Origin of the sequence: Clavibacter sp. CT19, assembly GCF_027858075.1 — a bacterium.
GTDB lineage: Bacteria > Actinomycetota > Actinomycetes > Actinomycetales > Microbacteriaceae > Clavibacter > Clavibacter tessellarius_A.
Map to the genome: position 1 here is coordinate 1 of NZ_JAQHYR010000006.1, position 223,404 is coordinate 223,404.

Genomic DNA, 223,404 nt, shown 5'->3' on the forward strand with positions numbered 1-223,404 from the left:
TCCGGGAGGAGAAGAGAACGCCACCTACGCAGGCAATGTTGCGGCACTGCTAAAGCCCTTAGTGAGAGAAGCAAGCGAAATTACGTTCGTCTATCAAAAACAAGGTGACGAAGTAGGGCAGATGATCAAGGCCAATCTGCGAATGCTCAATCCCGATATTGGTATCACATATCGCAAAGGCACACGGATGCACGCTAGGTATATAGTGTCGGATCGCTCACGCGCGCTGCGACTGGAATTTTCCCTGAATCGCATCGGAAAGTCTTTTGGGACGATCTCGCTTGTGACCGATGAAGAAGACCTGGCCGGAATCGTCACCGAACTCGAGCGCTTGGACCCAGCTGCCCTCGAGTAACTCCGTAGGCACCTTGGATTACCGCCTAAGCGCAGTTACTTTGGCGAGAGTCGCGTCGCCGCTAACATCTTCCGCCCACCTCCGAAGCCGATCAGGAGTCACCCCAAGCACATGCGACGCCCTCGCGTACGTAGATGTTGGAAATACTTGATTAAGCGCTTGCGCGAACAGAACAGGCCTTTCCCTTACTACGTCAACCGGCTCGTTCTCTCTCCAACCGCGAGAAGATAGTTGAATTTGAAGTGTGCGAGCGCGCTGCTCGGATAGAATCCCGTTCCGCTTTGCGTGCATTATGATTGCACCTACCGATATGCCATACTCGGCCTTGACTACCAAGAGATCCCGGAGCGTCGAACTTTCCCGAACTTTTTGTCGCAAGACGCCAACAGGGAGCAGAAAAGCACTGGCGAATTCAAACGCTGCTCGCTCTTGGGGGCTGCGGGGGGAACAGTGAATCTGCGCTGCGCCCCGGTCGAGAACCAGGTGGCCCAGCTCGTGAGCTAAGGTAATGCGCTGCACATCCCCGCGATCAATTGCGACAGTAGCAACAAGTGGCCGCGTGCTCTTGACGGTCGGCATAGAGAATCCTGATGCATCGGGTCGGCCCGATCTCCACCGTTCGTCATCGAGACGTGAAACGACTCCGACCCCGAGACGCTCCAAAGCTCTTGTGACGTTGCGTACTGAATCGGTAACACCAATGGAAAGTGCCGCCCGGATATTTTCGGCGAGACGAGCAGGGTCACCCGTCAAACCTTCAACGGCAAAGAGGGTCCGATAGTTCGACTCCGCGCTGATGTGGGCGAAAACCCGAGACGCTTCTAAAAATAACGCACTGACACGATTCCTCTCAGAAGCCGGCGTCGACGCTTTCTTCCGGAACGCGATGGGGCCAATAGGGAGTTCGTCAGACCTGACTTGAAAAAAGCTGAGCGGCTCGCCGAACTCCACGCTAGCGCGACTCGCGAGGTCTGCCGATAAGACCGAGTCTCCGCGCTCGATGCGCGATAGCTTTGATTGCGCTATACCGACCCGCTCCCCGAGATCACGTTGCGTAAGCCCGTGTATGTGCCGCAGAACCTCGAACCTTACGCCGTTATAGGCGTCAGACATCCCCTGTTTCTTCCTGAACCAAATCGGCGTAGAAGTTGCCGTCTTCTGTCGTATCAAAAGTTGCGTGACCAAGAGTGTCGATCTGACGTGTCATAGACAATGAGTAATCACATTCCACGGTCCCACGGTAACGACCCTCTGCGATCGTCCGAACGATACGGAGCGTCGGCTCTTCGGTACGCACATTCATCAGCAGGAGCAAATTCTGCCTCGCGCCAACGCCTTCGCTGCTCGCGAACATAGACAGTGGCACAGGAACAGTTCTCCACTCCGCCCGTCGAGCGGCATTGGCTCCTGCATGCGGAACTCCGTTAGTGGTCACGGTACTCTCGGACAGCACCCTTAAAGAGATATTTGCTCCGTCCAGCAAAAGTATTGTCTGACCAGACTGCCGGGGGTTGCCTCCGACTGCCCACCCTGCCGGCAAGTCGCCAGCGACAAGGCTGTCACGGAACGCAGCGCGTCGATACGCAGAGTGCAAATGAGGCTGCTCTTGCTCTGTGAAGCGGACCGTACTACGCGCCTCTGCGACCGCAAGATCGAGAGCGTCGTAGAGAGAGGGTGCCAGAGCGACTGCTTCGCGATTGAGACGACGCCGCGTAATCTCGTCCATGAAGGTCCATTCGAGTTGGGGCAGCTTGTGGGGGCGATTCGCTACTGCATACTATGCCATCGAATGTAACACACGGCCCCGTTGGCGCAAAGCATGGTCCCTTCGCCAGCTCATATGTACGGGGAGGCCGCGGGGCGGGACAAGGCGGTGCCGGCGTCAGCCCGCGGGCGCCAGCACCAGGTCGTCCCCGGAGGCGGCGAGCAGCACGATGCGGTCGTGACCCGCACGTCGTCCCGTCACCACGGGCAGGTCGAGGAGCGCGAGCGGCGCGACGGGATCGTGGCCCGCGTCGGTCAGCCGCTGGGCGAGCTCGCGCAGCGGGAGCCGGCGCGTCGGCTCGGCGGCGAGCGCCTGCACGACGACGAGCTCGATCGGATCCAGCTGCAGCGGCACGCCCGCGAGCCACGCCTCGCCCGTCGCGGGATCCAGCACGAGGTCGCCGACGGTGACCAGCGCGGGCGCGAGGCCGCGGCGGCGGAACAGGTCGCGCACGGTGCCGACCACCTCCTCGAGGCCGAACGGCTTCGTCACGTAGTCGTCGGCGCCCGCTCCGAACGCGGCCAGCCGGTCCTCGAGCGAGTCGCGGCCGGTGAGGAAGACCACGGGGGTCGCGACGCCCGCGCGGCGCAGCTCGGCGACGACCTCCACGCCCGAGACGTCGGGCAGCATCATGTCGAGGAGCATCGCGTCGGGCGCGTCCTCGACGGCCGCGGCGATCGCCGCGCGTCCCGACCCGAAGACGCGCACATCCCAGCCCTCCATCCCCAGCGCGAGCGACAGCAGCTGCGTGATGGGCGCCTCCTCGTCGACCACGGCGACGCGGAGCGCGCGGGGCGCGGTGGCCGCGACGGATGCGGTGGATGCCGCCGGTGCCGCGGCGTCCGCTCCCGCCCGGGCTCCGGGGACGGCCCGCCCGTCGTCATGGGAGGCGGGGAGCGCGGTGCCGGTCATGGGGATCCTCTCGTCGCGCCGGGATGCCGCCGCCGACCCGGGGGACGGATCGGCGGCGGGGGCTCCTGGCGGAGCCGCGGCGGGGGAGCCGCTCCCCCATCGTCGCGATCGGCGGACGCCCGGGCATCCGCCCCGGGGAGGATCACGGGTGGTCCCCACGGGGTGCACGGCCGGGGCATCGGGGATCGCGAGGAGGCGCACGGCGCGTCCGGAGGTGCGCGGGCCGGGGCGCGCAGGCGGGAGCGGCGGCGGCCGCCTACCAGCCCGGCCCGCGGATCCGCGAGACTGATCCGCACGCCGACCTCACGGATCACCCCGCCCCGGCGTCTACCCGGTGTGGAGATGATGCAGCCGTTCGACAGGGTCGTGACCGAGCACGGCGCCGTGGTGCTCCGCGTCTGCCGGGCCGTGCTCGGCGGGCACGCGGACGCCGAGGACGCGTGGTCGGAGACGTTCCTGTCGGCGCTCGTCGCGTATCCGCGGCTCGGGCCGCGCGCCGACGTGCGGGCGTGGCTCGTCACCATCGCGCACCGCAAGGCCCTCGACGCGATCCGCGCCCGCGGCCGCCGCGCGCTCCCCGTCGACGAGGTGCCCGAGCGGATCTCCGACCTGGGCGTGCCCGGATCCGGCGACCCCGACCTCTGGCACGCCGTCGCCCGGCTGCCCGAGCGGCAGCGGCTCGCGGTCGCCTACCGGCACCTCGGCGGGCTGCCGTACGCGGAGGTCGCCGCGATCGTCGGCGGCACCCCCGAGGCCGCGCGGCGGGCGGCGTCGGACGGGGTGGCGAGCCTGCGGCGCACGATGGCCGACGATCCGCGCGGCGCCGCATCCGCCCGCGTCGGCATCGCCGACCCACCCGGCGCCGCGGGCCCACCCGCACCCGGCCCGGCAGCCCCGCCCGACCCGGCACCCGCACCCGCCGCCGCACCCACCCGAGGAGGACGACCGTGACCGACCCCGACGACCGCGCATCCGACGACGCCGCCTTCCTCGCCGCCGACGCGCTCGACCGCGCGGATCCCATCGCCCCCACCCTCGCCGCCCTCCGCCTCCGCCTCGCCGACGCGGCCGAGCAGGCGGACGCGCTCGACGTCGGCTTCACGACGATCGACTCCCCCGTCGGCCCGCTCCTCCTCGCCGCCACCGAGCGCGGCCTGATCCGCGTCGCCTACTCGCGCGAGGACCACGACACCGTGCTCGGCGACCTCGCGCGGCGGCTCGGCCCGCGGATCCTGCGCGCCCCGAAGCGACTCGATGCGGCCGCCCGCGAGCTCGACGAGTACTTCGCCGGCCGCCGCCGCACCTTCGACCTCCCGCTCGACCGCCGCCTGTCGATGGGCTTCCGCGACCGGGTGCAGCGGCTGCTCCCGGACATCCCGTACGGGTCCACCCGCACCTACCGCGAGGTCGCCGAGACCGCCGGCAGCCCGGCCGCCACGCGCGCGGTCGGCACGGCGTGCTCGACGAACCCGCTGCCCGTCGTGATCCCCTGCCACCGCGTCCTCCGCTCCGACGGCACGCTCGGCGGCTACATCGGTGGTCTCACGGCGAAGACGACGCTCCTGGAGCTGGAGGGGCGCGGCTGACCCGTCGGCCGCGTCCCCCGGGAGGCGGACGCGGTCGGGCGCCCGGCCGCCTAGCGTCGAGGACATGAGCGGATCGGACACACCCGGCGGCCCCGCGGCCTCGCCGGACGACGACGACGCGACGAACCCGAACATCGCGCTCGGCATCGTGTTCACGATGCTCGGTCTCGGCCTCGTGCTGGCCCTCGAGGACACGCGCGTCGCCGGCCTGCCGTTCCTGGTCCTCGGGATCACCTTCTTCGTGATGGGGATCCGCCCGCGGAAGAGCGGAACCGCGGCTCCGGCGGAGGTGCCGACGGATCCGGACTCGCCCGCTCCCGGAGAAGACGCCCGCTGACGCACGCCCTTCCGCCCGACAGCCCGGATCCCACCCGACAGCGCGGAGCCCGCCCGCCGTAGATTGGGAGGAACGGATGGGGGAGCACATGGCCGGACGTCGCAGGGCCCTGATCGTCGGCGCGGGGGTGGCGGGCATGTCCGCCGCGATCCGCCTGGAGGAGGCCGGCTGGGAGCCGGTGATCGTGGAGCGGAAGCCGTCGCGGCGGATGGCCGGCTACATGGTCGGGATGTTCGCCGAGGGGGTCGTCGCGGCCGAGCGGCTGGGCGTGCGGGACGACATCGGATCCCGCGACCGGCCCGACCGCGTCACGCTCCAGCTCGACGCCGACGGCACGCGCCGCCCCGGCCCCGGCCTCGCCGACCAGCCCGGCGCCCCCGAGGCCGTGCTCCGCAGCGACATCGAGGCCGCGCTGTGGAAGCGCATGGGCGACCGCATCGAGGTGCGCTTCGGCCTCGAGCCCGTGGGCGTCGACCAGGACGCCGACGCCGCGCACGTCACCCTGCGCACGGTCGCGACCGGGGAGACGCACCGCGAGTCGTTCGACCTCGTCGTCGGCGCCGACGGCGTGCGCTCGGCCGTGCGCACGCTGGTGCTGGATCCCGAGGGCCGCTCCGTGAAGCCCATGCCCGCCGTGGTCTGCGCGTTCCAGGCGCGCGGGCAGATGCCCGGGTTCGCCGAGCACGAGAGCGTCATCGTCTCCGAGCCCCGCCGCGCGATGTGGGTCTTCGCGCTCGCCGGCACCACGCCCACCGTGATGATGAGCTACCGCACGCGCAAGGCCGGCAAGGACCTCCAGGGATCCCCCGCCGACGCCCTGCGCCGCACCTTCGCCGGGCTCTCCGCGGGCGGCGTCGTGGAGGACGCGCTGCGCGAGCTCGATGCGGCGGATGCCACCCTGTTCGACTCGGTGGAGCAGATCCGCCTGCCGTCGTGGCACCGCGGACGCGTCGTCGTCATCGGCGACGCCGCCTGGTGCCTCACGCTCTTCTCGGGCATGGGCGCGACGTCCGGGCTCCTCGGCGGCGCCGCGCTCGGCGACGCGCTGGCCGCGCATCCGGACGACATCGAGGCCGCCCTCACCGCGTTCGAGGCGGAGATGCGGCCGTTCGTGGTGAAGCACCAGCGCACGGCGGCGATCAAGTCGCAGCTGTTCGTGCCGTCGGGGCGCATCACCTGGTGGATCCGCCGCCGCCTGCTCGCATCGAAGCGGTTCCGCGTGATGGGCGTCGGCGCCCCGCGCGAGCCGAAGGGGACGTCGGCCGCCGCTGCGCCCGCCGCGCCGGCGCCGGAGAAGGAGACCGCGACCGCCGCCTGACCCGGTCAGCCGGCGTCGTACCCCGTCGACCGGCTCTCGGCCGCCCACGCGTCGATGTCGGCGCGCAGGTCGTCGAGCGCGGCCGTCACGATCTCCACCGCGTCCGCGCCGAGCAGCAGGTAGTAGGGAGCACGTCCCGAGGCGACAGCGTCGACGAGCACGCGCGCGCCCGCCGCCGGATCCCCCGGCTGCGTGCCGTCGGTGGTGTCGTTCTCCTTGCGGCGCTTGCCGGCGGTCTCGGCGTAGTCGTCGATCACGGTGGACGACTGCGTGAGCGAGCGGCCGGAGAAGTCGGTGCGGAAGGATCCGGGCGCCACGACCGTCGCGACGATGCCGAGCGGCGCGAGCTCGGTGCGCAGCGCCATGGTCATCTGCTCGATCGCGGCCTTGACGGCGCCGTAGTAGCCGGATCCTGCGCCCGTGCGGGCGGCGCCGATCGACGACAGGTTCACGATGGTGCCGCTGCGGCGCTCGCGCATGCCGGGCAGCACCGCCTTGATCATGCGGACGCTGCCGTGGAAGTGGGTGTCGAACAGGCGCGCGACGTCCTCGTCGTCGCCCTCCTCGACGGCCGCGCGGTAGCCGTAGCCCGCGTTGTTGACGAGCACGTCGACGCCGCCGAAGCGGGCGGTCGCCTCATCGACCGCGAGCGAGACCTGCGCCGGGTCGGTCACGTCGAGGTCGAGCGCGAGGGCGTGCTCGGGGAAGCGGTCGGCGAGGTCCTGCACGTTCGCGGCGTCGCGGGCCGTGACGACGACGTCCTCCCCGCGCTCCAGCGCCTCGACGGCGAAGGCGCGCCCGAGTCCGGTGGAGCATCCCGTGATCAGCCAGGTCGTCATGCGCGTTCCTCTTCCTCGTGGATGCGGGCGGGCGGCGGCCGGTGCGGCGCGCCCCTCGTCGAGGCTAGGCGCATCGGGCGGCGGCGGTCGGCGCCGGAACGACGACGAGCCAGAGGCGCGATCATGGACGACAAGTCGGGCAACATCATCACCGTCACGAAGGGATAGCAGAGTGAAGATCACCTACGACGCCGAGGCCGACGCGGCCTACATCCAGGTCGTCTCCGCCATCGGGCCGGGCCAGGCCGCTGAGCAGATCCACTCGATCGCCACTCCCGGCGACAAGGGCGAGATCAGCTTGGACTTCGACTCGGACGGTCGGCTCCTCGGTGTCGAAGTGCTCCACGCGGGAGACGTCCTCCCCGCAGAGGTGCTGGCTGCCGCCGAGAGCCCCACGGACGCGTAGACCGCTGTCTGACGTGCGCGTCCCGTCGGTGACGATGGGGCGCGCTCGTCTTCGCCTTCCATCCGCATCGCTCGCGGGTGGATGCGCCGCCTCTCACCGCGGCAGGGCGCACGGGGCGCCTTCCCACTCCCCGGCCGCCGGTGCGGCGGCGACCGGTCTACTGTCGGGACGGATGAGCGACGACGCCCGGCACCCGGATCCCGACCCCGACCCGCGGACGTCGTGGACCGCGCGCCGCGGACCGCTCCTCACCGTCGCCCTCATCGTCGGCATCTCGCCGTTCGCGACCGACCTCTACATCCCGGGCCTCCCGGCCATCGCGACCGACCTCGACGCGTCGACCGCCTCGGTGCAGCTGACGCTGACCGCCTTCCTCGTCGCGTTCGCCGTCGGCCAGCTGGTGATCGGGCCGATCAGCGACGGCGTGGGCCGCCGCCGCATCCTCCTCGCCGGGACGGCCATCTTCACGCTCGCCAGCGTCGTCTGCGCGATCGCGCCCGACGTGGGGATCCTGATTCTCGCCCGCGTCGTGCAGGGCCTGGGCGGTGCCGCCGCCGCGGTCTCGGCCCGCGCCATGGTGGGCGACGCTGCCACCGGCACCCTCCGCAGCCGCCTCTTCGCGACGCTCGCGGTCGTCAACTCCGTCGGCCCGGTCGTCGCCCCGCTCGTCGGCGGGCTCGTGCTGTCGTTCTCGTCGTGGCGCGCCGCGTTCGTCGTCCTGGCCGCGCTCGGCCTGGCGCTCACGCTCGCGGCGGCCCGCCTGCTGCCCGAGACGCTCGTCCGCACCGGCACGGGCGGCACCTCCCCGCGCGCCGTCCTCGGCCGGATTGCGGAGCTGCTGCGGATCCCCCGCTTCCGCTGGTACCTCGTCACCGGATGCGCCGCGACCATCGGGTTCTTCTCCTACATCGCCACCTCCTCCTTCGTGTTCCAGGAGCAGTACGGCTTCGGCGAGGGCCTCTACACGCTGGTGTTCGCGTCCAACGCGTCCTGCATGATCGCCTCGACGCTCATGTTCCGCCGCCTCATCGGGCGCTTCGACGAGGACCGCCTCTTCACGATCGGCCTCGCCACCTGCGCGATCGGTTCCACCCTCGTGCTCGTCGGCGCGGTCAGCGGCGCGGGCCCGGCGCTGGTCTGGCCGGCCCTCGCCCTCGTCACCGCGGGCTGGGGGTGGGTGATCCCGGGATCCATCACCCTCACGCAGGCGCTCGGCCACCGGCACCCCGGCACGGCCTCCGCGCTCGTCGGCGGCCTGCAATTCGGCCTCGGGGGCCTGGCGACGCCGCTCGCGGGCGCCCTCGGCGGCACCGCGACCGCCATGGGATCGCTGATGTGCGGCTTCATCGTCGTCGGGCTCGCCGCGCAGCTCTGGGCCTCGCGAGCACACACGGGAGGCTGACGGCGGTCAGCGGATGCGCGCTGGTCGGATGCGAACCGGGCGCGGTCCCGTGCCGCCGCATCCCGCTCCGCCCGCCCAGGACCATCCGCCCAGCACCCGCGCACCTGACCGCACCCTGCACGCGCACCCCGCTCCCGCCCGGAGGTGGCACCATGGGCGACGATGCTGCCGGGCCCGACCGTCGCATCCGCGAGACGGGGCCCCGGCGCCGCCTCAGGAGGATCACCGGTGCGCTGCCCGATCAACGGCTGCCCGACGTCGACACCCCGAACCGCCCCCGCCGGAGACCGGTCGTGAGCGGCCCGAAGCTGCTGCGCGCGCCCGAGCAGCGGCGGGCCCGCGCCGGGATCACCGCCTGGCTCCTCGACGGCCTGCCCGGCGCATCCGGCGCGCACCCCGGTCCGCACGCCGAGACCGTGGGGAAGACGCACTCGTGGTGGCGCGTCATGTGCCTCACCGGCGTCGACTACTTCTCCACGCTCGGCTACCAGCCCGCCATCGCGGCCGTCGCGGCGGGCCTGCTGTCGCCGCTCGCGACGCTCGTCCTCATCCTCCTGACGCTGCTCGGCGCGCTGCCCGTCTACCGGCGGGTGGCGCGCGAGAGCCCGCGCGGCGAGGGATCCATCGCCATGCTCGAGCGCCTCCTCCCCTGGTGGGGCGGGAAGCTGTTCGTGCTCGTGCTGCTCGGGTTCGCGGCGACGGACTTCCTCATCACCATCACGCTGTCGGCGGCGGACGCGACCGCGCACGCGGTCGAGAACCCGTTCGCGCCGTCGTGGTTCGCGGGCAACGAGGTGCTCCTGACGCTCGTGCTCATCGCGGCGCTCGCCTTCGTGTTCCTCCGCGGGTTCCGGGAGGCGATCTCCATCGCGGTCGTGCTCGTGGGCGTCTTCCTCGCCCTCAACGCGGTCGTGATCGTCGTCTCCCTCTTCCACGTCGCCGGCAACCTCCAGGTCATCGACGACTGGTGGCTCGCGCTCACGGCGCAGCACGGCAACCCGCTCGTGATGGTAGGCATCGCGCTCATCGTCTTCCCGAAGCTCGCGCTCGGCCTCTCCGGCTTCGAGACGGGCGTGGCGGTGATGCCGCAGGTGCGCGGCGAGGACGACGCCGACGGGGTGCCGCGCACGCGGATCCACGGCACGAAGCGGCTGCTCGCGACGGCGGCGCTCATCATGAGCGCGTTCCTCATCACGTCGAGCTTCGTGACCACGCTCCTGATCCCGCAGGCCGAGTTCCAGCCGGGCGGCAAGGCCAGCGGCCGGGCGCTCGCGTACCTGGCGCACCAGTTCCTCGGCGACGGCTTCGGCACGCTCTACGACATCAGCACGATCTGCATCCTCTGGTTCGCGGGCGCCTCCGCGATGGCCGGGCTCCTCAACATCGTGCCGCGCTACCTGCCGCGCTACGGCATGGCGCCGCACTGGGCCGCGGCGGTGCGCCCGCTCGTGCTCGTGTTCACGGCCATCGCGGTGCTCGTGACGGTCGTGTTCCAGGCGGACGTGGACGCGCAGGCGGGCGCCTACGCGACCGGCGTGCTCGTGCTCATCACCTCGGCCTCGGTCGCGGTCACGCTGTCGGCGCGGAAGGCCGGGCAGCGCAAGCGCATGGTCGGCTTCGCGGCCATCGCAACGGTGTTCGCGTACACGACCGTGGTGAACGTGATCGAGCGGCCGGACGGCGTGCGCATCGCGGCGCTGTTCATCCTCGGGATCCTCGTGGTCTCGATCGTGAGCCGCGTGCAGCGCTCCTTCCAGCTGCGCGCGACCTCGCTCACGATGGACGAGCAGGCGCGCGCATTCGTCATCGAGGACGCGGAGGACTACGGCGCGGTGAGCATCATCGCCCACGAGCCGGACGAGCCCGACGAGGCGCTGACGGAGGCCGAGCAGGTCGCCGAGTACCGCCGGAAGGCGAGCGACGAGCGGCGCGACAGCGGGATCCCGGCGCGAGCGCCCGTGATCTTCCTCGAGGTGACGCACGGCGACTCGTCCGAGTTCGAGGAGGACCTCGTGGTGCGCGGCATCGTGCGCTGCGGCTTCCGCGTGCTCCAGGTCACGAGCGGCAACGTCCCCAACACGATCGCGGCCGTGCTCCTCGCCGTGCGCGACCTCACCGGAGTGAAGCCCGGCGTCTACTTCGAGTGGACGGAGGGATCGCCCGTCGGCAACCTCCTCCGCTTCCTCGTGACGGGCACGGGCGAGGTCGCCCCGGTCACGCGCGAGGTGCTGCGGCGGGCGGAGCCGGTGCGGTCGCGCCGGCCGGACGTGCACGTGAGCTGAGGCGGCGGCGCGCCGGCCGAATGGCGGTGATGTCGAGCAACAACTCCGACGTCTCGTGCCGTGGGCAGCTGTTGGACGAGCGCGAGCGCGTAGTTAGTCGTACGTCAAGGTCCCCTAGATGCCCATAGCCACCACGAAACGTCTCGGTCGCGTCGTGAAGCCCGTCATCACGGGGATCGGGTGGTGCGCTCCCCTCCGCGATCTGGAGCAACCCCTTGCGTCACTTGACGCGGGCGACCAAGGTCGATTCCCAAGAGCCTGCTGACGACCACGAAGGAGCGCACATGACCTGGCACCATCGACTCCGTCCAGACGCGATGACCGGAGCGTGCCTCATCGGGCTCCTCGCGCTCACGGGATGCACCAGCGGCCCGACCGGCGAAGAGGGAGACCCGAGCTCGGCGTCGACGCTCGCCCCTGCGGTCCCGGAAGCGACGCCGAGTGATGCGGAGCAGTTCTCATCGCTCGAAGCATCCGTGAACCGCAAGTTCTCCTCGTGGGAGCACGCCGGGGACTTCACAGGCAGCGCGGCCGAGCTGGCGGAGGTGCCTCGAACTGATACGGCTGTGGCCACCATCGAGCCGGGTAGCGGGAGCGTCGTTGACGTGACGCTGCCTGCTTCGAGCGATCCGGCGGCGAAGAAGGTCGTCATGACCGTCACGTGCACAGGGAGCGAGAACTACTGGATCAACGTCGCGCAGCCCAACCCCAACCGCGTGGGGACCACATGCGGTACGGAAGGCAGAGGCATCTACGGCGTCCCCCTCGACGATCCGACCGCCCCGACGAAGCTCGAGATCACGATCCCCGATGGCAGCCGTTTCTGGCTGTCGACCTACTACACGAGGGAATAAGAAGCATCATGACCATGACACGCACATCCGTCGTTGCACGAAGCGCTTCCACCGTAGGCATCGCCGCTCTTCTCCTCCTCTCCGGAGGTACCGCAGCGCAGGCGGTCGGCGCTGGCACGAACTCCGAGTGCTCAGGAGATGGGCCCGACATCGCCGTCTCCAACGTCTCCGATACGTACGTACCCGGCAACCTGCGGATCTATGGCGACAGCGGCGCGGTCCTCTCTATCGAATCGGGCCAGTCATCCGAGGTGCATGCGGATGTCAGCGTGTCCGGCACGGTGACCGCCGACGCTGTCGTGGCATCGGCGAGCGTGACCGCGGGGGTGACGCTGGGCGTTGCGCAGACCATCACCCAGAGCGCCTCCGCGTCCTACACGGTCCCGGAAGGGCTGAACGGGCAGTACATCGAGCTCGGCTCCGCCGGCAAGGCCTTCTCGTGGACGGCGACCACATACAACCGGGCATGCGTGGTGACCGACACCCAGGGCGGGAACAGCGTCGCGCCGACAGCCAACGCGTACGTGACCAAGAGCTGGTGACGACCGGCAGGCGAGCCGCCGTCTCAGAGAGAGACGCCATCCTCCGCGCTCGGCAGGCGGGCGGGCTGCCGGGCCGAGACCGATGCGATGCCTCAGTCGCCACCGGCCGGCCTCTCGTCATGTTCGCCTGATCGATGACGAAGAGTGCCGCTCCCGATGCACCAGACCATCACTCGAGCCGCGCCTGCGGACGAGGGACCCCGGGCGACTCGTCGGAGTTCGAGGAGGACCTCGTGGTGCGCGGCATCGTCCGCTGCGGCTTCCGCGTGCTCCAGGTCACGAGCGGCAACGTCCCCAACACGATCGCGGCCGTGCTCCTCGCCGTCCGCGACCTCACCGGAGTGAAGCCCGGCGTCTACTTCGAGTGGACGGAGGGGTCCCCCGTCGGCAACCTCCTCCGCTTCCTCGTGACGGGCACGGGCGAGGTCGCCCCGGTGACCCGCGAGGTGCTGCGGCGTGCGGAGCCGGTGCGGGCGCGGCGGCCGGACGTGCACGTGAGCTGACGCGGCGACGGGCCGGTCAGGCGCGCGGCGGCTCCTGCGCGGAGCGGAGGCGCGCGGCCAGGACGCCGGCCGCCGCGCGCAGCTCCTCCGGCGCGACGACCGTGATCGGGGCGTCGAAGCGGGCCACGGCGGCGAGGACCCCGGTCCACGACCACGAGCCGACGGTGATCCGCGTCGACGTCGCCGACACCTCCTCCATCTCGCCGTCGCCGATCCACAGGGCGACCTCGCGGGCGGGCAGCTCGACGAGCAGCTCACCGGTGCAGGGCCAGCGGTCCTCCGCCGCGGATCCCTTCGCCCGGGCCGCGAGGAACGTGCGCGCCTCCGTCGCGGGCAGCTCCCGCGGCGCGAAGCGCGGGCCGGTGGGCGTGCGCGGCAGCATCCGGTCGAGCCGGAAGGTGCGCCAGTCGTCGCGGTCGAGGTCCCACGCCACGAGGTACCACCGCGAGCGCCGGGCGACGATCGCGTGCGGCTCGACGCGCCGGGGCGGCCCCGCCTCCTCGCCGACGCGGTCGAAGCGCAGGGTCAGCCGGTCGCGGACCGCGGCGCTCGCGGCCTCCAGCACCACCGGATCCACCCGTGGCTCAGCGCCCGGCCCCGGCTCCGGCTCCGCGCCCGTGAAGCGGATGCCGTCGATCCGGTGCCGCAGCCGCGACGGCATCACCTGCCGCACGGTCGCGAGGGCGCGCTCCGCGGCCTCGTCGACGTCGACGCCCATCGCGGGCACCGACTGGAGCGCGACGGCGATCGCCACGGCCTGCTCATCGTCGAACAGCAGCGGCGGCAGCTCCGACCCGGCGGCCAGCCGGTAGCCGCCGTCCGGCCCCTTCACCGAGCGGATCTCGTACCCGAGCTCGCGGAGGCGCTCGACGTCGCGGCGGACGGTGCGCGGCGTGACCTCGAGGCGCTCGGCGAGGATCCGCCCCGGCCAGTCGCGCCGGGTCTGCAGCAGCGACAGGAGGGACAGCATCCGCGACGAGCTCCCGATCATGGATCCAGTCTCGCGGGAGTGGAGGACCGCAGCTGTCCGCCACTGCCGGGAGGGTGCTCCTCAGCGGCCCGGATCCGGAGCCGCACCACCCAGCACGAGGAGACACCGTGAGCATCACGACCACCACCCACCTCAACTTCCGCGGCACCGCGCGCCAGGCGCTCGAGCTCTACCGGAGCGTCCTCGGCGGGGACGTCGTCGTCGCCACCTACGCCGACCTCGGCATGCCGGCCGAGGCGCCCGGCGCGGACAAGGTGGTCTTCGGCCAGCTCGAGACCGCCGACGGCCTCCGGCTCATGGCCTACGACGTGCCCGGCCATGACGACGCCGACGGCAGCGCGATCGCCGGCACGACGACGCGCGAGCAGGGCGCGACGATCACCGACCGCACCTTCTTCCAGTCGCTGCGGGGCGCGTCCCTCGCCGAGGTCGAGCGCTGCTGGGCGGGGCTCGCGGAGGGCGCGACCGTGATCGAGCCGCTCGCCGCATCCGCCTGGGCGGCGGGCTTCGGGATGCTCACCGACCGGTTCGGCGTGACCTGGGTCATCGACGTGCAGGCGCCGTCCGCCGGCTGACCCGACGGCGACGACGACGAGGCGGCCGACACCCGGAGGTGCCGACCGCCTCATCATGCGCGGGCTCCCGCGCCGTGGCGGGTGGAGGCTGCGCCTTCCTACAGGCGGCCCTCGCACTGGTGCGTCGGGCCGCCCGCGTACTTCACGCACCGCGCGACCGTGCCCTCCAGATGCCAGTGCTCACCGAGGTGGGCCCGGAAGTTGCTCGGGAAGATGCCCCAATCCCTGCTGCAGTCCGGGACCGGGTTGATCGTCGCACCCCAGCCCTGGGCGGTGGTGAAGTCGAGCGAGTTCCACCTGTTTCCCGGGGAGATGGGGATGCAGACCTTGTCGCTCGTGGGCGTGGGCCCGACCTGGACGGCCGTGTACTTGCTGGTCGTGACGAAGAGGTCGAACCCGTCGCCCCAGCCGTGATGCGCGAAGGCCTCGGGCTGCGCGCTCGCGGGCGGCGCCGCGACCGGCAGGGCGGTGAACGCGCCCGCCACGGCCAGAGCGCACGCGATCAGCCGCATGCCGCGGAGAGCGGGACGGCGGGACGCCGGGGGTGGCGTGGAGGAGTCAGGGATCATGGTGGACCTTCCGTGGTGAGGCGGGGTGAGCCGTCGCGGACGCGAGGCGGATGGACGGTAGCCGAGGACCCGGGACCTGCGCGCCCGCCCTCCCCCCGTCCGCCAGGCCACGTGCCGGGCCCCGACGTCGCAGGCCCCGGTCACGCGCGAGGTGCTGCGGCGGGCCGAGCCCGTGAGGGCCCGGCGGCCGGACGTGCACGTGAGTAGAGGCTCGGCACGACGACGCCGCGCCGCGCGGGCATGTCGCTCGTCGTCGGGAAGCGCGCCCGCCGCCCTACCGACCGGCGCCGCGCACCCCCGTCGTGCTCCGGATCCACGCCGCGTCCTGCGAGAGGAGGGCGTAGACGGAGACGCCGTGCGGGTCGTCCCGCTCGTCGCCGAAGCCCTGGGAGCAGAGGGCGCGGACGCGGCCGTCGACCAGGAGCGGACCGCCGGAGTCGCCGTCGTTCGGCACTCCGTTGATGCCCGTGACCTCCTGCGCCGCGCCGTGGAAGCCGTCGACCTCGGCGCCGGTGAGGCGGACGGTGGCCGCGTAGAGCCTCGTCGCCTGCTTCCCGTGCGCGCGGAAGCCGTAGCCCTCGATGGTCCCGGTGCCGGAGGCGGCCGCCCCGGATCGCAGGTCGAGGGGGGCGTACGCCGACAGGGGCGCGGGCGCGGCGAGGTGCATCAGCGCGATGTCGCCCTTCGGGGCCACGACCACGCGGTCCACGGGCGACGCGTCGCCCGAGTCCGTCACCGAGTTCGACTGGTACACGTCGATGTCGTCGGTGTCCCCCGTGCACTGCCGCGCGGTGAGCACCCAGGAGGCGTCGACCTGCACGCCCGTGCAGTCCTCCTCCCGCCCCGCGGCGATCGTGCCGCCGGTCTCGACGATCTGGACCGCCCACGGGGTGAACGGCGCGACGCGGCCGGCCACGATGTGGGACTGCGCCGGATCCGCGGTCGTCGGCGTGGGCGCGCCGCCCGACAGCCCCAGGGTGATGGCCACGCCGGCCACGAGCAGGTTCGCGAGCATTCCGTCTCCTTGGTGTTCGATTCGCGCGCGGATCGAGGTCCGGCGCAAGACGCGCGGGAGCCTGCCGTCGCACGGGCACCCGAAGCTGGTCGGTGTTCCACCCGTCCGGACAGGATGGGCGACAGGGGCGGACGCTGCCCGGCGAGTGCACACCCACCGACCAGCGGGAGCTTGCGCGGGGCTATTCGTTTGCGCCCAATGCATAGCTTCTCTAAGCTCGGGCCACACCCTGGGACGCGATCTGCCGATCGCCCTCGCATCGCGTACCGGTCCCGGGGAGCCAGCTGCACCGGATGTAAGACGCGTGAGGTGCGCACCCTCGAGGATCCGGATCGGTGCCGACACCCAGGAGGAACCCCGCATGGGACGCCTGATCTACGACTCGACGAGCCGCACCGAGATGGAGGACCGCGCGCTCGCGCACCTCCAGATCGTCATCACGAACAAGCTCCGCCGCAAGGAGGCCTTCGCCTTCTCGTGGAAGAACCCCGCAGCCGAGGGCGACGGCCGTCGCACCATCTGGATCGCACCGGAGATCCCCGTGGAGTTCGTCTACAGCGGTGGTCGGCCCCCGGCGATCAACGCCGCCTGGGTCGAGGCGCTCATGCAGACCGCGAACACCGCCGCCGGCCTGCACCTCGTCCCGGAGCCGGATCCGGCCGGCTGACCCACGGCGCCGGCGCACCTGGCGAGGCGGCAGGACGCGCGTCAGGCGAAGGCGTAGAGGTCGGGATCGGTCACGGCCGCCGGCAGCCCCTGCCACGTCCGATCATCGTCCGGGTGCTCTCGGACGGTGATGAGGACGGACGAGCGCCCGGTGACCAGGAAGGACACGACCTCGCGGCGCGCGGTCTCGAAGTCGACGAACGCGGCACCCGCCGTCACGGCGGCCGTGAGCTGCGCGCGGAGCACGGCGACGTCCTGGTCGGGGGAGAGGAAGAACGGCTCCCCGTCGATGAGGAGGTGGATGGATCGCATGGGACCCTGCTTTCTGCCGCAGCGGACGGCGGCCTCGGAGATCGAGCACGACCACCCACGGGGTCCAGGCAGGTAGGCCGACACGGCGACGATAGGCCGGCTGCCCGGGGAGCGTCCACGCTCGCGTGAACGCGAAAGGTCTCGTGCGCCCACCGGCCATCCGCGAGCGCGACGGGCCGGGTCGCTGGCCCGCCTGCCGTGCTCGCATGGCCGCGTGCGGGTCAAGCCCCGCGACGATTCGCGGCACCGCCACCAGCATGGGACCCGTGGGAAGGCCCGGCTCGAGCGCTCGGCCGTCATGTGGGGCGGCCACGTGCAGTTCGGACGGTGCACCACGGAAGATGCCCACAGGGGGCTGTTCGGCGATCCGAGCAGCCCCACGAGGCGCACGTCAACACGAGGGGGAACGACATGCCGATGCTCCATCTGAACCGCTACGGCGGTGCGCCGAAGCTCCACTCGGCCGTCGAGTCGACCTTCAGCGCCGTCTGGAACGCCGCCGGCGCCGAGCGCGGTCTCCTGCCCCTGTCCTGGCATCTCGCCGACCCGTGGAGCGGAGCGCACTTCGCCGCATCCGCCGCCGGCCATCCCGAGCAGCACCGCCGGGAGATCGTGGAGTCCTGGATCGTGCAGCTCGGCCTCGTCGACGAGGTGGATCCGCTCACGGAGCCGCTCAAGCGCTGCGGCGACGAGATGGTCTGGACGGGATCCGTCGACGGCGTGACCTTCCAGCTGACCTACCCGGCCGAGGGGACCACGTGGTGGTCGTCGCCGGGGGACGCGGCCGCGCCCGCGGGCTGAGGCACCGCCTCCGGGCGGCTCGCTGACACGGCGACACCGCCCCCGCATTGGCCACGGGACGGCATCTCGCCTATCGTTCACCTGAACGATAACGAGGAGGGCCCGTCCCGATGCCATCGATCGTCACCACCCGCACCGCATCCGCGGACGCGAGCTCGCGCTCCATCCGCGTCGTGGACCGCGCCGCGCGCCCCGACCGGCCGGCCGCGCCCAGCCGCCGCGCCGTCCTCGCGGGCACCGCCGGGATCGCCGGGCTCGGCCTGCTCGCCCTCACCGGATGCGCCACCGGCGCGAACAGCACGACCATCCCCGAGGCCGCCGCCACCGGCACCGCCGCCCGCGGGGGCCGCCTCCGCATCGCGCGGCCGGCCGCATCCGCCGCCGAGACCCTCGACTCCGCCAGCTCGCTCTCGGCGTACGAGTACCTCGGCGCCCTCTACAACCGGCTCGTGAGGCTCGATGAGAAGGGACAGACGATCCCCGACCTCGCCGAGGAGTGGGCGGCGAGCGCCGACGGCGCCACCTGGACCTTCCGGCTCCGCCGCGGGGTGCGCTTCCACGACGGGTCGACCTTCACGGCGGCCGACGCGATCGCCTCGATCCAGCACATCCTGGATCCGGCGACGGCCTCCCCGCAGGGCGGCGTGCTCGCGGCCATGATCGGCACCGACAGCATGTCGGCCCCCGACCCGTACACGCTCCGGTTCCAGCTGCTCACCCCGAACGCGGAGTTCCCGTCGCTGCTCACGGCCTACCAGTGCTACATCGCGCCGGCCGCCGCCATCGGCACGATCGGTCGCACGGGGATCGGCACGGGCCCGTTCCGCCTCTCCTCCTTCCACCCGGCCGGATCCGGCAGCGTCGAGGCCTTCGAGGACCACTTCGCCGGCCGCCCCGTGCTCGACGGCATCGACTTCTCCTCCATCCAGGACACGACGGCCCGCGTCAACGCGCTGCTCGCCGGGCAGATCGACCTCATCTCGCAGACGAACCTCGACTTCGCGACCGCCCGCGTCGTCTCGGCCTCGAGCCGGGCGACGGTCGCGCGGGTGGTGGACGCGCAGTGGTACACGATCCCGATGCTCGCCACGAGCGACGAGTTCCGGGACCCGCTCGTGCGGCAGGCGATGAAGCTCGCGTACGACCCCGAGCAGATCGTCGCCACGGCCCTGCAGGGCACCGGCACGCCGGCGCGCGACAACCCGGTGCCGCCGTCGCTCGCCGCGTTCGTGGACGTCGAGCGCCCCTACGACCCCGACCAGGCCAAGGCGCTGCTCGCGAAGGCCGGCATGGCGGGCCTCAAGACGGAGATCCACACCTCCAGCTACGAGTCGGTCTTCACGCCCATGGCCGTCGCGTACCGCGACCAGGTGAAGGCGGCGGGCATCGACCTCACGGTGCGGAGCTCCTCCGCCGACTCCTACTACACGGAGATCTGGATGCAGAAGCCGCTCATGGTGAGCTACTGGTTCACCGGCCGGCCCATCGACCAGGTGCTGAACCAGATCTTCCGCACCGGGTCCTCCTACAACGAGAGCGCCTGGTCGAACCCCACGTTCGACGCGCTCCTCGACGACGCCCGCGCCACCATGGACGACGCGAAGCGGCTGATGCTCTACCAGGACGCCCAGCGGCTCGTCGTGGAGGACAGCGCGGACATGACGCCCATGTTCGGCGACCGGCTCGTCGGCATCTCGCGCGACGTCGTCAACTACCGCGAGCACGGCTTCGAGTTCGACCACCTCACGATCGGGTTCCGCGCGTGACCGCGTCGCTGGCCGTCGTCCGCCGCGTCGGCACGGCGCTCCTCACGATCGTGCTCGCCTCGCTGTTCGTGTTCCTCGCCGTGCAGCTGCTGCCGGGCGACGTGGCGCAGCAGCTCCTCGGCCAGAACGCGACGCCCGAGGCGGTCGCGACCCTCCGCGAGTCGCTCGGGCTCGACCGGAACGTGTGGCTGCGCTACGGCGACTGGCTCCTCGGCGCCGCGCGCGGCGACTTCGGCACCTCGCTCGTGAGCGGGGACCCGGTCGCGCCGACGCTGCTCCTCGCCTTCCGCAACAGCATGCTCATCGCGATACCGGCGATGCTCGTCGGCGTCACCGTCTCGCTCGCGCTCGGCGTGGTCGCGGGCGTCCGCCGCGGGCGCCGCATCGACTCGGTGATCAGCGTCGTGAGCCTCGTGGTGATGAGCGTGCCCGAGTTCATGGTCGCCACCGTGCTGGTGCTCGCGTTCGCCATCGCGATCCCCGTCTTCCCCGCCGTGGTGCTCCGCGGCAGCGACGCCACGGTCGCCGAGCTCCTGCCCTCGGTGGGGCTGCCCGTGATCGTGCTGACCCTCGCGATGGCGGCCTACATCGTGCGCACCATGCGGTCGTCGACCATCGACGTGATGGCGTCGGAGTTCATCACGACGGCCGAGCTCAAGGGCCTCACGACCCGGCAGGTGGTGTGGCGGCACGCCGTGCCGAGCGCCCTGCTGCCGACGCTCAACGTGGTCGCGCTCAACGTCGCGTGGCTGCTCGGCGGCGTCGTCGTGGTCGAGAACGTCTTCAACTACCCGGGCATGGGGAAGCTGATGCTCGAGTCCGTCTCCACGCGCGACCTGCCGACCATCCAGGCGATCGCCCTCCTGAGCGCCGGCGTGTACGTGGTCTGCAACCTCGCGGCCGACCTCGCCGCCCTCGCCCTCGATCCCCGGCTCCGCACGAGGCAGCGTCCCCGGCGCCTGCCGCGCGGCGCCCGACGGAAGGCCCGCGCATGACCGCCCCCGCATCCGCCCGGCCCGCCGGGTCGAGCCGTCCGACCGGCCCGACCGGTCGCATCCGCGCGTGGCTGGCGCCGCTCCGGGGATCCACCGCGCTCGCCATCGGGCTCGGGCTCATCGCGCTGCACGTGGTGCTCGCGGTGCTCGCGCCGTGGATCGCCGGGCACGACCCCGTGGTCACCGACTCGGGCGACGTGCTCTCCGGCACGACCTGGGCGCACTGGCTCGGCACCGACCAGTACGGGCGCGACATCCTCTCCCGCACGCTCAACGGCGGCCGGTACGCGCTCGTCGTGACCTTCCTCGCGACGACCATCGCGGTCGCGATCGGCACGGTCGTCGGCTGCGTCACGGCGTACGCGGACGACTGGTCCGACGAGGTCGTGATGCGCGTCGTCGACGCGCTGCTCAGCATCCCGTCGATCCTCGCGCTGCTCGTGGTGGTGACGGTGTTCGGATCCGGCCTCTGGGTCATCGTGCTCGCCGTGACCGTCGTGTACGCGCCCGCTGTGACCCGCGTGGTGCGGGGCGCCGCGCGGACCGTGATCACGCAGGACTACGTCACGGCCGCCCGCGCCCGCGGCGAGCGCCCGCTGAGCATCGTGTTCCGCGAGATCCTGCCGAACGTGCTCGACGTGGTGCTCGTGGAGTACGCGATGCGCGCGTCGTGGATCGTGCTGCTCATCTCCTCGCTCTCGTTCCTCGGCTTCGGCGCGAACCCGCCGACGCCCGACTGGGGGCTCATGGTGCAGGAGAACCGCACCGCCCTGACCGTCGTGCCCATGGGCACGCTCGCGCCGATCGTCGCGCTCGCGACCCTCGTGATCGGCCTCAACCTCAGCGCCGACGGGCTCAGCAAGTCGCTCGGCGTCGACCGCGCGCAGAAGGGGATGGCATGAGGCCCGGGACCGTCGAGGACACCCTGACCGGGGCCGTGCGCCTCGGCACCGTCGTGCGCGTCGCCGACCTGGCGATCTCGTACTCGAGCGGGACCGCGGACGTGCCCGTCGTGCGCGGCGTGAGCTTCGAGATCCGCGCCGGGCGCGCGCTCGGGCTCGTCGGCGAGTCCGGCAGCGGCAAGTCGACCGTGGCGCGCACGCTCCTCGCGCACCTGCGCCGCGGATCCCGCGTCGTCGGCGGCAGCGTGGAGGTCGGCGGGGACGACGTGTTCGCCCTGTCCCCCGCCGCGATCCGCGAGCTCCGCGGCGGCACCGCGGCCGTCGTGGCGCAGAACGCCGGCCAGTCGCTCACGCCCTCCATGCGCGTGGGCCGCCAGCTCCGCGAGGCGCTCGAGAGCCACGGCCTGCCGAGCGACGACGAGCGGGTGCAGGAGCTGATCCGGCTCGTGCGCCTGCCCGACCCCGCGACCATCGTGCGCCGCTACCCGCACCAGCTGTCCGGCGGGCAGCAGCAGCGCATCGCGATCGCCATGGCCGTCGCGGCCCGCCCCCGCGTGCTGGTGCTCGACGAGCCGACCACCGCGCTCGACGTGGTGACGCAGGCGGCCGTCCTCACCCTGATCCGCGAGCTCGCGCTCGAGCTCGGCATGGCGGTGCTGCTCGTCAGCCACGACCTCGGCGTCGTCTCGACGATGGTCGACGAGATCGCCGTGATGCGCGACGGCGTCATCGTGGAGCACCGGCGGACGGCGGATCTGTTCGCCTCGCCCGCGCACCCGTACACGCGGGAGCTGCTGGCCGCGATCCCGGGCGGCCCGCGCGCCGGATCCGCGGACGCCGCGACGCCCGCACCCGCCCCCGTGCCGCCGGTCGTCGTCGCCGACGGCCTCGTCGTCCGCTACGGCCGCGGCCTGCCGCCGGCCGTCTCGGACGTGTCGTTCACGATCGCGCCGCGCGAGACGCTCGCCGTCGTGGGCGAGTCCGGCAGCGGCAAGACCACGCTCGCGACCGCGCTCGCCGGCCTCGTGCCCACGGAGTCCGGCACCTTCCGGTTCCAGGGCGACGGCGTCGAGGGCGACCTGACCTCCGCGGTCGCGCACCGGCCGCTCGACCTGCGCCGCGCGGTGCAGCTCGTGTTCCAGAACGCGGACACCTCGCTCAACCCCAGGCGCACCGTCGGCGCGGCCATCGCGCGGCCGCTGAAGCTGTTCACCGGCAGCGCGTCGCCGGAGCGCGTGGGCGAGATCCTCACCGAGGTGGGCCTGTCGCCGGACTTCGCCGGCCGGCTCCCCGGGCAGCTCTCCGGCGGCCAGCGGCAGCGCGTCGGGATCGCCCGGGCGCTCGCTGCGGGGCCGCAGCTGGTGATCGCCGACGAGATCACGACCGCGCTCGACGTGCGCGTGCAGGCGGAGATCCTCCAGCTGCTCGCCGACCTGCGGCGCGACAAGGGCCTCAGCTGCCTCTTCATCAGCCACGACCTCGCCGTCGTGCGCGGGGTCGCCGACCGCGTGGCCGTGATGACGGGCGGGCGCATCGTGGAGGTCGGCCCGACCGAGCGCGTCTTCGCCGGGCCGAACCACCCGTACACGCGGCAGCTGCTCGACGCGACGCTGGAGCCCGGCGCCACCGAGCTGCCGGTCGTCCAGGACGTGCGCGCCACCTGGCGCGACGCCGCGGGTGGAGGGTGGAGGGAGCTCGGCGACGGGCACCGGATCCGGGACTGGGAGGACGCACGATGACCGACGCCGCAGCGGGGACGACCGCGACCGGAGCCGACGACGGCGCGGACGGCGCCGACGGCGTCACGCATCGCGACGTCTGGATCCCGATGCCCGACGGCACGCCCCTCCACGCCCGCATCTGGTCGCGCGCGGGCGACGGGCCCGTCCCCGCGCTCCTCGAGTACCTCCCCTACCGGCTCGACGACTGGACCGCCCCGCGCGACAGCGAGCGGCACCCCTGGTACGCCGCGCACGGCTACGCCTCCATCCGCGTCGACATCCGCGGCACCGGATCCTCCGACGGCCTGTTCGTCGACGAGTACTCCGCCCAGGAGCTCGACGACGGCGTCGCGGTGATCGAGTGGATCGCGGCGCAGGACTGGTGCACGGGCGCGGTCGGCATCTTCGGCATCTCGTGGGGCGGCTTCAACGGCCTGCAGCTCGCGGCCCGCGCGCCCGAGGCCCTGAAGGCCGTCGTCACGGTCTGCTCCACCGACGACCGCTACGACAACGACGTGCACTACATGGGCGGCGCGGTGCTCGGCATCGACATGGCCGCGTGGGGCGCGACGATGTTCGCCTTCAACTCCCGGCCGCCGCGGCCTGAGGTCGTGGGCGAGGGCTGGGTGGAGCGCTGGCGCGAGCGCCTGGATCCCGGCCGGCCGATGACGCCGACCTGGCTCGCGCACCAGGAGCGCGACGACTACTGGCGGCACGGCAGCGTGGGCGAGGACCACGCGGCCATCACCGCACCGGTGCTCGCGGTCGGCGGGTGGGCGGATCCGTACCGCGACGCCGTCCTGCGCCTGGTGGAGAACGTGTCCGCGCCGGTGAAGGGCATCATCGGGCCGTGGTCGCACCAGTACCCGGACCGCGGCCTGACGCCCGGCCCGTCGATCGGCTTCCTGCAGGAGACGCTGCGCTGGTGGGACCGCTGGCTGAAGGGCGTCGACACCGGCGTGGAGGCGGATCCCGCGCTCCGCGCCTTCCTCAGCGACTCCGAGCCGCCCGCCACCAGCTACCCCGAGCGCACCGGCCGATGGGTCGCCGCCGCGTCGTGGCCGCCACCGGCGTCCGTCTCGGCGTCGCCCGTGCTGCCGCTCGACGTGTTCCACGGGCCGGCCACCGTGGGCGACCCCGTCGTGGTCCGCTCGCCCCAGCACACCGGGCTCGATGCCGGCCGCTTCTTCCCGTTCGGCAACGCCACCGACCTGCCGCCGGACCAGCGCGCCGAGGACGGCCTCTCGGTCTGCTTCGACCTGCTGCTCGACGAGCCGCTCGACGTGCTCGGCAACGTGCTCGTCGACCTCGCGGTCACGAGCGACCTGCCCGACGCGAACGTCGTGGTGCGGCTCTGCGACGTCGCGCCCGACGGCGCATCCACCCTCGTCACGCGCGGCGTGCTGAACCTCAACAAGCGGATCGACCGCGCCCGGATCGACCCGATGGTGCCGGGCGAGGAGGCGGTCGTGCGCGTGCCGCTCGTCTCCACGGGCCACTCGTTCCCGGCCGGGCACCGGCTGCGCATCGCGGTGTCGTCGGCGTACTGGCCGTGGATCTGGCCGCACGCCCGCGAGGCGACCCTCGCCGTCGCGCCCTCCCGCAGCGCCGTGACCCTGCCCGTCTGGACGCGCCGCGAGGACGACGGCGTGCGCTTCGAGGCGGCCGTGCAGGCGACGCCGATCGCGATCCAGCGGATCCCCGACGCGTCGGGCATGCCCGAGCGCAGCGTCTCCCACGACGTGGCGACCGGCGAGTGGACGCTCGACGTCGACCCCGGCTACGGCGGATCCCGGGTCTACCCGGACGGCCTGGTCTTCACCGAGTCGAGCCGCGAGACGTACCGGATCACCGAGGGCGACCCGACCTCGGCCGTCGCCGAGTCGCGCTGGGCCATCGGCCTCGAGCAGCCGACCTGGCGCGCGCGCCTCGAGACGACCTCGCGCGTGACCGCCGACGCGGACGCCTTCCGCGTCGTCAACACGCTGAAGGCGTGGGCGCGCGACGGCGGCCCGGACGCGCCCGATGTGCTCGTCGCCGACCGCGTGTTCGACGACCGCGTGCCGCGGACCTCCGCATGACGGCCGGGACGACCGCGACGAACGGCACGGCCGCGACCGCCGGCCGCGGCAGGCGCGAGAAGCCCGAGGTGCGGCGGGCGATGATCGTCGAGGCGGCGCGCGCGGTGATCCTCCGCCAGGGCCTCACCGCCACCGGCCTCCGCGACATCGCGGCCGAGGGCGCCGTCTCGGTCGGCACCGTCACGTACCACTTCGCGAGCGTCGCGGAGATCCTCGACGAGGTCGTGGCGCTGGAGACCGACCGGTTCTACGCGGGGACCGTCGAGGCGGTCGACGCGGCTCCGGATCCGGTGCACGGCATCCGCCTGCTCGTCGAGCCGCTGTTCGACGGCACCGACGCGTCGGAGGCGCACTGGCGGCTCTGGTCGGACTACTGGACCGCCGTCGCGCGGAAGCCCGCCCTCACGCCCGAGCGCCTCGAGCGCCTCCGCGTGTGGGAGGCGTGCCTCGTGCGCACGATCCGCCGCGGCGTCGAGGGCGGCGTCTTCCGGCAGGTGGACGCCCCCGAGGTCGCGCTCAAGCTCGCGGCCTACAGCGACGGCATCGCCACGCAGCTGTCGCAGAAGGTCCCGGGCCTCGACGACGCCCGCGCGCTCGAGTGGATCTGGACCCTCCTCGACGCGGAGCTGGCCGACGGGACGCCGCTCTTCCGCTGAGGCGCGCGCGGCCGGGCGCCCACCGGGCCATGATGATCGAGGCGACGCGGCCCGACGGCACGCGGACGCCGACCCGCCCACCGCCGAACGCCCGGAGGACCCATGCTCATCGAACCCGTCGACGCCGCCCGCGCGCACGTCAGCAGCCACGTCGATCCGGACGACTTCGACGCCTTCTGGGCCGACACCCTCGCCGAGGCCGGGAGCCACGACCTCGACGTGCGGCTCGCGCCCGTGGAGACCGACCTCGCGCTCGTCGACGTGCAGGACGTGACCTTCGCCGGATCCGGCGGCACCGACGTGCGCGCCTGGCTCCGCACCCCCGCGGGCGCGACCGGCCCGCTGCCCACGGTCGTCTCGTTCGTCGGCTACGGCGGCGGGCGCGGACGCGCCGAGGAGACCCTGATCTACGCGGCCGCCGGCTTCGCGCACCTGCAGATGGACACGCGCGGCCAGGGCTCGTACTGGAGCGCCGGCGACACCGCCGACCACGGCGAGGCCGGCCCCGCGATCCCCGGCTTCATGACCCGGGGCATCGCGTCGCGCGAGTCCTACTACTACCGCCGCCTCTTCACCGACGCCGTGCGCGCGGTCGACGTGGCGCGGTCGCTCGACGTGGTGGATCCGTCGCGCATCGCCGTGCAGGGCGGCAGCCAGGGCGGCGGCATGGCCCTCGCGGTCGCCGGGCTGCGCGAGGACATCGCGGCCGTCTCCGCCTACGTGCCGTTCCTCTGCGACATCGAGCGGGCCACGCACATCACCGACGCGTACCCGTACCACGAGGTCGTCGACTACCTGAAGACGCACCGGGGCCGCGGCGAGGACGTGCACGCGGTGCTGCGGTACTTCGACGGCGTCGCGTTCTCGCGCCGCGCGACCGCGCCCGCGCGCTTCTCGGTGGGCCTCATGGACGCGACCTGCCCGCCGTCCACGGTCTACGGCGCGTTCAACGCGTACGCGGCCGAGAAGGAGATCGTCGAGTGGGAGTACAACGGCCACGACGGCGGCGGCATCGACGACGAGCTCGGCACGCTGGCGTTCCTGCGGCGGCGGATGGGGTGACGCGGGCGCGCCCGGATCCGGTCGCGGATCCGCTCGTGGCCGGGCCCGCGGATCCGTGCACGGATGGGGGCGCGACCCGCCCCGAGGTCGGCGGTTCCGCGTAGCCTGGGAGCACCTCGCCGGTGGAGCGAGCGGACCGGGAGGACGTCATGCCCCGGCCCCGCATCCGCCCCGCGAAGCCCGGCAGGTCGAGCAAGCCCGGGCCCCCGCCGCCGTCCGTGGCGGCGCGCGTGGCCGCCGATCCGGCGCAGAAGGACGTCCTCGTCGAGGAGGTGCTGCTGCTCGTGGGCGTGGCGCTCCGGCTGCAGATGGAGAACCTGATCATCATGCGCACCCTGCGCGAGCGGCGCGCGTTCGACGAGGAGTCGCTCATCGAGGCGCTCCGCGGGGAGCTGGCGGAGCTCACGGGCGAGAAGCGCGGCGAGGCCGAGCGGCTGCGCATGGCCACCGAGCGCGCGGCGCTCCGCGACGGCAAGGGCATGCGGCCGGACGACTACCGCGAGGGCGACGTGCCGGGGCTCCGGCTGCGGGCCGAGATCGCGGAGGAGATCGTGGAGCGGCTCGGCGCGCTGTCGCGGGATCCGGAGGCGCTCCGCGAGGTGCTCGTCATCGCGCGCGACTCGGCGCTCGAGCAGATCGTGCGCGCGCGGCTCAGCCCGCAGCTGCTGCCCGGCGCGTTCCCCGCGGAGGGGCGCGACGACCGGGTCGGCGAGCTGCGCGACGAGCTCGCGCGGCTGGCGGCGGAGCGGGAGCGCGCCGAGGAGCGCGCGGGCACGCGGGATCCGGCGCGGAGCCGCACGCGGATCCCGGCCCGAGGGCGACCGCAGAAGGTGTGACCGCGCTGCTGCGCGGGCGGCAGCGGGTCAGGGCGCGAACGCGAACCGCGGCTCGACGCGCTCGCCGGTCGCCGCATCCGCCGCGAGGCTGCCGATGAGCGGCGCGAACTTGGCGCCGTGGCCGGAGCAGGGCGAGACGATCGTGATGCCCTCCATCCGGTCGATCACGAAGTCCTCCGTGGGCGTGCTCGTGAACAGGCACGTCGACTCGGCGTACGGCACCGGTTCGACGCCCGGCAGGTTGCGGCGCACCCAGTCGACGACGCGGGCGCGGTTCGCCGGATCCACGCGGCCGTCCTGATGCGCGGCCGACGGGATCACGCGCCCGCCGTCGAACTCGGCGACCTTGTGGCCGCGGCCCTCCACGTCGCGGCCGCCGGGCAGCGCGTAGACCTGCATGCGCTCGTCCATGTGGATCGAGGTGGGGACGGATCGGGCGGGCGGGCCATCCCGATACGGACTCTGCCGATACGGACTCTGCCGATACGGGAAGTGGAACACCTGCTCCTGCCGCACGCGCAGCGGCGGGATGCGGTCGAGGGCGGCGCGCGGGAACGGCAGCGCGGCCAGGAGCTCGGGCAGCCAGCCGCCCGCGCCCACCACGACGCTGTCGCCGTCGACGCGGCGCCCGTCGTCGGAGGCCACCTGGAAGCCGGCGCCGGCGCGCTCCACCGACGCGGCCGTCCAGCCCTCGTGCACCACGGCGCCGTGCGCGACGGCCAGGTCGAGCATCGTGCGCACGGCGACCTCGGCGTCGACCACGCCGGCGGCCGGGTGGAAGAGCACGTCGGAGTCGAAGGTCATCTCGGGCCAGCGGTCCTCGGCCGCGCGCGCGGACATCAGCTCGTGGTCGATCCCGACGCGCTCGAGCACGCGCGCGAGCTCGGCCGGGCGGCGCACGAGGCCCGAGTCGACGGATCCGGTCGGTGTCACGATCCGCGTGCCCGTGCTGCGCTCGAGCCGGTCCCAGAGCACGCGGGCGTCGCGCATCAGGCGCACGTAGAAGGGGTCGGGGTAGGCGTAGCGGAGGATGCGCGCGGATCCGTGGGAGCTGCCCCGCATGCTCGCCGGCCGGTCGCGCTCCAGCACCGTGACCTCGTGCCCGCGGCTCGCGAGCTGCCAGGCGGTGGCCGCCCCGGCGAGCCCGGCGCCGATGACCACGTGGTGGGTCGCGCGCCCGCGCCCGGTGGATCCCGTCATGCGGCCAGGCTACGGTCGCGCCCCCGCTTCCGGGTGCCGGGCCCGGGAGCCGTAAGCCCGCCGCGAGCCGCGGGCCGGGCGAGGAGCCGACGGGCGTCGGTCCGTGAGGGTGGATCCCGGGCGCACCCGCGCCGTTCCCGCCCGCGTGATAGGTCAGACGTTCGTCTGGCGTTCACTCGCGGGCCCTGTGAGCGGCCGCCCTGCCCACGCACGGCGCCCTACCGTCTCCTCGCGGGCTCCCCCCGCCCCGACAAGGAGGTGCGTCACCATGTCACGCCGAACGAAGACGATCCGGATCCTCTTCCCACCGAAGCTCCTCGCGACCCTCGCGATCGGCTCCCTCACCGCCCTCGGCCTCGCCTTCACCGGCCCGGCCCACAGCGCGAGCGCGGAGGAGAGCACCCCGCAGGCACGCGTCGCCGCATCGATCGAGCACGGCCAGCTCCAGCAGGACGTCGGGTCCGGCCGCCTCACGGATGCGACGGCCACCGGCATCGCAGGTCAGCACATCCCCGCGTCGCCCACGGATGGTGCGATCGCCGAGCAGAAGCTCTTCGGCATCCACTGGCCGGAGATCCGCATCCACATCCACATCCCACTTCCCCCCGTCCACATCCACATCCCGCACATCCACGTCCCGTCCATCAACATCCACATCCCCATCCACGTCCCGCTCCCCCACATCGACCTCCCGCCGATCCACATCCCGCCGGGCGGCCACCGCCCCTGATCGCGCCGGTCGTCCCCACCACCACCCTGTGGAGGTCGCGCCGCGGGCACCAGGCTGGCGTCGCGTCGTCGCGACGGCTGCCTGGCTGAGGGTCGGGCCGGAGGATCGCCTCCGGCCCGGCCCTTCGTCGGACCTGCGCTCCACCACGACCGGAGATGCCCGGCGGCGGCGACCGCGGATGCGGGGCAGATCAGTCGAGCGCGATCCCCACGATGACCGCCAGCAGGCCGACCACCGCGAAGGGCAGGGCGGCGAGGTACATCGAACGCGGTGCCGGCTCGTTCGTCCGGGACGTGTGGTTCAGCGTGCGGAAAAAGCCGATCCCCATCCCGATGGTGCAGACGATGGTCACGACCTGCAGCGCCTTCGCCAGCGGGTCACCCACGGGCCCGCCTCCGCAGCCGGATCCCCCGCACGGCCGCCCAGCCGAGACCCGCGAGCCCGAACGGCGCGAAGATGCCGGCGCAGAGCCAGGCCGGGGCCTCCCAGCGGAACCCGCCCTCGACCTCGTCCGTGTCGCCCGCGCCCATGCCGCCTCCGCCCCCGCCCCCGCGCAGCGTCGGCTCGCGGCGTCCCCTCCATCGCGGCCGACCGGGGCGCGTCCGGCTGCCGCCCGTCCGGGAGGATGGACGCATGACCGCACCCGTCACGCTCACCGCCCGCGCGCTCCTCCTCGACATGGACGGGACGCTCGTCGACTCGACGGCGCTCGTGGAGGAGATCTGGACGATGCTCGCGCGGCGCTTCGGCCACGACCCCGCGGACCTGATGCGGCGGATCCACGGCGTGCGCGCCGCCGACAGCATCGCCCGGTTCGCGCCCGCCGGCAGCGACGTGCCCGCCCTCCTCGCCGAGCTCGACCGGCTCGAGCTCGACGGCAGCCCCGCGACCGTCGAGATCCCCGGCGCCCGCGACCTGGTCGCCGCGCTGCCCGCCGGATCCCACGCCCTCGTCACGAGCGCCGGCCCGGACCTCGCGCGCGCCCGTCTCGCCGGCGCCGGGATCCGCGTGCCCGACGTCGTGGTCTCCGCCGACGACGTCACCGCCGGCAAGCCCGACCCCTCCGGCTACCTGCTCGCGGCGGAGCGCCTGGGCGTGGATCCGGCCGACGCGATCGTCTACGAGGACGCCGAGGCCGGCATCCGCGCGGGCCTCGCCGCCGGCATGCGCGTGGTCGTCGTCGGCGACCACGCGAGCGACGCCACCGTCGGCCTCCCCCGCGTCCGCGACCACCGCGGCACCACGGTCGAGGTGCGCCACGGGGTCCTCACGCTCACGCTCCCCGGCGACGCCCCCACGCCCACCCCGTGAGGTGGGCCCTCCTCGGCGGCGCCATCGTCAGCGAGGTGACCGCCTCCCTCGCGCTGCAGGCCGCCGTCGACGCGCCCGGCTGGTACGCGCTCGTCGTCACCGGGTACCTCGCGGCGTTCTGGTTCCTGACGCGCGTGCTGAGGACGGGCATGGCCGTCGGTGTCGCCTACGGGGTCTGGGGCGCCACCGGCGTCGCGCTCACCGCCGTGGCCGCCGCGGCGCTTCTCGACCAGCCGCTCACCGGCCCGATGATCGTCGGCCTCGTGCTCATCGTCGCCGGCGTGCTGCTCGTGGAGCTCGGGTCGCAGCGCGCGCAGGCCGCCCGCGCGACCGCCGCCACCGCGGCCTCCGGCGAGGCCCGCTGATGGCCTGGCTGCTCCTGTCGATCGCGATCGTCACCGAGGTCGCCGCCACCATCTCCCTCAAGCTCGCCACCGACGGCCGGAAGCGCTGGTACGCCGTCGTGGCGGTCGGCTACGTCACCGCGTTCTCGATGCTGGGCGGCGCGCTCGCGCTCGGCCTGCCCATCGGCGTCGCGTACGGGATCTGGGCCGCGACCGGCGTCGCCCTCACCGCGATCCTCGGCCGCCTCCTCTTCCGCGATCCCCTGACCCGCACGATGGTCGCCGGCATCGTGCTCATCGTCGCCGGCGTGCTGCTCATCGAGCTCGGGCGCTGACCCGCAGCGCCGCGCCGCCCGCTGATGGCACGATGACCGCATGGCATGGACGGACGCGGGCGACCCGCAGCGGTACGGGGCGGGCATCCTCCAGGGCGAGCGGATACGCCTTCGGGCGCTCGAGGACGCCGACCTCCCGGACCTCGTGCGCTGGTGGCGGGATCCGGAGTGGGCGGTGCTGCAGCAGCTCACGGTGCGCCCGCGGCCCGAGGCCGACGTCGCGGAGCAGTTCCGGAAGTGGAGCGACAACGAACCCGCGGGCTCCGTGGGCTTCTGCGTGACCGACCGGATCTCCGGCCGCCTCGTCGGCCACGTCACCCTCTACGGCGCCGGGCTGCTGACGCGCGCGGCGACGCTGACGGTGATGATCGGATCCGAGCACGTGGGCGTCGGCTACGGCACGGATGCCGTGCGCACCCTCGTCGGCTACGGGTTCCGCGAGATGGGGCTGAACCGGATCGAGCTGCACGTCTTCGCCTACAACGCCCGGGCCCGCGCGACGTACCGGAAGGTCGGCTTCGTGGAGGAGGGCGTGCGGCGCGAGACGGTCTTCCACGACGGCGCGTTCCACGACGAGATCGTGATGTCGGTGCTGGCGCGGGAGTGGTTCGCGCGCTGACGCGGCTGGCGCCGATCCGCCGCCCTACTGCGGGTGCGGCGCCTCCCCGCGCTCGAGCATCGCCACGAGCTTCGCGAGCCGGTTGGCGCGCACGGTCGCGTTCGGCGCCGTCGACACCCGGTGGATCACGGCGTAGCGGTTGACCTTGCTGAGCGTCGCGAAGGTCGCCGCGGCGGCGGGCGACGCGGCGAGCGCGGCCAGCAGGTCCTCGGGCTCCGCAGCGGATGCCTGACCCGCGTACGCCCGCTCCCACCGCCCGTCGGCCTGCGCGCGCTCGACCTCGCGGATCCCGGCCGGCCGCATCCGCCCCTCGGCCGTGAGCGTCGCGACCAGGCCGATGTTGCGTTCCGACCACAGCGACGCCTTCCGCCTGGGGGTGAACCGGCGGCGGAACACCCGCTCGTCGATGCTCGCGGTCTGCCCGTCGATCCACCCGCTGCACAGCGCCTCGTCGAGGGCCTCCGCGTAGGTGAGGGAGGTCGGATCCGTCGTGCCCTTCTTCGCGAGCACCAGCCACACGCCGTCGGACGACTCCTCGTGCGCGTCGAGCCAGGCGCGCCACGCGGCGCGGTCGGGGAGGGTGAGAAGGGCGTGCACTCCCCCGCCGACCGGGGTCATCGGGCTCTGACCGACGGCTCGCCCTCGTAGTGCGAGAGGTCCACGATGCCGTGGCGCACCGCGTGGATCAGCACCTGCACGCGGTCGCGCACGTCCCACTTGGTCATCACACGGCTGAGGTTCGCCTTGATGGTCGGCTCGGAGAGATGCAGCTCCCGGGCGATCTCGGCATTCGACATGCCGCGTCCGATGAGGCGGACGACGGTGTACTCGCGCGTCGTCAACGGCTCGTGCCCCGAGGCCGCCATCGAGCCGGTCTCCGAATCGTCGCGGAGGGACAGGATCAGATCGCGCGTGATGCGTGGCGACATGACAGACCGCCCCGCCCGGACCTCGCGGATGGCGTGCAGGATGTCGTCCGGCTCGCTGTCCTTGACGAGGTAACCGGACGCACCGGCGCGGAGCGCGGGCACCACGTGCCGCTCGGAGGAGAACGTGGTCACGGCCAGCACCCGTGTGTCCGACAGCGCCGCCGTGATCCGCCGAGTCGCTTCCATCCCGCCCATGCGCGGCATCTGCAGGTCCATCAGCACGACGTCGGGCTGCAGCTCCTCGGCTGCGCGCACCGCGAGGACGCCGTCCTCCGCTTCGCCGACGACCGTCATGTCGGGAGCCGACGCCACGAAGATGCGGAGCGCATGACGCACCAGCGCCTCGTCATCGGCGATGAGGACGCGGATGGGTGCCATGCCGCGAGCCTACGGGGGCGTCCGTCGCCGATGACCATACGGAAGTCTCGTGGGTCGCGACCTTCGGATGCATCGACGCGCGCACCGGCGCCGAGACGCTTCTCCAGACGCACGGAGAAGGAGACGACGATGCAGGCACTGATCACGCTGATGGGACTCATCCGACCGACGGGTTTCTGGAACGAGGCATGCAAGCTCCTCAAGATCTGCAAGTGAACGGCCTACGCGACCAGTCATGATGGGCGGGTGACGAGAGCTGGGTACCTCCGACGCCGGATGAGCGGCCTGCCCCAGCCGTGGCGGGGACGCGAACCGGACTTCTCGAACCTCCCGCCCCGTGCGCGCATCGCGCTCCTGACGGTGATCACGCTCGTGCTGGTCGTCGACATCGTCGGCTTCCTGGAGGATCCAGCACCGTCCTGGCGCGAGCTCGTGGCGCAGGAGGCGCCGACCATGGCCGTCGCGCTGTTCGCGTGGTCACCGCCCGCCGCAGCGATCTCGCTGCTCCTCGCCGCCCTGCTGGAGACCGCGGCGGGCCAGGGCGGCGGCCTCGCCGTCTACCTCGCCGTCGCGACCGGGCTGGTCGTCTACACGAGTCCCCGCTGGTTCAGCGGCCTGTACGCGGTGACGGCGTCGGCGGTGGTCGTGCTGCACTGGACGACCGCGGAGTCCCTCACGACGACGGCCCTGCCCGCCGTGCTCCTCATCGGCGCGCTCGCTGCCCTCGTGGGCCGCACCCTGCGCTCCTCGCTCCGGCGCGAGCGGGGACTGGCCGTCGACCTCCTGGACCTGGAGCGGGCGCGTGACGCGGAGCTCGAAGCGGAGCGGCAGCGCATCGCCGACGAGCTGCACGACATCATCGCCCACGACGTCACGCTCGTCGCCATGCACGTGCGCGTGCTGGGGCGGGTCGACGACCCCGCGCTGCGTGAGCAGTCCGTCGTCGCGATCCGCGACAGCGCCGACCAGGCGCTCGCGGACATCCGGCGCGTGCTGCGGGTGGTGCGGGACGACCGGAGCACGACCATCGGCGATCGGGATGAGGACGGAGACACCATCGCCGGCGCCGTGGACTCGGTCCGTCACGACCTCGAGGCCCTCGGAGCGCATGTCGTCGTGGGGCCGCTCGACGGCCTGGACGTGTCGAGCGCCATCCAGCTGACGATCGTCCGCCTGCTACGGGAGGGGGCTACCAACGTCGCGAAGCACGCGGCCCCCCGCCCGGACGTGCGCGTGGACATCGATCCGGGCCAGGACGACGTGACGGTGACGATCACCAGCACCATGGCGCCCACCTCCACCACGAGCCCGATCCCCTCTTCCGGGTACGGGATGCACCGGATGCGTGAGCGCGTCACGCTCCTGGGCGGCAGCCTGGAGGCTCGCGAGGTCGAGGGATCCTGGGTGTTGAGCGCCCGCCTGCCGCGTCACTGAGCGCGCGGCGGCGTCGAGCATCATGCCCACCGTGGCGGCGGGGCGTTCCAGTCGCGCGTACGCCTGCCCGTGCACCGTGGCGATCCCCGCGTCCTGCCGCGTCATGCCGGCGAGGATCCGCAGCGTGGTCGACTTCCCGGCTCCGTTGGGGCCAAGGAATCCCGTGACCGTCCCCGGCGGGCAGCTGAAGGTGACGCCGTCGAGGACGCGTCGGCGTCCGTACGACTTGGCGAGCCCGTCGACGACGATCACCGCCCGGCCTCCGTCGCGTCGAACCCACGCGGCAGTCGCCGGTCCAGCACGAAGCCGCCGACGCAGCCCCCGACCGCCAGCAACAGAGCCGACCACAGCGGCACCGACAGCGGGCCGACCCGCATGGGGATGTCGAGCGTGGCCGACAGCGCGATCAGCGACACCGCGAGGAGCGCGGCGACCACGACCACGACCGTCACGAACCGCTTGCCCGGCGTCCACGTCCGATGCTGGGGGAACTGCGCGGCGAAGACGCGGGGGTCGCCGAAGCGGTCCTCCGGCCCCGCGTCCGCGAGGGAGCAGTCGCTCCGGACGTCGTCGAGCGTCGAGCGGATCCGGTCCTCGTCGAGGCCCCGCACCCGCAGCTCGAACGCCAGCCTCCTGTAGTAGTTCATGTCCCGCTCCTCATCCCGTCGTGACCCGACGCGATCGCGTCGAGCGTCGTGCGGACCCGCGCCCATTCGTCCAGCAGCACCGCGACACGTTCACGCCCCCGGCTCGTGACCGAGAACACCTTCCGGCCGGGGCCCGGCCCCACGTGCTGCCAGTCGTGTCGCACCCAGCCCCGGTCCTCCAGCCGTGCGAGGAGCGGGTAGACCGTGCTCCCCGTGGCCTCGGCGTGCCCGGACTCCGTCAGCCGCTCCAGCAGCCGGTACCCGTGATCGGGCTCAGATCCGAGCAGGAGGAGGACGGTCAGGGGCAACGTCACGCGGCTCCAGTCCGATGACCATCCGATGTCCATGGATAGATCGTGACGCGACCTATGGCGGGGGCGAATACGGAGGTATCGGATCCGTGAGACTTTTGGATGATCCGGCGGCGTCAGCGGCCCTCGGCGGTCCCTCCGCCGAGCGTGACCACGAGCTTCCGCGCCGAGACGCCCTCGCGGAGCCGGTCCATCGCGGGCTGGATCGCCTGGAGCCCGGTGCCCGTGACCTCCGCCTGCGGCGCCGCGACGTAGCGGCCCTCGGCGAGCGCGTCCGGCAGGAAGCGCTCCCAGAGCATCGGACCGACCTCGTCGTGCATGAGGGCGCTGCCCCAGATGAAGCTCGCGCGGATCTCGCGGACGCGCGCCCGCAGCATCAGGGCCGGGGTGATCGTGCCCATGCGGAGGCCGAGGCGCACGAGCGGCAGGCCGACGCGGCCGCCGCGCGGGAGGGTGTCGAACGAGACCGGCGGGCTCGCCATGCTGACCCGCTTGGCGCCCGTGGCCGCGGCGATCCGCACGGCCGGGTCGCCGGATCCGGTGCCGATCGCGAGCACGCCCGCCACGCGTCGCCCGGCCAGGTGCCGCACGATGTCCTGCACCGCCGTCGGGCTCCGGTAGTCGAACGCGCGGCTCGCGCCGAGCGAGCGCACGAGCTCGTGGTTGCGCGGCGACGCGGTGGTCACGACGTCGTAGCCGGCCGCGACCGCGAGCTGGATCGCGTTCAGGCCGACGCTCGTGGATCCGCCCCACACCACCACGGTCTCCCCCGTCGCCGGCGTGGTCGCGTCCGGGAACCGCAGGCCGAGCTGGCCGGCGCCGAAGAGGCCGGACGCGGCGGTCGAGATCCCGAGCGGGAGGACGGCGGCGTCGGCGAACGCGAGGGAGTCGGGGATCGGCGCGGCGAGGTCGGTGCGCACGATGACGCGGGTCTGGAACCCGCCCTCCGGCGCGTGACGCCGCCCCTTCTCCATGCCGACCGCGTACGCGACGACCCGGTCGCCCACGGCGAAGCGCGTGACGCCGGGGCCGACCTCGTCGACGACGCCGGCCACGTCCTCACCGAGCACGGCGGGGTGCGGCAGCCAGCGGTACATGAGGTCGCCCATGTGCTGCTTCATGGTGTCGAGCGGGTTGATCGCGACGGCGCGCACGCGGATCGCGACCTCGCCCGCGCGGGGTGCGGTGGAGGGCGCCGCGCCGACGGTGAGGTCGGCGGCGGACGAGGCGAGCCAGGCGGCGGATTCGGTGGGCACGGCGGATCTCCGATCTCGGGTCGCGGCATCCGATGACATCGCGTGTCATCACCATAGTCCGTCATGGCACGCCGTGTCATCACTAGGATCGACGCATGAGCAGATGGCAGCCGGACGCGCGCGAGCGCCTGGCCGCCGCCGCCCTCGAGCTGTTCGGCGAGCGGGGCTTCGCGGAGACGACCGTGCCCGAGATCACCGCCCGGGCCGGCCTCACGACCCGCACGTTCTTCCGCCACTTCGCCGACAAGCGCGAGGTGCTGTTCGCGGAGGAGGACGAGCTGCCGGCGCTCGTCACGCGCATCATCCGCGAGGCGGCGCCCGACCGCTCGCCGCTCCAGGTCGTGGAGGACGGGTTCCCGGAGGTCGTCGCGTCGCAGTTCGCGGAGGGGCGCGCGACGCTGCTCGCCCGCAAGCGCATCATCGTCGCGGATGCCGGGCTGCAGGAGCGCGAGATGCGCAAGGTGGCGGCGATGCAGGAGGCCGTGCGCGCGGGCTTCGTGGAGCGCGGGGTGGATCCGCTCACGGCCGTGCTCGTCGCCCACGCCACCGCGACGGTCTTCGGGGTGTCCATCGGGCGGTGGCTGTCGGAGGACGGCGGCGCCGTCGACCTCGCCGAGGTGCTCCGCGAGACGCTCGGCGCGTTCCGTCGGGTGATGGCGGCGGGCGCGTGATGCGGGTCACGTACGACGCGGTCGCGGACGCCGCGTACGTCGCCCTCGCGGGGCCGGTCGGCGACGGCGAGGTGGGCACGACCATCCACTCGATCTTGACGCCCGGCGACAGCGGCGAGATCTCCCTCGACTTCGACGCCGACGGCCGCCTCCTCGGCATCGAGGTGCTGCACGCGAGCGCGGTGCTGCCGGCGGCGGTGCTCGCGGAGGCGGAGCGGATCGGCTAGCTGCCGCGCAGCACCTTCGCCATCGGGCGGCCGCGGGCGATCTCGTCGACGAGCTTGTCGAGGATCCGCACCTGCTTCATCAGCGGATCGTCGATCTCCTCGATGCGGACGCCGCAGATCACGCCGCGCACCTCGTCGGCGAGGGGGTTGAGGCGGGCGGCGGCGAAGAAGTCCTGGAACGTCGTCTCCGCATCGAGGTGGCGCTCCAGCTCCACGGCGTCGAAGCCGGTCAGCCACGTGATCGCCTCGTCGACCTCCGCGCGCGTGCGGCCCTTGCGCTCGACCTTCTTCACGTAGAGCGCGTGGACCGACGCGAACGAGGTCGTGTAGATGCGGTGCATGTCCGGAGCGTATGCCGGTGCGGACGGGAGGTACAGGTACCGTCGCCTGATCCCGATGAGAGGACCTCCCATGTCTCCCGAAGACGAGACCTCCTACCTGCTCCGGAACCCGGCCGGCGCACGGCGGCTGCTCGCCGCACTCGAACGCGCCCAGCGTGGGGAGTTCGAGGAGCGCGAGCTGAGCGAGGCGCCGATCGCGCCCGAGGCACACCCGACGCGGGAATAGGCAGCCGCCCCGGCGCGGTTCGACTCCATGCAGACGCATCCACCCGGATCCGTCGCCGCCGAGCACCGAGGAGCGCCCCATGGCCACGAAGATCGGCTTCCTGTCGTTCAACCACTGGCAGGACGTGCGCGGATCCCGCGTGCGCACCGCCCAGGACTCGCTGCTCCAGTCGATCGACCTCGCGGTCGCGGCGGAGGAGATCGGCATCGACGGCGCGTACTTCCGCGTGCACCACTTCGCGCCGCAGCAGGCATCGCCGTTCCCGCTGCTGGCCGCCATCGCGAGCCGCACCAGCCGGATCGAGATCGGCACCGGCGTCGTGGACATGCGCTACGAGAACCCCCTCTACATGGCCGAGGAGGCGGCCATGACCGACCTCATCTCCAACCGCCGGGTGCAGCTCGGCATCAGCCGCGGATCGCCCGAGCAGGTCGAGGCCGGCTACGAGTCGTTCGGCTACGTGCCCCGCGACGGCGAGACCGACGCCGACATGGCCCGCCGCCACACCGGCCTCTTCCTCCGCGCGCTCGAGGGCGAGGAGCTCGCGACCGCGGCCCCGCAGCGCGGCATGATCGCGGGTGGTGTCGCGATCACCCCGCAGTCGCCCGGCCTCCGCGAGCGGATCTGGTGGGGCGCCGGCACGCGCGCCACCGGCCAGTGGGCGGCCGAGCAGGGCATGAACCTGATGTCGTCGACGCTCCTCTCGGAGGACACCGGCGTGCCGCTCGACGTGCTCCAGGCCGAGCAGATCCAGCTGTTCCGCGACGGCTGGGCCGCCGCCGGACACGCGTGGGAGCCGCGCGTGAGCGTCAGCCGCAGCATCATCCCGATCATCGACGACGAGTCGGAAGCTTTCTTCGGCGTCCGCTCGCAGATCGAGGGCCGCGACCAGGTGGGCGAGGTCGGCGGCGAGAAGTGGCGCTTCGGGCGCTCCTACATCGGCACCCCGGAGCGCCTCATCGAGGAGCTCGGCGCCGACCAGGCGATCGCCGCGGCGGACACCCTCCTCGTCACGATCCCCAACCAACTCGGCGTGGACTTCAACCTGCGCTCGCTCGCGGCGATCAAGGGGATCGGGGAGGCGTTGGGGTGGGACCGGGCGGATGCGGCGGTGGGGGCGTCGGCCTGATCCGCTGACACCTGCTCGTCCGCCGGCTCAGTCGCCGGTCGGCCGCTTGCGCTGCTGCTTCGTGGCGGAGCGCTGCGTCTTGGCCGCGAGGCGTCTCTTCTGTGATCCCTTGGTGGGGCGGGTCGGACGTCGCGGGGCGGCATCGGGTGCGAGCGCATCCGCGACGAGCTGACGCAGCCCGTCGATCGCGGCGACCCTGTTGCGGAGCTGCGACCGCTGCTCGGAGACCGTGACCGTGATGGTCCCGGCGACCAGGCGCCGGCCGAGCCGCTCGAGGATCCGCGTTCGCTGCTGATCCGTCAGCACGAGCGATCCCGCGACGTCCCACGTGAGCTGCACCCGGCTGTCCGACGTGTTGACGTGCTGCCCGCCGGGCCCGGACGACCGCGAGAACCGCCACTGCAGCTCAGCGGCGGGGATGGTCAGCGCGGGGCCGACCTCGAGATCCATGCGGCAAGGGTCGCACGCTCGGGACGCGGGCCGCGCGAGCACCGCCTAGCGGTGTCGGCGGAGGTTGATGCGCTTGAGGATCAGCCGGCCGACGAGGCCCAGAACCACCATCCCGACGACGATGACGACGAACGTGGCGACGGGAGTCAGACGGAGCATCGCCGCGCTGAAGGACATGATCACCGAGGTGATCACCACGAGCACGATCACCTGCCGGAACGACGGCTCGCCCGTCAGCCTCTGCTTCGCCGCGGTGTCGTCCTCGAAGCTGCGCCTGTCGTCCATGCATCCACCGTCCCACAGGCCGGTGCTCTTAGCGCAGCCGAGGGACGAAGCGCAACGTTCTCGGATCCGTTGACACGCTCCTCGGCGTGACCCGAAGCTTCTCCCGTCGCCGGCGCTCGTCCGGCCAGCAGCCCAGGAGAACGGACCCGTGATGGGACAGCAGGATGACGTCGCGGTGCTGGTCGGCAACGGATTGTCGATCGCCTTCAACCCCGAGCTGGAGCTCCGCAGCATCACCGAGGAGGTGATGAGGCGCATCCGCACGGCGGACGGCGATGACGCGGTCGCCGCCATGAAGGAGATCGCGGAGAACGCCCTCCCCGAGGGCGTGACGAGCGCCGAGGACTTCGAGCACCTGGTCGGCGCCTTCGGGACGGAGTCCCGCATGCTGGGGATGCTGGAGACCCTCGCCACGCTGACGAGCCCCAAGGACGAGGAGCTGCGCGAGGCCATCCGACGGGTCGCGTCCTTCGCCGCGCAGGTCCGCGACAACGGCGTCTCGCACGTGCTGGAGGTGATCTGCGAGCGGACCCACGCGGAATTCGAGAAGGCCGCCGAGTTGCATGCTCTGGTCACCGCGATCCTGCAGGCGTTCCCCGGCAGGGTCGCGTTCGGGAACCTGAACTACGACACCCTCCTGCTGGCCGCGCTGCTCCACGTGTGCCGAGAGCGGGAGGTGGCGGATCTCGCGGACGGGCGCACGTCGGTCGAGGTCGCATTCGCCGCGAACAGGACACGCATGGTGAAGGCGTTGCGCCGCACCGCGGCGGATTTCCCGAAGGACTGGCGCGTGAACCTTCTGCACCTCCATGGCTCGCTGACCTACTGGGAGAACAGGCGGGACGACATCTACGCCAAGATCCCCAAGGAGATCCTCGACGATGAGAAGCAGTGGGCCGCCGTGCGGCAGCGCACCACGAACGTCCGGCCCTCGGTCGTCCTGGCGAACCCCCGGGACAAGGCGCAGCACGCGGGCGAATACCCGTACAAGCTCGCCTACGAGGTGTTCGAGGAGGGGCTGAACCGCGCAATGCGCTGGATCGTCATCGGCTACTCGTTCCGCGACGCGCCCATCAACCGGATGCTGAGCGCCCGCTTCCTCGACATGGAGGAGAAGCCGGCGGTCCTGGTGGTCACGCACGGCGAGGGCCCCACGGATCTGGAGGTCCATCGCGCGTTCGGGTGGGGCGCCGACGACGGCGATCCCTCCTCGTGGCTCACGATCTGCAGGTCCGGCGCGAACGGGCTCCAGCACACGGCGGAGTGGCAGGCCTACCTGGCCGGACCCGCCGGATCGCCTAAGGCGTGACGCCCGCCTCCCCCACCTCCGGCCGCCGCGCCGTGAGATACAGCCGATGCGCCGTGATCACCAGCGCCAGCCACGCGCCGCCGAGGAAGAAGGCGGCGAGGACGTCCGTGAACCAGTGGTGGCCGAGGTACACGCGGGTGGCGCCGATGGTCACCGCGAAGACCACGGCGACCGCGATCGAGAGCACGCGGGTCGCGCGGCGGTGCTGGCGGAGGAGGAGCAGGTAGGCGAGGATCCCGGCGATCGCCACCGCGTTCAGCGTGTGCCCGCTCGGGAACGACGGCGACGTCTCGTACGGCGGCACCGCGTCGGCGAGGTCGGGGCGGGCGCGGTCGATGATGTCCTTGCCCGCGATGGTGAGCAGCAGGGATCCGCCGCCGGCCGCCAGCACCAGGATGACCGGGGTCCACGAGCGGCGCCTCACGGCCAGGAACAGCATCGTCACCACCGCGATGATCGGCATGACCACGACGCCCGCGACGTCCGTGTACGCGGTCGCCGCATCGTTCAGCCACGGCGTGCGGATGCCGATCATGAAGGCGAGGAGCGGCCGGTCGAGGCCGGCCACCCCGTCGGCGTCGGTCACGTTGTCGTAGACCTGCGCGGCGATCGCGGCGAGGCCGAACGCGAGCACGAGGCCCACCAGCAGCGTGATCACGAGGGCCGCGTACGGCCCGAGCGCCCGCATGATCCGCTGCACGAGCCGCACCAGCGCGCGGCCGGCCGGCGTCACCCAGCGCGTGAGGTCGCGGTCGCCGAGGAAGCGGTCGCGGCGGAGCTCGCCGGCGACGCCCAGGTCGGCGGGGTCGAGGGGATGGAGGGGCCTGCGCCCGCGGGTATCGCTCATGTCGGACGCCTCTCGTCGGCGGACCACCCGCCCCTGCGACGCTACCGACGCGGGCCGTCCGCCGACGCCGCCTCTCCCTCCTTCGGGACCACCGTCCCGATGTCCCACACGAACGGCGGCGCCGTGCCGTTGATGGACCAGTCGCCGACGATGCGCGCCTTGTAGACGACCGGGTTGTGGGAGGCGACCGTGCGCGCGTTGCGCCAGTGCCGATCCAGCCCGCGGGCGCGACTCGTGGCGGAGGCGCCGAGCGTGTCGAACACCCGGGTCGCCGCGCGCGGCACCGACTCCGAGAGCACCACCTGCGCCTGCGCCGAGCGGATCTCGGCGAGCACGTTCGCCTGCACGTCGGCGTCGCTCCCGGGCTCGTGCGCCGTGTCCGCCGCGGCCTGCACCGCCTCCGCGACACCCCGCACGAGCAGCCGCGCCGTGTACGCGACGGCGGAGATCTCCCCCACCACCGCCTGGATCTGCGCGTCGTCCCGCACGAGCGACGCCACCCCGTGGCTGTAGACCCGGGTGCGCTCGCGGACGGCCCGGGCCGTGTCGCGCTCCGCCGCCACCGCCACCCCGGCGAGGACGGCGAGCAGCACGAGCTGGTACAGCGCCGTCTGGTACCGGAACCGCTCGGCGAACGGCGCGACGTGGGCGGCGTCCACCTCCGCGTCCTCGAACACGATGGTGCCGGTGCCGGTGAGCTGCTGGCCGAAGCCGTCCCAGTCGTCGGAGATGCGCACGCCGGGCTGGTCGGTGCGGACGATGGCGGTCACGGGCTCGCCATCCCGGTCGGCCGTCACGTCCGTCCACGCGGCGAAGATGCTGCCCGTCGTGTAGTACTTGCGGCCGTTCAGCACCCAGCGGTCGCCGCGGCGCTCCAGCTTCGTCTGCGCCGTGCCGATCGCGCCCGAGCCGACCTCGCTCCAGGCGTTGCCGACGAGCTCGCCCGCCGCGAACCGCCGCAGCCACGCGTCGCGCTCGGGCCCGGGCGGCGCCTGCAGCCGGTCCTCGACGAACGCGATGTGGCCGCGGAGGATCTGCGGCAGGTTCGAGTCCGCGGCGGCGAGCTCCACGAGCACCTCGGCGAGCTCGGGGATGCTGAGGCCCTCGCCGCCCTGATCCACGGGCACGCGGAGACGGGACAGCCCTGCGTCGACGAGATCGCGCAGGGGCTCGACGGGCAGCTCGTGGTCGCGCTCGCGGGCGACGGCGCCCTCGGCGATGCGATCGAGCAGGGGACGGAGGCGCGCGAGGACGGCGTCGAGTCGGCGGGTCACGGGATCCTCACGTGTAGAGCGAGATCGGCTGGAGCTCGCCGGTGAGCGCGTGCGCCCCGACCTCGAGCTTCTTGTAGTCCACCGGGTCGTGGAGGGAGTGCGTGCGGACGTTCCGCCAGAAGAGGTCGAGGCCCGTCGATGACCTGGCCGAGCTGGATCCCGTGACCTCGAACACGCGGTTCGCCACCTCGACCCCCACCTCGGTGGCCACCACCTTCAGCTTCGCGACCTCGATCGCGATGCCGCCGCGCACGTCCGCCGTGACGGCGTCGCCGAGGTCGACGACCTCGTCGAACGCGCGGCCGGCCCGATCCGCCAGCGCCTCCACCGCGGCGATGCGGGATGCCAGCTCGCCCACGACGCGCTGCACGAACGGGTCGTGCCGGTACGCGTCCGCCGGGCTGAGGAACCAGCTGCCGCGTCGGCCGCGCACGAGGTCGAGGGCCTTCGCGAGGGCCCCCTCCGCGATGCCGAGGTACAGGTTGCCGAACGCGAGCTGGATCCCGGGGGTCACGAGCGTGGAGAACGGCTCGTCCGTGCCGAGGCCGAGCACGTCGGCCGGGTCGACGCGCACTCGCGTGAACCGCACGGATCCGCTCGCGGAGAGGCGCTGGCCGAGCGCGTCCCAGTCGCCCAGGTACTCGATCCCCGGCCGGTCGTGGTCGAGCGCGAACACGACGATGCGCCCGTCGAGGTCGCCGCCCGCGACGACCGCGTTCACGAGCACGACGTCGCCCGCGGACGCGCCCGTGGAGAACCGCTTGAGGCCGTCGAGCCGGTAGCCGTCGCCGTCGGGCGTGAGCCGGAGGTCGGGATCGGTCGGATTGACGGAGTCGCCCCACACCCAGCGCCCGGCGACCGTGCGGCGGTAGCCCTCCGCGCGCGTCGCCCCGGTCGCGGTGAAGCCGAGGTTGCCGGAGTTGATGTAGTGGTACGCGAGGACCTGCGCGATGGACGCATCGGTGCGCGACAGGATCCGCACGGCGAGGAACGCGGACTCCCAGTGCCCGCCTCCCCCGCCGTGCTCGGCCGGGTCGAGGAGGTTGACGAGGCCGCTGTCGCGGAGCAGGTCGAGCTCGGTCGTGGGATCCGCGTTGGCCCGGTCGCGGTCGAGGGCGTCCTCGTCGAGGGTGGCCGCGACCCGCTCGGCGACGGCCCGCCACCGCGCGAGCTCGTCGCGGGACGCGGTGCCGCGCCACGGCGATCGCGCATCGGCTGCCGCAGCGGGCGCGGGCGACGGGGCCGGGGCGGCGTCGGATCGGGTGGTCGTGTCAGTCATGTCAGTCCGTTCCGGGATCGGTGGTCGCGGGGAAGAGGGAGGGCGCGGTGTCGTCGGCGGCGCTCGGCGCGCCCACGTAGGCGCCGCGGTAGGCGTGCGCGGGGTGCCACGCGGGCACGACCGGGGATCCGGTGCCGTTGAGGCGGCCGCGCAGGGTGCCCTCCGGGTACTCGTCCCACACGCGTCCGCGGCGGCGCAGCTCCGGCACCAGCAGGTCGACGACCGCCTCGAACGTGCCGGGGGTGACCACGTAGGCGAGGTTGAAGCCGTCGGTGCCGCCCACCTCGATCCATCGCTCGAGCTCATCGGCGACGGTGGTCGCGCTGCCGGAGATGACCGGGCCGATGCCGCCGATGCCCACGTAGTGCGCCACGTCACGGGGCGTCCAGTCGCGATCCGGGTCGTAGCGGGTGAAGATCGCGAGCGCCGACCGGGCGGCGTCCGTGTCGACGTACTTCAGCGGCGCGTCGGGGTCGTACCCGGAGAGGTCGAGCCCGGACCAGCCGCCGTACAGGGCGAGGGCCCCGTCGAGGCTCACGTAGCCGCGGTACTCCTCGAGGAGCGCGGCCGCCGCCTCGTCGGTCTCGGCGACGATCACGGTGGCGAGCGTCAGGATCCGCACGCTGTCGCGCGGCCGGCCGATGCGCTCCGCCCGGTCCCGGATGTCGTCCGTCACCGGGCGGGTGAGCTCCGGCGTGAGGCCGTTGATGAAGATCGCCTCACCGTGCTTCGCCGCGAACTCGCGGCCCCGGGGCGATGCGCCGGCCTGGAAGACGACCGGCGTGCGCTGCGGGCTGGGCTCCGACAGGTGCACCCCGGGCACCCGGAAGTGCTCGCCCTCGTGCGCGATGGGATGCACCTTCGCGGGATCCGTGTAGACGCCGCGCTCACGATCCACCACCACGGCGTCGTCCTCCCACGAGCCCTCCCACAGCTTGTACGCGACGTCGAGGAACTCGTCGCCGATGCCGTAGCGGTCATCGTGCCCGATCTGCGTCTCGAGGCCGAGGTTGCGGGCGGCGGAGTCGAGGTAGCTCGTGACGACGTTCCAGCCGATGCGTCCGCCGGTGAAGTGGTCGAGGGTCGAGAAGCGGCGCGCGAGCGCGTACGGCAGCTCGTAGGTGGACGCCACGGTGAGGCCGAAGCCGAGGTGCCGGGTGGCGTGCGCCATGGCGGAGACCTGCACGACGGGATCCCCCACGGGGATCTGCGCGGAGTCCTCCAGCGCCGGGGCAGCCGAGTGCCGGTACACGTCGTAGACGCCGACCACGTCCGCGATGAAGAGGGCGTCGAAGGTGCCGCGCTCCAGGAGCCGGGCGAGGTCGACCCAGTAGTCGAGCGAGTTGTAGCGGTGGGCCTGGTTGGCGGGATGCCGCCACAGACCAGGCGCCTGGTGCGTCACGCAGCTCATGTCGAACGCGTTGAGGATGATGCGGGATGCCATCGGGCTCCGTCCTTCCCCCGGTGCGGGCGCGTGGCTGTCCGGGGAGACGGCCACGCGGCCGGCCCCGTCAGCGGAGCCGTGCGGCCCGAAGGTAGCCGCGCGCCGCCGCCGCCCGGAAGGGCCGCCGCAACACGGCGACACGTGCCGCGACACGGTTCGTCACACCGTGACGCCGTCCTACGCCGGGCCTCCCGCTGGCGCGCCGGACGCCCTACCTTCCTCAGCAGCGGAGGCGCCGACGCCCTCCGATCCGTCCGACCCACGAGGGGAACCCATGTCCCACATCCGCTCCCGCCGCGGGCACCGCGCGCGCCGCCTCGTGCTCGCCGCCGGTGTCGCGGCCGCCGCCCTCGCCCTGTCGGCGTGCTCCGGCGACTCCGCCGACGCGGGCTCGGCCGACGGCGACATCACGGGCCAGGAGCTCACCGTCCTCATGATCTCCTCCCACGAGGGCGCGGCGAAGTGGCTCGCAGCCGAGTTCGAGAAGGAGACGGGGGCGAAGATCACGCCCGTCATCGTCCCGTACGACGAGATCGGGTCGAAGCTCGCGCTCGACCAGCAGTCCGGCGCCGACACCATCGACGTGGCCGCGCCCTGGTACACGTCCCTCGGCGACCTGGCGGCCGACGGCGCGATCCAGGACATCACCGACCGGGTCGACGGCGACCCCTCGATCGACGTGGGGGACTTCATCCCCTCCATCTGGGAGCCGTACACCCAGGTCGACGGGCGCACCTACGGCCTGCCCTTCGACGGCGACACGCACGTGCTCTTCTACAACAAGGAGATCCTGGCGCGGAACGGCTTCACGGAGCCGCCGAGGACGTGGGACGAGTACCTCCAGCAGGTCACCACCATCACCGCGAACGAGAAGGCGAACGGGGTCTACGGCGCCGCCGTGTTCGGGCAGAAGTCGCCCCTGATCCTCGGCGCGAGCTTCGCGAACCGGCTCGCGGGCTTCGGCGGCTCCTTCCTCGACGCGGACGGGCGGCCCACGATCGACAGCCCGCAGGCGGTCGCCGCCGCGCAGGCCCTCGTCGACGTGCAGGACCAGGCGCTGCCCACGCCCGCCGAGACCGACTTCGGCGCGGGGAACAGCGCGTGGTTCGCCGGGAAGGTCGCCTTCATCGAGAACTGGACCGACCTCGGCGTCCGCAGCGAGGATCCGTCGTCGGGCTCCCAGGTCGCGGGCAAGTGGGGCGTCACCCTGCTGCCCACCGGAGGGGCGAACACGACGCCGCGGGCCTCGCTCGTCGCCGGGTTCAGCTGGGTCGTCGCCGCGAACACGCAGAAGACCGCGCTCGCCGAGAGGTTCATCACGTGGGCGTCGTCGTCGGAGGTGAACGCGAAGCTCCTCACCGCGTCGCCGCCCACGGGCATCGATCCCAACCGCGTCTCCTCGCTCGAGGACCCGACCTACGGCGCCCAGTTCCCGCAGATCCAGCAGGTGAACCGCGCGACCCTCGACGGCGCGCTCGCGTGGCCGACGGGCAAGAACGCCACCGAGGCCGCGCAGGTGCTCACGGACGAGCTCGCGAAGCTGCTCGCCGGCGAGGGCGGGACCGCGCAGGAGACGCTGGACCGGGTGCAGGCGAAGTGGGAAGAGCTCCTCGAGTGAGCGTCGCGATCGCCCCGAAGACGCGGTCGCCGCGGGAGTCGGGGCCGACCTGGGAGTCGGGGTCGCCCCGGGAGCGGGCGCCGCGGATCCCCCGGGCACGCCGTCGCGGACGCGGCACCTGGCCGCGGCGCGTCTTCGTCGCCCCCGCGGTGCTCGCGCTCGTCGTGCTCGGCGGGTACCCGCTCGTGTTCATCGCGCTCGCCGCCCTCACCGAGTCGAGCCTCGGGCGGCCGTTCCAGGAGTTCGTCGGCACCGCGACCTTCGCCGACGTCCTGGCGGAGGGCGACACGACCGCGGCGCTCGTGCGCGGCGTCGTCCACGCGCTCCTCGTCACCGCCGTGAGCCTCGTGCTCGGGGTGGCGACGGCGGTGGCGCTGTGGCGGTCGGTGCACGCGGGCGCCGTGGTGCGCACCCTGCTGCTGCTCCCGATGATCACCCCGCCCGTCGTGGTGGGCGTGCTCTGGAAGCTCGTCTTCGCGCCGAACGGCGGGCTGGTGGACGTGCTCGTGACCGCCGTGGTGCCCGGGGGCGCATCCCTCTCGGTGCTGTCGCAGCCCGTGACCGCCTTCCTCGGCGTCGCGCTCGCGGACGTCTGGGAGTGGACGCCGCTCATCGTCCTGCTCGTGTTCGCGGCGCTCATCGGCCAGGATCCGGCGGTCGGCGAGGCCGCCGCGCTCGACGGCGCGCACGGCCTGCGGCTGTTCCGCAGCATCACCCTCCCCGCGATCGCGGGCACCGTCGCGGCGGTCGCCCTCATCCGCCTGGTGCTGGCGTTCAAGCTGTTCGACCTCGTCTACATCCTCACCTCGGGCGGGCCGGGACAGGCGACGACCGTGCCCGCCTACCTCATCTGGCAGGCGGCCCTGCAGCACTTCGACGTCGGTCGGGCGTCCGTCATCACGCTGCTGCTCGCCGTGGTCGTGACGGTCGTCACGCTCCCCGTCGTCGCCATCACCCGGAGGCTCCACGATGCCTGACGCGCCCGTCCGCGCCGCCCGTCCGCGATCCGTCCGACGCCCCGGCGCGCGGCGCCGCTCCCGCGGGGCCGACCTGTGGCTGGCCCTCTCCCTCGCCGCCGCCCTCGTGCCGCTGGCGTACCTGCTGTCGGTGTCGCTCATGTCGCAGGGCCAGGTGTCCGCCGGGATCCTCGTGCCGACGGACCCCAGCTGGGGCAACTGGGCGGCCGCGCTCGCCGGCTCCGGCCTGCCCCGCGGGATCCTCAACTCCCTCGTCACGTCCCTCGCCGCGTCCGCCCTCACGCTGCTCTTCGCGCTCCCCGCCGCGTGGGCGATGGCCCGGCACCGCACGGGAGGCCGGGCGCTCGCCGGGCTCGTGCTCAGCCCGTGGCTGCTGCCGCCGATCGTCGCGATCGTGCCGGTGTTCACGCTGCTGCGGATCCTGCACCTCAACAACACGCTCACCGGCCTGACGCTCGTCTACGCGCTCGCGAACACCGCGGTGGCCGTCTGGCTGCTCGAGGGCTTCGTGCGCCGCATCCCCGTGGAGCTCGACGAGGCCGCGCAGCTCGACGGCGCCGGCGAGTGGCGCGTGCTCGCCAGCATCGTCACCCCGATGCTCACGCCCGCCCTCGTGTCGGTCGGCGTGATCGTGGCGGTGCTCGACTACGACGAGTTCCTGTTCGCCACGTTCCTCACGCAGGGGCACACCGCGCAGACCTTCCCCGTGGTCCTGTCGCTCATGCTGGGCGAGCGCGTGCAGGACTTCGGCAAGATCGCGGCCGCGTCCCTCATCGGCGTGATCCCGCTGTTCGCCGCCGCGACGGTCCTCCAGCGCCGGCTCGTGGCGGGCCTCACGGGCGGATCCGTCGACGCGGGCGCGCACGCTGCCCGCCGCATCCGCCGCGCTCCGGCCCGCTGAGCGCACGGCTCCGGACGGAGGACGCGCCACGTAAGACCGGGTCGTCGTGGCCCATGCGCGAAGCTGGTCCCGGCCGCGGACGACCCGCCGCCCACCCGCGAGGAGGACCCGGATGATCACCCTGACCGCCGCATCCGCCATGGCCGTCGTCGCCCTCGGCATGGTCCTCACGCCGGGCCCGAACATGATGTACCTGGTCTCGCGCAGCATCAGCCAGGGCCGTCGCGCGGGACTCGTCTCGCTGGCCGGCACCGGCGTGGGCTTCGTCGTCTACATGACCATGGCCAACGTCGGCCTGGCCGCCGTCTTCGTCGTGGTGCCGTGGCTCTACACGGGACTCAAGGTCGCCGGGGCGGCGTACCTGCTGTGGCTGGCGTGGTCCACGCTCCGCCCGGGCGGCGCCTCCGTCTTCGACATGCGCGACCTGCCGCGCGACTCCTCCGCGAAGCTCTTCCGCATGGGGCTCGTCACCAACCTGCTCAACCCGAAGGCCGCGATCATGTACCTCGCGCTCATCCCGCAGTTCGTCGACCGGGCCGCGGGCGATGTCGTCGCGCAGGGCTTCCAGCTCGGGGCGGTGCAGATCGCGGTGAGCCTCGCGGTGAACGCGGGCATCGTCCTCGCAGCCGGCTCGATCGCCGTCTTCCTGCGAGGCCGACCCCGGTGGATGCGCTGGCAGCGTTGGGCCACCGGCGGGCTCCTCGGCGCGGTCGGCGTGAAGCTCGCCATCGAGGCGCCGGCGCCGGCCTAGGGCCCGAGCGGGACGACGGTCACCGCGGATCCGCCGCCCCGCTCGCCGCGAACGACCGTGCCGCGCGCGTCACCGCCTCCGACAGCGCGCGCATCGCCGGGGTCTCCACGCGCCGGGCGAGCGACGCGAGGTAGATGGTGCGCGCGGGGATCCGGTCGGCCGGCCGGAACGACACCGCCCGCACGTCGTCCCGGTGCGACGCGAGCGCGAGCCGCGGCGCCATCGCGATGCCGACGCCCGCCGCCACCATCGCCTGCACCTCCTGGTAGTCGTACGCCTCGTACGCGACCTCCGGCCGGATGCCCGCCGCCGCGCAGCTGCGGTAGAGCACGTCGGCCGCCGGGTGCCCGCCGTTGCGCGTGATCCACGACTCCTTCCGCAGCGACTTGAGCGACACCCCGTCGCGGATGGGGCTGTCGACCGCGACGAGCAGCATGGTCTCGTCCTCCACGAGCTTCCGCAGCGCGAGGTGCTTCTCGGCCTCCTCGGTCCACGCGTAGCTCCACAGCAGCGCGAGCTCCACCTCGCCGGAGCTGAGCTTGTCGATGAGCTCGGGCCGCAGCGCCGACTGCACGCGGATCTCGATGCCCGGCCACGCCGCGTGCGCGTCCTTGAGCGCGTCCGCCAGCAGCGACGCGCTCACGGTGGGGAAGGACCCGAGCCGCACGGTGCCGTGCTCGAGCCCGCGGATCGCCTCGAGCTCGCCCTCGGCGGCCCGCAGCTCGCGCCGCACCGTGCGCGCCTTCGCCGCGAGGACCTGGCCGGCCTCCGTCAGCCGCATGCCGCGCGGGAGGCGGTCGAGCACGGGCTGGCCGATGAGCTGCTCGAGCTTCGCGATGCGCTGCGACGCCGCCGAGGTGGTCATCCGCGAGCGGGCCGCGCCGCCCGTCAGCGTGCCGGTGTCAACCACGTCGAGCAGCAGATCCAGCGTGACGAGGTCGAAGGAGGCCATGCGCCGACTTTAGCGGAGCTGAACGGGGTCGTAGCAGATCGAGCTTCTCCTTGACCCTCCGCGTTCGTAGCGTGAGCACATCGACGACGACCAGGAGGCCTCGTGAGCATCCCCGCCACCCTCATGCGCGGAGGGACCAGCAAGTGCTGGCTCTTCGACCGCGACGCCGTCCCGGCCGACCGGGACGCGCTCGCCGAGCTCCTCATCGAGCTGTTCGGCGCCGACGACCCGCGTCAGCTCGACGGCGTCGGCGGCGGCACCTCGGTCACGTCGAAGGCCGTGATCGTGGGCCGGAGCGACGAGCCGGGCATCGACGTCGACTACCTCTTCGCGCAGGTCGCGATAGGCGCGCACGTCGTGGAGTGGGGCAGCAACTGCGGCAACTGCGCCACGGCCGTCGCCCAGTGGTCGGTCGAGCGGTTCGAGCTGGCGGACGCCGGAGACGCGGCCACCACCGTCCGGATGCGGAACCTCAACACCTCCGCCGTCGTCGTCGCCCAGGTCGCGGGCGCACGGGACGCCGAGGTCTCGGTGCCCGGCGTCCGCGGATCCGGCACCGCCGTCGACCTCGCGTTCGTCGACCCGGCCGGATCCACCACCGGCTCCCTCTTCCCCACCGGCTCGGTGCGCGAGCAGCTCGTCGTCGACGGCACCGCCTACGAGGTGACGATGGCCGACGCGGGCGCGCCCGTCGTGCTGCTCGCCGCGGCCGACCTCGGGCTGCCGTCCGCCGCGACCGAGATCGAGATCCTCGCCGCCGTGCCGCTGCTGCGCCGGATCCGCGCGCACGCCGCCGTCGCCATGGGCATCGCGCCGAGCGTCGCCGAGGCGGGCGACGCCGTGCCCAAGGTGGGCGTCGTCGGCCCGGCGGTCGACCACGTGACCACGCTCGGCGACCAGGTGCGCGCGGCCGACCACGACGTCTCCGTGCGCATGCTCTCGATGAACGCGGCGCATCCCACCATCGGCCTCACGAGCGCCGTCGCCCTGGCCCTGGCGGCCCGCGAGCCCGGCACCGTGCTCGAGCGCGTGGGCGTGGATCCGGCGACCGCACCGCTGCGCCTCGGCACCCTCGGCGGCCCGCTCCGCGCCGGCGTCGAGGTCGACGCATCCGGCACGCGGGTGCTGCTCCAGCGGGCGGCCCGCCGCCTCGCGGACTCCGAGCTCCTCACGCACCACGAACCCATCCCGCTCGCCCCCACCCGCTGACGCGTCCCGCGTCCGCGATCACCAGGAGAAGACAGTGTCGTCTATCGAGATCATCCCCCTCATCGGCCTCGTCGTGATGTTCGTCATCGCGACGGTGTTCCCGATCAACATCGGCTTCCTCGGCTTCATCGGCGCCTTCCTCGTCGGCGCCATCGCGTTCGGCTACGACGACAAGGAGATCCTCGAGGTCTTCCCGTCGTCGATCGTGCTCACGATCATCGGCGTCACCTACTTCTTCGGCATGGCGAAGCAGAACGGCACCATCGACCTGATGGTGAGCGCCTGCATCCGGGCCGTGCGCGGGAAGCTCTACCTCATCCCGTGGGTCTTCTTCCTGGTGGCCGCGTTCCTCACGTCGCTCGGCACGTTCAGCCCGGCCGCGGTCGCGCTCATCGCCCCGGCCGCCATGAGCTTCGCGGGCCGCACGCGCATGAGCCCGCTCGTGATGGGGATCATGACCATCAACGGCGCGCACGCCGGCGCCTTCTCGCCCATCTCCGTCTCGGGCGTGCTGGTGCGCGACATCGTGGAGGGCAACGGCCTCGCCATCGACCCGTGGCAGCTGTTCTTCTCCAGCTTCGGGATCAACACGCTCCTGTCGGTGCTGACGGTCGCCGCCTACGCCATCACGAGCCGCGTGAGGACGCTCGAGTACACGGCCACCGGCAGCGTCATGACCATCGAGGACGACACGGTCGACGCCGACCACGTGCCGCTCACCCGGGTGCGGATGCTGACGCTCGCGCTCATCGCCGCGATCCTGGTGATCGTGCTCGTCGGCCACCAGCCGATCAGCTTCGTGGCCATCGCGGCCGGCGTGATCCTCTCCTTCACGGACCTCAAGAACACGAGCCGCTCGATCGCCGGCATCAGCTGGCCGACCGTGCTGCTGGTGGGCGGCATGGTCACCTACATCGCGATGCTCCAGGAGCTCGGCGTGATCGACGACCTCGCCGACATGGCGCTGCTCATCGGCGCCCCCGTGGTCGTGGCGCTCGTGCTCTGCTACGTGATCGGCGCCTCCTCGGCCTTCGCCTCCTCCACTGCGCTGCTCGCGGCGATCATCCCCCTGTCCCTGCCTCTGCTGCAGCTCGGCGAGCTGCCCGTGGTGGGTGTGGTCGCGGCGCTCTCGATCGCCGCCACGGTGGTCGACGTCTCGCCGTTCTCCACCAACGGCGCGCTCGTGCTCGCCAACGCGCAGGGCATCGACCGGAACGTCTTCTACCGGCAGCTGCTGCTCAACGCGGGGGTCGTGGTGGCCGTAGCGCCGCTCATCTGCTGGGTGCTGCTGGTGGTCGTGCCGAACGCGTTCGCCTGATCCGACCGCACGCGCACCTCCCGCCCCGCGGCGGGAGGAGGGAGAGTGGAGCATGACCGCACCGATCCGCATCGCCGTCCTCGACGACTACCAGGGCGTGTCCGCTCGTCTGGCCGACTGGGGCGCGATCCCCGGAGCCGAGGCGACGGCGTTCCGGGAGCACCTCGGATCCACCGAGGAGGTGGTCGCGGCGCTGCGGCCCTTCGACGTCGTGGTGGCCATGCGCGAGCGCACCCGCTTCGACGAGGCCGTGCTCGCCGCCCTCCCGGCGCTCCGGCTGCTCGTGACCACCGGCCGCGCGAACGCCGCCATCGACCTACCGGCCGCCGCACGCGCCGGGATCCTGGTGTCGGGCGGCGCGACCGGCGGCACCTCGGGCGCGGCCGAGCTGACGTGGGCGCTGATCCTCGCGACGCTGCGGCACGTGCCCGAGGAGGACCGCCGCGTGCGCGACGGCCTCTGGCAGGGCACGATCGGCGGCGACCTGCAGGGCCGGCGGCTCGGGATCGTCGGGCTCGGCGCGATCGGCGCGCGCGTCGCCCGGGTCGCGCTCGCCTTCGACATGGAGGTGGCGGCGTGGAGCCGGCACCTGGATCCAGAGCGGGCGCGCGGCCTCGGAGTGATCCCCGTCGACAAGGACGAGCTGGTCGCCACCGCCGACGTCCTGAGCGTGCACGCCAAGCTCGACGCGTCGTCCGTCGGCCTCATCGGGGAACGCGACATCGCCGCGATGAAGCCCACGGCGATCCTCGTCAACACCGCCCGCGGACCGCTCGTCGACGAGGCCGCGCTGCTCGCCGCCCTGCACGCGGGCCGGATCGGCGGGGCGGGGCTCGACGTCTTCGACCGCGAGCCGCTGCCCGCCGACTCGCCGTGGCGACAGGCACCGCGCACGGTCCTCACGCCGCACCTCGGCTACGTGACGGAGGACGCCTATCGCCGCTTCTTCGCCGAGGCGCAGGAGAGCGTGGCCGCGTGGGTCGCGGGCGCGCCGATCCGGCTGCTCGGCTGATCAACCCCGGCGGGCCTTCCCGGTCGGTCTGCCGGATCCGAGCACGAACCGCACCAGCCGCGTCACGCTATCCGCGTGGTCGGTCTCGCGGCCGAGCACCCGCAGCACGATGACGCCGAGGATCGCCTGGCCGAGCTCGTCGACGGGCGCGTGGGCGGGGAGCTGGCCCGCGCGGATCCCCGAGGCGAGCCGCTCCGAGAGGTCGCGGTCGACGCCGAGGCTCGCGCCGAGGTGGTCGCCGACCGCCTCGTCCTCGGCCGCCGCGGCGACCAGCGAGCGGACGAGCGGCCCGCCGCCGGGCGCGTCGAGTACGGCCAGCACATCGGTGAGCCAGCGCTCGATGTCGGCGAGCAGGTCGCCCGTGTCCGGCACGGCGAACTCCACCGGGATCAGCCGGCCCTCGGTCATGCACTCGGCGATGAGCGCGCCGCGCGACGGCCACCACCGGTAGATCGTCTGCTTGCCGACGCCGGCCTCCTTGGCGACGCCCTCGATCGTGAGGTGGTCGTAGCCGACGGCGTGGATGAGGCGCACGGTCGCGCCGAGGATCGCCTCGCGGGCCGCCTCGCTGCGGAGCCGCCCGGACCTGTGCTCGTTCATCCGGTCAGGGTAGCTCCAGGGACTAGACGAGACGTAGCGTATCGTCGAAGCGTCTGAAGGAGATGACATGGCGTCAGTGCTGTACCGGCTCGGTTCGATGGCCGCGCGTCGCGCGTGGCTCGTGATCGTCTCGTGGGTGGTGATCCTCGGGATCGGCGTGGGCTCGTTCCTCGCGTTCGCCGGCACCCTCGGCAACAGCTTCGACATCCCGGGCACGGCCTCCGGCGCCGTCACCGACGAGCTCGCGCAGACGCTGCCCGACACCGCGGGCGGCACCGGCACGGTCGTCTACCGGACCACCGACGGCTCGGCCTTCACCGACCAGCAGAAGGCCGACATCTCGGCGCTGGCCGCGAGCGCGGGCGACCTCCCGGGCGTCGCGCGCGTCGTGGATCCGTTCGCCGTCACCCAGCAGCGCGCCGACCAGGCCGCGCAGCTCGCCAGCGGTGACGAGCAGATCACCGCGGGCCGCACGCAGCTCGACCAGGCGCAGCAGCAGCTCGACGCCGGCAAGGCGCAGCTCGACGCGGGCCAGCAGCAGCTCACCGCCGCGCGCCAGCAGGCCGAGGCCGCGGGCGCGCCCGCCGCGCAGATCGCCGCGCTCGACGCGCAGCAGGCCCAGCTCGATGCGCAGACGCAGGCCCTCCAGCAGCAGCAGGCCACCGTCGACTCCTCGCGCACGCAGCTCGAGTCGGGCGCCGAGCAGGCCGAGCTCGGCCGCACGCTCCTCGGCCTCACGGACGGCATCGGCGTCGTCTCGGACGACGGCTCGACCGCCATCGTCAACGTGTCCTTCACGGATCCGCGCCTCGAGCTCTCCGAGGAGACCAAGCAGGACGCCATCGCGCACTTCCAGGACTCCCCCGTCGCCGGCACGAGCGTCGACTTCGCGACCGACCTCGCGCAGGGCGTGCCCGAGATCTTCGGCATCGGCGAGGTCGTCGGCCTCGTGTTCGCCGCCATCGTGCTCATCGTGATGCTCGGCACGCTCATCGCCGCGTCGCTGCCCATCGTCACCGCGGTGGTGGGCGTGGGCGTCGGCGTCACGGCGTCGCTCGCCTTCTCCGGGCTCGTCGACATGGCGTCGGTGACCCCGGTGCTGGGCGTGATGCTCGGCCTCGCGGTCGGCATCGACTACTCCCTCTTCATCGTCAACCGGCACCGCAAGCAGCTCCTCGGCGGCACGGGCGTGCGCGAGTCGATCGGGCTCGCCACCGGCACGTCGGGTACGGCGGTCGTGTTCGCGGGATCCACCGTGATCGTCGCGCTCCTCGCCCTCAACATCACGGGCGTGCCGTTCCTCGCGCTGATGGGCACGGTCGGCGCGGTCTGCGTGCTCGTCGCCGTGCTGGTCGCGATCACCCTCACGCCCGCGGTGCTCGGTCTCGCCGGCATGCGCGTGCTCCGGAAGCGCGACCGCGCGCGCGTCGCCGCCGGCCACGAGCGCCACCCGCACGGGGCGCCGACGGCGCTCAAGCCGATGTCGAACGCGCGCGCCGTGCTCACGGTGGTCGGCACGGTCGTGGCCCTGCTCGTGGTCGCGATCCCGAGCCTGTCGATGCGCCTCGGCTTGCCGGACGGATCCAGCGAGCCGGCCGGATCCACCAGCCAGCAGGCGTTCTCCACGGTCGCCGCCGAGTTCGGCGAGGGCGCCAACGGACCGCTGCTCGTGGTCGCCGACGTGCCTTCCGGCGTCTCCGAGGGCGACCTCCTCGCCACCCAGGTCGAGGTCGCGCAGGCGCTGCACGACCTCGACGACGTGGTCGCCGTCGCGCCCGTCGCGAACACCGACGACGGCACCGTGCTCGCGTTCCAGGTGCTCCCGACGGAGGGCCCGAACAGCGCGTCGACCGAGCAGCTGGTGCAGGACATCCGCGCGATGCCCGAGCTCGAGGGCGGCATCACGCTCGGCGTCGCCGGGCAGGCCGCCACGAACATCGACATCTCCGAGGCGCTGGCGGCGGTGCTGCCGCTCTACCTGCTCGTGGTCGTGGGGCTGTCGCTGCTGATCCTGATCGTGGTGTTCCGCTCGATCCTCCTGCCGCTCATCGCGACCGGCGGGTTCGTGCTGTCGCTGTTCGCGACCTACGGCCTCATCGTCGCGGTGTTCCAGTTCGGCTGGGGCGCGAGCCTCATCGGGCTGGAGAGCTCGGGGCCGATCCTGAGCTTCCTGCCGGTGATCCTCGTCGGGATCCTGTTCGGCCTCGCCATGGACTACCAGCTGTTCCTCGCGAGCGGAATGCGGGAGGCGTACGTGCACGGGGCCGAGGCGCGGCTCGCGGTGGTGCAGGGGTTCCGGGCCGGGCGCGCGGTCGTGACGGCGGCGGCGCTGATCATGGTGTCGGTGTTCGGCGGGTTCGTGTTCTCGGAGTCGACCATCATCCGGTCCATCGGATTCGGCCTCGCGTTCGGCGTGCTCCTCGACGCGTTCGTGGTGCGGATGCTGCTGATGCCCGCGCTCATGCACCTGCTCGGCCGCTCGGCCTGGTGGCTGCCGCGCTGGCTGGATCGGATCCTGCCGGACGTCGACATCGAGGGCGCGGCGCTGGAGCGGACGCACCCGCACGCGGCGCCGACGACGGCCGGGGCTCCCGCGGTGGAGCTCCCCGCGGGGCTCCCGGCCGACGGCGGGCATGGCGCGCACGCGGCGCCGCCCACGGCGTCGACCGTCCGCGCCGAGACGGAGGCCGCGCCGGACGAGCGGTAGGCGCGGCGGGGCGGGCCGGGCCGGGCGGTCCCGGCGGACGCGGCGGACGCGGCGGACGCGGCGGTCCCGGCGGTCCCGGCGGTCCCGGCGGTCCCGGCGGCCGCGGCGGACGCGGCGGCCGGCGATCCTCCCGGGACGGTCCCACCCGGCTGCGCGAGAGTGGATCCCGAGCACGTCCGCCCGGCCCGCCGCGACAGAAGGACCCGCCCATGACCGACGCCCCCGCCCCCGCGATCGCCGCCACGCCGATCCCGAAGCCCGAGCACCCGCGCCCGCAGTCCACGCGGCCGGACTGGCTGGTCCTCAACGGCACGTGGTCCTTCGAGCGCGACCGCGGCGACTCCGGCCTCGAGCGCGGGCTGCTCGGTCGGGAGCTGGCCGAGGAGATCCTCGTGCCGTTCGCGCCGGAGTCCACCGCATCGGGCATCGGCGACGTCGACTTCCTCACGGCCGTCTGGTACCGCCGCACCGTGCGGGTCCCCGCCGGCTGGAGCGGCCGCCGGGTCCTCCTCCACTTCGGCGCGGTCGACCACGACGCCACCGTGTGGGTGGGCGGCGAGGAGGTCGCGCGGCACCGCGGCGGCTTCACGTCGTTCACGGCCGACCTCGGCGTGCGGGCCGACGAGGAGGAGCTCGTGATCACGGTCCGCGCCCGCGACACCCGCGACGAGCCGCAGGCCCGCGGCAAGCAGGCCACCTGGTTCGCGAACACCGAGTGCTTCTACACGCGCACCACCGGGATCTGGCAGACGGTGTGGTTGGAGCCGGTGCCCGAGGCGCACATCCGCTCGGCCCACATCGAGCCGCAGCTCGGCGACGCGTCGTTCACGGTGACGCCCGAGCTCGCGCCGCGGACGGCGGGCCTCCGGTTCGAGGCCGTGCTCCGGGATGCGGCTGACGAGATCACGCGCGCGGCCGTGCCCGCCGGCCTCGGCGCCCGGGTCGTCCTGCGGATCCCTGCGGACCGCGTGCGCCCGTGGTCGCCGGAGGATCCGCACCTCTACGACATCGCGCTGCGCCTGGTCGACGGCACGGGCGACGACGCCCGGGTGGTCGACGAGGTCGCCTCCTACGGCGGCCTCCGCTCCATCGCGATCGACGGCCAGGACCTCCTCCTCAACGGCCGCCGCGTCTTCCAGCGCCTCGTGCTCGACCAGGGCTACTGGCCGGACACGCTCATGACCTCGCCCAACGACGCCGCGCTCGTCCGCGACATCGAGCTGTCGATGGCCGCGGGCTTCACCGGCGCGCGCCTGCACCAGAAGGTCTTCGAGGAGCGCTTCCTCTTCCACGCCGACCGGCTCGGCTACCTCGTGTGGGGCGAGTTCGGCGACTGGGGCGCGGGCGGAGGCCTCGGCAAGGACGCGCAGCAGCCGACGGCGTCGTTCATCACCCAGTGGATCGAGGCGGTCACCCGCGACCGCTCCCACCCGTCGATCGTCGGCTGGTGCCCGCTCAACGAGACGTACCAGGCGCTGCACGACCGCATCACGCAGCTCGACGACGTGACCGTCGGCATGTACCGGGCGACCAAGGCGGCGGATCCGTCGCGCCCCGTCCTCGACGCCTCCGGCTACTCCCATCGCGTGCCCGGCGCCGACGTCTACGACTCCCACTCCTACGAGCAGGACCCGGACGCGTTCCGCCGCGAGCAGGCCGGCCTCGCCGACGGCCGCCCGTTCGTCAACGAGCTCAATGGCCGCGCGATGTCGGTGCCGTACGCGGGCCAGCCGTTCTTCGTCTCCGAGTACGGCGGCATCTGGTGGAACCCGGCCGAGGCCGACGCCGCCGCCGATGATGACGACCCCGAGCGCGCGGTCTCCTGGGGCTACGGCGAGCGCGTCCGCACCGTGGAGGAGTGGCACGCCCGGTTCCGCGGCCTCACCGAGGTGCTGCTCGAGGATCCGCGCATGTTCGGCTACTGCTACACGCAGCTCACCGACACGTTCCAAGAGCAGAACGGCATCTACGACGCCCACCGCCGGCCCAAGTTCGACATCGCCCGCATCCGCGACGTGCAGGAGAAGCGGGCGGCGTACGAGGAGCGGGACGACGCTTGATCCGCGACGTGGACTTCCGAACACGTTCCGAATAGGATGACGGCATGTCCATCCTCCACGACGCCCGCACGACGATCCGTCGCTCGTCCGAGCTGAGCAAGCACTCGGCGGACGTGTTCGCGGAAGCGGAGGAGCACCCGGTCCAGGTGACGCGGCGCGACGGCGAGACCCTGGTGCTGATGTCCCAGAGCGCCGCGGACGCGCAGGCGCAGCTCCTCCAGCTCGCGGCCGACCTCATCACCGTCACCCTGGACGACGAGGGCTCCCTGGCCTCGCGCATGGCGCAGCGGTTCCCGTGGATGCTCGCCCTCTCCGCCGCAGATCAGGAGAGCTGCGCGCGCGAGCTCGTGGATGCGGCGCGCGCCTCCTTCTCCACCGGCCAGCCCCACCTCGCGATCGCCGAGCTCACCTCCTGGCGCGAGACCGCGACCGCCATCGCCGCCGGTCTCGCCCCCTCGCCGGTCGAGTGGCTCGATCGCCCGGTGCCGGTCGCGCGCCCCTGACCGTGGCGAAGGATCCGCTGGTCCCGCGTCCCACGAAGCAGTCCGAGCACACGATCGTCTTCGCCTCCGAGAGCGCGCGGAAGGGCTGGCAGGACCTGGCGGCGACCATCCGCGGCCCGCTGGCCGACACGTGGTACTTCCTCACCCGGACCCCGACGGAGCGCACGCCGACGAATTACCCGCTCAAGGGAGAGCTCGGCCTCGTCACCCGCGCCGGGCGAGACCACGTGCGCTGGCAGCACAAGCCCACCGCTCAAGGGGACGCCCGCATCTGGTTCTACGTCGAGGGGCAGACGGTCTTCCTCGAACAGGTCCACACGCGGCATCCGAACCAGACCAAGTAGGGCCGCTCACGACGAGAGCCCGCCCCCGCGATCCACATGGACCACGGGGGCGGGCTCTCGTCCGGGGCGAGACCGCCTCACCTCCCGGCGAGCGACCCGCCGATCCCGCCGACGCTGAAGTACTTGTTCAGCAGGGCGAAGATCAGCACGGGCGGCAGCATCATGATGACCGCGACCGCCATCACCGAACCCCAGTCGGCCGCGTTCTGCTGGAAGAACGTGTTGAGGCCGATGGGGAGGGTGTACTTCGTGAAGTCCTGCAGGAACAGGAGCGCGATCAGGTAGTCGTTCCAGGCCAGCAGGAACGAGAAGATCGCGGTCGAGAGGATGCCCGGCAGCGAGTTGCGGAGCACTACGCGCACGAACCCGCCGAACACGCTCGCGCCGTCCATCCACGCCGCCTCCTCCAGGGTGATGGGGATGGAGTCGATGTAGGCCGCCATCATCCAGATCGCGACCGACATGGTCGAGCCGATGTAGATGATCGCCACGCCCTGCAGCGTGTTGATGAGGCCCATCGCCGAGAACGTGATGAACAGCGGGATCGCCGCCGTCACCACCGGCAGGGCCTGCACCACGAACAGCACGAGCGAGTACCCGGAGACGAGCCGCGATCGCGAGCGGCTCAGCACGTAGCCGGCGGGCGCCGCGATCACGACCGACACGAGCACGGTCACGAGCGCGACGACGAGGCTGTTGCCGAGCCAGATCATCACGTCGGTGCCGCCGAGCACGCGCTCGAAGTTCTCGAGCGTGAACCCGGTCGCCGTGGAGTTCTGGCCCGGCTGGGTGGAGAGGAACAGCACCGCGAGGATCGGCGTGATCACCACGAGCGTGATGACCGCGATGAGCAGGAAGCGCCACCACTGGCCCTTCTGCTCGCGCTGCTTCGCGGAGGTCCGCTTGACGTCGCCGACGGTCGCCGAGGTGGCGCCGCCGACCGCGAGTGCCTGGCTCATTCGATGTCCGCCTTCTTGATCTGCCGGTACAGCAGCGTCGACACGAGGACGAGCACGGCCGTCATCATGAACGCGACCGCGGTGGCCGGTCCGGTCTGCAGGTTCTGGAACGCCTGCTGGTACGCCAGCACGATCAGCGACGTCGTCGCGTTCACGGGACCGCCCTGCGTGAGCAGGAAGATCGTCGGGAAGTCGTTGACGCAGAAGATCGTCATCAGCACCCAGCTGATGTACGTGGTGCGCGAGATGATCGGGAGGGTCACGCCGCGGAACGCCTGCCAGGCGCTCGCGCCGTCCATCTTCGCCGCCTCGTAGACGTTGGTGTCCACCGACGCGAGCGCCGAGGACATCATCATCAGCATGAACGGGAAGCTGATCCAGACCTTGAACACGCAGACCACGACCTGCGCGAGGAGCGGATCGCCGAGGAAGTTCGCGTCGGGGAACCCGAGCGTCGCCAGGATGATCGGCACCGGGCTCTGCGGCGTCGCCACCAGCCAGTTCCACGAGGTCGACGACACGACCACCGGCACGATCCACGGCAGGAGCAGCAGCACCTTGAAGAACCCGTTGGCCGGGATCCGGGTGCGCAGCAGCAGCGCGAGCGCGAGGCCCACGAGCCAGGAGCCGAAGACGCCCACGAGCGTGAAGACGATCGTGAAGACCGTCGCGTTGCGGAACGACTCCGAGGCCAGCACGCTCGCGTAGTTCTCGAACCCGACGAACGGCGTCTGCCACGGCAGCGTCGACGGCGTCCCCTTCTGCAGCGACTGCAGGAAGGAGTAGACGACGGGGTAGACGTTCAGCAGGATCAGCAGGATCAGCGACGGCAGGGCGAACAGCGCCAGCGTCGCGCCGGCCCGTCCGAGCGGCGTCTTCCCCGAGCCCTTGCGGGTCGGGCTCGGCCGCCGGCCGGGGCCGGCCACGCCCACGCCGCGGCGCGCCAGCCCGACCTTGTCGACGACGCGGGAATCGCGTGCGTCGCGCGTGTCCAACGCCATCAGGTCACCTCGCCCATGTCATGCCCTCCGGATGCGCGCGGCGTCACGCGCCCGCGTCCAGTTCCTTCTGCAGCTTCTCGAGGGCCTCGCGCGCCGTGACGGTGCCGCCGAGGACCGACTGCGCGAACGAGATCGTCGGCTGCGTGCCGTCGACCTTGGTCACGTTCTGGAAGACGGTGTTCGAGCCGGGCGCGCCCCAGGTCTTCGAGATGGGCTGCCAGTCGCTGAGGATCTTCGTGGTGTTCGGGTCGTCCGCGTACGCCTCGTCGGCGATGGACTTGAGCGGCGGCAGGCCGATGCCGGTCTGCTTCGTCCAGAGCGACTTCATGTTCTGGTAGTAGTACGTGAGGAACGCCTCGCTGTTCTCCTGGCTGGGCGTCGACTTGTACATCATGATGTTGTTCGGGAAGTAGAGCGCGCCCTTCTCGCCGCCGGGGCCCACGAGCGGGTCGCCGACCACCATCTGCGCCGCCGTCTCGGGCGTCACGTTCGCGGGGGCGCCCGCGCCGTCCCAGAGCATGCCGAAGGTGCCGGCGTCCATCTGCTGGTACGCGTTGTCGGAGGTGTAGGTGGCGCTGCGGGGATCCACGTAGCCGTTCTTCACCATGCCGAGCACCCACTCGACGGCCTCGATGTTCTTGTCGGTGACGACGTCCGGGTTCTGGTCGCCGTCGAACAGGCCGCCGCCGTTGTTGATCATGTGGGCGACGATCTGGTGGAAGCCGGTGAAGGCGCCGGCGCCGGAGCGGGTGCCGTAGCCGTAGACGCCGATCTTCTTGAGCCCGGCGCACGCGGCCTCGTAGGAGTCCCAGTCGGTGGGCGCCTCGACGCCGGCCTTCTCGAGGAGGTCCTTGCGGTACCAGTACATGCGCATGTCGAGGTTGTACGGGACGGCCGCGTAGCCGTTGGCCGTCTTCAGGGTGTCGACGAGGCCCGGGAGGAAGTCGTCGTAGATCCCGTTGCCCTTCCACGTCTCGATGAGGTCGTCGGCGTACGCGATCTTGCCCTGCGACTCGAAGAGGAACGCGGTCGTGCCGCCGCCCGAGCTCACCGCGGGGCCGTTGTTGGCGGCGACCGCGGTCGAGAAGGTCTGCGTGAAGTTGGCCCACTGGACCTGCTGGTAGCTGACCTTGCCGAACCCGCTCGCGGGCTTGTACGCGGCGGAGATCACCTTGTCCTCGGTGAGGAACGCGGGCGCGCCCCAGGGCATGTTCCAGAACTTGAGGGGTGCGCCGGCGCCGCTGGCGCCTCCTCCGCCGCCGCTGCAGGCGGCGAGGAGGCCGACCGCCGCGGCGCCGACCCCCGCGCTGAGGAGGGATCGTCGGGTGAGGCCGTTGCCGAAGGCGCTCGTTGACTGCTGTGGCATTTCTGACTCCGTCGTCTCGTGGTGCTGTGTGTGGTGGGAGGGAAGGGGCTGGGTCTAGGGGCGCGCGTCGGCCGCGAGGGCGGGCGCGGCGGCGAGCAGGGCGCGGAGCTCGGCGACGTCGCCGGGTGCGCAGCGGCCGTGGGCGGCGTCGCGGGCGATCCGCAGCGCCGTGCGGTGGCCCGACTCGAAGACGACGGGCAGGTCCTCGCGGCCGGCCGGATCCGTGACGCTCGCGCGGCCGGGCGATGCCGAGCCGGGCGCGGGCAGGACCACGTGCGCGGCGCGGTCGCCGACGAGGATCCGGAACGTCGAGCGCCCGTGATCGTGGCCAGCGACGACCACGCTCACGACCACGTGCACGCCGGAGGCGCTCGGCCCGGCGAGCATCAGGTGCTGGGGCGTCGCGACGACGGGCACGAGCTCGGCGAGGGGCGAGCCGAGCAGCGTCCCCGCGGTGAGCGCGAGCGCCCGGGCGGCCCCGCGCAGGTCCGCCGGGCCCGCGACCGCGGCGCGCGCCTCGAGGAGCGCGCCCGGAGCGGCGAAGCGGTGGATGCGCGGCGCGACCCGACGGACGGCCTCCGCGTGCCGCCACGGCACGTCGAGCACCACGGGGACGCCGGTCGCGATCAGCGCCGCGAGCGCGGCGTCGTCGGCCGCGCCGGGGTCGAGCACGAGGAGCGCGCGAGCGCCGTCCCGCGTGGCCTCGACCGCACGGGTCGCCCAGCCGGGTCCGCCGTCGAGCACGACGACCTCCCCGGCGTCGTCCGCGCGGCGGAAGGACTCGGGCAGCGAGGCGAGGGTCGCGGCGGCCGCAGCCCGGCGGATCGGGGTCGCGGTGGGGTCGACCCGCACGGCGAGGGAGCTCATGCGGCCAGCCCCGTGCGGCATCCGACGCCCGCGAGGGCGCGGCCGCCGGCGGAGGCGGCGGAGCGGATCAGCTCAGCGCACTGCTCGGCGATGGACGTCGCCAGGGCGAGGTCGGCGAGGAGCTCGTCGAGCGGCACGGGATCGGCGGTGCCGACGAGCACGTCGTGCACGTGCTCCCACTCGCCGACGTAGCCGTTGTCGGCGTACGGCCCCCACGTCGTCGCGCGGCGGGCGTCGGCGAGGGTGGCGGTGCTGGATCCGGCATGCACGTAGGAGAGGGAGAAGTCGACGTGGAGGGAGCGGTCGACGGCGACCGCGTCGAGCGTCCACTCGGGATCCCACGTCGCGCCGCCCACGCCGTGCACCTCGAGCACGCTCTCGCCGACCATCGCGACGATCTCGTAGCCCCAGGGGTCGAGGGTGCGCGCCGCGATCACGCGCGGCGGCGCGACCGGGAGCAGCTGGCGGGCGAGCGGCAGGTCGTGGATCGCGAGGCCGAGCACGCCGCCGGTGATGGCGGCCACGCGGGCCTCCAGGTCCGGGGCGCCGGGCGAGCGGTGCGCGGGCCGGCCGACGATCTCGGTGGCCGAGTCCTCGGAGTCGGGGTTCGGCGGGATCACGGCGGAGATGCGGACGGTGTGCGGGGCGTCGCCGGACGCGCGCCAGCCGTCGAGCGCGGCGGTCCAGGCGGCGTCGAAGGCGTGCATGGTGCCGACGACGACGGGCACGCCGTGCTCGACCGAGGCCCGGGCGATCGCCTCCCCCTCCTCGGCGGAGACGGCGAGCGGCTTCTCGCACAGCACCGCGCGCTTGCCGGCGCGGCACGCGGCGATGACCTGCTCCGCGTGGAAGCGGTTCGGGCTGCCGATCACGACGACGTCCACGGCCGGGTCGTCGATGAGCGCATCCGCGTCGGTCGAGTGGCGCGCGTCGACGCGGGCGGCGACGCGGCGGGCCACGTCCGGATCCACGTCCATCACGTGCACCACGCGGAACCTGTCAGCCATGCGCGCCAACGTCGGCAGGTGGATGGCCTGCCCGACCGGCCCGGCCCCGATGAGGCCGACCCCGAACACCACTTCGCTCACGACGCCCTCGTCCCTAGCTGATGACCCAGGACGAAAACTGACGACCTGTTTACGGTTGAGTCACTGTACGTCCCGCTTCGCGGACCGCACAAGGGGGAGGATCGACATCGTGACCGACACCCGCAGGCCGGCCCCGCCCTCGGGCACCCCCGAGAGCGTCGCCCGTGCTGATGAGGATGAGAGCGCGACCACGCTCGGGGGCCGTGTGACCGGCAACGCAGCGCGGGGGCGGTACTCGACCGGCGTCCGCCGCCGTGCCGAGATCGTCGACGCGGCCGTGCGCGTGTTCGGCATCCGCGGCTACGGCGCCGCGACGATCAAGGAGATCGCCGACGAGGTGGGCGTCTCCCCGGCCGCCGTGCTCCGTTACTTCACGAAGGAGGAGCTGCTCACCGAGGTGCTCCGCCAGTGGGACCGGCAGCAGCCGTTCGTCTCCGAGGCCGCGCCGGGCCTCCCCGCCATCCGCGCCTTCGTCGACCTGATGCGGTACCACGTGGAGCACCGCGGCTTCCTCGAGCTGTACCTGACCTTCGCGACCGAGGCGTCGGACGCGACGCATCCCGCGCAGGAGTACATCCGCACGCGGTACGCGCGGACGATCGCGCAGATCCGCCAGCGCATCGGCGAGGCCGGCACGCTCGGCCAGGTGCCCGCGATGGACGAGGCGACGCTCGACTACGAGGCCGCCTGCTTCCTCGCGATCCTCGACGGCCTCGAGATCCAGTGGCTGCACAACCCGCGGATCGACCTGCCCGGCCTCGTGGGCGAGTACGTGGAGCAGTCGATCGCGCGGTGGCGGGCGGGGGCGAGGGCGGCCGTCCCGCCCGGTTCCGCGTCGTGGGAGTGACGCCGTCGGCGGAGCGGGCGCGCCGGCCGGACCGCGGCCCGCGCCTCGTGCGCGCCCTCTGGATCACGGGCTTCGCGATCGGCACCGTCAGCCACGTGCTCGACCTGGCGACGGCCGGGCTCGACGTCTACGCGGGGCACCCGCTCCCGCTGCGGGCGTTCTGGGTGTCGCTGACGGTCCTGGATCCGCTGGTCATCGCGCTGCTCGCGCTCCGGCGCCCTGCAGGGGTCGGGCTCGGCATCGCCGTGATCCTCGAGGACATCGCGGTCAACTGGTCGGTGATCGCGACGACCGGCGGCATCCCGGTGTGGGGTGCGGTCGACCAGACGCTGTTCGCGATCCTGGTGCTGTCCACCGCGCCCGTCCTCCTCCCTGGGCGGAGAGCGGGATGACGCCGTCGATCAGCGCGACCTCGACGACAGCGGCCCTACGGCTCCATGGCCTGACCCACGGCCGCGATCGCGTGCTCGATGCGGGATCGCATCGTCTCGATCGTGAGCGCGTCGGCGCCGTGCGCGGCGGCTCGCCGGGGAAGACCCGGCAGCGCTGACCGCAGCCGCTCCAGGAAGGTCCGCGCCGCAGGCGCACGGATGCCGAACATGTCGAGCGCGTCCGCGGTGGTGAACGAGTCCAGACTCGTCTCCCGGTCGCCGAGGAGCGCCAGCTGGTGGCGCTGACCGTCGCCGAGCGGCACCGGATTCACGTCGAAGGCAGGAGCGAGCGCCCAGGCGGTCCCCTCGCGCAGGAAGCCGTGGTTGCGCAGATGGTCGTCGAGATTCCCGACGAGCGCGCCGAACACGGCTCGTCTCCACAGCTCGGTCACGTCGGCACCGGCCACCTGCGCGAAGTCGACCACGTCGACCCAATCGCCTCCGTCACCGTCCGTCGCCTCGAGAGCGGTCATCGCGGACATGTAGGGGATGCGGACACCGTCGGCGCCGCGGTCGAAGCGCCTCAGGAACAGGACCGTGCGTCGGGTGCCGTCCACCGTGATCCGCTTCGTGTCGTGAGGCGGGACGTCGATCCCCACCTCGCCCATCACGTCGAGCACCGCAGCTTCCCACGCGATCACGTTCCATTCGTCACCGGTGGGCTTGGGGAACTTCGCCAGCCACAGGTCGGCGCCGATCCTGACGTTCGCCTTGGGGCGCGCGCCTCCCAGCGAGCCGGTCGCCCGGAAGAGACGACGGACTGCGGCATCATCGATCTCCGTCTCGCCACGCTCGATCTGGTCAGCGACGTGGACGATCTCGGACAGATCGGCTTCCGCGGGGACCCCGCCGCCCGTCGCCACGGCGACACCGCCCTGCCAGAACCGGGTCGCCCCCTGTCGCCCCTCGTCGTTGACGCCCAACATCAGGGTCAGCTCATCGAGCGTGCGCCCGGCAGCGCGATTCTGCACCTTCCGACCCCAGGTGTCCGGCGCCGAGTCGCTGAAGGGGTTCGCGGGAGCCAGCGCCTGAGCACCGGGGAAGAGGCCGAGGGCCGGCGAGAGCGCGAATGCGTCTCGCCGGCGCAGGTAGTCGGAGTCGTACTCGAACGACCCGGAGGTCCTGGTGCGGAAGATCCTCCCCGCGCGCACCTCCTCACGGCCGATCACGGTCGTCACGTCGTAGGCGTCAGCCACGCTTGCGCACCCGGACGCGTTCCGGCAGCTTCTCGTCGACCATCAGCCGGCCTCGCTCGGTACCGAACGGATCGGTGGCGGAGACCACGCCGTCCATGAGCCCCAGCACGCGAAGGATCCGGAGCGTGATCTCCAAGCTCGTCCCCTGCCCGTTCTCGAGCTTGCTGATGGTCTGCTGCGTCGTCCCGGCGCGCTCCGCGACCATCTTCGCCGTGAGACCCAGCAGCTTCCGCTGGGTAGCCAGGTTGCGCCCGACGATGCGCAGGGATCTCGTGATGGCGGGAGGCGTGGTCGGCATGGCAGCAGTTTAGGTCAAGCTGACTAGATCTTAAAGGGGTTGATGTCACGCAAGTTTGATGTCAGGCCACACTGACGCACTCCTTGCGGAAGGGGACGGCGCCTAGTGCGCGGCCACACCCTCCGGCAGCGCCTCCGCCGGACGGCGCACGAAGAACGACGCGGCGACGGCGGCGAGGGAGATGAAGCCGCCGATCATGAAGGCCGCCTGCACGCCGGCCGCCGTGGCCGTGACCTCGGACTGGCCGTCGGCGACGCCCGCGACGGTCGTCGTGGTGAGCACCGTGACGAACAGCGCCGTGCCGGCGGCGCCCGCGAGCTGCTGCATCGTGGAGACGGTCGCGCTGCCGTGCGAGTAGAGGCGCGGCGGCAGGGATCCGAGGGCCGAGGTGAGCAGCGGCGTGAACATGAACGCGAGGCCCGCGTTGAGCACCAGGTGCACCGCGATGACCCAGCCGATGGACGTGCCCTCGTGCAGCATCGTGGTCATACCCCAGAGGGCGATGCTCACGACGACGGCACCGGGGATCACGAGCGGGCGCGGCCCGACGCGGTCGAACAGGCGGCCGACGATGGGCGACAGGATCGCCATGAGCGCGCCGCCGGGGAGCAGCAGCAGGCCGGTCTCGAGCGTGCCGAGCTCCAGCACGTTCTGCAGGTAGAGCGGCAGGACGATGAGGCTGCCGAACAGCGCCATCATGCTGACGCTCACCATGATCACGGCCACGACGAACGCGCGGCTGCGGAACGTGCGGAGGTCCATGAGGGCGCGGTCCTCGCGCTGCAGGCCGATCTGGCGGGCGATGAACGCGGCGAGCGCGGCGACTCCGACGACGATCGGGATCCACAGCGGCAGGGGCGCGTTGCCCTCGGCGGACTCGCCCAGGCTCGAGAGGCCGAAGATCAGGCCGCCGAACGCGAGCGTGGAGAGCACGACGGAGCGGATGTCGAACGGGAGCTTCCGCGGGGTCGTGAGGTTCGTGATCTTCCAGAGTCCGAGCGAGAGCGCGATGACGGCGATGGGCAGCACGATCCAGAACATCCAGCGCCACGACAGCGAGCTGAGGATGAGGCCGGACACCGTCGGCCCGATCGCCGGCGCGACCGCGATGACGATGGAGATGACGCCCATGAGGCGGCCCCGGCGCGCGGCAGGCACGAGGTTGAGGACGGTCGTGAACAGCAGCGGCATCATGATGGCCGTGCCGCTGGCCTGCACGATGCGGCCGACGAGCAGCACGCCGAAGCCGGGCGCGATGGCGGCGATGAGCGTGCCGATCGAGAACAGCGTCATGGCGGCGCCGAAGACCTGGCGCGTGGTGAAGCGCTGCAGGATGAAGCCGGTCGCGGGGATCACGACCGCCATGGTGAGCATGAAGCCGGTCGTGAGCCACTGCGCGGTGGCGGTGGTGATGGACAGGTCGACCATGAGGCTCGGCAGGGCGACGCTCATGATCGTCTCGTTGAGGATGACGACGAACGCGGCGACCACGAGCAGGCCGATGACGAGCGGGGCGCCGTGCGGCAGGCGCTCGTCCTCGGGGGCGACGGGGCGGTCGGCGGCGGCGCGGCCGGCGGTGGGGACGGTCGCCTCGGAGGGCGGGGTGGCGTCGCGCCGGGTGTCGGCGGCGGGCGGCGTGCTCATGGGGATCTCCGGGAGTGGAAGGCGGGGCGCGCGCGACGGTGCGGGGCCGGGACGGTCTCGATGTCAGACTCGGACCATGTGGCAGTATATGACAGATTCGTCGGATCCGACCGGCGGGATGTTCGAGAGGCAGGCGACCGGATGGGCACGCTGAGCGACACGGCCACGACCACCGCGGGCACCGGCGCCGCGGGCACCGGCGCCGCTGGCCTCCGCGAACGGCGCCGCATGGCGACGACCACCGAGATCAGCGAGGCCGCGCTCGCGCTCTTCGAGGAGCGCGGCATGGCGGCCACCACCATCCACGACATCGCGCAGGCCGCGGGCGTCTCCGACCGCACCTGCTTCCGCTACTTCCCGAGCAAGGAGGAGTCGGTCCTCACCCTGCACCCGGTGTTCGACGCGCCGCTCGACGCCTGGCTCGCCGACGTCGACCGCGGATCCGCGCCGCTCCCCCAGCTCGAGGCCGTCTACGAGCGCGTGCTCGCCAGCCTCGACGGCGACCTCTCCGCCATCGCGCACCAGCAGCTGCGCGTGCGACGGCTCATGGCGGCCGAGCCGCAGCTGCGGTCGACGGCGGTGTCGCTCGACGCGGCGCGCTCGTGGGAGCTGGCCGAGAGGATCACGACGGCGTTCGGCGGACGCATCACCGCGCAGGAGGCGCGCCTCGTCACCGAGCTCGCGGGCGTCGCGGTGCGCGCGGCCTTCGACGAGTGGGCGGATGCGCGCACGGCCGGCCTCGACGCGACCCTGGTCGCCTCCCACGCGGCGGTGCGCCGTCGCCTCCGCGACATCGCGGGCAGCGGCGCGGCCTGAGGCGACCGAGGATCACCCGGCCGGACGACGGCCTCAGCCCGCCTCGCCCGCCGGGCGCTCGCGTCCGCGGGCGATTCTCGCCGCGCGGCTGCGGCGCATCGACACCCAGAGGAACACGAGGAGGCCCAGCACGATCGCGCCGGAGAGGATCTCGCGCGGGCCGATCGGCTGCCCCGTCCCCGCCAGCACGGCGAAGAGGACGACCCAGGCGACGGGGAAGACGGCCCCCGGCCACGCGTGCCGGCGGTTGGACAGGACGAACATGTGGACGAGCAGCATCGCGGCGAGACCCGCGTAGAGCAGCCAGCGGGGGGTGTCCTCGAGCAGGGAGGTCATGGTGCTCCTTCATCGGTAGTCGTTGCGGGTGGGGGTGGAATGGGGGGCACGGATCAGCCGTCGCCCTCACGGGCGAGAGCCCGCGCGGCCAGCAGGCCGGCGGCACCGCACCAGGCGACGAGGCCCGCCAGGCCCGCGAGGACGGTCGCGGGGCCCTCCGCGGCGATCGTCGCGGTGCTCATCGCCTTCAGGGCGAGCGTGCCGGGGAGGACGGCGAGGAGGACGTCGGCGGGGCCTCGGAGCGGGACCGGTCCCACCACCGTGAGCACCGAGACGGCGATCGGCAGCACCAGCACGACGAGCATGAAGACGGCCATCGCTGCGGCACCGCGCCGGAGGACCGTGGCGGTGAGGAAGACCAGCAGGACGACCGCCGCTGTCGTGAGGGTCGCCACGGCCGTGGCGACCAGGAGGGCGGAGACGGTCGCGGGCGAGGGCCCGTCCGCGATCAGGTGCACGGCGGCGAGCACGGCGGCGACGCCCAGCACCCCCAGCGCCCCCAGGGCCGTCGGCGCCACGGCGCGCGCCGAGAGCAGCCGGCCCCGCCGCGGCACGAGCGCCAGGGAGGTGAGGACCGTCCCGTCCGTCGTGTCCCGGCTGGCATTCCCGAGGACGGCGAGGGCGAAGGCGACCCCGAAGACCGTGGCCGCCAGCTCGATCGGCAGCGTGAGCACGAGCGCGGCGCCATCCGCGGTCGGATCGGCGAACGCGCCCGTGAAGGCGCGGGCGCCGGCCCCGGCCAGCAGCGCGAGCCCCGCCGCCCAGATCAGGCCGCCCCGCAGCGCTCCTCGCTGGACGCTGCGGTGCAGCTCCGCGGACGCGACGTGCGCCCAGCGCTGGCCGCGTGACGCGGTGGCGGTGGCGGTGGCGGTGGCGGTGGCGGTGGCGGTGGCGGTGGCGGTGGCGGTGGCGGTACCGTGCGACGCGCTCATGACGCGACCTCCCTCTCCGCGGTCGTGCCGGTGGTGGACAGGAAGACGTCCTCGAGCGACGTCCCCGGCGTGCTCAGGTGGCTGAGGCCCGCCCCGGACTCATACGCGATCTGCGCGACGCGCGTCGAGCCGACCCCGTGGACGATGACGCCGCGGCCCTCGCGCTGCGGCGGGAAGCCCGCGGCCGTCAGAGCCTGGGCGAGGCGCTCCGGCGCGGGGGACTCGGCGTAAACGCGCGAGGACCCGTCGCCCCCCAGCTCGTCCAGGCGGCCCTCGCGGACGACGCGACCGTGGGCGAGGATCACGACGCGGTCGGCGACGAGCGACAGCTCGCTCATGAGGTGGGAGGACAGGAGGACGCAGCCGCCGCGGTCGGCGTGGATCCGCAGGAGGTCGCGCAGCCAGAGGACGCCGTTCGGGTCCAACCCGTTGACCGGCTCGTCGAGCACGAGGTTCCGGGGGTCGTCGACCAGCGCCAAGCCCATGCCCAGCCGTTGCTTCATGCCGAGCGAGTACGCCCCGATGCGCTTGCTCCCGACCTCCTCGAGGCCGACCATGCGGATGAGCTCCTCGGCGCGACCCCGGGGCCGGCCCTGCGTGCGACACGCGTAGTCCAGCAGTCCGCGCGCGGTCATGCGCGGCGGGAGCCCGTCCGCGGAGAGGAGAGCTCCCACCTGCGCTGCCGGGCGTCGCGCCTGGACGTGGCGCTCGCCGTCGATCCGGGCCTCGCCGGCGTCCGCACGGGTGAGGCCGAGGACGATGCGCATCGCGGTCGACTTGCCCGCTCCGTTGTGGCCGATGAACCCGGTGACCTCCCCGTCGCGCGCGCGGAGGGAGACGTCGTCGAGCACGGTGGTGCCGCCGTAGCTCTTGGAGACGTTCGCGATCTCGATCATCGTGCGGCCCTGGCCTCTCTCTTCGTGCGGGCGATGCGGGGGGACGCCTGCACGAGCGCGCGGGAGAGCGCGTGCAGGTCGGATTCGCGGCAGCGTGCCGCGGTGAGCCGCCGCGGCGAGCCCGCGTACATGCGGAGGGAGGCGAACGTCCACGTGCCGTCCGCCGATCCCGCCGGGCGGACCGATGCAACCGTGTGCACGGCGAGGGCCGAGACGAAGGTGCGCCGCTCCTGGACGACGTGCGAGGTGACGGCGACTTGGTCGGTCGCTGCGTCGAACGCGAGCCTCGACGCGAGCTGGCGGAACAGCGCGGAGGACAGCAGGATCACGCCCAGCCCGATGAGGACGCCGGCAGCGAGCGTGGTCCCGGCGGCCGTCGCGACGAGCGCGGCACCCGCACCGATGGAGCCCATGACCGCAGCGGTGACGCCGCTACGGACGACCGGGCCCGGCGTCACGAGCGAGGCCGCGGCCGCCGCCTGGTCGGGGAAGTGCTCGCGCAGGATCGCCGCGACGGTGGACCGCGGCAGGGTCGGGAGGATGAGGTTCGTGCCGAGCTGGGCACCGGAGTCCGTCGTCAGCAGCGAGAGCCGAGCGCGGCCCAGGACCTGCTCCAGGAGGTTGCGCTGCACGACGACCCCCGCCAGCGCGTGGGCGCTGATGTTCCGCTCGCGCGTCTCGATGAGCCCGTACCTGATCACCAGGTCGTGCGCCGGCGTCGTGCCCACGTGGAAGCCCCGGTACTGGACCGCCGTCGCGACGGTCGCGAGCGCGGCGACGACGACCGCGACGATCGCGGCCACCAGGACCGGGCTGATCCCGCCCGCAGCGTCAGCGAGCGGCACGTCGGCCCCGGCCGTCTGCAGCACTTCCCACACCGATGCCACGAGCGTGGGCGCGAGGACGACGAATCGCGCGTGCAGGAAGGTGACGGCGACGAGGTCGCGCCAGGAGGCCGCGTAGATCGTGCGCTCCCGGTCGTCGGGCCGGGCGGACGGGGGAGCGGGAACGGACGCGGGACCGGACGGCGCGTCACCGGCGACGGGCCGCACTCGAGCGAGGAGCGAGCGGTGCGTCGGCGCGTCGACCCCGCGGAAGACGATCCGGGTGGAGGCGTCACCTGCCTGCGTGACCGTGACCCGGTGCAGCCCGAAGATCCGCAGGGCCCAGGTGCTCTCGGTCTCGACCGCGGAGATCGAGCCCCACGGGAGGACGCGCGAGCGGGCGTCGATCACACCCGACCACATCCGGACCTCGGTCCCCGTCACCTCGTAGCGCACGGTCGCCCAGCGGTAGACGGGCTCCATGAGCCGGTAGGCGCCGAGCGCGATCAGGAGCGGGATGACGAGGCGGCCGACCCACGGCTCGGCCTGCGGGACCCAGACGAGGGTCGCGAGGACCAGCGTCAGGTAGCTGGGGAGATGACCCGCGAGGTCCGCCGCCATGAACCGCGGCGAGTCGCGGAAGGTCGTCGCGTCGCGGTCAGGCCGCATCGCGGGGCTCCCACGTGCCCATCACGCGCCGACGCAGGGCCTCCGCCTCGCCCGGGAGGACGGGCCCGATCACGGGGCCGTCGCCGATGCAGACGAACCGCACGCGGACCATGCCGAACGCGCGGAGGAGCGGACCTTCGGCGATCTCCACGTTGAGGACCTGCGCGGTGGGCATCACGAGCGAGGTCCGGACGAACCGACCTCGGGCGATGTAGACGGCGTCCGCGGTGACCGTGTACGACCAGTTCGCGAGCCGCAGCGGGTTCAGGACGAGGACGTCCACGAGCGTGAGGACGGCGACGACGGGCACCGCGATCCATGCCGCGGTCTCGAGCGCGCCGCGACCCCCGAGCCACAGGACCAGGGGCAGGACGACGGCCAGGACGCCGACGGCGCCGAGGACCGAATGGGTGCTCCAGTAGAGGGCGGCGGATCGCGGGAGACGCGCGACGCCCGGCGACCCGGATGCCGGCAGCACCGAGCTGGGGTGGAGCGGGCGCGGATCGCGGCCGCCGTCGGCGGTCGGCTCGCCGTCCCCGGGCAGGTGCAGCGTGTCGTCCATGCCGAGGGTCACCTCCTGGTCGCTCTCGATGGCCACGGTACGTCGTCGGCACGCTGCTGGTGGTTGTGGTGGGAGGCGGAGGCCCCCGGGTCGACTGCGACCCGGGGGCGTCCGTCAGGGACTACAACCCGAGGATGTTGAGGATCAGCTCGATGATCGAGGAGACCGACAGGCCACGGGAGATCCACTTCTGCACCTGAGCCCAGTTGGACTGGACCCACTTGGCGACGGCGGCGACCTTGGAGGCGCCGTACTTCCATGCCTGGGCGAGGACCTTGGCGACGAATGACCACATATGCTGCTTCGCTTTCTTCTACGTGCATGATCGATGGACCGTCCAGACGCGTGCACAGGAGTCGACTCTGATTCCGGGTGGATCGGAATCCGACCCGGCGTGGTCACGAAGCTATTGAGGCCGGGCGCTCCGAGCTAAGCCCAGAGGTCTCGACTTCCGCAACGCGAGGCGCGCGAAGCGATACGAAAGTCTCGGATGCCCTGCCCCGGACGTCGTCGCCCAACCTCTCGACGAAGTCCGCGAAGGCCTCCGCCGTGCCGACGACGCCGACCCGCTCGGCGATGCGGCCGGCGCGGAGGGCCGTGTGGTCAGCGCCCGCCCGGTGCGGCCGTTGCCGTCGCTGAAGCCGTGGGTCGTCTCGAACTGCGCATGCGCGATCGGCGAGAGCGTCGATCGCGTCCTCGGTCGCGCGCACGTTCACGATGACGTCGAGGCCACCCGCGAGCCGTGGTGCATCAGCTCGGCGATCGCGAGGCGCTCAGGCGTGACGCGATCGCCCTCGATGCATGACGACGAGATGCTCTCCGATCGGATGAGCAGGTGGTTCAGGTGCTGGCCGCGCGTCCCGATCCGCTCATCGGCAGGCGCCAGCGCGGCGAGGGCGTCGGTGATGTGCACGACAGCGGCATCATCGCCAGGGACGACTCGCGCCCCCTCACCCGAACGCGCGCCGCGACGCGATCTCCGCGCCCGCGACGAGCGCCCGGAGCTTCGCCCACGCCACGTCGGTCGCGACGAACTCGTAGCTCGCGAACGTGGAGAGGCCGCAGTCGGTGCCGGCGATCACGCGGGTCGGGTCGCCGACCGCGTCGACGACCGCGAGGATCCGGTCGGCGATGACCTGCGGGTGCTCCAGGTAGTTGGTGGTCACGTCCACCACGCCGGGGATGAGGACGGCGCCGCCCGGCAGCGGGTGGGCGCGGAACGCGGGCGCCTCGTGCTGGTGCGCCGGGTTCCCGAGCGGGATGCTGAACGCGCCCACGTTCGCCCGGTACAGGTGCGGGAGCAGCACGTCGACGGGCACGTCGTCCTGGTGCGGGCCCTGCCAGTTGCCCCAGCACACGTGCAGGCGCACCTTCTCGCGCGGGATGTCGCGGATCGCGTGGTTGAGCGCATCCACGTGCAGGTCGACCGCGGCGAGGAACTCCTCGAGCGTGGCGTCGCCGAACTGGATCACCCGCTCCATCGCGAGGTCGGGCGCATCGATCTGGAGGGTGTGGCCGCGCGCGGCGATCGCGTCGTACTCGAGCTTCAGCTGGTCGGCGAGCGCGAAGACGTAGGCGCGGTCGTCGCCGTAGTGCGGGTTCGCGGCGTCGAGCAGCAGGGTCGTGGAGACGATCCCCGGGGTCGCGGCGGAGAAGAACGTGCCGGCGGGGCGGAGGCCGCGGTCGGCCTGCACGGCGAGCTCGCGGTCCAAGCCGTCGAGGTCCTCGGTGATGCCCGCGAGCGTCGGGTCGTACGCGAGGAGGCCCTGCGCGACCGGCGGATCCCAGACCCGCGCCACGTCCGCCCCCTCCACGATCTGCTTCGCCTGGAACGCGGCGTAGTCGGGGAACTTGATCGAGTCGAGCGTGGGCTTGCGGTGGCCCGCGCCGCCGAACCCGTCGATCCGCTCGAGCACGTAGGTCGAGAAGCCGACGCGCGGCACCTCGCCGTCGTTCACGATGTCGAGGCCGGTCTCGAGCTGGCGGCGCACGGTGTCGGCGACGGACGACGCGGTGACCTCCGCGAGCTCGGCCGCGTCGAACGGGCGCCCCTGGTCGCGCGCGACGAGCAGGCGGGTCAGCTCCGGCGAGCGCGGCAGGCTGCCGGCGTGCGTGGTCGGGATGCGGTCGGTCATGCGGGCTCCTCGGGGTGGGGCGTGGCGGGCGGGCGGGTGCGGTGGGGCGGGTCGGGTCGGGCGCGGTCGGCGCGGTCGTGCTCGGCGCGGTCGTGCTCGGCGCGACATCGCGACGCGGCGCGACGACGCGACGACGCGACGCGACCAGCCTGGCGGACGGCGCGCCCTGGCGCTCGCGGCGTCGCGACGGGTCCGTCACACCGCGACATGCGCGGGCCGATCCACCGCCCGCGCGCCGGCCCGGACCCGTGCATGTGGACGGTCGGGCGCCGATCCCCGCCCCCGTGCCTAGCCTCCATCCGGACGGCAGCGCTCCCGGCGCGCGACGAAGGAGATCGAGCATGCGGCGAGCGGTGGATCCGCACGACCTCCCCCTCGTCTGCGGCGTCGTCGCCCTCGGCTCCGCGTGCATCGCGACCGCTGTCCTCGCGGTCCTCACGGTGGGCGGGCTCCGGTTCCGGCAGCTGCTGCTCGCGGACCCGGCGGCGCGGCCCTCCCCCGCGAACCCCTGACGCGCCGCGCCGCCCTCCCCACCCGGCCCGGCAGCGCGGCCGCCCGATCACGCGATGCGGATCAGCTTCCGGTTGGCGAACTCGTCGACCGCGTGCCGGCCCAGCTCGCGGCCCGAGCCCGAGCGCTTCACGCCGCCGAAGGGCAGCTCGGCGGCGTCGCCGAGCACGAGGTTCACCCAGACCATGCCGGCGTCGATGCCGTCGGCCACGCGCAGCGCCTGCTCCGGATCCGTCGTGTAGACGTAGGAGCCGAGGCCGAACGGGGTGTCGTTGGCGAGCGCCACCGCCTCCGCCTCGGAGGAGACGCGGTAGAGCGCGGCGACCGGGCCGAAGAACTCCTCGCGGTAGGCGTCCATCTCGGGCGTCACGTCGGCGAGCACCGCGGGCGGGAACATGTTGCCGACGGGCTCGCCGCTCGCGAGCACGGTGGCGCCCTGGTCCACCGCGCGGGCCAGCTGCTCGGTGAGGCGCTCGGTGGCGGCGTGCGAGGCGAGCGGGCCGAGCAGGGTGCCGTCGGCCATCGGATCCGCGGGCTGGGCGGCCGTGAGCTCGGCCGTGAAGCGCGCGGCGAAGTCGTCGTAGAGGTGGTCGATCACGAGGAAGCGCTTGGCGCCGTTGCAGGACTGGCCGTTGTTGTCGAGGCGCGCGGCCACCGCATCCGCGACGACGGCGTCGAGGTCGTCGGTCGACAGCAGGATGAAAGGGTCGGATCCGCCCAGCTCCAGCACGACCTTCTTGAGGTGCCGGCCCGCGATCTCCGCGACGGCGGCGCCCGCCCGCTCGGATCCCGTGACGGAGACGCCCTGCACGCGCGGATCCGCGATGACGCCCTCGATCTGCGCGTTCGTCGCGAGCACGTTCCCGTAGACGCCCGGGTCGGCGCCGAGCTCCGCCGCCGCATCCCGGTACATGCGCTCGATCGCCTCGGCCGACTCCGGGCACTGCGGCGCGTGCTTCAGCAGGATCGTGTTGCCGGTCACGATGGCGGGACCGGCGAACCGGGCCACCTGGTAGTACGGGAAGTTCCACGGCATGATCCCGAGCAGCACACCGAGGCCCGAGCGGCGCACGAACGCGGATCCGGTGCCGTCGGCGAGCGCGATCGGCTCGTCGGCCAGGAAATCCTCGGCGTTCCGGGCGTAGTAGCCGAGGATGTCGGCCGCGAAGTCGACCTCGCCGAGCGCCTGGTCGAGGGGCTTGCCCATCTCGCGCACGATGATCCGCGCCAGCTCGTCGCGGCGCTCCGTGTGCAGCTCGGCGACGCGGGCCACGAGCGCGGCGCGCTGGGCGACGGAGGTGCGGCGCGACCAGCCGCGGTAGGCGCCCTCGGCGACGGCGATCGCGTCCTGCAGCTCCGGGTCGGTGATCTCGGGATGCTCGGCGACGGTCTCGCCGGTGGTCGGATCGGTGACGGCGTAGCTGCTCATGGGTGCTCCTCCTCGAGACCCCGCACGGGTGACGCGGGTGGGGCCCACGATATCGAGCGGGTGGCCGCGCGACAGGGCGTCGGGTCCGCGGGACGACGCTCGAAACCTCACGCGGCGTCGGCTTTGCACGGATGGCCGTCCCCGTCAACGCCTTGAGGAGCGACCGCCGGTCGTGGCACCGTCGTGGCGGGGCCGGGGATCCGCGCCCCGGGTCCGCTCGAGGAGCGGGCGGTCGGATCGGCCCCCGTCATCCGATGGGACACGAGGCGTCCACCGCTCGTATACCGGGTGAGCGCACGATGGGGGCGCGGTGCGGACGTCTCGGGGGCGCGCACCGCGTATCCGAGGGGAGTCGATGGGCGAGGCACGGGAGACCGACCGCGGCCGGATGCTGCGCCCCGGCCAGCCGCTGGGCCTCGGACTGGACGCCCGCGTCGACGAGTTCCTCGAGCTCCTGCTGAGCTGCCCGCTCGAGGACGTGCATCCGGCCGGCCGGGACTGGCTGCGCATGCGCTACGCGGAGGTCGTGCCCCTGGTGCTGCCGTACGCCCTCGCGTCCGTCGAGCACGGCCGACCGCTGCCGCCCGCGTGCCTCGACGCCCTCCGCGAGGACGCCGGGCGGAACGCCACGCGGACGGACGTCGAGCTGTCCGTCGCCCTCCGCGCCGCGCTCCCCGCGCTCCGGGTCTTCGCGCTCGTGATGCACGCCGCCGCAGCCGAACGGCGCGGCGTGCTCATCGTCGCCATGGCCCGCGCGTCGCACGTCGCCCACGAGCTCTGCACGTGCTGGGTGGAGTCGTGGATGGGGCACCGCTCGCGCGTGGCGGCGGCATCGCGCGCGGTGGTCGCGGATCCTCCGCGCGCCGACGAGGACGTCGAGCTCGACCTGGTCGCGCGCGCCCCCGACCTCGACCACGTGCAGGAGCGGATGCTCGCGCTCACCGCGCACGGGATGTCCAACGACGAGATCGCGCGCGCCACCTCCTACAGCCGGCAGGCCGTCGCCTGGCACCTCGGCCGGCTGATGCGCACGTGGAACGCGCCCAACCGCACGGCGCTGGTGTCGGTCGCGTTCGTGCGCGGGGTGATCCGCACGCGGCGCGCCCACCGCATCCACCGCGCCGAGCCGCCGCTCATGATCGAGGGCGGGACGACGGACGCCCCGCCATCCCGAGGGGATGACGGGGCGCCGACGGAGCCGTGACGGGGATCAGCCGCCGTTGATGCTGATGACGTTGCCGTTCTTCACGCTGTTGCCGAGGACGCCCCAGTTGAGGAACCCGCCGTCGCCGTTGTTCGTGACCTTGCCCGGTCCGTTGAACCAGTAGATGACGTAGCTGCCGCCCTTGATGGCGATCGGCTTCGCGTCGGCGATGGCGCCCTCCACGTAGATGTCCTGGTTCTTGTTCACCACGGCGACCGTGAGGCGGTCGGGGTTGCCGGCGTTGTAGTAGCCGACGTCGAGGGCGGCCTGGACGGCGCCGTTGCGGTCGCGCTGGTCGTTCACGGCGACGTTGATCGCGTTGACGATCGCGACCGGGTCGAGCGTGACGCTGCCGGTGATGGGGCTGGTGGCGGCGCTGGTCTTGGGGTCGGGCGCGGGGGCCTCCGCGGCCAGGGCGGGAGCCGCCGCGAAGCCGCCGAGGGCGGCGATCATGCCGCCTCCGAGGGCTGCGGTGGCGGCGATGCGGGTGGTCGTCGACGTGAGCTTGCTCATGGGTCTGTTCCTCTTCCTCAGGATCATGGATCGTTCGAGCGGTGCGTGTCGGTGGTGCTGACGAGGAAGAGAGTGCAGGGCGGGAGGGCGGAGCGCACGGGATCCGGGCGGTCGTTGGTCGGTCGTCCAACTCCTCACAGGTGGTTGGCTTCTGGGCACGGACGACGGCGAGGAGCAGGACCGATGACGAAGTGGCTGATCTCCTTCCCGAGCGGGGAGATGGACGTGCCGGACGGCGAGTGGCAGGCGGTGGTGGAGGAGTCGCACGCGGTCGTGCGGGAGGCGAAGGCCGAAGGCGTGTGGGTGTTCGGCGGCGGGATCGACGGGACCGTCCCGCCCGTGCGGGTGGCGGCCGACGGATCCGTGTCCCCGGGCGCACACCCGGGGACGGGTCGGCTGGAGGGCGGCTACGCGATCCTCGACCTGCCGACCCGGGAGTCCGCGTACGCGTGGGCGGCGCGGATGGCGGCCGCGTGCCGGTGCGCCCAGGAGGTGCGCGCGTTCGGGGACGACCCGGAGAGCTGAGGTCAGCGGCCGGAGCGCCGGTCGGTGCGACGGGCACGCCGCTAGCGTCGGGGCATGGACGACGGACGGGACGCGGGGCTGGGGGACGCCGTCGCCGACCTCCTCGGGCGGCCGGTGGCCGCGCTGGTGGACGTGCGCCGGGAGCCGCTGGAGTACGACGCGTTCCTCGCGCACCGGGCCGTGACGCGGGTCCGCGGGCAGGCGGTGCTCGCGGCGGGCGGCGCGCGGGTGCCGTGGTCGCTCGTCGAGAAGCGGACGGAGGGGCCGCACCTCGCCGTCCCGTACCTCGTGGCGAACGGCGCGCGGGAGCTGGCCGCCTACCGGTCGGGGCTGCTCGGCGGGCTGCCGCCGGGGATCCGGGCGCCGCGCGCGCATGGGGCGGCTCGCGACGCGGACGGCGGCGTGACCCTGTGGCTCGAGGAGGTGCGGCACCGGGGCGCGCGCCCGCTGGACCGGGCCGCGCTGCTCGACGCCGCGGAGGCGCTGGGTGCGCTCGGCGGGCGGTGGCTCGGGCGGCCGCCGGAGGATCCGTGGCTCTTCACGGGCTGGATCGACCGGCACGCGCAGCCCGAGGCGGCCGCCGCCGGCGCGCGGGCTCTCGCCGCTCCCGGACCACGTGCGGCCGCGGCGCTCGGTGAGCGGATCCCGGCCGCCGCCCGCCTCCTCGCGCATCAGGACCGCGTGCGCGCGGCGCTCGAGGCGCTGCCGCGGACGCTCTGCCACCACGACGCGACCGGCGCGAACGTGTTCGTCGACGGCGGCGGCATCGTGCTCATCGATTGGGAGTCGGTGGGGCCGGGCCCGGTCGGCGCCGACCTCGCGTCGCTGCTGTTCTCCTCGGTGCGGCGGGGCGATGCGTCGGTCGTCGACATGTCCTCGGTGCTCGACGAGGCGGTCGACCGCCACGCCGAGGGGATCCGCGCGGCGGGCGGGACCGTGCCGCCGGACGCCGTGCGCCACGGCCTCGACGCCGCCATCGCGCTGCGCTGGAAGCTCGCGGCCGACCTCGTGGTCGCGCTCGACGCCGGATCCGCGATGCGCCGCGGCAGCCTGCCGGACGAACCGCCGGAGCGCGCGCAGGCGGAGCTGACGGCGCTGCTCGACGTGCTGCTCGCGTCGGCGGGGCGCGTGCTCGGCTGACGCCCTCGAGTCGGCCGGACGGCGCCCGCCCGCCCGCATACGCTCGCGGCATGCCCACCCGGATCCGCCCCGCCGCCGCCCATGACCTCGCCGCGCTGCAGGGGATCGAGGACCGGGCCGACCGGATCCTCGTGGAGCTGCTCAGCCCCGCCGCGTGGTGGCCCGCGCCGACCGGGGCGGAGCGCGCGGCCGAACACGGGTTCCTGCTGGTCGCGGAGGACGCGGCCGCGGACGCGCCCGCCCTCGTCGGCTTCGCGCACGTCCTCGAGGCTGACGGCCTCGCGCACCTGGAGCAGGTGGCCGTGCCGCCCGAGCACGGGCGCCGGGGCCACGGTGGAGCGCTCGTGGAGGCGGCGGCCGAGGAGGCGCGGCGGCGCGGGCATCGGCGGATCACGCTGCGCACCTTCGCCGACGTCCCGTGGAACGCGCCCGCCTACGCCCGCGCCGGGTTCGTGGAGGAGCCGCCGGCGACGCCGTTCCACCTGGGCCTCGTGGAGACGGAGGCGGGGCTCGGGCTCGACCGGCTCGGGCGACGGATCCAGATGGGGCGCGCGCTGGGCTGACGGGTGGCAGGGACGGCGCTCGCGACGGGGCCCGACCCGCGAGCCCGCGACGCCCGTGTGGAACGCTGGACGCGTGATCGACGATGCCGACCTGACGCTCCCCGAGGCGGACCGGAGGCGGCTGATCGTCTGGGCGGCTGCCTGCGGTGTCCGGCTCCTGCCGGTCTTCTCCGCCGAGCGCCCGGACGACGGCCGGCTGCGGGACGCCCTCGACGGAGCCGCCGCCTTCGCGGGCGGGACGCTCGGGGTCGGCGTGATGCGCACGCTCGCCTTCGGCTGCCACGCCGCGGCCCGCGACGCCGAGTCCGCGGAGGCGACGGCGGTCGCCCGAGCCGTCGGACAAGCGGCGGCCGTGGCGCACATGGCGGGGCACAGCCGCGAGATCCCGCGGTACACGCGGAAGGCGCTGGCGGGCGAGCAGCTCGTCGCGGAGCTGGAGCGGCAGCGCGCGAGCGTGCCCGCGGGCTTCGCGGCGTACGTCTTCGGCTGAGCCGCGCGCATCCGCCGCCCGTCCTTGCGCGCGGTGCGCGCATCGGCCACGGTGGAGGCATGTCGTCGAGATGAGCACCGGCTCCCGCTCCGCTCCCATCCCACCCGCGCCCGGCGGATCCCGCTCGGCGCGCTTCGACGACAGGACCCCGCATGCCCGCTCACCCCGCGCCCACCGTCCGCGCCTACTCCCCCGCCGACGAGACCGGCTGGCTCCGCTGCCGGGCGCTCTCGTTCCTCGACACGCAGTACTTCGACTACGCGCTGGCCTCGCGCCCGGATCCGGCCGAACCGTCCGTCGCGCTCGTCGCCGAGGACCCGGACGGCACGATCGTCGGGGTCCTCGACATCGGCGTCGAGGGTGCCCTCGCGACCATCGACGCGATCGCCGTCCACCCCGACCACCGGGGCCGACGCATCGCCACGACCCTCCTCGAGGCGGCTCTCCCGCTCCTCGCCGGGACGGGCGCCACCGAGCTCGACGCCTGGACCCGCGAGGATCCGGCCGCGAACGCGTGGTACCGCCGCGTCGGCTTCGTCGAGGAGACCCGCTACCTGCACGTCTACGTGGGCGAGGGTGACGACACGACCGGCTTCACGACCCCCGACGGCCTCGGCCGGCCGGTGCAGGCGCTCCTCCATGCGCCGATCGAGCGCGAGGCGGAGCTGCGGGCGCGGTTCCGGCGCGTGCACGTGTGCCGGCGTTACGTGCAGCCGCTGGAGTGAGTTCAGGTGGGCTACGAAGGCACAGCGCCGTCGACGATGCAGGCCTCGATCGTCCCTCCGCATGGCGCGCGCGAATACCACATCTGCCACATGCGCCGTGCGCGGTCGACCCGGGCAATCCGCGCCCTTAGCGTGATCTATAGATCGATATCCGATTGCGGCCGAACGATCGCGTGGAACTGGCGAGAGGCCTCCTGCCGTGCGACTGGTCGCGCGGCCGGGAGATAGCCGGAAGAGTGATGAGCTCGAAGGATGAGGGGAATCATGGGAAATAACACGAATCGCATGTCACGAACTGTTCGGGCAGCAGCGATGACGGCGGGCCTCATCGGTCTGTTGAGTGGATCCGGGCTCGTGGTCGCCACATCGGCCTCTGCGGCGGATGGGGCGACGATTGTGGGAACCGAGACCGCTGCCGCTGGTCGGACCATCATCCTCCGCCAAGGTACTTATGACGGTGTCGCCGGCTTCGGTTGGACCAAAACCCAAAAGCGTCACGCGATCTTCAGCAAGAACTCAATCGGCTTTGTCTTGAAGAATCCGGATGGCGGGGTCGACGAGGGGGAAGATAGGCGCTACACAGCTTACGCGAATGAAATCACGTGCACTGACGAAGAGAGCTGCACGGTTACGGACTCCCGAGAAGTCAGAGTGGTCAACAAAGCCGTCGGAAAGAGCGATTGGTATGGCGTCGCTCTGGGCGGTGAAGAGGTCGGCATAATCACGGCGTACTGCCTGAACCCGGACGGAGCGCTTGCCTGCCCCTCCTGGGTCGACCTCGCGATCGGAGTGAAGAAGCCGTCCACGACTCGCCTCTCCGAGGGATCGCCCACCTCCACCTCCACCTCGTGGTCGTATGAGCCGATGTCCATCGGGCAGGACGTCCCGTGACGGTCGACGGAGACGTGTTCGTCGACTCGATCCGCGCGCGCTTCTCGGCGAACCCGGGTCTGGTCCCGCGGAAGTCATGGGTGGCCGGCCAGGCTCGCGCGGACGGCTCCGCCGTGATCCTGTACCGGGCGTCCTACTCCCCCCAGGTCGTCGGTCGACGCTGGATGCTCGAGGACCTCGCCAAGTGCTTCTCGCCGAACGACGCGCAGAGCCTGGCATCTGCGGTATTCGCCAACGAGATCGGCGACCCCGACGGCCCGACCGTCTCGCTGGCCGTCGACTGGGCGGACGGACTCGTCGACGAGCCCTCGGCCGTGGGGTGGGTCGTGAACAGGTGGACCGGCGCCGACGGATGCCCCCCCCCGCCCCGCGTGGCGGTGGACCGACGCTCAGCGCGAGCGGCGGAGGGCGACGGCGAACAGGATCGAGAGGGTCACGGAGACGGCGGCACCGATGAGCATCACGACCCCGAGGGCGCCGTTCCCCTCCGTGCCGTCCGCCGCCATGAGCGCCAGCACCCCGACCGCGACCGCGACCTGCGCGACCGCGAGCGACGCGAAGGCCACGATCATCACGCGCTGCGTCGTGCGGATCCGGCGCGACCCGGCCGCCGACGACCTCTGCTCCTGCATCGGGCCCCCTGCCGATCCGCGCGCGCCGGTGCATCCACGGCGTGCGTCCCCTAGGGTCCCAGCATGCCCGTCCTCCTCGACCTCGACGACACCCTCGTCGATCGCTCGGGCGCCTTCGCGCGCTGGGCGGCCGAGGCCGTGCCCGCGTGGGGCGGCGATGCCGCGGACGAGGAGTGGCTGCTCCACGCCGACGGCCGCGGACGCACGCCCCGCGAGGTGCTCGCGCAGCGGATCGTCGACCGGTTCCCCGCGGCCGGCTCCGACGTCGACGGCCTGGTCGCCACGCTGCGCCGCGAGGTCGTCGCCCGGAACGACTGCTACCCGGGCGTCGTGGCACGGCTGCGGGAGCTCGCCGACCTCGGGGAGTCGCTCGTCGTCGTGACCAACGGCGACGCGTGGCAGCAGCGGGCCACAATCGACCGCACCGGGCTCGCCGACCTCGTGACCGGCAGCGTGATCTCAGGCGCGCTGGGCGTGAAGAAGCCCGACGCGCGGATCTTCGCGGCCACCCGCGAGATCGCCGGACCGGGGCGCACCACCTGGATGGTCGGCGACGACATCGAGGCCGACATGGCCGGGGGCCGCGCGGTGGGCCTCGCGACGGCGTGGGTGACGCACGGACGCCCCTGGACGGCCGCCTGGTCGCCGACGCTCCAGGGTCAGGACCCCGCCGACGTGCTCGCCGCGGTGGCCCGCGCGATCCGCGCCGCCGCCTGACCGGATCCGCCCCTACCGCCCCCGCGCCGCCCGCCCGCGCCACAGCAGCCACACGAAGTACGGCGTGCCGACGAGGGCCGTCACGAGGCCCGCGCCGAGCTGGGCCGGGGCGATCACGGTGCGGCCGAGCAGGTCGGCGAGGGTCACGAGCGCGGCGCCCAGGAGGATCGCGACGGGCACCACGCGCGCGTGCCGCGAGCCGACGAGCGCGCGGGCCGCGTGCGGCGCGACCAGGCCGACGAACCCGATCACGCCCACCGCCGCGACGGCCGTCGCCGTGAGCACGACCGCGATCGAGAGGGCGAGCAGGCGCGCGCGGCCGAGCGAGACGCCGAGGAGGCGCGGGGTGTCGTCGTCGAGGGCGACCAGGTCGAGCATCCGGTGCCGCGGGGCCGCGAGCGCCACCCCGAGCACGAGCGCGACGAGCACGGGCAGGGCGTCGTCGAAGCCGCGGCCGTAGGTGGATCCGGAGAGCCAGGTGAGCGCCTTCGCCGCGTTGAAGGGGTCGGTGAGCACGATGATCAGGCTGATGGCCGCGGCCGTGCCCGCCGAGACGCCGACGCCGATGAGCACCAGCCGGTTCTGCGGGAAGCCGCCGCGCGCGGCCAGCCCGAACACGACGCCGGCGGCCGCGAGCGCGCCGAGCCCGGCCGCGCCGGCGATGCCCCAGCCGGCCGCGAGCGGCACGCTCGTCACGAACAGCACCGCGCCGAGGCCCGCGCCGCCGGAGACGCCGAGGATCGCCGGGTCCGCCAGCGGGTTCCGTGTCACGGCCTGCACGAGCACGCCGGCGAGCGCGAGCGCCGCGCCCGCGAGCACGGCGGCGAGCACGCGGGGCACGCGGGTGTCGAGCACGTAGCTGACGATGGGGCCGGCGTTGCCGCGGATCCCGTTCACGACGTCGCCGAGGAGCAGCTTCGCGTCGCCGAGGAGCACGGCCGCGACGAGCGACGCGGCGAGCACGGCCACGAGCGCGCCGACCACGAGCGCGACGCGGCCGCGGGTGACGACGCCGCGCCGCTCGGTCGGCGCGGGCGCCGCGCTGTCGCGGGTGCGCACGGCCAGCACGACGAGCACGACCGCGCCGATGAGGGACGTGACGAGGCCGGTCGGCACGGCCACCGACGCCTCGGCGCCGACGACCGCGCGCAGCAGCACGTCGGCGAGCAGCACGACGGCGGCGCCCATCAGCCCGGCGACGGGGATGAACACCCACGAGCGGCGGACGCCCGGGACGAGCCGGCGTAGCGGCCGCGCGAACGCGGGCGCGTAGAGGCCGACGAAGCCGATGGGCCCGGCGACCGTCACGGCCGCGGCGGAGAGCAGCACGGCGGCGAGCACGGCGACCACGCGGGTCGCCCGCACGTCGACGCCGAGGCTGCGGGCGGCGTCGTCGCCGAGCCCGAGCGCATCCAGCCGACGTGTGAGGAGGAGCAGCAGCGCGAGCGCCACGACCACGACGGGCGCCATCTGGGCGACCGCGTCGAAGCCGTTCTGGCCGATGCCGCCCTGGCCCCAGCGGTAGAGGCCGCCGGTCCGCTGCGGGAACAGGAGGAGGAGCGCGCTGGTCACGGATCCGAGGCCGAGCGCGAGCGCGCTGCCCGCGAGCACGAGGCGCACGGTGCCGGCTCCGAGGCCCGAGACCGCGAGCACGACCGCCGCCGCGACGAGCCCGCCGACGAACGCGACGCCCGCGCCCGCGATCACCGGGAGCGTGAGCCCTGTCACGCCCGCGACCGCGAGGGCCGCGTAGGCGCCCGCGTTCACCGCGAGCGTGTCGGGCGAGGCGAGCACGTTGCGGCTCACCGTCTGGAGCGCGGCGCCGGCCGCGCCGAGGGCGAGTCCCACGAGGATCCCGGCCGCCATGCGCGGCAGCCGCGACGCGACCACGACGGACGCGTCGCCCGGCGTCGCGCGGCCGAGGAGCGCCTCCCCCACCTCACGGGGTCCGACCGCGGCGGTGCCCTGGGTGACGTCGACCACCGCGAGCACCGCCACGACGAGCACCAGCAAGCCGACGACCGCGACGGCCCGCACCGGGATCCGGCCGGCCCCGTCGGCGCGCACGACGGCGGCGAGCGACGGGACGGGGGCCGGCATCGCCGACTCCGCCGGGCGCGCGGGAGGCGCGTCGGCCGGCGGGGGCGCGGTGCGGGCGGGAGCGGTCATCGGATGGGGAGGGCGGGTCGGGCGCGCCGGGTCAGCCGGCGAGGGTGGAGACGAGCGCCTTCGCGTACGCCGTCATGGAGGCGGGGCCGCCGAACACCCAGATGCCCTCGGGCATGCGGTGCACGTCGCCGGCCTTCACGAACGGGAGCGACTGCCAGACGGCGTTGCCGGCGAGGTTCGACGCGAACGGGTCGTCGCCCTGCGAGGAGTTCGAGTTGTAGAGGAACTGCACGTCGCCGACCTTGGTGAGGCCCTCCACGTCGGTGGATCCGAGGCCGTAGGCGGGGTCGACCTCCCCGGTCCACGCGTTCTCGAGGCCGAGCTCGGCGGTCACGTCGCCGACCAGCGAGCCCTTCCCGAACGGGCGGATGGCGACCTGGCCGGCGTCCACGTACGCGTCCGCGAACAGGAACTTCGAGCCCGCGAGCCCCGCCGCGTCGAGCTTCGCCTTGGCGTCGGTGACGGCCTGGTCGTACGCGCCGATGACCTGCGTCGCCTTGTCCTCGGTGCCGGTCGCCTTCGCGATGAGCTCGAGGTTGTCCTCGCTCTGCTGGATCTGCTTCGTGCCGTCGGCCGACTTCACCTGGAGCACGGGCGCGATGGCCTTGAGCTGGGTGACGGCGTCCGCGGGCAGGTCGTCGGTCGCGACGATGAGGTCGGGCGCGAGCGACGCGATGGTCTCCACGCTCGGCTCGCCGCGCGTGCCGATGTCGGCGGGCTCGTTCACGAGCGGGACGGCGGACGACCAGGCGCCGTAGCCCTTCACGTCGGCGACGCCGACCGGATCCACGCCCAGCGACACGAGGTTCTCCACGACGTTCCACTCGGTGCCGACGACCTTCTTCGCGGGCCCGTCGAGCGTGACCGCGGCACCGGTGCCGTCCGTGAGGGTGATCTCCTGCCCGGCCGGCTTCGCGCCGGTGTCCGTGGAGGCCTCCTCCGTGGTGCCGCATGCGGTCAGCGTGAGCGCTGTCGCGGCGGCGAGGGCGGTCATCGCCAGGGTGCGTCGTCTCGTGATCACGGGTGGAGCCTCTCGTTCCTGTGGTGGTGGCGGGCGACCGCGCGGGTGCGCAGGCTGCCCGTCGTCGGGTCCGCGTGGACCTCGACGGGGATGCCGTAGACCTCGGTGAGGAGGTCGGGGGTCAGCACCTCGGTAGGGGTGCCGGTCGTGACGATCCGGCCGTCGGAGAGCAGCGCGACGGTGTCGGCGAGCGCGGCGGCCTGATCGAGGTCGTGGAGGACGACGCCGACGGCGATGCGGCCGTCGTCGGCGAGGTCGCGCACCAGGTCGAGGAGCTCCACCTGGTAGCGGAGGTCGAGGTACGTCGTGGGCTCGTCGAGGAGCAGCACGCCCGTCTCCTGGGCGAGGCAGCTGGCGAGCCAGACGCGCTGGAGCTGGCCGCCGGAGAGCTGGTCGACGCCGCGGTCGGCGAGGGGGACGAGGCCCGTGAGGTCGAGGGCGCGATCCACGGCGGCGCGGCCCTCGGGATCCGCCCCGCCGAACCGGCCGCGGTGCGGGTAGCGGCCGAACTCGACGACGTCGCGCACGCTCAGGCCGCCGGGCGTCGGCCGGCCCTGCGTGAGGAGCGCGACGCGGCGGGCGAAGCGGCGGAGGGAGAGGTCGAGGGCGTCGGTCTCCGTCTCGGCCTCCTCCTCGACCAGCGCGAGGGATCCGGAGCGCGCCGCCTGGAGCCTGGCCATGGTGCGCAAGAGGGTCGACTTGCCGCTGCCGTTGGGGCCGACGAGCACGGTGACGCAGCCGGGCCGGAGCTCCAGGTCGGCGCCGTGCACGACCGCCGTGTCGCCGTACGCGATGGTGATGTCGCGGGCCGCGAGGGCGGATCCCGGCGTCGCCGCGCGCGTCCCCTCCCGCTCCGCCGCGGGCTCGGCGGCGCGCGGGATCGGGACGGTCGAGGCGGCGGAGGTCACGATAGGTGAGGTTAGCCTAACCTCAGCCGTAGCGACAAGCCGTGATGGTCGGGAGCCCGTCCGCACATCGGCCGCGCGCCTCCGGGTGGCGGGCGGTCAGCCGAAGCGGGCCATCATCCGCGTCGGATCCGCGAGCGGCACGAACCCGCTCTGCGCGTACAGGTCGTGCGCGTCCGACGTCGAGAGCAGGATCCGGGCGAGGCCGAGCGGCTCCAGGTCGGCGATCACGCCGGACACCAGCATCCGCCCGACGCCCCGGCCGCGGATCTCAGACGCCACGAACACGTCGCAGAGCCAGGCGAAGGTGACGCCGTCCGTGACCACGCGCGCGTAGGCGACCTGCTCGCCCGTCTCCGTGTCGTGGACGCCGTAGTTGCGCGACCCGTCGATCGCCGCGTCCTGGGTCGCACGGCTACGACCGATCGCCCAGTAGGCCTGCTCGCTCAGCCAGCGGTGGACGCGAGCGCGGTCGATCCTGTCGGTGTCGGACGTGACGGCGAAGCTCGCGGGCATGCTCCGACGCTAGCGACAGGCGTCGGTCGGGCGTTGGTCGGATCAGCCGGTCGGGTCGGCCGCGCCGAGCCGGTGCGCGCCGCGCAGCCAGCGGACGAGGTCGTCGGGGGTCGCGTCGGCGGCGTCGGGAAGCGGATCCGCACTCGCCAGCGCGTGCGCGATCCCGCCCGGCGCGCTCCCCAGCACCGCATCGAGCAGCGCGTCGCCGCGGAGGCCGGCCTCGCCGAGGAGCGCGACCTCGCGCGCGCGGAGCCCCAGCGGCTGGTCGCCGTTGCCGAGGTCGGTGCCGTAGGCGACGCGGCCGCCGAGCCCCCGGTACCGCCGGGCGTTGTCGAGGGCCGCAGCGAGGTCGGCGCCCTCGTGGATGGCGAGGGTCGAGATCCAGAGCACGTCGCGGGCGGCCGACTCCCGGAGCGCGCGGTCGTCGAGCCGCTCGGTCCACGGCACGTGCACGAGCGCATCGGCCCCCGCGCGGACCGCACGCATCGCCTGCCCTGCGCCCTCGGCGTGCACGGCGGCCCGCAGCCCGGCGGCCTGCGCGGCCTCGATGAGCGCGACCAGCACGTCGTCCGTCAGGAGCGGCCCGCCGTCGTGGAGGACGATCTTGAGCACCCCGGATCCGCCGGCCCTCGCCTCCGCGACCGCCCGGGGCGCGTCCTCCGCGCGGGCCACCTCGCGCACGGCGGCGGCAGGCGCCCACGGCCGATCCGACGGGTAACCCCCGACGGCGGTGTGGAACGGACCCGCATAGTGGACGGCCACGCCGCCGGGAGGGCAGGCCGCGATGCGAGCGATCTCCGCCGGATCCCACCCGAGATCCACCACCGACGTGACGGGCGACGCGGCGAGCGCCGCGTGGTCCACCAGGCCGAGGTGCACGTGCCGGTCGTGGACGCCGTCGCTGATGGCCAGGTCGAGGCGACCGAGCACGGGCTCCCCCGGGTCGGCCAGCGCGACGGCGCCGCCGGAGATCCGCACCGCGACCTCCCGGTGCCGGCGCTCGAGCCGCAGCTCGCGGACGCGCCAGACGCCGTCCGCGGGGGCGGGCCGGCGGGCCGGGCGCGAGGGGGTCATGGGGCGAGCGTAGGCCGCGGCCGCACCGCCTCCCGCGCGCGGCGGCGACGTGCGGGACGGATCCGCGCCCCCGCCGCATGTGCAGGAGCCGACCGGCCGGATCCGCGGGCGCCGTACCCTCGTGCGACCGCCCGTCGATCCGCACCGCGAGGTCTCATGCCGTCCGTCCCGCTCCCGCACGCCGCCCGACACCCCGCGCGCCCTGCACGCTCGGGCCCGCCCCGGCCCGCCGCGCCGGATCCGCGACCGGGCCACGCCACGGGAGCACGCGGATCGTGCTGAGCAGCCCGGACCGCGACGACGACCTCCTCCAGGAGCGCCTCCGCGCGCTGCACGACACGTGGCCGGGCGATCCCGCCGACGACGACCCGCTGCACGACGCGCGTCGGCAGGCCGAGGCCGGAGCGCCGCCGCGCCTCATCGACCTGGTCGCCCCCGTGTGCCGTGCGATCGGCCGCCGCCTCGGGGCCAGCGCCACGGGCCTGCCCCTGCCGCCCGCCGTGACGCCACGCGCCGCGACGCCAGCAGCCGACGACGATGCCGCGGGCACCGAGACCACCGCCGCCCCGTCCGCCTCGGCTCCTGCCGCGGACGCGCGCGACGCCCCCGGCACCGACCTCCCCCGCTGACACCCGCCCCGCCACCCCGTGCCATCCCTGCATCCCGCGTCACCTGCGCATCGCGCGCATCGCGCACGACCCACGCATCCCGCACGACCCGCGACGCCGCAGCGCCTCCCACCGCGCGCGCGTCGCTACCGTGTACCCGTGCCCTCCGACCCCGCCCACCGGACCGCTTCCGAGATCGCGCTCCCACCCGCGCCCGCATCAGCGCCCGGGCCCGCGTCGAGGCGCTGCACCGAGGGGCCCCGCGCATGAGGCGCCCGGACGCCGCCCCCACCATCCACGACGTCGCCGCGCGCGCCGGCGTCTCCAAGTCGGTCGTGTCCCGCGCGCTCTCCGGCTCCCCCGGCGTCGCCGCCGCCACGCAGGTGACCGTCCGCGCCGCCGCCGACGAGATCGGCTACGTGCCGAACGCCCACGCGCGCGGCATGTCCGCGCATCGCACGCACACGCTCGGGGTGCTGGTGCGCGACGCGTCCACCCCGTTCTACGGGCACCTGCTCACGGCCCTGCAGCAGCGTGCATCCGAGCGCGGGTACCGCGTCGTCACGGCCACGGGCTTCGGCGCCTTCGACGTGCAGGAGGAGCGCAAGGCCCTCGAGACGCTGGTGTCGCTGCGGGTGGAGGGCCTCGTCGTCTGCAGCGGCGCGCTGCCGGTGGAGGACATCCTGCCCTCGGCCCGCCGGATCCCCACGGTCGTCGCCGGCCGCCCCGAGGTCGACCCAGCGCTCAGCAGCGTCTACTGCGACGAGACCACGGGCGGACACGGCCTCGCCGACCACGTGGCGTCGCTCGGCCACCGCCGGATCGCCGTCGTGACCCTCAGCCCGCGCCTCTCGCTCACCATCTCGGCGCGCACGCACGCGATGCTCGACCGGCTCCGCGCACTGGGCCTCGACGCGGTGCACGTGCGCGCGGACGACCACGCCGACGGCCACCTGGACGGCGCGGACGGCGTCGCCCAGGCGCTCGTGGACGCGGGCGGGATCACGGCCGTCATGGCGCCGAGCGACGTCTGGGCCCTCGCGATCCTCGACGGCCTCGGCCGTCGCGGCGTCACCGCCCCCGACGGCATCTCCGTCACCGGGTACGACGGCCTGCCGCCCTTCACGAGCGAGCTGCTGGGCTTCACGTCGTGGCGCCAGCCGATCCCGGTGATCGGCACGCTCGCGGTCGACGCCGTGGTGGACCGCATCGACGGCACCGTCTCGGGCACCTGCCACACGGCGGTCGACGGCGAGCTGATCCCGGGACGCACGGCGGTCCGCGTCCGCGGCTGATCCGTCGCGGTTCCGCGTCGGGCGTCGCGGTCGACGCCGCGAGAGGGTGGCGCACACCCACGGGATCCGCGGAGGGAGGAGGTGGATGACCGTGCACGACGATCCCGACGCGCTCCGGCCGCCCGCCCCCGTCTTCCATCCCGGCTTCCCCCTCCCGGTCGCCGACTACCGCGCGCTCCGCGACCTCCTCGCCGCCGACGCGACCCTCCCGTCCGAGCTCGTGGTCGCGCACTCGCGCGGCGCCCTCACGGCGCTCGGCGGGCCGACGAGCACGCGCGAGCGCCTCGTGCTGCTGGCGCCGAGCGTGCCGCGGCGGCGCCCCGCGGAACCCCTCCTGCGGGCGGCCTCGCGGGCGACGGCCCGGATCCCCGTGGTCCGCGGCGTCGTCTCCCACGCCCTCCGGCGCGCGGCCTTCCGCCGTAACGGGCTCCGCGCGCCGACGGGAGCGCCGCTGGACCTCGACGCCGTCGCCGACCGTCTCCGCCGCGCACCCGCGCCCGCCCGCGGGCCGAGGTCGATCGTCGTGGTCGTCGCGCGGGCGGACCGCCGATACGACGACCAGCTCCGTCTGGCACGGCATCTCGGCGCGCGCGTCGTCCACGCGCCCGGAGGCCACCTCTTCCCGCTCACGCACCCCGCGGCCACGGCTGCGCTCATCGCCGCTGCCGTCTGACCGCGACCGTCCGAGATCCGGGGTCCGCCTCCGCGGCGCTGGGACCGCGTCACGGCCGGCGTCAGCCGGCCGCCGCACCCGCCGTCCATCCCCCGTTCACCTCGCGGACTTCCCCGCCGACCGCGGATGTGGCACCGTGTCCGTCGCGGTGGGAACGTTCCCATCGCCCGGACCGCACTGCAGGAGGATCCGCATGGACCACGACGACCCGAACGCCTTCGACATCGCCGAACCCGACGTCGCCCCCGCCGCGGCCGGCCGCGTCGACATGCGCCCGTCGCTGCTCCCCCGCGACGACAGCGACCCCTACCGCTACGGGATCTTCCTGCGCCCCGACCCGCGCACCTGCCGCGCCGTCACCGCGGTCACCGACCAGCTCCGCGCGCAGTACGGCCTCGTCTCCGCGGGCGCCTTCCCGCCGCACGCCACCCTCATCGGCAGCCAGCCGTTCGGGCACGACGAGGCCCGGGTGATCGAGGCGGTCACCGAGCTCCTCGCCGACCGTCCCGCGTTCCCGGTGCACAACGCCGGCGTCCGCGAGCAGGGGTTCGGCTTCGTCTACGACGTCGACGAGCGGCCCGACGGCTCGCAGAACGCCGAGCTCCTGGCCCTCGCGGCCGACATCGACCGCGTCGTCGCCCCGTTCCGCCGACCGATGAACTCGCCCGAGCAGCACACCTTCGACCCCGCGCGCTTCCGCGCCCACCTCTCGCTCGCCTCGCACGACCTCTGCGTGCGCCCGGATCTGCACGACGAGGTCGGCGACTTCATCCGCGGGCTCGAGCAGCCCGTGCCCGAGGGCTTCCTGGGCGACACGGTGATCATGTACCGCACGGCGAGCCCCGACTGGTCGGGCCGCTGGTGGACGACGCTCACCTGGGAGCACGTGCGCACCTGGACCCTCGGCGGCACGGCGCGCTGATCCGGCGCCCTCCGCTGTCCCCGCGGCGCACCGCGGAGGCGCCGGTGCCCCCGATCGGCCTCGCGACGCGCGAGGATGGACGGGAGGCACGAGGGGGATCCATGCGCACGACCGTCTACACCAGCACCGCCACGCGGGACCTGACCGACGACGACCTGGCGGAGCTCCTGCGCCAGTGCGTCCGCAACAACGAGCGGTCCGGGCTCACCGGCATGCTCCTGCACCGGGACGGCCGCTTCATGCAGGTGCTCGAGGGGCCCGACGACGCGGTGCGGGACGTGTTCTCCGTCATCGCCGCCGACACCCGGCACTCCGAGGTCCGCCTGCTGCTCGACGAGCCCATCGCCGAGCGGGCCTTCCCGGCCTGGAAGATGGCGTTCCGCACGGTCGACGACGCGATGGTCGCCCGCCTCGAGGGCTACGACGACTTCCTCGACCGCCCGGCGGAGGCGGCCGCCCGCCCCGACGCGCCGTCGCGGGCCCGCTGGCTCCTGGAGTGGTTCCGCTCGCACCCGGTCTGATCCTGCTCACCGCGCGCGGCATGACGCTCACGCGGCTCAACGCGATCCTCGGAGTCAGCCAGGCGAACCTGTCGGTTCTGAAGGACGACCGGGCGCGGGCGGTGCGCTACTCCACGATCGTGGCGGTGTGCCGCGCGCTCGAGTGCGAGATCGGCGAGCTGCTGGTGCTGGATCCGCCGTCGTCGTGATGCGCGCAGCGGCGGCAGGTGCGTCAGCCGCGCAGCGCCGCCAGCGCCTTCTGCACCCGGCGGGCGCGGGTCTCCTCCGTCTTCGCCTCGCCGATCGGATCCATGAGCGCCCGCTGCCGGCTCGACGACAGGGCGGCGAACGCCTCGGCCAGGGCGGGCTCCGCGGCGAGGGCGGCGGCGACCTCCTCGGGGAGCACGGCCTCGCGCGGCACGGCGTCGAGCTCGATCGTGACCTCGACCTCGTCGTCGGCGGCGATCCCCGAGGCGGCGCGATGCGCGGCGCTCAGCGGCAGCAGGTGCTGCCCGCCCATGGTGCCGACGGTCGTGCGGTAGGAGTACCCCGCGACGGTCACGACCACGGCCGGCCGCTTCCCGGCGCCCAGCTCCTCGAGCGCCTCGGGCGGCACGGGCAGCCCCGTCGCGTTCACGCGGGCCTGCAGGACGCGTGTGCGGAAGGTGGGCATGGCGGTTCCTCGGTGAGCGGGCGGCGCGGCGCGGCTCGCCGGCTATGGCCCCGAGGATAGGACCTGAGGATCCGCCCGCGTCGAGACGGCGACCGTGAACTTCGCGTTCCGTCCCGCCTCGCGGGTCGGCCCGACGAGCCGCGTGAGCTGCGGCCGGTAGCCGAGCGGGCTGTTGTAGACGGTCCAGAGCTCGCCGCCCGGGCGCAGCATGCGGGCGGCGGACCGGAAGAGGCGCTCGGCGAGGCCGGCGTGCACGGTCGCGCCCGTGTGGAACGGCGGGTTGAGGAGCACGAGGTCGGCGGATCCGTCGGGCACGGTCGATCCCGCGTCGTCGCGCACCACGGTCACCCGCTCCCCCAGCCCGTTCGCGGCGACGGTGGCGCGGGCCGACGCGACGGCGGCCCACGACTGGTCCGTCGCGATCACGCGCAGGTCCGGCCGGGCGAGCGCGACCGCCGAAGCGAGGACGCCGGTGCCGCAGCCGAGGTCGACCGCGGTGCGCGCGTCGGGCAGGAGGTCCGGCAGGAAGGACAGGAGGAAGCGCGTGCCGATGTCGATGCGCGCACCCGCGAAGGCGGCGCCGTGCGCGCGCACCTCGAGGCCGAGGTCGGGGTGCGACTCGCGGCGCGGGAAGGCGTCGGCCGCGGCGTCGCGGACGGGCCCGCGCGCCACGAGCACGCGCGACTTCTGCCGCGCGAGCGTCGCGTGCACGTCGCCGAAGCGCCGGCGGAGCACGTCGGTCATCGCGGGCGCCATGTGCTTGATCCGCCCGCCCGCGAGCACGGTGACGTCGTCCGCCGCCGTGCGCGCGACCGCACCGGCCCACTCGTCGAGCGCGTCGAGGCTGCGCGGCAGGCGGGCGACGACGACCCGTGCGCCGGCCGCGAGGGCGTCGTCGAGCCCGTGGTGCGCGAACGCGGCCGTCTCGCCGAGGTCGCGGGCGTTGAGGTCGAGCGCCGTCTCGGAGACGAGGGCGTCCTGGTGCACGCGGATCCGCATCGGATCCGCCGCCCCGGCCCGCCGGAGCGCCGCGGCGGCCCCGAGCGCCAGGGCGCCGTACTGGTCGCCGATCACCACGACCTCGTCGGCCGCGAGGGGCCGACCGGCCGCGGCCGCGTCGGCGAGGAGCGCCAGCAGCTCGTCGAGGAGCAGGCGATCCGCGGCGTCGGCCGCGAAGAGGTTCTCGGCCTCGACGTCGGGCCGGCGCCGGAGCGCGCCCAGGTCGAGGAGGTCGTCGGCGGCGGTCGCCGCCGATCCCGTGGCGTCGGTCACCGCGCGTCGCGCCCGCCGGCGTCCCGGTCGTCGCCGGGGCGGGCCAGCGCCGCGCGGTACAGCACGACCTCGGTCTGCCGCGAGGGGCGCACGCCCGCGCGCAGCGACACCACGTCGCCGTCGCCGCGGGCCGCGAACACGCGGCGGCCGGGCCGGGAGAGCAGCTCGTCCGCGAGCGCGGACTCGAGCTGGCGCACGCGGCCGCGGAGCTCGGACACCTGGTTCTCCAGCTCGAGGATCCGGGCGATCCCCTCCAGGCTCACGCCCTCCGCGCCCAGCCGGGCGACCTCCCGCAGCTGCACGATGTCGCGCATCGAGTAGCGGCGGCTTCTCCCGGCCGTGCGGGTGGGCGACACGAGCCCGAGGCGGTCGTACTGCCGGAGCGTCTGCGGGTGCATGCCCGAGAGCTCCGCCGCCACGGAGATCACGAAGACGGGGGCGTCCTCGTCCATCGCGTCGCGGGGATCCACGTCAGCTCCTGGCCCGCTCGATGAGGTCGGCGCGCGGGTCCTCGACGGGACCCGAGCTGGCGAACGCGTCGAGCGCCACGCGCTGCGCGTCGGTGAGGCGCGACGGCACCGCGACCTCGATGCGCGCGAGCAGGTCGCCCGTGCCCTTCGCGGTCGTGACGCCGCGGCCCTTGACCCGCAGCACCTTGCCGCTGGACGTGCCGGGCGTGACCTTGAGCCGCACCGGGTCGCCCCCGAGCGTCGGCACCTCGATGGTCGCGCCGAGCGCGGCCTCGGGGAACGTCACGGGCACGTTGACCCGCAGGTTCAGCCCGTCGCGCTCGAACACGGGGTGCGGTCGCACGTGGACCGTGAGGATGATGTCGCCCGCCGCGCCGCCGTCGCCCGACGGCTCGCCCTTGCCGGCGAGCCGGATCTTCTGCCCGTCGGTGACCCCGGCCGGCACGCGCACCGTGAGGGGGCGGCCGTCGGAGTCCTGCAGGCGCACGACGTCGCCCTGCACGGCGGTGAGGAAGTCGATCGTGGTGGACGCCGTCACGTCGCGGCCCTTGGTGGGTGCGCCGTAGCCGCGGTAGCCGCCGGTCGACTGGCCGAAGCCGCCGTTGCCGAACATGCCGCCGAGGATGTCCTCGAACCCGCCCTGGCTGTACTGCGGCTGGCCGGATCCGAACCCGGCCGCGCGCCGGCCGCGGCCGCCGGCCTGCTGGCCGAACATGCCGCCGAACACGTCCTCGAAGCCGCCGCCCTGCGCACCGGCGCCGGGCGCGCTGAAGCGAGCGCCGGATCCCATCGCGCGCATCTGGTCGTACTCGCGGCGCTGCTCCTTGTCGGACAGCACGGCGTTGGCAGCGCTGATCTCCTTGAAGCGCGCCTCGGCCGACGGATCCGGGTTGCTGTCCGGGTGGTACTGCCGCGCGAGCTTGCGGTAGGCCTTCTTCAGGTCGGCCTCCGAGACGTCCTTGGACACTCCGAGGACCTTGTAGAAGTCCTTGTCGAACCAGTCCTGGCTGGCCATCAGACGCCTCCCTTCTTCTTCTCGTGGTGGGGGCCGCACGACCCGGTCCGGGCGCCCGCGCGTGCGGACGCCCGGACCGGGGTGGGTGCAGCCGGATCGATGCTGCGGTTGATGGCGCTACTCCGGCTTGTCGACGACGACCTTCGCGGCCCGCAGCAGCGTCTCGCCGATGTAGTAGCCACTCTCGACGACGTCCGCCACGGTGTCCACTTGGACCTCGGGGTTCGGCTTCTGGAAGATCGCCTCGTGCACCTGCGGGTCGAAGGCGTCGCCCACGGCGCCGACCTTCACCAGCCCGATGCGCTCCACGTTCGTCCGCAGCTTGGCGACGATCGCGGTGAGCGGTCCGCCCTCCGCGAGGTCGCCGTGCTTCTCGGCGCGGTCGAGGTCGTCGAGCACCGGGAGGATGCCCTTCACCACGTCGCCGACCGCGCGCTGGCGCTCGATCTCGCGGTTGGCCTCGGTGCGCTTGCGGTAGTTGGCGTACTCGGCGGTGACGCGCTTCAGGTCCGCGAGGTGCTCGGAGTCGCCCTCGACGGGCTCCGCCCGGGTCTGCTCGATGAGGTCCTGGAGCTCCTCGTCCATGGCGTCGGTCGTCTCGACGTCGGGGCCCTCGGCCTCGACGAACGCGCCGTCCACGCCGGGGACGGAGGCCGCGTCGGCCGCCTGATCCGCCGTGGCGTCAGACCCGGCCGGGGCCGCGGGGGCCGACTGCTCGGCCCCCTCGTCCTCGGGCGTGGCGTCCTCGGGCACGCGGCCCTCGCCGTTCGCGGTGTCCTCGGTCATCGGTCGGTCTTCTTGTCCTGCTCGTCCTCGTCCACGACCTCGGCGTCGACGATGTCCTCGTCGTCCTTCTTCGCCTCGGGCGCGCCCTCCGGGGTCTGGCCCGCGGCCTGCTCCTGCTGGCCCTGCGCGTAGATGGCCTCGCCGAGCTTGGTCTGGCTCGCGGAGAGCTTGTCGAACGCGGTCTTGACCGCGGCCTCGTCGTCGCCCGCGAGGGCGCTCTTCAGGCCGTCGACGTCGCCCTGGACCTCGGACTTGACGTCCTCGGGGAGCTTGTCGTCGTTCTCCTTGATGAGCTTGTCGATCGAGTAGGCGAGCTGCTCCGCGTTGTTGCGGACCTCGGCCTGCTCGCGGCGCGTCTTGTCCTCCGCCGCGTGCTCCTCGGCCTCGCGCACCATGCGCTCGATGTCCTCCTTCGCGAGCGAGGATCCGCCCGTGATGGTCATCGACTGCTCCTTGCCGGTGCCCTTGTCCTTGGCGGACACGTGCACGATGCCGTTGGCGTCGATGTCGAAGGTGACCTCGACCTGCGGGATCCCGCGCGGGGCCGGCGCGATGCCGGTGAGCTCGAAGGTGCCGAGGTTCTTGTTGTCGCGGGTGAACTCGCGCTCGCCCTGGAAGACCTGGATCGCCACGGACGGCTGGTTGTCGTCGGCCGTGGTGAAGGTCTCGCTGCGCTTGGTCGGGATGGCCGTGTTGCGCTCGATGAGCTTGGTCATGATGCCGCCCTTGGTCTCGATGCCGAGGCTCAGGGGGGTGACGTCGATGAGGAGGACGTCCTTGCGCTCGCCCTTCAGCACGCCGGCCTGGAGCGCGGCGCCGACGGCGACGACCTCGTCCGGGTTGACGCCCTTGTTGGGCTCCTTGCCGCCCGTGAGCTTCTTCACGAGGTCGACGACGGCGGGCATGCGGGTGGATCCGCCGACGAGGACCACGTGGGCCACGTCGCCGACCGAGACGCCCGCCTCGCGGATGACGTCCTCGAAGGGCTTGCGGGTGCGCTCGAGCAGGTCGTTCGTGAGCTCCTCGAACTTGGCGCGGGTGAGCGTCTCGTCGAGGTTGGCCGGGCCGTTCTCCGTGAGGGAGAGGTAGGGCAGCTGGATGCTCGTGCTGGTGGAGGAGCTGAGCTCCTTCTTCGCCTGCTCCGCGGCCTCCTTGAGGCGCTGCTTGGCGATCTTGTCGTTCGAGACGTCGACGCCCGTCGACTCCTTGAAGCGCTTGACGAGGTGGTCGACGATGCGCTGGTCCCAGTCGTCGCCGCCGAGGCGGTTGTCGCCCGCGGTGGAGCGGACCTGGATGGTGCTGAAGTCGTCGTCCTTGCCCACCTCGAGGAGGGAGACGTCGAACGTGCCGCCGCCGAGGTCGAAGACGAGGATGAGCTCGTCCTCCTTGCCCCGGTCGAGGCCGTAGGCGAGGGCCGCCGCGGTGGGCTCGTTGATGATGCGGAGCACGTTGAGGCCCGCGATCTCGCCGGCCTCCTTCGTGGCCTGGCGCTCGGCGTCGTTGAAGTACGCGGGGACGGTGATGACCGCGTCGGTCACCGAATCGCCCAGGTACTGCTCGGCGTCGCGCTTGAGCTTGCCGAGGATGCGGGCGGACAGCTCCTGCGACGTGTACTTCTTGTCGTCGATGCCGACGGTCCAGTCGGTGCCCATGTGGCGCTTGACCGACGAGATGGTGCGGTCGACGTTGGTGACGTTCTGGCGCTTGGCGGTCTCGCCCACCAGCACCTCGCCGTCCTTGGTGAACGCGACGACGGACGGCGTGGTGCGCGCGCCCTCGGCGTTGGCGATGACGGTGGGCTCCCCGCCCTCCAGGACCGAGACCACCGAGTTGGTGGTACCCAGGTCGATTCCTACTGCACGAGCCATGGGGTGTTCTCCTTCTGTTGCCGCGGCGCCCGGATCACGGGGTCGCTTCGTGGGTGACGCGGGTGTCCCGCGGAGTCTCGCTCGCGGTGCCGCTTCGTCAGCGGCGTGCTACTTGAGCCGCGATGACTCAACTCTACCGGAGCCCCGGCCGGCGTCAAGTCGGATCCGCCGAACCTGAGCGCAGGCGGCTCAACTCCCAGGAGGGGGCGGATCAGGTCACGTTCGCATCACGGACCCATCGAGTTCGGGAGGGGTGCCGAATGCCCTGTCGACTCCAACCGGCGGCCGCTCGGCCGCCCCGACCGAAGGACCCATCATGCGCACCATCTCGAAGTCCCTCCTGGGCCTCACCACCGCCGGCTTCCTCGTCGTCGGCCTCGCCGCCTGCTCCACGCCGCCGCAGTCCGCGGACTCCGGCTCCTCGTCGAAGCCCGCCGCGACCGCGACGACCGAGGCGAACCCGACCGCTCTCGCCACGATCCCGAAGCTCACCGGCGTCGACACCAAGGTCACGCTCGACTCCGGCTTCACCGGCGCCCTCACGACCCTGGGCCTGACCCCCGGCGTCATCGGCACCGCGACCCTCGACGGCGCCACCGGCACCCTCGCGTTCCCCATCACCGGCGGCAACGTGAAGTACTTCGACCCGCAGCAGTCCTACCGCCCCTACGTCCAGGGCGAGATCGACCACTCCGGCTCCGGCATCAGCCTCACCGCCGGCTCGACCGTCGTGAAGCTCACCGACTTCGTCATCGACCCCGGCACCAGCCGCCTCACCGGCTCGGTCCAGGTCGGCGACGGCGAGGTCATGAAGGACGTCTACATCTTCAACCTCGACGGCACGACCCTGAAGCCCCTCGCGATGGAGGGCGACAAGGCCGTCCTCGAGGGCACCACGGTCAAGATCAGCCCCGACGCCGCATCGCTGCTGAACAGCACCTTCAAGACCGACGCCGTCACCGACAAGCTCGTCGTCGGCATCGCCAAGATCACCGTCAACACCAAGTAGCACCCACCCGGGCTCGACCCCGGGAGCACCACCAGGAACGGCCCGGCCCACGACGCCGGGCCGTTCGTCGTGCGCCCGGCGCCCTGCGCGCGGCGCCCCGCCGCCCGGCCGCCGCGCGCAGGGAAGCCCCCTCGCATGCGCGGCGAGGGGGCCCCTGCCGGGCGACTCGGGTCCCGGTGCACGGACTTCGGAACGGAGCGGGGATCCGGCGGGGCGGCTGTCCGCCCGCGGCCCGTCCCCTCGCCGGAGGACGCGTGCGCATAACAGGAGAGCCCGATCAGCGTGCCATCCATGCACATCGGAGCTTCCCAGCCACCACCCCCATCGTGGATGCATGAGCATTCAACGAACTCCCGTGTCCCTGCTCGCGCGCGGCACCGCCGCGCTCGCTGGCGTCGTCGTCCTCGCCGGCTGCCAGGCTGCCGGATCCACCGCGGCCTCCGCCGACACCCCCACCGATGCCACCCCCGTCGTCGCCACCGCTCCCGCGGGATCCGGCGGCACCACGGCCGATCGCGCCGACTCCGACACGGAGGACGCCAACGCGGACGCCGTCTCGAAGCTGATCGCGGCCGCGTTCCCCGATCCGACCAGCGAGGCCGCTCAGTCCGCGGTCGTCGCGGCCGTGGCCCCCGACGCCACCTCGCACGGCTCGAAGGCGGGCCCCGGCGGCCTGCTCGACGAGTTCGTGCAGGCGCACGCCCGGGTGCCCGGCGCGAAGGCCGTCGTCAAGCACATCGGCGCCGACGGCGACCTCGTGGCCGTGCACTGGCAGATCACCGCGAACCCGGACGACGAGCGCACCGGCGAGGCCGCCATCGACCTGTTCCGCCTCGCCGGCGGCAAGGTCACCGAGCACTGGGCGTTCGACCAGCCGGTCCCGCAGGGCAAGCCCGCGAGCGGCAACACGAACACCATGTTCAGCGACCTCTACAAGGGCAAGGGCGGCAGCGCCGAGCCCACCGAGCAGCAGGAGGAGGCGAACCGGCAGCTGGCCGTGGGCGCCTACGACACCCTCTTCAAGGACCACGACCCGAGCGTGCTCGACCGCTCGTTCGACCCGGCGTACCTCCAGCACAACACCGTCGCGGCGAACGGCACGGCGGCGCTGAAGGCGTTCTTCTCCGGCGGCGCGCAGTTCCCGGCGCAGCAGTCGGTGGTCTCGATCTCCGACGGCGACCTGGTCTGGACCTTCTCGCAGACGGTCGGCGCGAAGGCGGACGACCCCTACCTGGCGGCGGATGTCTTCCGGGTGGACGACGGCCTCATCCGCGAGCACTGGGACGTCGTGCCCGCGAGCTGATCCGACGCACGACACGAGGAGGGGCGGCCCGACGGCCGCCCCTCCTCTCGCGTCCCGGGGGGTCAGCGCCCGGCGTCGTAGTGGGCCTTGACCTGCGTGGCCGTGAGCGCCGTCTTGTAGAGCGCGGCGAAGCGCATGCTGCCCGTGAAGTAGCCGCTGCCCGGGTTCGGCCAGCCCGACGTGTTGTCGTAGCCGATCCGCCAGTAGCCGGTGTTGCTCTCCGGGGCGGTGAACGCCGTGTTGCCGGCGACGCGCTGGCCGTCGAGGTAGAGCGTCATGCCCGTGCTCGGCGACATGGTCGACACCACGTGGTGCCAGGTGCCGTCGGCGACGTTGCCCGGGCTCGTGAGCGTCTGGTAGCCGTTGTTGTAGGTGCCGAAGACGAGCTGGCCGGTCGTGGAGACGTAGGTGTGGCGGTCGTACGCCGACGAGGATCCCGACGGGGAGTTGCCGAAGCCGATGAGCTTGCCGGCCTTCACCGACGTCGTGAACCAGACCTCGGTGCTGAAGGTCGCGGGGCCCTGCTGCATGAGGGAGTTGGTGAGCTGGCTCGTGGATCCGTTCAGCGTGTAGGCGCCGCCCGTGTCCCGTGAGCAGGCGATCGGGGAGCCCGACGTGCTGACCATGCTGCCGCGGTAGGTGCCCGGGTAGGTGCCGGCCGCCGCGTCGACGGCGCGCGTGGATCCGCTCGCCTCGTTCAGCGGGTACGCGAAGACGGCGTTGGCCCGGTCGGCCGCGAACGCGCTCGAGCAGGTGAAGAACGCGGCGGACGACGCGGCGGTGTTGTTCGTGTTGGCGATCGCGGCGGTGTAGGCGCCGTTGGTGCCGGGTGCGAGCAGCAGCACCGCACCGAGGGCGGCGGCGGCGAGCGACGCGGTGATCCCGGCGAGGCGCGGGGCGCGACGGGGCCGGAGGCGGGCGTCCGCGGCGGAGGCGGCACGGCCGAGGAGGCGGGCGACGACGCTCATGCGCGGCGCTCCTCCTCCGTCGGGAGGCCGACGACCAGCGTCCAGAGGAGGGGGACGGCGCAGAGGGCGAAGAAGACGACCCAGCCCCAGAGCGGCAGGTCGAGCGTGGACGAGATGTCGTGGAACGTGCCGGCCTCGCCCGCGGGGGCGGTGATCGTGCTGACCGCGCCGGAGACGACGGAGGTGGCGGAGCCGCCCTCGGCCGCGACCCGGATGGGCAGCAGGCCGGTGTTGACGATGGTGGCGCGGACGTCGGAGCCGGCGGTCGCGGCGTCGAGCACGACGAGGCCGACGAACGGCTTCAGCAGGAAGACGGTGAAGGCGGCCACGAGGGATCCGCCGAGCATGCGCATCGAGGCGCGGTGCGTGGGCGAGGAGATGAGGCGGGTGAGGATCATCACGATCACGAGGCCGGCGAGCATCAGCGGCAGGCCCTTCGCGAGCCAGCCGAAGCCGGGGAGGATCGTCGTGGCCTCGCCGATGAGGTGCTCCTGGTCGGTCTTCCACGGGTCCACGGCGCCGTTGATGTCGCCCTGGGTGGTGAGGCCGTCGGCGCCGACCGCGATGACGCGGTGCGTGTAGGTCTCGTCGGGCGCGGTGGAGGGGTGGAAGCTCACGACGTCGCCGGGCTCCACGTCCTCGACGAGGACCGGGGTGGTGAGCAGCAGCGTGCCGACGGGGGCCGTGGTGCCCATGGAGGGCGTCTGCACGACGAACCAGCGGCCGCCGGAGGCCTGGAAGAGGAGCGTCGCGGCGACCAGCAGGGTGAGGAGGACGGTGGCCGTCCACATCACGACGGTGCGGCGGCGGGTGCGCGCGGCCCGGCGGGCGGCGCCGCGCGCGGGGAGGGCGGAGGAGGCGGGGTCGAGGTCCGCCTCCTCCACGATGGGGTCCCGCTCGACGAGGGCCGGCTCGGTGGCGGCGGGCTCGAGGCGGGCGGGCTGGACGGGCGCCGGCTCGAGGAGGTCGAGTTCGACGGGCGCCAGCTCGAGGAGGTCCAGCTCGAGGAGGTCGAGCTCGAGGGCGTCGAGCGCGGAGACGGTCGTGGCAAGGGGAGCGGGGGCGGTCGCGGGAGCGGGGGCGGTCGCGCGGTCCTGGATGTCGGTCATGGGGCACCTCCCGGGTCAGGGGCTCATGGGGATGGGGCGCGCTGGGGATGCGCGGAAGGGCGGGGCCGCCGTGGCGGCCCCGCCGGGTCGAGCCGGTGCTAGCTGGCGAAGGTCCAGGTGAGGGGAAGCGAGGCGCCGAGGCCCTGGTGCGTGTTGCCGGCGGAGGAGTCGAGCGTGACGGCGAACGTGAAGTCGGTGCTGCCGTTCGCGGCGAGGGCGGTCAGCGTCTTGGCGGAGGAGCCGGCGAGGGTCGCGGCGGTGCCGGAGAAGACGGGCGCGGAGGTGCCGGCGGCCGTGATCACGACGTTGAGCTTGGAGCAGAAGTCGGTGGCGGAGCCGTTGACGGTGCCGTTCTTGGTCTGGGTGCACGCGGCGCCCGGGGTCAGCGTGAAGGTGGAGGCCTTCGAGGTGCCGACGTTCTTGATGCTCACGACGCTCGTGACCGTCTGGCCGGGGACCATCGTGGTCGAGCCGCCGAACTTGTTGATGGTGGAGCAGGTGGCGGCGTTGGAGTCGACGCCGGTCGCCGCGCTCGTGCTGAGGCAGGTGACGGTGGGGGCGCCGTTGGCGCCGGCCTGCGACTCCTGCATGACGAGCGAGCCGGAGGCCGCCGTGTTGGTGTCGTTCGTGATGGAGGCGACGAAGCCCGACAGCGTGCCGGACATCGAGACGGAGAGGAGGACGGCGGCGGCGACGCCGGTCGCGATGGCGAGGGGGGCGAAGCGGACGCGCTTGATCTTGGCGGCGGGGGCGATGTGGTTCGACATGTTCGTGGCTCCTGGGTTCGGAAGGGGTGAGGGGCTGGGTGAGCCCCGGGCTGAAGATCGTTGACTCGCTTTAACTCGAATGTACAGCTACTTGGATTCCGTGCAATCCCCCCACTGCGGGGGACATCCCCTTCGCGGAGCGGATGCCCCCCCTCCGTCGCGTTACAGTCGCTGGACCGCTCGGATCCGCCCGGATCCCCGACTCAGGGACACCGCCCATGACCCCGGAGAGAACCGCTCCGCGCCGCCGCGACGCCGCGGCCGTGGACGCGCTCGCGAACGCGCTGCACATGGTCGAGACGGCGCAGCGGCAGCTGCGCACGCGCATCGCCCAGGACGTGGGCATGAACACCACCGACCTGACCGTGATCAGCCTGGTCGGCGACCTCGGCCGCATCACGCCGAAGCTGCTCGCCGCCGAGATCTCCATGGGCACGGGCGCGGTGACCGCCGTGATCGACCGGCTGGTGGTGGCGGGGCTCCTCGGCCGCGTGCCCAATCCGCGGGACCGGCGCAGCGTCTTCCTCGAGCTCACCGACACCGGCCGCGCCCAGCTCGCACGCGTGACGGCCGACTACCGCGCCGCCGCCGAGGTGGCGCTGCGGGCGTCGCCGGGGCTCGGATCCGAGGAGACCGCGGAGGACATCGCGCGCGCGGCGATCGCGATGACGGCGCACACGATGGACGGGCCGGACGCGGCGGGGACCGCGTGAGCGCGGGGCAGGAGCCGGGGCCGGCGTCGTCGCCGGGCGAGGGCTGCCAGGTCGTGCTCGTGGACGGCAGCGGGCGCATCCTCCTGCAGCTGCGCGACGACATCCCGACCATCCCCTTCCCCGGCATGTGGGCGCTGCCCGGCGGGATGCTCGAGCCGCCCGAGACGCCGCTCGCGTGCATCGTGCGGGAGGTCGAGGAGGAGCTGGGCGCGCGGATCCCGGTCGCCGAGGTCACTCACCTGATGACGCGGACGCGGTCGTACGGCGTCGAGCACACGTTCACGGCCAGGCTCCACGTGCCGGCGGAGGAGATCGCGCTCACCGAGGGGCAGCGCGTGGCGTGGTTCCCCGTCGACGAGGCGATCGGGCTGGGGCTCGCCTACGAGGACGCGGACGTGCTGCGGGAGGTCGCGGGGCTGCTGCCGCGCGGGTGAGGGCGGCGATCGTCGCGGCTCGCGGTCGACGCGTGCGGCGGGTCGCCGGTCAGGCGCCGGCGGCCCGGTCCGCGTCGAGGATCCCGCGGAGGTGCGCGGCGTCGGCCCGGTAGAGCACGGCCTCGTCGCGGAGGTGCGGCTTGCCGAGCTCGTCGGCTTTGGCGAGCGACATCTCAGCGAGGTCATGGAGGCGCAGCATGGCGACGCGGATCACGTCGGTCCAGGTCGCGTCGGATCCGTACGCGTCGAGGAGCAGGGCCACCCGGCGGCGCGCGTCGTCCATGGCGGGCGCGCCCGCCGGGGTGGATCCGGTGAGCGGCACCGCGCGCGTCGCGAGGTACGCGATGTCCCAGATGCGCGGGCCGGGCGAGCACATGTCGACGTCGATCACGCCGATGAGGCGGCCGTCGGCGAAGACCAGGTTGTGCGGCGCGAAGTCGTTGTGGCAGATGACCTCGCTCGGCACCTTGACCTCCGACTGCCAGACGGCGCCGCCGAGGAAGAAGCCGACGCTCGCGTCGTGCAGCTCGCGGAGGCGGCGGCCGGCCTGGACGAGCACGTCGTCGGACCAGATCCAGTCGGGCAGCGGGTAGACGGGCACGACGCCGTCGAGGAAGGTGAGCCGCTCGCGGCCGCCCTCGACGCCGAGCGGCTCGGGGATCCCTTCGACGCCCGCGAGCGCGAGGTGCCGCAGGTAGCGGTGCACGGTCGGGGTCCAGGGGCCGGCGTCGCGGAGCACGGTGTCGCCCTCGCGCTCGACGCGGTTCATGTTGCCGCCTTCGAGGGGTCCGTCCATCGGGCCAGCGTAGGGCGGGCCGGGCGGCGGCACGACCCCGGCGGGACACGCGCACGGGCTAGGTTGCGAGCATGAGCACCACCGCGCCCGCCGCCGTCGCCGGACCCGACCCCGCCGCCCCTCCCCGCCGACGCGTCGCCGCGTGGGCGCTCTGGGACTGGGGATCCGCGGCCTTCAACGCGGTCGTCACCACCTTCGTGTTCAGCACGTACCTCGCCAGCAGCCTGTTCGTGGATCCCGCGATCGTGGCCGCCGCGGGCGACGACGACCGGAACCCGGCGCTCGTCGCGGCGAAGGCCGACACGTCCGGCGTGATCTCGCTGGCGCTGACCCTGGCGGGCCTCCTCATCGCGGTGCTCGCGCCCGTGCTCGGGCAGCGCTCCGACGGATCCGGGCGCCGACGCCTCTGGCTCGGGATCAACACGGGCATCGTCGTGCTCGCGATGCTCGGCATGGTGTTCGTGGAGCCGGTGCCGTCGTACCTGTGGCTCGGCGCCGTGCTGCTCGCCACCGGGAACGTGTTCTTCGAGTTCGCGAGCGTGAACTACAACGCGATGCTCGTGCAGGTGAGCACGCCGCGCACCGTCGGCCGCGTGTCCGGCCTCGGCTGGGGCATGGGCTACGTGGGCGGCATCGTGCTGCTCGCGCTCCTGCTCGGCCTCTTCCTCTTCGACTTCGGGACGCCCGGCGCATCCGGCCTCCTCGGCCTGCCGTCGGGCGAGGCGGGCGGCGCGCTCGACGTGCGCGTCGCCATCCTCGTGGCGGCGATCTGGTGCGCCGTGTTCTCGATCCCGGTGCTCGTGGGCGTGCCCGAGATCCCGGCGGCGCCGGGGCGCAAGCGGCAGGGCATCCTCGCGTCGTACGGCACGCTGTTCCGCCGGATCGCCGAGCTGTACCGGGAGTCGCCGCGCGTGCTCGTGTTCCTGCTCGCGAGCGCGGTGTTCCGCGACGGGCTCGCGGCGGTGTTCACGTTCGGGGCGATCATCGCGGCCCAGGTCTTCGGCTTCTCGACCACCGAGGTGCTGCTGTTCGGCGTCGCGGCCAACGTCGTGGCCGGCATCGGCACGTTCGCGGCCGGCTGGTTCGACGACCGATTCGGCGCGAAGCCCGTCATCGTGGTCTCGCTCGTCTGCCTCATCGTCGGCGGATCCGCGGTGCTCGCCGTCGGCGACGCGAAGGCCGGCTTCTGGGCGACCGGCCTAATCCTCTGCCTGTTCGTGGGGCCGGTGCAGTCGTCGAGCCGCACGTTCCTCGCGCGCATCTCCCCCGCCGGCCGCGAGGGCGAGATGTTCGGCCTCTACACGACCACCGGCCGCGCGGTCTCGTTCCTCGCGCCCGGCCTGTTCGGCATCGCGGTGGCGATCACGGGCGACACGCGCTTCGGGATCATCGGCATCGTGATCGTGCTGCTCGCGGGGCTGCTGCTGATGCTGCGGGTGCGCGGGGCGGATGCGCGGGTGGGCTGATGCCGCCACGGATCAGGCGAGCCCCCTGCCGGCCGCCTTCACGTCCGCTGCCGACCTCTGGGAATTCATCTGACTCGTCCTTAGGACGTAACGGAGGAGTGCCGGCCCTGCTTCAGCATCGGGCCGTACTTCAGCTCGACGAACATGACGATCAATGAGTCGAGATGGCCTCGTGGGCTTCGGCGCGATACACCATGATCGTTGAAGGTTCCTTCAGATCCAGCACCGTTGGCCGCGTGCAGTATCGTCGCACGGACAAAGCGCATCGGGAGGAGCTCATATGAAGCGCTACATCGTCGCGTCCGCCGTCATCACTGCGTCAGTCATGGCCATGTCATCATGCACGACCACCGATCCCGGACCCGTGGACACTGTGCCCTCGCCACAAAGTCTCATGCGCACCCTCGACGGATCCCTCAAGGAAAAGAGCGGGGAGTCCTATGGCGGCCTTGCCGGAAGCGGAGGGGGACCGCAGTCGTCCTCTGTCGAAATAGCGGGGGACCGAAGCGGACTCGCCGTCTATGCCATGTGTATCGGCGCTGCAGGCGAGGCAACGGTGAAGATAGCCGACGAGTCCGCCGTGAAAATGAAATGTGACTCAAGCTCCGGCGTGCAGGTCCTAGCCGATAATGTGCCGCTGAAGGGAGTGCGCCTCACCGTGGCTGTGGAAGGTGCGCCGACTGGTTCGACGTGGGCGATCGCAGCCGGCGCACCCAATCTCGACTAGCCGGCCTGGACCCGGCAATCGATGCCAGTGGGCAGGAACGCAGTCCCACTAGTGCCGTTATAGGTGAAGATCACGAAAGTGCCCTGTAGGTACGCGTTGTACAGCTGCCCCTGTCCGAGCGTGGGCGATGTGCAGGACACGCCCAAGGTGACCGACTCCGAGTACGAGCCGCCGAGGTTGGCGTTGAGCACCTCGAAGCTGATCCCCGCTCCCCCGCTGATGGTAGCTGTCGCTGTGACGGATCGATCCAGCGTGCAAGTCGCTCCGGGATTCCGGCAGGACGAGATGACCTGCGGCATCCTTGTCCCCGGCTGAATGCTCGTCGCCTCGAACCCGGCCGCTGTGATGTTAGCCCGCTCGGCTGCAGCGATGGATACGTCTCTGGAGTCGGATGCGAACTCGGTCGCGGTCGATGCATGCCGCAAGACCTCTTGTGAGAATTCAAGCGGCCTCGCGTCCGCCGGAGTTCGCTCCGCCGCTATGGCAGGCGCCGCTAGGCCCATGACTGAAGATATCGCGAACATTGTCGCGATGATCGCCTTTTTCATCTTTCACACTCCTTGATCGACATCGGTTATTCGATTCATCCGCGCAGGGGCGAGCGCGTCGTGGTTCATCTGTCGATTAACTCTCACACCCAGCCCTGGACGCACACGAGTCGGCCTAACCGAGACGAAGGGCGCTACCGGCCTGTGATTGCGCCCCATCAGGTGTATTGTCAGACGATTTACCTCATGACTGGCGTAGCCCCCCCACTGAGTGCAGACAGCCCAAGCGTCCAGCAAGTTCACCTGGCTGTAGAACTTGCGTGATGTGCAAGTCAGCACTTATGTGGACAGGTCCATCGCTGCTTCCGGAGAGGCGAGTGGTGCGATACCGAGGCCCTGATAGCGGACGAGCGCGCCTCCGACTCGGACAGGCACGAGAGGCACATCACTCTCTAGAGGTGCACCCGCACGCACCTGCCGTCCACGCGGGGGCAGCACCTGACAAGACACGAACCCACTTACGCGTGTGCGCTCAGTCCTTCCTCACCCGTGCGCGGCACGACAAGCAGGACGCTCCGGCGTGAGGCAATCCGCCTGAACCCCTATCGGACGGGGTTCCAGCTTCGGTCGACCTCCGCCTGGACTCGATCCCACTGCGACGCCGTCCCCGCGCGCCGCCAAACCGCCTGCGGTCTTGCCCGAGGGACTTCGTAGCGCGTCGTTCTTCAGCCGCAGCTCAGTCGAGCGACCCGCCGCCCACCTTCACGTCGGTCGCGTTCGCGAGCGTCGCGCGGACGACCGCGGTGAGCGCCGTCGCGAGCTGGTCCATGCGCATGTAGGGGCGGTCGGTGCCGATCGCCTCCTCCGTGGAGTACGGGATGTGGACGAAGCCGCCGCGGGTGCCGGGCCGGTCGCGCAGCTCGTGCATCAGCAGGTAGAAGACGTGGTTGCACGTGTAGGTGCCGGCGGTCTGCGAGACGACCGCGGGGATCCCCTTCGTGCGCACGGCCGCGACCGCCGCCTTGATCGGCAGGGTGCTGAAGTACGCAGCCGGGCCGCCGTCGACGACCGGCTCGTCGACGGGCTGGAAGCCCGTGTTGTCGGGGATGCGGGCGTCGTCGACGTTGATCGCGATGCGCTCCACCTCGAGCGTCTCGATGCCGCCGGCGAGGCCCACGGAGATCACGACGTCCGGATCCACCTCGGCGAGCGCCGCCCGCAGCGCGTCGTCCACCTTCGCGAAGTCGACCGGCAGCTGGCGCACCTGGATCTCGGCGTCGCCGTCCCAGCGGTCGCGCACCTCCTGCACGGCCGTCCACGACGGGTTGCTGGTGTCGCCGTCGAAGGGCTCGAATCCGGTGAGGAGGACGGTGGTCATGCGGGGGCTCCTGACGGATCGGCGGAGGAAGGGCGGGATCCACGCTACGCCCCGGGCCGACCGGAGGCCGATCCACCGTGGGACCGATCCCGGCCGCTAGCTTCGGGACATGATCTCCAACTCCGGCGCCGGGATCGGCATCGTCCTCTACGTCCTCGTGATCCTCGCCCTCGTGGTGCTGTCGATCGTCGCGACCGTCGTGCTCATCCGGCTCGCGCTCGTGGCGCGGCGGACGCTCCTCGTCACGACCTCGCTGCAGGAGGCCCGGCTCGAGCTCATCCGCGAGCAGACCGCGCGGCTCCAGGCCGACGACGACGGCGACGCCGACGGGAACGGCGGGCCGTACGCGCCCGGGTCCGGTCCCGTGGGCCCGGCGGTCTGAGCGTGGGCGGCGACAGCATCCTGATGCCGACCGCGTACGACGTCTTCGGGTCGGGCGTGCTGCTCGTGTTCGTCGCGCTGCTCGTGCTCGTGGCGGTGGCGCTCATCGTGATCATCCGGGTCGCGCTCGCCGGCCGGCGCACGCTCGCCGCGACCGCCGCGCTCGGCGAGGCGCGCCTCGAGCTGGCGCGCGAGCGGACGGCGCGGCTGCGCGCGGGGCTGCCGGACGCGCCGGGTGCCGGGGGCGGCGATCCCGCGGCCTGACCGGCGCCGCGACCGGCCTACGCCTGCGAGGGCTGCCCGTTGCTCGCCGTGGTGCCGCCGTCGACGGGCAGGATCGCGCCCGTGATGAACGAGGCGTCGTCGCTCGCGAGGAACGCGATCGCCGCCGCCACCTCGTCGGCCTCGCCGCCGCGGCCGAGGGAGATGCGCTTGGCGAACTCGGCCTTCAGCTCCTCGTCGTCCTCCTTGCCGGCGACCAGCTCGGTCCAGATGAGGCCCGGCGCGACCGCGTTCACGCGCACGCCGTCGACGCCGTGGTCGAGCGCGGCGGCGCGCGTGAAGTTGCTCACGCCGCCCTTCGCGGCGTTGTACGCGCTCATGTGGTGGTCCGCCGCCATGCCCGACACCGAGGAGACGTTGACGATGGATCCGCGCGTCGCCACCAGGTGCGGGAGCGCCGCGCGGGTGCCGTAGAAGACGCCCGAGAGATCCGTGTCGATGACGCGGTGCCACTCCTCGTCGGTGATGCCCGAGATGGGGCCGGCCTGGAACGTGCCGGCGTTGTTGACGAGCACGTCGAGGCGGCCGTGCGCCTCGAGCGCGGCGGCGACCGCGCGGTCGGCGTCGGCCGAGACGGCGGCGTCCGCGACCAGCGCGGTGGCGCTGCCGTCGGGCAGCGAGTCGGCGACCGCGCGGATCTTGTCCTCGACGCTGTCGGTGATCACGACCTTGGCGCCCTCGGCGACGAAGCGGCGGGCCGTGGCCTCGCCGATGCCCGAACCTGCGCCCGTGATGATGACGACCTTGCCGTCGAAGCGTCCAGCCATGGTGATCCTCCTGAGGGTTCGCGGGGACGACGGGCGACGTCGCCGTGAGGCGCGCGCACCGCCGTCGGGAGCATCCAGCCGACTCCCCGCGGGCGCCTCCGTCAAGGACCGTGGAGGCGATTCCGAGGCGCCGGGCGGCAGGGGCGGACCGACCGGTCGACGCCCCCGCCCGACGCCCCCGCTCGTCCGGCGGCGCAGTGTAGTACGGTCCCCGCGACCCGGGAACCTCGGAGGAAGCGGGCGTTTAGTTGTGTCAGTGCAACTACTATCGCGGATCCTCGAGGGGGCCCTCCTCCCCGACTCCGTGGTCGTGGTGACGTCGAGGGACGACCTGGACGGGGCCCTCGCCGACGACGAGCGGGAGGCCGTCGCGACGGCGCTCCCGGGCCGTCGCGCGGAGTTCGTGACCGGTCGCGTGCTCGCGCGCCAGGCGCTCGCGGCACTGGGCATCCGGGGCGCATCGATCCCCGTCGCGCGGAGCGGAGCGCCGGTGTGGCCGTCCGGGGTCGTCGGCAGCATCACGCACTGCGTCGGGCTCCGCGCGTGCGCCGTGGGGCGACGTGACGAGCACGCCGGGATCGGCATCGACGCGACACCCGCCCGGCGCCTGCCCGGCGGCGTGCTGGCGCGCGTGGCGGATCTCGGCAGCGGGCCCGTCGCCGCGGGTCTCGAGGCGCTCCGCGCGGCCGGTGTCGGGAGCCCGGACAGCGTGCTGTTCGCCGCCGCCGAGGCCGTCGCGAAGGCGCGGACGTCGGCGCACGGCGGCTGGTACGGCATCGACGGCGCGCACGTCGTGCTCCACCCGGACGGCTCCTTCGCGGTCCGCGCACGCCGCGGACCGGCGTTCACCGGGACCGGGCGGTGGACGGTGGCCGACGGCATGGCGCTGGCGGGCATCACGCTCGACGAGAACTGAAGCCGGAGCGCAGGAGCGCTCCGGGACGAACGAGGAGAGGACGAACACCATGGGGACTGAGCAACTGGAGAACGAGCACGACGACACGTCGGTCGAGGCGATATTCCAGCAGCACGCCGAGCGGACGGCACTGCGGGAGCGCTCCGGGCCGGACATCACCGACACGAGCTTCCGGGAGCTGTGGGACCGGGCGAGCGCGCTGGCCGCGGCGCTCGGGGAGACCGTGTCCGCCGGCGACCGCATCGCGGTGCTCGGCAGCGCGACCGCGGACGCCATCACCCTCGACCTGGCCACGTGGATCCTCGGCGCGGTGAGCGTGCCCCTGCAGGCGAGCGCGCCCGCCGGGGCCCTGCGCGCCATCGTCGAGGAGACGGAGCCGGCCTGGATCGCGGCCACCGTCGAGCAGGGCGCGATGGCCCGGGCGGTCGCCGGGGCATCGGGCGACGGCGTACGGACGATGCTGCTCGACACGGGCGCCGGCACCGGCGACGGCACCGACGCCGACGCCGACGCCGACGTGACGCTCGACGGCCTCGTCGCCCGGGGCGCCGCCCTGCCGCGCGTCAGCCCGTGGCACCCCGCGCCCGGCGAGGACCCGCTCGCGCTCCTGCTCTACACGTCCGGCAGCACCGGCACGCCGAAGGGCGCGATGTACACGCGCTCCATGGTCGAGCGGCTGTGGCACGCCATCCCGTCCGCCCCCGCCGGCGACGCATCCACGGCCGCGGACCTCGCGGACGGCATCGTCGGGTACGCGTACCTCCCCCTGAGCCACCTCACCGGCCGCCTCGCCCTGCTCGCCACGCTCGGCCGCGGCGGCACGGTCGCGCTCGCGACCTCGACCGACCTGTCGACGCTCTTCGACGACCTCCGCGCCTTCACGCCGACCGAGTTCGTCTTCGTGCCGCGCGTCGCGGAGATGGTCCGGCAGGAGGGCGAGCGCGAGGAGCAGCGGCGGCTCGCCGCCGGCGACGCGGACCCGGATGCGGTCCGCGCCGCCGTGCAGGCCGACCTGCGCGTCCGCGCGTTCGGCGGCCGCATCGGCGACGCCATCTGCACCAGCGCCCCGCTGACGCCCGCGCTCCGCACCTACGTCGAGGAGTGCCTCGGGATCACGCTGCACGACATGTACGGGTCGACCGAGGCCGGCGGCATCCTCCGCGACGGGGTCGTCCAGCAGCCTCCCGTCACCGAGCACAAGCTCGTCGACGTCCCCGAGCTCGGGTACCGCACCACCGATCTCCCCTACCCGCGGGGCGAGCTGCTCGTCAAGAGCGCCGCCGCGATGACCGGGTACTTCCGCCGGCCGGACGTCACCGCGGCGGTGTTCGACGAGGACGGCTTCTACCGGACCGGCGACGTCATGGCCCGGACCGCCCCCGACACCTACGAGTACGTGGACCGCCGGAACAACGTGCTCAAGCTGTCGCAGGGCGAGTTCGTCGCGGTGGCCTCCCTCGAGGCGACGTACGGCGGGACGCCCGAGGTGCACCAGATCGCGCTGCACGGCGACAGCCGGCACGCGTTCCTCGTCGCGGTCGTCGTGCCGTCGACCGAGGGGGCGTCGGAGCGCGACATCCTCGCCGCGCTCCAGCGCACAGCCCGCGAGCACGACCTCGCCCCCTACGAGGTGCCCCGCGGCGTGATCGTCGAGCCGCGGCCGTTCACGGTCGAGGACGGCATGCTCTCCGACGCCGGCAAGCTCCTGCGCCTGCGCCTCACGCAGCGGTACGGCGAGCGCTTCGCCGCGCTCTACGACGCGCTGGCGGAGCAGCAGACCGGCACGCTGGTGGCCGCCCTCCGCGAGCGCCCCGACGACGAGCCGACGGTCGACACGGTGGTGCGCGCCGCCCTGCAGCTCCTCGGGGCCGAGGCGTCCCCCGCGACCGCCGCCGCGGCCCGGTTCTCGGACCTCGGCGGGGACTCGCTGTCCGCGCTGACGTTCTCCGGGATCCTCGAGGACGTGTTCGAGACCGAGGTGCCCGTCGGCGTCATCACCGACCCGACCAACGACCTCGCCGCCGTCGCCGCGTTCGTGGAGCGCTCCGCCTCCGACGACCGGCCGACCGTGACCCGCGTGCACGGCGCCGGCGCCTCCACCCTCCGCGCGAGCGACCTCCGTCTCGACCGGATGCTCGGCGGCATCCCGATCCCGGTCCCCCGGGCGTCGGCCACCACGCCGGGATCCCGGACCGTCCTGCTCACCGGCGCGAACGGCTACCTCGGCCGGTTCCTGGCCATCGACTGGCTCGAGCGCCTCGCCCCGACGGGCGGCACGCTCGTGTGCATCGTGCGCGGCGCCGACGACGCCGACGCCCGGCGCCGCCTCGACACCGCGTTCGCCGCCGATCCCGCGTTCGCCCGGCGCTTCGCCGAGCTGGCGGGCTCGCTCGAGGTGCGGGCCGGCGACGTCAGCGAGCACCGCCTCGGCCTCGACGAGGAGCGGTGGACGGCCCTGGCCGCCCGCGTCGACCTCGTCGCGCACGCGGCGGCCCTCGTGAACCACGTGCTCCCGTACCCGGCGCTGTTCGGCCCGAACGTCGTCGGCACCGCCGAGGCGATCCGCCTGGCGATCGCCGCCGGCAGCGTGCCCGTCACCTTCGTGTCGAGCGTCGCCGTCGCGGGCGGCGCGCAGCCGGGCACGACCGCGGACGCGGAGCCGTCCGCGCCCGCCGCGCTCGACGAGCACGCCGACATCCGCGTGATGATCCCCGAGTGGGCCGTCGGCGACGAGTACGCCAACGGGTACGGGGCGAGCAAGTGGGCGAGCGAGGTGCTGCTCCGCGAGGCGCACGAGCACCACGGCGTCCCCGTGGCCGTGTTCCGCTCCGACATGATCCTGGCGCACCCCCGCTGGCGCGGCCAGGTGAACCTCCCCGACGTCTTCACCCGGCTGATGTGGAGCGTGCTCACCACCGGGCTCGCCCCGGCCTCGTTCGTGCGGCGCGGCCCCGACGGCGAGCGGCAGCCGTCCCACTACGACGGCCTGCCCGCCGACTTCACGGCCGCGGCGATCGACGCGATCGGCGCCGCGCTCACCGAGGGGCACCGCACGTTCAACGTCGTGAACCCCCACGACGACGGCGTCTCGCTCGACACCTTCGTCGACTGGCTCCGCGAGGACGGCCACGACATCGAGCGCGTGGACGACCACGCGGAGTGGGTCGCCCGGTTCCGCGCGGCGCTGGCCGCGCTGCCCGACGCGGACCGCGCCCGGTCCGTCCTGCCGCTGATGCACGCGTTCGCCGCCCCCGAGGAGCCGCACGCCGGCTCGGCGATCCCCGCCGAGGCCTTCGCCGCGGCCGTCCGCGAGGTGCGCCCGCTCGGGGAGCCGGAGATCCCGTCGCTCGACCGCGCGCTCATCACGAAGGTGGCGGACGACCTCGCGTTCCTGGGGCTGCTCGCGCCGGCGCGGGTGGCCGCGCGGTGACGCTCGCGACGTGACCCGATCCCGAGGCGGGACGCACACGGAGGGGCCGGCAGCGATGCGCTGCGGGCCCCTCCGTGCGTGTCGGGGCCGGTGACGGCGGGCGGCGACGGCCACCGGATCCGCCGTCCCGAGAGAAGATACACGCCGGTAACACGAGGGAAACGGCCGCGATACGGGGCAGAACCACACTGGATCGAAATACCTATCGCTCGATAGATACTCCGACCGGGCAACCGGATCTCCGGCGCATCCGCAGCACCGCGCCCTCGTGAGAGGCCAGAAGATTGAGCACCCCGCACACCCCCTCGCCGGCGGCGGCACCCGCCGTGGCCCCCGCCCCCGTCGTCCCGTCCGGCCACGCCCGGGACACCGCGGCTCGCGCTGATCACGCCCCGTCGGGCTACGCGCAGGAGCTCCATCGGGGCGTCGGCCCGTTCTCCTCGTTCGCGGCCGGGTTCTCCTTCGTGTCGATCCTCACGACCGTGTTCCAGCTGTTCGGGCTCGGCTTCGGCCTCGGCGGCGCCGCGTTCTTCTGGGCGTGGCCGGTGGTCTTCGTCGGGCAGCTGCTCGTGGCCCTCAACTTCGCGCAGCTCGCGGCCTCCTGGCCCATCTCCGGCGCGATCTTCCAGTGGTCGAGCCGCCTCGCCGGCACCACGTTCGGGTGGTTCACCGGCTGGACCATGATCGTCGGCCAGATCCTCACGGTCGCCGTCGCGGCCATCGCGGTGCAGGCCGTGCTGCCGTCCATCTGGGCCGGGTTCCAGATCGTCGGGGGCCCGGACGCGGATCCGTCGGTCTCCTCCCCCACGGGCGCGGCGAACGCGGTGCTGCTCGGGATCCTCCTGCTCGCCGTCACCACGGTCGTCAACATCCTGAGCGTGCGGCTCATGGCGCGCGTGACCACGGCGGGCGTGCTGATCGAGATCGTCGGCGTGGTCGTGCTCGTCGCGGTGCTCTTCCTCCTCCCGCAGCGCGGACCCGAGGTCGTGCTCACGACCGCCGGCCGCACGGGCGACGAGCCGTACGTCTTCGCGTGGCTCGCGTCCTCCCTCATGGCCGCGTACGTGATGGTCGGCTTCGACTCCGCGGGCGAGCTCGCCGAGGAGACGCACAGCCCGCGGAAGACGACGCCGCGCACCATCGTGCGGGCGCTGGTGGTCTCCGGGCTCGGCGGGGCGCTCCTCATCGTGGGCGCGCTCGTCGCGGCGCCCAGCCTCACCGACGGGCAGCTCGCCACGAAGGGCCTCGCCTGGGTCATCACCTCGGCCGCGGGCGAGGTGGGCGGACGCCTGCTGCTGTGCGCGGTGGCGGTCGCGGTGTTCGCGTGCACGCTCGCGGTGCAGACGTCGGGCACGCGGATGATGTACTCGATGGCGCGCGAGAAGGCCCTGCCGTTCCACCGCCAGCTCGCCCGCGTGTCCCCGCGCACCGGCACGCCCGTGCTCACCTCGGTGGTCGTCGGAGCGGGCGCGGTCCTCGCGCTGGTGGTCAACGCCGGGCAGTCCGCCATCTTCACGGCCCTCTCGAGCCTCTGCATCGCGATGCTCTACCTCGCGTACCTCGGCGTCACCGGGCCGCTGCTGGTCGCCCGGATCCGCGGGCGCTTCCCGCAGGGCGGCGTCGACGAGGACGGGAAGCCGCTGTTCACGCTCGGCCGCTGGGGCATCCCGGTGAACGTGGTCGCCGTGCTGTTCCAGGCCGGCATGGCCGTGAACCTGATCTGGCCGCGCGCCGAGATCTACGACCTCACGGGCGGGTCGTGGTGGCTGCAGCACAGCGCGCTCCTCTTCATCGGCGCGACGCTGCTCGTCGGCTGGGGGTACCACGCGTGGCGGCACCGCTCCGACGGGCCCATCGAGCTCCGGGACGTGCCGACGACCGCCGCGATCCCGGTCGTCCAGCCGGCGGGAGCGGCGATCCGATGAGGGACGCGCGCACGACCGACAGCGTCACCGCCTCCCGGGACGACGCCCGCGCGCAGGCCGCCCTCCGGAGCGACTGGATGCCGTACGTCCCCGCCTCCTCGTCGCCGTTCGCGCCCGCGGGCGTGGATCCGGCCGACCTCACCTGGGCCGAGACCGTCGCGCCCGGCGGGTACGCGCACCGCGTGCTCGCGCGCGGATCCCGCCTCCGGTTCGACGACCCCACGGGCGACGCCTGCGCGCACCTGCTGCTCTACGACGCGGAGGCGCCCGGCGAGCGGCTGAACGTCGCCGACACCGTGAAGATCCCGTGGCAGGCGTACCTCGGCGAGGGCTCCCCGCTGCTGAGCGGCGACGGGCGGATCCTCGCGAGCATCGTGGAGGACACCTCCGGCCACCACGACGCCCTCTGCGGCACCTCGACCGACGCGCTCAACGAGCGGCGCTACGGATCCGGCGCGCCCGAGGGCCCCACGCCGAGCGGCCGGTCGCTCCTCGTGAAGGCCGCCGCGAAGCACGGGCTCACGCGGCGCGACCTGCCGCCCGGCGTCTCCTTCTTCCAGGGCGTGCGCGTGGAGGAGGACGGCGCGCTGCGGCCCATCGGATCCGCCGGGCCCGGCACCCACGTGACCCTCGTGGCCGAGATGCCGCTGCTGGTGCTCGTCGCGAACGTGCCGCACCCGCTCGACCCGCGGCCCGCCCACGTGGTGGGGCCGCTGCGGATCCACGCCTGGCGCGGCGCCCCCACCGGGCCCGACGACGCGCGCTTCCACGCGACGCCCGAGCTCACCCGCGCCTACCTCAACTCCATCGACCGCTGCGAAGCGAGAGGGAACCGATGACCCCGACCGTCACCTCCACCGTCCCCACCGGCGCCGTGCACGCGCCCGACGCCGTGCTCGACTGGGGCGCGTCGCTCGTGCCGGGCCGCGTGGTGCGCGACGACCGGGTGGCGCCGCTCGCGCCCTGGTCGGCCGTCGTGCGCGCCGGACAGGTGCTGACCATCGTCGACGTGGGCGGCAACCAGTCCGCCGACTTCCTCGTCTACGACGCCGACGATCCCGAGGAGCGGTACAGCGTGCCCGACACGATCGTGGCGCAGGGCAACGCGTACCTCGGCACCGGATCCGTGCTCATGTCGAGCGAGGGCCGGCCGCTGATGACCGTGGTCGGCAACGAGATCGACCGCCAGGACACCCTCGGCGGCGCCTGCTCGAAGGAGTCGAACACGCTCCGCTACGGGCACCACACCGCGCACCAGCACGCCTGCCGGGAGAACTTCCTCACGGAGGGCGCGCGGCACGGGCTGGGCGCGCGCGACATCGTGTCGAACGTCAACTGGTTCATGAACGTGCCGGTCGAGGCCGACGGCGCCCTCGGGATCGTCGACGGGATGAGCGCGCCCGGGAAGCGGGTGGCCGTGCGGGCGGAGCGGGACGTGCTGGTGATCGTCTCCAACTGCCCGCAGATGAACAACCCGTGCAACGACTTCAGCTGCACGCCGCTGCGGATGATCGTGGTGGAGCCGTGAGCGCCGCCGAGCACAGCGCCGCCGAGCGCCGGGCGCTCGACCTCGACACCGTGCTCGTCGCGAACCGCGGCGAGATCGCGTGCCGCGTGATCCGCACCGCGAAGGCCATGGGGATGCGCACGGTCGCGGTCTTCTCCGACGCCGACCGGGCCGCTCCCCACGTGCGCGAGGCCGACGAGGCCGTGCGCCTCGGGCCGGCCGCGCCGCGCGAGTCGTACCTGCGCATCGACGCGATCATCGAGGCGGCCCGGGCGACCGGCGCCGGCCTCGTCCATCCCGGCTACGGGTTCCTCAGCGAGAACCTGGAGTTCGCGTCGGCCTGCGAGGAGGCGGGGATCCGGTTCGTCGGGCCGACCGCCGACCAGATCCTCGCGTTCGGCGCCAAGCACACCGCGCGCGAGCTCGCCGAGGCCGCGGGCGTGCCGATGCTCGCGGGCACCGGCCTCCTCGCCGACGCCGACGAGGCCGTGCGCGAGGCCGCGCGCGTCGGCCTGCCCGTGATGCTCAAGGCCACGGGCGGCGGCGGCGGCATCGGCATGCAGGCCTGCGCGACGCCCGAGGAGGTGCGCGAGGCGTACGGCCGGGTGACGCGGCTCGCGGAGTCGGCGTTCGGATCCACCGGCATCTTCCTCGAGCGCCTCGTGCGCCCGGCCCGCCACGTGGAGGTGCAGCTCGTGGGCGACGGCGCGGGCCGCGTGGCCGTGATCGGCGACCGCGACTGCTCGCTCCAGCGCCGCAACCAGAAGGTCATCGAGGAGGCGCCCGCCCCCGCCCTGCCCGACCGCGTGCGCGCCCAGCTGCACGCCTCGGCCCGCGCGCTCGCGGAGTCGGTCTCCTACCGCAGCGCCGGCACGGTCGAGTTCGTCTACGACCCGGTGCGCGAGGAGGCCGCGTTCCTCGAGGTGAACACGCGCCTGCAGGTCGAGCACCCCGTCACCGAGGAGGTGCACGGCGTCGACCTCGTGGAGCTGATGCTGCGGCTCGCCCGCGACGGCGCCGCGGGGCTGCCCGACGACCTCTTCACGCGCGAGTGGATCCCGCAGGGCCACGCCGTCGAGGCCCGCCTCTACGCGGAGGACCCGGCCAAGGGATCCCTGCCGTCGAGCGGCCTCGTGACGCAGGCCGTGCTGCCGGCGGGTCCCGGGATCCGCGTCGACGGCTGGATCGAGACGGGCCTCGAGGTCTCCGCCTCCTACGACCCGCTGCTCGCCAAGGTCATCGCCACGGGCGAGACGCGCGACGACGCGCTCGACCTCCTCGGCGAGGCGCTCGACGGCACGCGGATCGACGGCATCGTCACGAACACCGGCCTGCTGCGGGCGCTCACCGACGACCTCGAGCTGCGCACGGCCACGCACTCCACGTCGACCCTCGACGTGACGGACGACCCGGCGCCGCGCATCGACGTCGTCTCCCCCGGCACCATGACGACCGTGCAGGACTTGCCCGGCCGGCTCGGGTACTGGCAGGTCGGCGTGCCGCCGAGCGGCCCGTTCGACCCCGTCTCGCTCGCGGAGGCGAACCTCGCGGTCGGCAACCCGGAGGGCGCGCCGGGGCTCGAGATCACGGCCGACGGCCCGGTGCTGCGCTTCTCGACCGCCTCGGTGGTGGCGGTGACCGGCGCACCCGCGCCGGTCACGGTCGACGGGACGCCTGCCGCGATGTGGGAGCCGATCGAGGTCGCCGCCGGGCAGACCCTCGCGATCGGGCGCGCCGACGGGCCCGGGCTCCGCCTGTTCCTCGCCGTCCGCGGCGGCATCGACGTGCCCGCGTACCTCGGATCCGCATCCACCTTCACGCTCGGCCGCTTCGGCGGGCACGCGGGCCGGGCGCTGCTCGCGGGCGACGTGCTGCGGCCCGGATCCCCCGACTCCGACGCCGACCACCCCGCCTTCCCCGCGGGCGCGCGCCTCGGGCTGATCGGCGGCCCGACGCCCGCGCACCGGCGGCCGGCGCTCACCTCCACGTGGGAGATCGCCGTCACCGAGGGCCCGCACGCGGCGCCCGACTTCTTCACGCGCGACGACATCGACGTGCTGTACGCCACCGACTACGGCGTGCACCACAACTCGGCGCGCACCGGGATCCGGCTCATCGGCCCGCGGCCCGGCTGGGCGCGCGAGGACGGCGGCGAGGCGGGGCTGCACCCGTCGAACATCCACGACACCCCGTACGCCGTGGGCGCGATCGACTTCACGGGCGACACCCCGATCATCCTCGGCCCCGACGGCCCGTCCCTCGGCGGCTTCGTGTGCCCGGCGGTGGTCGCGAGCGGCGAGCTGTGGAAGCTCGGGCAGCTGCGGCCGGGCGACACCGTGCGCTTCGTGCCCGTGAAGGAGGCGGACGCCGCGGCGCTCGTCGACGCGCGCGCCTCGCTCACGGTGGTCCGCACGGGCGGCGACGGCGACGACGGCGTGATCGGCCGGCTCGAGGCCACCGACGCGCGCCCGTCGGTCGCGTACCGGCGCGACGGCGACGACGACGTGCTCGTGGAGTACGGCGACATGACCCTCGACATCGCGCTCCGGATGCGCGTGCACGCGCTCATGACCCGGCTGCAGGAGGAGCGGCCCGCGGGTCTGCTGGAGCTCACGCCGGGGATCCGCTCGCTGCAGGTGCGCACGGATCCGCGCGTGCTGAAGGCCACGGCCGTCGCGGGCCTGCTCCGGGAGCTGGAGGACGAGATCCCGCCGACGGACCAGCTCGTCGTGCCGTCGCGCACCGTCCGGCTCCCCCTCTCCTGGGATGACCCGGCGACGCGCCTCGCCATCGAGCGCTACATGGCGGGCGTCCGCGACGACGCGCCCTGGACGCCGTGGAACATCGAGTTCATCCGCCGGATCAACGGCCTCGACTCGGTCGACGACGTCTACCGCACGGTCTTCGACGCCAGCTACCTCGTGCTCGGCCTCGGCGACGTGTACCTCGGCGCGCCCGTGGCCACGCCGCTGGATCCGCGCCACCGCCTGGTGACCACGAAGTACAACCCCGCGCGCACCTGGACCGCCGAGAACTCGGTCGGCATCGGCGGCGCGTACCTCTGCGTCTACGGGATGGAGGGGCCGGGCGGGTACCAGTTCGTCGGCCGCACGGTGCAGATCTGGAACCGCTTCCGCCGCGGCGGGCTCTTCCAGGAGCACCCCTGGGCGCTGCGCTTCTTCGACCGGATCGAGTGGTACCCCGTGGGCGCCGAGGAGCTGCTCGAGCTCCGGGCCGAGACGGACGCGGGCCGCGGCGACTTCGCCACGGAGGACGGCGAGTTCTCCATCGCCGACCACCACGCGTTCCTCGCCGCGAACGACGCCTCGATCCGCTCCTTCCGCGAGACGCAGACGCGCGCGTTCGAGGAGGAGAAGGCCCGCTGGCGTCTGTCCGGCGAGTTCGACGTGCGCGACGAGCCGGTCGTCGTGGTCCCCGACGAGGTGCCCGTGCCGCCGGGCGCGACCGCCGTGATGGCGCCGTTCACCTCGACCGTGTGGCGGGTGGACGTGCGCCCCGGCGACGACGTCACGGCCGGCGACGCCGTGCTCGCGGTCGAGGCGATGAAGATGGAGTCCGTGGTGGGCGCGCCGGTCGCGGGCCGCGTGCTGGAGATCCGCATCGCGCCCGGCGAGCAGGTCGCGCCCGGGCAGGTGCTCGCGGTGATCGGCGCGGCGTCCTGATCGCCGTCGCCGCGGGAGGCGGCCGGGTGCGCGCCGCGCGTGACCCCGGCCGCCGCGTGATCCCCACCTGCGAGGATGGCGGGATGGCCAAGGACGACAAGCCGGCCCGCGTCGGCCGCCCCCGCGCGATGCCCGACGCCGGCTCGACGCTGAGCCCGCGCGAGCAGATCCTCGACGCGGCGGCGGCGCTCTTCGCGGAGTACGGGCTGAGCGGCACGTCCACGCGCCTCATCGCCGAGCGGGTGGGCATCCGCCAGGCCTCCCTCTACTACCACTTCGCCGGCAAGGACGACCTGCTCGTCGAGCTGCTCACGCGCTCCGTGCGCCCCAGCCTCGACGTCGTCCGCGGCATCGAGGAGGCCGTCCCCGACCGCGCGTCGGCGGCCGGCGCCCTGCACGCGCTCGTGATGGCGGACTTCCGCACGCTCGCCGACACCCCGCACAACATCGGCACGCTCTACCTGCTGCCCGAGGTGCAGGGCGAGCGGTACGACGGCTTCCGTACGCAGCGGCGCGAGCTGCAGGACGCGTACGGGCGGATCGGCACGGCCGCGGCGAGCGCCGACGTGCGCCGCACCATCGGGCCGGAGGCGCTGGGGGCCGTGCTGATCCAGCTGGCCGAGCTCGTGATCCAGCTCCGCCGCCGCGGCGAGCCCGGAGACGCCGACCGCGACGCCATCGCCGCTACGTGCCTGCGCGCGTGCGGTTTGGGGACGTCGGAGATCGCGGAGGCGCGGCGCGAGGCCGAGCGGCTGCTGGCCGTCACGGCCTGAGGCGTCGGCGCGGCCCGGTCGCGCGGCGGAGAGCGACACGAACGACTCGTAGAAGAGCGCGCCGCGGGCACCCGGGCGGGTCTGCGTGATCTCGGCCATGGCGCGCCTCTCGTCGTCGGCGCCGGGCGCGGATCAGTAGTCGATGAGGCCCTGCTCCAGCGCGTACGCCCGGAAGCCGCCGATCGGGAAGGGCAGGAAGTACTTGCCCATGATGAGCTCATCTGCCAGCTGCTCCGTCATCGAGACCGTGAGCTGGCCGGCCCGGATCGCCTGGCAGAGCAGAGGGACGGTCGCGGTCACGCGACGCCGTTCCGACTCGGCGATTGCGCGAGGAGCGGCGTCGTCGAGCACCATCTCCCAGCCCTTCGTGGCACCTAAGGCGAGGACTCCGCACTCACCGCGGTTCCTCCCGTCGACTACGAGTCGTCGCTCGTAGCGAGCGAAGGCGGCCAGATGTTCCATGTCATCGGCACGATGGACATCGATCCAGTCCACGTCGATCACCATGCGCAGTTCGTGATGATCATCAGCCTGGGCACGCAACTCCCTGTCGACGGATTCCGGAATTACGACGCCTCTCTCGCTGGTGAGAAATCGCAGCGGCCCGAGCCAGCCCTGCATCGCGAAGTGCCTCAGCGGTCCGGTGTCGAAGACCAGAGGATCGCTCACCGCGCTCACGAGACGAACTTCCAGAGCTCGCCCTCGCTCCGGACCCTCCTCTCAGGGAGGTCCGATTCGACGTAGGTGCCCTGAAGGAGCTCGAGGGCACGGTCGAGACTGATCTGCTCATCCCGGTACAGCCGCAACACACCCTTCTCGTAGGCCGTGGGGAAACTCGTCCCCTCCATCTCCGAGGTGTCGTTCAAACCCCACTCCACGATGTCCGACTTGGTCGTCCGCACCCGCCAGATCTCATCGACCTCTCCGGGAAGGCTCAATTCGCTGACTCGCCGGGCGAGCGTCGCCATGTCGACGTAGAAGGTGGACGCCGTGATGACCGACGCCTCGCGGAGCGAACGGAGTTCCAGCTGGCCCCGCCAGAACTCCGGAAAGGTTGAATTCGGCAGGAGCATCGCTCGCGCAAAACGGTCCAGCCGCGCCTCCGTGCCGCCGCCGTCGCTCACGCGCCAATCCACCGTGTAGTCGTCCTGCACGAGGTAGTGGCCGAGCTCGTGCGCAAGGGCCAGCCGCCGTCGACCGACCTTGTTGCTGCTGTTCACCAGACACACGCCTCCGCTCGAGAGCCGGATCATCCCGGCGTCCGCGGTATCCACGCCGAGTTCGCGAGAGAAGGCCCACAATCCGATGCCGCTGACCCTCTCGACGAGCCGTGTCGCCGGATCATCCGGCGCATATCCGATCAGCTCCCGAGCCTTTCCCGCCAAGGCCTCGGCCTCGTGGTCCGACTGTGGGAGCGGCCACACACGTTCCCTCGGGTCGCGCTCTGTCGAGTCAGACGGGCCCAGTGTCCGGATGAAGTCCACTTCGTCGGCGATGTCCGCCAGGGCCCTGTCAATCCGGGAATCGACTACCTCAAGTCCCTGGTGGGAACGGTGGGACACGATCGCGGGCAGCGGCTCCTCCAGCAGACGAGCCATCCTCATGCCCAGGACGTCGGCCACCGCGGCCAACTCGAGCGCAGTGACCTTGCGGATCCCCGCCTCGATCTTGTTGACGGCTGTCCTGTCGAGACCGATGGCACTCGCGACCTGCCCCTGGCTTAGCCCGGCGCGTTCCCGCTCGTCGTGGATTCGTCGTCCCAACCCCACTGCATCCATGTGTGCCACTTTCGCACACCTCAGATCTCACCGCGCTTCTCATTCCAGATCGCATCCAGTCGCAACCGAAGCGTCGCGATGCGCGGAGGCTACGGGCGCGCGGATCCTCCGAGGTGCCCGCCGAACGACCGGCGGCGCGCGTCGTCCACCGCGTCCTCGAAGCGGAGGGACGGGTCGCGGAGCATCGCGAGGGTGGCGAGCGCGTGGATCCGCACCCGGGCGTCCGCCGCCTTCCGCGACCGCTCGACCACCGGGAGCGCCAGACGGCCGACCGCGACGAACGCGCGCGTGAGGCTGTGCTGCATCTCCGCGGATCCGCGGCCCAGCTGCGACGCCAGCTCGCGGAGGAGGAGCCCGGCGCCGGTGGGGTCGCGGTCGGCGTCGATCAGGCCGGACGCCGTGCGCCACGCGGTGCGGGCGACGTGCTCGTCCGGGTCCCGCAGCAGCTCCCGCCCGATCGCCGGCAGTGCGCGCCGGTCGCCGATCTTGGAGAGCGTGTGCAGCGCCTGGCTGCGCGCCTGCGGCACGGGCGACGCGAGCTCGGCGACCAGCGGCGGGATCGTGAGCTCGCGGTCGTGCCGGATGAGCGCCCACGTGAGCATCTCGCGCACGTTGAGGTCGGGCTCGACGCGGCAGCGGTGGATCAGCCCCTCGACGAGCGCCGGATGCGGCCGGGTGCCCGCGGTGAGCGCGGCCTGGAGCCGGGCGGAGGCGTCGGGCGCGCGGAGGGCGGCGGCGAGGCGGGCGGCGATGGCGTCGTCGTCGAGGCGGTCGGAGGGTCCGGGCTCATCCCACGCGGCATCGCTCACAGCACGTCCCCGATCGCCGCGAGCACGCGAACCGGGTCCTCGAGCTGCATGTCGTGGTGGATCCCCGGCAGCCGCCGCACATCCCAGCCGGCGCCCTCGAGCTCGGCCGCGTACGCGTCGGGCAGCACCGAGGGCGCGTCGTCGGAGAGCACCACGGTGGACGGCACGGCCGGCGCGCTCACCGCGAGCGGATGGAAGGCCACGTCGCGGAAGACGCCGATCGCCATGCCGCGGTCGAAGCGCGCCTGGGCGGCGTCGAGCGACGCCCGCACGGCGGGGGCGTAGGCGGCGCGGATCCGGGCGGCGGCCCGGGCGCGCGGCAGCTGCGCGACGGCGAGGCCCACGAGCGGGGCGGCCCAGAACAGGCGGCCGCGGATCCCCGCGGTCGGCAGCGCGAGCCGGAACCCGGGGTCGAGGTACACGGCGCGCGCGGGCTCGAGGCGGGCGACGGCGCGCACCAGCACGGATCCGCCGAGCAAGTGCCCGACGACCGCATCGAGGCCGCGCGGCAGCGCCTCCGCGACGTCGTCGGCCATCTCCTCGATGCCGTACGAGCCGGCCCGGTCGCTCTCCCCGTGCCCGCGGAGGTCGACGGTCGTGACGGTGTAGCGGCCGGAGGCGACGAGCCGCTCGACGACGGGCGCCCAGGTCGCGCCGTCCGCGCCGAGCCCGTGCACCAGCCCGACGTGGCGCGCGCCGGCGCCGGTGGTGACGCGGTGCAGCTGCATGGGTCCAGTCTCCTCCCGGTGGGCGTGGGGCGGCGGGCGACCCGGAAGTGTGGTCCCGCCGACACGGTCTGCGGTCGTCGGAAGCGACCCTTGCCTCTGGAGTGGCTTCCCACACGGTGCTGTTGTTGGATACCGTCGGGTCATCACGATCAGCCCGCTCGCCTCACGGCTCGGGCTGATTTTCTTTTGCGCGTCGGAGGAGCGTGAAGAGCTACGACAAGGAGTGGTTGTCGCTCACGCAGCGGATCGCGCCCCTAGCTCTGGCGGATCCGACCTTTCAGACTGCGACTCCTACATGTACTCGCATCGTCGTGTATGCTTTTGCCAACACCTCTCGAAGTAAGCGGGAGTCCGGTAAATAGGCCATAGAGGTCAGATAACCCCAGGACCAGCTTTGCTGTGAAGTGCGTATTAGTGCCCAGGTACGGATTCCGTCACCAGGCAGCTCGCGGAAAGACCGCGGGTTCACACTTCGGCGTCGTGAGACACAGCTGCGAACACTCGAGTCCCCTACGACTTGAGAGCAACGTTCGTGGTTGCCCTCAGGACTCGCGGATCCGCAGCCGACTACGTCGCCAGACCAGTCATCAGAACCGGCGAAGGTCAGTAGGGAGTCCTCGCCAGTTGTTGGAGACATGGTGTTCGGCTTCGCTCTTCTCTCTGCGTCGATTTCGTCTGGATCGATCGCTCTCACGGTCCTCGTGGTAATTCTCGCTGTTCCCGTTTTCGTGGCGACTTTTGCCCGCGGCGAACGGCACGAGAACGCCATGAAAGTACTCAAGGTACTCACCAGAACGATGCGACGTAACTCTGACGAACCTCCGGTGGAGCGAGATCCTGGCTGACTTCTGTCACTCGGGGACTCGAGCACGCTATGCGGGACGGCCCCGCGTCCGAATCCGGATGCGGGGCCGTCGCGAGCGGACGCGGCGCTACAGCGTCGCCGCCGCCGGGTCCCAGTCCTCGGCGAGCGGCGTCGGCTTCGTGACGCTCGACGCGACCTGCACGACCTCGCGGCTCTCGGCGGCGTCGCGGATCGCGAGCAGCACGTCGAGCACGTGGGCCGCGACCTCGCCGGATGCGCGCACCGGGTCGCCGCCGCGGATGCTGCGCGCGAGGTCGAGCACGCCGGAGCCCCGGCCGTACGTGGATCCGGAAGCCGTCAGCGTCTCCGGCTCCTCCTGCCCGAAGCGCCACAGCTGGCTGTCGCCCTCGAACGTGTTCGGGTCCGGGAGCACGATGGTGCCCTCGCTGCCGGAGATCTCGACGAAGCCCATGCGCGGCAGCGCGTTCTGGAAGCTGAACGTGGACTGCGCCGACTGCCCGCCCGCGAACGAGATGAGCGCCGCGTGGTGCGTGGGCACCTCGACCGGGAAGTCGGTGCCCGCGCGGGGTCCGCTGCCGATGGTGCGCGTGGTGCGCGAGGTCGAGGAGACCGCGCTCACCGTCTCGGCCGCGCCGAACGCGTGCACGAGCGTGGTGACGTAGTACGGGCCCATGTCGAACAGGGGCCCGGCGCCGTGCGCGAACAGGAACTCGGGGTTCGGGTGCCAGGCGTCCGGGCCGGGCACGTGGAACAGCGTCGTCGCGGTGAGCGGCTCGCCGATGTCGCCGCGGGCGATGGCGCGCATGGCCGACTGGATCCCCGCGCCGAGCACGGTGTCGGGCGCGCACGCGACCTGCACGCCGGCCGCGCGGGCCGCCTCCAGCAGGTCCTGGCCGGATGCGTGATCCAGCGCCAGCGGCTTCTCGCTCCACACGTGCTTGCCGGCGGCGACGATCCGCCGGCCGACCTCGGCGTGCGTGGCGGGCAGCGTGAGGTTCACGACGATCTCGATCCCGTCCATCGCGAGGAGCTCCTCGACCGTGCCGTGGTGCGGCACGCCGTGCTCCTCGGCGCGCGAACGGGCGCGGTCGAGGTCGATGTCGGCGACGAACAGGACCTCGAGGTCCGGCATCGCCGTCATGTTCTCCAGGTAGGTGCCCGAGATGACGCCCGCGCCGATGACGCCGACGCCGACGCGGCCGGTGCCGCCGGTCACTTGTCGTTCTCCTGCAGCCAGGCGAGCGATGCCGCGATGCCGTCGAACACGTCGCCGGCGTAGTCGTCGAACTCGACGACGCGCAGCGCGTGCGGGGCGGCCGCGAGCACGGCGGCGACGTCGACGTCGCCCTGGCCGGCGGGCTCCTGCATCTTGAAGGCCTGCGCGAGCTCCGGCGGCACGACGAGCGCGGACTCGGCGCTCGGCAGCACCTTCGCGATGGCGTCGGAGATCTTGCCGTCCTTCACGTGCAGGAACCGCACGCGGTCGCCGAGCTGCTTCAGCAGGGCGGGCGTGTCCATGCCGCCGACGGTCGACCAGAACGCGTCGAGCTCGAGCACGACGTCCGCGTTCAGGCGCTCCACGAAGAGCTCGTAGATCGGACGACCGTCGACCGTGTTCGCGAACTCCCACTGGTGGTTGTGGTACCCGAAGGCGAGGCCGCGCGCGGCGGCCTGCACCTGCAGCTCGTTGACGCGGTCGGCGATCTTGTGCGCGTCGTCGGCGGTCTGCCAGCGCTCGCTCGGGATGAACGGGTCGATGACCGTCTGGATCCCGAGGGTCGCGGCGGCGTCGAAGGTGCGGGCGGCCTGGTCGTCGTCGCCGTCGATGACGGGCGCGTGGCCGGAGGGGGCGGTGACGCCGGACGCGGCGAAGGCGGCCGCGAACTCGTCGGCGCGCTCGACGAACGCGTACGGCTCGACCTGCGTGTAGCCGATCTCGGCGACGCGGGCGACGGCGCCCTGCAGGTCGGCGGAGACGGCGTCGCGGACCGTGTAGAGCTGGACGGAGGGGGCGGACATGGTCGCTCCTTTCAGGAGGGTGACTGGTGGCCCGACGGCCTCGCACGCTCCTGCCGTCGTCTGGACGGCTGAGCCACGATGCCCGCTGGGTGTCCGGCGCGGGAGACGCGCCGTGTCGTCAAACCTACCGGTGGTCGGGGTCTGAAGCCCAGAGGGGCGTGCGGTGGATCCCGGTCGCTGTGACGCCCCGGTGCCAGGCTGGACGCACCCGCTCCACGACGAGAGAAGGAGCAGCCCATGAGGATCCGGCAGACGATCGTGGTGCTCGACGCACCGGACCTGGCCGTGGAGAGCGCCTTCTGGGCCGGGCTCCTCGACGGCGAGGTGCACGTGGGCGGGGACTGGCACTACGTGTGCTTCGACGCCGGCTGGCAGATCGGGATCCAGCCCGCGCCCGACTTCGTGCCGCCCGAGTGGCCGGGCGAGGGTCCCCGCCAGCAGCAGCAGATCCACCTCGACTTCTACGTCGACGACCTCGACGCGGGCCGCGAGCGCGTGCTCGCCCTCGGCGGCCGGCTGCTCCAGCCGGCCGCGGACCCGACGGCGCCCGACCGCTTCGACGTGTACGCGGATCCGGCCGGGCACCCGTTCTGCCTGTGCGCGTCGGGCGGGGACGCCGGAGACTAGGGCCGCCGCCGCGGGGCTCCGCGCGCAGCGTCGACGAACGCCGCGAGGAGCCCCGACGACGATGCGTCCGCCTCCGGATGCCACTGCACCCCGACCACGAATCCGTCTTCCCGCGGTCCCTCGACGGCCTCGACCAGGCCATCGGCCGTGGTCGCGGTGACCCGGAGCCCGGGGCCGGTGGTCGCGATCGACTGGTGGTGGTGGCAGCGCACCCGCGCCTCCGCCCCGAGAGCCTCGTGGACGCGCGATCCCGGTGCGAGGGAGATGCGCGTGCTGCCGAGCACGCCGGGTGCCACCAGGTGCTCGTCGCCCCCGGCGTCCCGCTCGATGTGCTGGTGCAGCGTGCCCCCGCCCGCGACGGCGAGCAGCTGGGCTCCGCGGCAGACGGCGAGGACCGGGAGCCGTCGCCGGAGGGCAGCCGCGACGAGGTGCAGCTCGGCGTCGTCCCGTCGCCGCTCCGGCTCGCCGGTCCGGGGATCCGCTGCGGCCCCGTATCGTGCGGGGTCGATGTCGGGCCCGCCCGTGAGGAGGAGCCCGTCGAGCCGACGCACGAGGTCGTCGGCGGATCCCTCCCCCGGCGCGAGCGGCACCAGGACCGGCAGGCCGCCGTGCCGCGCGACGCCGTCGGCATACCGCGCGTCGGCGACGTCGGCGACCAGGTCCCACGCTCCGAAGGCGGCCCGCTGCCGGCCGACCACCACGCCCACGAGCGGCGGGCGGCCGGCCGTCCCGGACGTCACAGGGGCGTGCGCGTCGCGTAGAGGCACTTCATGGCGTACAGGTCCTCGGCGCTCCACGTCGCGGTGTCCGCGAGGTCGCGGAGGCGGGCGGGCGTGAGCGGGACGAGTCGTCCCCGGGTGCGTCGGAAGCCCCGGAGCTCGTACACCGCCATCCCCGACGAGACGACGCCGTCGAGGACCTCCTCCAGCGTGCAGTCCACGAGGTAGTCGGGCGTGTGCAGCTCGAGGAGCAGGTGGTCCGCCCTCCGCAGCACCTCGGGCATGCCGCGCAGCGCCGGCCCCTCTCCCCCGTGCACGTCCATCTTGATGACAGCTGGCCAGAACCCGTGCTCCTCCGCCCAGGCGTCGAACGTCGTGGCGGGGACCCGGTGGCTGGCGTCCACGTCGGCAGGAGGCCGGCGCCGCTCGCGGAGCGTCTCCGCCAGGATCGCGCGAGCGGAGTGACGCGGTCCGTCAGCCTCGCTCACCAGGACGACGTGGTCCTCGGCCGATGCGCGGCCGGTGGCGTGACGGACGAGCGAGCCCCGCATCGCCCCGACGTAGTCGCGGCGCCACGGCGTGAAGCCGTCCTCCGGCTCGACCGTGCGCCCGTGGAAGTCGAGCGTGCCGATCCGGTCGCTCAGGGCCACCTGCGCGATCTCGAACGAGGATCCCGTCCGCCGCCGGTTGCGTTCCAGGACCTCGACGTGCACGGGCTCGGGTTCGAACGCGACGACCCGGGTGGCGGGGCTGTGCCGGGCCGCCCAGCAGGAGAAGAAGCCGTAGAGGGCGCCGACGTCGGCGAAGGACGCGCTCCCCGCCCGCAGCGCCTCGTCGATCAGCGCCGCGACCAGGGGCTCGTAGGGCTGGCCCGGGATGGCATCGCGCGCGATGCTCCCGGTCGGGTCCTCGAACGGGAACGTCGTCCCGCGGACGGTGTAGTGGGTGATCGTGCGGCCCGGTGTCGTGGAGGTCATCAGGCGATCGCCAGGTAGCCCTCGAAGCACAGGTACTTCTGGATCGTCACGACGCTGCTGAAGCCCGCCTCGCGCAGGTCGGACAGGTTGCGCTCGGACGGGACCGGAGCCATGACCGACCGGAGGCTGCGAGCCTTGTTGTAGATGTCGTCGGTGTCGAAGCCGTTGAGGATCTTGTGCTCCTGGTACAGCTGGCCGATGATGTCCTGCGTCCGCGCGTCGGGCGCCAGGACCTTCTCGAACAGCAGCAGCGCGCCGCCGGCCTCGAGCCCCTCGCGGATCCGACGCAGCACGGCCAGCCGCCGACCCGGGGCGGCGAACTGCAGCGTGTAGTACATGATGACCGCGCCGGCGCCCGAGTAGTCGATGGTCTCGGCGTCGCCCTGCGTGATGTGCACGTTGTCGAGGTCCGCGCAGCGGTGCCGGGCCGCGCGCACCATGTCGGCCTCGATGTCGTAGCCGATCAGCTGCAGGCCGCGGCTGGTCGGCTTGTCCGCGAGCCGGTGCAGCAGCGTGCCCGTGGAGCACCCCACGTCGATGATGCGGACGCCGGGACGCGAGAAGAACTCGACGGCATGGTCGATGAGGAGGTGCCCCTCCCCGTAGAGCGGCACCGAGCGGTTGACGTGCGCGTCGAACTGCTCGTGCGTCTTCCCGCCGAAGCTCCATCGGGTGTCGGTGGCGACGATCCCGTCCCCGACGGCGATGTCGGCGGCGTCGTGCGCGGCGGGGACGTCCGCGACGGCGACGGGGACGTCCCCGTCGTCCAAGAGCTGCTCTCCGGGGTGCGATGCGATCATGACGAGCTTCCTTCCCGTGGGGTGGTGCGATGGCGGATGACGGATGCGAGCACGAGGGCGGCCACGACGCCCACCACGGCCAGCCCCGCCATGAAGCGGGGGAGCGACCCGGCCGTCCCCAGGGCGGCGTGGACGCCGAGGACGGATCCCGCCGTCTCGCCGACGCCCATCGCGGCGGCCGTGAGCGTGAAGACCGCGGCGAGGCCGGTGGAGCTCAGACGCTCCGCGAGGTCGCGTTCCACGAACGGGAGGACGAGGCACTCGGCCAGGCTCACCAGGACGACGCAGGCGGCGATCGCCGCGACGTGCGTCGACACCGCGAGCACGCCGAAGCCGGTGGCGAAGAGCAGCGTGCCGAGCGGCCCGGACTGGCGGGCGAGCGACGGGAACCGGCGGGAGAGCCGGGCGACGGGCATCTGCGCGGCCAGGACGATGACGGCGTTGCCCGCGAACACCGCGCCGACCCACGCCACGCCGATCGTCGAGCCGACGACGAGGGGGAGCACGCTGGCGAGCTGGGCGTACATCGCGAAGGCGACGACCAGCGAGACCAGGGCGACGGCGACGTCGGGCTCGGCGGCGCGGCGCAGCGCGGACCATCGGAAGCGCTCGGTCGGGCCGATCGGGGCGACGGGCAGCCAGCATGCGACCGCGGCGCACGCGAACGCGGCGGCCGCCGCGACGAGCAGGGCCGTGCCCGTCCCGGGCCCCGCGAGCAGCAGGCCGGCGGCAGAGGGCCCGAGCGCCGCGGCGAGGTTGAGGGCCATCGAGAGCCAGGTCAGGATGCGCAGGCGGTCGTCCGTGCCCTCGGCCCGGCCCACGAGGTCCACCTTGATGGCGAGGACCACGGCCCCGTACCCCACGCCGAGGATGACGACGCCGACCCACGCGGACGCCGCCACCCGCTCACCCGCGGCGAGGAGGAGGAGCCCGACCCCGCTGAGCGCGTGGCCGACCACGACGGTCGCGCGGGATCCGCATCGCGACAGCGGCGCGACGAACAGGCGTCCGAAGCGCATGGAGAGCACGCCCGTCCCGACGAGCGCGGCGGTCGCCGTGGGTCCGAGGCCCAGCCCGTCCGCCGCGATGAGGCCGAGCACCGCCAGGACGCCGCGGGTGATGACGTTGGTCGCGAAGTAGAGGCCGAGCTCGCGTGCCGGCGGTCGATGCGTCGTCGCGGTGGTCACCCGGCCACCTCGATCCGCACGTCCGCCCGGACCTGCCGGACGAGCCGATCGAGGTGCTCAGGGTCGTCCGTGCCCACGACGACGAGCCCTGCCCGGCCGAACGAGTCGCGCGGACCCGCGACACGATCGCCCACCCGCACCGCCCAGTCCTCATGGAGGATCGTGCCGCCGACGAGTCCCGCCCCCCGGTGGATCGCCGTGACGGTCCCGGCGTGCGGTGCCACGACGCCGACGACCGCGGCAGCGCGCCCGGGGTCCGGGGCGGGGACGGGGGACGGTCCTCCGAGGACGTCGTCGAGGACCATGCCGAAGAGCTCGATGCCGGGACGTCGGTGCGCGATCAGGGCGTGGATCCAGTCGCCGCCGAGCCGCGCGTGCACCTCACCGCACACGACCGCGCCGTCGGCGGTGACCCACGCCTCCACGTGGAACAGGCTGTGCGTGAGGCCGACCGCGGTCACGGCTCGTGCCGCCGCCGACCGGACCTTGTCCTCCTCCTGCTCGGTCAGGCCGCTCGGCTGCCGGTGACCCAGCTCGACGAAGACGGGCGGCGCGGTCACGCTCTTGCCCGTCACCTCGAGGATCCGCGGCTCCCCGCCGAGCATGACGCCCTCGACGCTGACCTCCCGGCCGAGCACGTACTCCTCCACCAGGATCCGGTCGCTGAAGGCCGCCGCCGCGAGGACGGCCTCCGCGATCTCCCCCGGCGCCCGCACGAGGCGCACGCCCTGCGACCCGAAGGCGTCCCGCGGCTTCACGATCCGCGGCAGCTCCGCGTGCCGGAGGTGCTCGACGGCCTCCTCGACGGACGCGAACGCCTCCACCCGCGGCTGCGGCAGCCCGGCGGCGCGGAGGATCTCCCGGGTCGTGTCCTTCTGCCGGCAGGCGGCGACCTGGGCGGATCCGTTCCAGGGCGCGCCCGCCTCCTCCGCCAGCAGCGCGGTCGTGATCAGCGAGTGCTCGCGGAAGCCGACGACGGCATCCGGCGTCGGACGGCCGACGAGCGCGGTGCGCACGGCGGAGACGTCCGCGAAGTCCGCGGCGACGACCTCGTGCCGCGGGTTCCGGACGATCTCTGCGCCCACCAGGTTCTCGGCGCGGTCGACGACGAGCAGCCAGTGCCCCCGCGCCTCGGCCTCCATCGCGAGACGGCGCGACCAGTCGGCGACGTGCCCGCCTGCGCCGCCCGCGCCCAGGGCGAGGATGGTGCTCATCGGACGTCCACGCGGATCAGGGCGTCCGCCTCCCGGAGGATCCGTTCGAGCTCATCGCGGCTCCCGGCGGCGGCGAGGACGGAGCAGATGACGGAGCCGGTGAAGTCCTCCGGCGGCTGGCCGACGGGACGGCCGAGCGGGCCGTCCATGAACGCGCCGACCACGCCCGGCACTCCGAGGACCGCATCGAGGCCGCCCACGCCGTGCAGGTGGCCGGTGCGCGTCGTGAGGTGCTGTCGGGATCCGACGTGCAGCGTCGCCTCCCGCGCCGGCTCCACCGCACGGAGCCGGCACGCGGCGGCCAGGACCTCCGTCACGAAGTCGGATCCGCGGCTGAGGGGGATGAGGTGGGTGGTGATGTACCCCCCGGCCGTGCGCGAGTTCAGCTCGATGACGCGCACGTCGACGCCGTCGACCATGACCTCCAGGTGGATGGCCGTAGTGCCCAGGCCGAGGGCGTCGGCGACGGTCTGGGCGGCCGATCGGCACCTCTCGAGCACCTCGGGCGGGAGGGCCGACGGCTGCACCTGCTGCAGCTCGAGGTGGTACCCGGGGTCGACGAGCTTGTCGGTCACCGTCCAGAGCTCCAGGCGCCCGTCGACGACGATGCCGTCGACGCTGTGCTCCGTGCCCCGCAGGAAGCCCTCGAGGACGAGCTCGCCCGCACGCCGCCGGAAGACCGGGTCGTTCTCCGGCGTGGAGTAGCGCAGCAGCAGCGCGACGGCCGCGTCGAGCTCGACGCGGTCGCGCACGGTGAGGATGCCCTTGCTCGCGGAGGCGCCGACGGGCTTCACGACGGCGGGGAACGGCACCGCGCGGGCGGCGGCGTCCACGTCCGCCACCGAGCGGATGGCGGCGAACGGCGGGACCAGGGACGCGTCCACCGCGGCGATCGCCTGCCGCGCCGCGTGCTTGTCCCGGGCGCGGGCCGCGGCCTCCGGGGCGTTGCCCGGCAGGCCGAGCTCCTCGGCGACGTGGGCGACGCCCTCGACGTCGCGGTCGCCCCAGCAGACGACGCCGACGACCTCGTGGCGCTCGGCGACGCCGCGGGCCGCCGCACGCAAGGCCGGGAGGTCGAACGTGTCCACCATGACGAGCTCGGCGACCAGGCCGGCCGGCACGGGCGGCGTGACGTCGGCCAGGACGACGACATCGAGCCCCAGCCGTCGCGCGGCCCAGAACGGCGGCTCCGCCTCCGACCGCGTCGGCCGCGTGTTGACGAACAGGACCGTGCTCATCGGGCGGCCTCCCCCCTCCGCGCGGCGAGACCCGACGCGAGGAACGCGTCGTGGGTGCCCGCGTCCTCGAACACGTCGAGGTCGGCGAGGTAGCGCACGAGCAGACTGGTCGCCGCGACGCGGTCGGCGTGCACGACGTCGGTCGCGTACGCCCGGTCGAGCGCCTCGGCCGCCTCCGACCCGGGCACGCCGAGGCGCTGGAGCTCATCCCGCACATCGTCGATCTCCGGTCCGAAGAACGTGTCGATCATCGCGGGCACCTGTCGGCCGACCTGCCGCCGCTGATCGGCGTCGAGGCACCCCCACAGCTCCTTCAGGTACGTGGCGAAGAAGGCGTGGTGGCGGCCCTCGTCGCGGGCGTGGTCCCCGAGCGCATCAGCCACGCCGCCGTTCAACCCGGGGGTGCTGGCGACGTCGCGGAGGTTCGTCGAGATCAGCGTCTCCGAGACGATGACGAACATCAGCCGGAAGAGGGAGACGAGGTCATGACGCTCGGACGCGTCCAGGATCGCGTGCAGTCCACGGACGAGGGTCGAGCGCGGCATGCCGATCGTCCGGTCCTCGAGCCCCGTCAGCTCCTCGACCTGCAGCTTCACGTCGAACGCGACCAGCGAGTGGTGGCCCTCGTCGGTGTACATGCGCAGCGCGTCGCGACGGGCGGCAGCGGTCAGGGGGAGGCCGATGGATCCCGTGAACATGCCGAGCAGCACGGGGTTGACCACATGGGTCTCGAGGTGCGTCGTGAAGTTCAGGTACCGGTACAGATGCTGGACCGCGATGTGACGGCGGACCGCCGGGGACCATGAGTCGGCCGGGCCTCCCGCCGCGAGGACCGGGACCATCGACGGAGGGAACACGTCGTCGAGCTCGAGCAGGCGCCGCGGGGCGGACCGCACGGAGGAACGCTCATCCCACGAATCGAACAGCCGTCCCGAGCCGAACGCGTCCCCCTCGTCCAGCAGCCGTGCCGATGCGCCGCCGCCGGCCTCGCCGACCTCGTCCCCACCCTGCCCGTGGCCGTCCCGACCGCCCCCGCCGACGGCCCGTCGCGGGCACACGGCTCCGACGGCGCACCCCACGCTCAATCCCGCTATCCCGCACATGATCCGCACGCTCCCGCCCTCGTGGTGACCTCGCTCCGACCGCTGGGGCACCGGCGAGTGGAGGCGACGATACGAGCCGGATCGGCGGCTCGCGCGGGCGTCGAGATCGATTGACACATCCGATCTCGAGGAGTATGCGGCGTCGACCGCACGAGCGACGGGTCGCCCGCTGGACCATCGGGGTGGGCTCCTCGAGGATGAGGAGCACGCAGCCGACGACCGGCTCTCCGCTTCGACGTGTCCGCGGATCCGGCGGGGCACCCGTCCTGCCTGTGCCTGTCGAGCGGGGATGCTGCGGCCTGAGGCGGACCGCGACGGGCTAGGCGGGCTGCGGCCGCCGGGGCGCCCGCGCGCCCCGTGACACGAGGACGGCCGTGACGACGCCGAGCACCGGCGCCAGGAACGGGGCCGTGACGGCGATCGTCATGCCGAGGACAGCGGCGACGCCGATCGCGATGCCGACCGCCATCACCGCGCGGAGCAGGCGCCCGCGGGGCAGCACCGGGATCAGGAGGGCGGCTCCCGCCACGCCCACGAACGCGGCGGCGAGCGGCAGGAGCCGACCGGATCCGGCGTCCGCCCCCGATGCCAGGTGACCGACGACGACGGTCGCGAGCGCCGCGCCCAGGGCGACGGTCGCGGGGATGACCACGACGCCCAGCCGCGGCCGGAGCGCCGCCGCTCCCGCGACGATCGGCAGGAGCGCGACGATCGACCCCGCCGCGAGGCCCATACGCATGGCGTCCGTCGCGTCGCCGACCGCGGGCAGCCAGGCGCTCCCCGTGAGCGCGAAGGCGGCGCAGGCGAGCCCGAGGGCGGATCCGACGAGCGACGTGATCACGACGGCCCGGCGACCGGAGGCCGACAGCGGCGCACGGGCGGCGGGCGCAGACCCGGGTCCGGCTGCCGTGCGGGCGCCACCGCGCCCGCCCGAGCGCGACCGGGACCGGGACCGCGACCGCGACCGCGACCGCGCCGACGCGATCAGCGCGGCGATGGCGAGCGCCCACGCGCCGGAGGACAGGGCGACGAGGCCCACGAGCAGCGCCCCGGGCAGGGCGACGGCCACCGCGACGATCCAGCGGGCGACGGCCGAGCGGATCCGGAGCAACCCCGCGAGCACGACCGCCAGTGACGCCGCCCCGAGCAGCCAGGAGGCGAGCGTCAGCTCGGCGAACGCGGAGGCGAACGGGCTGAGCCGCACGCCCGCGTCGGCTTCGTCGAACCCGACCGACCACGATGCGGCGGCGAGACCGCCGAGGATCCAGGAGGGCACGGCGAGCGCCGCCGCCGCGAGCGCCGACTCGGCCCGGAGCCCCCCGGACCGGCCCATGAGCCCGAGCAGCGCGACCGTCGCGAGGAGGGCGCCGGCCCACGGCATAGCCAGGAGCACGGGCGATCCGAGGAGCACGGACGAGAACGCGGCCGCCGGCAGCGCCACGGCGAACAGGAGCGCGACCGTCGCGAGCACGAGGATCGCCCGCGGGGTCATCCGCTCGAGCAGCCCGTGGGCGCGGAGGGACCACGCCTCGCCGTGGGAGGGCATGCGGCGTCCCTCGGCGTCGGCGTGCTCCTCGAGGGTGTCGAGCATCACGTCCCCGTCGGCCCGGCGCCAGGCCGCGGGGTACCAGCGGAGGAGCCGTGCGTAGGCGGCGCGGCGGTCGGAGGCGGCGGGGCGGTCCGCGGCGCGGCGGTCATCGGCGCGGCCGTCGTCGTCGCGCGGGCCGCGGCTCACGTGCGGATCCCGGCCTGCGCGCGGGTCGCGGCCTGCGTGCGGATCGCGGCCTACGCGCGGATCGCGGCTCACGCGGGCGCCGCCGTCGCGGTGGCGCGCGGGGTCGCGACCCGGCGCGGCCGGGCGGGCGCGGAGGCGGCGGCGATGCTCGCGCGGGCGGCCGCGGCCCGGGCCTGGAGGCGGTCGGCCTCCTCCTGCAGCTCGCCCCGGCCGGCGTCGGTGATCTCGTAGTAGCGCCGGGCGCGGCCGTCGACGACCTCCTCGCCCGCCGCGCGGATCCGCCCCTCCCGCACGAGCCGGTCGAGCGACGCGTAGAGCGTGGTCACCCGCAGCGTCACCTCCCCGTCGCTGAGGCGCGCGACGTCGGCGAGCACGGCGTACCCGTGGCGGCGTCCGGCGGCGAGCGCGGTGAGGATCCAGAAGGCGGTGGCGGTCATGGGCGGGACTATACCCACTACGGAAACATGCGTACCGGATCGACAGCCGAGGCACGCGGGGATGCGCGGCGCGCGTGCCCTAGCGTGGGGGCGGCGGACGGACCCGCCGCAGGAGGCACCGGATGACGCAGCACGGCCGCCCCGGCACCACCGTCCGCGTCACCCGCATCGTGCACCGCGGCCTCACCGTGCGGATCAGCACGCTCGGCACGCCGGACGACCGCGCCTTCGTGCTCGTCCCCGGCATCGGCGTGAGCTCCGACTACTTCGAGCGCCTCGCCCCGCACCTCGACGAGCGCGGCACCGTGCACGCGCTCGACCTGCCGGGCTTCGCGGGCGTCGCTCACCCGTGCCGCGCGCTCGCGATCCGCGACTACGCCGACCTCGTGGGCGCCGCGATCGACGCGCTCGGTCTCGACGACCCCGTGCTCGTCGGCCACTCGATGGGCACGCAGGTGGTGGCGGACCTCGCGGCCCGGCGGCCCGGGATCAGCACGGTCGTGCTCATCAGCCCGGTGGTGGACCCGGCCGCGCGCTCGGTGCCGCGCGCCGCCCTCCGCTTCCTGCGCTCCTCGGTGCGCGAGCCGAGCCGGATCAAGGTGCTCGCCGTCCGCGCGTACCTCGTCTGCGGCGTGCGCTGGTTCCTCCGCGTGCTGCCGCGGATGATGTCGTTCCCGATCGAGGCCCGGCTGCCCGAGATCCGCGCGAGCACGCTCGTGATCCGCGGCGAGCACGACGCCGTCGCCCCGCGCGCCTGGGTCGAGGAGATGGGCCGGCTGCTCCCGCGGGCGCGGCTGTGGGAGATCCCGGGCGCCGCCCACTCGGTGATGCACGCGCACGCCGACGAGGTGGCCCGCCTCTGCCTCGCCCACCTCGAGCGGCGGCCGGGCGACGGCTCCTCCACCGAGGACGCGTCGGCCGAGCTCCGCCGCTACCCGGAGGGCGAGGAGCAGCCGGACGAGGAGCACGCGGACTTCGCGCCGACGCTCCGCGACTCGATCCGCGGGATCCGCGCGCAGGTGGCCGAGGGCCTCGCGATCCGCCGCGACGACGACGCCGCGATCGGCCGCGCCAAGACCGCGCACGCGGAGGCGATGGCGGATGCGGCGGAGCGGGCCCGGCGGCGGGCGCGGCGCGCTGCGGGCGCCGGCGGTCGGGCCGGGTCGCGCCGCTAGAGCGATCCGGCGTCCGAGTCACGCGCGCCGCCGGCGAACCCGAACGCGTGCAGCCCCAGCCCGTCCGCGAGCCCCTGCGCGAGGCGCGCGCCGCGCACGCTCGTGCCCTGGTCGTCGAGCGGCGGGCTGAACACGGCGGCGCCGAGGCGGTCGGGCGCGGAGAGGACGATGGCGCCGGAGACGCTCGACTTCGCGGGCACGCCGACCCGCCGCATCCACCGGCCGGAGCCGTCGTAGACGCCGCAGGTCGCCATCACGGAGACGACGTCGCGCGCGACCTGACGGGAGACCACGCGTGACCCCGTCGACGGGTCACGACCTCCGCAGGCGAGCGTCGCGCCCATCGCGGCGAGCGACTCCGCGGTCACGAGCACGGCGCACGCCCGGACGTAGGCGGCCACCGCGTCGTCGGCCGAGACGTGCAGCGTGCCCTCCGAGCGCATGAGGTGGGCGAGCGCGTGGTTGCGGTCGCCGAGGAGCCGCTCGCTCTCCGCGACCTCCTCGTCGACCTCGAGGTCGCGTCCGGCGAAGGCGCTGAGTCCCTGGAGGATCCGCTGCGTGCGCTCCTCGAGGGTGGATCCGCGCACGAGGCTCGCCGTGAGGATCGCCCCCGCGTTCACCATCGGGTTCGGCGGCCGGCCGGTGCCGCTCTCCAGCTTGATCGCGTCGAACGACTCGCCCGTCGGCTCGATGCCCACGGCGTCGAGCGCGTCGCCTGAGGTGTCGGCGAGCGCCAGCGCGAAGAGGAAGGGCTTCACCGCCGACTGGATGGAGAAGGGGTGCGCGCTGTCGCCGGCCGCGTGCGTGCGGCCGTCGGGTGTGACGAGCGCGATGCCCGCGAGCGACGGATCCGCGTCGGCCAGCTGCGGGATGCTGTCGTCGACCACGCCGCCGTCGTCCTCCGCGACGCCCGCGAGCAGCCGGTCGACGTCGAGCGCGTGGGCGGCGTCGTGCCGGGCATCGCGCGGGGCGTCGTGCCGGGCATCGTGGGCGGCGGATCCGGGAGGCGTCATCCTCCGAGCCTGCCAGCGGCCGCCTCGCGCGACCGGGCGGGCCAGCGCCGCGCGTCCGGCCGGGGCCGCGGTGCCGCTCGGGAACGGCACCGCGGGAAGGGTGTGGCCCGGCCTCCGTGCACGGAGGGCCGGGCGGTCGAGCTCGTCTCCCCCCGGAGACGTCGACCCCCGCGAGATGTCCCACCCGAAGGGCCCATCCCGCTGATGACAACGTAGGCCAACGCCGAGATCCATGCATCTGCATCGACGCTATGCGGCTACTCCGACCGGTCAGCCGACGTCGCCCCGATGCGCGCCCGAGACCCGCCCCTCACACCGGCTGCAGCAGCGCCCCCTCCGCCACGAGCTTCCGCGACAGCACGCGGTACCCCTCCTTCTCGAAGAAGACGGTGATCCGGTCGTCCTCGGCGCTCATGACCGTGCCCGGCCCCCACTCCGCGTGGGTCACGGCGGACTGCGGCGAGAACGGGTCGTCCGCGGGAGCGTCCACGCCGTCGGCGACCGCCGCCCCCATCGCCTCCTCGTGCGCGTCGTCCTTCGCGAGCCGGTCGCACGCGTCGCAGTTGCCGCAGCGCTCCGGCGACTCCTCGCCGAAGTAGCCGAGGAGGAACTGGCGGCGGCAGTGCGGCGCCTCGGCGTAGCCGCGCATCATCTCGAGCCGCGAGACCTCGATCCGCTCGCGCTCCGCGGCCACCTCCTTCGCCCGCGACGCGGCCTCGCGCGGATCCAGCTCCTCGCGCACGAACGCGCCGTCGTGGGCGGATCCGAGCACGCCCGCGTCCACGAGCAGGTTGAGCACGCCGCCGACCGTGCGCGGCGACATGCCGGCGCGCTCGGCGACCGCCGCGGGCCGCACGGGCCCGTCGACGCCCGCCACCGCGACCGCCGCGTACACGTCGCGGAGGCTCGCGGGCTTCGGCGTGCGCGCCGCGAAGAACCGGCGGAGCCCGAGGTCCTCGGCCCGGTAGTGCAGGATCCCGACGGCCGGCTCCCCATCGCGCCCCGCCCGCCCGACCTCCTGGTAGTACGCGTCGACCGACTCGGGCGGCGCCGCGTGGATCACGTATCGCACGGTCGGCTTGTCGATCCCCATGCCGAACGCGCTCGTGGCGACCACCACGTCCACGTCGTCCTCGTGGAACGCCTGCTGCACGCGCTCGCGCTCGGCCGCCGGGAGGCCCGCGTGGTACGCCGCGGCGCGCAGCCCCGCCGCCTGGATCTCCTCGGCGTACTGCTCCGCGTCCTTCCGCGTCGCCACGTAGACGAGGCCCGGCTGCGTCTGCTCCACGACGTGGGCCGCGATCGCGCGCCGCTTCTCCGCCTCCTCGGTGTGCCGGCGCACCTCGAGCCGGATGTTCGGCCGATCGAAGCCCGAGGACAGCACGAACGGGTCGCGGAGCCCCAGGCGCTCCTCGATCTCGACGCGGATCGGCGTGGAGCCCGTCGCCGTCATCGCCACGGTGGGCGGATGCCCGAGCGCATCGATCACGCCGCCGAGCCCCAGGTAGTCGGGCCGGAAGTCGTGGCCCCACGACGCGACGCAGTGCGCCTCGTCGATCACCACGAGCGACACCCCGCGGGCCACGAGCCGCGCGACGACCTCGTCGCGCGCCAGCTGCTCGGGCGTGAGGAACACGATCCGCGCGCCGGGCTCCTCCACCGTGGCCCACGCCTCGTCGCGCGCCTTCCCGCGGATCGTGCTGTTGATCACACGCGCGGGCGGCGCGGCCGGCGCGTCCTCGAGGTTCTGCACCTGGTCGGCCTGCAGCGCGATGAGCGGCGAGACGACGACGGTCAGGCCCTCCATCAGCACGGTGGCGACCTGGTAGATGGCGGACTTGCCGTAGCCCGTGGGCATCACGACGAGCGCGTCGCGGCCGCGCACGAGCGGGCCGATGGTGCGCACCTGGCCGTCGTGCAGCTCGTCCCAGCCGAACGACTCGCGGGCGACGCGCAGCGCGTCCTCGGGCTCCGGGCCGGGCGCGGGCTCCGGGACGATGGCCGGATCCTCGGGGGCGGGCGGCACGTCGGCGGGCCGGTCCTCGGCGGCATCGGTCCGGTGGTCGGTGCGGTCGTCGGTCGTGCGGGTGCTGCCCTCTGCGGCGCGGTTCTGCTTCACCTCCCCACTGAACGCCGGAGGTCGAGCAGTGCCCAGGTGCGCGGATCCGCTCTCGGCTGGCCGTCACCATCGCCCGGCTGCCGGGCGCGCCGCCGCGGCCGGGAGGCCCTCGGAGCCGGTCGCGGAGCTCAGCCCGCGTCGACCCGCGGGAACGGATCCGCGTACCGCGCCCACGCGTCGGGCCCGGCCGCGAGCTCCGCCGGCGTCAGCACGGCCCGCCCGATCGCGCGCCGCAGCACGGCCGGCCGCAGCCCGATCCCGAAGAACGCGATCTCCGTCCCGACGGGCGCCCCCTCGGTCCACGGGTCGATCCCGGTCGGCTGCAGCGTGAGCATCGACCCGACGCTCGACCAGCCGCCCACCTCGCCGGGCCGCGACGCGAGCGACACGAAGCCCTTGGAGCGCAGCACGAGCCCGGCGCGGTCGGGCCGCAGCTCCTCCTCCACCGCGTCGGCGAGGCGCTGCGGGTGCAGGGGCCGCGGGTCCCCCACGACGACGGATCCCACGGGTCCCGTCAGCCGCTCGAGGTCCGCGGGACGCTCGGCGACGCCCGCGGCGGTCAGCTCGCGCATCCACCCGGCCGAGGCGGCGAGGCCGGCGACGTCGCCCCAGCGCGGCAACCGGTCGAGGGCCAGCGGGCGGCGCGCGTCGAGCACGGTCGCCCGCGGCGCGAGCCGCCGCACGAGCGCGACGACGAGGCCGCGCGCCTCCTGCGGCACGCGCGCCATGCCCGTGAGCACCACGACGGTCGCGTACTCCACGAGATCGACGAGGGTCTCCGCCTCCGCGAACGCGTCCTCGACGCGGCCGAACCCGATGGCGTGCAGGCGGTCGGCGGGCACGACCGAGACCACGTGGCGCAGCCCGAAGCCGGATCCGATCCCGCCGAGCGCGCGCTGCAGCCGCCGCTCCTGGCGGAGGAGGAGGTCGAGGCCCATGCCGGTCGCGCGGGCGTCGGAGGTGGCGGGGATCCCGACGACGGCCTCGGTGCCCGGCCCCCGCTCGGCGAGGTCGTCGAGGAAGCGCGCGATGGGCTCGACCGGATCCGCCTCCTCGGGCGGCAGGACGAGGAGCGAGGCCGCGGAGCCGGCGACGGCGTCGCGCAGGACGGAGCGGAGCGCGGATCCCTCGCCGACGACGAGCACGACGCCGGACGGCGGCTGGGGCTGCGGGTGCACGGGGGTGGATCGGTCGCGAGCGGGCATGCCGCTAGTCTATTGAGAACTGTTCTCACGAAAGGACCACCATGAAGGTGCGCAACTCGATCAAGGCCCTGAAGAAGCTGCCCGGCGCGCAGGTCGTGCGCCGACGCGGCCGCGTCTTCGTCATCAACAAGAAGAACCCGCGGAACAAGGCCCGCCAGGGCTGATCCGCCGCCGGGCGGGCGCCCCTCATCTGGGGCGTCGCCGCCGGGCCCCGCGTCGATACGGTGGGACCAGTCGAGCAACGGGGGTCCGCGCATGATCGTCGTCGTCATCATCGCGTGCGAGATCGGCTTCTGGGTCGTGCTGGCTGCCGGGCTCGCCGTCCGCTACGCCCTCCGTCGCCCGCGCCTCGGCGCCGTGCTCCTCGCGTGCGTGCCCGTCGTGGACCTCGTGCTGCTCGTCGCCGCCGCCATCGACCTCCGCGGCGGAGCCACCGCCGACTGGACCCACGGCCTCGCCGCCGCGTACCTCGGCGGATCCGTCGCGTTCGGCCACGCGATGGTGCGCTGGCTCGACGCGCGCTTCGCCCACCGCTTCGCCGGCGGACCGACGCCTGCACGCCCCGCCCGGTCCGGCCGCGCCAAGGTGCGCTACGAGTGGCGGATGTGGATCCTCACGGTGGTCGCCTACGCGATCGCCTGCGCCCTGCTGCTCGCCGCCATCGCGTTCGTCGGCGACGCCGCGCGCACCCGGGCGCTCGAGGACTGGATCGCGCGCCTCACGGTGCTCCTCGGCATCTGCACCATCTGGCCCGTCGGCTGGACCATCTGGCCCGGCCCGGAGCCGGCGACCGACGTCGAGCCGGCCGCGGTCCCCGCCTCGGCGGCCGGCCGCTGAGCTGCGCCGACCTGCCCGGCGCCGACCCGCCTCAGAGCGGGAAGCGCAGCTGCAGCAGGTGGGATCCGTCGGCGCGCGTCTCGGCCGTCAGGGTGCCGCCGAGCAGCTGGGCCCGCTCACGGAGCCCGGTGAGACCGTGGCGTCCGCTCGGCAGGTCGAGCAGCGGGAGCGTCGGCGCGCCGGCATCCACCTCGAGCACCACGTGGCCCGCGTCGAGCCGGCCGGTGATCCGCACGGCCGCGCCGGTCGCGTGCTTCCGCGCGTTCGTCAGGCCCTCCTGCACCGTGCGGTAGACGGCGCGCTGGGCGGCCGCGGGCAGGTCGCCGGGGAGGTCGATGGCGGTCTCCACGCGGATCCCGCTGGCCGCCACGAGGGCCGCCACGTCCTCCAGCGTCGGCTGCGGCGCGAGCTCCCGCCGCTCCCCGCCCGCCGCGCGGAGCAGCTCCACCATGCCGCGCAGCTCCTCGAGCGTGACCGTGCTGAGTCCGCGGATCGTGCGCGCAGCCTCCCGGGAGCGCTCGTCGGCCGCGCCCACCTGCATCGCCCCGGCCTGCACGGCGATGAGGCTGACCTGGTGCGAGACCACGTCGTGCATCTCGCGCGCGAGCACCGCCCGCTCCCGCGCGAGCGCGACCTGCGCCGCCTGCCGCTGGCCGAGCGTCTGCGCCTCGCGCAGCTCCAGGAGCTGCGCGGCCGCCGTGCGCCGCTCGCGCAGGAAGGCGCCGAGGAGCGGCGGACCGACGGTGTAGATGGTCGCGTCGACCAGCGGCTCGAGCAGGAACTGGAGGTCCTCCGGCGGCCAGAGCGGCGCCATGTAGGCGACCACGGAGGCGCCCGTCGCCACCGCGACCTGCCACCGCGGCGCGCGCGAGAGGCCGAGGTCGAAGAGGGCGATCATGAGCGGGACGTACGCGACGCTGACGTAGAAGGCGGGCAGCGCGGCCAGCACGCTCAGCCACGGCCAGCGGCGGCGGAACACGAGGCCGAGGCAGGCGACGATCCCCGCGGCGACGTCCCCGGACGCCTGCGCGGCGGACAGGAACCCGTAGGAGAGGGCCACGGCGACCCCGGCCACGAGCAGGTCGACGAGCACGGCGCGCACGCGGTCGGCGGCGGTCGGGCGCCTCCTGGGATCGGCGGCGGCGGCATCCGCGTCGGTGGCGGCGTCGGTGGTCGTGCCCGCGGCGAGCGCCCGCCTCGTCAGCCGCATGGCCGGATCACCGCCGCGGCACGAGCCCCGCGCGGTCGGCGACGACGGCCGCCTCCACGCGCGAGCCGACGCCGAGCGCCTGCACGATGGAGCTCACCGTCTCCTTGACCGTCCCGAGCGTCAATCCGCACTCGGCCACGATCTCGGCGTTGGAGAGCCCGCGGGCGAGCGCCTTCAGCACGGTGGTCTCGCGGTCGCCGAGCCGCGCGACGCGGGCGCGCTCGGCGTCGTCCTCGAGCGAGCGGAAGAGCCGACCGGGCCGGAGCCCGGGCGCGAGCACGATGCCGCCGGACGCGAGCGTGAGCACGTGCCGGGCGAGCTGCTCCGGGTCCGTGTCCTTGAGCAGGAAGCCCGACGCGCCGCGGTGCAGCGCCTCCAGCACCTGGTCGTCGGTGTCGAACGTGGTGAGCATCGCGACGACGGGCGGGCGGGGCTCCGCCATCAGCTCGGCGAGGATCGTGAGGCCGTCGGGCGCGGGCATCCGGATGTCGAGGAGCACCACGTCGGGCGCGTGCTCGCGGACGGCGGCCACCGCGGTGTCGCTCGAGACGGCGGCCCGCACGGCGATCCGCGGCGAGGCGCCGAGCACCATCGCGATGCCCGAGCGCACGAGCGACTCGTCGTCGACCACGACCACGGTGACGACGGCGCCGGGCGGCGTGGAGGGGACGGCCGCGTCGTCGCGCGCCTCGGATGCGTGGCTCACGCGTCCCGCCTCCCCATGGCGGATCCGACGCCGACGCCGGTCGCGCCGCCGCGGTCCCCCGCGAGGCCGAGGCTAGCGCCCCGGGCCGCGCGCCGGGCCGCCCGGGTCGCGCGCCGGGCGGCCCGCCGGGCGGTGCCCGCCGCGCGCAGCGCGCCCACGAGCTGCCGGATCCGCAGCGTCGGCACGTAGGCGGAGGTGAGCGCGCGCCCGATCGGCGCGAGGTCGGCCGCCGTCGGGCAGGCGAGCCAGAGCGTCTCGTAGCGTGGGTCGAACTTGGCCTTGAAGCGCAGCAGCGACGTGAATCCGTAGGACGGCTCGAGCACCCGGCCGGTCGCAGCCAGCAGACGTGCGACCACCCGGTCGACGGGCCCGCCGGTGAGGCCCCGGCCGACGCCCGCGAGCGGCGTGCCCGACAGGCTCAGCGTCTCGAGTCCCTCCTCCTGGAAGGCGCGCGCCGCGGTCGCGATGAGGAACTCCATCACGCCCGGCATCGGATCCGCGCCGCGCCGCATGACGTCGAGCGTGCGTCCCACGAGCCGGCCGTCGCGGAAGACGGGCAGCCAGCTCGTGACGCCGTGCACGCGGCCGGTGGCGTCGACGGCGAGCAGCATCCGCACCTCGGGGTCGTCGAGCTCGGGCAGGCCGCCGAGCGTGAAGCCCATCTCGGGCAGCGCCTTCGCGTCGACCCAGTCGCCGCTGAGCGCGTCGACCGCCCGGCGGAGGGGCTCGGGCAGCCCGCGGTAGGTGCCCCACAGCGCGTCGACGCCGTCGCGCGCCGCGCGGTTCGTCGCCGTGCGGAGGTCCTGGCGGCGCTTGCCCGAGGTGGAGAAGCCCGCGAGGTCGATCACGGCCTCCTCGGCCACCGGCGTGACGCTCCAGCCGAGCTCCGCGAAGACCGGCAGGTGGGACGAGTGGATGCTGTAGAACGCGGGCACGAGACCGCGCGCCGAGCAGTGCCGGGCGAAGGCGCGGATCGTGGCGGGCGCGTCGGCCGCGGTCGCGATCGGATCCGACACCGTGAGGGCGACGCCGTGCGCGGCGCGGTACGCGACGGCCCCGTGCGCGGCCTCGCCTTCCGAGGAGGAGGAGGCGGCGTCGTCGTCGTCGGCGAACCAGTGGCTGCTGCCGGCCCAGGTGCCCATGAAGCCGAGGGATCCGGCATCCGCTCGCGCCAGCTGCGCGAGCACGCGTTCGCGCCCGGCGGAGCGCTCCTCGGCGGCGGCGCGCATCGTGAACGATCGGCGGCGGACGACGAGCACGACGAGCGCGGTCGCCGGCACGAGCCAGGTGCTGAGCATCAGCACGGGGAGCTCGAGGTCGGTCCACGACGCGACGGTGAAGGTGAACCAGTCCTCGGCGAGCGGGATGACCGTGTAGTACCAGCCGAGGAGGCCGGTCACGAGGAGGAGGGCCGTGATCCCCATCACGAGCCCGAGGCGCCGGCCGCGGAGCAGCAGGGCGACCGCGAGGATGAGCGCGCACAGCACGGCCACGGTGCTGCCGGGGTCGAGCAGCGAGCCCATGGTGCTGAGCACCCCGATCGCGTCGCCGGACACCGCGGCGATCCACCAGCTGAGGGTGACCGTGCCGAGCATGGTCGCGGCGACGACCCGCGCATGGGAGGTGGCGGCGTCGTGCCAGGCGGGGCGGCGGGAGAGCGGCACGAGGATGCGGCCGAGGCCCAGTCCGATGAGGAGGGCGACGCCGCGCGTGAGGTCGACCCCGTGGCCGCCGGCCAGCAGGCCCGCGAGCACCGCAGCGAGGACCGCGGCGCGGAGGCCGTCGCGGTGGGCCGGCGCGAGGCCGCGGCTGGCGGCGGCGGCGACCGCCACGATCACGACGGACGGCGCCCAGAGCCGGTCGGCCGCGTCGAGCTGGGAGTAGAGGTCGCCGAGCGCGAGGCCCACGGCGAGGAGGAGGGAGGCGACGGCGACCGGCGCGAGCGAGCCGATCGCGGCGACGACCGCGGTGCGCACGATGCCGATGCGGCTCTCCGACCAGGCCAGCACGGCCACGACGACGGCGAGCGCGATGGCCGTCGCGGCGGGGTGCGCGAGCTCGCCCAGCCCGGCCATGACGCCCATCCACGCGCTGCCCGCGGGGACGGCGATCGCGGCGAGCGGGTGGCGGGCGAGGGTCCGGAGGACGACCCGCGCGGCGCCGGCCGGGGGCGCGACGGCGGGCACCGCGGGCGGCAGGTCCGCGCTGTCGGCGAGGATCGGGCGGGCGGCGGGGGCGAGCGTCGAGTGCGTCACGTCCCCAGTGTGCGGAGCCTCGGCCCTCCACCGCGTCGGCCGCGGGATCCGATCCCTCCGCCCATCGGCTGACCCGGGCCGCCGATCGGCTGACGTCGGCGGGGAGTCCGCCGCACGACCCGCGGCACCCCCGCGGTACGGGCCGAGGGACTCCCGGGACGCGAGAAGGCCCCCGGTTCCCCGGGGGCCTTCTGCTGTGCTGGTGCGCGAGGGGGGACTTGAACCCCCACGTCCTCACGGACACACGGACCTGAACCGTGCGCGTCTACCAATTCCGCCACTCGCGCCAACCGGACGACATTATCACGTCGGGGAGCCGATCCCGCGCCGCGACCGCCCCGCCACCGCGCCCGGGCGGCCCGCCTCCCGCCCTCCCCAGGGGCCATCCGCACCCACCCGGCGGCCCGTGTCCAGGGCGTCGCCCCTCGAGTTGGCTAACATCGCACTATTCATCCGCGGAAGGACCGCGCGAGGACGGATCACACGTGGGAATCCTGGACAACTTCGAGAAGGGCCTCGAGCGCGCCGTCAACGGCGCCTTCGTGAAGACCTTCAAGTCCGGCCTGCAGCCCGTGGAGATCGTCGCGCAGCTGCGACGCGAGCTCGACACGCACGCCGCCATCGTCGACCGCGACCTCATCCTCGTCCCCAACTCCTTCACCCTCCGCGTCTCCCGCGCCGACCACGAGCGCATCGAGTCCATCGGCTCCACGCTCGTCGACGAGCTGCGCCAGGCGGTCGAGCGGCACGCGTCCACGCAGGGCTACCAGTTCGCGGGAGTCGTGCAGGTCTCCTTCCGCCGCGACGACCAGCTGTCGGAGGGCGTCCTCGGCATCGACAGCCGCACGGTCGAGGGCAGCGTCACGTGGATGCCCGTCGTCGACGTCGCCGGCACCCGCCACCCGCTCGCGGTCGGCCGCACGGTCATCGGCCGCGGCAGCGACGCCGACATCACGGTCGACGACCCGGGCACCTCCCGCCGCCACGTCGAGATCGCGTGGGACGGATCCCGCGCCCAGGTCCGGGACCTCGGCTCCACCAACGGCTCCGAGCTCAACGGCGCGCCGGTCACCAAGGCGCCGCTGCCGCCCGAGTCCGTCATCCGCATCGGCCGCACCGCCATCACCTTCCGCGTCGTCCCGCACGCCACCGAGGAGCGAGGCGGCCGCGAGCCGCAGCGCCAGCGCAGCGACGACGGGTTCTGGGGAGCGTCATGACCGAGCTGACCCTCCTCGTCCTCCGCCTCGCGTTCCTCGCGGTGCTCTGGCTCTTCGTCTTCGGCATCGTCTACGCGCTCCGCTCCGACCTGTTCGGCCAACGGGTCCGCAAGCTGCGCGAGGAGACGGGCGCCGGCGGCGCATCCCCGTTCCCCTCCTCCCCGTACGCCGCATCCGCCTCCGCGCCGCGCGCCGCGGCCGTGCAGCCGCCGCCCATCTCGTCGATGCCGTCCGGCGCCAACTCCGGCGCCGTCCCGTCGCGCGCCAAGGCCACGACGTCCACGGCCCGCCACCTCGTCATCACGTCGGGCGCCAAGGCCGGCACCGAGATCCCGCTCGGCACCGAGCCGCTCACCATCGGCCGCTCGAGCGAGTCGGGGCTCGTCATCCGCGACGACTACACGTCCACGCACCACGCGCGCCTGCTGCTCTGGAACGACGAGTGGATGATCCAGGACCTCGACTCCACCAACGGCACCTTCCTCGACGGCAAGCGCGTGAGCGTGCCGACGCAGGTGCCGCTCGACACGCCGATCCGCATCGGCGCGACCAGCTTCGAGCTCAGGCGGTAGCGGCATGGCGACAGTGACGCAGGCCGCTGCCGTCTCCCACGTGGGCAAGGTCCGGTCGAACAACCAGGACTCCGGCTACGCGGGGCGGCACCTCTTCGTCGTCGCCGACGGCATGGGCGGGCACGCGGGCGGCGACGTCGCGTCCGCGGTGGCCACCAAGCGCATCATCGAGACCGACAAGCCCTATGCCTCCGCGCACGACGCCGAGTTCGCGCTCCAGGCCGGCCTCGTCGCGGCCAACCAGCTGCTCGCCGAGACCGTGTTCGAGCACTCCGAGCTCACGGGGATGGGCACGACCGTCAGCGCGCTGGCCCGCGTCGACCGGCATGTCGCCATCGCCCACATCGGCGACTCGCGCATCTACCTGTTCCGCCGCGGCGAGCTCAGCCAGATCTCCGCCGACCACACGTTCGTGCAGCGCCTCGTCGACAGCGGCCGCATCACGCCGGAGGAGGCGCTCGTCCACCCCCGCCGCTCCGTGCTGATGCGCGTGCTCGGCGACGTCGACGCGGCCCCCGAGGTCGACACCCAGGTGCTCGACACCCACACGGGCGACCGCTGGCTCCTCTGCTCGGACGGGCTCAGCAGCTACGTGTCCGAGGAGCGCATCACCGAGATCCTCGCGACCGCGGGCACCCCGGAGACCATCGCCGACGCGCTCGTGAAGGAGTCGCTCGACCACGGCGCTCCGGACAACGTCACCGTGGTGGTCGTGGACGTGCTCGACGAGGACGACGAGGCCGCCGCCGCCCGCCCCGACCCGGAGCCCGTGCTCGTCGGATCCGCGTCGCAGCCGCTCGCCTTCGGCGACGAGCCCTCCAAGCGCGCCGTCCGGATCCCGTCGCTCCTGCTCCACCCGCTGCGCGCGAGCACGGCGGCGCGCGACGCCCAGTTCGAGCCGGAGTCGGACGAGTACCTCGAGGCGCTCATCGCCGAGGACCGGCGGCGCGCGCTCCGCCGCCGCATCACCTGGCTGGTCGGCGTCGCCCTCATCCTCGCCGGCCTCGTGCTCGCGTGCGTGCTCGGCTACCGCTGGACCCAGTCGCGCTACTACGTGGGCGAGTCCGAGGGCTCGGTGGCGGTCTACAACGGCGTGCAGCAGACCATCGGCCCGATCCAGCTGTCCCACGTCTACGCCCGCACCGAGGTGCAGGTCGCCGACCTCCAGCCCTTCTACCGCCAGCAGGTCGAGCAGACCATCAACGCGGACTCGCTCTCGGGCGCCGAGGAGATCGTCGACCGGCTCCAGGAGGCCGCGGGTGGCTAGCGCCGGCGCGGCGGTCGCCTCCGCGCGCGGGCGCGAGAAGGCGCCCAGGGTCCCGCGGATCCGCGTGCCCCGCCGCCTCCGGAACCTCGAGCTCGCGCTGGTCGTGCTGGCGTCCGTCATCAACGGCGGCGCCCTCTACCTCGTGCAGCTCGGCGCGCTCGGCGCATTCGACCGGAGCTTCTTCCTCCCGGCCACCGGCCTCGCCGTCCTCGTGCTCGGCATGCACGTGGCGCTGCGCTGGCTGGCGCCCGACGCGGATCCGTTCATCCTCCCCATCGCCACCGTGCTCAACGGCCTGGGGATCGCGGCCATCTACCGCCTCGACCTCGCCGGCGGGTACTCCGGCTGGGACAGCGTGGCCGTGCGTCAGATCGTGTGGTCGGGCCTCGCCATCGTGTGCGCGCTCGCGGTCATCGTGCTGCTGAAGAACCACCGCGTGCTGCAGCGCTACCGCTACATCGCCATGTTCGTGGGCCTCATCCTGCTGCTGCTGCCGATGCTCCCGGTCCTGGGTCAGAACATCAACGGCGCGCGCGTCTGGATCCACATCGGCGGCTTCTCGTTCCAACCGGGCGAGATCGCGAAGATCTGCCTCGCGGTCTTCTTCGCCGGCTACCTCGTCACGGCGCGGGACAGCCTCTCGATGGTGGGCGTCAAGGTCCTCGGGCTGCGCTTCCCGCGCGTCCGCGACCTCGGACCGATCCTCCTGGTGTGGGCCGTCTCGATGAGCGTCCTCGTTTTCCAGCGCGATCTCGGCACGTCGTTGCTGTACTTCGGCCTCTTCATCGTCATGACCTACGTCAGCACCGGCCGCATCGGCTGGGTCGTCCTCGGCGCCGTCCTGTTCCTCGGCGGCGCGTTCGGCGCGAGCACCCTCGGCTACGTCGGCGGGCGCGTCGACGCGTGGCTGAAGCCGTTCGACCCCGCGGTCTACGACGCGAACGGCGGCAGCTTCCAGCTCGTCACGGGCCTGTTCGGCATGGCCGACGGCGGACTGTTCGGGCGCGGGCTCGGCAGCGGCATGCCCAACCTCACGCCGCTCGCCAACAGCGACTTCATCCTCGCCAGCCTCGGCGAGGAGCTCGGCCTCACGGGCGTCTTCGCGATCCTCGCCCTCTACCTCCTGCTCGTGTCCCGCGGCTTCCGCATCGGCTTCGCAGGCCAGGACGACTTCGGCAAGCTGCTCGGCATCGGGCTGTCGTTCGTCATCGCCCTGCAGGTGTTCATCGTCATCGGCGGCGTCACGCGCGTCATCCCGCTCACCGGCCTCACCACGCCGTTCATGGCGGCGGGCGGGTCCTCGCTGCTCGCCAACTGGATCATCGCGGCCCTGCTGCTGCGCCTGTCCGACACCGTCCGCAACCAGCCCCGATTGGTGGTCGAGTCGTGAACCGCGAGCTGAAGCGCGTCTCCGTGTTCGTCCTGGCCATGTTCGTGGCCCTCTTCGTCGCGGCGTCGATCATCCAGGTGGTCGCGGCGCCGACCCTGCAGGCGGATCCGCGGAACTCCCGCACCATCATCGCCAGCTACTCGGCCGAGCGCGGGGCGATCCTGGTCGACGGCACCCCCATCGCCTCCTCGGTCCCGGTCGACGACCGCTACAAGTTCCTCCGCACGTACGCCCAGCCCGACCTGTACAGCGCGGTCACCGGCTACTACACGCTCGGCCAGGGATCCACGGGCCTCGAGTCCGCCATGAACGACGTCCTCACCGGCACGAGCGGCACGCAGTTCTTCGACAGCCTCACGCGCACCTTCACGGGCCAGGAGCCGAAGGGCGCGTCGGTCGAGACCACCATCGACCCGAAGGTCCAGCAGGCGGCGTACGACGCGCTCGGTCGGCTGCGGGGATCCGTCGTCGCCATCGAGCCGTCCACGGGCAAGATCCTCGCGATGGTGTCCAAGCCCGGCTACGACCCCAACGTCCTGGCCTCGCACGACCGGGCCGCCGTGAAGCAGAGCTACGCCTCGCTCCTCGCCGACCCCGCGAACCCGCTCATCGACCGGGCCGTCAACAGCCTCAACCCGCCCGGATCCACCTTCAAGCTCATCACCACGGCCGCGGCGCTCGAGTCCGGCCGGTACACGCCGGACTCGCTCCTACCGAACCCGTCCACCTTCACGCTCCCGGGCACCGGCACGGTCATCACGAACGCCGGCGAGGGCGCGTGCGGCAACGAGCCCGAGGTGTCGATCGCCACGGCGCTCCGCCTCAGCTGCAACATCCCCTTCGCCCAGCTCGGAATCGCGCTCGGCTCCGAGCGGATAGCGAAGATGGCGGAGGCGTTCGGCTACGGGAAGTCGATCGCCGTCCCCATGGCGAGCGCGAAGAGCGCCTTCTCCCCCGACCTCGACGACGCCCAGACCGCGCAGTCCGCCTTCGGTCAGCTCGACGTCCGCGCCACCCCGCTGCAGACCGCCATGGTCACGGCCGGGATCGCGAACGGCGGTGAGGTGATGAAGCCCAGCGTCGTCGACAGCGTCCTCAACCCGGACCTCAGCGAGCTGTCCGGATTCTCCCCCAGCCGATTCGCCGACCCCATCTCGAAGGAGACCGCCGCCACCATGACGCGGATGATGATCGACAACGTCCAGAGCGGCGTCGCCACAAATGCGAGAATCTCCGGTGTCGACGTGGCGGGCAAGACCGGCACCGCGCAGAACGGCGCCGACGACCCGTACACCCTCTGGTTCACCGGCTTCGCGCCGGCTGAGTCCCCGAAGGTGGCGGTCGCGGTCCTGGTCGAGGACGGCGGCGGACGAGGACGATCGGGCTCGGGGAACACCCTCGCCGCCCCCGTGGCGAAGAAAGTGATTGAGGCGGTGCTGGACAGATGAGACCCACGAGCGGACTGACCTTCGGAGGGCGTTACCAGCTGGGCGATCGCATCGCCATCGGCGGCATGGGCGAGGTGTGGGAGGCGACCGACCTCGTCATCGGACGCAAGGTCGCCATCAAGATCCTCAAGGACGAGTACCTGGGGGACCCCGGGTTCCTCGAGCGATTCCGGGCCGAGGCGCGCCACGCGGCGCTCGTCAACCACGAGGGCATCGCCAACGTCTTCGACTACGGCGAGGAGGACGGCAGCGCCTTCCTCGTCATGGAGCTCGTCCCCGGCGAGGCCCTGTCGACCATCCTCGAGCGGGAGCGCGTGCTCTCGAGCGACAAGGTGCTCGACATCATCTCCCAGACCGCCCTCGCGCTCCACGCCGCGCATCAGGCCGGTCTCGTGCACCGCGACATCAAGCCGGGCAACCTGCTGATCACGCCCGACGGACGCGTCAAGATCACCGACTTCGGCATCGCCCGCATCGCCGACCAGGTGCCGCTCACGGCCACCGGCCAGGTCATGGGCACGGTGCAGTACCTCTCGCCCGAGCAGGCGAGCGGGCACCCCGCGTCGCCGTCCACCGACGTGTACTCGATGGGCATCGTCGCGTACGAGTGCCTGGCCGGCCGCCGCCCCTTCACGGGCGAGTCGCAGGTCGCCATCGCCATGGCGCAGATCAACGAGCAGCCGCCCGAGCTCCCCGTCACGGTGGCGGAGCCCGTCCGCAACCTCGTCATGTCCTGCATCTCCAAGAAGCCGGCGGACCGCCCGCAGAGCGCCGCGCATCTGGCGCGCGCCGCGCAGGCGCTGCGCCGCGGCGACGTCGCGACCGCCACCATGGCCGTCGCCGCCGTCGCCGGTGCTGCCGCCGCGGATCCGGGCACGCCCACCCAGGCCACCCAGCTCATGCCGTCCGACCGCCGAGCCGACACGAGCGCCACCACCGTCCTGTCCTCCGCGCCCCGCGCCGGAGCGGCGTCGCCCTTCGACTTCGACGAGGTCGACGCGGAAGACGAGGAGCCCGAGCAGCCGCGCGCCAGCAAGCGCGCGATCTGGATCTTCGTGGTCGTCGCCGTCCTGGTGGTCGCCGCGATCATCGCCGGGCTCATCGCCGCCACCGCGGGCAGGCAGTCCGACCAGACGGCCCCCGTCCCCACGGAGACCAGCGCCGAGCCGAGCCCCACGCCGAGCGCGTCGCCCACCCCCACCCCGACGCCCACCCCGACCACCGTCGAGATCAAGCGCGAGGACTACATCGGGCGCGACCAGAAGACGGTCTCGAACGAGCTGACGGCCCTCGGCCTCAAGGTCACCGTCATCACGGGCAGCGCGGCACCGTCCGGTGAGGAGGAGGGTCGCGTCACCGCGATCACCCCCACCGGCAGCGTCGCGAAGGGCGCCACCATCCAGATCACGGCCTACGGCGCGCAGACCCTGCCGACCGCGGCGCCGGTCACCCCCACGGTGAACCCCACCACCGTGCGCGCCGGACAGGCGGTCGACATCTCGTGGCCCGCGTACTCCTGCCCGGCGGGCCAGACGCTGAACGGCTACCAGATCCAGGCCGACTCGGTCTCCGGCGGCGCCACGGGCACGTGGGGCGGGAGCACCAACCCGACCAACGCGCAGACCACCTCCGGGGAGATCAAGGCCGGCAACAACACGGGATCGTTCACGGTCAAGTACCTCGCCATCTGCGGCACGAACGAGTCCCCCTACAGCAGCACCGTCACCGTGGCGGTCGAGGCGGCACCAGGCGGCACCACGCCGGGCGGCGGCACCGGAGGCGGCACCGGAAATGGCACCGGAGGCACCGGTGGCGGCACCGGAGGCGGCACCACCGGCATGGCGCCGACGCCCCCTCCGGGCAAGGAGGATCGGCATTCGCTGATCTCCAGCACGCACCGCATGCCCTGATCGGCATGCGCCGCGCGAGCACTCCCCCGCCCTCCGCGCTCCGCCCCGGATCCCCAGCGGAGCCCGGGTAAGCTCATCCCCGTCCTGATCCCGAACCCGACGAGAGGCAGACCGTGACCGACACGCGTGTCCTCGGCGGACGCTACGAGATCGGGACGCTCCTGGGCCGGGGCGGCATGGCCGACGTGTACGAGGGCGTCGACGCGCGACTCGGTCGACGCGTCGCCGTCAAGATCCTGCGTCGCGGCCTCGCGGAGGATCCCGCCTTCCGGAGCCGCTTCCGCCAAGAGGCCCAGGCGGCCGCGCGCATGTCGCACCCCACCATCGTCCGGGTCTTCGACGCCGGCGAGGACATCGTCACCGACCAGGACGGCGCGTCCCACACGGTCCCCTTCATCGTCATGGAGCGCGTCGAGGGCCGCCTCCTCAAGGACGTGATCACCGACGGCCCGCTGGAGCAGGAGGAGGCCGTCCGCATCATGGGCGGTGTCCTCACCGCACTCGAGTACTCGCACCGCGCGGGCGTCGTCCACCGCGACATCAAGCCCGGCAACATCATGGTCACGCCCACCGGCCAGGTGAAGGTCATGGACTTCGGCATCGCCCGCGCGGTCTCCGACACCTCCGCCACCATCGCGCAGACCACCGCCATCCTCGGCACGGCACGCTACTTCTCGCCCGAGCAGGCCAAGGGCGAGTCCGTGGACGCGCGCACCGACCTCTACTCCGCCGGCGTGGTCCTCTTCGAGATGCTCACCGGGCAGGCGCCCTTCCGCGCGGACACGGCCGTGGCCGTCGCCTACCAGCACGTCAGCGAGACGCCCGTCGCACCGAGCACCGTCCAGGAGCACGTCTCCCCGCAGCTCGACCAGGTGGTCCTGCACGCCATGGCGAAGGACCGCTACGCGCGCTTCCAGACCGCCGCGGACTTCCGCACCGACCTCGACCGCGCCGCCGCGGGCACCCTGCCCGAGCGCGAGGCACCCACCACCGACGTGGGCGCCACCCTCTTCGGCGCACCCGCGGGCCCGTCCTCCTCCCAGCAGGCGCTCCGCCAGCTGGGCGTCGACGACGACCGCACCGTCCGCACCCAGAGCCGCCCGCCCGTGCCGTGGATCTGGGCCGGCGTCACCGTCGTGGTCGTCATCCTCATCGCCGTCGTCATCTGGGTCACCAGCCTCAGCTCCATCGCGCCGCCCGACATCAGCCCCACCGTGCCCGACGTCGCGGGATCCACGTACTCGAGCGCGGCGGGCGCCCTGCAGGAGGCGGGCCTCGTGCCGCTCGAACGCGAGGAGGCGAGCGCCACGGTCCCCGCGGGCACGGTCCTCCGCACGAATCCCGACGCTGGCGAGAACGTCGCGACGAAGACAGAGATCGATGTCTTCGTCTCCTCCGGACCACCCAAGGTCCAGGTCCCCAACGTCACCAACATGGACGAGGCCACGGCCACCGCGGGCCTCCAGTCCGCCGGCCTCAGGGTCGGTGAGGTCGTGAGGCAGTCGTCCCCGACGGTCTCCGACGGCGTCGTCATGCAGACGGATCCTGCCTCGTCCGCGCAGGTGGACAAGGGCTCCACCGTCAAGCTCGTGCTGTCGAACGGCAAAGTCTCCATGCCCGACGTGCTCGGGCAGCCCCTGGTCGAGGCGCAGTCGCTGCTCGAGGCCTCCGAGCTCACGGTGACCACGCGGAGGGACCCGTCCTGCGTCCGCGCGGACGGCTCTCCCGTGAGCCAGCAGTCCGTCCCCCCGGGCGACGTCGCCCAGCGCTCGACCGTGGCCCTCACGTACTGCACGGGCGCGGGCCGCGGAACACCCGCGCCGGCACCCACGGCTCCGGCGCCGACGCAGGCCCCTCCGCGCGGCTGAGCGGCGGTCGAGACCCGACGCACCTCGACCTGCGGAGCCGTGTCAGCCGATGCGGACCAGCGGCGACAGCCGGGACGACGTCTCTCGCGCCCCGCCCAGTCCCGCGCCCTCGAGCCAGTTGCCGAGCATCCGGTAGCCGCCCTCCGTGAGCACGGACTCCGGGTGGAACTGCACCCCCACGATGGGCGCGGCCTCGTGCCTCAACCCCATGATGACGCCGCCCTCGGTGCGCGACGTGACCACGAGATCGGATGGGATGGTTCCGTCGACCACGGCGAGGGAGTGGTACCTCGTCGCCGTGAACGGCTGCGGCACGCCGAGGTAGAAGTCGCCGTCATCGTGCGTGACGAGCGAGGTCTTGCCGTGCATGAGCTCCTCGGCGTTGGTCACCGTCGCGCCGAACGCCTCCGCGATCGCCTGGTGTCCGAGGCACACGCCCAGGAGCGGCGTGCTCGACGCGAGAGCCGCACGCACCGTGGGGATCGACACCCCGGCGTCCGCTGGCTTGCCCGGTCCCGGGGAGACCAGCACAGCGTCGTACTCCGAGATGACACCCGCCATGTCCGCGTCCGCGTGGTCGTCGTTGCGCATGACGACGGTCTCCGCGCCGAGCTGCTGCAGGTAGCCGTCGAGCGTGTAGACGAAGCTGTCGTAGTTGTCGATCACGAGCACGCGCGTCACTGGTGCACCGTCACTTCCTGGGTGTTGACGATCGAGTCGACCCAGGGGAAGACCCAGGTGACGAGGCAGTAGAGGATCGCGGCGACCGCGATGAGCAGGATCAGGAGCCGGACCCACACCGGCCCGGGTAGGACGCGCCAGAGCGCCGCGTACACGGTCAGCTCGCCTTCGCGAACGACGTGCCGGCCAAAGCCGCGGGCGTCGAGGCGTCCGACCGAGGCTGCCACGACTCGAAGACGCTGTACGCCACGACCCGCTCCGCTGCGGAGAAGAGGGGATTGCAGCTCGTCATCGTGAGGATGCGGTCCCCCGCTTGCGCGTCGGGGGCCTGCGGCACCTCGTTGAGCACGTCGACTCCGGTGGGCTTCACGTACTCGAGTGTACGGAAGCGGTACGTGTACCAGCCGTCCTGCGTCTCTACCACGATGGCGTCGCCGACGCGGAGGTTCGTGATCTGGTTGAACGGCTTGCCGTAGGTGGTGCGGTGCGCGGCGACCGCGAAGTTGCCCACCTGTCCGGGCATCTGCGTCTCCCTGTAGTGGCCGACCTTGCCGAGGTTGAGGACGTCCGCCAGGCCCACTCCCGTAGCGACGGGCACCACGTAGTCCGGCCCGAAGCGCGGGATGTAGATGTTGCCGAAGTCGGTGGCGTTGGACGCAGGTGCGGCCGTGATGACCGGGTCGCCCGGGGCCGCGGGCGACGCGGTCGGGTCCGGCGTGGCCTCGGGGGCGGGTGCGGCCGTCGCCCACGAACGGCTGTTCTCCAGGGCCTGGTCCCGCTGGCCGCTGCTCACGACGATGTCGTTGAACCACAGCTGCCATCCGAGGAACAGCATGATGAGGACGCCTGCGGTGAGGAGCAGCTCGCCGAAGACGCCGACGGTCCCGAGGATGGCGTCCCCGCGTCGCGCCCGCCGCCGCGTGGCGCGACGGGATGGGGCGGGGTGCGGTGCGCTCATGTGCCGATTGTAGGCGGCGGGGATGCGCGGTCACCCCCTGCCGGGTCCCCGTGGGATGCGGGAGGCTCCCGGGGCCGGTGGAGGAGCATCCCGCTAGAATCTCCGCATGGCCCGCGACAAGACGACGAGACCCTCCCGCCAGGAACGCGTGCGGGATGAGGACGCCCCGAACCCGGTGTGGTTCAAGCCCATCATGTTCGGCTTCATGCTCGTGGGCCTGGCCTGGCTCATCGTGTACTACGTGAGCCTCAACGCGTTCCCCATCCCCGACCTCGGCGTCGGCAACATCCTCATCGGCTTCGGCCTCATCCTGGTCGGCTTCCTCATGACCACCAGGTGGCGCTGACCGCTCCCGCCCCTGACGAGCCCGTCGCCATCTCCGGATGGCGGCGGGCTCTTCTCGTGCTGCCGCCTCGGCCGTCCTCCCACGTCGTTGTCCACAGCTGCTCTGTGCACAACCGTCCCCACATGTGGACAACGCATCGGAAGCGCTCGTGCGGGCCCACCGGCCGTGGCGGTTACCGCGCGCGCCCCACGGGACGGGCGATCGGAGCCGCGGAGCTCCTCTGTCCCCGAGAGCGGATCCCGCACCGCGCTCGGGAAATGACACGCGTGTAACTATCCCCACTGTGGAGGAGCCTGTGGATAACCATCCGGCGGCCCTGCAGCAGGACGCGTCGAGCCGAGGCCCGACGGACAGAGCCAGCGCGGTGCCCGCACCCCTCCGCTCAAGCAGGGCGGGACGAAGACCCTCAGAACGTGACGGGGAAGAGCGCGGCGGCGGCCACGATCGCCACGGCCAGGCCGGCGAGCGATCCGACCTGGATACCCGGCCGACGGGCGTCGCGCGTCCTGAGGAGCGCCAGAGCCACCACGGCGCCGGTCACGAGGCCGCCGACGTGGGCCTGCCAGGAGACGCCCTGGATCACGAAGCCGAGGAGGAGGTTCACCGCGATGACGCCGAGGAGCGGGCCGACGTTGCCGCCGAGCTTGCGCGCGAGGACGAAGTACCCGCCCATGAGCCCGAAGATCGCTCCCGAGGCCCCGACCACGGCCTGGAGGGGCTCCCCCATGGTCGCGCCGATGACCTCCACGGCGAGGGATCCGCCGAGCGCGGAGATCAGGAAGAGGGCCAGGAACCGGGCGCGTCCGAGCATGGGCTCGAGGACGCGGCCGAAGACGAACACCGACAGCATGTTCAACAGGATGTGGAAGATGCTCGACGAGGAGTGCGTGAAGGCGCTGGTGAGCATGCGCCAGGGTTCGTAGTCACCCGACGCCATGCTTCCGTAGACGGGCGCGAACCACAGTGCCCGCGTGACGGTCTCGCCGAGGATCGGCAGCACCTGGAGGATCCAGACCACGGCGCAGACGGCCATGATCGCGTAGGTCACGACGGGACCCGAGCTCCGGGTAATCCGCGTGACGAACGGCGCCCGGGAACGAGGAGCGGTGCGACGCTGCTCCTTCATGTCCTCGGGGCAGATCACCCCGACGGCGGCCGGCGTCTGGCACTCCGGGCAGATGGTCCGCCCGCATCGCTGGCACAGCACGAAGCTCTGCCGGTCGGGGTGCCGGTAGCAGCGGTCGGCCGCCGTACGGGGTGAATCGGTCATCAGACCTTCTCGACGGTGACGCTCTCGATCACGACGTCCTCGCGGGGGCGGTCGCGGCCGTCGGTCGCGACGGCGTTCAGCGCGTCGACGACCTTCTTGGACGCGTCGTCGGCGACCTCGCCGAAGATGGTGTGCTTGCCCTGGAGCCACGTGGTGGGCGCCGTGGTGATGAAGAACTGCGAGCCGTTGGTGCCGCGGCCGCCCTGGGTGCCGGCGTTCGCCATGGCGAGGATGTACGGCTTGGAGAAGTCGAGGTCGCGGCTGATCTCGTCGTCGAACTGGTAGCCGGGACCGCCGGTGCCCTGGCCGAGCGGGTCGCCGCCCTGGAGCATGAAGTCCTTGATGATGCGGTGGAAGACGACGCCGTCGTACAGCGGGTCGTTCGACTTCGTGCCCGTCTGGGGGTGGGTCCACTCCTTCTCGCCGGTGGCGAGGCCGACGAAGTTCTCGACGGTCTGGGGCGCGTGCGACCCGAAGAGGTTGAGGACGATGGTGCCGTGGTTGGTCGTCATGGTGGCGACGTGAGTGTGCGCAGACATGGAGCAATGGTCTCACGGCGGAGCTGGGACTCGGCGGACGCACAGGGTCCGCCGTGTTTGCCCGCAGAGGCACCCGTGCCAGACTGGGGATTCCTGGCGATATCACACCGATGGAGGTCCCCTTGGGTCTGTCACGCAAGAACAAGAAGGAGTTGGCGAAGCTCCGCACCCACGCGGCCGCCGTCCTCAAGGAGCAGCGCGAGGTCCTCGACCGGGCCAACGTCGTCGTGGCCGAGGCCGCGCACACGGCTCGCAGGCTCTCCGACCAGCACGTCGTCCCCGCCGTCAAGCGCGGCGTCGACGACCACATCCGTCCCGGCTACGAGGCGGGCGCCGAGCGCGCGCGCGCCGCTGCCGACTCCGCGTACAAGGGCTTCACCCACACGGTCCTCCCGGCCGTCGCCGGTGCCGCCGGATCCGCGGTCGCCGCGACCGAGGGCATCCGCAACAGCAAGCAGGTCAAGGACGCCATGAAGAAGGCCGGCAAGGTCTCCTCCAAGGCGCAGGAGTTCGGGAAGCACTACGTCGACAACGGCCGCTCCTACGTCGGTCGCTACGTGCCCCAGGTCGCACCGGCGAAGAAGGGCCTCGGCTTCGGCGGAGTCGCCCTCATCGCACTGGGCGTCGTCGTGGTCGGTGGCGTCGGCTACGCCCTGTACCAGACGTTCCGTGCCGACGACGACCTGTGGATCGCCGACGACGAGCCCGAGGCCGTCTCCACCACCGCGAAGGACCAGCCCTCGAGCTGATCCGCGCGGCGACAGCACGACGAAGGCCCGGCCACCGAGAGGTGGCCGGGCCTTCGTCATGCGGGCGTCGTCTCGACACCGGTCGACCGCCGGCTCGCCGGCGTCACGAGCCGGATGGAGCCGTGACGGCGAGGAGGCGAAGGCCCGGATCCGGGCGGAATGTGGAGTCACGGGGAATCGAACCCCGGACCTCCTGCTTGCAAAGCAGGCGCTCTACCAATTGAGCTATGACCCCGAACGGCGAGACCCGCATCGCGATGCCCTCGGCCGACTCGATTCCCGCCAGGCCCCCGGATCGTGCTGATCCGGGGGTGTTGGTGGGGATACCAGGATTTGAACCTGGGACCTCTTCATTATCAGTGAAGCGCTCTAACCAACTGAGCTATATCCCCATCGGGCAGGACTACGTTACCGTACGCCTGCCCGTTTCTCCCAATCGGCTACGCGTTGGTGAAGCCGACGAGGACACCGCCGGTGATGCGCACGCTGAGGTTGTAGAGCAGCGCGGCGACGGCACCGAGGACGGTGCCGACGACGATGTTGAGCACGGCCACCACGATGGCGAATCCGAGGACCTGGCCCAGGCCGAACACCTGCTGGAGGGAGAAGTCCGCGGATCCGGACACCTCCTGGAAGAGCTGGTCGACCGTGCCGAAGACGTTGGTGGTCTGCAGCACGACGTAGATGAGGAACGTGGCCACGACGGTGATGATGCCGAGCACCACCGAGAAGAGGAACGCGAGCTTCAGCGCCGACCAGAAGTCGACGTACACGAGCTTCAGACGCACCTGCTTGGTGGTGGTCGCTCGCGAGGACTTCTTCGCGAGCTTCTCGGCGACACTACTCATCGGGGGTTTCCTTCCCAGCAGCGGTACCCTCGGACGCGTCGGGCGCAGCTTCGGGGACCACCAGGTTGCGTTCGGAGTTCTTGGCCAGTGAGATGATCCTGTCGTCGTCCGCGAAACGGGCGAACACGACACCCATGGTGTCTCTGCCCTTCGCCGGGACCTCGGCCACGGCAGAGCGTACCACCTTGCCGCTGGCGAGCACGACGAGGATCTCGTCCTCCTCGCCCACGATCAGGGCTCCCGCGAGGTCGCCGCGGGCATCCTGCAGCTTCGCCACCTTGATGCCCATGCCGCCACGGTTCTGGACGCGGTACTGATCGGCGGCGGTGCGCTTCGCGAAGCCGCCCTCGGTGACCACGAACACGAAGCCCTGGTGTCCGACGACCGAGGCGCTGAGCAGCGTGTCGTCGCCGCGGAAGGTCATCCCCTTCACACCGGAGGTCGACCGCCCCATGGGACGCAGCGCGGAGTTGTCGGCGGAGAATCGCAGCGACATCCCCTTGCGGGAGACCAGCAGCAGGTCGTCGTCCTCGTTCACGAGGAGGGCGGACACGAGGGCGTCGCCGTCGCGGAGGTTGATCGCGATGATGCCGCCCGTGCGGTTGGTGTCGTACTCGGTGAGCGCGGTCTTCTTCATCAGCCCGTCGCGGGTGGCGAGCACGAGGTACTGCGCGACCTGGTAGTCGCGGATGTCGAGGACCTGCTGGATCTCCTCGTCCGGCTGCATGGCGAGCAGGTTGGCGACGTGCTGGCCCTTGGCGTCGCGGCCGGCCTCCTGCAGCTCGTACGCCTTCGCCCGGTAGACCCGGCCCTTGTCCGTGAGGAAGAGGAGCCAGTGGTGCGTGGTGGTGACGAAGAAGTGCTCGACCACGTCGTCCGCGCGGAGCTGCGCGCCGCGCACGCCCTTGCCGCCACGGTGCTGGCTACGGTAGTTGTCGATGCGCGTGCGCTTGATGTACCCGCCACGCGTGACGGTGACCACCATCTCCTCCTCGGGGATGAGGTCCTCCATGCTCATGTCGCCGTCGAAGCCGAGCATGATCTCCGTGCGCCGGTCGTCACCGTACTTCTCGGTGATCTCCTGCAGCTCGGTGCTGATGATCTCCCGCTGCACGGACGGCGTCGCCAGGATGTGCTTGTACTCGGCGATGCGCTCCTCGAGCTCGGCCGCCTGGTCCTGGATCTTCTGGCGCTCGAGCGCGGCCAGTCGGCGGAGCTGCATCTCGAGGATGGCGTTGGCCTGCAGCTCGTCGATGTCGAGCAGCTTCATCAGCCCGCTGCGCGCGACCTCTACCGTCTCAGACCGGCGGATGAGGGCGATGACGTCGTCGAGCGCGTCGAGCGCCTTGAGGTAGCCGCGCAGGATGTGGGCGCGCGCCTCGGCCTCGTTGAGACGGAACTGCGTGCGGCGCACGATGACGTCGACCTGGTGGTCCACCCACGCGGAGATGAAGCCGTCGAGCGCGAGCGTGCGCGGGATGCCGTCGACGATCGCGAGCATGTTCGCGCCGAAGTTCTCCTGGAGCTGCGTGTGCTTGTAGAGGTTGTTCAGCACGACCTTCGCGACCGCGTCGCGCTTCAGGACGATGACGAGGCGCTGGCCGGTGCGGCCGGACGTCTCGTCGCGGATGTCGGCGACGCCGCCGAGCTTGCCGTCCTTCACGAGCTCGGCGATCTTGATCGCCAGGTTGTCGGGGTTGACCTGGTACGGGAGCTCGGTGACCACGAGGCACACGCGGCCCTGGATCTCCTCGACGGCGACGACCGCGCGCATCGTGATGGAGCCGCGGCCCGTGCGGTACGCGTCGATGATGCCCTTGGTGCCGAGCACCTGGGCGCCCGTCGGGAAGTCGGGGCCCTTGATCCGCTCGAGGAGCGCCTCGAGGAGCTCCTCCCGGTTCGCGTCCGGGTTGGCGAGCAGCCACTGGGCACCCGACGCGACCTCACGGAGGTTGTGCGGCGGGATGTTCGTGGCCATGCCGACCGCGATGCCCACGGATCCGTTGACCAGCAGGTTCGGGAAGCGCGACGGGAGGATCTTCGGCTCGAGCGTGCGGCCGTCGTAGTTGTCCTGGAAGTCGACCGTGTCCTCGGTGATGTCCCGGACCATCTCCATGGCGAGGGGCGCCATCTTGGTCTCGGTGTACCGGGGGGCCGCGGCGCCGTCGTTGCCGGCGGAGCCGAAGTTGCCCTGGCCGAGCGCGAGCGGGTAGCGCAGGCTCCACGGCTGGACGAGGCGGACGAGCGCGTCGTAGATGGAGGAGTCGCCGTGCGGGTGGAACTGGCCCATCACCTCGCCGACGACGCGGGCCGACTTGAAGAAGGAGCGGTCGGGCCGGTAGCCGCCGTCGTACATCGCGTAGATCACCCGGCGGTGCACGGGCTTCAGGCCGTCGCGCACCTCGGGGAGCGCGCGCTGCACGATCACGCTCATCGCGTAGTCGAGGAACGAGCGCTGCATCTCGAGCTGGAGGTCGACCTGCTCGATGCGGTCGTGCGTCACGACCACCGTGGCGTCGGGGTCGATGATGGCGCCGGGCAGCGAGTCGGATGCCGCGGCGGCGGAGGACGCCGGCGTCACGCCCTCCTGGGGCAGGGCATCGTCGGTCGACGGCGCCTGCGCGTCGTCCGGGGTCGCGCCCGTGCCCTGCTCGTCGTCCGGAGTGGTGTCGTCGGCCATGGAGGTCCCGTTCAGATGTCGATGGATCGTGGAGTCGGTGCCGGGCGGCGGCGGGCGCTGAGCCCCGCCGCCGCCGCGTCGATCAGATGTCGAGGAACCTGACGTCCTTGGCGTTGCGCTGGATGAAGCTGCGGCGGGACTCGACGTCCTCGCCCATCAGCGTCGAGAAGACCTCGTCGGCGCCGGCGGCGTCGTCGAGCGTGACCTGCATGAGCGTGCGGGTGGCCGGGTCCATGGTGGTCTCCCACAGCTCCTTGTAGTCCATCTCGCCGAGGCCCTTGTAGCGCTGGATGCCGTTGTCCTTCGGGATCCGCTTGCCGTTCGCCTGCCCGTGCGCGAGCAGCGCGTCGCGCTCCGCGTCCGTGTAGACGTACTGGTGCTCGGCGTTCGACCACTTGAGCCGGTACAGCGGCGGCTGCGCGAGGTACACGTAGCCGAGCTCGATGAGCGGCCGCATGTACCGGAACAGCAGGGTGAGCAGGAGGGTCGTGATGTGCTGGCCGTCGACGTCGGCGTCGGCCATCAGCACGATCTTGTGGTACCTGACCTTCTCGGCGTCGAAGTCCTCGCCGATGCCCGCGCCGAACGCGGTGATCATCGACTGCACCTCGTTGTTCTGCAGCGCGCGGTCGAGGCGGGCCTTCTCCACGTTGAGGATCTTGCCCCGCAGCGGCAGGATCGCCTGCGTCGTGGGGTTGCGCCCCTGCACCGCGGATCCGCCGGCCGAGTCGCCCTCGACGAGGAAGACCTCCGACAGCGCCGGGTCCTTGCTCTGGCAGTCCTTGAGCTTGCCGGGCATGCCGCCCGACTCGAGCAGCCCCTTGCGCCGGGTCTGCTCGCGTGCCTTGCGGGCGGCCAGCCGCGCCTGCGAGGCCTGCATCCCCTTGCGGATGATGTCCTTCGCCTGCGCCGGGTTCTTCTCGAGCCAGTCGCCGAGCTGCTGCCCCACGATGCGCTGCACGTAGGCCTTCGCCTCCGTGTTGCCGAGCTTCGTCTTCGTCTGGCCCTCGAACTGCGGCTCGCCGAGCTTCACCGAGATGACGGCGGTGAGGCCCTCGCGGACGTCGTCGCCCGTGAGGTTCTCGTCCTTCTCGCGGAGCAGCTTGTTCTCACGCGCGTAGCGGTTGACGAGGGTGGTGAGCGCCGCACGGAACCCCTCCTCGTGCGTGCCGCCCTCGTGGGTGTTGATGGTGTTGGCGTAGGTGTGGACGCTCTCCGTGTAGGAGGTGGTCCACTGCATCGCGACCTCGAGGCTGATCTTCTTGACTGTGTCCTCGGACTCGAACGCGATGACGTCGGCGTTGACGACCTCGGTCTTCTTCGCCTTCACGAGGTGCTCGACGTAGTCGACGAGGCCGCGCTCGTAGAGGAACTTCTCGGTGCGGTGCTCGGCGCCGTCGACCTCGCGCTCGTCGTGCAGCGTGAGGGCGAGCCCCTTGTTGAGGAACGCCATCTGCTGGAAGCGCGCGCGGAGGGTGTCGAAGTCGAACTCGACGGTCTCGAAGATCTCGCGGCTCGGCCAGAAGGTGATGGTGGTGCCGGTCTCGGTGGATCCCTCGCCCTTCTCCAGCGGCGCGTCCGGCACGCCGATGGTGAAGCTCTGGCGCCAGACGGCGCCCTGACGGCGGACCTCGACGTCGAGGCGCTCCGACAGGGCGTTCACCACGGAGCTGCCGACGCCGTGCAGACCGCCGGAGACCGCGTATCCGCCGCCGCCGAACTTGCCGCCGGCGTGCAGCTTGGTGAGCACGAGCTCGACGGTGGAGATGCCCTCGACCGGGTGGATGTCGACGGGGATGCCGCGGCCATCGTCGACGACGCGGATGCCGCCGTCCTTGCGCATCGTGATCTGGATGTCGCTGGCGAACCCGGCGAGGGCCTCGTCGACGGAGTTGTCGACGATCTCGCTCACCAGGTGGTGGAGACCGCGCGGACCGGTCGACCCGATGTACATGCCGGGTCGCTTGCGCACGGCCTCGAGGCCCTCGAGCACCTGGATCTCGTTGGCGCCGTAGTCGTTGCTCACCTGCTGGCGGGTGATGTGGTCGGAGTCGTTGTGCGTCTCCTCGACCTCCACCTCGTCCGGGGTGGAGTCGTCGGGGAGGTCCTGTGAGGCATCCGATGTCATGAAGTGGTGGCTCCTGCCGCGTCGACGCGCCCCTGCCCGACGGCGGACGCGCGCGGATCACGAGGTGATCCGGGGACCGTCGTCCCTTGGCTGCGGGCGACCCCTCATTCTATCGCAGGAGTACGCTTCGCACCGCCTATCCGGCCGTCTGACGCCTTTTCGCGCCGGGGGTGACCTGATTCGCCTCCCTAGCCGTAGGTATCGCGCGGGCCCCGCCCTGGGATCGACCTGGGACCCTTTTTCCAGGACGGGGCGTTCGGCCCCTGAAAGCGGATCGACCGGATGCCCGCGTCGGGGAAGCGCTCCGCGATGCGCGTCGTGATCTCCACGCGCATCAGCCGGAGCTGCGTCGCCCACGCCGTGGACTCGCACTCGACAGTGAGGAGGCCGTCCTCGATCCCGACGGGAGAGGAGTGCACGGCGGTCTCCTCGCCGGCGATGGTCGTCCACGCCGCCATGAGCTCGGCCTGCGAGAGCGACGACGTCCAGCCCATCCGCGAGGTGAGCGAGTCCATGACGTTCCCGAGCGAGTCCGGATCCCGGCCGGGCTGGAACGGGGAGCTGCCGGCCTTCTGCTCGCGGCGCTTCCGCGCGGACGGCGAGCGTACGGAGGCGTCCCCGAACACGCGGCGGAAGCGGCGGTAGACCGCGACGGCCTCCGACTCCGGGAGCGGCCCGCCGTCGGCCGCGCGGGGGATCACGCCGGTCCCCCGGTCGCGTCGGTGTCCGCGGGCGCGGATCCGGGTGCGTCGACGATCTCCCCCGCGCGGATGTGCACGGCGTTCGCGGCGAGGTGCGCGGGCACGTCCTCGAACACCGCGGCGGTGATGAGGACCTGCTCGAACCCGGTGACCGCCTCCGCCAGACGGCCGCGCCGCGCCTGGTCGAGCTCGGCGAACACGTCGTCGAGGATCAGGACGGGGTCGCCCGTCTGCGAGTCCCGCCGCAGCAGCTCCGCCGACGCCAGCTTGACCGCCAGCGCGAACGACCACGACTCCCCGTGGCTGGCATAGCCCTTCGCGGGTAACCCGTTGAGGCGGAACAGGACATCGTCTCTATGCGGGCCCACCAGCGTGAGACCCCGCTCGAGCTCCCGCGGGCGCATCCGGGCGATGGCCGAGGTGAACACCGGCACGACGTCCTCCGTCCGCGTGAAGCGGCCGCCGTCGCGCGCCCCGGTCTCGTCGGCGACGTCGTCCTCGCCGGGGTCGTCGGCCAGGATGCTCAGCTCCGGGCGCGCCGACGGGCCGTGGTCGGATCCCGCCACGGCCAGGTACGCCCGTGCCAGCTCGGGCTGGAGCGCCTCGACCAGCGCGCCGCGTGCCGCGATGATCTGCGAGCCGATGGCGACGAGCCGCTCGTCCCAGATGTCGAGCGTGCCGAGCTGGTCGGCCTTCATGCCGCGCGCCCGTGCGGACTTCAGCAGCGTGTTGCGCTGCTTGAGCGCCCGGTCGTAGTCCGACAGCACGCCGGCGAGCCGGGGTGCGCGCAGCACGAGCAGCTGGTCGAGGAGGCGCCGACGGCCGGACGGATCGCCGCGCACGAGCGCGAGGTCCTCCGGCGCGAACAGCACGCTCGAGAAGTACCGCGGGAGCTCCCGCGGCTTCGTCGGCGTGCTGTTGACCTGCGCCCGGTTCGCTCCCGATCGGTTGATCTGCACCTCCACCCGCAGCTCGCGTCCCGCGTGCTGGAGGAGGGCCCGGATCACCGCCGACTCGGCACCCTGCCGGATGAGCGCCTGATCGGTGGAGACGCGGTGCGACCCGAGCGTGCTCAGGAAGCCCAGCGCCTCCACCAGGTTCGTCTTGCCCTGCCCGTTGCTCCCCACGAAGAGGGTCGCACCGGGCTGGAGCTCGACGTCCGCGCGGGTGTAGTTGCGGAAGTCACCCAGGGAGAGGTGACGGACGATCATCCGGTGGTCAGGACTTCTTCTGCACCGAGTGGCCGCCGAACTGGTTGCGCAGCGCCGCGACGGCCTTCATGGCCGGGGAGTCCTCCTGGCGGGAGGAGAAGCGCGCGAAGATCGACGCGCTGATCGCGGGCATCGGGACGGCGTTGTCGAGCGCCTCCTCGATGGTCCAGCGGCCCTCGCCCGAGTCCTGCACGAAGCCCTCGATGTCCTCGAAGCCCGGGTCCTCCTTGAGCGCCTTGACCAGGAGCTCGAGCAGCCAGGAGCGCACGACGGTGCCGCGCTGCCATGCCTCGAACGTGCCCGTGACGTCCTTGATGATGTCCTTGCGCGCCGCGAGGAGCTCGTAGCCCTCGGCGAACGACTGCATCATCGCGTACTCGATGCCGTTGTGGACCATCTTCGCGTAGTGGCCCGCGCCGGAGTCGCCCACGTGGACGAAGCCCTCCTCGCGAGGGCCCTCGGGACGCAGCGCGTCGAAGACGGGCATCGCGCGCTGGACCTGCTCGGCCGGGCCTCCGACCATCAGGCCGTAGCCGTTCTCGAGACCCCACACGCCGCCGGAGACGCCGGCGTCGACGAAGTCGATGCCCTGCTCCTTGAGGAGGCCGGCGTGGGCGAAGTCGTCGGTGAACTTGGAGTTGCCGCCGTCGATGACCAGGTCGCCGGGCTCGAGGATCCGGGCGAGGTCGCCGACCACGTTCTGCGTGACCTTGCCGGCCGGCACCATGACCCAGACCAGGCGCGGAGCGGGAAGCGCGTCCGCGAGCTCCTGGAGCGTGGCCACGTCCGAGACGTCCGGGTTGGTGTCGTACCCGGTCACCTTGATGCCGTTCTTCTCGAGGCGCGCGCGCATGCGAGCGCCCATCTTGCCGAGTCCGACGAGTCCGATGTGCATGTTCTCTCCTTGGTCGCGGTCTAGCGCAGCAGCAGGTTGGGCTGCAGCAGGTACCGGTAGTTGTCTGCCCCAGCCTGGTCCTTGGACGACTGACTCGTGATCAGCACGGGACCGGGCTTGTTCGGGTTGTCCGTCTTCGTGAACGAGAGGCGGACGAACTCGGAGTGGACGGCGCCGAGGCCGTCCAGCAGGAACTGCGGCTTGAGCGAGACCACGGTGTCCACGCCGGTGAGGAGGGCGTCGATGCTCTCCGATGCCTGCGCGTGCTCGGAGCCGATGGCCTCCAGGGTGAGGCCGTCGATGGTGAAGGTGAAGCGGAGCGCCGCCTCGCGCTCGAGGACGAGCTGGACGCGTCGCGTCGCCTCGATGAGGTCGGCGGTGTTGATGACGGCGTAGTTGTCGACCGTCTCGGGGAACAGGCGCTTGACCGGCGGGAAGTTGCCGCGGATCAGCAGCGACGTGACGGTCTTCCTGTCGGCGCTGAACGCGATGAGCTGGCGGTCGTCCGTGTCCGTGATGGCCACGGAGATGGTGCCGCTGTGGCCGAAGGTCTTGCCGATCTCCTGCAGCGTCCGGGCCGGGACGAGCGCGGTGCGGCTGGTGCCGTCCGTGGTCGAGTCGCCTCCGTCCCAGTCGATCTCGCGCACCGCCACGCGGTAGCGGTCGGTGGCGATGAGGCCGAGGCTCGTCTCCCCCACCTCGAGCTGCACGCCGGTGATCACCGGGGTCACGTCGTCGCGGGAGGCGGCGACGGCGACCTGGGACACGGCGGCCGCGAACTGCTCCGCCGGCAGGAGCCCCGACTGCTCGGAGATCTGCGGCAGCGTCGGGTACTCCTCGACGGGCATGCTCAGCAGCGTGAAGTGCGCGGATCCGCACGAGACGGTGATCTTCGACTCGTCGGTGGTGAAGCGCACAGGGGCGTTCGGGAGGCGGTTCGCGATGTCGGCGAGCAGTCGGCCGGAGACGAGCACACGACCGGCTTCCTCGATGTCCGCCTGGATCTGCGTGCGCGCCGACACCTCGTAGTCGAACGACGACAGCGTCAGCCCGTCCTCGGTCGCCTCGATCAGCACACCGCTCAGGATCGGGAGGGTCGTGCGCTGCGGCAGGAGCTTGACGGCGAAGGACACCGCCTCGCTGAAGACGTCCCTGTTGACTTGGAACTTCACGTTGTGGACCCCTCGATGAGCGGAAGATTTGTCGGTCAATGCTAGCCGTGCCGACGAGGGGGCCAGCGCCCCGAGGTCCATCCACACCCTGAGGTTCTTGGGCGACATCCAATGAAGGGTTTAAGGATCAATAGTCTTAACCGCTGTGGAATCTGTGGACAACTCCCGGAGACCCCGCGGTTGAGAGGGAACTACACGTCTGGAAGTTGTGGGACGGGTGTGGAGCCGCCTGGGGACTCGGCGGATCGTCGCCGCGACGCGATCGCCGGTTCCACAGGCCGGTCGGTCGAACCCACATCGCGGACGGCGGTTCTCCACAGTTATCCACACCCTGTACACACTGTGGGGAACGGCTCTTCGACCGCATCGAGAGGTCGGGAACACGTCGATCGGTCCGAGGAAGGCGTCCCTGCTTCCCTCGACGGAGCTCGTTCACGCCGTCGGGAGACGGACGAAGGCGCTGGACAGTCCGCTGAAGAGCGCGCGAAGAAGGGGCCGGACCTCACGGTCCGACCCCTCGTACGCGCTCGTCAAGCCGCCACCTCGACGCGGAGGCGGCGGCACGGCGTCACATCTTGCCGTAGCGGTGGTTCTGCTTGATGCGGCTCGTCAGCTCGGTGACCTGGTTGTAGATGGACCGCCGCTCCTTCATGAGCTCGGTGATCTTCTTGTTCGCGTACATGACCGTGGTGTGGTCGCGGTTGCCGAACAGCTGGCCGATCTTGGGCAGCGACAGGTTCGTGAGCTCGCGACACAGGTACATGGCGATCTGGCGGGCGGTGGCCACGGCCTGCGAGCGGGACGATCCGTACAGGTCGTCGACCGTGAGCTTGAAGTAGGCCGCGGTGTGGTTGATGATGTCGACCGGCGCGATGACGTTGTCCTCGTCCAGCGTGATCAGGTCCTTGAGCACCGTCTGCACCAGCGACAGGTCGACGGGCGTCTTGTTGAGGCTCGCGAACGCCGTGACCCGGATGAGCGTCCCCTCGAGCTCCCGGATGTTCGAGGTGACCTTGGTGGCCATGTACTCGAGGATGTCGTCCGGGACCTGCAGCTTCTCGCTCTGCGCCTTCTTGCGGAGGATGGCGATGCGGGTCTCCAGGTCCGGCGCCTGCACGTCGGTGATCAGGCCCCACTCGAACCGTGACCGCATCCGGTCCTCGAAGCCGGTCAGGTGCTTCGGCGGCAGGTCGCTGGTGATGACCACCTGCTTGTTGTGGTCGTGCAGCGTGTTGAAGGTGTGGAAGAAGGCCTCCTGGGTGGAGTCCTTGCCCTGGAGGAACTGGATGTCGTCGATCAGCAGGATGTCGTTGTCGCGGTAGCGCGACTGGAACAGCGACGAGCGGTTGTTGGCGATCGAGTTGATGAAGTCGTTGGTGAACTCCTCGGAGCTGACGTACCGCACGCGGATGCCCGGGTAGAGGCTGATGGCGTAGTGGCCGATGGCGTGGAGGAGGTGCGTCTTGCCGAGACCCGAGTCGCCGTAGATGAAGAGCGGGTTGTACGCCTTGGCCGGGGCCTCGGCGACAGCGACCGCGGCGGCGTGGGCGAACCGGTTGGATCCGCCGATGACGAACGTGTCGAAGCCGTACTTCGGGTTGAGCCGCGAGTCGCCTCGAGAGGGAGAGGCGGGCAGACCCGGGTTGTCCGCCGGCGCCGTGATGGTGGGCGTCTCGATGTACGGCTGCTCCGTGGCCGGTTCGGGATGCTGGGCGAAGGCGTCCTGCGCGATCTCCGGGTTGACCACGATCGCGAAGTTGCTCACTCCAGCCGTCTCGTCGAGCGAGCCGATGGCGTTGAGGAGGGGGACGCGGATGCGCTGCTCGAGCATCCCGCGGGTGAGGTCGTTGGGCACCTCGAGGTAGAGGGTGCCGGTCATCACGCCCTTGGGCTCGACCAGGCTGATGAAGCCGTGCAGCTGCGGGGTGATGCGGTCGTCCGCGGTGAGCGCGGCCAGCACGTTCTGCCAGATCGCGTGCGTCGGGTCGGAGCGGTCGGACATGTTTCCCCATCTGCCGTCACGGTGCTCGGATCCGACGGCTCGCGCCGGGCGTGCACGCGATGCTGCGGCCTGCTGTCGACGCTGGACGAGCGTCGCGTCGTGAGTGCGGCGTCCGTCCCCGGAGACTCCGAGGGTGCGGACCATCCGGGACCGCGACCGCGGACAGCATAGTTACTCACAGGGTTATCCACCCTGTGTGCGAACGGGCCGTCTGCACCGCGCGAGCGACCCCGACGCGTCGCGGCCACGCCACACGCTAGCCACTGCCGGGGACCAGGACAAATTGACCCTATCGACGGCGGCATGTCAATACCGGCCATCGGGCTCGTCGTGTGGATAATCGCGCTTCCGCTCCCGGGTTTGACCGGAGGCCCCTCGACCCGTAGATTTAGGCAGTTGACCCAGCCTGTCGAGGCTGCCCCATCTTCCCAGCCGCACTCGTCGGCCCCGTGGACCAACCTGAGTGGAGACTCACCGTGAGCAAGCGCACCTTCCAGCCGAACAACCGCAAGAAGGCCAAGAAGCACGGCTTCCGCCTCCGCATGCGCACCCGTGCCGGCCGTGCCATCCTCGCCGCCCGTCGTGGCAAGGGACGCACCGAGCTCTCCGCGTAGCGCGTGCTCGCTCGGCGGAACCGCGTGACGAGCGGTGCGGATTACCGCACCATCGTGCGCCGGGGACGCCGGGCATCCAGCGGGACCGCGGTCGTCTACGCGACCACCGGGTCCGCGGATGCGCCGACCCGCTTCGGGTTCATCGTGTCCAAGAAGGTCGGCAACGCCGTCACCCGCAACACCGTCCGTCGCCGGCTCAAGGCGGTCACCGCGGGGCTGCTGACGGAGGTCCCCTCAGGATCGTCCGTCGTCATCCGCGTCCTGCCAGGCATGGAGCTGACGGCGTGGGATACCCTGCAGGAGGAGATCGCGTCAGCCGTGATGCGGGCCGTGAGGACGAGATGATGAGGGCACTGACCTCCATCGTCCTAGCGCCTCGGAACGTGGCGATCGCGTTCCTCACCATCTACCGACGCGTCGTCTCCCCTCTGTACGGAGACGTCTGTCGCTACTACCCCTCCTGCTCTGCCTACGGGCTCGAGGCGGTCCAGGAGCACGGGCTCGTCCGCGGCGGCGCTCTCGCGGCGTGGCGCGTGTGCCGGTGCCACCCGTGGGCGGAGGGCGGCATCGACGACGTCCCCGTCCGGCGGGATCAGCACTACCGACGCACGCTGCTCGGATTCGTCGTCGCACCCAGCCACGGAAAGGGCTAACGACTACTCATGGACTTCCTCGGAACGATCCTGTGGCCGATCAAGTGGGTCATCGAACTCATCCTGGTCGGCTTCCACACCCTCTGGACGAGCCTCGGGCTCGACCCGGACAACGGTGCGACCTGGGTGCTGTCCATCGTGGGCCTCGTGCTCGTGGTGCGCGCCGCGCTCATCCCGATCTTCGTGCGCCAGATCAAGAACCAGCGGCGCATGATGGAGGTCGCGCCGCAGCTGAAGAAGATCCAGGACAAGTACAAGGGCAAGCGCGACCAGTTCTCCCGCGAGGCGATGTCCCGCGAGACCATGGCGCTCTACAAGGACACTGGCACCAACCCGCTCAGCAGCTGCCTGCCGCTGCTGCTCCAGATGCCGATCTTCTTCTCGCTCTACTCCGTGCTGCACCGCGCCGCCGTCGAGGAGCTCCCCGGCATCGGCCTGCTCAACGCGCAGCTCTCCCGGTCGTTCGGCGAGTCGTCGTTCCTCGGCGCTCCCCTGCAGTCCGCCATCTCCACGTCCCAGGGCAGCATCCCCGTCATCGTCATCGCGACGACCATGGTCGTCCTGATGAGCGCCTCGCAGTTCATCACGCAGCTCCAGATCATGGCGAAGAACATGTCCGAGGAGACCAAGGCCAGCCCGATGTTCAAGCAGCAGCGCATCCTGCTGTACATCCTCCCGCTGGTCTTCGCGGTGTCCGGCATCGCGTTCCCGCTCGGCGTGATGTTCTACTGGCTCGTCTCGAACTTCTGGACCATGGGGCAGCAGTTCCTGGTGATCCGCAACATGCCGACACCCGGCAGTGAGGCTGCCCGCGCTCGCGAGGCGCGACTGGCTCGGAAGGGCAAGCTCGTGGCTCCCGAGGCCTCCGCGGACGCCGGCACGGTTGTGGTGGAGGAGCGCAAGCCCGTCCAGCGGCAGCAGCCCGTCGGCAAGAACCGCGCCAAGAAGCAGGCGGGATCCAAGAACCGATGAGCGAGCCGATCCCTGCATCCCCCGCGGACCTCGTGGCCGTGACCCCGGCGTCCGAGACGGCCGATGAGCCTCGTGCGGACGCGGACGGCATGCCGGCGAGCGCTGGCGACGAGGGGGACATCGCCGCGGACTACATCGAGGAGCTCCTCGACATCTGCGACCTCGACGGCGACATCGACATCGACCAGCGCGGCGGTCGCGCGTACGTCTCCGTCGACGCCGCGGACTCGCAGGACCTGCGTCTGCTGTCCGATCCGGAGACCGTGACGGCCCTGCAGGAGCTCACACGGCTTGCCGTGCAGAACAAGACCGGCGCGTTCTCGCGCCTGATCCTGGATGTCGGGGGATCGCGGGATGCGCGACAGGCGGAGCTGGGTCGGCTCGTGGATCGTGCCATCGAGCGCATCTCGGCGGGATCCTCTTCGGCTGCGCTTCCTCCCATGTCCTCCTACGAGCGCAAGCTGGTCCACGACATCGTGGCGGAGCGTGGGTACACCTCCGAGTCCGAAGGTGAAGGCCGCGATCGCCACACGGTGATCACCAAGGCGTGATCGTCATCGCCGCTGCCGGAGAGGGGCAGGATCCACGGAATCCTGCCCCTCTTGCGCGCTCCGGGTCTGCGTGCTGACACGCACGTGTCACCAAAAGGTCGCGAATGTGTGGCAGCAGCTACCCCGCAGCGCGAGCCGCGGAATCGCGTGTTTCACGTGAAACGTTCCGTAGAGGACCGCATCGTGACCAGCTCCGTCGCACTCTACGAGGCGGTGTGACCCTGACCCGTAGGTAGTGCACCAATCCACCGCCAACGATGGGCATCCTTCGCAGGCTCAGCCTGGGGCATGCATCCACCAGCACCGCGACTGCCCAGCGTGGGCGCCACGTGTGCTGTTTGCCGCCGAACTCAGCTGCTGTAGCCACCCACAGTGGGCCGACGTTTCACGTGAAACACCGATACCCGTGCTCCGCGCGGATGCCCCGGACCCATCAGCTAAACTCGACGCACGACGACGACTGCCGCTGAGTTCGTGTTTCCAGCAGCAATCGGAGCGTCGAGGCCGTGAATCACATGAGGGACGAGAACCGAGGTCAGGATGAATGACGAACTGACCATCGAGGCGGAGCCGGCCGCCGCGGCCCAGCTCTTCGGCGACCAGATAGGTACCGCCCGTCTCTTCGCCGACGACCTGGGGAAACGGGGCGAGGAGCTCGGGCTCATCGGTCCGCTGGAACCGGCTCGCTTGTGGAGTCGCCACATCCTCAATTCGGTACTGGTGGCACCCCTGCTGCGACCCGGACTCGTCGGGGACGTCGGCACTGGTGCTGGGCTTCCTGGTCTCGTGTTGGCCATCGCGCGTCCCGACGTCGACTTCGTCCTGATCGAGCCCATGGAGCGCCGTGTGGCGTGGCTCGAAGAACAGGTCGGTCTCCTCGGACTGCCCAACGTACGCGTGGACCGTGCCCGCGCGGAAGAGGTCGCGACGAAATACGTCCTCGATCAGGTGACCGCTCGGGCGGTGAGCGCCTTCGCCAAGCTGATTCCGCTGACTGTGCCGATGGTCCGAACCGGCGGCGAATTGGTCTTGATGAAGGGCGCCAATGCCGAGCGGGAAGTGGAGGCGGCGAGCAAGGCGATCCGGAAGTACCATCTCGAGGACGTGGAGGTCATCACGCTGGGCAAAGGTGTGGTGACGGAGACGACCCGCGTCATCCGCGCCCGCGTGGAGTGACTTTCCCGGTCTTTTATGCTGACCAGCGCGAGATTCACCGTTGCGCGGCAGATGTTTCACGTGAAACGCACCACGCTCTGACGCACATGTCACCGCTCATCCACCACCGATGCGAAGGATCCCCATGGACGACGACCTGAGTCCCATCATGCGGGAGCTCTCGGAGACCAATCGGCGGCGGAAGGCACTCGCCGGCCAGGTGCTCCCGCGGCCGCAGTCGACCCGGGTGTTCACGATCGCGAATCAGAAGGGCGGTGTCGGCAAGACGACCTCGACGGTCAACCTCGCCGCGGCTCTTGCCAAGTCCGGAGCCAGCACGCTGGTCATCGACCTCGACCCGCAGGGCAACGCATCCACCGCGCTGGGAGTCGACCGGCAGGGGGACATCACGAGCGTGTATGACGTGCTCGTGGACGAGGCCCCCATCGTCGACGCCATCCAGAGCAGCCCCGAGTTCGACACGCTCGCGTGTGTCCCGGCGACGATCCACCTGGCGGGCGCCGAGATCGAACTGGTCGCTCTGCCCCATCGCGAGCGGCGCCTGCGGATCGCCTTGGATGCCTTCCTGGGATCGGCGGAGGGGAGGGGCTACGACTACGTCTTGATCGACTGCCCACCATCCCTGGGGCTGCTCACCATCAACGCGTTCGCTGCGGCGCGTGAGGTGCTCATCCCCATCCAGTGCGAGTACTACGCGTTGGAGGGGCTGAGCCAACTGCTGTCCAACATCCAGCTCATCTCGCAGCACCTCAACCCGGAGCTCGCACTGTCCACGATCCTGCTCACGATGTACGACGGCAGGACGAACCTGGCTCAGCAGGTGGCCGCCGAGGTCCGTGAGCACTTCCCCGAGCAGACGCTGGCCACGCTGATCCCGCGCTCGGTGCGCATCAGCGAGGCCCCGAGCTATGGACAGAGCGTCATCAGCTACGACCCCAATTCGCCCGGCGCGCTCTCCTACCTGGAGGCCGCAGCCGAGATCGCACATCGAGGAGCTTCGAGATAATGGCAACCAAGAGAACCGGCCTAGGGCGCGGCATCGGCGCCCTCATCCCCACGTCCGACGAGCGCAGCCGCCCGGTCGATGTGTTCTTCCCCGACTCGGCTGCAGCGGGGGCTCCGTCCGGGGTCGCCAAGGGCAGCCGCGACGCAGACGCATCCCGCGAGCCGGAGCTCGTCGCCGTCCCCGGCGCACGACTCGCGAACCTGGATCCCGCAGACATCACGCCGAATGCCCAGCAGCCGCGGACGGACTTCCGTCCGGACGAGTTGCAGGAGCTGGTGGTCTCCATCCGCGAATACGGCGTCTTGCAGCCGATCGTGGTTCGTCCCCTCGGTGTGGACGGCACAGGACGTGCGCGCTACGAGCTCGTGATGGGGGAGCGACGTCTCCGTGCCACCAAGGAGCTCGGGCTCGACACGATCCCGGCGGTCATCAAGGACACGGCCGACGAGTCGATGCTGCGCGACGCGCTCCTCGAGAACCTGCACCGGTCGGAGCTCAATCCCCTTGAAGAGGCCAGCGCCTACCAGCAGCTGCTGGCGGACTTCGCCATCACCCAGGACGAGCTCGCGACGCGGCTGGGACGATCGCGGCCGCAGATCACCAACACCATCCGGCTGCTCCGTCTGCCCGAAGACGTGCAGCACCGCGTCGCCGCGGGCGTGCTCTCCGCCGGGCATGCCCGTGCGATCCTCTCGTCGGGCGATGACGACGCGATGCGACTGCTGGCCGACAAGATCGTCAACGAGGACCTCTCCGTGCGGGCCGCCGAGGCGGCGGCGCAGCGTGGGCAGAAGACGACGAAGCCGCGCAGGTCGACGGCGTCCGCGCGCACGGCGCACCTCGACGACACGGCTCAGCGCATCGGGGATCACCTCAACACGAGCGTCCGGGTCACGATGTCGGCCCAGAAGGGGCAGATCGTCATCGACTTCGCGACCGTCGGTGATCTCGCCCGCATCGCGGACGAGATGGGTGTCCCTGCCGAGTCCACGGAGGCGTGAGTCGGGCTCCGGCCGCGTGAGGCGCGTGCGCTCCGAGGGCGACCAGAGGAGGGCCGACGCAGCCAGCGTGGGCTCTCGCCCCCTGTGATGCGTCAGCGGCCGGCGACGACCTCGGCGAGTCGACGGTAGAGGGATCCGACCTCGATGCCCGCAGCGGTGAGACCCTGGGGCAGCAGCGACGTCTCCGTGAGGCCGGGGATGACGTTGACCTCGAGGAACCACGGAGTGCCCGCCGCGTCCACGATGAGATCCACCCGGGACATCTGGCCGATGCCCAGGGCGCGGTGGATGCGCACCGCTGCGTCGGCCACCGCGCCGCTCGCGGCGTCGGCCAGCCGCGCCGGGGTGTAGAAGCGGGTGAGGCCCGCGTTGTACCGCGCCTCGTAGCCGTACACGCCGGACGTGGGCACGATCTCGGTGGCGGGGAGCGCCTCCGGTCCGGCGCCGGTGTCGAGGACGCCGATGGCGATCTCCGTGCCGTCCACGAACTGCTCGATCACGGCGACGTCGCCGTACGTGTACGCGTCGACCATTGCGCGGGGGAGGGCATCCGCGTCGCGCACGATCGTGACGCCCTGGGCGGATCCGCCCCGCGCCGGCTTCACCGCGTACGGTGCCGGCATCGACTCGCCCACCAGGCGCAGGACCGCGGCGGCGCCCAGCTCGCGGAAGGTGTCCTTCGGGAGCGTGACCGAACGCGGGGTGCGGATCCCGGCGGCCTCCGCCATGGCCTTCGCGGTCGGCTTGTCCCACGCGAGGCGCGCCGCCCGAGCGGAGGATCCGACGTACGGCACGCCGGCCAGCTCCAGGAGCCCGAGAAGGGCGCCGTCCTCGCCGCTGGCACCGTGCAGGACCGGCCAGACGACCGCGGGAGGAGTGTCGCGGAGGAAGTCGAGCAGGGTCGCGTCCGGATCGCGCAGCGTGGCCTGCACGCCCGCGCTCCGCAGCGCATCCGCCACGCGACGGCCGCTGCGGAGGGAGACGTCTCGCTCGTGGGAGATCCCGCCGGCCAGGACGACGACGGAGAGGGGCTCGTGTGCGGTCATGATGCTCGATCCAGTCGTGTTCGGAGTCCGAGGAGGTGCAGGGGAGCGGGTCAGTCCAGGTCCGGCGGCGGCGCTGAGACGCTCGTCGTTGTGCGCGAGGACAGCGCGCCCGTGCCCGAGAAGGTCGTGAGCAGGTCGAGCTCATCGTCGATCACGCCCGCCATGCGCCGGATGCCCTCGCGGATCCGCTCCGGCGTGGGGTAGCAGAACGACAACCGGATGGCGTCGCGACCGCGGCCGTCGGCGTAGAAGGCCGTGCCGGGCGTGTACGCGACGAGCGCGGTGACGGCGCGGGGCAGCATCTGCTTCGAGTCGAGCTGCTCCGGGAGCTTCAGCCAGACGTAGAAGCCGCCGTTCGGGACGGTCCAGCTGAGGCTCGGGAGGTGCTCCTGCAGCGCGGACAGCGTCGCGTCGCGCCGCTCGCGGTACACGTCGCGGAAGGTGTCGATCTGGCCCTTCCAGTCGGACGCGTGCAGGTACTCCGAGATGATGAGCTGGCTGAAGGAGCTGGGGGAGAGGACGGCGGACTCCTGCGCGAGGATCAGCTTCTCTCGGATGGCGTGCGGCGCGAGCGCCCAGCCGACGCGGAACCCGGGGGCGAGCGTCTTGGAGAACGAGCCGAGGTAGATGACGCCCTCGTCGTCGAGGCTGCGCAGGGCGTCGGGAGCCGGACGGTCGAACCAGAGGAGGCCGTAGGGGTTGTCCTCCAGCACGAGGATGTCGTTCGACCGGCAGATCTCGAGGATCTCCGGGCGGCGTGCGGCCGACATCGTGACGCCGGCGGGGTTGTGGAAGTTGGGGACCGTGTAGAGGAACTTGATGGTGCGGCCCTCGCCGCGGATCCGCGTGATCGCCTCGCGGAGCGCCTCGGGGACGAGCCCGTCGTCGTCCATGACCACGTGCTCGACGACCGCCTGGTAGCTGCGGAAGACGCCGATCGCGCCGACGTAGCTGGGGGCCTCGGCGAGGATCACGTCCCCCGGGTCGATGAAGAGCTTGGTGACGAGGTCGAGCGCCTGCTGCGAGCCCGTGGTGGTGACGATGTCGTCGACGCTGCCGCGGATGCCCTCGAGCGCCATGATCTCGAGGATGTCCTCGCGGAGCTCCGGCGTGCCCTGGCCACCGCCGTACTGGAGGGCGACCGGGCCCCGCTCGCGCATGACCTTCTCCATCGCCGTGACGATGAGCTCCTGCGGGAGGGCGGAGACGAACGGCATGCCACCGGCGAGCGAGACGACCTCAGGTCGGGAGGCCACGGCGAAGAGGGCGCGCACCTCGGAGGCGCTGAGTCCCGAGGTCCTCTCCGCGTAGTGGGGGAACCAGGGGTCGAGGTTGGTGCCCGCGGGATCGCGGGGGCTGCCTGCAGAAGTCACGTCACGTCTCTCACTGTCCGATTGCCGATCAGCCTAACGGGCGGTCGCGGAGGGGAGGCTCGGCCTGGCCGGGCACGGTCCACGACGCCGGGACGACGGAGGGCCCGGCACCTGTCCGGTGCCGGGCCCTCCGAGCGGGGAGTCGCGATCCTGCGGGAACGCGACGCGGGATCACTTGAGGAAGTCGGCGAACTCCTGCTCGAGGGCGGGCTTCGGCTTGGCGCCGATGACCGTCTTGACGACCTCGCCGGCCTGGAAGACCTTCATGGCGGGGATCGACGTGATCTTGTACTTCATGGCGACCTCGGGGTTGTCGTCCACGTCGATCTTCACGAGCTCGATGCCGGGGTTCTCGGCGGCGATCTGGTCGAGGATCGGGGAGACGGCCTTGCACGGGCCGCACCAGGGGGCCCAGAAGTCGACGATGACGGTCTTCTCGGCATCGAGGACGTCGGCCTGGAAGCTGGCGTCGGTGACGTCGCGTGCGTGGGACATGTGTGCTCCTTCGTGCGGTTCGTGCGGATCCGGGCGTCTCCCGGATCCCGAGGCGGGGACGGGGCCTACGGCCCCGGGACTACGCGTGCTCGGCGCCGACGAGCTCGCCGTCGGGATCCACCGCGCTGCCGGCTGCGGGGGCGCCGTGGCCGGCGGCTCCGTCCGGGCCGTCGGACGCCGCGTCGAGCAGCGCGTCGGGCAGGGACGCGAGGAAGTGCTCCGCGTCGAGCGCGGCGATGGTGCCGGAGGCGGCGGCCGTGATGGCCTGGCGGTAGGTGGGGTCGATGACGTCGCCGGCGGCGAAGACGCCCGGCAGGTTCGTGCGGGAGGAGCGGCCGTCGACGGCGATGGTGCCCTCGGTGGTGAGCTCGAGCTGCTGGTGGAAGAGGTGCGTGCGTGGGTCGTTGCCGATCGCGATGAAGAGGCCGTCGAGCGCCAGAGGGCGCTGCTCGCCGGTGACCGTGTCCTCGAGGACCACGCCGTCGACCTTCTCGTCGCCCGTGATGTCGACCACCTGCGCGTTCCAGACGAACTCGATCTTCGGGTTCTCGAACGCCCGCTCCTGCATGATCTTCGAGGCGCGGAGCGAGTCCTTGCGGTGGATGACATAGACCTTCTCCGCGAAGCGCGTGAGGAAGGTGGCCTCCTCCATGGCGCTGTCTCCGCCGCCGACGACCGCGATGGTCTTCTGGCGGAAGAAGAACCCGTCGCAGGTGGCGCACCAGGAGACGCCGTGGCCGCTCAGGCGGTCCTCGGCGGGGAGGCCGAGCTTGCGGTACGCGGATCCGGTGGCGGCGATGATCGCGAGGCCCTCGTGCACGTCGCCGTTGCCGAGGGTGACGCGCTTGACGTCCCCCTCCAGCTCCACGGAGGTGACGTCGTCGAGGACGACCTCGGTGCCGAAGCGCTCGGCCTGCGCCTGCATCGCCATCATGAGGTCGGGGCCCTGGATGCCCTCGGGGAAGCCCGGGTAGTTCTCGACCTCGGTCGTGTTCATCAGCTCGCCGCCGGCCTCGACCGAGCTCGCGATGAGGAGGGGGGTGAGGTTGGCGCGCGCGGCGTAGATGGCGGCCGTGTACCCGGCCGGTCCCGAACCGATGATGATGATCTGACGCACGACGGCCTCTCCTCCACTGCTCGGCGGGGCACCGTCCCGGCGCCCGCTCACCTCTGCAACAGACCCACGGTAGCGGCTATTCCTCCGCCTCCCCCGGGCGGACAGGCCGGCCGTGGAGGAGCCGTGGCGCATGCGGCGGGCGGGGCGGATGACGGGTCAGCGGCGACGGATGCGGCGCATCACGGGCCCCGCGAGCTGCTGCAGCTCCGACGAGCGCATGGCGGCCAGGGCCGCGAGGTAGACGGCCGTCATGACCGCGGCGAGCGGGATGCCCACGAGGAGCGCCTGGCCCTTCGACGCGACGCCCACGCCGGCGAACGCGCCGCCGGAGACGAGCACGAGGAGGCCGAGACCGACGAGCGCGGTCGGAACGGCCGCGACGACGAAGCGGACGGTGCTGCGGAGGATCCGCCGCCCGTCGATGCGCCCGATGCGGCGCCGGAGGAGCACGGCCGCGAGCACCGCCTGCCCGGTGACGGTGACGGTCTGCAGCACCGCGAGGCCCACGCCGATCAGCTCCACCGGCTGCTGCGCGATGACGAGCGCGCCGGCGATGAACACGACGACCTGGACGCTCTGGATCACGAACGGCGTCCGCGTGTCCGACAGGGCGTAGAAGGCACGCTGCAGCACGAAGAGGGTGCTGAACGCGGGCAGCCCCAGGATGAAGGCGATGAGCACCATCCCGTAGCCGCGGACCTCGCCGATGTCGCCCGAGACCATCACGCGTGCGACCGGACCGGCGAGGACCGCGATGAGCGCGGTCGACAGGACGGTCATCAGCGCGACGGTGCGGATCGCGGAGGAGAGGTCGAGACGCATGCTGTCGTGGTCCCCCTCGCCCGCGTGGGTGCTCATACGCGTGAAGTAGGCGGTGGCGATGGAGACCGCGAAGATCGAGTGCGGGAGCATGAAGAACAGCCACGCGTTGAGCAGGATCGTGCTCGACGGGCTGTCCGAGGTGGCCGCGATGTTGGCCACGTTCGACTGCGCGACGCCGGCGAGCTGCGTCACGACGAGCATGCCGAAGGTCCAGCCCGCGAGCCGTCCGGCGGTGCCGAGGCCCACGCCGCGCCAGGCGAAGTCGAAGCGGAAGCGGAGGCCCACGCGGCGCCAGAAGACGAAGAGGATGAGCGCCTGCGCGACGACGCCCAGGGTCGCGGATCCGGCCAGCACGAGGATCTTGTCGAGGCTCCAGTCGTCCACCGGGCGGCTGCCGGATCCGAACATCGCCTGGAAGAGGAGCAGCCCGGCGATGGCGACGACGTTGTTGAGGACCGGCGCCCAGGTGAAGGGCCCGAAGGACCCGCGGGCGTTGAGGACCTCCCCGAGCACCGCGTAGAGGCCGTAGAAGAAGATCTGCGGGAGGCACCAGTAGGCGAACGCGACCACGAGGGCGAACACGTCGGGCGGCAGCGTGGCCGCGTAGATGCCGGAGACGACCGGGGCGCCCACGGTGGCGAGGACCGTGACGCCGCCGAGCACGACGATCGCGATGGTCACCAGCTTGTTGATGTAGCCGGCGCCGCCGTCCGCGTGCTTGGCGGCGCGCACGACCTGCGGCACGAGGACGGCGTTGAGGACGCCGCCGGCGATGATCACGTAGATGTTGTTCGGCAGCTGGTTCGCGTTGGAGAAGGCGTTGGAACTGCCGAGGGTCGCGCCGATGGTCTGCAGCAGCACGATCGCCTTGATGAAGCCGAGGATGCGGGAGACGAACGTGCCCGACGCGAGCAGGGCCGACGCGCGGCCGATGCCGCCGCCCCGGGAGGTGGGCGCGGTCACGGGGTGGCCCCGGCGGCGGTCGACGCGGTCCGGTCAGTCATCGGTCTCCTCGGGCAGGCCGGCGAGCTGCCGGGCTCGGGCGCGGCGGCGCTTGCGGATGCTGCGATAGAGGCCGAAGCCGAACAGGAGGGCCACGGCGGCGACGAAGAGCGTCGTCACCACGGCCTCGAACCCGGCGCGGATGAAGAGCTCCACGGGTGCGCTGTCGCCGACCTGCACGCTGCCGTCCTCGGTGGTGAGGCGGGCGGTGACCACGACGTCGCCGTTGGAGATGGAGGTGATGGGCGGCCGGGCGGAGGCGCTGCCGTGCGCGGGGACCGTGACGACCGCGGAGTCGTCCACGCGGATCCGGCCGCTGCCCGCGGTGATGGAGAGGCGCACGGTGACGGGCTGGTCGAGGGCGTTGCTGACGTTGATGAGCAGGCTCGTCGTGTCGCTGATGACGGTGTTCTGCCGCGTGGTGATGGCGACCGAGGACAGCAGCTCGTCGGCCTGGGCCACGTAACCGTCCTGGGTGGTCGCGGCGCCATCCGCGGTCTCGCGCCAGCGCGTCGAGAGGGTGGCGAGGAGGAGCAGGCGCTGCTGGCCGGTGATGAGCTCCGGCCGCTCGACGGCCTTGGCGAACGCGGCGACCTGCGCCTCCAGGGACAGGGAGTCGGCGACGCGACGGACGCGGGCCGCGTCCTCCGGGTGGTCGACGACCTGGACCTCGACGGCCGGGCTGCCGAGAGCCGCGCTGAGGGGTGCCGTGTCGCTGTAGGGCAGCGCGCCGATGGCGTCGAGCAGCTGGCCGAGGCGCCCGTTCGATGCGGCCCAGCCGCGCTCCAGGGCCGCGACGACGACGTGGCCGTCGGCCTCGCGGGCATCGGCGGCGAGGGTGGCCGAGAGCCGGGCGAGCGCGATGCCGAAGCCCTGGTCGGTCTCGGCGGAGAGCGCCTGGTCGACGAGGGCCGAGACGTCCGCGTCCGTGACGAGCACCGTGGTGTCGCCCGCGTTCCCGACGGCGCCCACGCGGGCCGAGCTCGCGGATCGGACGTCGTCGCTCGAGAGGATCGTGGTCGTCGTGCCGCTCGCGGCGAAGACCCCGAGGTCGGACGTGACGGCGGTGCCGGCGAGCGGCCAGGCGAAGCCGGACATGGTGTAGTCCCACGCCGTGAGGTCCGCGAGGCTCGGCACGGGGGACGCGGCGGGAGCGCCCGGCGTGGGGGTGGGCTGGGGGCTGCCGCTCTCCCCGGGGGAGGGCGTCGCGAGACCCGCGGTCGCGGATCCACGACCGGCCCCGGCGGCGGCGGGGCTCGCGGTGGGCGCCGGGGACTCCTCGGGCGTCCGGGTGGGCGAGGGCGACGGGCTCGCTCCGGGAGCGGCGAAGCGGCCCGGGCGCAGCGCGTAGGTGGCGTCCGTCGGGGCGAGGAGGGTGGCGGCCCCGGCCTGCGCCTGCACGGCGACGTCGGCGTCGGCCCACGCGAGGGCGAAGGTCTCGTTGGGGATGGTCTTCAGGCGCTCCAGCCACCCGAGGGCGGACGCGGGCGCGTCGGTGCCGAGGATGCGGATGGAGGCGAGGATGCGCGGATCGATGCCCACCGCGACCGGGCGGCCCACGACGGCATCCAGCTGGCGGGTGAGCGTGCCGGTCGTGCCCGTGTAGGTGGCCAGCGCCTCGGCGTCGATCAGGTCGGATGCGCTGGGCGGCACGGTCAGCGGCATCACCGCGGCGACCGGCGTGGCCGCGGGATCCGTTCCGGGGCTCCAGACGACGGCTCCGCGGCCGGTGCTGACGGTGGTCCCACCGGACGCGAGCACCGCCGTGAGGCCCCGGGGGCCGAACCCGCCGCGGGTGCCCTGCAGGCCCACGGTGGCGGCCGGCACGGTGACGGGCACGTCGACGGTGCCGCCCGCGGCGACCTCCGGCGATCCGGTCCGGCCGATGCGCGGACCCGTGCGCGCGTTCGCCTCGGTGCCCGAGACGTCGAGCCAGCCGTCGATCTTCGTGCGCGTGTCGAGCACGGTGCGGTTGAGGTCGAGGTCGATCTGCCCGGCCGGCACCGCCACGTCCGTCGCGTTGACGACCGTTACCGTGACCTGCAGGTCCTCGCCCGGGCGCAGGATGCCCGCGGCGGCCGGGGTCACCGACAAGGTGACGCCCTCGGTCGCGGCGTGCGCCGGGGTCGCCGGACCGGCGACCGTCCCGGCGGCGAGGGTCCCGGCGGCGACCGTGACGCACACGAGGGTGGAGATCGTGCGTCTGGCGGATCGCCGGATCAGCCGGAGGGCTCTGTCCGTGCGGGTGGGGCCGGCGTCGTGTCGAGGCGCGGCGTGCATCTGGCGATTCTAAAGCGCTGGCCCCGGGCGCCCGTGAGCGCTCGCCGTGGTCTCGGAAGCCCGTCGCGCCGCCGCCGTAGACTGTCCGACCATGCACAGCGTCGCACAGGCCCTCGAGCGTCTCCGCGAGCTGGCCGCATCGCCCCCGGTCGCCGTGCTCGCGCGCGCCTTCCACGAGGCCGGCCACGAGCTCGCCCTCGTCGGCGGACCGGTGCGCGACGCGTTCCTCGGCCGTGCCGCCACCGACCTCGACCTCACCACGGATGCCCGCCCCGACCGCATCCTCGAGATCGTGAAGCCCGTCGCCGACGCCCACTGGGACATCGGACGCGCGTTCGGCACGATCGGGGCGCGCGTGAAGGGGGAGCAGGTCGAGATCACGACCTACCGCACCGACCAGTACGACGGCGTGTCCCGCAAGCCCGAGGTCGAGTTCGGCTCCTCGCTCGAGGAGGACCTCGTGCGCCGCGACTTCACGGTGAACGCGCTCGCCGTGCGCCTGCCGCAGGTCGTGCTGGTGGATCCGTCGGGCGGCATCGACGACCTCCTCGCGCAGGTGCTCCGCACGCCCGTGGCCCCCGAGGTCTCCTTCGGCGACGACCCGCTCCGCATGATGCGCGCCGTCCGCTTCGCCTCCCAGCTCGGCTTCCGGCTCGACGACGCGGCGCTCGCCGCCATCCGCGACATGGCCCCGCGGATCCTCGACATCTCCGTCGAGCGCGTGAGCGACGAGCTCTCCAAGCTGCTCCGCACGCCCGAGCCGCGCGCCGGCCTCGACCTCCTCGTGGAGGGCGGCCTCGCGGAGCACGTGCTGCCGGAGCTGCCGGCGATGAAGCTCGAGGCCGACGAGCACCACCGTCACAAGGACGTCTACCAGCACTCCCTCCAGGTGCTCGACCAGGCCATCGACCACGAGCGCAGCCGCCACGCGGGCGAGGCGCCGGACCTGGTGCTCCGTCTGGCGGCGCTCCTCCACGACATCGGCAAGCCGTCGACGCGGCGGCTGGAGCCGGGCGGGGTCGTCACGTTCCACCACCACGACGTGGTCGGCGCGAAGATGGCGAAGCGCCGCCTGCGCGCGCTCCGCTTCGACAACGACACCATCGCGTCGGTCTCCCGCCTCGTCGAGCTGCACCTCCGCTTCTTCGGCTACACGGAGGGCGGCTGGACCGACTCCGCCGTCCGCCGGTACGTCCGCGACGCCGGCCCCGAGCTCGAGCGCCTGCACATCCTGACCCGCGCCGACGTCACCACGCAGAACCGCCGCAAGGCCGACCGCCTCGGATTCGCCTACGACGACCTCGAGACCCGCATCGCCGAGCTCGCCGAGCAGGAGGAGATGGCGGCCGTGCGGCCGGACCTCGACGGCGAGGCCATCATGCGGATCCTCGACGTGCCGCCCGGCCCGGTCGTCGGCCGCGCGTACCGCTTCCTCCTGGAGCTGCGGCTCGACGAGGGCCCGCTCGACGAGGACGAGGCCACGCGCCGCCTCGTCGCGTGGTGGGCGGCCCAGCAGGGCTGATCCGCCGCTCCCGCATGCCGACGCGGATCCGGCTGGTGCGCCTCCTCCCCATCCGGTAGTCTTGCGAGGTTGTCCGCCCGGCGGCGGGATTCCCCTCCTCCGCGCGGACAGATGCACATACCCTCCTGTCGCAGATCGTCTGCGACCGTTCAAGTCCGAAGGAGGTGGGTTAGTGACGCATCAGTACGAACTCATGGTGATCCTGGATCCCGAGATCGATGAGCGCACCGTCGCTCCCAGTCTCGACAAGTTCCTCAACGTCATCCGCACCAGCGGTGGCACCGTCGACAACGTCGACGTCTGGGGCCGTCGTCGACTGGCGTACGAGATCAACAAGAAGAACGAGGGCATCTACGCCGTCGTCCAGCTCACCGCCACGAGCGAGGCCACGCAGGAGCTCGACCGCCAGCTGGGTCTGTCCGAGGCCGTCATGCGCACCAAGGTGCTGCGTGCCGAGGAGGCCATGGCCATGGTCGCCACCGCTGCGAAGCTCGCCGACGAGAAGGCCGCCCGCAAGGCCGCCGCCACGTCCAAGGCCGCAGACGCCGCGCCCCAGGCGCCCGCCACGGACGCCGCTCCGGCGACGCCCGGCAAGCCGGCGGCGCAGGCCGCTTCCAGCGAGAAGACCGGGGAGTAGTCGATGGCCGGCGAAACCATCATCACGGTCGTGGGCAACCTCACCAGTGATCCGGAGCTGCGATACACGCAGAACGGGCTGGCGGTAGCCAACTTCACCATCGCCTCCACGCCGAGGTCCTTCGACCGCGCGAGCAACGACTGGAAGGACGGCGACGCCCTCTTCCTCCGTGCGAGCGTGTGGCGCGAGTTCGCCGAGCACGTGGCGTCCTCGCTCACCAAGGGCTCGCGTGTCGTCGCGACCGGCCGCCTCAAGCAGCGGTCGTACGAGACGAAGGAGGGCGAGAAGCGCACCTCCATCGAGCTCGAGGTCGACGAGATCGGCCCCTCGCTCCGGTACGCCACGGCGCAGGTCACCCGCGCATCGGGCGGCGGCGGCAACGGCGGAGGCAACTCCGGCGGTGGCGGTCGCGGCCAGTTCGGCGGCGGGCAGCCCCAGCAGCAGGTGGCCGAGGAGCCGTGGGGCACCCCCGCGAGCTCCGGCGGAGGCAACTCCGGCGGCGACGGCGGCTGGTCCAACCCCGGCAACTTCAACGACGAGACGCCCTTCTAGGGCTCGTCGCACTACGTACGAAAGACAGGAAGAATCATGGCTGGAAAGAGCAGCGGCGACCGCCGCAAGCCTCTCCGCGGAGCCAAGGGCGGGAAGAACGCCGCCCCGGCGAAGTCCATCCGCGTCGGCGTCATCGACTACAAGGATGTCGCCACCCTCCGCAAGTTCATCTCCGAGCGGGGAAAGATCCGCGCTCGTCGCATCACCGGTGTCTCGGTGCAGGAGCAGCGCCTCATCGCGCGCGCAGTCAAGAACGCGCGTGAGATGGCACTTCTCCCCTACGCCGGCTCCGGCCGTTAAGGGGTAATGGAATGTCGAAAGTGATCCTCACGACCGAGGTCTCCGGCCTCGGTTCCCCCGGCGACGTCGTCGAGGTCAAGAACGGGTTCTCCCGCAACTACCTCGTCCCCCAGGGCTTCGCGGTCATCTGGAGCCGTGGCGGCGAGAAGCAGATCGAGCAGATCAAGGCCGCGCGTGCCGCTCGCGAGCACGCGACCATCGAGGAGGCGCAGGACCTCAAGAGCCGCCTCGAGGCCAAGGTCGTCAAGCTGACCGTCAAGGCCGGCCAGGGCGGGCGCCTCTTCGGCTCCGTCAAGACGTCCGACATCGCCAAGGCGGTCGAGGAGTCCGGCATCGGCCAGGTCGACAAGCGCAAGATCGAGATCCCCAACGCCATCAAGGCCACGGGGAACCACGAGGCCACGATCCGGCTCCGTGACGACATCGTCGCCACGATCAGCCTGCAGGTCGTCGCCGCGAAGTAACGCAGCACGAGTTCGATGGCGGTGGGCATGATGCCCACCGCCATCGGCGGTTAACCGGCCGGTCAGAGGGCCCTCGATCCCCAGCCCCATCCACAGGCCAAGCCGTAGCAGAAGAACTCTCAAGCCCTGGTGCAGACTACTTTTCCCACATCGGGTGTGGAACTCGCAGAGCCTGTTCAGAAGCAGATTCGGCCCGGATATTCGTCCGAAGTGCACAGGCTTGTCCCCAGGTAGTCCACACGATGCCCGGCGTTTCGCCCACTTTGTCCACACCCCCATCCACAGGCGCATTTGGTGCCGCGGTGCGTCGATCCATATCGTGGGGCAGCGCCCGTCGAACGGGCCGCCACGGGCCCGTCAGGAGCCCGGCCGACACCCTCTCGAGCCGTGTCGGTGGTCCGAGCTAGAACGGTCGTGCGGGCGCATCCGCCCAGCCGACCGAGGGGAGCCGCACGTGTCCATCGCCCATCTGGGTCTCGCCGGCGAACGGGACGAGCGCGACAAGCGCGCCGGCCACGAGCGCACGCCGCCGCACGACCTCCTCGCCGAGCAGAGCGCCATCGGCGGCATGCTCCTCAGCAAGGACGCCGTGGCCGACGCGGTCGAGCAGGTGCGGGCGATCGACTTCTACATCCCCAAGCACGAGATCATCTTCGACGCCATCCTGTCGCTGTACTCCCACGGCGAGCCGACGGACGTCATCGCCGTCACCGACGAGCTCACGAAGCTCGGCGAGCTGAGCCGCGCCGGCGGTGCCGACTACCTGCACACGCTCACGAGCGTCGTGCCCACGGCGGCCAACGCGGGCTTCTACGCGTCCATCGTCGCGGAGAAGGCGGTGCTGCGGCGCCTGGTCGAGGCGGGCACCCGCATCGTGCAGATGGGCTACGCCAGCGAGGGCGAGGTCGTCGACCTCGTGAACAACGCGCAAGCGGAGATCTACGGCGTCACGGGCGGCGTCGAGGCGGAGGACTACGTCCCGCTCACGGACGCGGTCACGGTCGCCATCGACGAGATCGAGGCCGCGAAGGGCAAGGACGGCCAGATGACCGGCGTGCCCACGGGCTTCGCCGACCTCGATGCGCTCACCAACGGCCTGCACCCGGGCCAGCTCATCATCGTCGCCGCGCGCCCCGCGCTCGGCAAGTCCACGCTCGCGCTCGACTTCGCGCGCGCCGCGAGCATCAAGTACGACATGCCCTCCATCTTCTTCAGCCTCGAGATGGGGCGCAGCGAGATCGCGATGCGCCTGCTGTCCGCCGAGGCGTCCGTGCCGCTCCAGAGCATGCGCAAGGGCACCGTGGACGCACGCGACTGGACCACCATCGCGCAGACCCGCGGCCGCATCAACGACGCCCCGCTCTACATCGACGACAGCCCCAACATGACGCTCGTGGAGATCCGGGCGAAGTGCCGGCGGCTCAAGCAGAAGGTCGGGCTCAAGCTCGTCGTCATCGACTACCTGCAGCTCATGACGAGCGGCAAGAAGGTCGAATCGCGACAGCAGGAGGTCTCGGAGTTCTCGCGCGCGTTGAAGCTCATGGCGAAGGAGCTGCAGGTGCCGGTCATCGCGCTGTCGCAGCTGAACCGCGGGCCCGAGCAGCGTGCCGACAAGATGCCGGCCATCTCCGACCTCCGCGAGTCGGGTTCGCTCGAGCAGGACGCCGACATGGTCATCCTGCTGCACCGCGAGAGCGCCTACGAGAAGGACAACCCGCGCGCGGGCGAGGCCGACTTCATCGTGGCCAAGCACCGCAACGGGCCGACGGGCACCATCACGGTCGGCTTCCACGGGCACTTCTCGCGCTTCGCGGACATGCCCGCGGGCGGGTAGCGACGTCAGGCAGCCCGGCTGCAGCAGCAACGGTTGTATCCCTGAGTCACATCTGCGATGTGAGGCCCGCGGGGCTCATGCATCAGGTGTCAGATGTGTGACCTCAACGAACTCGCGCTTGGGTTCGTCCCAACTGCGAGATTGCGTCGAGCGCTGGTCGCATGACGTCGGAGTCAGCAGTCCAGTTGATGCAGATGATTCATGGGGTCGAGGGAAACTCCAATTGGTGCGGTTCCGTGATGGAAAGCGCCGGCCTGTGTCTGCCGGTCACGAGAACGTTAGCTACGAGAGCCACCGGTCTGCCTGGTGGCAGGTCACTGACCAAGAGCCTGAACCGCGCCTCATTGGGCATGAAGATCCACAACTCCTGTCCCTCATCACCAGCATCTGCGAGCACTCGCAGTAGCAGCAGCTCCGGATGCAGACTGTCCTCGTAAGCGTGGTACTTCACGATGCCTTGCACGAAGTACACCCGCCCTGGGTTGGTCTGAGCGTCCATTCGTAAAAACAGTACAGAGAACGCGTGGCGGCTCGGCGAGTACGCGAGTTCGTTCCAGGTGTAGACGGTATCAGCGAAACGTATCCTCTCGCTATTCGCCAGGTCAGGGTCAGCATCTATGGCTTGCGCGAATTGGATCAGTCCAGCCGCCGTGTTAATCGGGTAGCCGTATTCATAATGCGTGCGTGTGCGCCCAGTGCGTTCGCCTGTATTTGTCGGTGTCTGTATATGCGGGACAAGCAACCCAGTCAGGCGATGAATGTGGCGCCGAGACGTTCGATCGATGCGTTGGGCGCCAGAGCGTCCTGGAATCCGTTCGTGAGCAAGGGACACGTCGTGAGTCGATTCGTCCCGGATGACGAAGGACCCACTCACGGGCTCTCCGATACCGTTGCGAAATCGTGTGTACGGGCGTCGGTGCGAGCTGTAGATGACGGGGCAACCGACAACGACGCACTCCCACGGGCCCTGCCGCAGCTCTTCCTCGACCTCGTTCGCGTCCCACACATCGCCGGTCTCGCCGTGGCGCGCGAACCGCTGGGCAGACTGTTGAACCATCGATCCTCCCCTGTAGCTCGTGCCGGCCGAGCCCTGGTGGCCCACAAACTACAGCGGGAATGTGGCGCGACCAGCCGAAGGCGAACGCGTGTCCCTCGCGGTCGGATTAGCGGGCGATGTTCTGCGGGAGGGTGGTCAGGGCGCGAAGTAGAGGTGCGCGTGGGCGGCGCAGCCGGGGTTGAAGGCGGCCCGGCAGGTTGGGCAGGAGTCCGCCGCGAGGTACTCGGGCACGGTCATGGTCGCGCGGCAGACGCCGCAGAGGGCCGCCGGTAGATGCTGCTCGGCCCGGGGGATCACCGCGAGCGGGTGGTCCGCGACCGCCGCGTGGCACAGGTGGCAGGGGTACCAGGCGTCGCAGCAGGGGGCACGGAGGGCGACGACGTCGAGCTCCGAGCCGTAGTGGATGCAGCGGGTCTTGGCGTCGATCGCCGGGCCGCGCACGATGATGGCGGCCGGCGCGGGGGCGTGACCGGTCGGGCCGGTCACGTGCGCATCCCCGGCGGATGGCCGGATCGGGGTGTGACCGGCCGAGGGGGTCACACGTCCGGCGACGGGCAGGGGAGCGGCGCCAGCCGCATCGGAACCGGTCATGCCGGACTCGGCGTCACGCGTCCGGCAGCGCCGTCGCGGCGTCGACGAGGGTGAGCTCGGGGCTGTCGCGCTCGATCGCCTTGAGGCGCCACGGCGTCGTGATCAGGGCGATGTGCGTGCCGTCGGAGCGCACGAGCACCTCGACGCCGATCGTCTTCGCGAGGGCCGGCGCGGAGGCGGCGTCGGTGATCCGGGCCACCTGGTACTCGAGCGGCTCCATGCGCAGGGGCGCGCGGAACTCGTTCGTCATGCGCTCGACGACGACCTCGAACTGCATGGGGCCGACCGCGCCGAGGACGGGGGCCTGGTCGCCGCGGAGGTCGGAGCGCATCACCTGGATGACGCCCTCGTGGTCGAGCTGCTCGATGCCCTTGCGGAACTGCTTGTGCGTGCTGGTGTCCTTCGAGCGGACCACGCGGAAGAGCTCGGGGGCGAACTGCGGCAGGCGCGGGAACGTGACGGGGGCGCCGTCGAAGAGCGTGTCGCCCACGCGGATGTTCGAGGCGTTCACGAGGCCGACCACATCGCCCGGGTACGCGTCGTCGACCGTGGAACGCTCGCGGCCGAACAGCTGCTGCGCGTACTTGGTGACGAACGGGCGGCCGGTCTGGGCGTGCGTGACCGTCATGCCGCGGTGGAAGACGCCCGAGCAGATCCGCATGAAGGCGAGGCGGTCGCGGTGCGCGGTGTTCATGCCCGACTGCACCTTGAACACGAAGCCGGAGAAGTCCTCCTCGACGGGACGGGTGCGGTCCTTCTCGTCGGGCCGCGGCTGGGCGGCGGGCGCGATGGCGTCGAGCGCGTCGAGGATGTGGGTCACCCCGAAGTTGAGCACCGCGGCCGCGAAGAGCACGGGCGTGGTGCGGCGGGCGAGGAACGACTCCTCGTCGTGGTCCTGGCCCTCCTCGTGCAGGAGCTCGCTCTCCTCGACGGCGTCGGTCCAGGCGGATCCGGCCGCGGCCAGCGCCTCCTCCGGCGACATGCGCGTCTCGGGGGCGATGCTCGCGCCGCCGGCCGTGCGGGTGAAGTGCACGCACTCGCCGGTGGAACGGTCGACGACGCCGAAGAACGCGCCGGACTCGCCGACCGGCCAGGTGAGGGGGGTGGGGAGGAGGCCGGTGCGCTCCTTGATCTCGTCCATGAGGTCGAGCGGCTCGCGGCCCGGGCGGTCCCACTTGTTGATGACCGTGATGATCGGGATGCGGCGCTGGCGGCACACCTCGAACAGCTTCATGGTCTGGGTCTCGAGGCCGCGGGAGGCGTCGACGAGCATGATCGCGGCGTCCACAGCGGAGAGCACGCGGTAGGTGTCCTCGGAGAAGTCGGCGTGGCCGGGGGTGTCGACGACGTTCATGACGGTGTCGCGGTGGGTGAACTGGATCGCCGCGGAGCTCACCGAGATCCCGCGCTCCTTCTCCATGTCCATCCAGTCGGAGACCGTGGACTTGCGGCCCTGCTTGCCGTGCACGGCACCCGCGGATCCGATGGCGTGCGCGTGCAGCAGCAGCGCCTCGGTGAGCGTGGACTTGCCCGCGTCGGGGTGGGAGATGACGGCGAAGGTGCGACGGCGGGACGCCTCGCGCAGCACGGGGGAGGCGGAGGCCGAGGCGGGCGCGCGGGGAGGGGTGATGGTCGACACCTCCCCATGGTACGAGGCCGTCGCGTGAGGGTCGTCGCCCCGAGCGCCAGGGCCCCGGTGATCAGCGCGCGCGGAGGCGGTCGAGGAACTCGTCGGCCATCGCGAGGTGCTCGGCGAGGCGGCGTCGGCGCTCCTCGGCGTCGGCGATGAAGGCCGCGAGGTCGGCGCGGAGGGTCGCGGTGTCGTCGTCGGGGCCGGCGGCGTCGAGGGCATCGGTGACCTCGAGCAGGCGCATCATCTCCTCGAGCGAGAAGCCGAGCGGCTTCATCCGGCGGATGAGGAGGAGGCGCTCGAGGTCGTCGGCCGTGTAGAGGCGGAAGCCGCCGTCGGAGCGGCCGGACGGACGCAGCAGCCCGGTCTCGTCGTAGTGGCGGAGCGTGCGGTGCGACAGGCCGGTGCGCTCGGCGAGCTCGCCGATCTGCATGGTCGCGGGACCTGCGGTGCGCGCCATGCGGGCCTCCAGACGGGCTCCGCCCTCGGCGGGACGGATGGGACGTGGTGCGGCCGGGTGACCGCATCGCTCCATTCTCCCCGATCGCGGGGGCGGGCAGACGCCCCCGTCCGGGGCTGCTGTCCGGCTGCTGTCCGGGGTCGGCGGCCGGCGCAGCGCCCGTCGCGCTCGCACCGGCGGCGCGCCCGCGCGCGGGATGGCGCCGGTCGCCGCTCGTAGGATCGAGCGCATGAGGATCGCGTTCGTCTCGCTGCACACGTCGCCGATCCAGACCCCCAGCACCGGCGACGCGGGCGGGCTCAACGTCTACCTCCTCGAGCTCGCGCGCAGCCTCGGGCGGCAGGGGCACGAGGTGCGGCTGATCACGCGCGCGACCGGCCCCGGACCCTCCGCGCCCGTCCCCGTCGCGCCGGGCGTCGAGCTGCTGTCGCTCGTGGCCGGACCCGCGGGCCCGCTCGCGAAGGAGGACCTGCCCGGGATCACGGCGGCCTTCGCGGACGAGCTGGCCGCGCTGCCGCGCGCCGACGTCGTGCACTCCCACTACTGGCTGTCGGCCGTCGCGGCGCTGCCGGTCGCGCGGGCGTGGGGCGTCCCGCACGCGCTCACGCTGCACTCGGTCTCCGCCGGCAAGAACCGGCGCCTGGTGGCCGGCGACACCCCCGAGCCGGCCTCGCGACTCGCGGAGGAGGCGCGGCTGGTGCGCGCATCGGACCTGGTGGTCGCGTCGGCGGAGTCGGAGAAGCGGCTGCTCGTGGAGGCGTACGGCGCGGATCCCGCTGCCGTGCACGTCGTCGCGCCGGGTGTGGAGGAGGCGTTCCTGCGCGAGCCGTCGGTGCGCGGCGGCGCCGGGCGGGCGCGGATCGTGCTGCTCGGGCGGATCCAGCCGCTCAAGGGGCAGGACGTGGCACTCCGGGCGCTCGCCCTGATGGACCCGGCGACGCGTCCGCTCCTCGTGCTCGCCGGCGGCGTCTCGCCCGGCCGCGACGCGTACGCGGCGAGCCTGCACGCCCTCGTGCGCTCGCTGGGGCTCGACGGCGACGTGGTGTTCGCGGGGCCGCTCAACCGCGCCGCGACCGCCCGGACGCTCGCGAGCGCGCATCTCGCGCTGATGCCGTCGGCCGCCGAGACCTTCGGGCTGGTCGCGCTCGAGGCGGCCGCCTGCGGCACGCCCGTGGTCGCATCGCGCACCGAGGGGCTCGTCGACTCCGTGCGCGAGGGCGTGAGCGGCGTGTTCGTGGAGACGCGGGATCCGGCCGACTGGGCCCGCGCCATCGAGGGCCTCCTGGCGGACCGGGCGGGCCTCGCCCGGCTCTCCGCCTCGGCGCGCGCGCACGCGGCCGGGCGCACCTGGGATGTCGCCGCGGCGGATGTGGCGGGGGAGTACCGGGCGCTCGTCGCGGGTCGGGCGGTGCGCGCGAGCTGAGGCGGTGCGCGCGGGCTGAGGCGGTGCGCGCGGGCTGAGGCGGAGGCTGCCGCCCCGTCGCCACGTGCTCAGCGGTCGGGTCGTGGGAGCAGGGCCTCCGCGTCCCGCGCCAGGTCCTCCGCGGCGCGCTCGAGCCAGCGGACGGCATGCGCCCGGGCGTCGGCGCCGGATCCGGCCAGGTCGGTGAGCGACCGGACGGCGCGGAACCCGTCGGTCGGGGCGGCGACCGCTCCGGCGACGAGGACCGCGGCCGTGCCGTGCGCGACCGCGAGGTCGAGCACCCGGGACGGCACCTTGCCGGTGCGGGACTGCGCGTCGAAGCGGCCCTCGCCCGTGACCACCACGTCGGCTCCGGCGATGCGCGGGGCCAGCCCGATCGCGTCGGCCACGCCCGCGGATCCCGACGCCGCGTCCGCACCCCAGGCCAGGAGGCCGGCCGCGGTGCCCCCGGCCGCTCCGGATCCCGGCGTCGCGGGATCCACGCCGAGCAGCAGGGCGAGGTGGGCGAGCCCGGCGTCGAGGAGGCGCACGTCGTCCGGGGTCGCGCCCTTCTGCGGGCCGTAGACCGCGGCCGCGCCCGATGGCCCCGTCAGCGGCGCGCGCACGTCGCCGAGGATCCGCGCCCCGCCGGACGGGAGCGCCCGGAGCCCCGCGAGGTCCGCCGCGGCGATCCCGGCGAGGGCTCCGCCGCCGTCGCCCGCCGCCGAGCCGTCGGCCCGCGGGAACCGGGCTCCCAGCTCCCGGAGCGCGCCCACCCCGCCGTCGGTCGACGAGCTGCCGCCGAGCGCGAGGAGGAGGCGGGGGACGCCCGCGTCGAGGGCCGCGCGGATCGCCTGGCCGAAGCCGCGGGTGTGGGCGGTCAGCGGGCGGCGCGGATCCAGCAGCGTGATGCCGCTCGTCGACGCGACCTCCACCACCCCCGTGCCGTCGGGCAGCCGCAGCCAGTGCGCGTCGACGGGACGGTCGTCGGGACCCGTGACCCGCACCGGCACGCGGCGGGCGCCGGGCACGGCGGCCGCGAGCACGTCGAGCGTGCCCTGTCCGCCGTCGGCCATGGGCGCGAGGGCCACGTCGTCGCCCGGCCGCGCGCGGAGCCAGCCGCGGCGGAGCGCCTCGGCGGCCTCGACGGCGGTGGCGGATCCGGTGAGCGAGTCGGGCGCCATGACGACGCGCAGCGGGCGGGGAGCGGCGGTGCTCATGGGGCCAGTCTGCCGGGCGGCGCGGCTCCCGGGCGGCCGCCGGGTGGCGGGACGGCTCGGCTCCTCGCGCGAGGCGACTGCCGGACGCCCGCCGCCGCGCGGGGATCAGCTCGGCGCGACGCCCGCCCGGTGCGCGAGCAGCGCGGCCCCCACGAGACCCGCGTCGTTGCCGCGGCTCGCGGCGATGACCTCGGTGTCGAGATGCAGGAACCCCTCGAAGCGCGCGAACTCGTGCGCGGCCGCCCCGCCCACCACGATGAGGTCGGGCGACATGATCGACTCGATGTGGCGGTAGTACCGCTCGAGCCGCGCCGCCCACGCCTCGAACGTGATGCCCTCGCGGCGAACGGCGGAGAACGCGGCCTGCATCTCGTAGTCGCCGCCGTCGATGTGCACGTGGCCGAGCTCGCTGTTCGGGATCAGCTTCCCGTCGTGCAGAAGCGCCGTGCCGATCCCGGTGCCGAGCGTCGTGAGGATCACGAGCCCGCCGCGCCCCTGCAGAACGCCGTACTCGAGCTCGGCGACGCCGGCCGCGTCCGCGTCGTTCACCGTGAGGACGTCGATGCCGCTGCGCTCGCGGATCGCGGTGCGCGCGTCCATGCCGAGCCAGCGGTCGGAGATGTGGGCCGAGGAGCGGACGATCCCGTCCCGCACGATGCCGGGCACGCCGACCCCCACGGGCAGGTCCTCGTCGGGCGTGAGCTCGAGCACGATCTCAGCGATCACGTCCGCGATGTCCTCCGGCTCGCCCCCCACGGGCTTGCCGACCGTCATGCGCTCGGTGAGGCGGATCCCCGTGGTGACGTCGACGATGCCGGCCTTGAGCGTGGTCCCGCCGATGTCGATGCCGAGCGCCAGCCGGTCGCGTCGCGCGAGCGCGGCGGCCGCCCCCTCGGGCGCGGCGACGAGGGCGCGGTCGACGGGGATGAAGCCGGCGGTCGGGCGGCCGCCGTCGGAGGCGGGCCGCGGCGCGGTCTCGGGCTGGGGCACGGCGGGGCCTCTCGGTTGCGTGGTGCTTTCTGCGTGGTGCGTGGTGCGTGGTGCCTGTCGAGCCGCGGTTCCGGCCCGTGGTGCGGATCCGCCGTCCCGGAGCGGTGTCCGTGCGGACCCGCTCCGCGGACCCGCTCCGCGGATCCGGGCCACCGGCAGACGGGCCGGCGACGGTCAGAACGCGCGGTTCGCGTAGACGATCCCGCTGGCCACGCCCACGGCGCACACGACCGCGAGCCCGACGACCGCGCCGACCGCCACGGCGGCCAGACGGGGCAGGGGACTCGTCACCCACCGAGCCTAGGCCAGCCCGACGGGAGCGTCGCCGCGGGCCCGCGGCCGAGCATCCGCCCAGGAACCCACCGGGTAGGCTGGCCCGGATGGAGAGAGAGGGTGCCGTGTCCCAGGACGAGCTGACGTTCCGGGCGGCGTACTGGCCCGTGCTGCTCCTCCGAGCACTGCCCGCCCTCGCGCTCGCCGCGTTCATCACCTTCTCCAGCGACCACTCGCCGGCCCTCGGCCTCGTGGCGTTCGGCATCTTCGCGATCCTCTCCGGCCTGATCACCGCGGGCCTCGGTGCCCGCGCCCTCCGCGGTCCCGCCGCGCGCTTGCGCACCAACGCCATCGCCCAGGGCGCGCTCACGGTCGTGGCCGGCGTCGCCGCCCTGCTCGCGCGCGACGGCGGCGTGCTCGTCCTCCTCTACGTCGTGAGCGTCTGGGCCGTCGTCACCGGCTTCCTCGAGCTCGTCGCCGGCCTGCGCTCGCGCGGTCGCGTACCGGGCGCCACCGACGCCATCACCACCGGCGCGCTCACCGTCGTCCTCGCCGTCGCCTTCCTGCTCGTCCCGCCGGACCTCGTCGTCCCGTACGGCGGCGTGGAGCAGCGCGAGGGCCAGCTCACCGCCCCGGTCGTGGCCGTCGGCCTGCTGGGCGCCTATGCGGCGATCGTCGGGGTCTTCCTGGTCATCGCCGCCCTGAGCATGAAATGGGGCACCTCCACGCCCGCCGCGACCTCCGCGGCGGACGCCCCCCGGACCACCGAGAGCGCGAGCTGACCGTGACTTCCAACATCCGCAAGGACCGCATGCGCCCCGCCGAGCTGCTGGGCATCGCGGCGGCGCTCGCCGCGTTCGTCGGGCTCATCGTCGCGCTCAGCACCCGGCCGGGCGACGCGCAGTCGTGGACGGTCGTGGTCGTCTTCACCGGCGTCGCGTTCATCGGCGCCCTCGTGATGCTCGCCATGCTCGCCCTGTCGTTCAAGCCGAACCGCGACGAGCTGCAGGACATGGACGACCAGGACCACCCGGACCGGCCGACGCGCCACTGATCGCCCGGATCGCATCCCGGTCGATCCGCTCCGGCACGCTCCGCTCCGGCACGCTCCGCTCTGGAGCGCTCCGCTCTGGAGCGCTCCGCGCCGGCTCGATCCGCTCCGCCGACGTGCATCGGGACCCGTGCCGCGACGCGGGTCCCGGCGTCCCTAATCAGAGGATGTGGTCGACCAGCTGCGACGCCAGCCCCGCGTAGCCGCCCGGGGTCAGCTCGAGCAGACGCGCCTTGGCGGCGTCGCCGATGTCGAGGCCGGACACGAACGCCCGCATCTCGTCGCGCCCGACCCGCTTGCCGCGCGTGAGCTCCTTGAGCACCGCGTACGGGTCGCTGATGGAGCTGCGGCCGGCGACGATCTCCGCCCGGATGACCGTCTGGATCGCCTCGCCGAGGATCTCCCAGTTCGCGTCGAGGTCGGCCGCGAGCAGCGCCCGGTCGACGTCGATCTCGAGGAGCCCGCGCCCGATGTTGTCGAGCGCGAGCAGCGAGTGCCCGAGCGCCACGCCCACGTTGCGCTGCGTCGTGGAGTCGGTGAGGTCGCGCTGCAGCCGCGAGGTGACGAGGGTCGACGCGAGCGAGTCGAGCAGCGCGTCCGACAGCTCGAGGTTGGCCTCGGCGTTCTCGAACCGGATGGGGTTGATCTTGTGCGGCATGGTGGACGAGCCGGTGGCCCCCGCCTGCGGGATCTGCCGGAAGTAGCCCATGGAGATGTAGGTCCACACGTCGGTGCAGAGGTTGTGCAGCACCCGGTTCACGTGGGCGATGCGCGTGTAGAGCTCCGCCTGCCAGTCGTGCGACTCGATCTGCGTGGTGAGCGGGTTCCACACGAGGCCCAGACCCGTGACGAAGGCCCGCGACTCGGCGGGCCAGTCGACGTGGGCGTCGGCGGCGAGGTGCGCCGCGAACGTGCCGGTGGCGCCGCTGAACTTGCCCAGCACCTCGACGTCCTCCACGTCGGCCCGGAGGCGCTCGAGCCGGTGCACGAACACCGCGAGCTCCTTGCCGAGCGTGGTGGGCGTGGCGGGCTGGCCGTGCGTGCGGGAGAGCATCGCGTCGTCGCGGAAGAGGAGGGCCCGCTCGCGCAGCGCGCCGATGACGGCGACGAGCTTCGGCAGCCACACCTCGCGCACGGCGCGGTCGATGACGAGCGCGTAGGAGAGGTTGTTGATGTCCTCGCTCGTGCACGCGAAGTGGGTGAGCTCCGCCACGTGGCCGAGGCCGAGCTCCGCGAGGCGGTCGCGCACGAAGTACTCGACGGCCTTCACATCGTGACGGGTGACCGCCTCGACGCGGGCGAGCGCGTCGATCTGCTCCTGGCCGAACTCCGCGACGACCCGGCGCAGCGCTGCCTTCTGCTCGTCCGAGAACGGGGAGGAGGAGAGGAGCGACCGGTCGGTGAGGTGGATGAGCCACTCGATCTCGACGTGGATGCGCGCCCGGTTGAGGCCCGCCTCCGAGAGGTGCTCGCCGAGCTCGGTGACGACGGGGGCGTAGCGGCCGTCGAGGGGGCTCAGCACCTGCGGGGGCAACGGGCTCATGCGGACGATCTCCTAGCTGGGGGGACGGATGCCGGGCTCCACCTGCGCGAGGAGGGCCCGGGAGGCACGACCTATCATGTCAAGGACCTGGTCGAACCTCGCGGCGTCGGAGTAGTACGGGTCGGGGACGTCCCGCAGGTGGGCCTGTGGAGGATCGAACGACAGCAGCAGGTGCACCTTCGCGCGGTCCGCCTCCGTGCGGGCCCACTGGCGCAGGATCCGCTCCTGGCCGCGATCGAACACCACCACGAGGTCGAGCTCCGGCAGCGACCCGGGGTCGAACTGCTTGGCCCGGTGGGCCGATCCCGACAGCCCCTTCCGCTCCAGCGCGGCGAGGGTGCGGGCGTCCGCCTGCTCGCCCACGTGCCAGTCGCCCGTGCCCGCGCTGGTGACGGAGACGAGGTCGGCGTACCCGGCCCGCTGGGCGAGGTCGCGGAACACGACCTCCGCCATCGGGGAGCGGCAGATGTTGCCGGTGCAGACGAAGGCGATCCGGAAGACGGGTGGAGCCGTCGGATCCGGAGAGGCGGGGGCTCCCATGCGGCCATTCTGTCGGCTGCGCCCCCTCCCCACATCCCCCGGGGCCCGTTCGTCCCCGGGTGGCAGGCACGCGTGCGGTCCCGCGCGCCGATCGCGGGAGGATGCGCGCCTCACGGAGAGAGGAGACGAGGTGCGACAGGACGCGGTCGGAGGGGGTGCGCACGAGCAGCCGGCTGCGCTCGGCGGGAGCCCGAGCGGGCCGGCTGGCGGCACGCCGGGTCAGCTGCGCGCCGAGGCGCTCGGGCGTGCGCACGCCCTGCGGGCGCTGGCGGAGGAGGTGGAGCGCACGAGCCGCGACATCGCCGTCTGCCGGGACGACCCCTCCTGGTCCGGGATGGCGCACGACGCGTTCGTCGTCTCCCTCGACCGGCTCGCCGGCGAGGTCCGCCTGGCGGCCGGGCTCCTGCACGATGCGCACCCCGCGCCGGGATCCGCCCCCGGCTGCCCGGTGACCCCGCGATGACGGACCTCACCGTCACGACCGGCGGCACCACCACGGTCGTCGCCACCGACGACCTCCTGCACATGGCGGCCCTCCTCGCCGGCGCCGCGCGTCGCCTGCAGGAGCACACGCAGGCCCTCGCGCTCCCTCCGCTCGTCTCCGACGTCACGGGCGTCCACGACGCGGCGCTCGACCTCCCGCGCCGGCTCCTGTCCTCGGCGGCGCAGGATGCGCACGGGCTGGCCGGCGACCTGCGCCGCGCGGCAGCCGAGTACGCGGACGGGGAGCGGGACGCCGACCGCTGCGTGCGATCCGCGTCGCCCGAGAGCACCGGGGGAGCCGCGGACGACGGGGGCGGGCTCGGGGAGCTGGCCGCCGAGACGGGCCGGTCGTGGGGCGACCTCCTCCGGCTGGTGGGCATCGTCGCCCCGCTCGTCTCGCACCCCGACGGGCCCGGCCGTCTGCTCCTCCCCTCCATCCTCCGCGGGGCGGTGTCGGACGTGGCGGCCGCGGCCGCCCGGTCCCTGCCCGACCGACCTCCCGGCGACGACGGCACGCGGGAGGCGACGTCGGCACTGATGCTGCTGCTCGGCGCCGTGGGCATCCTGCACGACGGTCCGGCGGTCGTCCGCGCCCGGCCCGTCGCGCCGCGGCCCGCCCCGACGACCTTCCAGGAGCTGACCGACCGCATCCCGGATCCCGTGCCCGGTGCCGCGCAGATGCGCATCGAGGCGTATCGCGCACCCGACGGGGGCCGCCGCTTCGTCGCGTACCTGGGCGGCATGCAGACGCTCCTCCCCGGGTCCGTGCCGGACGACTTCGGTCCGTCCTCCGCCGTCGCGGCGCTCGCCACCGAGCGCGGCTCCGCGGTCCGCGCGGCGGAGGAGGCGCTCCGCGACGCAGGCGCGTCCGCGACCGACGAGGTCTACGTCGTCGGCTACTCGCAGGGTGGGATCCTCGCCCGGTCGGTCGGCGACGACCCCGCGTTCCACGTCACGCACGAGCTCACCCTCGGCTCCCCGGTGGGCCAGCTGCCGCTCCGGCAGGGCATCGGCGGCGTGGCGGTCGAGCACACCGACGATCCCGTGCCGCCGCTCGGCGGCGCGCGCTCGTCCGCGGGCGCGGGCGGCGACGACGTCGTGGTGCGGGCCCCGGCGGCGCTCGGTGCCGAGCGGGCGGATCCGCTCTCGGCGCATCAGCTGCCGACGTACCGCGCCACGGCCGCGGAGATGGACGCCTCGCGCTCGCCGCAGCTCGTCCGGGAGCGTGGCGAGCTCCGGCGCTTCCTCGACGGCGCCACGCCGATCTCCGCCCACCTCTACCGCGCCGAGCGGGTTCCGGAGGCGTCGTCGTCGGCCGCGGGAGCCGTCCGCCCGGAGCGGGCGCGATGAGCCGCGGGTCAGACCCGGGTCACGGGACGCAGCACGAGGCCCACCAGCCAGCTGAAGAACGCCATCAGCAGCGCTCCGAGCACGCCCCACCAGAAGCCGTCGACGGTCAGGCCGAAGCCGAGCCCGCCCGAGATCGCCCCCACGAGGAGGAAGAGCAGGCCGTTCACGACGAGCGCGATGAGCCCGAGCGTCAGGATGTACAGCGGGAACGCGACGATCCGGATGGCCGTGCCGATCACGCCGTTCACGACGCCGAAGATCGCGCCGAGCAGCAGGTACGTCAGCACGGTGGCCGTCGCGTCGCCCGGCTCGTAGGCCGTCACGGTCGTGCCGGAGACGAGGAGCGTGGTGAGCCAGAGCGCGACCGCGTTGACGACCACGCGCACGAGGAATCGGGACATGCCCCGATCCTCGCAGACGGCCGCGGGACGGGCCATGATCGGGCGCACGAGGCGACCGTAGGATCGTCCGGTGACCTCCGACCCCGCAGCCCCCGCCCCGCCCGACGGCGAGGCGGCGCCCGTCCGGCTCCGTCCGGCCATCGCCGCCATGGTCGCCTACCGCCAGGGCAAGCCCGCCGGCGAGGACGACTTCAAGCTCTCGAGCAACGAGAACCCGTTCGACCCGCTGCCCTCGGTGCTCGCGCGCATCGACGGGGTCCGGGACGTGAACCGCTACCCGGATGCGGGCGCGACCCTGCTGCGCACGGCGCTCGCCGAGCGCTTCGGCGTCACGGTCGACCACGTGCACGCGGGCGCGGGCTCGGTGGCCATCCTCTCGCAGCTCATCACGGCGGCCGCGGGCCCGGGCGACGAGGTCGTGCACGCCTGGCGCTCCTTCGAGGCGTACCCCACGCTCATCACGGTCGCCGGCGCCACGGGCGTGCCGGTGCCGAACCTGCCCGACCACTCGCACGACGTCGACGGCATGATCGCCGCCCTCACCGACCGCACGCGCGTCGTCATCGTCTGCACGCCGAACAATCCCACGGGCACGCTGGTGACGCGCGCGGACCTGGAGCGCCTGCTGGCCGCCGTCCCGCGCGACGTGCTCGTGCTCCTCGACGAGGCCTACGGGGAGTTCGTCGCGGCGGAGCATGCCCTCGACGGCATGTCCCTCCTCGCCGAGCACCCGAACCTCGTCGTCCTCCGCACCTTCTCCAAGGCGTACGGCCTCGCGGGCCTGCGCATCGGCTACGCGGTGGGGCACCCGCGGATCCTCGACGCGGCGCGCTCGGCCGCCATCCCGCTGTCGGTCACGGGCCACGCGCAGCACGCGGCGCTCGCGTCGCTCGAGCACGAGGACGAGCTCCTGGAGCGCGTCGCCGTGCTCGCCCGCGACCGCGACGAGGCCTGGCGCGCGCTCGTCGAGCAGGGCTGGGAGGTCCCGCGGCCGCACGGCAACTTCGTCTGGCTGGCGACCGGCGCCGAGACCGCGGAGGTCGAGGCGCAGCTCGCCGCCGCGGGGCTCGTGGTGCGCGCCTTCGCCGACGAGGGCATCCGCGTCACGATCGGCGAGCCCGCCTCTGTCCGGAAGCTACTGAACGCGTCGGCGGGAATTGTCCGGGGGCTGCCGGAGGGCCACCCGGCGCGCCGGTAGGTTGGGACGATGCCGGAAAGCGATGTGACGGTCCAGCTCCTGACCCCCGCGGGCGAGCTCGCACCGAGCGACTCCGCCGAGGAGTTCCTCCCGTACTTCGAGCGACTCACGGAGGACGACCATCGCGGCTTCCTCCGCGACATGCGCCTCACGCGGGCGTTCGACCTCGAGGCCACCAACCTGCAGCGCCAGGGCCACCTCGGCCTCTGGGCGCCGAGCACGGGCCAGGAGGCGGCGCAGGTCGGATCCGGCCGCGCCACCCGCCCGCAGGACCACGTGTTCCCCGCCTACCGCGAGCACGGCGTGGCCCTCATCCGCGGCATCGACCCGGTCGACATCGTCCGCCTCATGCGCGGGGTCACGCACGGCGGATGGGACCCGGCTGCGGGCAACTTCCACCTCTACACGCTGGTCATCGGCTCGCAGGCGCTGCACGCCACGGGCTACGCGATGGGCGTCGCGTTCGACGGCGACGTGGCGACCGGCGACCCGGATCGCGACACGGCCGTCATCGCCTACTACGGCGACGGCGCCACCAGCCAGGGCGACGTGAGCGAGGCGTTCGTCTTCGCCGCCAGCTTCCAGACCCCGCAGGTCTTCTTCCTGCAGAACAACCACTGGGCGATCTCGGTGCCGGTCACCACGCAGTCGCGCACGCCCCTCTACCTCCGCTCGCGCGGCTTCGGCGTGCCGAGCACGCAGGTCGACGGCAACGACGTCTTCGCGAGCTACGCCGTCACGGCCAAGCACCTCGACGACGCGCGCACCGGCGGCGGCCCCTCCTTCATCGAGGCGCTCACCTACCGCGTGGGCGCGCACACCTCCAGCGACGACCCCACGAAGTACCGCACCGACGAGGAGCTGCAGGGCTGGGTCGCCAAGGACCCGATCGCGCGCCTCGAGGCCTACCTGCGGAACCAGGGCGCGCCGCAGTCGCTGTTCGACGGGATCGACGAGGAGGCCAAGGACCTCGCCGCCGACGTCCGCCGCCGCACCATCGAGCTCACCGGCCCGCCGCTCGCGGGCATCTTCGACCACGTCTACTCGGATCCGCACCCCGTCACCGCGGAGCAGCGCGAGTGGCTCGAGCGCTACGAGGCCTCGCTGGGAGGGACCCGATGACAGACACCATCGACCGCGCCGAGGCGACCGCGGGGGCCGCGGGAGCTGCCGGCCCCGACGGCGCCCCCGCCGGCATCGAGAGCATGCCGATGGCCAAGGCCCTGAACGCCGGCCTCCGCCGCGCGCTCGAGGAGGACGACAAGGTCCTGCTCATGGGCGAGGACATCGGTCCGCTCGGCGGCGTCTTCCGCATCACCGAGCACCTGCAGCGCGACTTCGGCGCCCGCCGCGTCATCGACACCCCGCTCGCGGAGTCCGGCATCGTCGGCACGGCCATCGGCCTCGCGATGCGCGGCTACCGGCCGGTGTGCGAGATCCAGTTCGACGGCTTCATCTACCCGGCCTTCGACCAGATCACGAGCCAGCTCGCCAAGATCACCAACCGGCACGAGGGCGCCATGCGCATGCCCGTCGTGATCCGCGTTCCCTACGGCGGCCACATCGGCGCCATCGAGCACCACCAGGAGAGCCCGGAGGCGTACTTCGCGCACACCCCCGGCCTCCGCGTCGTGAGCCCGAGCACGCCGCACGACGCCTACTGGATGATCCAGGAGGCCATCCGGAGCGACGACCCGGTCATGTTCTTCGAGCCGAAGGCGCGCTACCGGCCGAAGGGCGAGGTCGACTTCTCCGCTCCCGGCATCGGCCTGCACGAGAGCCGCGTGGTCCGCTCCGGCACCGACGTCACGCTCGTCGGCCACGGCGCCATGGTCTCGATGCTGCTGCAGGCGGCCGAGCTCGCCGCCGAGGAGGGCACGAGCGTCGAGGTCGTCGACCTGCGCTCGCTGTCGCCCGTCGACTACGGCCCCATCCTCGAGTCCGTGCAGCGCACGGGCCGCCTCGTCGTCGCGCAGGAGGCGCCCGGCCACGTGTCGGTCGGCTCGGAGATCGCGGCCACGGTCACCGAGCGGGCGTTCTACTCGCTGGAGGCGCCCGTGATCCGCGTCTCCGGCTTCGACGCCCCGTTCCCGCCCGCGAAGCTCGAGACGCTGTACCTCCCGGATGCCGATCGCATCCTCGAGGCCGTCGACCGCTCGCTCGCCTACTAAGACGCCCCGCCGCCCCGCGGCACGGAGAAGAGGACCCGCACGATGGCTGATTCCCAGTTCACCCTGCCCGACGTGGGCGAGGGCCTCATCGACGCCGAGATCGTCTCGTGGCGCGTGCAGCCGGGCGACCGGGTGGCTCTCAACCAGGTGATCGTCGAGATCGAGACCGCGAAGTCGCTCGTGGAGCTGCCGAGCCCGTTCGAGGGCACGGTCTCAGGGCTCCTCGTGCAGGAGGGGCAGACGGTCGAGGTGGGCACGCCCATCATCGCGATCGCGCAGGGCTCGCCCGGCGTCTCCGGCCCGGCCGAGACGCCCGCGCAGATGGCGCTCCCGGGCGAGACGGTGATCGAGGACGACACCGCCATCGAGGACCGCGAGCCCGTCGCGCCTCCCGCACCCGCCGCCGAGGAGACCTCGGGCGCCGTGCTCGTGGGCTACGGCACGGTCGGCAAGGTCGCGAGCCGGCGTCGCCGGGCCGAGCCGGGCGACGCCCCCGCGCGCCCCGCCGCCTCCTCGATCGCCGCCCCCGCGGCGCGAGCCCCGCGCCCGGCGTCCGTCCCCGCCGCGTCGGCCGTGCCGATCATCGCGAAGCCCCCCATCCGCAAGCTCGCCAAGGACCTCGAGGTCGACCTGGCCGAGGTCGAGGCCACCGGCCTCGTCGGCGAGATCACGCGCGAGGACGTCATCCGCACCGCGCAGCAGGCCAGCGTCTTCAAGAACATCGAGACGCCCGAGTGGCCGGATGCGCGCGAGGACCGCATCCCGGTCAAGGGCGTCCGCAAGGTCATCGCCGCGGCCATGGTGCAGAGCGCGTTCCAGGCGCCGCACGTGAGCCTCTTCGTCGACGTCGACGCCACCCGCACCATGGAGTTCGTCAAGCGCCTCAAGGCGTCCACCGACTTCGCCGGCGTCAAGGTCTCGCCGCTGCTCATCATGGCGAAGGCGATGATCTGGGCCGTCCGCCGGAACCCCACCGTCAACTCCTCGTGGACCGACCAGGAGATCATCGTCCGCCACTACGTGAACCTCGGGGTCGCCGCCGCGACGCCGCGCGGGCTCGTGGTGCCGAACGTCAAGGAGGCGCAGTCGATGTCGCTGCTGGAGCTCGCCCGCGCGCTCGAGCAGCTCACGCTCACGGCCCGCGACGGGAAGACCAGCCCGGCGGACATGAGCCAGGGGACCATCACGCTGACGAACATCGGCGTCTTCGGGATGGACACGGGCACGCCGATCCTCAACCCGGGCGAGGTCGCGATCGTCGCGCTCGGCACCATCAAGCAGAAGCCGTGGGTGGTCGACGGCGAGGTGCGTCCCCGCTTCGTCACCACCATCGGCGCGAGCTTCGACCACCGCGTGGTCGACGGCGACGTGGCGAGCCGCTTCCTGGCGGACGTCGCGAGCATCATCGAGGAGCCGGCGCTGCTCCTGGAGTGAGGCGGGCGAGGCGCCTCCCGCGACTCCACAGCGGGGGCGCCGTGGTCGTGATACCGGTTATCAATACCGTAATCTCGGATCCATGAACCGACGCCCCATCACCGCCCTGCTCGCCGCCTCGCTGCTCGCCGTCCCGCTCGCGGGCTGCGCATCCGGATCCGCCTCCCCGTCCGGAGACGCGACGGCATCCGCGTCCGGCGGCTCGCTCGAGGTCGTGGCCTCGACCGACGTCTACGGCGACATCGCGAAGCAGATCGGCGGCGACGCCGTGAAGGTGACGTCCATCATCGACAGCCCGGACAAGGATCCGCACGAGTACCAGGCCACCTCGCGCGACCAGCTCGCGCTCTCCACCGCGGACGTCGTGATCCAGAACGGCGGCGGCTACGACGACTTCGTCGACACGATGATCAAGGCCCTCCCCGGCGGCAAGAGCCCCGTCCTCCTCAACGCGGCCGACATCTCCGGCTACGACCAGAAGCCGGCGGAGGGCGAGTTCAACGAGCACGTCTGGTACGACGTGCCCACGATGAAGAAGCTCGCCGAGCAGATCGAGCAGGCCTTCTCGAAGGCCGACGCGTCCGGGGCGCCCGCCTTCGAGGCCAACGAGAAGGCGTTCACCGCGAAGCTCGACGGCATCGCCGACGCCGAGGCCGCCGCGAAGCCCGCCGGCACCGGCAAGGGCGTCGCGATCACGGAGCCCGTGCCGCTGTACATGACGAGCGCCATGGGCCTCGAGAACCGCACGCCGGACGAGTTCAGCGAGGCCGTCGAGGAGGGCACCGACGTCCCCGCCGACGTGCTGAAGGAGACGCTCGCGCTGTTCTCGGAGAAGAAGGTCGCCGCCCTCGTCTACAACGCGCAGACCACGGGCGCCACGACCGACCAGGTCGTCGCCGCGGCGACGGCCGCCGGCGTGCCCGTCGTGCCGGTCACCGAGACGCTGCCCGCCGACCTGCCCGCGGGCAGCGGGTACGTTGAGTGGATGACCGCCAACGTCGACGCCGTGGCCTCCGCCATCAAGGGATCGTGACCGGCGCTCCCGTCCTGAGCCTCCGGGACGCGACGCTGTCGTTCGGCGCGCGCACCCTCTGGAGCGGGCTCGACCTCGACGTGGCACCCGGCGAGTTCGTCGCGGTGCTGGGCCCGAACGGATCCGGCAAGACCAGCTTCCTGAAGTCCGTCCTGGGCGCCCAGCGCCTCACGACGGGGGAGATGCGCTTCCTCGACGAGCCGGTGCGCCGCGGTGCGCGTCGCATCGGCTACATCCCGCAGCAGAAGCTCATCACGGCGTCCACCCCCGTGCGGGCGCGCGATCTCGTGGGCTTCGGCGTCACGGGGCATCGGTGGGGGCTGCCCCTCAGCCGTCGGGCCGAGCGCGCCCGGGTGGACGAGCTGCTCGAGGCCGTCGGCGCTACGGCCTACGCGGACGCGCCCGTCGCGTCGCTGTCCGGCGGCGAGCAGCAGCGGCTGCGCGTGGCGCAGGCCCTCGCGTCGGATCCGCGGCTCCTCCTCTGCGACGAGCCGCTCCTCAGCCTCGACCTCGCGCACCAGCGCGTCGTCAGCGAGCTCATCGACCGTCACCGGCGCGAGACCGACGCGGCGGTCGTCTTCGTGACGCACGACGTCAACCCCGTGCTCGACATGGTCGACCGCGTCCTCTACCTGGTGGGCGGGCGCTTCCGCATCGGCACGCCCGACGAGGTGCTCGACTCCGAGGTGCTCAGCTCGCTCTACGGCACCCCCGTCGACGTGGTGCGCGTGCGCGGGCGCATCGTGGTGGTCGGCTCGCCCGACGACCCGCACGACCACCACTCGCACGACGACCAGGAGCACGACGAGCACGGCGACCACGGGTCGCACGGCGTGCACGCCTCCTCGGCCGACGCCGCGGGCTCCGGCTCCGCGGACGGCTCCGCCGCCGACGGGAGGGCCGCGTGATCCACCTCCTCGCCGACACGGGCGATCTCTGGTCGCGCCTGTTCGACTTCTCCGACTACGGCGCGCTCGTCGCGCTGCTGCGGAACAGCATCATCGCGGGCGCCGTGCTCGGTGTCGTGGGCGGCCTCATCGGCGTGTTCGTGATGACCCGCGACCTCGCGTTCGCGGTGCACGGCGTGAGCGAGCTCTCGTTCGCCGGCGCCGCGGCCGCCCTGCTGCTCGGCGTGAACGTCGTCGCCGGATCGCTGGTCGGCTCGCTCATCGCGGCCATCGCCATCGGCGTGCTCGGCACGCGGGCGAAGGACCGCAACTCGATCATCGCCGTGATCATGCCGTTCGGGCTCGGCCTCGGGATCCTGTTCCTCGCGCTCTACGACGGCCGGGCCAGCAACAAGTTCGGCCTGCTCACGGGCCAGATCGTCTCGGTCGACAGCCCGCAGCTCGGCTACCTCGTCGCGATCAGCGCCGTCGTGATCCTCGGCCTCGCCGTCGTGTGGCGCCCGCTGATGTTCGCGAGCGTCGACCCGGACGTGGCGGCCGCGCGCGGCATCCCCGTGCGCCTGCTCTCGATCGTGTTCATGGTGCTGCTCGGGCTCGGCACCGCGGTGTCCATCCAGATCGTCGGCGCGCTCCTCGTGCTCTCGCTGCTGGTCACGCCGGCGGCGGCCGCGATGCGCGTCTCGTCCACGCCGCGGGTGGTCGTCTCGCTCAGCGTGCTGTTCGCGCTGACCAGCATCGTGGGCGGGATCCTCCTCGCGCTCGGCAGCAGCATCCCCATCAGCCCGTACGTCACCACCATCTCGTTCGCGATCTACCTGGTCTGCCGCAGCGTCGACGCCCTCCGCGGGCGCACCGGGAGGTCGGGCGGTGCGCGTACCCTGTCTGCGCGGGGAGGATCGCCCGCCGGGAGGGCACGGGCATGAAGCGGAACACGTGGCAGCGGGAGGCCGTGCGCCAGGCGCTGGACGCATCGTCCGACTTCGTGAGCGCGCAGCGGCTCCACGCGCGCCTGCACGACGCGGGATCGCCCATCGGCCTCGCCACCGTGTACCGCGCGCTCGGCGACCTCGCCGCGGAGGGCGACGCCGACTCGCTGCAGTCACCCGACGGCGAGGCGCTCTACCGCACGTGCGCCACGGGCGGCCATCACCACCACCTCATCTGCCGCGTCTGCGGCAAGACCGTGGAGATCGCGGCGGACGCGGTCGAGTCGTGGGCGCACGACGTCGCCGCGCAGAACGGGTTCACGGCGCCGAGCCACGTGGTCGACGTCTTCGGGCTCTGCGCGGAGTGCACGCGCCGCGCGGCGGAGGCCCAGGCCGCGGAGGCGCCCGCAGACGGCACCGCCGAGGCCCCCGCATCCGCATGATCCCGGGCTCCCGGCTTGCGTCCGGGCGTGTCGTCGCGTAGCCTCGACCCTTGGCCGAGCGGCTCATCCGCTCGCACGTGCGCCGATCCCCCTCCTCATCGAGATCCGGGATCCGGCGTGCCGACAAGAAATCTTGGGTAGGGCGGTCTCGCCCTACGGTAACTACGGAGGAAACCATGGCAGCAACCTGCCAGGTGACCGGCGCCGTCCCCGGCTTCGGACACAACATCTCGCACTCGAACCGGCGCACCAAGCGCCGCTTCGACCCGAACGTGCAGAAGAAGACGTACTACGTCCCCTCGCTGCGTCGCAACGTCAAGCTCACGCTCTCCGCGAAGGGCATCAAGGTCATCGATGCGCGCGGCATCGAGTCCGTCGTCAAGGACCTCCTGGGTCGTGGGGTGAAGATCTAATGGCCAAGCAGCAGGACGTCCGTCCGATCATCAAGCTCCGCTCGACGGCAGGCACCGGGTTCACGTACGTGACCCGCAAGAACCGCCGCAACACCCCCGACCGCCTCGTGCTGAAGAAGTACGACCCGGTCGTCCGCAAGCACGTCGACTTCCGCGAGGAGCGCTAACCATGGCCAAGAAGAGCAAGATCGCCCGCAATGAGCAGCGCAAGGTCATCGTCGAGCGGTACGCCGCGAAGCGCCTCGAGCTGAAGAAGGCCCTCGTGGACCCGAACGGCACCGACGAGAGCCGCGAGGCGGCCCGCGCCGGCATCCAGCGCCTCCCGCGCGACGCCTCGCCCGTCCGCGTCCGCCAGCGCGACGGCATCGACGGTCGCCCCCGCGGCAACCTGTCGAAGTTCGGCATCTCCCGCGTCCGCTTCCGGGACATGGCCCACCGCGGCGAGCTTCCGGGCATCACGAAGTCCAGCTGGTAGGTTCCAAGCGGCCGTACGGCCGAACGGACCGCTGATGGCCCTGTCGGGTCGAACGGTCCGCTGACGTAGACAGACACCATCCACCACACGGCCGCTCGAGTAGAACGGCACCAGGTCCGAGGAGGACACCCATGGCTGACAAGTCACTCAACCGCACCGAGCTCGTTGCCGCCGTCGCCGCGGAGTCGGGTCAGAGCCAGGCCGCCGTCAACGGCGTGCTGGACGCGCTCTTCTCCACCGTCGCGACCAACGTCGCCGACGGCGTCAAGGTCACGATCCCGGGCTGGGTCGCGTTCGAGCAGACGGCTCGCGCCGCGCGCACGGGCCGCAACCCGCAGACGGGCGAGCCCCTCGAGATCAAGGCGTCCAAGGGCGTCAAGGTCTCCGCCGGCAGCAAGCTCAAGGCCGCCGTCAAGTAGTCCTCCTCACCACACGCCCAGCGGGGGCGCCGACTCCGGTCGGCGCCCCCGCTGTCGCGTTCCCGGCCGGGCGCGGGAGCGCTCGGGGCCGCCAGCCGCCCGTCAGGACGGGCGAGTTAGGCTGATCCCCTCATGCCCAGACTCCTCCGCGTCGCGGGGCCCGCCGCCCTCCTCATCGTCGCGTTCCTCTCCCTGCTGGTCGCGCTCGCCATCGGCGGGGGAGCTGCACCGCAGC

At 72.6% G+C, this 223,404-nt stretch carries 230 protein-coding genes, 3 tRNA genes and 4 pseudogenes (1 of these 237 only partly in view); 122 read left to right on the plus strand and 115 right to left on the minus strand.

Annotation, left to right across the window (positions count from 1 at the left end):
- A partial coding sequence (locus tag PED38_RS08240; RefSeq protein WP_270980800.1) for a hypothetical protein occupies positions 1-355 on the plus strand: 355 nt, incomplete at its 5' end.
- A gap of 18 nt (positions 356-373) precedes the next feature.
- Here PED38_RS08240 and PED38_RS15915 read toward each other — a convergent pair.
- The 3 genes from PED38_RS15915 to PED38_RS08250 all read right to left on the minus strand — a co-directional run bounded on the left by PED38_RS15915 (position 374) and on the right by PED38_RS08250 (position 3,032).
- Positions 374-1,468, minus strand: coding sequence for an ImmA/IrrE family metallo-endopeptidase (locus tag PED38_RS15915; protein WP_442870656.1), 1,095 nt, complete (start codon positions 1,466-1,468; stop codon positions 374-376).
- Complete coding sequence (locus PED38_RS08245; RefSeq protein ID WP_270980801.1) at positions 1,461-1,586, minus strand: hypothetical protein; 126 nt, start codon at positions 1,584-1,586, stop codon at positions 1,461-1,463. The genes PED38_RS15915 and PED38_RS08245 overlap by 8 nt, the downstream gene beginning before the upstream one ends.
- 651 nt (positions 1,587-2,237) lie before the next feature.
- Entirely contained in the window at positions 2,238-3,032 is a 795-nt protein-coding gene (locus tag PED38_RS08250; RefSeq protein WP_270980802.1) for a response regulator transcription factor, read from the minus strand.
- Between the two features lie 342 nt (positions 3,033-3,374).
- Between PED38_RS08250 and PED38_RS08255 the strand changes: the two genes are divergently transcribed.
- The 4 genes from PED38_RS08255 to PED38_RS08270 all read left to right on the plus strand — a co-directional run bounded on the left by PED38_RS08255 (position 3,375) and on the right by PED38_RS08270 (position 6,273).
- A complete protein-coding gene (locus PED38_RS08255) occupies positions 3,375-3,983 on the plus strand; it encodes an RNA polymerase sigma factor (RefSeq protein ID WP_442870657.1) in 609 nt (202 codons plus the stop codon).
- The gene (locus tag PED38_RS08260; protein WP_270980803.1) at positions 3,980-4,618 is read left to right on the plus strand and encodes a methylated-DNA--[protein]-cysteine S-methyltransferase; all 639 of its coding nucleotides are present in this window, start codon (positions 3,980-3,982) and stop codon (positions 4,616-4,618) included. Before PED38_RS08255 ends, PED38_RS08260 begins: the two co-directional genes overlap by 4 nt.
- Before the next feature lie 64 nt (positions 4,619-4,682).
- Complete coding sequence (locus PED38_RS08265; RefSeq protein ID WP_270980804.1) at positions 4,683-4,955, plus strand: hypothetical protein; 273 nt, start codon at positions 4,683-4,685, stop codon at positions 4,953-4,955.
- Between the two features lie 88 nt (positions 4,956-5,043).
- The gene (locus PED38_RS08270) at positions 5,044-6,273 is read left to right on the plus strand and encodes an FAD-dependent monooxygenase (RefSeq protein WP_270980805.1); all 1,230 of its coding nucleotides are present in this window, start codon (positions 5,044-5,046) and stop codon (positions 6,271-6,273) included.
- A gap of 5 nt (positions 6,274-6,278) precedes the next feature.
- Here the strand turns inward: PED38_RS08270 and PED38_RS08275 are convergent, their stop codons facing one another.
- Positions 6,279-7,112, minus strand: coding sequence for an oxidoreductase (locus PED38_RS08275; RefSeq protein WP_270980807.1), 834 nt, complete (start codon positions 7,110-7,112; stop codon positions 6,279-6,281).
- A gap of 172 nt (positions 7,113-7,284) precedes the next feature.
- On the opposite strand from PED38_RS08275, the gene PED38_RS08280 reads away from it, so the two are divergent.
- From PED38_RS08280 to PED38_RS08305, 6 genes and pseudogenes are all read left to right on the plus strand, one after another.
- On the plus strand, positions 7,285-7,518 hold the full coding sequence (locus tag PED38_RS08280) for a DUF2283 domain-containing protein (protein ID WP_270980808.1): 234 nt from the start codon (positions 7,285-7,287) through the stop codon (positions 7,516-7,518).
- Between the two features lie 172 nt (positions 7,519-7,690).
- Positions 7,691-8,920: a multidrug effflux MFS transporter gene (locus PED38_RS08285; RefSeq protein WP_270980810.1), complete on the plus strand. Its 1,230-nt coding sequence runs from the start codon at positions 7,691-7,693 to the stop codon at positions 8,918-8,920.
- Positions 8,921-9,213: 293 nt separating this feature from the next.
- Positions 9,214-11,202 carry an amino acid transporter gene (locus PED38_RS08290; protein ID WP_270980811.1) on the plus strand — a complete coding sequence of 663 codons (1,989 nt, stop codon included), beginning with the start codon at positions 9,214-9,216 and terminating at the stop codon, positions 11,200-11,202.
- 284 nt (positions 11,203-11,486) lie between these two features.
- Positions 11,487-12,056, plus strand: coding sequence for a hypothetical protein (locus PED38_RS08295; RefSeq protein ID WP_270980812.1), 570 nt, complete (start codon positions 11,487-11,489; stop codon positions 12,054-12,056).
- 8 nt (positions 12,057-12,064) lie between these two features.
- The gene (locus tag PED38_RS08300) at positions 12,065-12,598 is read left to right on the plus strand and encodes a hypothetical protein (RefSeq protein WP_063071299.1); all 534 of its coding nucleotides are present in this window, start codon (positions 12,065-12,067) and stop codon (positions 12,596-12,598) included.
- 200 nt (positions 12,599-12,798) lie between these two features.
- A pseudogene (locus PED38_RS08305) lies at positions 12,799-13,101 on the plus strand (amino acid transporter); the annotation flags it as partial.
- A 16-nt stretch (positions 13,102-13,117) separates the two neighbouring features.
- Here PED38_RS08305 and PED38_RS08310 read toward each other — a convergent pair.
- Complete coding sequence (locus tag PED38_RS08310) at positions 13,118-14,092, minus strand: helix-turn-helix transcriptional regulator (RefSeq protein WP_063071297.1); 975 nt, start codon at positions 14,090-14,092, stop codon at positions 13,118-13,120.
- Positions 14,093-14,199: 107 nt separating this feature from the next.
- Between PED38_RS08310 and PED38_RS08315 the strand changes: the two genes are divergently transcribed.
- On the plus strand, positions 14,200-14,667 hold the full coding sequence (locus tag PED38_RS08315; RefSeq protein WP_063071296.1) for a VOC family protein: 468 nt from the start codon (positions 14,200-14,202) through the stop codon (positions 14,665-14,667).
- A gap of 98 nt (positions 14,668-14,765) precedes the next feature.
- Here PED38_RS08315 and PED38_RS08320 read toward each other — a convergent pair whose 3' ends face one another.
- Positions 14,766-15,236 (minus strand): hypothetical protein, encoded by a 471-nt coding sequence (locus PED38_RS08320; protein ID WP_094126813.1) that lies wholly within the window; start codon positions 15,234-15,236, stop codon positions 14,766-14,768.
- A gap of 274 nt (positions 15,237-15,510) precedes the next feature.
- Positions 15,511-16,251: a S1 family peptidase gene (locus PED38_RS08325; protein WP_270980814.1), complete on the minus strand. Its 741-nt coding sequence runs from the start codon at positions 16,249-16,251 to the stop codon at positions 15,511-15,513.
- 361 nt (positions 16,252-16,612) lie between these two features.
- Here PED38_RS08325 and PED38_RS08330 point away from each other — a divergent pair, with 361 nt between their 5' ends.
- Positions 16,613-16,918, plus strand: coding sequence for a DUF7882 family protein (locus PED38_RS08330; protein ID WP_270980815.1), 306 nt, complete (start codon positions 16,613-16,615; stop codon positions 16,916-16,918).
- Between the two features lie 41 nt (positions 16,919-16,959).
- Here the strand turns inward: PED38_RS08330 and PED38_RS08335 are convergent, their stop codons facing one another.
- On the minus strand, positions 16,960-17,229 hold the full coding sequence (locus PED38_RS08335; RefSeq protein ID WP_270980816.1) for a hypothetical protein: 270 nt from the start codon (positions 17,227-17,229) through the stop codon (positions 16,960-16,962).
- Positions 17,230-17,640: 411 nt separating this feature from the next.
- On the opposite strand from PED38_RS08335, the gene PED38_RS08340 reads away from it, so the two are divergent.
- From PED38_RS08340 to PED38_RS08380, 9 genes are all read left to right on the plus strand, one after another.
- Positions 17,641-18,030, plus strand: a complete 390-nt coding sequence (locus tag PED38_RS08340) for a hypothetical protein (RefSeq protein WP_270980818.1) — start codon at positions 17,641-17,643, stop codon at positions 18,028-18,030.
- 110 nt (positions 18,031-18,140) lie between these two features.
- Positions 18,141-19,796, plus strand: coding sequence for an ABC transporter substrate-binding protein (locus PED38_RS08345; protein WP_270980819.1), 1,656 nt, complete (start codon positions 18,141-18,143; stop codon positions 19,794-19,796).
- A complete protein-coding gene (locus PED38_RS08350) occupies positions 19,793-20,791 on the plus strand; it encodes an ABC transporter permease (RefSeq protein ID WP_270980821.1) in 999 nt (332 codons plus the stop codon). Before PED38_RS08345 ends, PED38_RS08350 begins: the two co-directional genes overlap by 4 nt.
- A complete protein-coding gene (locus tag PED38_RS08355) occupies positions 20,788-21,693 on the plus strand; it encodes an ABC transporter permease (RefSeq protein WP_270980822.1) in 906 nt (301 codons plus the stop codon). The genes PED38_RS08350 and PED38_RS08355 overlap by 4 nt, the downstream gene beginning before the upstream one ends.
- Positions 21,690-23,432, plus strand: a complete 1,743-nt coding sequence (locus PED38_RS08360; RefSeq protein ID WP_270980823.1) for a dipeptide ABC transporter ATP-binding protein — start codon at positions 21,690-21,692, stop codon at positions 23,430-23,432. Before PED38_RS08355 ends, PED38_RS08360 begins: the two co-directional genes overlap by 4 nt.
- Complete coding sequence (locus tag PED38_RS08365) at positions 23,429-25,495, plus strand: CocE/NonD family hydrolase (RefSeq protein ID WP_270980824.1); 2,067 nt, start codon at positions 23,429-23,431, stop codon at positions 25,493-25,495. The genes PED38_RS08360 and PED38_RS08365 overlap by 4 nt, the downstream gene beginning before the upstream one ends.
- Positions 25,492-26,151: a TetR/AcrR family transcriptional regulator gene (locus PED38_RS08370; protein ID WP_270980825.1), complete on the plus strand. Its 660-nt coding sequence runs from the start codon at positions 25,492-25,494 to the stop codon at positions 26,149-26,151. Before PED38_RS08365 ends, PED38_RS08370 begins: the two co-directional genes overlap by 4 nt.
- Positions 26,152-26,253: 102 nt before the next feature.
- Complete coding sequence (locus PED38_RS08375; RefSeq protein ID WP_270980827.1) at positions 26,254-27,213, plus strand: acetylxylan esterase; 960 nt, start codon at positions 26,254-26,256, stop codon at positions 27,211-27,213.
- Between the two features lie 149 nt (positions 27,214-27,362).
- Positions 27,363-28,049 (plus strand): hypothetical protein, encoded by a 687-nt coding sequence (locus PED38_RS08380; protein ID WP_270980829.1) that lies wholly within the window; start codon positions 27,363-27,365, stop codon positions 28,047-28,049.
- Positions 28,050-28,076: 27 nt separating this feature from the next.
- Here PED38_RS08380 and PED38_RS08385 read toward each other — a convergent pair whose 3' ends face one another.
- On the minus strand, positions 28,077-29,249 hold the full coding sequence (locus tag PED38_RS08385) for an FAD-dependent oxidoreductase (RefSeq protein ID WP_270980831.1): 1,173 nt from the start codon (positions 29,247-29,249) through the stop codon (positions 28,077-28,079).
- Between the two features lie 268 nt (positions 29,250-29,517).
- On the opposite strand from PED38_RS08385, the gene PED38_RS08390 reads away from it, so the two are divergent.
- Positions 29,518-29,979, plus strand: a complete 462-nt coding sequence (locus PED38_RS08390) for a hypothetical protein (RefSeq protein WP_270980832.1) — start codon at positions 29,518-29,520, stop codon at positions 29,977-29,979.
- Between the two features lie 190 nt (positions 29,980-30,169).
- Here the strand turns inward: PED38_RS08390 and PED38_RS08395 are convergent, their stop codons facing one another.
- Both PED38_RS08395 and PED38_RS08400 read right to left on the minus strand, forming a co-directional pair.
- Positions 30,170-30,364 (minus strand): hypothetical protein, encoded by a 195-nt coding sequence (locus tag PED38_RS08395; RefSeq protein WP_270980834.1) that lies wholly within the window; start codon positions 30,362-30,364, stop codon positions 30,170-30,172.
- Positions 30,357-30,509 (minus strand): hypothetical protein, encoded by a 153-nt coding sequence (locus PED38_RS08400; protein ID WP_175345478.1) that lies wholly within the window; start codon positions 30,507-30,509, stop codon positions 30,357-30,359. The genes PED38_RS08395 and PED38_RS08400 overlap by 8 nt, the downstream gene beginning before the upstream one ends.
- Before the next feature lie 103 nt (positions 30,510-30,612).
- On the opposite strand from PED38_RS08400, the gene PED38_RS08405 reads away from it, so the two are divergent.
- From PED38_RS08405 to PED38_RS08420, 4 genes are read left to right on the plus strand one after another with little or no spacing between them, the layout of a single operon-like run.
- Positions 30,613-31,290, plus strand: a complete 678-nt coding sequence (locus PED38_RS08405; RefSeq protein ID WP_270980835.1) for an HAD-IA family hydrolase — start codon at positions 30,613-30,615, stop codon at positions 31,288-31,290.
- Positions 31,287-31,655 (plus strand): DMT family transporter, encoded by a 369-nt coding sequence (locus tag PED38_RS08410; RefSeq protein WP_270980836.1) that lies wholly within the window; start codon positions 31,287-31,289, stop codon positions 31,653-31,655. Before PED38_RS08405 ends, PED38_RS08410 begins: the two co-directional genes overlap by 4 nt.
- On the plus strand, positions 31,655-31,969 hold the full coding sequence (locus PED38_RS08415) for a DMT family transporter (protein ID WP_270980837.1): 315 nt from the start codon (positions 31,655-31,657) through the stop codon (positions 31,967-31,969). The genes PED38_RS08410 and PED38_RS08415 overlap by 1 nt, the downstream gene beginning before the upstream one ends.
- 40 nt (positions 31,970-32,009) lie before the next feature.
- Entirely contained in the window at positions 32,010-32,588 is a 579-nt protein-coding gene (locus PED38_RS08420; protein ID WP_063071282.1) for a GNAT family N-acetyltransferase, read from the plus strand.
- A gap of 24 nt (positions 32,589-32,612) precedes the next feature.
- Here PED38_RS08420 and PED38_RS08425 read toward each other — a convergent pair whose 3' ends face one another.
- The gene (locus tag PED38_RS08425) at positions 32,613-33,185 is read right to left on the minus strand and encodes a YdeI/OmpD-associated family protein (RefSeq protein WP_270980839.1); all 573 of its coding nucleotides are present in this window, start codon (positions 33,183-33,185) and stop codon (positions 32,613-32,615) included.
- A gap of 17 nt (positions 33,186-33,202) precedes the next feature.
- Positions 33,203-33,895: a response regulator gene (locus PED38_RS08430; RefSeq protein ID WP_063071280.1), complete on the minus strand. Its 693-nt coding sequence runs from the start codon at positions 33,893-33,895 to the stop codon at positions 33,203-33,205.
- Between the two features lie 246 nt (positions 33,896-34,141).
- Between PED38_RS08430 and PED38_RS08435 the strand changes: the two genes are divergently transcribed.
- Positions 34,142-35,329, plus strand: a complete 1,188-nt coding sequence (locus PED38_RS08435; RefSeq protein WP_131798109.1) for a sensor histidine kinase — start codon at positions 34,142-34,144, stop codon at positions 35,327-35,329.
- Positions 35,330-35,359: 30 nt separating this feature from the next.
- On the opposite strand, the pseudogene PED38_RS08440 reads toward PED38_RS08435, so the two are convergent.
- The 4 genes and pseudogenes from PED38_RS08440 to PED38_RS08455 form a co-directional block, all read right to left on the minus strand.
- Positions 35,360-35,677, minus strand: a pseudogene (locus PED38_RS08440) (ATP-binding cassette domain-containing protein); the annotation flags it as partial.
- Positions 35,578-35,976: a hypothetical protein gene (locus PED38_RS08445; RefSeq protein WP_270980843.1), complete on the minus strand. Its 399-nt coding sequence runs from the start codon at positions 35,974-35,976 to the stop codon at positions 35,578-35,580. The gene PED38_RS08445 and the pseudogene PED38_RS08440, both read right to left, overlap by 100 nt.
- Positions 35,973-36,290, minus strand: a complete 318-nt coding sequence (locus PED38_RS08450; protein ID WP_270980845.1) for a PadR family transcriptional regulator — start codon at positions 36,288-36,290, stop codon at positions 35,973-35,975. The genes PED38_RS08445 and PED38_RS08450 overlap by 4 nt, the downstream gene beginning before the upstream one ends.
- 113 nt (positions 36,291-36,403) lie before the next feature.
- Positions 36,404-37,543 carry a zinc-binding alcohol dehydrogenase family protein gene (locus PED38_RS08455; RefSeq protein WP_270980846.1) on the minus strand — a complete coding sequence of 380 codons (1,140 nt, stop codon included), beginning with the start codon at positions 37,541-37,543 and terminating at the stop codon, positions 36,404-36,406.
- A gap of 95 nt (positions 37,544-37,638) precedes the next feature.
- Between PED38_RS08455 and PED38_RS08460 the strand changes: the two genes are divergently transcribed.
- Together PED38_RS08460 and PED38_RS08465 are read left to right on the plus strand one after the other, a co-directional pair.
- The gene (locus PED38_RS08460) at positions 37,639-38,214 is read left to right on the plus strand and encodes a TetR family transcriptional regulator (RefSeq protein ID WP_270980848.1); all 576 of its coding nucleotides are present in this window, start codon (positions 37,639-37,641) and stop codon (positions 38,212-38,214) included.
- Entirely contained in the window at positions 38,214-38,441 is a 228-nt protein-coding gene (locus PED38_RS08465) for a DUF2283 domain-containing protein (protein ID WP_270980976.1), read from the plus strand. The genes PED38_RS08460 and PED38_RS08465 overlap by 1 nt, the downstream gene beginning before the upstream one ends.
- On the opposite strand, the gene PED38_RS08470 is transcribed toward PED38_RS08465, so the two are convergent.
- Positions 38,438-38,782, minus strand: a complete 345-nt coding sequence (locus PED38_RS08470; protein ID WP_063071273.1) for a DUF2200 domain-containing protein — start codon at positions 38,780-38,782, stop codon at positions 38,438-38,440. The genes PED38_RS08465 and PED38_RS08470 overlap by 4 nt on opposite strands.
- A gap of 70 nt (positions 38,783-38,852) precedes the next feature.
- Between PED38_RS08470 and PED38_RS08475 the strand changes: the two genes are divergently transcribed.
- On the plus strand, positions 38,853-39,008 hold the full coding sequence (locus PED38_RS08475; RefSeq protein ID WP_175345476.1) for a hypothetical protein: 156 nt from the start codon (positions 38,853-38,855) through the stop codon (positions 39,006-39,008).
- A 79-nt stretch (positions 39,009-39,087) separates the two neighbouring features.
- Positions 39,088-40,137, plus strand: a complete 1,050-nt coding sequence (locus PED38_RS08480) for an LLM class flavin-dependent oxidoreductase (protein WP_063071272.1) — start codon at positions 39,088-39,090, stop codon at positions 40,135-40,137.
- A gap of 27 nt (positions 40,138-40,164) precedes the next feature.
- Here the strand turns inward: PED38_RS08480 and arfB are convergent, their stop codons facing one another.
- Both arfB and PED38_RS08490 read right to left on the minus strand, forming a co-directional pair.
- Entirely contained in the window at positions 40,165-40,587 is a 423-nt protein-coding gene (arfB, locus tag PED38_RS08485; protein WP_270980851.1) for an alternative ribosome rescue aminoacyl-tRNA hydrolase ArfB, read from the minus strand.
- Between the two features lie 45 nt (positions 40,588-40,632).
- Entirely contained in the window at positions 40,633-40,872 is a 240-nt protein-coding gene (locus PED38_RS08490; RefSeq protein ID WP_270980853.1) for a hypothetical protein, read from the minus strand.
- A gap of 148 nt (positions 40,873-41,020) precedes the next feature.
- Between PED38_RS08490 and PED38_RS08495 the strand changes: the two genes are divergently transcribed.
- Entirely contained in the window at positions 41,021-42,181 is a 1,161-nt protein-coding gene (locus PED38_RS08495; RefSeq protein ID WP_333720442.1) for a hypothetical protein, read from the plus strand.
- On the opposite strand, the gene PED38_RS08500 is transcribed toward PED38_RS08495, so the two are convergent.
- From PED38_RS08500 to PED38_RS08515, 4 genes are read right to left on the minus strand one after another with little or no spacing between them, the layout of a single operon-like run.
- The gene (locus tag PED38_RS08500; protein WP_270980854.1) at positions 42,171-43,028 is read right to left on the minus strand and encodes a phosphatase PAP2 family protein; all 858 of its coding nucleotides are present in this window, start codon (positions 43,026-43,028) and stop codon (positions 42,171-42,173) included. The two genes, PED38_RS08495 and PED38_RS08500, sit on opposite strands and share 11 nt — an antisense overlap.
- Positions 43,029-43,069: 41 nt before the next feature.
- On the minus strand, positions 43,070-44,302 hold the full coding sequence (locus PED38_RS08505; RefSeq protein WP_270980855.1) for an acyl-CoA dehydrogenase family protein: 1,233 nt from the start codon (positions 44,300-44,302) through the stop codon (positions 43,070-43,072).
- 7 nt (positions 44,303-44,309) lie between these two features.
- Positions 44,310-45,581, minus strand: a complete 1,272-nt coding sequence (locus PED38_RS08510) for an acyl-CoA dehydrogenase family protein (protein WP_270980857.1) — start codon at positions 45,579-45,581, stop codon at positions 44,310-44,312.
- 1 nt (position 45,582) lies between these two features.
- Positions 45,583-47,025, minus strand: a complete 1,443-nt coding sequence (locus tag PED38_RS08515; RefSeq protein WP_270980859.1) for an LLM class flavin-dependent oxidoreductase — start codon at positions 47,023-47,025, stop codon at positions 45,583-45,585.
- Between the two features lie 274 nt (positions 47,026-47,299).
- On the opposite strand from PED38_RS08515, the gene PED38_RS08520 reads away from it, so the two are divergent.
- From PED38_RS08520 to PED38_RS08535, 4 genes are all read left to right on the plus strand, one after another.
- Positions 47,300-48,643, plus strand: a complete 1,344-nt coding sequence (locus PED38_RS08520; RefSeq protein WP_063071261.1) for an ABC transporter substrate-binding protein — start codon at positions 47,300-47,302, stop codon at positions 48,641-48,643.
- Positions 48,640-49,620 carry a carbohydrate ABC transporter permease gene (locus tag PED38_RS08525; RefSeq protein ID WP_254654496.1) on the plus strand — a complete coding sequence of 327 codons (981 nt, stop codon included), beginning with the start codon at positions 48,640-48,642 and terminating at the stop codon, positions 49,618-49,620. The genes PED38_RS08520 and PED38_RS08525 overlap by 4 nt, the downstream gene beginning before the upstream one ends.
- Positions 49,613-50,521, plus strand: a complete 909-nt coding sequence (locus tag PED38_RS08530) for a carbohydrate ABC transporter permease (protein WP_063071260.1) — start codon at positions 49,613-49,615, stop codon at positions 50,519-50,521. Before PED38_RS08525 ends, PED38_RS08530 begins: the two co-directional genes overlap by 8 nt.
- A gap of 112 nt (positions 50,522-50,633) precedes the next feature.
- Positions 50,634-51,272, plus strand: a complete 639-nt coding sequence (locus tag PED38_RS08535; protein WP_063071259.1) for a LysE family translocator — start codon at positions 50,634-50,636, stop codon at positions 51,270-51,272.
- Between the two features lie 19 nt (positions 51,273-51,291).
- Here the strand turns inward: PED38_RS08535 and PED38_RS08540 are convergent, their stop codons facing one another.
- Complete coding sequence (locus PED38_RS08540; RefSeq protein WP_270980860.1) at positions 51,292-52,224, minus strand: LysR substrate-binding domain-containing protein; 933 nt, start codon at positions 52,222-52,224, stop codon at positions 51,292-51,294.
- Positions 52,225-52,326: 102 nt separating this feature from the next.
- On the opposite strand from PED38_RS08540, the gene PED38_RS08545 reads away from it, so the two are divergent.
- Genes PED38_RS08545 through PED38_RS08555 form a run of 3 tightly spaced genes read left to right on the plus strand, consistent with a single transcriptional unit; the run spans position 52,327 to position 55,763 of the window.
- Complete coding sequence (locus PED38_RS08545) at positions 52,327-53,433, plus strand: PrpF domain-containing protein (RefSeq protein ID WP_270980861.1); 1,107 nt, start codon at positions 52,327-52,329, stop codon at positions 53,431-53,433.
- A gap of 34 nt (positions 53,434-53,467) precedes the next feature.
- The gene (locus PED38_RS08550) at positions 53,468-54,751 is read left to right on the plus strand and encodes an SLC13 family permease (protein ID WP_270980862.1); all 1,284 of its coding nucleotides are present in this window, start codon (positions 53,468-53,470) and stop codon (positions 54,749-54,751) included.
- Positions 54,752-54,803: 52 nt separating this feature from the next.
- Positions 54,804-55,763 (plus strand): D-2-hydroxyacid dehydrogenase family protein, encoded by a 960-nt coding sequence (locus PED38_RS08555; protein WP_270980863.1) that lies wholly within the window; start codon positions 54,804-54,806, stop codon positions 55,761-55,763.
- On the opposite strand, the gene PED38_RS08560 is transcribed toward PED38_RS08555, so the two are convergent.
- A complete protein-coding gene (locus PED38_RS08560) occupies positions 55,764-56,363 on the minus strand; it encodes a TetR/AcrR family transcriptional regulator (protein WP_063071255.1) in 600 nt (199 codons plus the stop codon).
- A 67-nt stretch (positions 56,364-56,430) separates the two neighbouring features.
- On the opposite strand from PED38_RS08560, the gene PED38_RS08565 reads away from it, so the two are divergent.
- From PED38_RS08565 to PED38_RS08580, 4 genes are all read left to right on the plus strand, one after another.
- Positions 56,431-59,070: an MMPL family transporter gene (locus PED38_RS08565; RefSeq protein WP_270980864.1), complete on the plus strand. Its 2,640-nt coding sequence runs from the start codon at positions 56,431-56,433 to the stop codon at positions 59,068-59,070.
- Between the two features lie 209 nt (positions 59,071-59,279).
- The gene (locus PED38_RS08570; protein WP_270980866.1) at positions 59,280-61,130 is read left to right on the plus strand and encodes a glycoside hydrolase family 2 protein; all 1,851 of its coding nucleotides are present in this window, start codon (positions 59,280-59,282) and stop codon (positions 61,128-61,130) included.
- Positions 61,131-61,174: 44 nt separating this feature from the next.
- On the plus strand, positions 61,175-61,633 hold the full coding sequence (locus PED38_RS08575) for a prevent-host-death protein (RefSeq protein ID WP_270980867.1): 459 nt from the start codon (positions 61,175-61,177) through the stop codon (positions 61,631-61,633).
- Positions 61,634-61,635: 2 nt separating this feature from the next.
- Positions 61,636-61,977: a hypothetical protein gene (locus PED38_RS08580; protein WP_270980869.1), complete on the plus strand. Its 342-nt coding sequence runs from the start codon at positions 61,636-61,638 to the stop codon at positions 61,975-61,977.
- 77 nt (positions 61,978-62,054) lie between these two features.
- Here PED38_RS08580 and PED38_RS08585 read toward each other — a convergent pair whose 3' ends face one another.
- From PED38_RS08585 to PED38_RS08605, 5 genes are read right to left on the minus strand one after another with little or no spacing between them, the layout of a single operon-like run.
- Complete coding sequence (locus PED38_RS08585) at positions 62,055-62,936, minus strand: carbohydrate ABC transporter permease (protein WP_194664939.1); 882 nt, start codon at positions 62,934-62,936, stop codon at positions 62,055-62,057.
- Positions 62,933-63,937, minus strand: coding sequence for a carbohydrate ABC transporter permease (locus PED38_RS08590; protein ID WP_270980872.1), 1,005 nt, complete (start codon positions 63,935-63,937; stop codon positions 62,933-62,935). The genes PED38_RS08585 and PED38_RS08590 overlap by 4 nt, the downstream gene beginning before the upstream one ends.
- Before the next feature lie 43 nt (positions 63,938-63,980).
- Positions 63,981-65,303: an ABC transporter substrate-binding protein gene (locus PED38_RS08595; RefSeq protein ID WP_063072071.1), complete on the minus strand. Its 1,323-nt coding sequence runs from the start codon at positions 65,301-65,303 to the stop codon at positions 63,981-63,983.
- 54 nt (positions 65,304-65,357) lie between these two features.
- The gene (locus PED38_RS08600; RefSeq protein ID WP_270980875.1) at positions 65,358-66,170 is read right to left on the minus strand and encodes a hypothetical protein; all 813 of its coding nucleotides are present in this window, start codon (positions 66,168-66,170) and stop codon (positions 65,358-65,360) included.
- On the minus strand, positions 66,167-67,258 hold the full coding sequence (locus PED38_RS08605) for a Gfo/Idh/MocA family protein (RefSeq protein WP_270980876.1): 1,092 nt from the start codon (positions 67,256-67,258) through the stop codon (positions 66,167-66,169). The genes PED38_RS08600 and PED38_RS08605 overlap by 4 nt, the downstream gene beginning before the upstream one ends.
- A 109-nt stretch (positions 67,259-67,367) precedes the next feature.
- Here PED38_RS08605 and PED38_RS08610 point away from each other — a divergent pair, with 109 nt between their 5' ends.
- Positions 67,368-68,105 carry a TetR/AcrR family transcriptional regulator gene (locus PED38_RS08610; RefSeq protein WP_270980877.1) on the plus strand — a complete coding sequence of 246 codons (738 nt, stop codon included), beginning with the start codon at positions 67,368-67,370 and terminating at the stop codon, positions 68,103-68,105.
- Positions 68,102-68,497: a hypothetical protein gene (locus PED38_RS08615; protein ID WP_063072090.1), complete on the plus strand. Its 396-nt coding sequence runs from the start codon at positions 68,102-68,104 to the stop codon at positions 68,495-68,497. The genes PED38_RS08610 and PED38_RS08615 overlap by 4 nt, the downstream gene beginning before the upstream one ends.
- Positions 68,498-68,532: 35 nt before the next feature.
- Here PED38_RS08615 and PED38_RS08620 read toward each other — a convergent pair whose 3' ends face one another.
- From PED38_RS08620 to PED38_RS08630, 3 genes are all read right to left on the minus strand, one after another.
- A complete protein-coding gene (locus PED38_RS08620) occupies positions 68,533-69,732 on the minus strand; it encodes a type II toxin-antitoxin system HipA family toxin (RefSeq protein WP_270980878.1) in 1,200 nt (399 codons plus the stop codon).
- Positions 69,725-70,030: a helix-turn-helix domain-containing protein gene (locus PED38_RS08625; RefSeq protein WP_063072076.1), complete on the minus strand. Its 306-nt coding sequence runs from the start codon at positions 70,028-70,030 to the stop codon at positions 69,725-69,727. The genes PED38_RS08620 and PED38_RS08625 overlap by 8 nt, the downstream gene beginning before the upstream one ends.
- Before the next feature lie 102 nt (positions 70,031-70,132).
- Complete coding sequence (locus tag PED38_RS08630; protein WP_270980879.1) at positions 70,133-71,674, minus strand: DHA2 family efflux MFS transporter permease subunit; 1,542 nt, start codon at positions 71,672-71,674, stop codon at positions 70,133-70,135.
- Between the two features lie 141 nt (positions 71,675-71,815).
- Here PED38_RS08630 and PED38_RS08635 point away from each other — a divergent pair, with 141 nt between their 5' ends.
- Entirely contained in the window at positions 71,816-72,490 is a 675-nt protein-coding gene (locus PED38_RS08635) for a TetR/AcrR family transcriptional regulator (RefSeq protein WP_270980880.1), read from the plus strand.
- Between the two features lie 33 nt (positions 72,491-72,523).
- Here PED38_RS08635 and PED38_RS08640 read toward each other — a convergent pair whose 3' ends face one another.
- From PED38_RS08640 to PED38_RS08675, 9 genes and pseudogenes are all read right to left on the minus strand, one after another.
- Positions 72,524-72,826, minus strand: a complete 303-nt coding sequence (locus tag PED38_RS08640) for a hypothetical protein (protein ID WP_063072078.1) — start codon at positions 72,824-72,826, stop codon at positions 72,524-72,526.
- Between the two features lie 53 nt (positions 72,827-72,879).
- A complete protein-coding gene (locus PED38_RS08645) occupies positions 72,880-73,758 on the minus strand; it encodes a hypothetical protein (protein ID WP_270980881.1) in 879 nt (292 codons plus the stop codon).
- Positions 73,755-74,654 carry an ABC transporter ATP-binding protein gene (locus PED38_RS08650; protein ID WP_270980882.1) on the minus strand — a complete coding sequence of 300 codons (900 nt, stop codon included), beginning with the start codon at positions 74,652-74,654 and terminating at the stop codon, positions 73,755-73,757. The genes PED38_RS08645 and PED38_RS08650 overlap by 4 nt, the downstream gene beginning before the upstream one ends.
- Positions 74,651-76,147 (minus strand): PH domain-containing protein, encoded by a 1,497-nt coding sequence (locus tag PED38_RS08655; RefSeq protein WP_063072081.1) that lies wholly within the window; start codon positions 76,145-76,147, stop codon positions 74,651-74,653. The genes PED38_RS08650 and PED38_RS08655 overlap by 4 nt, the downstream gene beginning before the upstream one ends.
- On the minus strand, positions 76,137-76,745 hold the full coding sequence (locus PED38_RS08660) for a PH domain-containing protein (RefSeq protein ID WP_063072082.1): 609 nt from the start codon (positions 76,743-76,745) through the stop codon (positions 76,137-76,139). The genes PED38_RS08655 and PED38_RS08660 overlap by 11 nt, the downstream gene beginning before the upstream one ends.
- 85 nt (positions 76,746-76,830) lie before the next feature.
- A complete protein-coding gene (locus PED38_RS08665; protein ID WP_175345513.1) occupies positions 76,831-77,004 on the minus strand; it encodes an aureocin A53 family class IId bacteriocin in 174 nt (57 codons plus the stop codon).
- A gap of 309 nt (positions 77,005-77,313) precedes the next feature.
- Positions 77,314-77,382: pseudogene (locus PED38_RS15920) on the minus strand (Fic family protein); the annotation flags it as partial.
- Between the two features lie 39 nt (positions 77,383-77,421).
- A complete protein-coding gene (locus PED38_RS08670) occupies positions 77,422-77,622 on the minus strand; it encodes a hypothetical protein (RefSeq protein ID WP_270980883.1) in 201 nt (66 codons plus the stop codon).
- Positions 77,623-77,659: 37 nt separating this feature from the next.
- Positions 77,660-78,844, minus strand: a complete 1,185-nt coding sequence (locus tag PED38_RS08675) for a cobalamin-independent methionine synthase II family protein (protein WP_270980884.1) — start codon at positions 78,842-78,844, stop codon at positions 77,660-77,662.
- Between the two features lie 341 nt (positions 78,845-79,185).
- On the opposite strand from PED38_RS08675, the gene PED38_RS08680 reads away from it, so the two are divergent.
- Positions 79,186-79,356, plus strand: a complete 171-nt coding sequence (locus PED38_RS08680) for a hypothetical protein (protein WP_175345514.1) — start codon at positions 79,186-79,188, stop codon at positions 79,354-79,356.
- A gap of 47 nt (positions 79,357-79,403) precedes the next feature.
- Here PED38_RS08680 and PED38_RS08685 read toward each other — a convergent pair whose 3' ends face one another.
- Entirely contained in the window at positions 79,404-80,783 is a 1,380-nt protein-coding gene (locus tag PED38_RS08685; RefSeq protein WP_270980885.1) for an NAD-dependent succinate-semialdehyde dehydrogenase, read from the minus strand.
- Between the two features lie 355 nt (positions 80,784-81,138).
- Here PED38_RS08685 and PED38_RS08690 point away from each other — a divergent pair, with 355 nt between their 5' ends.
- Positions 81,139-81,987, plus strand: coding sequence for a helix-turn-helix transcriptional regulator (locus PED38_RS08690; RefSeq protein WP_270980886.1), 849 nt, complete (start codon positions 81,139-81,141; stop codon positions 81,985-81,987).
- Positions 81,988-81,993: 6 nt separating this feature from the next.
- Here PED38_RS08690 and PED38_RS08695 read toward each other — a convergent pair whose 3' ends face one another.
- Positions 81,994-82,500 (minus strand): hypothetical protein, encoded by a 507-nt coding sequence (locus PED38_RS08695; RefSeq protein ID WP_063072088.1) that lies wholly within the window; start codon positions 82,498-82,500, stop codon positions 81,994-81,996.
- Between the two features lie 183 nt (positions 82,501-82,683).
- On the opposite strand from PED38_RS08695, the gene PED38_RS08700 reads away from it, so the two are divergent.
- The 6 genes from PED38_RS08700 (at position 82,684) to PED38_RS08725 (ending at position 86,834) form a co-directional block, all read left to right on the plus strand.
- Complete coding sequence (locus tag PED38_RS08700; protein ID WP_270980887.1) at positions 82,684-83,025, plus strand: transcription initiation protein; 342 nt, start codon at positions 82,684-82,686, stop codon at positions 83,023-83,025.
- Positions 83,026-83,079: 54 nt separating this feature from the next.
- Positions 83,080-84,165, plus strand: a complete 1,086-nt coding sequence (locus PED38_RS08705; protein WP_270980888.1) for a phosphotransferase — start codon at positions 83,080-83,082, stop codon at positions 84,163-84,165.
- A gap of 50 nt (positions 84,166-84,215) precedes the next feature.
- A complete protein-coding gene (locus PED38_RS08710; RefSeq protein ID WP_270980889.1) occupies positions 84,216-84,728 on the plus strand; it encodes a GNAT family N-acetyltransferase in 513 nt (170 codons plus the stop codon).
- A 73-nt stretch (positions 84,729-84,801) separates the two neighbouring features.
- On the plus strand, positions 84,802-85,218 hold the full coding sequence (locus PED38_RS08715; RefSeq protein WP_270980890.1) for a putative immunity protein: 417 nt from the start codon (positions 84,802-84,804) through the stop codon (positions 85,216-85,218).
- A gap of 152 nt (positions 85,219-85,370) precedes the next feature.
- Positions 85,371-85,943: a GNAT family N-acetyltransferase gene (locus PED38_RS08720; RefSeq protein WP_063072094.1), complete on the plus strand. Its 573-nt coding sequence runs from the start codon at positions 85,371-85,373 to the stop codon at positions 85,941-85,943.
- A 264-nt stretch (positions 85,944-86,207) separates the two neighbouring features.
- A complete protein-coding gene (locus PED38_RS08725) occupies positions 86,208-86,834 on the plus strand; it encodes a hypothetical protein (protein WP_270980891.1) in 627 nt (208 codons plus the stop codon).
- Between the two features lie 389 nt (positions 86,835-87,223).
- Here PED38_RS08725 and PED38_RS08730 read toward each other — a convergent pair whose 3' ends face one another.
- Positions 87,224-87,466 carry a hypothetical protein gene (locus PED38_RS08730; protein ID WP_270980892.1) on the minus strand — a complete coding sequence of 81 codons (243 nt, stop codon included), beginning with the start codon at positions 87,464-87,466 and terminating at the stop codon, positions 87,224-87,226.
- Between the two features lie 63 nt (positions 87,467-87,529).
- Here PED38_RS08730 and PED38_RS08735 point away from each other — a divergent pair, with 63 nt between their 5' ends.
- A complete protein-coding gene (locus tag PED38_RS08735) occupies positions 87,530-88,183 on the plus strand; it encodes an HAD family hydrolase (RefSeq protein ID WP_270980893.1) in 654 nt (217 codons plus the stop codon).
- 12 nt (positions 88,184-88,195) lie between these two features.
- Here PED38_RS08735 and PED38_RS08740 read toward each other — a convergent pair whose 3' ends face one another.
- The 5 genes from PED38_RS08740 to PED38_RS08760 form a co-directional block, all read right to left on the minus strand.
- Positions 88,196-90,352: an iron ABC transporter permease gene (locus tag PED38_RS08740; protein ID WP_270980894.1), complete on the minus strand. Its 2,157-nt coding sequence runs from the start codon at positions 90,350-90,352 to the stop codon at positions 88,196-88,198.
- 31 nt (positions 90,353-90,383) lie between these two features.
- A complete protein-coding gene (locus tag PED38_RS08745) occupies positions 90,384-91,373 on the minus strand; it encodes an iron-siderophore ABC transporter substrate-binding protein (protein WP_081235061.1) in 990 nt (329 codons plus the stop codon).
- The gene (locus tag PED38_RS08750) at positions 91,370-92,281 is read right to left on the minus strand and encodes an ABC transporter ATP-binding protein (protein ID WP_270980895.1); all 912 of its coding nucleotides are present in this window, start codon (positions 92,279-92,281) and stop codon (positions 91,370-91,372) included. Before PED38_RS08750 ends, PED38_RS08745 begins: the two co-directional genes overlap by 4 nt.
- 96 nt (positions 92,282-92,377) lie before the next feature.
- Entirely contained in the window at positions 92,378-92,794 is a 417-nt protein-coding gene (locus PED38_RS08755) for a GNAT family N-acetyltransferase (protein ID WP_270980896.1), read from the minus strand.
- A 42-nt stretch (positions 92,795-92,836) separates the two neighbouring features.
- A complete protein-coding gene (locus tag PED38_RS08760) occupies positions 92,837-93,868 on the minus strand; it encodes a hydrolase (RefSeq protein ID WP_270980897.1) in 1,032 nt (343 codons plus the stop codon).
- Between the two features lie 275 nt (positions 93,869-94,143).
- On the opposite strand from PED38_RS08760, the gene PED38_RS08765 reads away from it, so the two are divergent.
- The 6 genes from PED38_RS08765 to PED38_RS08790 all read left to right on the plus strand — a co-directional run bounded on the left by PED38_RS08765 (position 94,144) and on the right by PED38_RS08790 (position 98,075).
- Entirely contained in the window at positions 94,144-94,497 is a 354-nt protein-coding gene (locus PED38_RS08765) for a hypothetical protein (protein ID WP_270980898.1), read from the plus strand.
- Between the two features lie 245 nt (positions 94,498-94,742).
- Complete coding sequence (locus PED38_RS08770; protein ID WP_063072102.1) at positions 94,743-95,771, plus strand: LacI family DNA-binding transcriptional regulator; 1,029 nt, start codon at positions 94,743-94,745, stop codon at positions 95,769-95,771.
- 85 nt (positions 95,772-95,856) lie between these two features.
- Positions 95,857-96,444, plus strand: a complete 588-nt coding sequence (locus PED38_RS08775; RefSeq protein ID WP_270980899.1) for an alpha/beta hydrolase — start codon at positions 95,857-95,859, stop codon at positions 96,442-96,444.
- A 193-nt stretch (positions 96,445-96,637) separates the two neighbouring features.
- Positions 96,638-97,366: a 2'-5' RNA ligase family protein gene (locus PED38_RS08780; protein WP_063072104.1), complete on the plus strand. Its 729-nt coding sequence runs from the start codon at positions 96,638-96,640 to the stop codon at positions 97,364-97,366.
- A gap of 101 nt (positions 97,367-97,467) precedes the next feature.
- On the plus strand, positions 97,468-97,887 hold the full coding sequence (locus PED38_RS08785) for a BLUF domain-containing protein (RefSeq protein WP_063072105.1): 420 nt from the start codon (positions 97,468-97,470) through the stop codon (positions 97,885-97,887).
- Positions 97,863-98,075 (plus strand): helix-turn-helix domain-containing protein, encoded by a 213-nt coding sequence (locus tag PED38_RS08790; protein ID WP_270980900.1) that lies wholly within the window; start codon positions 97,863-97,865, stop codon positions 98,073-98,075. Before PED38_RS08785 ends, PED38_RS08790 begins: the two co-directional genes overlap by 25 nt.
- 23 nt (positions 98,076-98,098) lie before the next feature.
- Here PED38_RS08790 and PED38_RS08795 read toward each other — a convergent pair whose 3' ends face one another.
- The 6 genes from PED38_RS08795 to dnaK all read right to left on the minus strand — a co-directional run bounded on the left by PED38_RS08795 (position 98,099) and on the right by dnaK (position 103,950).
- A complete protein-coding gene (locus PED38_RS08795) occupies positions 98,099-98,539 on the minus strand; it encodes a YdeI/OmpD-associated family protein (RefSeq protein ID WP_270980901.1) in 441 nt (146 codons plus the stop codon).
- Between the two features lie 42 nt (positions 98,540-98,581).
- Positions 98,582-99,811 carry a class I SAM-dependent methyltransferase gene (locus PED38_RS08800; protein ID WP_270980902.1) on the minus strand — a complete coding sequence of 410 codons (1,230 nt, stop codon included), beginning with the start codon at positions 99,809-99,811 and terminating at the stop codon, positions 98,582-98,584.
- Positions 99,808-100,263 (minus strand): heat shock protein transcriptional repressor HspR, encoded by a 456-nt coding sequence (locus PED38_RS08805; RefSeq protein WP_063072114.1) that lies wholly within the window; start codon positions 100,261-100,263, stop codon positions 99,808-99,810. Before PED38_RS08805 ends, PED38_RS08800 begins: the two co-directional genes overlap by 4 nt.
- Before the next feature lie 19 nt (positions 100,264-100,282).
- Positions 100,283-101,296: a DnaJ C-terminal domain-containing protein gene (locus PED38_RS08810; RefSeq protein ID WP_270980903.1), complete on the minus strand. Its 1,014-nt coding sequence runs from the start codon at positions 101,294-101,296 to the stop codon at positions 100,283-100,285.
- A gap of 117 nt (positions 101,297-101,413) precedes the next feature.
- Positions 101,414-102,082 carry a nucleotide exchange factor GrpE gene (locus PED38_RS08815; protein WP_063072109.1) on the minus strand — a complete coding sequence of 223 codons (669 nt, stop codon included), beginning with the start codon at positions 102,080-102,082 and terminating at the stop codon, positions 101,414-101,416.
- Positions 102,079-103,950, minus strand: a complete 1,872-nt coding sequence (gene dnaK / locus PED38_RS08820; RefSeq protein ID WP_063072110.1) for a molecular chaperone DnaK — start codon at positions 103,948-103,950, stop codon at positions 102,079-102,081. The genes PED38_RS08815 and dnaK overlap by 4 nt, the downstream gene beginning before the upstream one ends.
- 316 nt (positions 103,951-104,266) lie before the next feature.
- Here dnaK and PED38_RS08825 point away from each other — a divergent pair, with 316 nt between their 5' ends.
- Complete coding sequence (locus PED38_RS08825) at positions 104,267-104,959, plus strand: hypothetical protein (RefSeq protein WP_063072111.1); 693 nt, start codon at positions 104,267-104,269, stop codon at positions 104,957-104,959.
- Between the two features lie 334 nt (positions 104,960-105,293).
- Positions 105,294-106,262 carry a nuclear transport factor 2 family protein gene (locus PED38_RS08830; protein ID WP_063070864.1) on the plus strand — a complete coding sequence of 323 codons (969 nt, stop codon included), beginning with the start codon at positions 105,294-105,296 and terminating at the stop codon, positions 106,260-106,262.
- A 62-nt stretch (positions 106,263-106,324) separates the two neighbouring features.
- On the opposite strand, the gene PED38_RS08835 is transcribed toward PED38_RS08830, so the two are convergent.
- The 3 genes from PED38_RS08835 to PED38_RS08845 all read right to left on the minus strand — a co-directional run bounded on the left by PED38_RS08835 (position 106,325) and on the right by PED38_RS08845 (position 109,106).
- Positions 106,325-107,230, minus strand: a complete 906-nt coding sequence (locus tag PED38_RS08835) for a LamG domain-containing protein (RefSeq protein ID WP_270980904.1) — start codon at positions 107,228-107,230, stop codon at positions 106,325-106,327.
- Positions 107,227-108,339, minus strand: coding sequence for a S26 family signal peptidase (locus tag PED38_RS08840; RefSeq protein ID WP_270980905.1), 1,113 nt, complete (start codon positions 108,337-108,339; stop codon positions 107,227-107,229). The genes PED38_RS08835 and PED38_RS08840 overlap by 4 nt, the downstream gene beginning before the upstream one ends.
- A 98-nt stretch (positions 108,340-108,437) precedes the next feature.
- Positions 108,438-109,106 carry a hypothetical protein gene (locus PED38_RS08845; RefSeq protein ID WP_063070866.1) on the minus strand — a complete coding sequence of 223 codons (669 nt, stop codon included), beginning with the start codon at positions 109,104-109,106 and terminating at the stop codon, positions 108,438-108,440.
- 218 nt (positions 109,107-109,324) lie between these two features.
- Here PED38_RS08845 and PED38_RS08850 point away from each other — a divergent pair, with 218 nt between their 5' ends.
- Both PED38_RS08850 and PED38_RS08855 read left to right on the plus strand, forming a co-directional pair.
- The gene (locus PED38_RS08850) at positions 109,325-109,819 is read left to right on the plus strand and encodes a MarR family winged helix-turn-helix transcriptional regulator (protein ID WP_270980906.1); all 495 of its coding nucleotides are present in this window, start codon (positions 109,325-109,327) and stop codon (positions 109,817-109,819) included.
- Positions 109,816-110,253 carry an NUDIX hydrolase gene (locus PED38_RS08855; RefSeq protein WP_270980907.1) on the plus strand — a complete coding sequence of 146 codons (438 nt, stop codon included), beginning with the start codon at positions 109,816-109,818 and terminating at the stop codon, positions 110,251-110,253. The genes PED38_RS08850 and PED38_RS08855 overlap by 4 nt, the downstream gene beginning before the upstream one ends.
- A gap of 49 nt (positions 110,254-110,302) precedes the next feature.
- On the opposite strand, the gene PED38_RS08860 is transcribed toward PED38_RS08855, so the two are convergent.
- Positions 110,303-111,049: a phosphotransferase gene (locus tag PED38_RS08860; RefSeq protein WP_270980908.1), complete on the minus strand. Its 747-nt coding sequence runs from the start codon at positions 111,047-111,049 to the stop codon at positions 110,303-110,305.
- Between the two features lie 71 nt (positions 111,050-111,120).
- Between PED38_RS08860 and PED38_RS08865 the strand changes: the two genes are divergently transcribed.
- Both PED38_RS08865 and PED38_RS08870 read left to right on the plus strand, forming a co-directional pair.
- Entirely contained in the window at positions 111,121-112,515 is a 1,395-nt protein-coding gene (locus PED38_RS08865) for an MFS transporter (RefSeq protein ID WP_270980909.1), read from the plus strand.
- 280 nt (positions 112,516-112,795) lie between these two features.
- Positions 112,796-113,242, plus strand: a complete 447-nt coding sequence (locus PED38_RS08870) for a hypothetical protein (RefSeq protein ID WP_131798099.1) — start codon at positions 112,796-112,798, stop codon at positions 113,240-113,242.
- On the opposite strand, the gene PED38_RS08875 is transcribed toward PED38_RS08870, so the two are convergent.
- Both PED38_RS08875 and pcp read right to left on the minus strand, forming a co-directional pair.
- Positions 113,239-113,790 (minus strand): hypothetical protein, encoded by a 552-nt coding sequence (locus PED38_RS08875; protein WP_270980910.1) that lies wholly within the window; start codon positions 113,788-113,790, stop codon positions 113,239-113,241. The two genes, PED38_RS08870 and PED38_RS08875, sit on opposite strands and share 4 nt — an antisense overlap.
- 676 nt (positions 113,791-114,466) lie before the next feature.
- Positions 114,467-115,108 carry a pyroglutamyl-peptidase I gene (gene pcp, locus PED38_RS08880; RefSeq protein ID WP_270980911.1) on the minus strand — a complete coding sequence of 214 codons (642 nt, stop codon included), beginning with the start codon at positions 115,106-115,108 and terminating at the stop codon, positions 114,467-114,469.
- Positions 115,109-115,217: 109 nt separating this feature from the next.
- Here pcp and PED38_RS08885 point away from each other — a divergent pair, with 109 nt between their 5' ends.
- Both PED38_RS08885 and PED38_RS08890 read left to right on the plus strand, forming a co-directional pair.
- Positions 115,218-115,490, plus strand: coding sequence for a hypothetical protein (locus tag PED38_RS08885; protein WP_270980912.1), 273 nt, complete (start codon positions 115,218-115,220; stop codon positions 115,488-115,490).
- A 23-nt stretch (positions 115,491-115,513) separates the two neighbouring features.
- Positions 115,514-115,753: a hypothetical protein gene (locus tag PED38_RS08890; protein ID WP_063071027.1), complete on the plus strand. Its 240-nt coding sequence runs from the start codon at positions 115,514-115,516 to the stop codon at positions 115,751-115,753.
- A 17-nt stretch (positions 115,754-115,770) separates the two neighbouring features.
- On the opposite strand, the gene PED38_RS08895 is transcribed toward PED38_RS08890, so the two are convergent.
- Positions 115,771-116,538, minus strand: a complete 768-nt coding sequence (locus PED38_RS08895; RefSeq protein WP_270980913.1) for an SDR family NAD(P)-dependent oxidoreductase — start codon at positions 116,536-116,538, stop codon at positions 115,771-115,773.
- Between the two features lie 256 nt (positions 116,539-116,794).
- Between PED38_RS08895 and PED38_RS08900 the strand changes: the two genes are divergently transcribed.
- The 7 genes from PED38_RS08900 to PED38_RS08930 all read left to right on the plus strand — a co-directional run bounded on the left by PED38_RS08900 (position 116,795) and on the right by PED38_RS08930 (position 128,772).
- Positions 116,795-117,454: a 4'-phosphopantetheinyl transferase family protein gene (locus PED38_RS08900; RefSeq protein ID WP_270980914.1), complete on the plus strand. Its 660-nt coding sequence runs from the start codon at positions 116,795-116,797 to the stop codon at positions 117,452-117,454.
- A gap of 49 nt (positions 117,455-117,503) precedes the next feature.
- Positions 117,504-120,884 (plus strand): carboxylic acid reductase, encoded by a 3,381-nt coding sequence (gene car, locus PED38_RS08905; RefSeq protein ID WP_270980915.1) that lies wholly within the window; start codon positions 117,504-117,506, stop codon positions 120,882-120,884.
- Positions 120,885-121,210: 326 nt separating this feature from the next.
- Positions 121,211-122,809, plus strand: a complete 1,599-nt coding sequence (locus tag PED38_RS08910; protein WP_270980916.1) for an APC family permease — start codon at positions 121,211-121,213, stop codon at positions 122,807-122,809.
- Complete coding sequence (locus PED38_RS08915; RefSeq protein WP_270980917.1) at positions 122,806-123,648, plus strand: urea amidolyase associated protein UAAP1; 843 nt, start codon at positions 122,806-122,808, stop codon at positions 123,646-123,648. Before PED38_RS08910 ends, PED38_RS08915 begins: the two co-directional genes overlap by 4 nt.
- Entirely contained in the window at positions 123,645-124,337 is a 693-nt protein-coding gene (locus tag PED38_RS08920; RefSeq protein WP_063070877.1) for an urea amidolyase associated protein UAAP2, read from the plus strand. The genes PED38_RS08915 and PED38_RS08920 overlap by 4 nt, the downstream gene beginning before the upstream one ends.
- Entirely contained in the window at positions 124,334-127,999 is a 3,666-nt protein-coding gene (gene uca, locus PED38_RS08925) for an urea carboxylase (RefSeq protein WP_270980918.1), read from the plus strand. Before PED38_RS08920 ends, uca begins: the two co-directional genes overlap by 4 nt.
- 83 nt (positions 128,000-128,082) lie before the next feature.
- A complete protein-coding gene (locus PED38_RS08930; protein ID WP_270980919.1) occupies positions 128,083-128,772 on the plus strand; it encodes a TetR/AcrR family transcriptional regulator in 690 nt (229 codons plus the stop codon).
- Positions 128,773-128,904: 132 nt separating this feature from the next.
- Here PED38_RS08930 and PED38_RS08935 read toward each other — a convergent pair whose 3' ends face one another.
- The 6 genes from PED38_RS08935 to PED38_RS08960 form a co-directional block, all read right to left on the minus strand.
- Positions 128,905-129,450, minus strand: a complete 546-nt coding sequence (locus tag PED38_RS08935; RefSeq protein WP_270980920.1) for a nucleotide-binding protein — start codon at positions 129,448-129,450, stop codon at positions 128,905-128,907.
- A complete protein-coding gene (locus PED38_RS08940; RefSeq protein ID WP_270980921.1) occupies positions 129,447-130,550 on the minus strand; it encodes a helix-turn-helix domain-containing protein in 1,104 nt (367 codons plus the stop codon). Before PED38_RS08940 ends, PED38_RS08935 begins: the two co-directional genes overlap by 4 nt.
- A gap of 89 nt (positions 130,551-130,639) precedes the next feature.
- Positions 130,640-131,359, minus strand: a complete 720-nt coding sequence (locus tag PED38_RS08945; protein WP_270980922.1) for a HEAT repeat domain-containing protein — start codon at positions 131,357-131,359, stop codon at positions 130,640-130,642.
- Positions 131,356-132,087 carry an alpha/beta fold hydrolase gene (locus tag PED38_RS08950; RefSeq protein WP_270980923.1) on the minus strand — a complete coding sequence of 244 codons (732 nt, stop codon included), beginning with the start codon at positions 132,085-132,087 and terminating at the stop codon, positions 131,356-131,358. Before PED38_RS08950 ends, PED38_RS08945 begins: the two co-directional genes overlap by 4 nt.
- A 932-nt stretch (positions 132,088-133,019) precedes the next feature.
- On the minus strand, positions 133,020-134,129 hold the full coding sequence (locus tag PED38_RS08955) for a Gfo/Idh/MocA family protein (protein WP_270980924.1): 1,110 nt from the start codon (positions 134,127-134,129) through the stop codon (positions 133,020-133,022).
- Positions 134,126-134,932 carry a sugar phosphate isomerase/epimerase family protein gene (locus PED38_RS08960; RefSeq protein WP_270980925.1) on the minus strand — a complete coding sequence of 269 codons (807 nt, stop codon included), beginning with the start codon at positions 134,930-134,932 and terminating at the stop codon, positions 134,126-134,128. Before PED38_RS08960 ends, PED38_RS08955 begins: the two co-directional genes overlap by 4 nt.
- 237 nt (positions 134,933-135,169) lie before the next feature.
- Between PED38_RS08960 and PED38_RS08965 the strand changes: the two genes are divergently transcribed.
- Positions 135,170-135,559: a VOC family protein gene (locus PED38_RS08965; protein ID WP_270980926.1), complete on the plus strand. Its 390-nt coding sequence runs from the start codon at positions 135,170-135,172 to the stop codon at positions 135,557-135,559.
- Here the strand turns inward: PED38_RS08965 and PED38_RS08970 are convergent.
- The 9 genes from PED38_RS08970 to PED38_RS09010 all read right to left on the minus strand — a co-directional run bounded on the left by PED38_RS08970 (position 135,556) and on the right by PED38_RS09010 (position 144,969).
- On the minus strand, positions 135,556-136,299 hold the full coding sequence (locus tag PED38_RS08970) for a gamma-glutamyl-gamma-aminobutyrate hydrolase family protein (protein ID WP_270980927.1): 744 nt from the start codon (positions 136,297-136,299) through the stop codon (positions 135,556-135,558). The two genes, PED38_RS08965 and PED38_RS08970, sit on opposite strands and share 4 nt — an antisense overlap.
- A complete protein-coding gene (locus tag PED38_RS08975; protein WP_270980928.1) occupies positions 136,296-137,255 on the minus strand; it encodes an FkbM family methyltransferase in 960 nt (319 codons plus the stop codon). Before PED38_RS08975 ends, PED38_RS08970 begins: the two co-directional genes overlap by 4 nt.
- Positions 137,255-138,055 (minus strand): methyltransferase domain-containing protein, encoded by an 801-nt coding sequence (locus PED38_RS08980; protein WP_270980929.1) that lies wholly within the window; start codon positions 138,053-138,055, stop codon positions 137,255-137,257. Before PED38_RS08980 ends, PED38_RS08975 begins: the two co-directional genes overlap by 1 nt.
- The gene (locus tag PED38_RS08985) at positions 138,052-139,242 is read right to left on the minus strand and encodes an MFS transporter (protein WP_063070887.1); all 1,191 of its coding nucleotides are present in this window, start codon (positions 139,240-139,242) and stop codon (positions 138,052-138,054) included. Before PED38_RS08985 ends, PED38_RS08980 begins: the two co-directional genes overlap by 4 nt.
- Positions 139,239-140,456 carry an ATP-grasp domain-containing protein gene (locus PED38_RS08990; protein ID WP_270980930.1) on the minus strand — a complete coding sequence of 406 codons (1,218 nt, stop codon included), beginning with the start codon at positions 140,454-140,456 and terminating at the stop codon, positions 139,239-139,241. Before PED38_RS08990 ends, PED38_RS08985 begins: the two co-directional genes overlap by 4 nt.
- On the minus strand, positions 140,453-141,694 hold the full coding sequence (locus tag PED38_RS08995; protein WP_270980931.1) for an ATP-grasp domain-containing protein: 1,242 nt from the start codon (positions 141,692-141,694) through the stop codon (positions 140,453-140,455). Before PED38_RS08995 ends, PED38_RS08990 begins: the two co-directional genes overlap by 4 nt.
- Entirely contained in the window at positions 141,691-142,590 is a 900-nt protein-coding gene (locus PED38_RS09000; RefSeq protein WP_270980932.1) for a diiron oxygenase, read from the minus strand. Before PED38_RS09000 ends, PED38_RS08995 begins: the two co-directional genes overlap by 4 nt.
- Before the next feature lie 526 nt (positions 142,591-143,116).
- Complete coding sequence (locus tag PED38_RS09005; RefSeq protein ID WP_270980933.1) at positions 143,117-144,532, minus strand: hypothetical protein; 1,416 nt, start codon at positions 144,530-144,532, stop codon at positions 143,117-143,119.
- A gap of 68 nt (positions 144,533-144,600) precedes the next feature.
- The gene (locus PED38_RS09010) at positions 144,601-144,969 is read right to left on the minus strand and encodes a PadR family transcriptional regulator (RefSeq protein WP_063070892.1); all 369 of its coding nucleotides are present in this window, start codon (positions 144,967-144,969) and stop codon (positions 144,601-144,603) included.
- A gap of 122 nt (positions 144,970-145,091) precedes the next feature.
- Here PED38_RS09010 and PED38_RS09015 point away from each other — a divergent pair, with 122 nt between their 5' ends.
- Positions 145,092-146,144: an alpha/beta fold hydrolase gene (locus PED38_RS09015; protein WP_270980934.1), complete on the plus strand. Its 1,053-nt coding sequence runs from the start codon at positions 145,092-145,094 to the stop codon at positions 146,142-146,144.
- On the opposite strand, the gene glsA is transcribed toward PED38_RS09015, so the two are convergent.
- From glsA to PED38_RS09030, 3 genes are all read right to left on the minus strand, one after another.
- Positions 146,141-147,157: a glutaminase A gene (gene glsA / locus PED38_RS09020; protein WP_270980935.1), complete on the minus strand. Its 1,017-nt coding sequence runs from the start codon at positions 147,155-147,157 to the stop codon at positions 146,141-146,143. The genes PED38_RS09015 and glsA overlap by 4 nt on opposite strands.
- A gap of 310 nt (positions 147,158-147,467) precedes the next feature.
- The gene (locus PED38_RS09025; protein WP_270980936.1) at positions 147,468-149,276 is read right to left on the minus strand and encodes a RecQ family ATP-dependent DNA helicase; all 1,809 of its coding nucleotides are present in this window, start codon (positions 149,274-149,276) and stop codon (positions 147,468-147,470) included.
- A 128-nt stretch (positions 149,277-149,404) separates the two neighbouring features.
- A complete protein-coding gene (locus PED38_RS09030; protein WP_270980937.1) occupies positions 149,405-150,481 on the minus strand; it encodes a GTP-binding protein in 1,077 nt (358 codons plus the stop codon).
- Between the two features lie 41 nt (positions 150,482-150,522).
- Here PED38_RS09030 and ykgO point away from each other — a divergent pair, with 41 nt between their 5' ends.
- Together ykgO and PED38_RS09040 are read left to right on the plus strand one after the other, a co-directional pair.
- On the plus strand, positions 150,523-150,645 hold the full coding sequence (gene ykgO, locus PED38_RS09035) for a type B 50S ribosomal protein L36 (RefSeq protein WP_063070897.1): 123 nt from the start codon (positions 150,523-150,525) through the stop codon (positions 150,643-150,645).
- A 91-nt stretch (positions 150,646-150,736) separates the two neighbouring features.
- Complete coding sequence (locus PED38_RS09040) at positions 150,737-151,318, plus strand: hypothetical protein (protein WP_270980938.1); 582 nt, start codon at positions 150,737-150,739, stop codon at positions 151,316-151,318.
- A gap of 31 nt (positions 151,319-151,349) precedes the next feature.
- On the opposite strand, the gene PED38_RS09045 is transcribed toward PED38_RS09040, so the two are convergent.
- From PED38_RS09045 to PED38_RS09060, 4 genes are all read right to left on the minus strand, one after another.
- Positions 151,350-152,528 carry a sensor histidine kinase gene (locus PED38_RS09045; RefSeq protein WP_270980939.1) on the minus strand — a complete coding sequence of 393 codons (1,179 nt, stop codon included), beginning with the start codon at positions 152,526-152,528 and terminating at the stop codon, positions 151,350-151,352.
- A 7-nt stretch (positions 152,529-152,535) separates the two neighbouring features.
- A complete protein-coding gene (locus tag PED38_RS09050) occupies positions 152,536-153,234 on the minus strand; it encodes a response regulator (RefSeq protein ID WP_063070900.1) in 699 nt (232 codons plus the stop codon).
- Complete coding sequence (locus tag PED38_RS09055) at positions 153,231-155,489, minus strand: bifunctional lysylphosphatidylglycerol flippase/synthetase MprF (protein WP_270980940.1); 2,259 nt, start codon at positions 155,487-155,489, stop codon at positions 153,231-153,233. Before PED38_RS09055 ends, PED38_RS09050 begins: the two co-directional genes overlap by 4 nt.
- Positions 155,490-155,689: 200 nt before the next feature.
- A tRNA-Leu gene (locus PED38_RS09060) sits at positions 155,690-155,776 on the minus strand.
- A gap of 198 nt (positions 155,777-155,974) precedes the next feature.
- On the opposite strand from PED38_RS09060, the gene PED38_RS09065 reads away from it, so the two are divergent.
- From PED38_RS09065 to pknB, 7 genes are all read left to right on the plus strand, one after another.
- Positions 155,975-156,706 carry an FhaA domain-containing protein gene (locus PED38_RS09065; RefSeq protein ID WP_063070902.1) on the plus strand — a complete coding sequence of 244 codons (732 nt, stop codon included), beginning with the start codon at positions 155,975-155,977 and terminating at the stop codon, positions 156,704-156,706.
- Positions 156,703-157,278: an FHA domain-containing protein FhaB/FipA gene (locus PED38_RS09070; protein ID WP_063070903.1), complete on the plus strand. Its 576-nt coding sequence runs from the start codon at positions 156,703-156,705 to the stop codon at positions 157,276-157,278. The genes PED38_RS09065 and PED38_RS09070 overlap by 4 nt, the downstream gene beginning before the upstream one ends.
- A gap of 4 nt (positions 157,279-157,282) precedes the next feature.
- Positions 157,283-158,545, plus strand: a complete 1,263-nt coding sequence (locus PED38_RS09075; protein WP_063070904.1) for a PP2C family protein-serine/threonine phosphatase — start codon at positions 157,283-157,285, stop codon at positions 158,543-158,545.
- Positions 158,538-159,935 carry an FtsW/RodA/SpoVE family cell cycle protein gene (locus PED38_RS09080; protein WP_063070905.1) on the plus strand — a complete coding sequence of 466 codons (1,398 nt, stop codon included), beginning with the start codon at positions 158,538-158,540 and terminating at the stop codon, positions 159,933-159,935. The genes PED38_RS09075 and PED38_RS09080 overlap by 8 nt, the downstream gene beginning before the upstream one ends.
- Complete coding sequence (locus tag PED38_RS09085; RefSeq protein ID WP_063070906.1) at positions 159,932-161,383, plus strand: peptidoglycan D,D-transpeptidase FtsI family protein; 1,452 nt, start codon at positions 159,932-159,934, stop codon at positions 161,381-161,383. Before PED38_RS09080 ends, PED38_RS09085 begins: the two co-directional genes overlap by 4 nt.
- Complete coding sequence (locus tag PED38_RS09090) at positions 161,380-163,293, plus strand: serine/threonine-protein kinase (protein ID WP_063070907.1); 1,914 nt, start codon at positions 161,380-161,382, stop codon at positions 163,291-163,293. The genes PED38_RS09085 and PED38_RS09090 overlap by 4 nt, the downstream gene beginning before the upstream one ends.
- 113 nt (positions 163,294-163,406) lie before the next feature.
- The gene (pknB, locus tag PED38_RS09095; protein WP_270980941.1) at positions 163,407-165,161 is read left to right on the plus strand and encodes a Stk1 family PASTA domain-containing Ser/Thr kinase; all 1,755 of its coding nucleotides are present in this window, start codon (positions 163,407-163,409) and stop codon (positions 165,159-165,161) included.
- A 42-nt stretch (positions 165,162-165,203) separates the two neighbouring features.
- Here pknB and PED38_RS09100 read toward each other — a convergent pair whose 3' ends face one another.
- Genes PED38_RS09100 through PED38_RS09110 form a run of 3 tightly spaced genes read right to left on the minus strand, consistent with a single transcriptional unit; the run spans position 165,204 to position 166,800 of the window.
- A complete protein-coding gene (locus PED38_RS09100) occupies positions 165,204-165,842 on the minus strand; it encodes an anthranilate synthase component II (RefSeq protein WP_270980942.1) in 639 nt (212 codons plus the stop codon).
- Positions 165,839-165,997: a hypothetical protein gene (locus PED38_RS09105; protein ID WP_270980943.1), complete on the minus strand. Its 159-nt coding sequence runs from the start codon at positions 165,995-165,997 to the stop codon at positions 165,839-165,841. Before PED38_RS09105 ends, PED38_RS09100 begins: the two co-directional genes overlap by 4 nt.
- Positions 165,998-165,999: 2 nt before the next feature.
- On the minus strand, positions 166,000-166,800 hold the full coding sequence (locus PED38_RS09110) for a class E sortase (RefSeq protein WP_270980944.1): 801 nt from the start codon (positions 166,798-166,800) through the stop codon (positions 166,000-166,002).
- 106 nt (positions 166,801-166,906) lie between these two features.
- On the opposite strand from PED38_RS09110, the gene PED38_RS09115 reads away from it, so the two are divergent.
- Positions 166,907-167,146 (plus strand): cell division protein CrgA, encoded by a 240-nt coding sequence (locus PED38_RS09115; protein WP_015488825.1) that lies wholly within the window; start codon positions 166,907-166,909, stop codon positions 167,144-167,146.
- 406 nt (positions 167,147-167,552) lie between these two features.
- Here PED38_RS09115 and PED38_RS09120 read toward each other — a convergent pair whose 3' ends face one another.
- On the minus strand, positions 167,553-168,416 hold the full coding sequence (locus PED38_RS09120) for a rhomboid family intramembrane serine protease (RefSeq protein ID WP_270980945.1): 864 nt from the start codon (positions 168,414-168,416) through the stop codon (positions 167,553-167,555).
- Entirely contained in the window at positions 168,416-168,955 is a 540-nt protein-coding gene (locus tag PED38_RS09125; RefSeq protein ID WP_063070912.1) for a peptidylprolyl isomerase, read from the minus strand. The genes PED38_RS09120 and PED38_RS09125 overlap by 1 nt, the downstream gene beginning before the upstream one ends.
- 122 nt (positions 168,956-169,077) lie before the next feature.
- On the opposite strand from PED38_RS09125, the gene PED38_RS09130 reads away from it, so the two are divergent.
- On the plus strand, positions 169,078-169,704 hold the full coding sequence (locus PED38_RS09130) for a hypothetical protein (RefSeq protein WP_254654470.1): 627 nt from the start codon (positions 169,078-169,080) through the stop codon (positions 169,702-169,704).
- Between the two features lie 162 nt (positions 169,705-169,866).
- Here the strand turns inward: PED38_RS09130 and PED38_RS09135 are convergent.
- The 10 genes from PED38_RS09135 to dnaA form a co-directional block, all read right to left on the minus strand.
- Positions 169,867-169,939 (minus strand) — tRNA-Ala (locus PED38_RS09135).
- A gap of 80 nt (positions 169,940-170,019) precedes the next feature.
- Positions 170,020-170,096: transfer RNA gene (locus tag PED38_RS09140), tRNA-Ile, on the minus strand.
- 48 nt (positions 170,097-170,144) lie between these two features.
- Positions 170,145-170,552 carry a DUF3566 domain-containing protein gene (locus tag PED38_RS09145; protein WP_063070914.1) on the minus strand — a complete coding sequence of 136 codons (408 nt, stop codon included), beginning with the start codon at positions 170,550-170,552 and terminating at the stop codon, positions 170,145-170,147.
- Positions 170,545-173,232, minus strand: coding sequence for a DNA gyrase subunit A (gene gyrA, locus PED38_RS09150; RefSeq protein WP_270980946.1), 2,688 nt, complete (start codon positions 173,230-173,232; stop codon positions 170,545-170,547). Before gyrA ends, PED38_RS09145 begins: the two co-directional genes overlap by 8 nt.
- Positions 173,233-173,314: 82 nt before the next feature.
- Positions 173,315-175,360 (minus strand): DNA topoisomerase (ATP-hydrolyzing) subunit B, encoded by a 2,046-nt coding sequence (gyrB, locus tag PED38_RS09155; protein WP_254654472.1) that lies wholly within the window; start codon positions 175,358-175,360, stop codon positions 173,315-173,317.
- A 188-nt stretch (positions 175,361-175,548) separates the two neighbouring features.
- Positions 175,549-176,061 (minus strand): DUF721 domain-containing protein, encoded by a 513-nt coding sequence (locus PED38_RS09160; protein ID WP_063070915.1) that lies wholly within the window; start codon positions 176,059-176,061, stop codon positions 175,549-175,551.
- Positions 176,058-177,272, minus strand: a complete 1,215-nt coding sequence (gene recF, locus PED38_RS09165; RefSeq protein ID WP_063070916.1) for a DNA replication/repair protein RecF — start codon at positions 177,270-177,272, stop codon at positions 176,058-176,060. The genes PED38_RS09160 and recF overlap by 4 nt, the downstream gene beginning before the upstream one ends.
- Positions 177,273-177,279: 7 nt before the next feature.
- Positions 177,280-178,167 carry a phosphogluconate dehydrogenase (NAD(+)-dependent, decarboxylating) gene (gene gnd, locus PED38_RS09170; protein WP_270980947.1) on the minus strand — a complete coding sequence of 296 codons (888 nt, stop codon included), beginning with the start codon at positions 178,165-178,167 and terminating at the stop codon, positions 177,280-177,282.
- A 20-nt stretch (positions 178,168-178,187) separates the two neighbouring features.
- Positions 178,188-179,339 carry a DNA polymerase III subunit beta gene (gene dnaN, locus PED38_RS09175; protein WP_063070918.1) on the minus strand — a complete coding sequence of 384 codons (1,152 nt, stop codon included), beginning with the start codon at positions 179,337-179,339 and terminating at the stop codon, positions 178,188-178,190.
- Positions 179,340-179,907: 568 nt separating this feature from the next.
- Entirely contained in the window at positions 179,908-181,341 is a 1,434-nt protein-coding gene (gene dnaA / locus PED38_RS09180; protein WP_063070919.1) for a chromosomal replication initiator protein DnaA, read from the minus strand.
- Between the two features lie 476 nt (positions 181,342-181,817).
- Between dnaA and rpmH the strand changes: the two genes are divergently transcribed.
- The 8 genes from rpmH (at position 181,818) to PED38_RS09220 (ending at position 187,314) form a co-directional block, all read left to right on the plus strand.
- Entirely contained in the window at positions 181,818-181,955 is a 138-nt protein-coding gene (gene rpmH, locus PED38_RS09185) for a 50S ribosomal protein L34 (protein WP_012039665.1), read from the plus strand.
- Between the two features lie 3 nt (positions 181,956-181,958).
- Entirely contained in the window at positions 181,959-182,300 is a 342-nt protein-coding gene (gene rnpA, locus PED38_RS09190; protein WP_270980948.1) for a ribonuclease P protein component, read from the plus strand.
- Entirely contained in the window at positions 182,297-182,608 is a 312-nt protein-coding gene (gene yidD, locus PED38_RS09195; RefSeq protein ID WP_063070921.1) for a membrane protein insertion efficiency factor YidD, read from the plus strand. The genes rnpA and yidD overlap by 4 nt, the downstream gene beginning before the upstream one ends.
- Before the next feature lie 9 nt (positions 182,609-182,617).
- Complete coding sequence (gene yidC / locus PED38_RS09200; RefSeq protein ID WP_063070922.1) at positions 182,618-183,580, plus strand: membrane protein insertase YidC; 963 nt, start codon at positions 182,618-182,620, stop codon at positions 183,578-183,580.
- Positions 183,581-183,669: 89 nt separating this feature from the next.
- Positions 183,670-184,131: a Jag family protein gene (locus PED38_RS09205; protein ID WP_254654482.1), complete on the plus strand. Its 462-nt coding sequence runs from the start codon at positions 183,670-183,672 to the stop codon at positions 184,129-184,131.
- Positions 184,132-184,671: 540 nt separating this feature from the next.
- On the plus strand, positions 184,672-185,307 hold the full coding sequence (gene rsmG, locus PED38_RS09210) for a 16S rRNA (guanine(527)-N(7))-methyltransferase RsmG (protein ID WP_270980949.1): 636 nt from the start codon (positions 184,672-184,674) through the stop codon (positions 185,305-185,307).
- Positions 185,308-185,431: 124 nt separating this feature from the next.
- Positions 185,432-186,313, plus strand: coding sequence for a ParA family protein (locus tag PED38_RS09215; protein ID WP_270980950.1), 882 nt, complete (start codon positions 185,432-185,434; stop codon positions 186,311-186,313).
- Positions 186,313-187,314 carry a ParB/RepB/Spo0J family partition protein gene (locus PED38_RS09220; RefSeq protein ID WP_063070925.1) on the plus strand — a complete coding sequence of 334 codons (1,002 nt, stop codon included), beginning with the start codon at positions 186,313-186,315 and terminating at the stop codon, positions 187,312-187,314. The genes PED38_RS09215 and PED38_RS09220 overlap by 1 nt, the downstream gene beginning before the upstream one ends.
- A gap of 92 nt (positions 187,315-187,406) precedes the next feature.
- Here PED38_RS09220 and PED38_RS09225 read toward each other — a convergent pair whose 3' ends face one another.
- The 6 genes from PED38_RS09225 to PED38_RS09250 form a co-directional block, all read right to left on the minus strand.
- Positions 187,407-188,360, minus strand: coding sequence for a D-alanine--D-alanine ligase family protein (locus PED38_RS09225; protein WP_270980951.1), 954 nt, complete (start codon positions 188,358-188,360; stop codon positions 187,407-187,409).
- Between the two features lie 50 nt (positions 188,361-188,410).
- On the minus strand, positions 188,411-189,733 hold the full coding sequence (locus tag PED38_RS09230; protein ID WP_063070927.1) for an aminotransferase-like domain-containing protein: 1,323 nt from the start codon (positions 189,731-189,733) through the stop codon (positions 188,411-188,413).
- A 171-nt stretch (positions 189,734-189,904) separates the two neighbouring features.
- Positions 189,905-190,228, minus strand: a complete 324-nt coding sequence (gene trxA, locus PED38_RS09235) for a thioredoxin (RefSeq protein ID WP_063070928.1) — start codon at positions 190,226-190,228, stop codon at positions 189,905-189,907.
- 79 nt (positions 190,229-190,307) lie between these two features.
- On the minus strand, positions 190,308-191,345 hold the full coding sequence (gene trxB / locus PED38_RS09240) for a thioredoxin-disulfide reductase (RefSeq protein WP_270980952.1): 1,038 nt from the start codon (positions 191,343-191,345) through the stop codon (positions 190,308-190,310).
- A 156-nt stretch (positions 191,346-191,501) separates the two neighbouring features.
- Positions 191,502-193,130, minus strand: coding sequence for a murein biosynthesis integral membrane protein MurJ (gene murJ / locus PED38_RS09245; RefSeq protein WP_063070930.1), 1,629 nt, complete (start codon positions 193,128-193,130; stop codon positions 191,502-191,504).
- A gap of 33 nt (positions 193,131-193,163) precedes the next feature.
- Positions 193,164-195,449 (minus strand): DUF6049 family protein, encoded by a 2,286-nt coding sequence (locus tag PED38_RS09250; protein ID WP_063070931.1) that lies wholly within the window; start codon positions 195,447-195,449, stop codon positions 193,164-193,166.
- Between the two features lie 91 nt (positions 195,450-195,540).
- Between PED38_RS09250 and PED38_RS09255 the strand changes: the two genes are divergently transcribed.
- The 6 genes and pseudogenes from PED38_RS09255 (at position 195,541) to dnaB (ending at position 200,758) form a co-directional block, all read left to right on the plus strand.
- A complete protein-coding gene (locus tag PED38_RS09255) occupies positions 195,541-196,971 on the plus strand; it encodes a CCA tRNA nucleotidyltransferase (protein WP_270980953.1) in 1,431 nt (476 codons plus the stop codon).
- A gap of 193 nt (positions 196,972-197,164) precedes the next feature.
- Positions 197,165-197,509 (plus strand): annotated as a pseudogene (gene rpsF, locus PED38_RS09260) (30S ribosomal protein S6); the annotation flags it as partial.
- A 102-nt stretch (positions 197,510-197,611) separates the two neighbouring features.
- The gene (locus PED38_RS09265) at positions 197,612-198,160 is read left to right on the plus strand and encodes a single-stranded DNA-binding protein (protein ID WP_063070934.1); all 549 of its coding nucleotides are present in this window, start codon (positions 197,612-197,614) and stop codon (positions 198,158-198,160) included.
- A 36-nt stretch (positions 198,161-198,196) separates the two neighbouring features.
- Positions 198,197-198,460: a 30S ribosomal protein S18 gene (rpsR, locus tag PED38_RS09270; RefSeq protein WP_012039648.1), complete on the plus strand. Its 264-nt coding sequence runs from the start codon at positions 198,197-198,199 to the stop codon at positions 198,458-198,460.
- Between the two features lie 11 nt (positions 198,461-198,471).
- Positions 198,472-198,924, plus strand: a complete 453-nt coding sequence (rplI, locus tag PED38_RS09275) for a 50S ribosomal protein L9 (RefSeq protein WP_063070935.1) — start codon at positions 198,472-198,474, stop codon at positions 198,922-198,924.
- 454 nt (positions 198,925-199,378) lie between these two features.
- A complete protein-coding gene (gene dnaB, locus PED38_RS09280; protein ID WP_012039646.1) occupies positions 199,379-200,758 on the plus strand; it encodes a replicative DNA helicase in 1,380 nt (459 codons plus the stop codon).
- A 1,192-nt stretch (positions 200,759-201,950) separates the two neighbouring features.
- Here dnaB and PED38_RS09285 read toward each other — a convergent pair.
- The 3 genes from PED38_RS09285 to PED38_RS09295 form a co-directional block, all read right to left on the minus strand.
- Positions 201,951-202,301, minus strand: coding sequence for a CHY zinc finger protein (locus PED38_RS09285; protein WP_270980954.1), 351 nt, complete (start codon positions 202,299-202,301; stop codon positions 201,951-201,953).
- Positions 202,302-202,419: 118 nt separating this feature from the next.
- Positions 202,420-204,045 carry a peptide chain release factor 3 gene (locus PED38_RS09290; protein WP_270980955.1) on the minus strand — a complete coding sequence of 542 codons (1,626 nt, stop codon included), beginning with the start codon at positions 204,043-204,045 and terminating at the stop codon, positions 202,420-202,422.
- A gap of 61 nt (positions 204,046-204,106) precedes the next feature.
- Positions 204,107-204,496: a MerR family transcriptional regulator gene (locus PED38_RS09295; RefSeq protein ID WP_063070937.1), complete on the minus strand. Its 390-nt coding sequence runs from the start codon at positions 204,494-204,496 to the stop codon at positions 204,107-204,109.
- 229 nt (positions 204,497-204,725) lie between these two features.
- Here PED38_RS09295 and PED38_RS09300 point away from each other — a divergent pair, with 229 nt between their 5' ends.
- Entirely contained in the window at positions 204,726-205,919 is a 1,194-nt protein-coding gene (locus tag PED38_RS09300) for a glycosyltransferase (RefSeq protein WP_270980956.1), read from the plus strand.
- A gap of 68 nt (positions 205,920-205,987) precedes the next feature.
- Here the strand turns inward: PED38_RS09300 and PED38_RS09305 are convergent, their stop codons facing one another.
- Positions 205,988-207,118 (minus strand): glycerate kinase, encoded by a 1,131-nt coding sequence (locus tag PED38_RS09305; RefSeq protein WP_270980957.1) that lies wholly within the window; start codon positions 207,116-207,118, stop codon positions 205,988-205,990.
- Positions 207,119-207,223: 105 nt separating this feature from the next.
- Positions 207,224-208,108 (minus strand): polyphosphate--glucose phosphotransferase, encoded by an 885-nt coding sequence (gene ppgK / locus PED38_RS09310; protein ID WP_081234859.1) that lies wholly within the window; start codon positions 208,106-208,108, stop codon positions 207,224-207,226.
- Positions 208,109-208,488: 380 nt separating this feature from the next.
- On the opposite strand from ppgK, the gene PED38_RS09315 reads away from it, so the two are divergent.
- Both PED38_RS09315 and PED38_RS09320 read left to right on the plus strand, forming a co-directional pair.
- Positions 208,489-209,163 carry a DUF308 domain-containing protein gene (locus tag PED38_RS09315; RefSeq protein WP_270980958.1) on the plus strand — a complete coding sequence of 225 codons (675 nt, stop codon included), beginning with the start codon at positions 208,489-208,491 and terminating at the stop codon, positions 209,161-209,163.
- Between the two features lie 2 nt (positions 209,164-209,165).
- Positions 209,166-209,435 carry a hypothetical protein gene (locus PED38_RS09320; RefSeq protein WP_063070941.1) on the plus strand — a complete coding sequence of 90 codons (270 nt, stop codon included), beginning with the start codon at positions 209,166-209,168 and terminating at the stop codon, positions 209,433-209,435.
- A gap of 157 nt (positions 209,436-209,592) precedes the next feature.
- Here PED38_RS09320 and purB read toward each other — a convergent pair whose 3' ends face one another.
- Together purB and PED38_RS09330 are read right to left on the minus strand one after the other, a co-directional pair.
- Entirely contained in the window at positions 209,593-210,975 is a 1,383-nt protein-coding gene (gene purB, locus PED38_RS09325; RefSeq protein WP_063070942.1) for an adenylosuccinate lyase, read from the minus strand.
- Positions 210,976-210,987: 12 nt separating this feature from the next.
- Positions 210,988-211,515: a low molecular weight protein-tyrosine-phosphatase gene (locus tag PED38_RS09330; protein ID WP_063070943.1), complete on the minus strand. Its 528-nt coding sequence runs from the start codon at positions 211,513-211,515 to the stop codon at positions 210,988-210,990.
- A gap of 130 nt (positions 211,516-211,645) precedes the next feature.
- Here PED38_RS09330 and PED38_RS09335 point away from each other — a divergent pair, with 130 nt between their 5' ends.
- Both PED38_RS09335 and PED38_RS09340 read left to right on the plus strand, forming a co-directional pair.
- A complete protein-coding gene (locus PED38_RS09335) occupies positions 211,646-211,978 on the plus strand; it encodes a hypothetical protein (RefSeq protein WP_063070944.1) in 333 nt (110 codons plus the stop codon).
- Positions 211,975-213,348: a hypothetical protein gene (locus PED38_RS09340; protein WP_270980959.1), complete on the plus strand. Its 1,374-nt coding sequence runs from the start codon at positions 211,975-211,977 to the stop codon at positions 213,346-213,348. The genes PED38_RS09335 and PED38_RS09340 overlap by 4 nt, the downstream gene beginning before the upstream one ends.
- A gap of 8 nt (positions 213,349-213,356) precedes the next feature.
- Here the strand turns inward: PED38_RS09340 and PED38_RS09345 are convergent, their stop codons facing one another.
- On the minus strand, positions 213,357-213,749 hold the full coding sequence (locus tag PED38_RS09345) for a phage holin family protein (protein WP_063071035.1): 393 nt from the start codon (positions 213,747-213,749) through the stop codon (positions 213,357-213,359).
- Between the two features lie 70 nt (positions 213,750-213,819).
- On the opposite strand from PED38_RS09345, the gene PED38_RS09350 reads away from it, so the two are divergent.
- The 13 genes from PED38_RS09350 to PED38_RS09410 all read left to right on the plus strand — a co-directional run.
- Complete coding sequence (locus PED38_RS09350; RefSeq protein ID WP_081234861.1) at positions 213,820-214,947, plus strand: pyridoxal phosphate-dependent aminotransferase; 1,128 nt, start codon at positions 213,820-213,822, stop codon at positions 214,945-214,947.
- 9 nt (positions 214,948-214,956) lie between these two features.
- On the plus strand, positions 214,957-216,069 hold the full coding sequence (locus tag PED38_RS09355; RefSeq protein WP_063070946.1) for a thiamine pyrophosphate-dependent dehydrogenase E1 component subunit alpha: 1,113 nt from the start codon (positions 214,957-214,959) through the stop codon (positions 216,067-216,069).
- A gap of 83 nt (positions 216,070-216,152) precedes the next feature.
- Positions 216,153-217,118 (plus strand): alpha-ketoacid dehydrogenase subunit beta, encoded by a 966-nt coding sequence (locus tag PED38_RS09360; RefSeq protein ID WP_063071037.1) that lies wholly within the window; start codon positions 216,153-216,155, stop codon positions 217,116-217,118.
- Positions 217,119-217,160: 42 nt separating this feature from the next.
- Entirely contained in the window at positions 217,161-218,552 is a 1,392-nt protein-coding gene (locus PED38_RS09365; RefSeq protein WP_063070947.1) for a dihydrolipoamide acetyltransferase family protein, read from the plus strand.
- 82 nt (positions 218,553-218,634) lie between these two features.
- Positions 218,635-219,585: a metal ABC transporter solute-binding protein, Zn/Mn family gene (locus PED38_RS09370; protein ID WP_270980960.1), complete on the plus strand. Its 951-nt coding sequence runs from the start codon at positions 218,635-218,637 to the stop codon at positions 219,583-219,585.
- Positions 219,582-220,493, plus strand: a complete 912-nt coding sequence (locus tag PED38_RS09375) for a metal ABC transporter ATP-binding protein (protein ID WP_270980961.1) — start codon at positions 219,582-219,584, stop codon at positions 220,491-220,493. Before PED38_RS09370 ends, PED38_RS09375 begins: the two co-directional genes overlap by 4 nt.
- Complete coding sequence (locus PED38_RS09380) at positions 220,490-221,416, plus strand: metal ABC transporter permease (RefSeq protein ID WP_063070950.1); 927 nt, start codon at positions 220,490-220,492, stop codon at positions 221,414-221,416. The genes PED38_RS09375 and PED38_RS09380 overlap by 4 nt, the downstream gene beginning before the upstream one ends.
- Positions 221,413-221,862 (plus strand): Fur family transcriptional regulator, encoded by a 450-nt coding sequence (locus PED38_RS09385; protein ID WP_063070951.1) that lies wholly within the window; start codon positions 221,413-221,415, stop codon positions 221,860-221,862. Before PED38_RS09380 ends, PED38_RS09385 begins: the two co-directional genes overlap by 4 nt.
- 176 nt (positions 221,863-222,038) lie before the next feature.
- Entirely contained in the window at positions 222,039-222,275 is a 237-nt protein-coding gene (gene rpmB, locus PED38_RS09390; protein WP_063070952.1) for a 50S ribosomal protein L28, read from the plus strand.
- Positions 222,275-222,442 carry a 50S ribosomal protein L33 gene (rpmG, locus tag PED38_RS09395; RefSeq protein WP_063070953.1) on the plus strand — a complete coding sequence of 56 codons (168 nt, stop codon included), beginning with the start codon at positions 222,275-222,277 and terminating at the stop codon, positions 222,440-222,442. The genes rpmB and rpmG overlap by 1 nt, the downstream gene beginning before the upstream one ends.
- A gap of 2 nt (positions 222,443-222,444) precedes the next feature.
- Complete coding sequence (gene rpsN, locus PED38_RS09400; protein ID WP_015491493.1) at positions 222,445-222,750, plus strand: 30S ribosomal protein S14; 306 nt, start codon at positions 222,445-222,447, stop codon at positions 222,748-222,750.
- Positions 222,751-222,881: 131 nt separating this feature from the next.
- The gene (locus PED38_RS09405; protein ID WP_012039622.1) at positions 222,882-223,169 is read left to right on the plus strand and encodes an HU family DNA-binding protein; all 288 of its coding nucleotides are present in this window, start codon (positions 222,882-222,884) and stop codon (positions 223,167-223,169) included.
- Between the two features lie 132 nt (positions 223,170-223,301).
- Positions 223,302-223,404: the beginning of a cytochrome c oxidase assembly protein gene (locus PED38_RS09410; RefSeq protein ID WP_270980962.1), read on the plus strand. The gene runs 1,877 nt beyond the window's last position; the window shows 103 of its 1,980 coding nt (coding positions 1-103); its start codon is at positions 223,302-223,304; the stop codon falls past the right edge of the window.

Coding starts and splice junctions, on each gene's coding strand:
- PED38_RS08475 (WP_175345476.1), top strand. CDS start 38,853: ATGTCTCCCGAAGACGAGACCTCCTACCTGCTCCGGAACCCGGCCGGC.
- PED38_RS08275 (WP_270980807.1), bottom strand. CDS start 7,112: ATGACGACCTGGCTGATCACGGGATGCTCCACCGGACTCGGGCGCGCC.
- PED38_RS09250 (WP_063070931.1), bottom strand. CDS start 195,449: ATGCACGCCGCGCCTCGACACGACGCCGGCCCCACCCGCACGGACAGA.
- PED38_RS08845 (WP_063070866.1), bottom strand. CDS start 109,106: ATGTCGAACCACATCGCCCCCGCCGCCAAGATCAAGCGCGTCCGCTTC.
- PED38_RS08460 (WP_270980848.1), top strand. CDS start 37,639: ATGAGCAGATGGCAGCCGGACGCGCGCGAGCGCCTGGCCGCCGCCGCC.
- PED38_RS08875 (WP_270980910.1), bottom strand. CDS start 113,790: ATGAAAAAGGCGATCATCGCGACAATGTTCGCGATATCTTCAGTCATG.
- PED38_RS08310 (WP_063071297.1), bottom strand. CDS start 14,092: ATGATCGGGAGCTCGTCGCGGATGCTGTCCCTCCTGTCGCTGCTGCAG.
- PED38_RS08960 (WP_270980925.1), bottom strand. CDS start 134,932: ATGTCCGCCCCCTCCGTCCAGCTCTACACGGTCCGCGACGCCGTCTCC.
- PED38_RS08590 (WP_270980872.1), bottom strand. CDS start 63,937: ATGGCGTTGGACACGCGCGACGCACGCGATTCCCGCGTCGTCGACAAG.
- gyrB (WP_254654472.1), bottom strand. CDS start 175,360: ATGACATCGGATGCCTCACAGGACCTCCCCGACGACTCCACCCCGGAC.
- PED38_RS08700 (WP_270980887.1), top strand. CDS start 82,684: ATGACGAAGTGGCTGATCTCCTTCCCGAGCGGGGAGATGGACGTGCCG.
- PED38_RS09015 (WP_270980934.1), top strand. CDS start 145,092: ATGACGCAGCACGGCCGCCCCGGCACCACCGTCCGCGTCACCCGCATC.
- PED38_RS09345 (WP_063071035.1), bottom strand. CDS start 213,749: ATGTCCCGATTCCTCGTGCGCGTGGTCGTCAACGCGGTCGCGCTCTGG.
- PED38_RS08465 (WP_270980976.1), top strand. CDS start 38,214: ATGCGGGTCACGTACGACGCGGTCGCGGACGCCGCGTACGTCGCCCTC.
- PED38_RS08595 (WP_063072071.1), bottom strand. CDS start 65,303: ATGCCACAGCAGTCAACGAGCGCCTTCGGCAACGGCCTCACCCGACGA.
- PED38_RS08560 (WP_063071255.1), bottom strand. CDS start 56,363: ATGAACGAGCACAGGTCCGGGCGGCTCCGCAGCGAGGCGGCCCGCGAG.
- PED38_RS09010 (WP_063070892.1), bottom strand. CDS start 144,969: ATGACCGCCACCGCCTTCTGGATCCTCACCGCGCTCGCCGCCGGACGC.
- PED38_RS08680 (WP_175345514.1), top strand. CDS start 79,186: ATGCGGCGAGCGGTGGATCCGCACGACCTCCCCCTCGTCTGCGGCGTC.
- PED38_RS08725 (WP_270980891.1), top strand. CDS start 86,208: ATGGGAAATAACACGAATCGCATGTCACGAACTGTTCGGGCAGCAGCG.
- pcp (WP_270980911.1), bottom strand. CDS start 115,108: ATGACCACCGTCCTCCTCACCGGATTCGAGCCCTTCGACGGCGACACC.
- dnaA (WP_063070919.1), bottom strand. CDS start 181,341: ATGTCCGACCGCTCCGACCCGACGCACGCGATCTGGCAGAACGTGCTG.
- PED38_RS08470 (WP_063071273.1), bottom strand. CDS start 38,782: ATGCACCGCATCTACACGACCTCGTTCGCGTCGGTCCACGCGCTCTAC.
- PED38_RS08895 (WP_270980913.1), bottom strand. CDS start 116,538: ATGGCTGGACGCTTCGACGGCAAGGTCGTCATCATCACGGGCGCAGGT.
- yidD (WP_063070921.1), top strand. CDS start 182,297: ATGATGAGGGCACTGACCTCCATCGTCCTAGCGCCTCGGAACGTGGCG.
- PED38_RS09040 (WP_270980938.1), top strand. CDS start 150,737: ATGATCGTCGTCGTCATCATCGCGTGCGAGATCGGCTTCTGGGTCGTG.
- trxA (WP_063070928.1), bottom strand. CDS start 190,228: ATGTCCCACGCACGCGACGTCACCGACGCCAGCTTCCAGGCCGACGTC.
- PED38_RS08285 (WP_270980810.1), top strand. CDS start 7,691: ATGAGCGACGACGCCCGGCACCCGGATCCCGACCCCGACCCGCGGACG.
- PED38_RS08445 (WP_270980843.1), bottom strand. CDS start 35,976: ATGAACTACTACAGGAGGCTGGCGTTCGAGCTGCGGGTGCGGGGCCTC.
- PED38_RS08325 (WP_270980814.1), bottom strand. CDS start 16,251: ATGCTCGCGAACCTGCTCGTGGCCGGCGTGGCCATCACCCTGGGGCTG.
- PED38_RS08735 (WP_270980893.1), top strand. CDS start 87,530: ATGCCCGTCCTCCTCGACCTCGACGACACCCTCGTCGATCGCTCGGGC.
- PED38_RS08795 (WP_270980901.1), bottom strand. CDS start 98,539: ATGCCCACCTTCCGCACACGCGTCCTGCAGGCCCGCGTGAACGCGACG.
- PED38_RS08695 (WP_063072088.1), bottom strand. CDS start 82,500: ATGAGCAAGCTCACGTCGACGACCACCCGCATCGCCGCCACCGCAGCC.
- rpmG (WP_063070953.1), top strand. CDS start 222,275: ATGGCCAAGCAGCAGGACGTCCGTCCGATCATCAAGCTCCGCTCGACG.
- PED38_RS08990 (WP_270980930.1), bottom strand. CDS start 140,456: ATGAGCACCATCCTCGCCCTGGGCGCGGGCGGCGCAGGCGGGCACGTC.
- PED38_RS08415 (WP_270980837.1), top strand. CDS start 31,655: ATGGCCTGGCTGCTCCTGTCGATCGCGATCGTCACCGAGGTCGCCGCC.
- PED38_RS08430 (WP_063071280.1), bottom strand. CDS start 33,895: ATGGCACCCATCCGCGTCCTCATCGCCGATGACGAGGCGCTGGTGCGT.
- PED38_RS09070 (WP_063070903.1), top strand. CDS start 156,703: ATGACCGAGCTGACCCTCCTCGTCCTCCGCCTCGCGTTCCTCGCGGTG.
- PED38_RS09215 (WP_270980950.1), top strand. CDS start 185,432: ATGGACGACGACCTGAGTCCCATCATGCGGGAGCTCTCGGAGACCAAT.
- PED38_RS08270 (WP_270980805.1), top strand. CDS start 5,044: ATGGCCGGACGTCGCAGGGCCCTGATCGTCGGCGCGGGGGTGGCGGGC.
- PED38_RS09330 (WP_063070943.1), bottom strand. CDS start 211,515: ATGGGAGCCCCCGCCTCTCCGGATCCGACGGCTCCACCCGTCTTCCGG.
- PED38_RS08675 (WP_270980884.1), bottom strand. CDS start 78,844: ATGACCGACCGCATCCCGACCACGCACGCCGGCAGCCTGCCGCGCTCG.
- PED38_RS08345 (WP_270980819.1), top strand. CDS start 18,141: ATGCCATCGATCGTCACCACCCGCACCGCATCCGCGGACGCGAGCTCG.
- dnaK (WP_063072110.1), bottom strand. CDS start 103,950: ATGGCTCGTGCAGTAGGAATCGACCTGGGTACCACCAACTCGGTGGTC.
- PED38_RS08930 (WP_270980919.1), top strand. CDS start 128,083: ATGGCCAAGGACGACAAGCCGGCCCGCGTCGGCCGCCCCCGCGCGATG.
- PED38_RS08500 (WP_270980854.1), bottom strand. CDS start 43,028: ATGAGCGATACCCGCGGGCGCAGGCCCCTCCATCCCCTCGACCCCGCC.
- PED38_RS09385 (WP_063070951.1), top strand. CDS start 221,413: ATGAAGCGGAACACGTGGCAGCGGGAGGCCGTGCGCCAGGCGCTGGAC.
- PED38_RS08775 (WP_270980899.1), top strand. CDS start 95,857: ATGACCGTGCACGACGATCCCGACGCGCTCCGGCCGCCCGCCCCCGTC.
- gnd (WP_270980947.1), bottom strand. CDS start 178,167: ATGCACATCGGACTCGTCGGACTCGGCAAGATGGGCGCTCGCATGCGC.
- arfB (WP_270980851.1), bottom strand. CDS start 40,587: ATGGATCTCGAGGTCGGCCCCGCGCTGACCATCCCCGCCGCTGAGCTG.
- PED38_RS08980 (WP_270980929.1), bottom strand. CDS start 138,055: ATGATCGCATCGCACCCCGGAGAGCAGCTCTTGGACGACGGGGACGTC.
- PED38_RS09225 (WP_270980951.1), bottom strand. CDS start 188,360: ATGACCGCACACGAGCCCCTCTCCGTCGTCGTCCTGGCCGGCGGGATC.
- PED38_RS08805 (WP_063072114.1), bottom strand. CDS start 100,263: ATGGACGAGGACGCCCCCGTCTTCGTGATCTCCGTGGCGGCGGAGCTC.
- PED38_RS08690 (WP_270980886.1), top strand. CDS start 81,139: ATGGGCGAGGCACGGGAGACCGACCGCGGCCGGATGCTGCGCCCCGGC.
- PED38_RS08785 (WP_063072105.1), top strand. CDS start 97,468: ATGCGCACGACCGTCTACACCAGCACCGCCACGCGGGACCTGACCGAC.
- PED38_RS08830 (WP_063070864.1), top strand. CDS start 105,294: ATGAGCATTCAACGAACTCCCGTGTCCCTGCTCGCGCGCGGCACCGCC.
- PED38_RS08295 (WP_270980812.1), top strand. CDS start 11,487: ATGACCTGGCACCATCGACTCCGTCCAGACGCGATGACCGGAGCGTGC.
- PED38_RS08540 (WP_270980860.1), bottom strand. CDS start 52,224: ATGGCCTCCTTCGACCTCGTCACGCTGGATCTGCTGCTCGACGTGGTT.
- rplI (WP_063070935.1), top strand. CDS start 198,472: ATGTCGAAAGTGATCCTCACGACCGAGGTCTCCGGCCTCGGTTCCCCC.
- PED38_RS08885 (WP_270980912.1), top strand. CDS start 115,218: ATGATCTCCAACTCCGGCGCCGGGATCGGCATCGTCCTCTACGTCCTC.
- PED38_RS09340 (WP_270980959.1), top strand. CDS start 211,975: ATGACGGACCTCACCGTCACGACCGGCGGCACCACCACGGTCGTCGCC.
- PED38_RS08575 (WP_270980867.1), top strand. CDS start 61,175: ATGTCCATCCTCCACGACGCCCGCACGACGATCCGTCGCTCGTCCGAG.
- PED38_RS08655 (WP_063072081.1), bottom strand. CDS start 76,147: ATGCGGCCTGACCGCGACGCGACGACCTTCCGCGACTCGCCGCGGTTC.
- PED38_RS08255 (WP_442870657.1), top strand. CDS start 3,375: ATGATGCAGCCGTTCGACAGGGTCGTGACCGAGCACGGCGCCGTGGTG.
- PED38_RS09115 (WP_015488825.1), top strand. CDS start 166,907: ATGGCCCGCGACAAGACGACGAGACCCTCCCGCCAGGAACGCGTGCGG.
- PED38_RS09125 (WP_063070912.1), bottom strand. CDS start 168,955: ATGTCTGCGCACACTCACGTCGCCACCATGACGACCAACCACGGCACC.
- PED38_RS08555 (WP_270980863.1), top strand. CDS start 54,804: ATGACCGCACCGATCCGCATCGCCGTCCTCGACGACTACCAGGGCGTG.
- PED38_RS08600 (WP_270980875.1), bottom strand. CDS start 66,170: ATGAGCTCCCTCGCCGTGCGGGTCGACCCCACCGCGACCCCGATCCGC.
- PED38_RS08355 (WP_270980822.1), top strand. CDS start 20,788: ATGACCGCCCCCGCATCCGCCCGGCCCGCCGGGTCGAGCCGTCCGACC.
- PED38_RS08755 (WP_270980896.1), bottom strand. CDS start 92,794: ATGCCCGCGAGCTTCGCCGTCACGTCCGACACCGACAGGATCGACCGC.
- PED38_RS08300 (WP_063071299.1), top strand. CDS start 12,065: ATGACCATGACACGCACATCCGTCGTTGCACGAAGCGCTTCCACCGTA.
- PED38_RS08490 (WP_270980853.1), bottom strand. CDS start 40,872: ATGGACGACAGGCGCAGCTTCGAGGACGACACCGCGGCGAAGCAGAGG.
- PED38_RS08330 (WP_270980815.1), top strand. CDS start 16,613: ATGGGACGCCTGATCTACGACTCGACGAGCCGCACCGAGATGGAGGAC.
- PED38_RS08320 (WP_094126813.1), bottom strand. CDS start 15,236: ATGATCCCTGACTCCTCCACGCCACCCCCGGCGTCCCGCCGTCCCGCT.
- PED38_RS08915 (WP_270980917.1), top strand. CDS start 122,806: ATGAGGGACGCGCGCACGACCGACAGCGTCACCGCCTCCCGGGACGAC.
- PED38_RS08920 (WP_063070877.1), top strand. CDS start 123,645: ATGACCCCGACCGTCACCTCCACCGTCCCCACCGGCGCCGTGCACGCG.
- PED38_RS08815 (WP_063072109.1), bottom strand. CDS start 102,082: ATGACCGAGGACACCGCGAACGGCGAGGGCCGCGTGCCCGAGGACGCC.
- PED38_RS08570 (WP_270980866.1), top strand. CDS start 59,280: ATGACCGACGCCCCCGCCCCCGCGATCGCCGCCACGCCGATCCCGAAG.
- PED38_RS08965 (WP_270980926.1), top strand. CDS start 135,170: ATGAGGATCCGGCAGACGATCGTGGTGCTCGACGCACCGGACCTGGCC.
- PED38_RS08705 (WP_270980888.1), top strand. CDS start 83,080: ATGGACGACGGACGGGACGCGGGGCTGGGGGACGCCGTCGCCGACCTC.
- gyrA (WP_270980946.1), bottom strand. CDS start 173,232: ATGGCCGACGACACCACTCCGGACGACGAGCAGGGCACGGGCGCGACC.
- PED38_RS08265 (WP_270980804.1), top strand. CDS start 4,683: ATGAGCGGATCGGACACACCCGGCGGCCCCGCGGCCTCGCCGGACGAC.
- PED38_RS08420 (WP_063071282.1), top strand. CDS start 32,010: ATGGCATGGACGGACGCGGGCGACCCGCAGCGGTACGGGGCGGGCATC.
- PED38_RS08835 (WP_270980904.1), bottom strand. CDS start 107,230: ATGAGCGTCGTCGCCCGCCTCCTCGGCCGTGCCGCCTCCGCCGCGGAC.
- PED38_RS09145 (WP_063070914.1), bottom strand. CDS start 170,552: ATGAGTAGTGTCGCCGAGAAGCTCGCGAAGAAGTCCTCGCGAGCGACC.
- PED38_RS08630 (WP_270980879.1), bottom strand. CDS start 71,674: ATGAGCACGCCGCCCGCCGCCGACACCCGGCGCGACGCCACCCCGCCC.
- PED38_RS09110 (WP_270980944.1), bottom strand. CDS start 166,800: ATGAGCGCACCGCACCCCGCCCCATCCCGTCGCGCCACGCGGCGGCGG.
- PED38_RS08975 (WP_270980928.1), bottom strand. CDS start 137,255: ATGACCTCCACGACACCGGGCCGCACGATCACCCACTACACCGTCCGC.
- PED38_RS09205 (WP_254654482.1), top strand. CDS start 183,670: ATGCCGGCGAGCGCTGGCGACGAGGGGGACATCGCCGCGGACTACATC.
- PED38_RS08995 (WP_270980931.1), bottom strand. CDS start 141,694: ATGAGCACGGTCCTGTTCGTCAACACGCGGCCGACGCGGTCGGAGGCG.
- PED38_RS08535 (WP_063071259.1), top strand. CDS start 50,634: ATGATCACCCTGACCGCCGCATCCGCCATGGCCGTCGTCGCCCTCGGC.
- PED38_RS09255 (WP_270980953.1), top strand. CDS start 195,541: ATGCACAGCGTCGCACAGGCCCTCGAGCGTCTCCGCGAGCTGGCCGCA.
- PED38_RS08520 (WP_063071261.1), top strand. CDS start 47,300: ATGTCCCACATCCGCTCCCGCCGCGGGCACCGCGCGCGCCGCCTCGTG.
- PED38_RS08760 (WP_270980897.1), bottom strand. CDS start 93,868: ATGACCCCCTCGCGCCCGGCCCGCCGGCCCGCCCCCGCGGACGGCGTC.
- PED38_RS08515 (WP_270980859.1), bottom strand. CDS start 47,025: ATGGCATCCCGCATCATCCTCAACGCGTTCGACATGAGCTGCGTGACG.
- PED38_RS08510 (WP_270980857.1), bottom strand. CDS start 45,581: ATGACTGACACGACCACCCGATCCGACGCCGCCCCGGCCCCGTCGCCC.
- PED38_RS08860 (WP_270980908.1), bottom strand. CDS start 111,049: ATGGACGGACCCCTCGAAGGCGGCAACATGAACCGCGTCGAGCGCGAG.
- PED38_RS08650 (WP_270980882.1), bottom strand. CDS start 74,654: ATGATCGAGATCGCGAACGTCTCCAAGAGCTACGGCGGCACCACCGTG.
- PED38_RS08335 (WP_270980816.1), bottom strand. CDS start 17,229: ATGCGATCCATCCACCTCCTCATCGACGGGGAGCCGTTCTTCCTCTCC.
- PED38_RS08370 (WP_270980825.1), top strand. CDS start 25,492: ATGACGGCCGGGACGACCGCGACGAACGGCACGGCCGCGACCGCCGGC.
- PED38_RS08390 (WP_270980832.1), top strand. CDS start 29,518: ATGTCACGCCGAACGAAGACGATCCGGATCCTCTTCCCACCGAAGCTC.
- PED38_RS09120 (WP_270980945.1), bottom strand. CDS start 168,416: ATGACCGATTCACCCCGTACGGCGGCCGACCGCTGCTACCGGCACCCC.
- purB (WP_063070942.1), bottom strand. CDS start 210,975: ATGAGCCCGTTGCCCCCGCAGGTGCTGAGCCCCCTCGACGGCCGCTAC.
- PED38_RS09045 (WP_270980939.1), bottom strand. CDS start 152,528: ATGCGGCTGACGAGGCGGGCGCTCGCCGCGGGCACGACCACCGACGCC.
- PED38_RS08405 (WP_270980835.1), top strand. CDS start 30,613: ATGACCGCACCCGTCACGCTCACCGCCCGCGCGCTCCTCCTCGACATG.
- PED38_RS08865 (WP_270980909.1), top strand. CDS start 111,121: ATGAGCACCACCGCGCCCGCCGCCGTCGCCGGACCCGACCCCGCCGCC.
- PED38_RS08950 (WP_270980923.1), bottom strand. CDS start 132,087: ATGCAGCTGCACCGCGTCACCACCGGCGCCGGCGCGCGCCACGTCGGG.
- PED38_RS08825 (WP_063072111.1), top strand. CDS start 104,267: ATGCGCACCATCTCGAAGTCCCTCCTGGGCCTCACCACCGCCGGCTTC.
- PED38_RS08635 (WP_270980880.1), top strand. CDS start 71,816: ATGGGCACGCTGAGCGACACGGCCACGACCACCGCGGGCACCGGCGCC.
- PED38_RS08740 (WP_270980894.1), bottom strand. CDS start 90,352: ATGACCGCTCCCGCCCGCACCGCGCCCCCGCCGGCCGACGCGCCTCCC.
- rpsR (WP_012039648.1), top strand. CDS start 198,197: ATGGCTGGAAAGAGCAGCGGCGACCGCCGCAAGCCTCTCCGCGGAGCC.
- PED38_RS08940 (WP_270980921.1), bottom strand. CDS start 130,550: ATGGATGCAGTGGGGTTGGGACGACGAATCCACGACGAGCGGGAACGC.
- PED38_RS08375 (WP_270980827.1), top strand. CDS start 26,254: ATGCTCATCGAACCCGTCGACGCCGCCCGCGCGCACGTCAGCAGCCAC.
- PED38_RS09355 (WP_063070946.1), top strand. CDS start 214,957: ATGCCGGAAAGCGATGTGACGGTCCAGCTCCTGACCCCCGCGGGCGAG.
- recF (WP_063070916.1), bottom strand. CDS start 177,272: ATGATCGTCCGTCACCTCTCCCTGGGTGACTTCCGCAACTACACCCGC.
- PED38_RS09265 (WP_063070934.1), top strand. CDS start 197,612: ATGGCCGGCGAAACCATCATCACGGTCGTGGGCAACCTCACCAGTGAT.
- PED38_RS09030 (WP_270980937.1), bottom strand. CDS start 150,481: ATGCCCGCTCGCGACCGATCCACCCCCGTGCACCCGCAGCCCCAGCCG.
- PED38_RS08850 (WP_270980906.1), top strand. CDS start 109,325: ATGACCCCGGAGAGAACCGCTCCGCGCCGCCGCGACGCCGCGGCCGTG.
- PED38_RS09295 (WP_063070937.1), bottom strand. CDS start 204,496: ATGGCGCGCACCGCAGGTCCCGCGACCATGCAGATCGGCGAGCTCGCC.
- rpsN (WP_015491493.1), top strand. CDS start 222,445: ATGGCCAAGAAGAGCAAGATCGCCCGCAATGAGCAGCGCAAGGTCATC.
- PED38_RS08360 (WP_270980823.1), top strand. CDS start 21,690: ATGAGGCCCGGGACCGTCGAGGACACCCTGACCGGGGCCGTGCGCCTC.
- PED38_RS08870 (WP_131798099.1), top strand. CDS start 112,796: ATGAAGCGCTACATCGTCGCGTCCGCCGTCATCACTGCGTCAGTCATG.
- PED38_RS09370 (WP_270980960.1), top strand. CDS start 218,635: ATGAACCGACGCCCCATCACCGCCCTGCTCGCCGCCTCGCTGCTCGCC.
- rsmG (WP_270980949.1), top strand. CDS start 184,672: ATGAATGACGAACTGACCATCGAGGCGGAGCCGGCCGCCGCGGCCCAG.
- PED38_RS08585 (WP_194664939.1), bottom strand. CDS start 62,936: ATGAGCCAGGCACTCGCGGTCGGCGGCGCCACCTCGGCGACCGTCGGC.
- car (WP_270980915.1), top strand. CDS start 117,504: ATGGGGACTGAGCAACTGGAGAACGAGCACGACGACACGTCGGTCGAG.
- PED38_RS08730 (WP_270980892.1), bottom strand. CDS start 87,466: ATGCAGGAGCAGAGGTCGTCGGCGGCCGGGTCGCGCCGGATCCGCACG.
- glsA (WP_270980935.1), bottom strand. CDS start 147,157: ATGACGCCTCCCGGATCCGCCGCCCACGATGCCCGGCACGACGCCCCG.
- PED38_RS08365 (WP_270980824.1), top strand. CDS start 23,429: ATGACCGACGCCGCAGCGGGGACGACCGCGACCGGAGCCGACGACGGC.
- PED38_RS09405 (WP_012039622.1), top strand. CDS start 222,882: ATGGCTGACAAGTCACTCAACCGCACCGAGCTCGTTGCCGCCGTCGCC.
- ykgO (WP_063070897.1), top strand. CDS start 150,523: ATGAAGGTGCGCAACTCGATCAAGGCCCTGAAGAAGCTGCCCGGCGCG.
- PED38_RS08565 (WP_270980864.1), top strand. CDS start 56,431: ATGGCGTCAGTGCTGTACCGGCTCGGTTCGATGGCCGCGCGTCGCGCG.
- PED38_RS08400 (WP_175345478.1), bottom strand. CDS start 30,509: ATGGGCGCGGGCGACACGGACGAGGTCGAGGGCGGGTTCCGCTGGGAG.
- PED38_RS09315 (WP_270980958.1), top strand. CDS start 208,489: ATGGAGAGAGAGGGTGCCGTGTCCCAGGACGAGCTGACGTTCCGGGCG.
- PED38_RS08810 (WP_270980903.1), bottom strand. CDS start 101,296: ATGGCCAGCCAGGACTGGTTCGACAAGGACTTCTACAAGGTCCTCGGA.
- PED38_RS08665 (WP_175345513.1), bottom strand. CDS start 77,004: ATGTGGTCATTCGTCGCCAAGGTCCTCGCCCAGGCATGGAAGTACGGC.
- PED38_RS08385 (WP_270980831.1), bottom strand. CDS start 29,249: ATGACGGGATCCACCGGGCGCGGGCGCGCGACCCACCACGTGGTCATC.
- PED38_RS08380 (WP_270980829.1), top strand. CDS start 27,363: ATGCCCCGGCCCCGCATCCGCCCCGCGAAGCCCGGCAGGTCGAGCAAG.
- PED38_RS08890 (WP_063071027.1), top strand. CDS start 115,514: ATGCCGACCGCGTACGACGTCTTCGGGTCGGGCGTGCTGCTCGTGTTC.
- PED38_RS15915 (WP_442870656.1), bottom strand. CDS start 1,468: ATGTCTGACGCCTATAACGGCGTAAGGTTCGAGGTTCTGCGGCACATA.
- PED38_RS08640 (WP_063072078.1), bottom strand. CDS start 72,826: ATGACCTCCCTGCTCGAGGACACCCCCCGCTGGCTGCTCTACGCGGGT.
- PED38_RS08685 (WP_270980885.1), bottom strand. CDS start 80,783: ATGAGCAGCTACGCCGTCACCGATCCGACCACCGGCGAGACCGTCGCC.
- PED38_RS09360 (WP_063071037.1), top strand. CDS start 216,153: ATGCCGATGGCCAAGGCCCTGAACGCCGGCCTCCGCCGCGCGCTCGAG.
- PED38_RS08250 (WP_270980802.1), bottom strand. CDS start 3,032: ATGACCGGCACCGCGCTCCCCGCCTCCCATGACGACGGGCGGGCCGTC.
- yidC (WP_063070922.1), top strand. CDS start 182,618: ATGGACTTCCTCGGAACGATCCTGTGGCCGATCAAGTGGGTCATCGAA.
- PED38_RS09305 (WP_270980957.1), bottom strand. CDS start 207,118: ATGAGCACCGCCGCTCCCCGCCCGCTGCGCGTCGTCATGGCGCCCGAC.
- PED38_RS08720 (WP_063072094.1), top strand. CDS start 85,371: ATGCCCGCTCACCCCGCGCCCACCGTCCGCGCCTACTCCCCCGCCGAC.
- PED38_RS09300 (WP_270980956.1), top strand. CDS start 204,726: ATGAGGATCGCGTTCGTCTCGCTGCACACGTCGCCGATCCAGACCCCC.
- PED38_RS09365 (WP_063070947.1), top strand. CDS start 217,161: ATGGCTGATTCCCAGTTCACCCTGCCCGACGTGGGCGAGGGCCTCATC.
- PED38_RS08645 (WP_270980881.1), bottom strand. CDS start 73,758: ATGAGCGCGTCGCACGGTACCGCCACCGCCACCGCCACCGCCACCGCC.
- PED38_RS08780 (WP_063072104.1), top strand. CDS start 96,638: ATGGACCACGACGACCCGAACGCCTTCGACATCGCCGAACCCGACGTC.
- PED38_RS09220 (WP_063070925.1), top strand. CDS start 186,313: ATGGCAACCAAGAGAACCGGCCTAGGGCGCGGCATCGGCGCCCTCATC.
- rpmB (WP_063070952.1), top strand. CDS start 222,039: ATGGCAGCAACCTGCCAGGTGACCGGCGCCGTCCCCGGCTTCGGACAC.
- PED38_RS08770 (WP_063072102.1), top strand. CDS start 94,743: ATGAGGCGCCCGGACGCCGCCCCCACCATCCACGACGTCGCCGCGCGC.
- PED38_RS09090 (WP_063070907.1), top strand. CDS start 161,380: ATGAGACCCACGAGCGGACTGACCTTCGGAGGGCGTTACCAGCTGGGC.
- PED38_RS08710 (WP_270980889.1), top strand. CDS start 84,216: ATGCCCACCCGGATCCGCCCCGCCGCCGCCCATGACCTCGCCGCGCTG.
- PED38_RS08530 (WP_063071260.1), top strand. CDS start 49,613: ATGCCTGACGCGCCCGTCCGCGCCGCCCGTCCGCGATCCGTCCGACGC.
- PED38_RS08340 (WP_270980818.1), top strand. CDS start 17,641: ATGCCGATGCTCCATCTGAACCGCTACGGCGGTGCGCCGAAGCTCCAC.
- PED38_RS09075 (WP_063070904.1), top strand. CDS start 157,283: ATGGCGACAGTGACGCAGGCCGCTGCCGTCTCCCACGTGGGCAAGGTC.
- PED38_RS08840 (WP_270980905.1), bottom strand. CDS start 108,339: ATGACCGACATCCAGGACCGCGCGACCGCCCCCGCTCCCGCGACCGCC.
- PED38_RS08625 (WP_063072076.1), bottom strand. CDS start 70,030: ATGCCGACCACGCCTCCCGCCATCACGAGATCCCTGCGCATCGTCGGG.
- PED38_RS08480 (WP_063071272.1), top strand. CDS start 39,088: ATGGCCACGAAGATCGGCTTCCTGTCGTTCAACCACTGGCAGGACGTG.